This window comes from Pelagicoccus sp. SDUM812002 (assembly GCF_031127835.1).
Taxonomy (GTDB): Bacteria; Verrucomicrobiota; Verrucomicrobiia; order Opitutales; family Opitutaceae; genus Pelagicoccus.
Genome location: NZ_JARXHX010000002.1, coordinates 57,672 through 288,357 on the forward strand (window position 1 = coordinate 57,672; position 230,686 = coordinate 288,357).

Sequence of the window (230,686 nt, forward strand, 5' to 3'; positions counted from 1 at the left end):
TCGAGTCCGAGAATCGCGATGATGTCCTGCAAATCCTTGTAGCGCTGAAGCACGCGTTGAACGCCACGGGCAACATCATAATGCTCTTGTCCAACGACTGCTGGCTCGAGAGCCTTCGAAACGGAGGAGAGTGGGTCAACCGCTGGGTAGATACCCAGGTCAGCAATCGAACGCTCGAGTACGATCGTGGAGTCAAGGTGAGCGAATGTGTTTGCTGGAGCAGGGTCGGTCAAGTCATCCGCAGGTACATATACCGCCTGGAAGGAAGTCACGGAACCCTTGGTGGTTGAAGTGATACGTTCCTGGAGAGCGCCCATTTCCGAAGAGAGCGTTGGTTGATAACCAACCGCGGATGGAGAGCGTCCAAGAAGTGCGGATACTTCGGAACCGGCTTGGGAGAAACGGAACACGTTATCTACGAAGAGAAGTACGTCCTGGTTCTTTTCGTCACGGAAGTACTCCGCCATGGAGAGAGCCGAAAGCGCAACACGCATACGAGCACCAGGCGGTTCGTTCATTTGTCCGTAAACGAGAGCAACCTTAGAGTTTTCGAGGTTCTCTTGGTCGATAACTCCGGAGTCAGACATTTCGTGGTAAAGGTCATTTCCTTCACGCGAACGTTCGCCCACACCTGCGAATACGGAGTATCCACCGTGAGTCTTCGCGATGTTGTTGATGAGCTCCATGATCACAACGGTCTTACCAACACCAGCACCACCGAAGGCGCCAACTTTACCGCCCTTGATGAAAGGGCAAATGAGGTCGATGACCTTAATACCGGTTTCGAGGATCGTCGCCTTGGTGTCTTGCTCGGTCAGTGGTGGAGCAGGACGGTGAATCTCGTACTTCTTGTCGAACTTGACTTCGCCGCGGTTATCAACGGGATCGCCGGTTACGTTGAAGATACGTCCGAGAACGCCTTCGCCAACTGGCACGGAAATCTGAGCTCCTGTATCAAGGATTTCCATACCGCGCTTGAGACCTTCTGTGGAAGACATCGCAACGGCACGCACAACGCCTTCACCAAGGTGCTGCTGGACTTCAAGGGTGAGGTCGATGTTCGCTCCAGCTGCTGTGAACTGAATTTTAAGCGCCTGATAGATGGGCGGAATCGTTTCGGGTGCAAACTGAACGTCTACAACTGGTCCAATAACTTGGAGGATCTTTCCGGTGTTGCTCATAGCCTTTTCGGTGATGGAAGTTTTGTTCTAAAAGTAAGGTTAGCCGTTGGACGCTGTTGCCGCGGCAATTTCGAGGATTTCTTGTGTGATGGCGGCCTGACGGGCCTTGTTGTACTGAAGCGTGAGCCCGTCGAGCAAAGTAGTTGCATTGTCCTTAGCGGATTTCATGGCAACCATTCTGGCACTGTGCTCTGAAGCACGCGCGTTGAGCAACGCCTGGTGCGCTTCGCGATTAACGAAGAGTGGAAGCAAGGAGGAAAGAATCGCTTCGGGGTCTGGTTCGAATTTGAGCATCCGATCGTCCAAGCTTTCTTGATACGGCTCTGCGTCTTTACCCCGGAGTCCGTTGATCATGTCATCGAGATTGCTAATCGGAAGTAGTTTTCCGAACGAAGCTTCCTGAACCAGCGTATTCACAAAACGGGGATAAAGAATTTCGATAGTGTCGATCTCCCCCGCTTCGTATTTTTCGATCATGTATTCGACGATTTGCTTTACCTGAAGGTAAGGTACTTCGTCGGAAACCGAAAATTCGGCGAGTAAATCGAGCTTGTTACGGCTTACAAACTGAACCGCCTTGCGACCAATCGTCACGTATTTCGCCGCGGTTTTGATCTTCACGATCTCGCGGAAAAGATTGCTGTTGAGCGCTCCACAAAGTCCCCGGTCTGTGGATACAACGAGGATGCCGCGGGTCTTAACTTCGCGTTCCTCGAAGAACGAATGCTCAATCCCGTCGATACGTCCGGAGACGTTGGCCAGAACTTCAGCGAGCAGTGCCGCGTAAGCTTGTCCTGAAGACGCATTTTGCTGCGCCTTCTTCATCTTCGAAGCCGCAACAAGCTCCATCGCCTTAGTTATCTGGCGAGTGTTCTTGACCGATTTAATGCGGCCGCGGATTTCTTTAGTGCTAGGCATCTAGTGAAAGGTTCGCGAGGGTTCTCGACGAGTCGGGATTAAACGAAGCTTGGCTTCCACTCGTCGTAAGCCTTCTTGAGCTCGGCTTGCAACTCGTCGTCGATCTTCGCCTTGGTGCGTATGCTGGTGAGGAGAGCTTCCTTGCGGGTTGTGAAGAATTCACGGATGGAATTCGCAGCAGCCACGATCTTGGATGCGTCGATATCGTCGTAGTAGTTGTTCTGGATACCCCAGAGAACAGCGACCTGCTCTTCGATAGGGAGCGGGTTGAAAGCGGGTTGCTTGAAGAGCTCAACAATGCGGGCACCGCGGTCGAGCTGAGCCTTGGTCTTCGCATCGAGATCGGAACCGAACTGAGCGAATGCCGCGAGTTCGCGGAACTGAGCGAGCTCTAGCTTGATCTTACCCGCAACTTGCTTAGTCGCCTTGATCTGAGCGGCAGATCCAACACGGGAAACGGAAAGACCCACGGAAACCGCCGGACGGATACCTTGGTTAAAGAGGTCGGTTTCGAGGAAGATCTGACCGTCGGTGATGGAGATCACGTTGGTTGGGATGTATGCGGAAAGGTCACCTGCGAGCGTTTCGATAATAGGAAGCGCGGTGATAGATCCATTTCCATTGTCCTCGTTGACGCGAGCAGAACGCTCTAGCAGGCGGGAGTGGAGGTAGAATACGTCACCAGGATAGGCTTCGCGACCGGATGGACGCTTGAGGATCAAAGACATTTGGCGGTAAGCCGCCGCGTGCTTGGAAAGGTCATCGTAAACAATGAGCGCGTCCATGCCGTTGGACATGAACCACTCTGCCATCGCGACACCGGAGTAAGGTGCGAGATACTGGTCAGCTGCTGCATCCGCGGCGGGAGCAGAAACGAGAATGGTGTACTTGAGAGCGTCCGCGGCTTCGAGTACGCCGAGCGTACGCGCCACGTTGGAATTCTTCTGACCGATAACAACGTAAACAGAATATACAGGACGGAAGTTTTCGTCGCCAGAGGCGAGACCAACGTCGTTGATCTTCGCTTGGTTGATGATCGTGTCGATCGCGATGGTGGTCTTTCCAGTACCGCGGTCGCCGATGATGAGCTCGCGCTGGCCACGACCGATTGGGATCATGGAATCGATCGCCATGATGCCGGTAGCGAGTGGCTGGTCAACGGACTTACGTTCGATGATACCAGGAGCTATCTTTTCGACAGGATAAGATTCAGTGCTTTCGACCGGGCCCTTGCCATCTACTGGCTGACCGAGGGCGTTAACAACGCGGCCGAGCAAGCCTTTGCCAACAGGAACCGAAAGGAGCTGACCTGTGCACTTAGCTTCGTCGCCTGCCTTTAGGTGAGTCGATTCGCCGAGGATAACCACACCCACGGAATCTTCTTCCAAGTTGAGGGCGATCCCGATCGATCCGCCAGGGAACTCGATCATTTCGTTGTACATAGCCTCGGAAAGGCCGTCGATTTTGGCAACGCCGTCCGCGATGGTGACGATCTTGCCGGTGTTGCTTTGGACCGTCTTGGTCTGGAGGTTAGCGATCTGTTGTTCGATTTGCTCGATGACGGAACTCATAGTGTTCTAACGTTTTGAAAGGTGCGTTTTCTGAAAGGAGTGTGAATTAGGAAAGCGTCGCCTCTAGCTCGTGGAGAGAGCCGGCAACCGAGGAGTCGTAGACGTCGCAGCCGACTCGGACGCGGAGGCCCGCGATGAGGGAGTCGTTTTGGCGAGTGGTTACGGATATTTTGCGTCCGTAGTGAGCGGAAAACTTGGCCTTGATCGCTTCTATCGCAGAGGAGCTGAGTTCACCGGCATGTTCTACAGCAGCAGTACTGTTCGCGACTTCGCGTTGCACGAGCTTCAAGTACTCTTTGAGGACGGAAGCGTACTTACGCGGTGGATTTTTTTCCAGATACTGCAAAACTGCTGAAGCACGCTCTTCAGAGAACTCGCCGTCCTCCAGAGAGATCTTGAGCAGTCCTTTCGCGTAGTTGATGATTTGCTTGTCGCGTGTCATTGAATTTCGGTTACAGCCCGAGGGTTAAACGAGTGTCGAGCTGGCGCTCTCGGAGTAACGGGCCTTTTCGTCAGAGGAAAGTTCCTTGGAGAGAACCTTGCCTGCTGTCGCGACAACGAGTCGGGAAATTTCGCTGCGAGCTTCGGCGAGCATCTGCTTGCGATCGTTTTCAATCTGGAGCTGAGCCTTCCTAGTGATGTCCTCCGCAGCCTTGATGGCTTCTTGAGCAGACTTATCGATGCGTACTTCAGCCGTTTGGCGAGCTTCCGTCACGATCGTTTTCGCTTCGACGGACGCTTCTTGAAGAATACGTTTCTTTTCCGCTTCAGCTTCAGCAAGCTTGACCTTCATCTCTTCCGCATACTTGAGGCCGGAATCGATCTTGGATTCACGCTCCTCCATCGTGGCCATCACTGGCTTGAAAGCGAACTTCCAAAGAACGGTTGCAAGGATCGTGAAGCTGATCGCCTGCATGAGGATGTGGCTCCCATGGATACCAAACGTTTCGACGAGGTTCGCTGAGTCAGCTGCTTGAGGATCTGCCGCCGCGAGGACTTGGATGAGGTCAGTCATGTTCGTAGAGTGATACGAGAGTAATTGAGAAAATAGCTAAGGCACCACCAGCACGAACGCGGATGGTGCCAAAAGTATTCAAGCGGGCTTACTGGATGAAGAAGATGGCGAGGATGCCGAGACCTTCTGCTAGAGCCATACCAAGGATCGCCTGAACGAGGATCTTGCCGGAAGCTCCTGGGTTACGACCCACTGCTTCCGCAGCCTTGAGACCGATGAGGCCTACGCCAATCGCTGCTCCGAGAGCACCGATACCTGCACCAATGTTACCTGTGATTTCCGCGAGGATGTTCATTATACGTATTTTTTTTTGTTAGCTATTATATTGCCGCCCACATTTTTTGTACATGGTCCCGACAACAGATTGTTTACTCTAGTGGTGCTCTTCTCCGTCACCATGGTTGCAGATGAGCCCCACATACACGCTAAACAGAAGGATGAAAACCAGCGGTTGGACAAACCCAACAATGAGCTCGAGAAAATAGAAAGGGAAGATGAAACCGGTTTGGTGCAGCAAACTCTCGCCGCCATAAATATTGCCGAACAAACGCACCGATAGGGTGAGAGGGCGAATGAGTATGGATACCACTTCGATGACACCGACGATGAGAAAGATCGGCCACAATGCCATCCACATGAACTTGCCCACCTCCTTCTTATCCGCTTTGTTGCCGAAGAGATCCCTGATCAGGACCACTGGTCCATCCGACTTGAGCACAATGAAGAGCCAAGCGATCATGGTAACGCCCGCTAGAGCTATCGTTCCATTCCAGTCAGCGTTCGCGGGGCGGATCCATGGCTCGGTCACATGGAAATGACCATCTTCCCCAGTATAACCCATTCCCACACTGCCCACTCCCGGTAGCAATCCGCTCCAGTTTTGGATAAGGATGTAAAAGAAGAGCCCCAAGATCATGGGTAAGGTCAGTCGAAACGCCTTGCTGCCAACAATGGGTTTAGTCGTGTCGCGCACGAAACACAGCATCGACTCCACCAAAGCCTGTCCCTTGGACGGTACCATTTTCGGACGGCCCACCATTGCACGGATACCAACTATGAGTAGGATCGAAATCACCCAGCTCGTCACCATCGAGTTGGTGACCGGCAGTCCGAATATGTTAAAGAGTTCATTCGCTGCGGGGCTGACCGCGGCAGATGCATCAGCTACCGGGAGAAGTAGCGCTAGTGATGAGAGGAGAAATGTCTTTTTGCCCGCCATAGGTGAAAGAAGGAGAGTTTGTTGTACCAGCCTCGAGGGGCCGTCAACTCTGGAAAGACTTTTTACGCCTATTAGGGCAGATTGTAAGTATTTCATTTCATGCCCAGTAAGAAATCTAATACTGAGAGTAAGTTCTTGGCTTAGCCTTCTAGATCTGAAATTTAGAGTGCAATGGCCAAGGACAATCTTACCAACGCGCTCAGTGGTTTGAAGGAAATCGAGAAGAAGCGATCTCCCCACAAGGCGGCGAAGAAGCGGCCAGTTAAGCGGGGTCGCCCCAAGGCATTCGATCCATTCTATCTTTTTTGCACGATCCTGGCGGTGATGGCAATCGGACTGCAGCTAGTAGCAATTGCAGCCTACGGGTAGGTATTCGTGGAATAGTTAGATTATATAATAGTGTAGCGCAGTTTCGTTTCACCTACCAATGTTATCTGGGACGTGCTAGCGCTTAACAACGACGAGTGACTGGTAGCTATCGGCTCTGTTTTGGAACACCGTTTCGCGTTCGAAAGGCCATTCAAAATTGCCTTCAGGCTCCCAAACGTCCTGCTCAGCAATAACTTGCTCGGCCCAATCGAAGTAGGGACCATGGTCAGTGCGGAAATGGCAACGAACACCTGAGGCGCAACGCTTTGCGAGCTCTGATAGGAACTTTACGCTGAAAAGGCGGTTTTTCCAATGGCGTTTCTTGGGCCAAGGGTCCGGAAAAAGGATAAAAACTTCGTTTAATCGAACGTGACTTGGCATCAGATCGAGAACTTCAAAAGCTTCGCCACGGACAAAGCGAGCGTTCGTCGCTCCTGCCCGCTCCACCTTTTTCTGCGCCCTCTCGATTCGGTCTCCGATGAGGTCTACACCTAGGCACTGTTTCTCGGGGAACGAAACAGCGAAATCTGCCAGCCAGTGCCCATGGCCGCAACCGATCTCTAAGGTGAGGACAGCAGGTACCGAAAATAGCGTGGCGAGTTTTTCTTCAAGCTGGGCCCGTCTCTTCTCAACCCATTCGAGGTGCTGTGCGTATCCGGCGTTCATGGCTGCGGGTTTAAGCACTGAAATTCGGGCGCTTTCAACTCGTATTTGTCAGCTTTTCTCGGTTTCCGTCTCGAGCGGGAGCGTATTAGCGTCTTCCCGCAACGCCGGAAGCAATGGCAGACTGAAAACCACTCGTAGGCCGCCCTTGTCGGCAAGCTCGGCCCAGACTTGCCCCTCATGCCACTCGATAATGTGTTTAACGATGCTCAGTCCAAGGCCAGTTCCTCCCGTTTCGCGAGATCGACCCTTATCGACTCGATAAAAACGCTCGAAAATCTTGTTCAAGTCTTCCTTAGGAACTCCCGCCCCTTCGTCCTCTACCCAAAGCAGCAACTCACCTCCACGAACGCGTGCACCGATCCAAATACACCCGCCTTCTGGCGAGTACTTGAAGGCGTTCTCGACGAGATTGTCGAAGACCTGGCGGAGCTTGAGCACGTCATAGCGAACACGCGCTACCATCTCGTCAGTAAAAGCAGTCTGAACCTTGAGCCCCGATTTGCGAGGACTCGAACCGTAGTCGAACGCGATTTCCCGAATCCAAGACAATACATCGGACTCTGACCAATCGAAACTCGGAGCATCGCCCTCTAACCGCGAAAGGCTCAACAGGTCATTGATAAGCAACGCTAAGCGTTCCGAGTGTCGGTGAATGGTCGAAATAAACTGCTCCCGATCCTGCAAGGGCATCGTTTCGTGATCCGAAACCAACGTCTCCGAGTACCCCTTAATCACTGCGACAGGAGTTTTCAACTCATGCGACGCATTCGCCACGAAATTTTTGCGGGCCTGAGCCAATAGCTTCTGCCGCGTCGTATCGTGTAGAACAAACAGAAACCATGGGCCGTTTCCCTCCAAAGCTTCAGAAAGACGGGAAGCAGTGATATCGAGCCAGATCTCCGATTGCCCATTGCGAAAAGCGATTTCCCGTTTAGCAGGCCCCCTACCCTTTTTAACATCCCAGACAAAATCCAGAAAGTCAGAGCTGCCCATTCCGCTTTCAATGCGTTGCCCTACTCCCTCTGTCATAGAGGGAAACATGTTCTTCAAAGCGTTGTTAACTAGTAGGATATAATTATCGCGGTCGATGATAATTACGCCTTCCTGCAAACTCCCTAACGTGGTATCGATCTGATTGAGCTGCCCGCTACTCTTGCGACTCAAACTGTTGTTGTCCTCGATGAGACGATTAAGCTCGTTCAGAAGTAATCCCCAATTCTCGTTGACTCCCCGAAAATCCGAGGAATGGGTCAAAATGGAAGTGCGGCTCGTGAGCGATTCAGCGAGCAAGCGAATCGCTACCTTCTGCCGGAAGTACTTCCTAGCAAAGAAGATAGCGCAGCCTAGGGCGACGCAGGCAAAAATTGTGGTCATAAGGTACTACCGGCTTTCAACTAAGCGGTAGCCCACCCCACGAACGGTCTCAAGCCAAGAGGCTTCGTTCCCAAGTTTTTCACGCAATCGACGCATATGCGTGTCGACGGTACGAGTTTCAATATCGTTCTCGTAGTTCCAAACCTTGTGAAGGAGCGTTTCGCGAGTCTGCACCTTGCCCCGCTCCTCCAATAGCAGTTTGAGCAAACGGAATTCCGTCGCGGTCAGATCGATACCTTCCGATTCCACTTCCACGCGATGATGTTCTACATCCATGCGGATTCCGTTCACCTCGAGAACCTTGGCCTCTTCGGTCTCGACTCGACGCTTGAGAACTGCCGAAACGCGCAACATCAGTTCTTTCGGGCTAAATGGTTTGCACACGTAATCGTCCGCACCGCTCTCGAAGCCATCGATGCGGTCCCCTTCCTCCGTCTTGGCACTGAGAAAGATAATCGGAATTTCCTTCAAAGTAGAATCGGCCCTCATCAGACGGCAAACCTGCAAGCCGCTGAAATCTGGCATCATTATATCTAGAACCACCAGCTCTGGCCTAAATTGACGTGCCGTTTCAAGAGCGATACGGGAGTCATTCAAGGTACGAACCTCGTAACCGCGTTGGCGCAAATGATAGCTCAGCAACTCTGTCACATCGACTTCGTCGTCTACTACCAAAATTCTTTTCGAGTCATCCATAGCTACCATAAGCGTAATAAGTAAGGACCCAATTGTTACGAGACAAAGTCGGAGCGCAACTTCAGGTGCGTTACAATCCGGTGACGCACGGACCGTTATTCGACAAACAACCGTCTACGCAAATCTGAATTGTAAATTTAATTTCTAAAATGCTCTACATCAATCTATTACGACCTTAATGCAATCATCAAAATACTAACATCAGAGGGGTTAACGCCACTAATACGTCCCGCTTGAGCAAGCGTGGCTGGCTTTGTCTCGCTGAGCTTCGCAATAGACTCCAAACGCAACCCATTGAGTTTAGAATAGTCGAAATCAGCCGGTATTTTGATCTTCTCCACGTCCTTGAGCTTCGCAATCTGTCGCGTTTCACGTTCGAGATAGCCAGCGTACTTAGTTCGATACATAACCTGATCCAAGGTTTCTTTCTTCAATGCTCCCAACTCCGCAGGTAGCTCACCCTCCCCTATTCCTCGGCGAATATGAGTTGCCCATGTAGCGGTATCGCGACGGTTCCTTTCAAGCCAATCGACCCATTTCGCGACATCAGCTTTCTTCGCCTTCATTCTGAGCAGCCGCTCGTTCGACACCAGCCCGTGAGCTTGAGCATGCTCAAGCATTCGCAACTCAGCACTCCCATGATTGAACAGCAAACGGTACTCCGCCCGACTCGTGAACATGCGGTATGGCTCCTTGGTACCTTTAGTCACCAAGTCATCGATCAGCACTCCTATATAGCCGTCATGGCGCTTCAACACCATCGGGTCCTCACACCTCGCTTTCAGTACCGCATTCACGCCTGCAACCAGCCCTTGGCAAGCCGCCTCCTCATAACCGGAAGTACCATTGATCTGACCCGCAAAGAAAAGATTCTCTACCTTCTTAGACTCTAAATGAGGGAAAAGCTGGGTCGGAGGAGCGAAATCGTATTCAACGGCGTAAGCTGGCCTCAAAAGATGCACATCCCGCAAACCGTCAATCGAACGAAGCATCTCCAACTGCGTAGAAAATGGAAGACTCGTCGACAGCCCGTTCACATAATACTCGTTCGTGTTACGACCCTCGGGCTCCAAGAACAGCATATGCCGCGTCTTATCGGCGAAGCGTACAAATTTATCCTCGATACTTGGGCAATACCGAGGGCCAGTTCCCTCAATCTCGCCGCCATACATGGCGGAAAGATGCAGATTGTCGTTAACGATGCACTGGGTCTCCTTCGAAGTGTACGTGATCCAACACGAAACCTGTTCAGACCCCGGTTTCCAGCCAGCAAACATTTCTCCGCGTTGTTCCACGTGGAACAGATCCTTTTCACCACGCGTATCGTAGAACCCGAATAATGCAGGATCCTCATCCCCCCTTTGTTCCTCAAGCCCTGAAAAGTCTATGGTGCGACCCAGAAGCCTTGGCGGTGTACCAGTCTTAAGTCGTTCGAGCTCGATACCGGCCTCGAGAAAGCTCCCTGAGAGCGTTTTGGCTGAATAATCACCCATCCGCCCGCCTTCGGTCTTGTTTTTGCCCACGTGCATTAAGCCTCTCAGGAACGTACCTGTGGTTACGACCAAGGTCTTTCCATAAAAATCGACATCAAGATTAGTCCGGCATCCGACAACTTTTCCGCTCTTGAATATCAATCCGGTGACGGTCGCTTGGAAAATGGAAAGGTTTTCCTGAAGCTCCAGTACATGCTTCATACGGAGAGCATATACTTTCTTGTCGCACTGAGCACGCGGTGACTGGACCGCCGGACCCTTAGATGCATTGAGCAGACGGAACTGAATTCCAGATACATCGGCATTGATCGCCATTTCGCCGCCCAATGCATCGATTTCGCGGACCATTTGGCCTTTGGCGACTCCGCCTATAGCCGGATTGCAACTCATAGCTGCAATCGTGTCTATATTTCCGCTTAACACCAAGGTTCGAGCACCCATCCGAGCCGCAGCCAAAGCTGCCTCGCACCCGGCATGACCCGCACCACAGACAATAACATCGTACTCATCCAGCATTCCGCTCATGGACGTGGACGATAGGATAGGGGACTGGAAGCTCAAGCAGCTTCGTACCCCCCCTGCAAACAGCTACTTGCCGATGCAAAAGCTCGAAAATAGCACATCGAGCATGTCTTCGGTGTCGATTCGCCCTAAAACACAGCCAATCGCATCCACCGCACCTCGAAGCTCGCTTGCAACAAACTCCGCAGGTTCACCTTCCTCGAACTTCCCGATGGCAGATTCCAAGCAGCTTGCCAGCTCTTTGAGGGCCGCGCTATGTCGAGCGTTTACCAAAATGAGATCATCTTGATCCTGGGCCAAATGAGCATCGATCATCGCAACAATCGTAGTCTTCAAAGTATCCAGCCCCTCTCCAGAGAGGGCACACATCGAAACCCGTTGCAATTCGGAGAGCTCAGAGGGGAGGGGACGTAAGTCACCTAAATCAGACTTGTTCTGCACTACAATACAGTTCTCAGCGTTCAATTGCTCGGAAACTTCATCTGGCAAAACTGGAGCCGGAAGGCTGCCATCGAGCACCAACAAGAACAGGTCCGCCTCTTCGCTCAGCTCGACTGTTTTGCGAATCCCTTGACGCTCGATTCCGCTAGCAGCCTCGCGAAGCCCTGCCGTATCCATTAACTGGAGACAGTGACCTTCTAAAATGACACGTTCTCGAATAAAGTCACGAGTAGTGCCAGGCTCGTCGCTCACGATCGCTCGTTCGAAACCGAGCAGGCAATTGAGCAAAGAGCTTTTACCTGCATTCGGTTCACCGAGAATCAGAGTCTTGACGCCGTCTCGCAGGAAGGCAGCGTACTTGCCGCTGTCGATGATCCGAGAGCAGTAAGCTAGCACTGAACGAATCGCCTCGATTTCCTTCTTCTTCTGCTCGGGCGGAAGATCCTCCTCTGGAAAATCGATGTACGCTTCAACGGTCGCCACCGTTGTGAGGAGCCTAGTCTTGAGTTGCACGAGCTGGCGTCCGAAATTTCCTCTCAACTGGTTGTTAGCCACGCGGATAGCACGATCACTGCGAGCTTGGATTAGTTCCATAACCGCTTCCGCTTGGGTCAAATCCATTCGTCCGTTGAGGAACGCGCGGCGCGTAAATTCTCCCGGCTCAGACTGCCGGCAGCCACGGGCCAGCATGTCCTCGAGCAACCGAGTGGCAATCAGAGGGTTTCCATGGCAACTCACCTCAAGCACGTCTTCACCCGTATACGACTTCGGACCATTGAACAAAGTGTAGACCACGTCATCGAGGACTTCGCCAGAGATATCGCGATAGCTTCCATGGCAGGCTCGCCGAGGAGTAGGGGACTTCGCCAAATCAAAAACACTCCTCGCAATTTGGTTACATAAGGGACCCGTCACGCGAATCAATGCAATAGCCGACTCCCCTGCAGGGGTTGCTAATGCTACAACTGTATCAGTATTTTCCATACACTTTGAAATCCTATAGTTTTCTCGAACGCTCGCGGCACTCGTCCTCTCGTTACCCTTCCAACAAAAAGACCGCTTTGACAAGCGGCCTTTGAAAAAGGGAAGGGGAGAAACGGTGGCTCCGTCTGGCTACTTGCTCGTCGCTTCCTCTAGTTGCTTCTTTACGAGCAGGTCGGGATTGACCGTTTCCAAAATCTTGACCGAAATCTCCTCAAATACCTCTTTGTTCTCGGAGAGGAAAGTCTTGGCGGCCTCACGGCCTTGACCGATCAGATCTCCGTTATAGGAAATCCAAGCTCCTTTCTTTTCAAGCACCTTGTGCTCAATTCCAAGGTCCACGATCGATCCAGTACGAGAGATGCCTTCGTTGTACATGATGTCGAATTCGGCCTCGGTAAAGGGGGCGGCGACCTTGTTTTTCACCATCTTGATTCGAGTACGGTTGCCCATGACCGTACCCGAGTTGTCCTTGATCTGTCCGATGCGACGAATGTCCATCCGCACCGAGGAGAAAAACTTGAGGGCGCGACCGCCAGGAGTGGTCTCCGGGCTGCCGAACATGACACCGATCTTTTCACGGATCTGATTGGTGAACAAACAGATACACTTGGTCTTACTGACAATGGCAGTCAGTCGACGCATCGCTTGGCTCATGAGACGCGCTTGCGAACCGACCGTAGCATCACCCATCTGCCCATCGAGTTCGTTCTTGGAAACCAGTGCCGCAACAGAGTCGATCACGATTACGTCGATAGCATTCGAGCGGATCAAAGTTTCCGTGATATTGAGCGCGTCTTCACCAGAATCTGGCTGAGAAACCAAAAGATCGTCCACGTTAACGCCAAGCTTGCGGGCATACTTCGGGTCGAGCGCGTGTTCCACGTCGATAAATGCAGCAAGGCCTCCTTTGCGCTGTGCCTCAGCGATGAGGCTCAAACACATGGTCGTCTTACCAGAAGATTCCGGTCCGTAGATTTCGCAGATACGGCCGCGCGGCAAGCCTCCCACACCCAGAGCGAGGTCGATCGAAATTGAACCGGTGGATATCACATCCACATCCAACTTGGATCCACTGCCCAATCGCATGATCGACCCTTCACCGAACTGCTTAGTGATCGCGGAAATTGCGAGTTCGACGTTCTTTTCACGATCGTCAGAGGAGGGAAGGGGGTTCGTTTTACCTTTAGCCATGTGTGTTTTCGAAAAGTATTAGGGTTATCGTTGTGTTTGTACCAAATCTGCTTCCGCCAAACTGGGCTGGCAAGATTCGAGTGCTGTTAGGCCGCCTATTCTAGCGCCTCAACTCAGACATTTGCTGTCCGACACTGAAGGAAGTCACCATTTTTCACAATCTCCCAATTCCGCAGCTGGGCTTGCGAGAACCCAATTGTTCTTGCAGAAAGTCCTGCAGCCGCTTGAAAGTGCAGCTTCGTCACCTACATTCGCTCTACACGGCGCGAATATTGCAGAACAATCTACACCTAACTGACGACATGAAGATCAAAGCATACTTGAAACCAACTTGTGGCTGGAGCATGGGCGTACGTGCTATCATGGATAAGCACCAGCTCGAGTACGAAGACATTGACATCATCAACAATCCCGACAACTACGCGGAAATGGTCGCCAAATCCGGTCAGCCACTTTCCCCCTGTGTTGAGATCGACGGTGTCATGCTCGCTGATGTTTCCGGCGAGGAAGTCGAGCAGTACATGCTCGCCAACACGCTCGTCAGCTCGAGCGAAGCGGAGGCTGCGGCCCCGACAGACCGCGGCTGCACCGACGAAGAGCACGAAAAGATGCGCTCCGCGGCCAAGCCAATCCGATTCTTCTAAGATCTCTCGCCTTGCGCGAAGCGAACGAAACAAAGGCCGGAGACAACTTCCGGCCTTTTTTGCCTCTCACTTCAGAGTTTCCGAGACCCACACTTTTCAAAATGGACCAGATTCAAGCCTCACCACTTCTCTACAAAAAGGACTTTGAACATGACGCTTGCGGCGTCGGCCTACTTGCCAACATCAATGGCATACGCTCCCACGAGCTCCTCCAAAAATCGCTGCAAGCCCTCAAAAACCTGGCCCACCGCGGGGCCGTCGACGCTGACGCCATCACAGGCGACGGCGCTGGCATCCTCACCCAAATCCCCCATCAGCTCTTCCGTGAGTTTCTCGAGGACCAAGGCAAGAAGTTATTCAACGACGCCGATCTTGGTGTTGGAGTCATCTTTCTTCCTCGCAATGACGACTACGCCCAAGCCCATGGTCGCAAGATCATTGAAAAGGCGGTAGAAGCTGAAGGCCTCAGTCTACTCGCATGGCGCTACATCCCAGTCGACCCCAACTGTCTCGGGCGCAAGGCCGACCGCACTCAGCCACACATGGTGCAGGCCCTCATCGCCAAGACCGGTGAGCTGAGTGCAGAGGAATACGAACGCAAACTCTTCCTCGCCCGCAAAACCGCGGAACGTGCCGCAGAAGAAGCTCAACTGCAGGATTTCTACATCTGCAGCTTTTCTTGCCGCACTATTATATACAAGGGCATGCTCAATTCTCCGCAGGTCCGCAAATACTTCCCCGACCTGCGAGATTCGTCCTACACGACAAATTTCGTCATCTTCCATCAGCGCTACTCGACGAATACTTTCCCACAATGGCATCTCGCCCAACCATTCCGCATGATGGCTCACAATGGCGAAATCAATACCATCCGAGGAAACCGCAATCTCATGCGAGCTCGCGAAAATTCCAACGTCTACGGTATTTGGGGAGAACGTTTCGCCGATCTTCGCCCGATGTTACAGCCGGATATGTCCGACTCCGCCAGCTTCGACAACACCCTTGAGCTACTCACCCTCGGAGGACGCTCCGCCCTGCAAGCCGTCACCATGATGATGCCGCCAGCGTGGGAAAACAACGCACTACTCGATGACTCGATGCGTGGCTTCTTCGAGTACCACTCTTGCATGCTAGAACCTTGGGACGGTCCCGCCGCGATTGCTTTTGCCGACGGTCGATACGTCGCCGCCTCCCTCGATCGCAACGGACTTCGCCCCGCACGTTACAAAATATACGAAGACGGAACTTTCATGCTCGCTTCCGAGCTCGGCCTCATCGACGAGACCGACATGAAAACCGTCCGCACCGGCCGACTTGGTCCCGGCAAGATGCTCGCTATCGACATGGAGGAACACAAATTCCTCGACGACGACGAAATCAAAGCCCAACTCGGCAACGACGAGCGCTTCCAAAAATGGTGCACCGAGCACCTCGTGGACATTCAAGACTACGCAGCCAGCGCAAAGGGTAGCATTTCGAACTCCGAGGACGAAGAGGTCCAGCGCCAGCTCGCTTTCGGGTATGAGAAAGATGAATACGAAATCATCTTCAAGCCTATGGCCGAATCAGCAATGGAAGCGATCGGTTCAATGGGAGACGATACCCCACTTGCCTTTCTCTCTCGCAAACCGCGGTTGCTCTACAGCTACTTCCGTCAACTCTTCGCCCAAGTAACCAATCCGCCGATCGACTCCATTCGCGAGCGTTCGGTGATGTCCCTCAATACCTTGCTCGGCGGCCGGCTCGGCCTTTTCGAGGACCTTCCTCAATCGGCTGGCTTCATCAAGGCCAACAGCCCAGTACTTTTTAACAACGAGCTCGCAGCGCTTTTTGACGTCAAGTTCCTCAAAGATCGCGTAATCCGACTCGACGCAACCTATACGACCTCATCCGGTGCAGCCGGTTTAGAGCTCGCCTTGAAAGACCTGATCTCCAGAGCCCAAGACGCAGTCGAGAGTAACTCGGCCAAACTCATTATCCTTTCCGACAAAAATGTATCCAAGAATCGAGTCGCAATTCCGATGCTCCTTGCTATCGGAGCGGTCCACCAGCACCTCGTAAAAACTGGATACAGAATGAAGTGCGACTTGGTAGCAGAGACCGGCGAAGCACGCGACGTACATCAAATCGCCTGCTTGCTTGGCTTCGGGGCGAACGCGGTCAATCCTTACCTAGCACTTGCGATCATGACCAACTTCGCAGATAGAGGAGAAATCGAAGGTCTTGATGCCGCCGCAGCAGCGAATAACTACCGCACCGCGATCGATAAGGGTCTCCTCAAGATCATGGGCAAAATGGGCATCAGTACGCTCTTCTCCTATTGCCGTGCCCAGATGTTCGAAGCAATCGGCATCTCTCAAGACGTCATAGACGAATGCTTTGTCGGCACCCCCAGCCCTATCGGCGGGATTAGCTACGAACTCATAGCAGAGGAAACACTCGCACGCCACAAGCACGCCTACGATCCTGAACTTAAAGCCGAACTTGAAAGTGCCGGCTACTATAAGGTGATCCGCAACGGCGGAGAATTCCACGCATGGAACCCTAAGGTCGTGGGTGGTATGCACCGCTTCCTGAAGACACATAAAAAGGAAGACTTCGATACCTATCGCCAGCAGTCGGACGAGCATCAGCCTTACGCCATTAAAGACCTGCTTCGGATTAAGTATCCAGATTCTGGAGTCGATGTCAGCCAAGTGGAGGAGGTTGAAGACATACGCCGCCGCTTCTGTACAGCCGGGATGTCGCTCGGTGCTCTCTCGCCGGAATGCCACGAAACCTTAGCCATCGCCATGAACCGCATCGGCGGTAAGTCGAACTCAGGCGAAGGGGGAGAGGAACCGCGTCGTTACTCGCTACTAGAGAGCGGGGACAACGCTTCCTCAGCCATCAAGCAAGTCGCTTCCGGCCGCTTCGGTGTTACCGCTGAATACTTGGCCTCTGCCAAGGAAATCGAGATCAAGATCGCCCAAGGAGCCAAGCCCGGGGAAGGGGGCCAACTTCCGGGACACAAGGTCTCACCGCTCATCGCTAAACTTCGCTTTAGCGTTCCAGGCGTCACCCTCATCTCTCCGCCGCCACACCACGACATCTACTCTATCGAGGACTTGGCTCAGCTTATCTTCGATCTCAAGGAAGTGAACCCACGTGCCAAAGTCTGCGTGAAGCTCGTCTCGAGCTCCGGAGTCGGAACCGTTGCAGCGGGCGTGGCAAAAGCCTACGCGGACGTCATTCTCGTCTCCGGACACGATGGTGGTACCGCCGCCTCACCCCTCTCATCCGTTAAACACGCTGGCTCCTCATGGGAAATCGGTATCGCTGAAACCCATCAGGTACTCATGATGAACGGCCTGCGCAACCGCGTCACCTTACGCACAGACGGCGGTATGAAGACCGGACGTGACATCGTGATTGCTGCCATTCTCGGAGCCGAAGAATTCAACTTCGGAACGTCCGCGATGATAGCAGCTAGCTGTGCCATGTTCCGTGTTTGTCATTTGAATACATGTCCCGTCGGAGTAGCCACGCAAAGAGATGACCTCAGAGCGAAATACAAGGGTACCGCGGAAAACGTTATCAACTTCTTCAACGCAGTCGCGGAGGATGTACGCTACTACTTGGCCAAGCTGGGAGTCCGCAAGCTCGACCAGCTCGTCGGACGCACTGAATTCCTCGAGCAAATCGACGATCCGGAAAACCCGAAAACCGCTACGGTCAATCTCAGCGGCCTGCTTCACGATCCCGATCCAAGCGGCGAAGCACCTCGCACCCATACTCGTCCACGCAACGAGAGACTCGGTTTCGACGGCAGTCTTGACTCAACTATTATTCAAGAATCGCACGGTGTCATCGTCGGACGAGACGCGTCCTTCAAGGGCAAATACAAAGTAGGCAACACAGACCGCTGCCTCGGCACGCACCTATCAGGCGAAGTCGCCTACGTACGAGGACCGAACCATCTTCCCGCCGGGTCGATTGACCTCACCTTCAAAGGAACTGCAGGTCAGAGTTTCTGTACATTGCTCACCCACGGTATAAAGGTAACTCTACTCGGAGAAGCGAACGACTACGTCGGGAAATCGATGAGTGGAGGCGAAATTAGTATCCGCCCAGGGGAGGAACAGACCTACGACTGGACCCAAAATACGTTGATTGGAAACACCTGCCTATACGGTGCTACCGGAGGTAACCTCTTCGCAGCTGGCTTGGCAGGGGAACGTTTCGGTGTTCGTAACTCTGGGGCAGTCGCAGTCGTCGAAGGAGTAGGGGACCACGCCTGTGAATACATGACTGGCGGACTCGTCGTTTGTCTTGGAAAAACGGGTACAAACTTCGGGGCCGGCATGAGCGGTGGACTCGCTTTCGTCTACGACGCAGACAATACCTTCGACGGCTATTATAATCCCGCGATGGTCGACATCGAGCGCCTTGGTGACGGGGGTGAGATCGACGCACTCAAAAAAGTGTTGGAGGCACATCTGGAGAATACCCAAAGCCTCCACGCAAAGACGCTTCTCGAAGATTGGCAAATCACCACCGGGAAGTTCTGGAAGGTCGTGCCACATCCCTCCACTCCCGACACGCCGAAGAACGTGTTGAAAATCGAAAAGCTATCGATCCCGACGCTGAAATAGCCTCTATTGTAATACAAAAAGCCCCTTTGCATGCATGAGGGGCTTTTTTTACAGCTATTTCGCTTTGGGGTTTCTTCTAATACTTGCAGAGACTACGTACGCCTCACAGGCTTGCGCTCTTGCACCTCAAACCAAAGCTTTTCGCCTATCTTTTATTGGTGGTCGTTCTCGTCGCCGTGCTCGTGGTAGGGTTGAATCGAATACCACCGGAAGACCCCACCCAAGAAGAAGCCAGTAGCAAAGCAGCCGATTCCTCACCGAGAATTCGCTCGGCGCATCCCAAGTCGCCGCCAAATTCAGACAAAGTGGCTACGAACCAACCGGAGGGTTCCTTTGACTCGCTGACTTCAAATGATGATCCGCTTCCCCTCGACATTCTAGTATCTGAAAAACTACCTCCCGACCTCCACCCTCACAATCTCGGAACTTGGCTAGGTGCCTTCGAACCGCCTCCCAGCCAATGGGAGAAACTACGCACCTCCCAATCTGAGGTAATCAGCTTCAACCTGCGAACTCCAGATGGAGTTGACCACGAGGTAGCCTTCGGCCGGTTCACTAAAATTGGCACGAGCAAAGGCATTTATTCGGGCGCGATAAAGGGAAGCCCCTTTTCCGAAGCAATGATCAGCTTCGTAGGCGATGCGATAGTTGGCTCTATGAGACTTCCCGGACAAGGAATCGGTTGGGAGGTCCGCAATCAAGGCTCCGGAGTGCAGAAGTTCGAAAAGGTCGACCTCGCAAAACTCCCGGCCTGCGCCGCTTGCCGTCATGAATAGGACAAATCGACTTTCAAACAGTTTCTGGAGAGCGGCTCTTCCCATTTTTTTCCTGGTCATGTTTGGCGCCGCGTCGCCAGCTCGAGCTGTATATATAGACCTGCTCGTCGTCTACACGCCGAGCCTCGAGAACGATTATGGTGGCTACGACGGAGTCGAAGCTTTGGTCAGAGCTAGCGTGGAGAGCTCCAACATCAGCTTCGAAAACAGCAACATCGACATCGAGCTCCGATTGATAGGCCTTAGGAAAGTAGACTACCAGGAAGATAACGACGACATGAGCGTCGATCTCGACCACCTACGAAACCTCGACGGTGTAATCGACGAAACACGCACTTGGCGAAACGAAGTAGGAGCAGACGTTATCTATATGTTTCGAAGCGACAGCTACGATATCGATCATATCGGGCAAGCGTGGATACTCGAAGACGAGGGAGGAGAGGAAAGCTATGCCTATGGCGTCGTCACCGGCGAATATGTCCTCAGCGGCTTGGTGCTTCAACATGAAATCGGTCACAATCTTGGAGCAGCCCATGATCCTGACAATACCGACAACGGTGGTCTTTTTTCCTATTCATATGGTCACCGATTCACAATTTCCAATGTAACCTACCGATCTGTGATGGCCTACGCTCCAGGTTACGAAATCAACTACTTCTCCAGCCCTAATATCAAGTACGAGGGCGTCGCCACCGGCACCAGCCAACGCGATAACGCTCGCACCCTACGCAACACCGCCGCCACCGTCGCTGGCTATCGCAGCTTCAAGCCTAGCAAACCAACAGCGGTCGCAGACTACGACGATTCCGAATGGATTGAAGACACCGACAATAACGGATACGAGATGGTCACCCTCGACGGAAGCGGCAGCCGCGGGTGGCCCAGCGTCGAATCTTGGAACTGGTCGTGGCCGGGCGGAAGCGCAAGCGGCGAGACCGTGGACGCAAAGCTGCCACTCGGCACCAATACCGTGACCCTCACCATCACAGGGGTCGGCGGACTCAAAGACAGCGTGTCCGTCCAAGTGACCGTGCACGGTTTCTCGCCCATCGAAAACATATTCACAACCCAACAAGGACTGTTTCTGCAAAAGGCGGACGGCCGTACCACCGCGGCAGGCTACAATGGCGATAAGCTGATGGGAGTAGAAACGAACCAGTCCTCCATCACGACCCTTACAAAGATAAAGTTCGACAACCTGCATCAAGTCAGCGGCAAAGGAAGCCAAACGCTCTTTCTTCTAAAAGACGGGTCAGTGTATGGAACCGGCTACTACTGGAACCAGAACTTCCCAGATAAAGCTGTGGAGGGCTTTACCAAAATCTTCGACGGTGGCATTGTCTCCGTCGCCAGCGGATCCTCTCACTCGCTCTTCCTCGACGACAAAGGAAAAGTCTGGGGAGCTGGATCCAATTACGACGGCCAACTCGGTGGCGGGCCCGAGAGTCCTAATTCAACCGAACTATCCGTCATATTCGATTCCGGAGCCAAGGCCATCAGAGCAGGTCAAACGTTCTCCTCGATAATCGGGACTGACGGCTCCCTTTGGGTTAGCGGTAAAGTACGCTACGATCCCTTCGCTGGTGTAGAGTACTCGGACCATCGGAGTTTCACCAAAATCGAACAGAGCGGCGTTGTCGCCTTCGATTCCGGCGACGAACACATCGTCTACCTGAAGGAAGACGGTAGTGTATGGACCACTGGATACAACCGGGAAGGACAATTGGGAACGGGCGACCAAGATCGGAGAGTCGATCAAGCGCAAAAGATAGTGGATACAGGGGCCGCGAGCGTCGAAGCAGGATCCAACAACACCTACGTCACAATGAATGACGGAACTATCTGGGGAGCAGGGTACGGCCTGATAAGTCCTCAAGCCTTTCGCTCAGAAAACGCCTATGAGCTTCAGCCAATTTTTTCTTCGCGAGTACAAAAGATTTCAGCCAGCTACAACCTGCTCGCAGTACTCCTCAAAGATGGCTCCGTCTGGGTAGGGGGCCGCAATGACTATGGACAATTGGGGCAGGGTTATACAAGCCACCAGATGAGCCCGCTCCTGCAAACCACTCCTGTAACCGACCTCAGCCAGCCCAACGGAGCTCCCACTGCTCGGGGAAAAATCCTCGGGTATCCAATCGACGACGACGGAGATGGCTTCGCAACAGTCAACCTTGACGCCAGCGACTCCAGCGACGATTGGAGAATAGAGAGCTACCTTTGGACCCTGCCAGAAGGCTCAAGCAACGAGCAAAAACCAAGCGTTCTACTCCCAGTTGGCGAATCAAGCTTCACCTTAACAGTCTTCGATGATCAAGGCCTTCAGCACAGCCAAGACTTCATCGTCGAGGTAAAGCCCTACACTCGTCCCAAATCTGTGTACGCCAGCCAAAACCGCTTTTTTATCATAAAGGAGGACGGATCGCTCTGGTGTGCTGGGGACGTAGACGACCAGTTTTTTGGCTTCGACTACACAGAGTATTTTTTCGAGAAGCCTACCCCTGTCATGGCAAGCGACGTTGTGAAAGTCGTCGGTGGTTCCGACCACTGCATTGTCTTGAAAAACGATGGCAGCGTTTGGGGAACTGGTTCCAACAGCCATGGCCAACTCGGTCTCGGAGAACAGTTATCGAGCAACGGTTTCGTCGAAATCTGGCCAAGTGGGGCGACAGATATTGCGGCTGCGGCACACATGAGCTTGATCCTGCTCGACGACGGTACCGCTTACGGAATGGGCCAAAACTACCAAGCACAGATTGCAGATTCGGCAGCAGATTTAGTACACAGCCCTCACCGCCTGCCTCTTGAGGGAATAAGAGAACTAGCAACCAGTGGATACAATTCTATCTTGCTTCTCGAAGACGGAAGAATAGTACGGCTACAGTGCCCTACAGAGGAAAGAACGGAACCTTTCATAGAAATCGTGCAAGAGGGAGGCAAACACCTCGAAGCCGTCAACTCCAACCTCCTTCTTTACATTGACCAAGAGGATCGCGTTTCCCACAGAAGCCTCGGTTCATACGCACCCTATTTCGGAAACTACCTGGTGGAACCAGGTTTCGCATTCGATACTATAATTGATGAAGGCGTACTAGATATTCAACTACGCAATGAAAAACCTTTGGTCGTAGATGCAAACGGTGCGAGCTATACATTTGGCCAGTCGTATTCTCGAAGCTACAGATTTCCACTTTCCAAATATCAAAAAGACGACTTCTTCTTCTCATCCGTCGAACAGGCATCGGCCTACGACGACTTGGCAATTTTCCTTCTGCAGGACGGATCAGTTTGGCTCTCGACCGACAACTACCGTTTCGGTCAAGGCACAGCGAGAAACACGATCCCTTCTCTCATCAGCGAGCCATTCGAAACCAGCCAAAACATAGCCCCCATAGCTAACGTAGTCTATCCAGAGAAAACATACCTCTTGCCGGGAACACCCAGCAAGATGGTGACTCTCGATGGCAGCGGCTCTACCGACGACAAATTCATAAAGAGCTGGCTTTGGTCCTGGGACAACAATACCGCCAACCGACCCATTCTTTCAGAGTACTTCGACGTCGGAACCACCGAGGTCACTCTTGCCGTGACCGACTCAGAGGGTCTCTTCCACACCAAGACCGTGACCGTAACCGTCGAGGAGAATTCCGAAATAGCGAGCCTTTCTGGGTCATCATCAGCCAACGCAATCGTCTACCGCAACGGTTACGCCCTCATGCAGGGTTACACCGCTAGCACTGCCGTTGGGCAAGCCCACTCCAATAATGGCCGGGTTTACGGCCACCAGGTGACGCTCGGTAACATTGAACAACTCGAGAACGCATCGAATACTACCGGCCTGATAGACAAAGAGAGTGCCCTCTGGCTAACGGGCAACAACACCAACGGTGAGATGGGAATCGGGTACAAAAGCTCACTCGAACCATTCCACAAAGTCATACCCGAAAACGTAGTCGACTTTTCGCTTACCAACGATGCGAGCTTCGCCTGCTTGTCCGACGGATCCCTCTGGGCAACTGGCCTGAACCGCGATAGCCGATTCGCAAGCGATTCTATAGAATCCAGCGACGAATGGTTACAAATCATTGAATCCGGCGTATCCCAAGTAGAGACAGACGGCAGCACTGTCTACATCATGAAGGAAGATGGTTCAGTTTGGATGTTCGGTAGAAACCAAACCTTCGACTCGAGTTCTTTGCCCTACAACGCTATCATTGTATCCCCAATACAAATACTGGAAAGTAAAGCCGAAGAGATATTCTCCTCTAGCAGCGTGATTCTGGTGACCAAGCAAGACGGATCCCTCTGGGGCGCTGGGTCGAATAACTCTTCAAAGCTGGGACTTCCACTCAACGTTCAGCGAAGCAACCAGTTCGTAAAACTATCAAACGGCCCTGTAGCTAAAGCTCGTAGTGTCGGTAACAGAACAATCTGGCTCATGGAGGATGGAAGCTTGTGGGGAGTCGGATCAAGTTACAACCGACTCTTGGGGCTGGGAAACACTGACAGGTATACAGCCATAATGGACCCTCTTGCGCTTTTCAGAAGTGGCATCCGAGACTTCAGCCTCAGCAACGACGCAACTGTAGTGCTCACCGACGACGGATCCATCTACTCAACCGAAAAAGGCGACTTCGGCTACAACGACTCTTCCACCAACTACTCTTCGACTTGGCATCCTCTCTCCTCAGTTTCAAAACCTCAAGGAAACGCCAGCCCCGTCGCCAATGCCGGAAAAGACAGCCTTTTCTACACGACTCACGACTATGGTCACGTCTATCTTGACGGAACCTTGTCCCAAGACGATTGGGCCATCGAGAAGTGGCAATGGGACCTCAACGGGTACCAGCTAAATTCAGCTTTGACGGAGGCCTACCTGAACGTCGGAATCTACACGGCTACCCTCACAGTGACGGACTTCTTCGGTAACACCTCATCGGATACAGTAAAGATCGAACTTCGCCAAGGCAGTGCATTCGACGCGTGGCTTCGCACCTACTTAAGCGAGGAGCAAATCGACGCACTCAACGAAAAAAAGAACTCGGATTTCGATCAGGACGGGCATTCCAACTACATCGAATTTCTTTTCCAGACAGATCCCGCAAGCAAAAACTCCAAGGCTTCGCTTGGATGGTTACACAGTTCGGGATACCTGTTTCTGGATGTATTTGGATCAAGTGCCTACGGTGACCTTCCAATTCTCATGTCTACAGACTTAATACACTGGTCTCCTTGGGACGGAGCTGCAGTCGACCTACAATCGAACGGTCCAGTCTTTCTCAAGATTAGCGACCAACAGTATTGAATAGACTAGTACACGAACTAGCCCTTGTAGTGCTCATCAAGAAACGCTTTCAAGCGTGTTGCGGTTTCCAAGCCGATCCCGTCCACCGCGCGAAGCTCCGTGAGCGAAGCTGCTTTGAGGCGATCGATGCTGCCAAACTCATCGAGCAAGGCGTTTTTCTTTTTCGGACCTAGGCCGGTAAAGTCATCCAGTATGCTTTCGCGAATACGTTTGCTCCTCAGGTCGGCATTGAAAGTGTTGGCAAAACGGTGAGCTTCGTCGCGGCAACGCTGCAATAGCTGTAAGCCAGCATGTTTTAGCGGCAAACGTAGGGGAGGGCGCTCATCCGGAAAGATTATGGTCTCGTGCTTCTTCGCCAAGCCAATCATCTCAGGCGGGTCCAAGTCCTGCAGCAGAAAGGATTTTATGGCAGCTCCCACTTGCCCCATGCCACCGTCAATAACGATCAGGTCCGGGAATGGTTTGCCTTCCTTGTGCAACCTTCGGTAGCGCCGCCCCACCACTTCTTCCATAGAGCGAAAATCGTCGTTACCCTCGAAGCTCTTGATTTTGAAACGTCGATAACCTGCCTTGTTCGGTTTGCCACCCACGAACTGTACCATTGAGGCAACTACAAAAGTCCCTGAGATGTGTGAGATATCGAAACACTCGATGACGTTCGGCGGATTCCTCATGGACAGCTCATTCTGCAGCAACTTCAAAGTCTCCTCCGCACTATCCCTTACTGGAAGGTCTCGCTCGAATTTCCGCGTCTTCTTCAAGGACGCTTCCAAGGCAAAAACGATATCACGCAAAGCAGCAGCTTTTTCGTAGTTTCGCTCCGCTGCCTCTTTAGCCATTTCCTCCTTTAGTTCGTCGAGCCACTCCTTCGACTTTCCCTGCAGAAATTCGCAGGCTTGTTCTACGCGCCCTTGGTATTCCTCAACTGTCACCAAATTTTCATGACCGTAGATTTCCGAGCGTACATCGTCATACAAACGAAACCGATTCTCGTCTTCCTTCTTGGGTGAAGCATCGCCTAGTAGAATGCCAAAACGGCGGCGCATTTCCGAGAGGGTTTTGCGAATATGGTTCGCGTGGGCGAAGGGTCCGAAGTAGCGTGCCCCATCTTCCTTCTTGAAGCGAGCTAGGGCAAAACGCGGTAACTCTCGGGTCACGTCGACCCGCACTAAGAGGAAGCGTTTATCGTCCACGAAGTCCGTATTGTACTTCGGCTTCCATTTCTTGATGAGCTTTCCTTCTAGCAGCAAAGCTTCCGGCTCCGACCTCACTTCAAAGAACTCGAAATCTCGGATCATCTGCACCAAGGCTCGAATCTTCGGCTGGTGGGTAAATTTCTTGGAGGCCTGGAAATAGGAAGATACCCGCTTTTTCAGGCTCTTGGCTTTGCCCACGTAAATAACGGACCCCAGCCTATCCTTCATGAGATAGACCCCGGGCTTATCCGGAAGGCGACGCACCTTCTCCTTCAAATCACTGGACGCGGTTTCTGGCATTTTTCTTTAAGTTAGGAACATTTCAAATATAGCCAAGACCCCAATCCGAATCGCTTTTCAATCGTTCAAGCACAGATGCCAAGCAAACCAAAGATTATCCTCCTGACACTGGGAGAGGAGCTCCTCCTCGGGCTCACTCCCAACGGTCACCTCACCTTTATTGGTGATCAGCTCCGTCAGGTCGGCACTCCGCTTCACTCGAACATCACCATCTCCGACTCGCCAGAGGACATCGAAAGCTACTTCGAGGAATACTGGAAGCGAGCCGACGTCCTCATCACGACAGGGGGGCTTGGTCCCACTGTGGACGATCGAACCAAGGAAGTGATTGGCAAATGTCTCGGCGAAAAACTCGTTTTCGATCCCACTGTGATGCAAGCGATCGAAGATCGCTTCAAGATGCTAGGTCTCCAGCTCAACGAGAACAATCGCAAGCAAGCCTACCATTTCGAAAACGCGGAAGTTCTCCATAACCCAAATGGCACAGCACCTGGTTTATGGCTGGAAAAAGACGGCAAAATCCTAGCCATGCTACCTGGTCCTCCCCACGAACTGCAACCCATGTTCAAAGATCAAGTTCTTACTCGCTTGCAAGCCAAAGGACTCGTCCAAGATAGCGAAAACTATATCCAGATCCGCACTACAGGAATAGGGGAGTCAAATCTTGAGACAATGTTGCAAGACATTGCCGACCGCGAGGAGGGTCTAGAGCTCGCTTACTGCGCCCACCCAGGAATGGTCGACTTTCGCATGAGCTTTCCCAATCAAATAAATCCCTACGACCGGCTAACCGAGCTCGCCGAAGAGTGTCGACAGATGCTAGGGGAGGCTTTCCTGACGATTGGCAACGATTCGCTCGTCGATATTGTGTCCAAAATTTTACGACGGAAAAAGCTCAAGCTTGCAACCGTCGAGAGTTGTACTGGCGGATACATCGCAAACGAAATCACAAACATCCCTGGATCTTCCGAATATTTCGTAGGCGGACTGGCCACCTATAGTTCTGGGGCAAAAGAAGATCTCATCAGCGTACCCACGGAACTTATACAACAACACTCAGCGGTCAGCGAGGAAGTCGCCATTGCCATGGCAATCGGCGTCGCTGAGCGCCTAGAGTCTGATTACGCAATCAGCGTTACCGGATACATCGGTCCGGGAGGTGGCACAGAAAAAGATCCCGTAGGAACCGTATATATTGGTATCCACTCTCCATCAGGAACCCATGCCCAGCGCTTTAGCTTCCGCGGGCCGAGAGTCGCTCAAAAACATCGGGCCTTCAATGCGGCCATGGATATGCTCCGTCGGGAAATCATCCGCTAGTGCAGAAAAGCAAAGCAATCTTTACCTTTTGGAGCCTTCACCTTTAAAATCACCAGCATGAATCGAGTAGCGGACAAACTTAATCGGCCTCTGAGGGACCTGAGAATATCGGTCACCGATCAGTGCAATTTCCGCTGCTCCTACTGCATGCCTAGGGAAATATTCGGGCCGGAGTACGCTTTTCTGCCTAAAGATAAAGTGCTTAGCAACGAGGAGATCGTGTTCGTCGCTAAGAGTTTCGCTCAATTGGGAGTACAGAAGATCCGACTCACCGGAGGAGAACCCTTGCTCAGGCCCAACCTCAGCGAACTGATTGCGATCATCAACACAGAGACGAGCATCAAGGACATCTCGCTCACCACTAACGCCTCGTTGCTACCTCGCTACGCTCAAAAGCTTAAAGACGCCGGACTGAAGCGGATCAACATAAGTCTCGATAGTTTGGATACAGACCGTTTTGCTCTTATGAGCGGTGGACGATCTTCTCCCGAAGCGGTGATTCGAGGAATCGATGCAGCCGAAAAAGCGGGTCTCCCCGTGAAGATAAATATGGTTGCGAAACTGGGAGTGAACGAGCAGGACATTCTCCCCATGGTGAGCTACTTCCGCGGCCGAAAGATTACTCTTCGTTTCATAGAATTCATGGACGTGGGAGAGACCAATGCTTGGAAAATGGACCAAGTCGTCCCTGCCAAAAGAATACTCGAAACCATTGGAGAACACTTCCAATTCGAAGCCGTTGACCCTAGCTACACAGGAGAAGTCGCGTCGCGCTACCGCTTCTTGGATACAGGAAGCGAGTTCGGTATCATCACTTCTATTACAAGCCCTTTTTGCGGAACCTGCAACCGTGCACGCATCTCAGCCGAAGGCAAGCTCTTCACTTGCTTGTTCGCTAGTGAAGGGACCGACTTGAGAAAGCACGTCAGAGCTGGAATCAGCCAAGAGGAGTTCACTTCGCTCGTATCCAAAATTTGGATCTCTAGAGACGACCAATACTCCGAAGACCGAAGCAAAGGACGCCCCAGCAGGAGCAACAAGAAAGTGGAAATGTCCTACATCGGCGGGTAGAGCCCTCAGCAGAATCAGTTAAGCGACTTAACTCGGTTATAGGCCGTTGAGATACCGAAGTAGTTGAGCATCCATACTTCCTTCCACACGCGGTAACGGCCCTCCCAGGTTATGCGGCCGTGTTCTTCTTGGTATTGAGGCGCAAAAAGAAATCCTTCTTTCAAGTTGGTTTGCTCGAGCTCGCGTTGCTGCTGGTTCAACTCGTCCAGCGGATCAAGCTCGTAGCTCTCCAATTCGACTTTGGCGACTCTTCGCTGGTGGATCTTGAAAAGCTTGGCCGCATCGCGCGTCCAGGGCTTGCGAACAACGGACCACTTCTGCGGATAAAAACCGCCGTAAGGCATATAAAGATTATCCGTTATAAACCGCTCTCCCTCCGGAGTCTCCGAAGAGAAGGAGAAGCAGAAACCTATATCTCCATTGTGCTGAGGCACGAATAGGATTTGGAAACGTGTCTTATTGTCTTCGCTTTGGAAGACCGTGGAGCGGATGTTGATGCCATGTCCGACATCGGCAAACAGAGCCTTCGAGCGAACGAAGCCTTTGCTCTTCAGCCAGTCCTTAATCTCGATGAGCTTCTTTTGGGCGGGCCACTCTTCGCCGGTCGTGTTCTCCGAGAAACGAGGGAATAACGATATGCTGCTTTTGCTGAGAGCACTGATCGCGAGCCACGTATAAACCGTCTCCACCAATAGCCAACCGATGAAGAAAATGGCTCCGATTACCCAGAACGGCCGATTCAACCAACCGGCATCGAATACCAAATAGGCAGCTCCAAAAGATACCCCCATCCAACGTGCCCAGCGATTGAGCACGGTGACCTTCAGCGAGCTAACCCGCGTGCTGAGCACTCCCAAAACGATGGATAGCAATACACAGGTGTAGACGAAGATTTCGGAAATTAGGGATAAGTTGTGTTCCGGCATGGTAACGTGCGACTAACGGCAGCAAGTAGAAGCTGGAGGAGAATGGGGACAACAAAAAAGGTGTCAGCTAGGAGCTAAGCAAACGTCCTGGTACAAAAAAGCCCACCTTCAAAAGGCAGGCCTTTTTAATAAGTGGTTCGGGAGCGGCTTACGTCAGCCGGACTGGCATGATGACGCATAGGAAGCTCTCAAGCGTCTTGAAGACCCCAGGGCTGACTTCGTCCTTGAGCTCGAAGTAGAGCTCGTCCTTGGACAAGGCCTTCAGCGGATCCATGAGGAACTGTGGGTTGAAAGCCACCTGCAGGTCAGGGCCGCTGTAGTCGATGGCAAGCGACTCATGGGACTCGCCGAAGTCCGGGCTAGAGGCTGAGAGCTCCATGAGGTTGTTAGAGATCTGAATCTTGACCTGGTTGGACTTGTCGGTGGTGACAAGGGCTGCACGATGGATAGACTGGAGAAAGAGCTCACGCTCGACCTTGATGCGCTGGTGAGTCTCTTTGGGAATAACTTGTTGGTAATTGGGATAGTTGCCTTCCACCACTTTTGAAACGAGGTGGATGTCTCCGACGAAACCATTGGAGTCGTCCTTGGTGTGGATCTGGAAAGCGACGCGGCGATCGTTGAAGGCGATCTTGAGGTTCTCTCCCTTGTCGAGGAGTCGGACCAGTTCTGAAACGGTCTTGGCGGGCAAGATAAGGCTGCCAGACATGCCTTCGCCGACTTCCATCTCGTGGTCGGTCTTAGCGAGGCGGCGACCGTCTGTAGCTACGAGGCTGAGGCGACCGGTGGCGCCGTCTTCGGGCTCCAGAAAATTGAAGAATACTCCGTTGAGCATGTAGCGGGTTTCGTCGCTAGACTGGGCATAGGAGACGCTCTTGATCATTCCAGCCAGCGTACCTTGCTCGATGGTGAAGGAGCGGTCGTCGCTGAATTCCGGCAAGGCCGGGAATTCTTCCCGACTGATGCCCATGATCTTGAAGTTGGACCCACCGGAAGCGATCTTAACCTGGTTGTTAGGCGAGGCCTTCACGCTTACGTCGCTGTTAGGCAACTCCTTAACGATGGTGGCGAGACGCTTGACGGGGAGGGTAACCGCACCTTCCTCCTCGACGGTCGCCTTGATGCGAGCGCAGATGCCGAGGTCGAGATTGGTGGTCGTGAGCGAGATCGTGTCGCCTTCAGCTTCGATGAGCACGTTGCTCAGGATCGGCATCGTCGCCTTGGATCCGACGACGTTGAGGACTTGCTGGAGGCCGTTGCTGAAATGGTCACGGTGGATTTTGAACTTCATTGGGGAGGAGTTAGCTAGTTTTTGGAGTTTCTGACAATTCCAATGGATAGTTAGTTAATTAATTAAATAAATCATTAGTATTCTTATAGGCTGTGAATATCAGCCATAAGCATCTTAAACGCTTGGAAACTAAGGATTAAGGGGAGATTTGAAATGTTCAAGCCTAGTGGGATTGATTGTTTCCAGAAAAGGACATGTTAAAAAAAAACGAATATCTCCAGCTTATTGGTCGGTTTTGCCCAAGTTGTTAGCAAAGGATTTACACTCGTTTGGCGGCCTTCGATTTACGGGCCGAAATCCGTTTCAAGCGCAAGATATGGCGCCCCATTCCGTAGAATAGGTAGCTGAAAAAGATTACGACCAAGGCGTATTCGCGGGAAAAATAGATGAGTCCGATAATCACCAGCACGGCAACGAATGAGGTGAACTTGATCTGCGTATTCCAGTCGATCTTCTTGAAGGACGGGTAACGTACGTTGCTGATCATCAGGACGGATATGAGCAGCATCAGGACCGGCAGGCCGAGGGCGTATTGGCGTAGGGCGTCGTGCTTGGTCATTACCAGGACGATGGTGGCGATCATGCCGGCGGCGGCAGGTACGGGCAGGCCGAGAAAATCGCCGTCAGCCTCCTCCAGCTTACGTGAAGTGACCGCTGGATGGGTGATCACGTTGAAGCGAGCAAGCCGCACCCCGGCGCAAAGGAGGTAGATGAAAGCGAGGAAGAAGCCGGCCTTGGTGAAGAATTCCTCGTTTTGCTCGGGGTTGAGGACAAGGAAGAGCACCATGAGGGCAGGTGCCATGCCGAAGGTTACGATGTCGGCGATGGAGTCGAACTCCTTGCCGAAGAGGGATTCGCGACCGCCCAGGCGAGCTACCCGTCCATCGAGGGAATCGCAGAGCATGCCGCCGAGGATAAAAAGCACAGCTTGGCGATAAAGAGCGTTGGGATCGCTGGTATCGTCGCCGGCCATGATGCCGTAGCGCGCTTGGATGCAGTTTTTGATGGCAAGGAAGCCAAAGAAAAGATTTCCCGCGGTGAACAGGTTGGGGAGCAGGTAAATCTTGGAGGCTTGGGAGGCGTCGAGTTTGACGATTTCCTTGGGTTCGAGTTCGGGCTCTTCGTCCAAAAGGTCTTGGGATTAGTGTTTAAGGGTATCCAGATATTTCCAGAAAGAAGAATTCTGCTCGGCGAGTTGTTCTTCGGTGATGGGGAGTTTAGTCCGGTAGATGAAGTCCGTGAGAGTATTTTTGTGCAGGATACAGATTGTCTTGAGGGATCCGCCTTCACGCTGGAAGTAGATTCGATGCTCCCCCGAGCGTAGGCGGTAAGTGGTCTTTCCGTTGCGCTTGAAGGAGCCAAGGGGTTCTTCCGGATGGTTGAGCTGGTACTCCGTCAAGTTGCTGAGGGGGTCGATCACACTAAGCTGCCTCATGGTTGGAAGCTTTTCCAACTCCTTGAGAGCCTGATCGCTGAAGGTTACCTGAAACATGGTCGTAGTTTGCCGAATGGTTTGCTCGTAGGATTCAGCAGAATGGGCTCGAAATGCAATGCTCAATAACGCCTGCCCGCAGAGGTTTACGTATTTGAAGCAATGCGAAATTCGTAAGCTGTCAAAGTGGCTTGCTCAGTCTCCCTTTATAGCTGCGGGCGAGGTCTCGGTTCGCCTCCATGGCGCCCTCCGTGTTTTGGCTGCGTAGGAGGGGGGCGTCTACGCCGAGCTTCTGCAGCTCGTCCAGGATTTCCATTTGCAGGAGATTGATGAGCATAGCCCCAGCCATGGTGGAGGTCGGCCCTGCGAACTTCCCTTTTTCGTGCAGTTCCACGATCGCATCGCCGAAACTTCCGCAATTGTCGAATACGTAGTCTGCTATCTCGTGCAGCATCTTACCTCCGGGGTGAGTGGTTTTCACCTTCTGCGCCATGCCGACGGATGTGAGGGCGATCACCTTCAGCCCTTTTTCCTTCGCGTATTCAGCAATTTCGATGGGCGAACAATTTTTTCCGGAGTTCGATATCACGATGATAAACTCGCCTTCCTTCAATCCGTGGTTGCGATCGTAGCGAGCCGCGAGCTCGCGGCCGTATCCCTCTAGATTTTCGATGAAGCCGCCGGTCATGTCCAAGATCGCACTTACGCAAACGAGACCACCCGCCCGGCCCACCATTTCGCGGCCGATGATTTCAGAGTGTCCACTCCCGAAGGTATGCATAACGCCCCCTTCGGCGATAGACTTAGCGACGAGCGGAGCAAGACGTTCGATCTCAGCTTGGTTTTGCAAGTAGACTCGTTCGAGCAGGACCTGCGTGGTCTTAAAATAGTTCTCTTTGAGCATGAATGAAATTCGTCTGAGCCGCACAATGTTGCTAAACGGTAAAGAAACAAGGGCATTTGCGGTGGACCTGTTTCCGTTTAATTGTTCCTAATACCTTTAAAAACAAAACAGTAACCGCAATAATTCCAATTATGTCAGACGTACTAACTCAAAACCAACTCGAACAACTAAAGAAGTTCACCGTGGTCGTAGCCGACACCGGAGATTTCCAAACCATGAAGGAGTTCGAGCCGCGCGACGCGACGACGAACCCGACGCTCATTCTCAAGGCTGCTGGCAAAGAGGAATATGCTGCGATCGTGGATGCATCCATCAAGGAAGCGGACGATTCCAGCCTGTCCAAGGGTGCCCGCATCGACGCTATCATCGACGAGCTTCTCGTACGTTTCGGTATCGAAATTTTGAATATCGTTCCCGGCCGAGTCTCTACCGAAGTAGACGCTCGCCTTTCTTTCGATACGACTGGCACGATCGCCAAGGCTAAGGATATCATCGCGCTCTACGAGCGAAAGGGAATTTCGCGCGACCGCATCCTGATCAAGATCGCTTCTACTTGGGAAGGCATCAATGCGGCGGCTGAACTCGAAAAAGAAGGTATCCACTGTAACCTTACGCTTCTCTTTTCCATGGCCCAAGCAGTGCATTGCGCAGAGAGCGGCATCACGCTTATTTCCCCTTTCGTTGGTCGCATTATGGATTGGTACAAAGCCAAGGAAGGGAAGTCGTTCGAAGCTGCCGAAGATCCAGGTGTACTCTCCGTCCAAGCTATCTACGACTACTATAAGAAATTTGGATACAAGACCGAAGTAATGGGAGCGAGCTTCCGCAACAAGGGAGAGATCCTTGAGCTCGCCGGTTGCGATCTGCTCACCATCTCTCCAAACCTTCTCGAAGAGCTCGCCAAATCGAACGACCCTGTAGAAGAAAAGCTCAGCGAGAGCGCTTCCAAGGAGAAGGACATCGAGAAAATTGACATGGACGAAAATACCTTCCGTTGGATGTTTAACGAAGATGCTATGGCCGTAGAAAAGACAGCCGAAGGCATCCGCAACTTCGCCAAGGACATCGTCAAGCTCGAGGAGATGATCGAAGGCAAGCTCTAGAAATATTGTTATAGCGCTTTAATACAAAGCACGCCCAGCAACCGGCGTGCTTTTTTTTGTGCGGGTGGGATCGCCCACTCGGAAAAATCCCTTTCTGCAGCCGGTCGGCAAAGCAGGACCAAGATTCAATAGTCTGCTCCGCGAGAGAAGCAGGCGATGTTGTCATGTCGGATACCTTGGTAAGCTATCAGGAAGGCAGCTCCGTTCCAGGCGAGGCGGGGAGTGCCGGCTGGCGTATGCTCCCGACCATGGAAATACTCGTAGAATCCCCAGCTCTCTCTGCCGTCGGTGTTGACCTTGAGAGCGGTTGCTAGATCGGAAAGAGCTTCTTCTGCGTCACTCTCGCGACCGACGCGCTTAAGAAGCAGAGCCCAAAAACCACCAGCAAGCGGCCAGATTCCGCCGTTGTGGTAGTGCCAGGCGGATTCATCGCTCAAGCGGAGTTGGTCCGCGTCGGCATCGCCCTCTTGGATTGGTGGGTCGAGAACCCTGAGGGGAAACGGTTTGTGTAATTGTCTTTCGAATACGGTATCGATTATCGTGTCGATCCGATCGTGGGGAGCGATGCCCATCAAGGCTGCGAGCACATTGGCAAAGGAATCCATGCGATGGCTCCAAGTATTGGCGAAAGGCCTGAGATGCGATTGGAAGAACGGAAAGCTGTGGTCCTTATCAAGTTGATTCTTGATCATGTATTTTTGGCAAACTCGCTGAATCGTGTCATGGTCCTCCCACCAAAAGTCTGCATTAATCCGCTTCTTCACCCGCTGTGCCGACCGCTCGAAGTTTTCACTTTCCTCGACCCGACCTGCTGCTTCCGAGAGGGAAGAGGCGCACTTGAGAGCTCGGTACCAGAGCGTCTCGTCATAAAGCACATGATAGGAGCGATTAAGGATATCCGTCCAATCACCGGCCACGGGTATTTCAAGTAGACCGCAAGAGTTACAATCAATGCAGTGGAGGAATTCGATCACCTTCCGATACACCTCCATGGTCGATTCTGTAATGAAATCCTTGTCCCCGTGCATGTCCACCGCTGTTTGGCAGGCGATCATGAACCAAAGGTTTGCGTCGATGGTCGTGATTTCTCCCAATCCACCGTATACGATGTCGATCACTTCGTTGTTTTCGTCCAGCTGCAGATACGAGGGAATCTGTCCGTTGGGGGCTTGGTTGCTGGCCAGCGTCTTCACGGTTTCGATCGCAGTTTTCAGCAGTTTATCGTCGTCGGTCAAAAAAGCCGCCGTAGCGCAAATACACCCGTCTCTTCCCCAAACCGAGTGATAATTCTTCCGAAATACCGAAGAAGCGACGAAACCGTGAGGCGTTGAGCATTCGTAAAGCAAGGCCAGCGACTGGCGGTATGCTTCCTCTACATTGGGAGTCTCCGTATGATCTGACATTTTTTGGAAGATTCTCGATGGACCGTAGCGTCCGAATCGAGCGTATCATCCCTTGAATACGGACGGGCGTACCGAGCTATTTCAACGAGTTTTGAACTGATTCAGCAGTATTGCAACGCTCGTGTACGCTTTATACCTTTTTGTGTCAAAATAGTGAATACGAGAGTACGCGGTCACCATCGCCATTCTAGTCGGCGGCACGAATCTAAATCGCTCGTTACAAGGTGCGTTGCGAACAATAGGAACACCAAGCAACACAGAGTGTTGTGATTACAAAACCTCCAGCGACTGAGCTATTCCGAAATCCTCAGAATCGTCAGAGACGGCTGCTCGATTCCAGCCGCCGTGTTGACGCTAAGATTGTCGTGCGAAGAAAGATGATAGGACTTTTCGGAGGGCAACCTACTGTTGGACGAAACGTTCAAAACGTTCGCGAGCTTCCCTGAGGTTCTCAGTGAGAGGCTCGCGTGGTTCTTTCCACGCCATTTCGATTACAAGATACCCGGTGTATCCACCCTCGATAAGATCCTCGAGAAAGGGATCGAATTGGGTTATACCTTGTCCGAATTTGACGGTATCATGACCCTTACCGAAGGCTCGTGCATCCTTGAGATCCACATGTTGGATACGGTTTCTGAATTGGTCTACGATACTTGGAAGTGAGATTCCGGCTCCTTCGAAGTGTCCAGTGTCAAGGCACATGCCAACATGCGTAGAGTCTATGGACGAGAAGATTTCCGAATAGTCCTCGGCTCTTTCGAGAACATTGCCGACATGGTTCTCCAGAACGAGAAGGACATCGAGTTCCTCTGCCATCGGCGCGAGCTCCCGACAAACTGCTATGACATGTTCGAGTCCCCCGTTTGTTCCGCGTCTGGAACCGGTACACTTGACTCTTCGGCACCCGAGACGTTTGGCAATTTGCATCAGGCAAAGCTTGTGGGCGACGTCATTCATAACAGCAGAGTGGCCTTCTCCCCCGAACGATGTACCTTGGATACTAGCAGGCACCAATCCGGTTTTTTCGCATCGCGAGGCGATACTATCGATATAGGAGGGAGCTAGAAGTTCTGGATACCACAGGTTAAATTCAACAGCTTGAATACCGGTTTTGGGAATGATTCGAAAGGCAGGTTTATGATGAAGGTTAGCAAATCCATCGGTGCAAATTGTGGCGACAGCGAGCCCAACGCCACTGGTTTCACCGGCGTTTTCCTGAGAGTGCGCCTGGGGTGCAGAGAGCAGTGGAGGGGTGATTAAACCTGAAGCTCCAGCCAACAACGCTGAGGATCGAATGAAGTGGCGTCGAGTAGTGGGTGATAGCTTTTTTTCCATTGCAAGGCTTATATCGATAGAGTCGTTTTCGATTCAACCATTTGTATAATGGTAATGGTATCAGTCGATTTCGGGATTATATTGAAGTAAATCTATAACAATATAAATCCATTGATTTTACTGATCTCGTTAAGAATGTGATCCTCGTAAGAATAAATGCTTGTCCGCTAAATAGGTAGCTGGTCTATGGGATTATGGTTCTCCCCACACCTAATGCCTCGATTCGTTTGTTGCTGGTTGTCTTGGCCTCACTTCTTTTGGCCCATCGACCGGATTCGTCGCTATCGGCTGAGCCATTTGAACTCTCAGAAAGTTATCCGGCCGACGGGTCTGATTCGATGCCGGTTTCGATAGCTGTTCAGCTTCGCTTTAGTGAACCTGTGGAAGCTGACACTTTAACCAGTATTGAGCTCTTCCGAGTTGACGATAGTGGAGGGCGGGTAAAGGTCGAGATTCGTCCTGCGACGGATTTGACGAACGCGTCGATAACTCTGGTACCCGAACGCTACCTCAGTCCGTTTAGTCGCTACGAGTTGATAGGAGACCAGCGTTTAAAAGCGAAAGGGGATCATGCGTTTTCTCCATTTAATGTAAGCTTCCGGACGGGCGAGGGAATTTCGGAAACGCAGAGGGGATTAATGTTCTCGAAAGAGACGTTCGATCGAAATCGCTCGATGACAACGGTGTCCTTCGGACCGGATCGACGTTTGTACGCGGCAGATGCTTTTGGAAATTTGGTCCGTTGGGAGATCGACGACCGAGGTCGTCCGGAAAAAAGAACGACGCTTCTCTCCGACCGTAGCGAGAGTCGCCAATACATAGACCTCGAATGGGATCCCGAGGCGACCGCCGACAATCTAATCGTCTGGGTGAGCTACGGGGAGAGAACGAACTACGAAGAAGAGCGTAGGTTTTTCACGGGTACGATCGCTAGATTGACTTTAGGCGAAGAGATTGTGGAGGAGATCGTCGTAAAGGGGTTGCCGCATGGACGGGAAAAGCAAGGTGGGTTTGAGACCTTGCCTCACCAGCCTAACGGCCTCGTATTTCGCGATGGATATCTTTATCAGTCGATAGGGTCTACCTCCAGCAGTGGCGGCCCGCCGAATTGGGGAATTCCTGAACAAAGGTTATCGGCCTGTATCGTTAAGATAGACTATAGGAATATCAATTCACCGCTGGATGTGCATCCACTAAGGGGATACGATCCGATCAACGACGTGGGGACTTTGCAAATATTTGCTACTGGCGTACGTAACGCTTTGGAGATCGTGTCACACAGTAATGGAAACCTCTATACAGCTGTCAATTTGAACGATCGCCGCGGACCTGCGGATGGGGTACCGGACGATCCTGACATCGCGGGAGACCAAAATTTGCTGATCGAGCAAACGACACCAGATCAGGAAAGCCTTTTGTTGTTACGAGAGGGGCGCCACTATGGATTTCCGAATCCCATGCGAGGGCAGTACGTTTTAGGAGGAGGCAACCCTACCGAGAGTGAAGATCCCTTTGAGATTTCGGACTACCCGGTCGGGACTTATCCTGAGCCGGGATTTGCCCCGGAGCTTATGTATCCGATATGGAAATACGGGGGTACGAGTCCGAATGGCATGATTGAATACCTGCCGAGCGAGTCGCATCCTTTGAGTCATGCCTTGATCTGCTGCTTTTACTCGGCGGGTGACATAGCTGTGATGCCGCTGGATGCCACTGGGCTTCCCAATGCTGTGGAGAAGCTGCGGGGCAGGGAAGACAAGCTACAGTTCAATGGTCCTCTTGATATCACCATGGATCCTGAAACGGGGATAATATATGTGGCTGACTTCGGGACGCAGAATAAGTTTGGGTCGGATGGATCGCTTTGCCTATTGCGTCCGATGCCTTGAGCAGCTTGAGAATTCACCTTTAAAGCCTCTTACTCTTAACTGGTGGTCCGTATGGCGTTGTGCGTTATAACGTCGATGCGATCTACCTAGGGGAGATTTTGAACGAGAATTATCTGGACCCTCTTGGGAGCCAAAAGGATGATGATGGAGCTGATTTTCAATACATACTTACTCTAAACCGTGAGAAAATAGAAGCAGAGGAACGCTCTGAGCAAATAGATGCTGACATTACAGCTGCTCGTAGTACCACCTTCACGAAAGCTGCACCCTTTTTGGGCTTTCGCTATCAGAAATTGCGGAAGTCTAAGTAGCTGCGGCTTCGCTTATGAAGGCTTAGTGAAGAGTTTTCTTAAAGAGAGGCTGTCTCCTTATTTCGAACACCGTGGACGCCGTCGTTTCTCTGAAAGCGCTCACTTCTTGGGTAGGAGAATGTCCTCTTCTGTGATTGTCATTAACTCCTTTTTGCCCAGCTCTCTTTTGTGCTGGCTAAGACGGAGGGCTTGGTTGCGGATGACTTGCTCGAAGAGGTTTCGGACGTAGCGACCGTTGCCGAAATCTACCTTGGGTTTCTTCAATTCGTATTCGAAAACTTGATGCAGTTTTTTGCGGGCGTCTTTTGCGAGCTCGTACTCGTTGCTCTTGCAGAAGATTTCGAAGATCTTTTCGAGTTCTTCGCTTTCGTAGTCGGCGAAATGGATGGTTTTGCTGAAACGGGAACGAAGACCTGGGTTGGTCTGGATAAAGGACTCCATGTCTGCTGGGTAGCCGGCGACGATGACGATGAGGCGGTCGCGCTCGTCTTCCATGCGTTTGACGAGTGTATCGATCGCTTCGCCACCGAAGTCGTTTTCACCACCGCTGAGCAGGCTGTAGGCTTCGTCAATGAATAGGATTCCGTCGAGGGCGCTGTCTATGACCTCGGAGGTTTTCCTAGCGGTGTGACCGACGTATTGGCCTACGAGGCCCATGCGATCGGTTTCTATGAGGTGGCCTTTTTTGAGGACGCCGAGCTTTTGGTAAATGCGTGCCAGTATGCGGGCGACGGTTGTTTTTCCGGTGCCGGGATTTCCGGAGAAGACGAGGTGAAGAGAGAGAGGGGCAGTCTTGAGCTGGTGGCCTTGGCGCTGCTTTTGGATCTCGAGGAAGCGGGCGAGCTTTTGGATTTCGTCTTTGACGGCTTTGAGTCCGATGAGCTTGTCGAGCTTGGCTAGTTCTTCTTCGAGGGTGGTTGAGGTCTCTTGGGTATCCGGTTCCGGGTTTCGGGTTTTGGGTGGTGAGAAGAGCTCGGGGCCGGGGCTGTCGAAAAGGGCGCGCGCTTGGCTTTCGGCTTTGGTGGCGGCTTGGGAATTTTGGCCGAACAGCGTGTCGCAGAGATTGGTAAGGAAGACCTGCTCGTCAGGGGTGAGGGCACCATCGGCGAGAGCCAGGGCGAAGGCTGCGGTGGCGACGGTCTCGCCGAGCTCGGGTCGCTCACGGGCAATACGAAGTTGGGCGAGGTCGTAAGTAGGGAGATTATCGATACGGGATCGGAGCAGGCTCTCGTACATTTCGGACCAGCCAAGGGTTTGCGTGGCCCCCTCGATGAATGCGCGTTCTGCGGCAACTTGGTCGCCATCGATTAAAGCGGTGATGAAGAGGGCGAAGCGAAGCTCGAAGTCGATCTCGAAGTCGGAGCAAGCGTAGCGTTTGACGAGCCTTTGCTTGAGTTCGGAGAAATCTTGAAGGCAGATGCGAGCGGCGATGCGGGGATCCTGCATGTGGTGAGTCTAATTGATGTGGGAGCGTGCTCGTCACGCGATTGAGCATTCTCTTCGCATGACAAGCACGCTCCTACTTTAGGAGTTCTAAACGCTAGGGCCGCGGGTGATGGTTTGTGCACTCGTTCGAGCGGGCGAGAATCGGCGCTCGATTTCTGACTGTATCCGTGATGCAATTATGGGGTCGCCGCAGGTGAAGATATCGATGGCGGCGTATCCGTGTTCTGGCCAGGTGTGCACTGCGATGTGGCTCTCGGCGATGACGACAACACCGGAAAGGCCGTGTGGACTGAATTGGTGGAAGACGGGTTTGACCACGGTAGCTCCAGCCTCATCGGCCGACTCGACGAGGGCGGCCTCCAAGGTTTCTTTTTCAAGCAGTAGCTCCTGAGGGCAGTCGTTCAGCTCCAAAAGGATATGGGTGCCCAGCTCCTTGGCGGGATTGGGCACCGATCCTGAAGTAGATTGTGGAGTGGGAAGCACTAGGCGTTGCCGAGCTTGGCCTTTAGGGCGGCGAGCTTGTCGTTGACCGCGGGTGAGGTGGAACCGCTGGCTCCCATGCCTTCGAATTCCTTTTCGAGCGCGTCGCCGCTCCCGCCGGAAACTTCGGCAAGCTCTTTGGCGGCATCGGCTTCGTGGGACTGGCGTTCGGCTTTAGCCTTCATACGGGCCATGAGGTCGTCGGCTTTGTTGTTGTTGGAGATGCGGGCCTTGGCTTCGTAGATGTCCTTCTTGACCTGGGCGGCTTTGCTCTGGGCGATGATGAAGTCCTTGTTACGCTTAAACTCGGCCAGTTCGTCGCCCATCGTGATGATCTCTTTCTTGAGCTCGTCGACGGCGGCCCGCTGGGACTGCCACTGGGTTTCAAGGGTGCCAAGCTTTTGCTCGTGCTCGGTGGCGCGCTGAAGGGCGCGCACCGCGAGGTCTTCCTTGCCTGCCTTGAGCGCGAGCTCGGCCTTCTGTTCCCAGGAGAGCTTTTCGGCCTTTTCCTTTTCCAGCATGGCTTTGGTTTGGCGCTCGGTTGCGATGCAGCTTTGCACGGACTTTTTGGCCTCCATGATCTGCTTGTCCTTGTCGCGGATGGCTTGCTCGAGCATGAGCTCGGGCTTTTCCATCTTGTCGACGGCTTTGTTGGCGGCGGCTTGGCCGACTTTGAAGATACGTGAGAAAATGCTCATTTTGCGAAAGGGGGCTGAGGTTAGGCTTTAGCGGCGTCGGGCGAGAGAAGTTCTTCGGCGCGGTCGACGGCGAGTTCGAGCGCGTCGAATACGCTGAGGATTTCGTGGTCGTTGAGGCTGCCCGTTTCGCGGCTTTCCACGAGCACGAGGCGCGGGTCCTCGGGGTTGGTATTGTTGATGCCAAAGCTGACGGGGAGAATTTCGGTGTTGAGGTCGAGCAGCTTGAAATGGAGGGACGCGTCACCGAAGGCGTGCACGTTTCCGAGGTCGACCTCGAAGTAGATGACTTCTTCGCCGAGCTGTATGAAGACGGGGAGCTCCTCGGCTCGGGTAACACGGTAGACGTTTTTTCCGAGGTCCTCGACGTCGAAATCGTGGGACATGAGGAAGCGTGTGAATTCCTCGGATTTTTCGATTTTGATTATTAGGTTATTCATAAAATGGGTGGTTGGGTTCTGCTTAGGTTCTTAACCGCTAGGGGCCGCGAATGAACGCGAACGTTTTGGAGGTTTAGGCGGGTTGTTTGGCTTGAATGTCTTTTTCGACGGAGAGGAAGTCCTCGGCCTTATTGGCGAGGATGATCAGGCGGTCTCCGACTTCGATGAGAGTGTCCTTGGGAGGATTGAGGATATGGCGGTCAGCTTTGATTATGCCGACGAGCTGCATGTCTACGGGGTGCTGTAGGGTGGCGATTTGCACATCGATGAAGCGTTGCCCTTGCAGGCTCGTTTCGTGCAGGTAGAACTGGCTGCCTTCGCGCGAGGTGATCAGCTGGTCGATGGTCTTGTGGATCCCCGGATAGAAGAACTCCTGCACGATCATGCGCTCGTTTACGCCGTCGGCGAGAATGATGCCATCGGTTTCGGCTCTCTCCATCATTCGGAGGTTTCGCGAGCTGACGAGTTCTACCACTGTTTTGATCGGGGACTTGGTGTCGCGTTCGATGAGCTCGATGATGGAGCCGATGGCATAGGTTTGGGAGTCGGAGTTGGGATCGCCGGTCACGGCGGCGAGCACGAAGACGCCATCGCACTCTGTGACGTTCGCTTGATAGAGGGTCTCTTCGGAAGTGGGCAGTCCTTTGACGAAGAACACGCCGCGCTTGGCGAGGACGGAGGGGAGCTCATCGAGGTCGTTGGTGACGAGCGCGACCTTCTTGTCCGCGTAGTTAGGGTTGGCCTGTAGTTCGTCGAGGATCTGCAGGACCTTGTCGAGACTCGGGTAGTTGCAGATGATAATGTGATTTTTTTGCGATAGTTTCATGGCGCCTTTTCGCTTGAGTGAGACACGCTGGAGCACGGTTTCGGTTACAGATGCGAGCAAGTACCCGAGCAGGCCGATGCCGACCATGAAGCAGGGGTACGCAATAAGGAAGCGTCCAGCGAAGGTTTGTGGAAAGTAGTCACCGTAGCCGACGGTGGTCATGGTGACCATGGCCCACCATATGGAGTCGATGAAAGTGAGGCCGATCTGGTGGTTGCGTTCCGCGAAATAGAATCCGACTCCAAACAGCAGGTTCAACCCAGACGCAACGAGCACGATCTTCCAAAGCCGTATGCTGGTCTCGCTGCTTCTAGCGATGAATTTTCTGACTAGTTGGAGGAACATCTATCGAGGCGACTGGTAGTGAAGCTACAGGTCCCAGTCGTCTTGCCAGCGCTTAGGAGGAGTGGGGGAATTGTCGAAGTCGTTGGAGCGTTTCTTGAGAAGCTCGACGGATTCGACTGTAGAGGCGCTGGGTCCGTCACTGACCGCGTGGGCGATCTGATCTGAATAAGGTTGGCCGTGATGGTGGAGTTGCTCGATGAGATTGAGGCCTTGATCGATGACGTCTCGCAGGACGGCTTCGCCAGGCACTGCGCCTTGATCGTCTTCGTAGCCGAGTTGCTCAGCGTGTAGGGCGCTGTTGCAGATGTTAAGGATCTCGTCCCAGACGCTACCAAGGAGAAGGTCAAACTCCCAACCGGTCTCGCTGCGTCCGAAGCGCCCTTCGTTGAGGAAGCTCATGAAGACGATCTCCACGGGATCGATACCTTTGTAGGCGGCGACCGCGATGCGGAGGTCTTCCCAGCGATCGTCAGCGAGGAAGGTTCTCCACTGTTCCGGATCCTCGAAATCGTAGTAGCTGGCGAATGCGAATTCGCCTCCGCCCAAGTCGACGGCGCAAAAAACGTCGAAGAAGCTGAGGAAGTCCGAGTAGCGAGCCATGAAGTGCTCAAGCGCTTTGCGTCCTTTTTGTGTGGGAGCGTAGCGTTCCTCATCCTTGATCTCGACCAGGTCGCGCACCAGCAGCCACTCGAGGATGGACTCGAGGTCTTCTTCTCCGTCCTCCAGCAATAGCTGGAAGACCTTGGGAGCGTTGATCATGTACTCCAGCAGGTAGATGCCCGCGAATTGCTGTTTTTGCAGATCGCTAACGGTGTAGTTGGAATCTGGTGGCATTTAGGTCTATCGAAAGCCTCGCGACGTTCGCTACTGGTTGAATCTATGAGTGGAAAAGGGTGGTGAGAATGAGAGCCAGACCGATGGCGGCGGCGCCTTCGATGAGGGCAGCTCCCCAGTTGCGATCCTTGGAGATTTCTTCGTCGAGTGGCGAGCCGGGCAGGATGACGCGGTCGATCGCGAAACGGCTGACCGATAGCAAGAAGACACAGATGACGAACCAAAGTGCGAGCCCGAGTATGGAACTGCTGGATACGATATAGCTAGAGAGAAGAATGCCGACAGCTGACAGTGTGATGCCAAAGCCGACGCCGGCCGCTGCGTTGTCGCGCTCGATTTCGTTGTGAAGGTCATAGGCGCTGAGCTTTTGGTAGACCATCGCGAAGAGGATGAACGCCAGCTGAGATACGAAGAAATAGGCAAGAGTGACGAGGATGTCTCGCACGAGGCTGCCGGAGCTTTCACCGAAGGTGGCTGCTTGGATGATGAAGGCGGATCCGACGTAGGCGCCTGCCTGCACGGCTCCGGTACCGATGTTTTGATCCTCCACGAGTTCCTTCACGTTACTGAAGCGGCTCAGCAGGATTTTGTCGTTGATGACGCGTGCGACTTGCAAGAGCAGGATGCCGAAGAGCGACCAGAGCAGGGTGCCGCCTAGGTCGCGTAGGAAGAGCTGCTTGCCGGGGTCGACGTTCGCTAGTTCTTCTACCGGAATGTCCTGACGTAGCACGCCCCAAAGAATAACAGTAATAGCGAGCATGTATCCAGAAAAGGATACGGCGATCGCCTTGTTGTCCTTGCTGGTCAGTTCGTGGGCGAGCTGATACGGGGTGCAGAAGTCGTTGACGAGCTTACCGATCCAGAGAATCAGGATCGATACTGCCAGAAATACGACAGCGGATGGGTCGAGGAGCGAGACAGCGTCTTCGGTCCCGAAAAAGGAGCTAAGTGTGGTGGTATCCATTTTTCTGTTTCCGAAAGGGGTTCTACTTGCCTCCGCCGCGGTAGCTGGAAGTGGTGGTTTTTCTCAGACTGGGCGAGGTGCTGCTGGTGCTGGTTCGACCGAAGCCTCCGCTGCGGACCGTTTTGGAAGGGTTGCGAGCTTGGAAGCTCTTTTGGGAATTGGTGGGGCTCTTGAGCGGGGCCTTGATATTGGCCGCGGTCTTTCCAGCGTTTGGAGAGGTGGCGGTGGCGTTGACGGTGGGGTTGTTGGAGGCGCTCCAGTTCGCGCTGTTCGTCACGTTTCGCGTGCGCTGGCGATAGTTGTCGTAGCTGCTGGGCGAGTAGCGGCCGTAGTATCCAGGGTAGGAATTGTAACCCCAAGGGGAGCTGTAGTAGGGGCGGTTGCTGTTGAAGAGCCAGCCGAGCAGCAGCATGTCGGTGATGCCGAAGCTGTTGTGGTAGTAGTGGTTGGCTCCGTAGATGTTGCGGTTGCCGTGAGTTTGCACGTTGGCGCGGCCGTCCGCGGTTTTCTCGATTTCTATGGTGGCAACTTCTTGGGTCTGGTCGCTGGCGAGATCGACCGTGAGTGAGAAGCCTTTGACGTTTCCGGATCCGTATTCGGTGACCTTGATGTAGTCTACGGATCCGTCTTCGTCGAGGTCGAGGTTGTTGACGCCGACGCTTGGGGTGTTGAGCAAACGCTCGAATTCCTCGCCGGTCTCGGCTTGCTTGACGAGGGCGCCCACGGCTTGTAGGTCGAGTCCGCTGGCGGCGTCGCCGCCGGAGACCTGTTGAACGGAGACGTTGTACGTGTCGCCGTAACGGGATGAAGAAGAGCAGCTTCTGAATGAGGAAAAGAGTACGAGGAGGACGAATGCGCCCAGGCCGAATTGTAACAGTGAGTTCATGAGACGTGTGCGGTTAAAGAGTGAACAAAGGCGCTGTGCTCAGCGGCGGACTTCAGAGTATGCCGCGGGTGCGTTTCCATGCTTCTAGATAATAGTTGTAGATGCGCGGGTGGGTGATCGTGCTGATCTCGGTTTGCTGGGTTTCGAGTTGGGACTTTCCGAATTGCAGGGAGGCTCGGACGATCTCGGGTGTAAGATAGCGAGTCTCTGCAGTCAAGTCGGGTATCTTTGCTAGGGAATCGCGTAGCTTGGCTTCGCCTTGGATCGTATCGCTTCCGCCGATCCACCAACCCCATTCCCCGAAGGAGGGAACATTTTCGTGGTAGGGCACTGCCGCCAACCCTGCGGATGTAATCGTTCTGCCGATACAAAGAAAGGCTTCCTTGGCATGGTAGGGCGAGGTGGACTGCTGCACGAAGATGCCGTCCGCGCTGAGCTTGCTGCGGAGGAATCCGTAAAAGTGTTGGCTGTAGAGCTTGGCGAGCTCGACGGAATTCGGGTCCGGGAAGTCGATGATGACGACGTCGTAACGCCCAGGTGCTTGGGCCACGAAGGCCGCGGCGTCGAGATTGAGAACGGTGACCGGCGGGAGGTTCTGCTCGACGGGCTGGCCGAGAGCTCCGCGTCCGGAGACTTCGATCTCGAGCAGGGCGGCGGTGTTTTCGAGAGCGAGGTTCTCGACGGTCTTTACCCGAGCGTCTCGCAAGCTGCCTTTGTTGAGGCGAGTGAAGTGCTCGTTATTCGTAGCGAGCTCAGTCATGACCGGGTCGAGGTCGACGAGAGTGACGGATTGTACGTCATCGTATTTCAGGACCTCGCGCAGGGCAAGTCCGTCGCCGCCACCTAGGATCAGCACGCGATCGCGGCGCGGGGCGATGGACATGGCGGGGTGTACCAGCATTTCGTGATAGATATGCTCGTCGCGTCCGTCGAACTGCAGATGGCCGTTGATGTAGCAGGAAACGGATCCGTCTCTACTTTCGGTGAGGACGACATGCTGGTATTTGCTCGTCTCCGAAAAGATGATACGGTCGCGGTAGAGGCGTTGCTCGGCGGATTCGGTCCAATCTTTTTCGAAAGCGAAGCCTAACCCGATGAGAACAGCGACGATACCGGCAGCTGCGTAAACGCGACCACTGTTGCCCGAACGTTTTCGGAAAGTGAGGATGAAGAGCAGGGCGGAGAGCAGGGTGGTGAGGGCGAGAAGGAGGCTCGTCTGCACCATGGAAAAGTAGCGGAAAAGCAGAAAGACCCAAACCAAGGCTCCGATGAGGGCTCCGATGTAGTCCATCTTGAGGATACGAGCGAGATTGCTGCGAACGTCGTCGGAGAACTGCTCATTGATGCGGGTCAGCAAGGGGATTTCGAAGCCAACGAGGATTCCGATGGCGCTGACGAGGGCGTATTGGGTGAGAATGAAGTGGGAAGGTAGAGCGCTGAAGATGTGCAACATGGCGAGCGGCCCGAAACCGCCTAAGACCGCGAGGGCGATTTGGCTGTAGGCGAGCACGTCGACGACCTTCTCGTCAGAGATATAGCGTTGGATCTCGGCACCGAGTCCCATGCAGAATAGCATCACCGCGATGACAATAGCCCACTGCTGAACGCTGTTGCCTAGGATGTCGGAGGCCAGCTTGCTGAGCGTGTATTCGTACGCCATGCCGCAGCCGCCCATGACGAACATGACCAGTCCGATGACGAGGGTGGGCGCGGTGCTGGAAGGCTCTGGTTTTTCGCTGGCGGTGGAGTTCGAAGCGGGTTTCATGGATGAGTGGGCCGTGGTGGGAGACCCAGCCTTTTCACGCGAGGAGCTTGGATTTGTCGAGTCAATGTGGGAAGGGGTTCCCGCGGAAGGCCCTTTGGTTACAACGAATTTGCTTTCTGGTTTACTGAGAGGAGACAGGAGGCTACGGCGTGGGAATCACGCTCCCGCATTTGGCCGCAAGAATCGGGTGGGCGCTAGAGGTGTTTGGCTCTATTGTTTTTCCGATGTCCGACTACCAACGAATTGCCAAGCTGATCCGCTATCTTGACCAAAATCAAGGGGAGCAACCGAGCTTGCAGGAACTGGCGGACTTTATGGAGCTTAGCCCGCACCACTTGCATCGGCTCTTTGCGAATTGGGCCTCCATCACGCCCAAGGACTTTTTGCAGTGTCTGACTGCTGCCAAGGCGCGTGAGCTCTTGAAGGCGGGTAGGAGTGTCTTGGATACCTCGCTGGAGGTAGGTTTATCGGGTCCGGGACGTTTGCATGATCTTTGCGTGAAGCTGGAAGGAGCAACCCCGGGCGAGATCAAGTCGGGTGGGGCGGGGTGGCAGATGCGGGTGGGCTTTGCAGACACGCCTTTTGGTGAAGCGTGCCTCGCGGAAAGCCCGCGGGGGATTTGCCATTTGTCTTTCGTGGAAGCGTCCGAGAAGACTGCGGTACTGCGCGCTTTGCGGGAGGAGTGGTCAGGGGCGGTTCTGTTGCGCGACGATGTTCGGGCAGTGAGGCTCGCCAAGGCGGTTTTCGCAGCCGCGAAGGATCGCCAGGTGGCGACTCCTTTGAAAGCCTTGGTTCGTGGCACGGATTTTCAGGTGCGTGTATGGCAGGCCCTGATACAGATTCCACGTGGATGCTTGATAAGCTATGGGCGTTTGGCAGAGGGCATAGGCAACCCAGGCGCGAGTCGAGCGGTTGGCACAGCGGTGGGCAGTAATGAACTTGCCTTTCTGATTCCTTGCCACCGGGTGATTCGGGAAACAGGTGTAATCGGGAACTATCGTTGGGGTGGGGACCGAAAGCGCGCGATAATTGCTTGGGAAAACGGGATGAACAAATCGAAAAATGCAGCTGTCTGACCTCGTCAAACTCTTTGGGCTGTCGTCGATCTGGGGAGCGTCGTTCCTCTTCATGCGGGTAGCAGCGCCGAGTTTCGGCCCGATTCCGTTGATGTTGGTTCGCGTCGCCACGGCTTTGCTCTGTTTCCTTCCGTTCTTTTTCCGCCCTAAGGTTCGCCAAGGGCTGCGAACGCACGCTAAGCATCTGGCAGTAACTGGCCTGCTGAGCACGGCGGTTCCATTTTGTCTTATCGCGTTCGCCACCCTGAGCCTGGAGGCGGGCTTTACCTCGCTAATCAATGCGACGACTCCGCTCTTCGCGGCAGCTGTGGGAGCGGTTTGGCTGGGAATCCCACTTAAACGTATTCAAATCCTCGGACTTTTTATTGGAGTAGTGGGAGTCTTGATACTGGTGTGGGGAAGATTAAGCTTCACTTCTGGCGGGGCCGGTTGGGCTATTGCGGCGGGTTTGTTGGCTACGTTTTCCTATGGCGTGTCGGTGCATTACGCGCGTCGTTTTTTGACGGATGTTTCCGCTTTGGTGTGTTCGGCGGGAAGCATGTTGAGCGGCTCGATCGCCTTATTGCCCCTTGGCTTGGCACTTTGGCCCGAGGTCAATCCTAGTCTGCTGGAATGGGGTTGCGGGGTCTCGCTGGGAGTTTTTTGCACGGCTTTGGCTTATGTGATCTTCTTCGACGTGATCGGGCGAACCGGAGCGACCAACGCGTCGACGGTGACTTTCATGGTGCCCGGGTTCGCTATCCTCTGGGGAGCATTGTTCCTTGGCGAAACGCTCACGCCTCGCGTGGTGGCTGGCATGCTAGTGACGCTAGCGGGGACTGCGTTTACGGTGGGTTTTGTGCCGCGGTTTTTAGAGCGTCGCGTCAAGGCTCTGTGAATCGCTTCTTACTTAAGCTTTGGCGATTTTCGATTTCGTCATGGACTGGGCGATGGCGGCGACGGCGTTGAAGCTTTGTTCGGGGTCCACTTCAAGATTTGTGGAATCGATGATGCCGTTTTTGCTGGAGCCGATCACCACTCCGTCACGTCGAGGGATGACGTAGGCGTCGTTGTTGGAGAAGCTGTAGTTGAGTTCTGGTTGCGGAATGAGGACTGTGAGCTGTCCGCGTACCGGGTGCATTTGCTTGTCGTCGAAGAGCGTTTTGGAGCCGAGCCCGGTGGCGTTGATGACGACGGGTTCGGCGAGCTCGGCGAATTGGGCGGGGTTTTGGAAATCGCGATGCACAAGGTGTCCGCCGAGGCTGGTAAATTCGCGCAAAAGGGTTTGGTGGTAGGTGGAAATGTTGAAGATCATGCGGGAGCCCTTGCGGGCGTACGGCTCGCGGAACGGATTCTGGCTCTTGTCGAGATCGACGAAGCGAGGGGTGAGGTCTTGCACGTAATCTCGAAAGTGGCCGTACTCGGGCTGGGTGTCGTTGGGGTCTTTAGGTCTTTCCGCGTCCCAAGGCTGATTGGAGACTGCGTAGGAGTCGACCCATTCGATCGGCGAGCCAGGGAGCCCGAGAAAGCTTTGGTAGAGTTTGAACGAGGTACGACACGTGGTGTTCCACCAAGCAGCAAAGGCATCGGTGGCATGGTCCTTCAGGCATATTCGGGAGTCGGGGGACCACACTCCGGTGGCCACGCTGGAGGTAATGTTGGGATGGCGCTCTTTGCAGTAAATGGTGACAATCTTGCCTGCTCGTTGCAGGAGAATGGCAGAGGTCAAGCCGATGGCGCCGCAACCGATCACAGCGAACTGTTGAGCTCCCGAGGTGAGGGCTTCTGTGGTGACTTGGGCGCTGGTCCCCCAAGAGAGCGACCAACCGGAGCCGCCGTGGCCGTAGTTGTGGAAAACGCTTTTGTCGCCGATGCGTTCGTGGCCGAGGTTGGGGCCGCTATCGCGGAAGGGGCGGAGGCCGACCGTCTCTTTGACGATACGGTCCTGGGAGGCTCGGACCAGCGGGAGCTTGCCGAACTGCGGATATCCGATGTGCTCGCGGGGGACACTATGGACCTCCGAATCGTCTGCACCTCGCACGAGGGATCTGCTCATGCCGAGGCCGAGGCTCAAGCCGGCGAGGCGCAGGAATTCCCTGCGTTTAAAGTTACTAGACATCTTGACCGGCGAATAGCAGAGCGTGCGCCACTGCTGGCACCCTCCCTGCTATGACGTCCGCTATGCGTAAATTGCTCCTGCTTACCCTTGTTTTCTCACTTTCTGTAACGTTATGGGCGAAGGAGGTGTTCAAGATTACGCCCTTGGAAGGGGCGGCCTACAGCTCGGCCGCTACTGTGGACCCGATGGCTTCGCTCGTATTCACGAAATCTTACAGTGGATCGAACGAGGATGTTGGCGAGGCTGCCAGCGATGCGTTTGCGGATCTTAAAAACGACTTGGAGTTGGCCGGGCTATCTTTGAAGTCAGTCGTCAATGTGCGTGGGTATTTGCTATCCCAAAAAGGTGAGGACATGGGAGATGCGATGGGTAAATGGTCGGGAGCATTCAGCAAAGCCTTTGCCGACAACGAGCTAGCTCCCACGCGAACCTCGATCGGGGTGACGCATTTGCCTGGCGACGCGACGGTAGCGTTGGATGTCATATTAGCGGCTGCACCAGAGGTGCTCGATGCGATGATGCCCTCGTGGGCGAACGATCGAATCTACGCTTCAAGTGAAACCCCGCTCTCGTTGCGTGCGACGCGTCCTTACTCCAGCCTTTTGATCACTTCGGGAGTGTTGGCTGATAGTTTGCCCGGAGAGGGAAGCGGATTTGGTTCCATGGAACAGCAATCGGAGTCGGTGTTGTCGAAGCTGGACGCGGTGCTCAGACGTTGGGGACTCGGCCGTTCCGATCTGGTTTTTGTGCGGGCGATGTTAAGTCCAGCAGCGAATGAGGACGGCGAGTTGGCGACGGATTTTGCAGGGTTTGAAGTGGGCTGGGAAACTTTCTGGGAAACGTCTTCCGCTGGGGCTCCTCCAGTGAGTGTATTTTCGGCTCCCGGATTTTCGTCCACGGGTCGGATTGTGGAGATCGAGTTCTATGCAGTGTTCCCCGATGCCATGGGACCGTTTGTTCCGAGCGAGATGGGAGGGGAGACAGGTTTGGCCGGACCTGCTTGGCGCGAGGGATCTGAGACTTCGTTTCTCAGCAGTTCAGTTGCCGTTGCTCGTGATGCCAAGCTAACTTGGTTCGCTGGGGTGATCGATCGGAACGCAACCGGAATCTACGGGCAAGCAATGCAGTCGCTCTTAACGCTGGAATCGCGAATGGCGGAAGCCGGCTTGGATTATCCGAACGTGGTGCAGTTACGTGCGTATTTGAACATTCAGGACAGCTTCCCCACTGAGTTTGGAAATTGGAACAAGGCCTATCGTCGTTTCTTCGACCACTCAAAGCTGAATCCGGACAAGCCGGTACGCTCGGCCTTTCCAATTGAGGAGCTGCCTGCGGGGGCTTTGATCGAAGTGGAAGCTCTGGGAGTTAGCTACTAAGGCTGATCCAATTTTCATCGAGCCATTTCAGGGCGGTGGGAGAGTCGCTAAAGGCTCCATCCAATTGGGCCTCATAGGCACGGTCGAGAATGGATTTGAAATCAGGGCTGGGCTTCATACCTCGCTCGATGAGGTGGCGACCGAGGAGGATTGGTTTTGGTGCATGACTCTCTAGATCCAGTTCTTGGATACGTCTCCTAAACTCCGCAATCCGCTGATCCTGAGCTTCGGAGAGGAGAGGTGGGCGGCCGCGATGGTCGGCGACCATGACGTAGACGAGTTCATAGGTGCTGGCTGGAGTGAGGCGTTTGGCGAGGCGACGCAAGGATGCGTCGCTATGGCCACATTCAGGAACTGTATTCAAAAAGTGGTGATTACCGACAAGCCCCATTACCTTGTCGCGTATCTCGTGCGGTGCCCGCATTGCATTGAAGAATTGCTCTGCTAGCCAGATACTTTGGGCATCGTGGCCGGGACTTATCCAATGCATGGCGCCTCGTTTTTCCGCCCACCGAGTGCAGCGGGCCTTGCCGAGGTCGTGGCAAAGGGTTCCGAAGGCGAGAACGCCGCGTTCGCTCTCCGGAAGGCTGAGCCAGTCGGTCTGGCTTTGGAGTGCGTCGAGGCAACAGAGGGTGTGGGTCCATGCATTACCTTCAGGATGCCACTCGGGATCCTGGGGCAGGTTCAGCAGAGCATTGAGCTGCGGAAAGTAGCGAATCCAGCCACTCTTCTCCAGAGCCCGCATGCCGTGGGAGAGGGAAGTAGAGCGCCCAGCCCATTTTTGCCATTCGATCCAGATTCGCTCTTTGGCGAGAGTCCAGAACTCGTGGCCGATATCGTGGCACATGGCTGCGGTTTCGTCGTGCAGCACCATTTGGAACCGGCCAGCGAACTGCATGGCCCTCAGCACGCGTAGCGGGTCTTCCTTGAAGGCGGGACTGACGTGACGAAGCGTGCGTGTATCGAGATCCTGGAGTCCGCCGAAGTAATCGATGACTTCGCCTTTGGCGTGGTCGTAGAGGAGGGCGTTGATAGTGAAGTCGCGTCGCTTGAGAGCTTCCACTTCGCTGAGATGGGCGTCGGCTTCGATGACGAACCCCCGATGGCCGGTACCGCTCTTGGATTCTCGACGCGGGATGGCAAAGTCGTACTCATCACCTTGGGTCCAGAGTTTGACCACCGCGAAGGCTTTGCCGACGAGGTCGGTGCGGCCGAGTTTGGAAAGGGTGTTAGCGATTGCGTCTAGATCGAGTCCGTAGACTTCCACGTCAAAATCCTTGGGCTGGATTCCGAGTAGGGCGTCGCGCACGGATCCGCCTACGATGCGGCAGGTCCCGCCCGCGGCTTCGAGAGCGAGCAGGGCCTGCTTAAGAGGAGCGGGGATGTCGATGTCGAGTGGTTGGCGGACGGGTCGCATGGGTAAAGGAAGGTATCGGGATCAGTTCGAGCACGCTCCAACGAAGATCTACTTTCTATTTTCGAAGATGACGCTGATCCAGCCGGCGATGAAGGCGACGCCCCCGAGAGGGGTGACTGGGCCGAGGAGGCTCCATTTTGTGAGGGCGAGAGCATAGAGAGATCCGGAAAAGAGCAAGATACCGGCTACCCAGAGGCGAAAAGCCCATTTGCTAGCGACCTTGTCGGCGTTGACAGCGAGCACGAATAGAGCCACGGCGTGGGCGAGATGGTAGAGCACGGCGGTGTCCCAGGTGTCGACGCTGTCGTTGGCGACCAGTTGGGGTTCCAGGCCGTGGGCTCCAAAGGCGCCGAGGCCGATCCCGGCGGCGGCGATGAGGGCGGCGACGGTAAGGCGCTCTATTGAAATTGGGATTGAGACAGGCATTCTAAACTTTGATGGTTCTTTTTATTGACTTTGATTAATCAAAGTCACGTTTAATGAAATTCATTCTGGGCCATACGAGGCCCTCGCGTTTAGATTCTTTTTCAGTTCGAGCACTATGAAACTCAACCACCATCTTTCGAAGCTCTATTTCTGGGGCGCAGTTTTTATCGCTACCTCTGGGCGGGCTTCGGAGATCTCTGTGGATACCACCGTGCAGAGCGCCTATCTTGATCGTGGCATTAAGACGGCCGACCTTACTTGGTTCCCGACGATTGAGTTCTCCCAAAACGACTTCTACTTGGGCGCTTGGGCGGCTTTGCCTTTGGAGAAGAAGGGCAGTCCCAACTTCTTTAGGGAGGAGATCAATTTCTACGCGGGCTACGGATTTGCGATCGCGGACAAGTGGGCCATGGATTTTGGCGGAACACACTACAAGTACTCCGTCGGGGAAAGCTCGAATGAGGCTTATTTGGGAATCTATGGGGAGCTGGGCACTGTCTCGCCTTCAGTATATATATACAAGGACTTCGACACGAAGGAGCTTTTCGTAGAGGCAGCAGCTACGGTGGCGCTACCTTTGCAAGGGTTCCCGTTCGAAGCCACAGGTAGGGTCGGCTTTTCCGACAGGGATCAGGATTACCGCTATTTTGGAGTCGACCTTGTCTACCCGATCGAACTGAGTAGCGACTCCACGCTCTCCTTCGGACTCCACTACGACGACAACGACTTCGGTGTGCCAGACAGCAACTTATACGGAAGCGCTTCCGTGGGGCTCCGATTTTAGCCACGCCGAGAGGGCGAAATTAATTCAGTAAACCATTGACAAGGCTCCTGCTCAGGCTAGGTGTTTTGCTCTTTTTCTCGAAATCCGATGAAAACATTTCTAGCCAAACAGGAAACAGTACAACGCAACTGGTACGTGATCGACGCCAAGGATCAGGTTCTCGGACGTCTGTCTGTGAAGATCGCAAACATTCTACGTGGCCGCAACAAGCCTGCCTACACTCCACACGTGGACACTGGGGACTTCGTTGTCGTTATCAATGCCGACAAGATCGCCCTCACTGGTAAGAAGGAAGAGCAAAAGCAGTACATGTTCTACAGTGGTTACGTCGGTGGCGAAAAGCGCCTCAGCGTAGCGCAGATGCAAGAGCGTCAGCCGGACTTCGTGGTCAAGCACGCAGTCAAGGGTATGCTCCCGAAGAACCGCCTCGCTCGCAAGATGCTCACCAAGCTCAAGGTATACGCTGGCGAGTCACACCCTCACGAAGCGCAAAACCCAGAGGCAATATCCCTCTAATTCCAACCTCCTTAAAACATGTCCGTTGAATCAAACGTATTTCTAGGCACTGGCCGTCGTAAAACTGCAGTTGCTCGCGTTCGCCTTCAGGAAGGCACCGGCAAGATCGTAGTGAACGGTAAGGAAACCGAAGCCTTTTTCTCGCACGATAACTTCAAGCGTATCGCCCTATCCCCGCTCGCTACTTCCGAGCTGAAGGACAAGGTCGACATCATCGCCAAGGTTGAAGGTGGAGGCGACAGCGGACAAGCTGGCGCGATCTCCCTCGGTATCGCTCGCGCCCTCCTCAAGCTCGACGGTGAGCTCCGTATCCCTCTCAAGCAAGCTGGTCTCCTCACTCGTGATCCGCGTATGAAGGAACGTAAGAAAGCCGGTCAGCCAGGGGCACGTAAGAAGTTCCAGTTCTCTAAGCGTTAATCTGCTTATCAACAGAATTTTTCGGAAGCCCTCACTGGTTTATGCCATGAGGGCTTCTTCTATTCTAAATTCAGGCACTTTTGCCTTTTCACACTCTCTATTCCCGTAGGAAGCGACCTCTACCGCTAGACGGCCGAACTTTATCCAACTTTTTCTACCCATGAACGCAGCCATCGTCGGCGCCTCCGGATACGGAGGAGAAATCCTAGTCAAACTCCTCGCCGCTCACCCGAAGGTGACGCTCAAGGCCGTCACCTCGCGGAGTAAAGCTGGCCAACCGGTCAGCTCTGTCATTCCTGCCATGCGGGGAATTCTCGACGACATGCTCTTCGAAAATTCCGATCCCGCAGAACTGGCAGCTCGGGAAGATATCGATGTCGCTGTACTCGCTCTCCCGCACGGTGCCGCTGCAGAATACGCTCGGCACCTCGTGGATGCCGGAAAGAAGGTCATCGACCTCAGTGCGGACTTCAGGATTTCCGATCCAGCGATCTACGAAGAGTTTTACGGATCAGCACATCCTGATGTGGAATTGCTCAGCCGCTCTCAGTACGTGATGCCGGAGCTATCCGACGATTCATGGAAGCAAAAGGATCTCTTCGCCTGCCCAGGTTGTTATCCGACTAGTATTTTGATCCCACTCCTGCCGCTCGTCAAAGCAGGCATCGCAAGCAAAGAGCATATCGTGGCTAATTCTTTCAGCGGGGCTAGCGGTGCTGGCAAGCAGAGCAAGGAAGCCTTTTCCTTCTGCGAAGTGAACGAAAGCGCGAAAGCTTACGGCCTACCCAAGCACCGGCATCTTTCCGAGATCGAGGAACAGCTCAGCGTCGCGGCGGGTGAAAAAGTCATCATCCAATTCAACCCGCACCTCGCTCCGATGAACCGGGGCATTGCGACCACGATAACGGTTCCCTCCAACGGCAATACTATCGAGCAGCTCTACGAAGAGTGGGATAAGGTTTACGCGAACAAGCCTTTCGTTTGTATCCTTCCTAGCGATACGCGGCCCGATACGAAATATGTGGTGGGAACAAATCGTGTCGACATCTCTGCAGTCAAAGACGATCGGACCGGAAACTTCGTTATAACTTCTGCCGAGGACAACCTCGTCAAAGGCGCTAGTGGCCAAGCCATCCAGATCCTTAATCTCTGGCAAGGGTGGGAGGAGACAACAGGTCTCTTTTAAAATTAGATAATTAACCACACCATCCACAGAGAAGACCCGGTGCAGGAGCTTAAATTCTGTGGAAAGAAAATTTCCAACTGAACAATATTATGTCACACGAAATTACGTTCACCCCCAACACCGCCGGTGTAACGGATCCCAAAGGATTCTTTGCCAATGGAGTTTCGGCAGACATACGCCGCAAGGGTAATGATCGGCTGGATACGGGAATTGCCTTTTCGAAAACCCCCTGTGCCGCCGCAGGCGTGTTCACCAGGAACCGGGTGAAAGCAGCTCCAGTCCTACTCTGCGAAAGCGTGCTCAGTACCAGCAGCTCGATTCATGGAATCATCGCTAACAGCGGAAATGCGAACGCCTGTACAGGTGCTCAAGGCAAAGTCGACGCCAAGACTATGGCCGACCAAGCAGCCGCCGCGTGTGGCGTCGAACCAAATAGTTTTCTCGTCTGTTCGACCGGCCGCATAGGAGAGCTACTGCCTATGGATAGGATCTCTCCTGCCATCCTGAAGTCAGGTGCCGGTATCGTGTCGGGTGATGTTGATGGTGAGGGTTTCTCCAATTGCATCCTTACATCCGATACGAGAAAAAAGACTTGTACGGCGACTTTCACGGTAGACGGCAAGACCGTGACGCTCGCAGGTTCAGCAAAGGGTGCGGGCATGATCCAGCCGAATATGGCGACCATGCTTGCTTTCATTACCACCGATATCGCGGCTGAAAGCCTGGCACTAAAAGAGGTGCTTTCGGAGGCCGTTAAGCACACATTTAATGCGATTACAGTGGATGGCGATATGAGCACAAATGACACGGTCCTCGTTTTGGCCAACGGTGAATCAGGGGTCTCCCTCGACGACGACACGACTGCGGCATTCAAAGAAGCCCTTTTCCTAATCTGCGACAATTTGGCCGACAAGATTGTGGCTGATGGAGAACGGATCACTAAGGTCGTGGAGCTTCTCATCACTGGTGCAGATTCGGAAGCCGGGGCGGAAAGTATCGCCCGTTCGATTGGTAATTCGTTGTTGGTTAAAACCTCCTGGTATGGAAACGACCCGAATTGGGGACGGCTCATGGACGCCCTTGGTTACGCTGACTCCGAGTTTGATCCGGACAAGATCGATATTTCGTATGGCGATGTTCCTGCACTTGTATCCGGCACGCCGATACCTGAGAACAAACCGAAGTGGAAGGAAGTGGTGAGTGCCAAGAGGTTCACAATCCACATAAACATGTATGCAGGAGAGGCTAGATACCGTCTCCGTGCCAGTGACCTCACCGAAGGCTATGTCGATTTCAATAAGAGCGAGTAGTTTTTGCCTACTTATGGACACGAATCTAAACTAATATTTAAAAGAAAAATCCGAAATCCTTCGCGACGATTCGCGTTCCTTAGCGGTTTAAAACTAAGACATTCTATTCTATGAACATGCAGGAAATTATTTCCAAAGCGGCTGTATTGGTCGAAGCGCTGCCGTACGTGCAGAACTTCCGTGGGGCGACCTTCGTAATAAAATACGGCGGTAGTTTTATGGATGACCCAAACCCGGAGATTCGGGCACGAGTGGCGGGTGATATTGCATTCCTCTCCGCGGTTGGAATTCATGCCGTGGTCGTTCATGGTGGCGGGAAAGCGATCAGTCGTGCGCTAGAGGAAAAAGGTATCCCAACGCAGTTCGTAAATGGATTGCGCTACACGGACGGTGACTCCGTCAAGGTGGTACGGGACGTCCTTAGCGGACAAGTGAATGGGGAAGTCTGCGAGATGCTGCAGATTCGCAAAGATACGCCCCTTGGAATTCCAGGCGAAAATGTACTCCAGTGTGACAAACTGGATACGGATGTGAATGGCGATCCCGTCGATCTCGGGTTTGTTGGAAATATTACAACCGTGAAGGCTAAGATAATCAAGAAGGCGATTAAAGACGGCTATACTCCCGTCATTTCACCGGTTGCAATCGATGACAACGGCCAGCTTTACAACGTAAACGCTGATGTAGCGGCGGCTTGTGTGGCCAGTGCGCTGCGGGCTCGCCGCCTTGTTTATATGAGTGATGTACCTGGCTTATTGTCAGATCCCAAAAATTTGGATACGCTTATCTCCACCTTGAAAGTAAACCAAGTCGAGAAGCTTAAGAAAAACGGCACTATAAGTGCGGGGATGCTTCCCAAGGTTGAAAGCGCGATTAAAGCACTGGATGCCGGTGTGCACCGCGTTCACTTTATCGACGGACGTCTGGCGCATAGCCTCCTCCTAGAAATATTCACTGATACTGGTATCGGTACCGAAATCTGCCACTGATTTACCCCTTAACGCGTAGCTTAAGCCCGCGACCACGCTCCAACCCATTTTCCCATCACGCGGGCTAATGCTCCGCGCTTCGAAACCAAAAAAAACATCATGACTACACAAAACACCGAGCAACTCTATAAGGATAACGTTCTCGGCAACTACGGATTGCCGCCAATCACGTTTACGCGTGGCGGCGGAGTGCGTGTGTGGGATGATGCGGACAAGGAGTATATCGATTTCTGTTCGGGGATCGCAGTGCTCACCCTTGGTCACAGTCACCCGAGACTGGTATCCGCCATTCAATCACAAGCGGAGAGCTTGATTCATATAAGCAACCTCTATCGCAACGAGAAGCAAGCCCAACTCGCGGCTAAGCTCAACGAGCTTGCGGGCGGAGGCGGCAAGGTTTTCTTCTGCAATAGTGGAGCGGAAGCCAACGAAGCGCTGATCAAGCTTTCGCGGCTCTACGGAAAGGCAAAAGCCGGAGAAGAAGGAAAGCAGTTTAAGGTGATCGTTGCCCAGCAAGCATTTCACGGTCGCACCTTTGGTGGCATGAGCGCGACGCCGCAGGAGAAGATCCAAGGCGGATACCGCCCGCTCGTTCCTGGTTTCGAGTCGGCGCCGCTCAACGATTTGCAGGCGTTTGCCGACAAGGTTGACGATTCGACTTCAGCGATTTTCGTCGAGACCATCCAAGGCGAAGGCGGCGTCCATCCATGCTCCATCGAGTTTTTGCAAGGCTTGCGCAAGCTTTGCGACGAGAAGGGAATCCTGCTTCTCATCGACGAAGTTCAGTGTGGTGCCGGACGGTCCGGTACTTTTTTCGCTTTTGAAAAGGCAGGTATCAGGCCAGACGCGATTGGCATGGCCAAAGGCCTCGGTGGCGGCGTCCCGATCGGTGCCGTTTGGATGGACGACAAGCATGCCTCGCTTTTCGGTGCTGGCTCTCATGGGACAACTTTTGGCGGTACGCCGCTGATCTGCGCGGCTGCCCTCGAGACGATTTCGGTTCTGGAAGATGAGGAGCTTTTGCGGAACGTTACCGAAAACGGAGCTTACTTCCTCGAACAGCTGGAAGCGTTGAAAGCGGAGTATCCGGATTACGTCCTCGATGTTAGAGGACAGGGCTACATGCTTGGTATCCAGATTGCGGAACTTCCGTTGGAAGTCGTGACCAAGATCCGCGAGGCAGGTCTCGTCGTACCCCCGGCTGGCGGAAACGTGATCCGTTTCTTACCGCCGCTGATCGCCACAAAGTCCGACATCGATACCGCTCTTGAGATCGTCAAGGGAGTCATAGCAACTCGGGCAGCTAATCTGACAGCTGCCGTGTAACCAATTACCCAATACCCGAAAACCAACACTTATTAATGCAACATTTTCTGAAAGAAACGGATTTCACGATCAATCAGGCCGCTGAGGTTTTTACGCTCGCCCACGCGCTAAAAAAAGGCCGCGGCAAGCACACGCCTCCGACCCTCAAGGGCCAGACTTGGGCCATGATTTTCTCCAAGTCCAGCACTCGTACGCGTGTGTCCTTTGATGTGGGCATCCATGAGTTGGGCGGACATCCTATCTTTCTAAATAAGAGCGACATCCAGCTTGGGCGCGGCGAATCGATTTACGATACGGCCAACGTGCTCTCGCGTTTTGTGCATGGACTTGTCGTGCGTACCTACGAACAAACGGAGATCGAACAGCTCGCGGAGCTAGGCAGCGTACCGGTTATCAACGCCCTCACGGACTACCTGCATCCCTGCCAAATTTTTACCGATGCCTTCACCATGGCGGAGCGTTGGGCAGATGGGGCGAACTTTCTCGAGTCACTCAAAGGTAAGAAGCTCGCCTACTTTGGAGACACTGCGAACAACATCGCCAACTCTTGGATCCTCGGAGCTGCCATGTTCGGCATGGAGCTAGTGCTCGCAGGTCCGGAAGGTTACGAGCCTAGCGAGGAGATCAAGGCTACCTTGGCTGAGAGTGGTCACGCTCCGACGTGGAGTTTCACGAAGGATCCCGAGGAAGCTGCGAAGGGTGCGGACGTGCTCTACACAGATACTTGGGTGAGCATGGGACAGGAGGAAGAGTCAAGTGACCGCATCCGCGTGATGAAGCCATACTCCGTGACGTCCGACCTCATGAAGCTTGGCAAGTCCGATGCGCTCTTCATGCACGACCTACCAGCCTACAAGGGGATGGAAGCGCAGGAGGACGTGCTTTACGGACCCCAGTCTGTTATCTTTGATGAAGCGGAAAATCGCCTTCACACCCAGAAGGCCATCATGTCAGTGTTGTCCGAAGCGAATCGGCGGTAATTTTCTCCCACGAATTGCTCGAATCTTCTCGAATATCGGTCTTAGTCCTGTCGCAAAGAATTGTGCTCATTCGTGACATTTGTGAGCAATTTTAACTTCAAACACTTATTTCTATGAAAATCGTACTCGCATACTCGGGCGGCTTGGACACTTCAGTCCTCGTTCGCTGGCTCAAGGATCACTACAACGCGGAGATCATCACCTTCGCCGCTGACGTCGGCCAAGAAGAGGAGCTCGACGGTCTCGAGGAAAAGGCGAAGGCCACTGGCGCTTCTGCTCACTACACCCTCGATCTCAAAGACGAGTTCGCCAAGGATTATATCTTCCCGATGTTGCGTGCCAACACCATCTACGAAGGCCAATACTACCTTGGCACTTCCATCGCCCGTCCGCTCATCGCCAAGGCCCACATCGACCTCGCTCGTAAGGTGGGGGCAGACGCGGTTGCTCACGGTGCGACTGGCAAGGGCAACGACCAAGTTCGTTTCGAGCTCGGCTACGCGGCCCTCGCTCCTGACCTGCAGATTATCTCCCCATGGAGGATGGAAGTGTTCCGCAAGGCTTTCCCGGGGCGCACGGAAATGATCAAGTACTGCGCGGACAACAACATCAACGTGGAAGCATCCGCTTCCAAGCCGTACTCGATGGACCGCAACTCCCTGCACATTTCCTACGAAGCCGGCATCCTCGAAGATCCGTGGTTCGACCCGACCACCCCAGAAAACAAGAAGATGTACAAGCTCACAGTCGATCCTGAGGATGCGCCGGACCAAGCACAGTACATCGAGCTCGATTTCGAGAAGGGTGACTGTACCGCTATCGACGGTAAGAAGGTCACGCCAGCCGAGGCCGTTTACCAGCTCAACAAGATCGCCGGCAAGCATGGCATCGGTCGCGTGGACATCGTAGAAAATCGTTTCGTTGGTATGAAGAGCCGTGGCGTGTACGAGACGCCAGGTGGCACCATCATCATGATGGGGCACAAGCAAGTCGAGTCGCTCACTATGGACCGCGAACTCGAGCACTTGCGTGATAGCCTCATCCCGAAGTATGCAGAACTCGTATACAACGGTTTCTGGTTCGCTCCCGAGCGCGAAGCCTTGCAGGCCTTCATCGACAACAGCCAAAAGAGCGTTACCGGCACCGTCCGCCTCAAGCTCTACAAGGGCAACGTCACCACCGTCGGCCGCAAGTCCCCGTACTCGCTCTACGATGAAAACGTGGCGTCGATGGAAGGCGTCCAGTCCTCTTACAATCCAGACGACGCGACCGGCTTCATCCGCCTGCAAGGCCTGCGCCTCCGTGCCCGTGCCGCCACGCAAAGCGAATTCATCGAGAAGTAAGTCTTCGATCTAAAAACACTTTTATGCAACGAAGGCACTTCCTCGAGGGGAGGTGCCTTTTTGTATTCAGAAATGGATATGGCTCAGCGAGTCTCGCTTTGGATCAATGGTGATGGTGGTCATGTCCTTGACCCGCACTATCATCCGGCCACTCGAAGCTGGGTTGGGTGACTTCGGTGATTTCGGCTGATCCTTCCTCGATGAGGTAGCTTCGATCCAATTCTATGGATTCGATGACTTGGTTCTGATCGTTCGCCGGCCAGTTGATCTCGATCCGTTTGATCGATGTCGCGTTGCCGAGACCGATATCCGCGAGGAAGGGCGAAGCTCCGAAACTGCCGCCGCTGCTGACGACTCTGTGAATCTCGCGTGTGCCCTCTGGAGTCTCGACAACTACTTTAATTCGAGAGCCGAAGCCGATGCGGTTGCTAGTGACGCCTTTGAGGCGGAGCTTTATCCAGCGGTTTTCGTGGCCTGGGTTTGCGAAGAGTTGATTGTGGTAGTTGTCGCCAGAGAAGGCTCCGCCCACCACGGAGTAGATGTCTTGAGCGCCGTCTTGATTGATATCTCCGAATGCAATTCCGTGGCCTTTTTGTAGTTGGCCGAATCCGCCCGACGTGGTGACGTCTTGAAAAGTGCGTGCAGCGTCGTTACGAAACATGAGATTTGGTATGATGGTTCCGAGATTGGGATCACCTGTACCGACGTAGAAATCGAGCCAGCCGTCACTGTCTATGTCGCCAAAGTTGCTACCCATAGCGTGGAGTATTCTTAGTAGCCCTTTGGCTTCGGTGACGTCTTTAAAAGTGCCGTCACCATTATTCTGATACAAACGAGCTCGCTCCCCTCCGTGTTTGGCTCCTAGGTAGTCGACTAATACGTCACCAGCGTCCTTGATCGAGTAGCCGGTCACGAAGATATCGAGCCAGCCATCATTGTTGTAGTCGAAGAACCAGCACGGGAAGCTACTGTTTGGCTCGGTCACTCCTGCTGCTTGGGCGACATCAGTGAATGAATGAGGAGCGTTCGGATCATCGGAGCCGTCGGCAGCGCCGTCGTTGCGCAGGAGGCGGTTGGGGCCGACAAGGGAAGATAGATACAGGTCAGGCCGACCGTCGTTGTTATAGTCGCCACTAACTACTCCTTTTATCCAGTCCTTAATATCTAGGCCGCTCTCAGCGGCGCATTCTGTGAAGGTGCCGTCTCCGTTGTTGCGAAAGAGCTCGCAAGGATCATTGGCTCCAGTTTCCGGCACGGTTTCGTTTCCAATGAAGATGTCGAGCCAACCATCCCCGTTGTAGTCTAACCAAGTCGCGGTCTGTGTGGGGTGGAAGGAAAGCAAGCCTGTCTCCTCGGTGACGTCGGTGAAGGTGTTGTCGCCATTGTTGCGCAGCAGTGAGTTTGGAAAGCGTCCGTCCTTGCCCAACCACCCCTCGCGCAGGACGAGCACATCGACGAGGCCGTCGTTGTTGTAGTCGCCCGGCACCATGTTAAGCCCGCCAGTAAGTCCGGTAAGCCATGCGGAGTTGGTGAGCTCTGCGAAGGAACCGTCACCTTGGTTGCGAAAGTAGCGAAGCTGTCGTTTCTCTCCCCAAGAGGATGCGAGTAAATCGAGATAGCCGTCCTGGTCGAAGTCCTCCATGACCACACCGCCCGAAAGATCGTTTACGTCTAGACCGAGAGGTCCGGCCACATCCGGGAATCGCGTGATCTCGTAGTCCGACTGAAATGTCTCCGGTGGCAGTCGCCAGCTTTGCGGCACTTGTTCGGGATATTCACCAAGAGTCATGTAGGCGATATTTAGCAGCCAAGCAGCGTAAGGGGTGGGATCTACTTCGAGCAGCTCCATGAGCTTTTCGATCGCTTTTCGAGAGCCAAACTCTTGGGCATGTACGCCGCCACCTTGGATCGGGAAAAGGCATGAGTCGGCGTTGTGATTGTGGAGGCAATTTTGCTGCTCGCCGAGGCGGAGGTAGCAGATGGCTTCGATTTTGAGAAGCTCCGCTCTCATGTTGGGGTTTATTTCCATGCCCATGGAGGTAAGTGACTCGCGAAATGCTTTGAATTCTGCGATCGCTCCCTCTGGATCGCCGCTATTAAGTAAGGCCATCGCGTAAGGCGGCTTGAGGCTGAGGGTAGCTTGCTCGGTGAGTGCTTGATCGATCTTCTCACGGAAAAAAGAAAGGGCTTGGTCCGGCACGAACATGATGACGGACGGATCGACCTCTCGATCTATCTGGTCCAATCGCTCCACCATGCGGCGGGTGCTCTCTGGTTGGGCGACGTCTCCATGGTCTTGAGAGAATAAGGTGGTTCCCGATATTGTAGTCGTGAGGGCGAGCAGCTGAAGGATCCGCCGTTTTCGTGGGCCGGTGAAAGTGTTCATGGATCAGTATTTTAGGGCGTAAGCTGAATTTGTAGGGCGCCTTTTTCAGCGACCCGAATTGGGGCTTTTCAGAAAGGGCCGATAAGGAAATGGTAGAGTTGGAGCTAGGGCGTTATCTGTTTCGCTATTTTAAGAGTGGGTGCCGACAACGAGTATTCAAATAGGCATTGCCCGTGTCGAACGAGAGTATGTCAAGAAATGAACTACGATCTGAGTGCTTCATTTCGCTGCTACTTTAGCGCGTGTACCCCCGCAGGTTCTCTGCAATTTCAAGATGTAGAGGTTATCAAATGAACCGTGTTTTTGTATCTGAAAATAGAATACATGGGATTCTGGATACATTACCCCCTTGCAAATAGAAATCGGACATTCGTGATTATTTTCCTTTGCATTCTTTCGGACGAGCGCTAACTAGTCGGGTCTAAAGATATAGGAGAGCTTCCTGCCGGAGGCTGAGATTCGGGCGCTATAAGCCCGTAGATCCTTTGAACCTGATGCGTGTTAACACCGCCGTAGGGATTATCGAGTCAACTGTTGTATAGCTGCGTTGGCGAACGTTTTCCGATGGATTCTTGGTGGGCTCGCGTGTCTCAACTTTGTTAGACTATGCCAGATACATCCACCGATCACACTCTCTTTCAGAATTCCAAGCGGGTATATATTCAAGGTTCGCGGCCTGACCTCCGGGTGCCAATGCGTGAGATTTCGTTGTCCGCTTCGCGTCAGTTCGATGGCTCTATGCTGCCTAATGAACCGGTTCGAGTGTACGATACATCAGGCCCCAGCGGCGATCCGGAGTTTCACAACGACCCCCGCATCGGCTTGCCGCGCTTGCGAGAAACTTGGGTCCGCGAACGAGCAGACGTGGAAGCGTATCACGGCCGTGTCGTCGTGCCACAAGATGATGGATACATTTCAGAGGTACACAAAGCTGCAGCGCAAACGCGTAATGGCGACCGCAGGCTAGTCGAATTCGAAAACAAAACCGCGAGTCCGCTGAGAGCCAAGAAAGGCAAATGCGTCACTCAGTTACACTATGCTAGGCAAGGCATCGTCACTCCGGAAATGGAGTACATCGCAATTCGCGAGAACATGAAACTGCAGTCAGCGAAAGGCTCGCTATCCATGAAGCCGGATTCAGCGCGTAACTCGCTCAACATCCAACATTCCGGAAACAGTTTCGGGGCATCCATCCCGGACGAGGTCACAGCGGAGTTCGTGCGCTCCGAGGTGGCCCGTGGGAGGGCCATTATCCCTTGCAATATCAACCATCCGGAATTGGAGCCGATGATCATCGGTCGCAACTTCTTGGTTAAGATCAACACCAACATCGGCAACTCGGCAGTCGCTTCATCCATCGAAGAAGAAGTCGAGAAGATGCGCTGGTCCACCAAGTGGGGAGGAGACACTTTGATGGATCTCTCCACCGGCAAAAACATTCACCAAACTCGGGAGTGGATCCTGCGTAATTGTCCTGTGCCTGTGGGTACCGTGCCGATCTATCAAGCCTTGGAGAAAGTCAACGGCAAGGCGGAGGACCTGACTTGGGAAATCTTCCGCGATACGCTGATCGAGCAAGCCGAGCAGGGAGTCGACTATTTCACGATCCATGCAGCAGTCTTGTTAAAGTATGTGCCGATGACGGCGCAACGCATGACGGGTATCGTTAGCCGCGGCGGTTCGATCATGGCGAAGTGGTGCCTCTCGCATCACAAGGAGAACTTTCTCTACACTCATTGGGACGACATCTGCGAAATCATGGCCGCCTACGACGTCTCCTTCTCGATCGGTGATGGCCTACGCCCGGGATCGATTGCGGACGCCAACGACGAAGCGCAATTCGCGGAACTCAAAACGCAGGGCGAGCTCACCACCCGGGCTTGGGAATACGGAGTGCAGGTAATGAATGAAGGCCCCGGCCACGTGCCGATGCACATGATCAAGGAGAACATGGACAAGCAAATCGAGTGGTGCCACGAAGCCCCCTTTTACACACTCGGGCCGCTCACCACGGACATTGCTCCCGGTTACGACCACATTACCAGCGGCATTGGAGCCGCCATGATTGGTTGGTATGGCTGTGCTATGCTTTGTTACGTGACGCCGAAGGAGCATCTCGGCTTGCCCAACAAAGACGATGTGCGGGACGGGGTGATCGCCTACAAAATCGCTGCTCACGCAGCGGACCTCGCCAAAGGCCACCCTGCCGCTCAATACCGCGACAATGCGCTTTCCAAGGCTCGCTTCGAATTCCGTTGGAACGACCAGTTCAACCTGTCGCTCGATCCAGAAAAGGCACGCTCCTTTCACGATGAAACCTTGCCGGCCGATTCGGCTAAGACCGCGCACTTCTGTTCGATGTGCGGTCCCAACTTCTGCTCGATGAAAATCACTGAAGACGTGCGCAAGTACGCGGCGGAACAAGGTGTGAGCGCCGACGAAGCGATCGCAAAAGGGATGGCGGAGAAATCCGCCGAATTCAGAGAAAAGGGCAACGAAGTCTATATCGGGAGCGAAGCATGACCATCACCGTAAATGGAACACCACGCGAGTCTACCGAGGGGATAGCGCTCGCTGCGTTGCTAGCGGAGCTCGAGCTTGCCGCGACAACAGGCGTCGCAGTTGCGGTAAACCAAGAAGTGGTACCGGCTACCCAATGGCAACAAGTCGTCCTCAGTGAGGGCGATCAAGTGCTCGTCATCCAGGCGACTCAAGGAGGCTAAACAATTTCGGACCTGATCGCAGTTTCTCCCGAAACGGTTTACGAAGACGAGGCGTCGGTGATCGAACGCCTCTTCGAGGCGGGCTTGTCGCGTTACCACATTCGCAAGCCTAGGCACAGCGTGGATAAGGTAACCGCATTGTTGGATGGCTTGCCGGCGGTTTGCCGCCGTCGAGTGGTCTTGCACCAACATAAGGAGCTGGTGGAACCGTATCAGTTGGGCGGATACCATATAAAAGACACGACGACGGCACTTTCTGAGCGTGGCGCATGGCGGGCGGATGCAGCGCCCACTGGAACGACCGTTAGCCGATCCCTGCATCGTATCTGCGAGTTAGATACGGATTGCCACGACTGGGATTATGTTTTCATCAGTCCCGTATTCAACTCGATATCCAAGTCAGGCTACGCTGCCGGATGGCCGGTTGATATTCTGGAAAAATCACTCAGCGCCCGATACGCCAATAACGCTACCAAACGATATGCTTTGGGAGGCTTACATGCGGGTAATTTCGAGCAATGCCTTCGAATGGGATTCGATGGCGTCGTCTTGCACGGTGCCCTCTGGAGGACCAGCGACCCTTTAGCAGCGTTCAATGACTTTCAAAAGATTTTTGTATGATATATCCACCGATACAATGTTTGACCCAAGATGGGATCGAGATGTCGCATCAGGCCCAAGTGATGGCGCTCTGCGATGTCGGAGCAAAATGGATACAGCTGCGCATCAAGGGTGCGACTGATCGCGAGGTCGAATCCGTCGCGGAGGCTTGCTTGCCGGTTTGCCGCAGTCATGGCGCTCGCCTCATCATTGACGACCGGGTCGATGTCGCGCTCCGAGTGGGCGCTGACGGAGTGCATCTCGGATTGCTAGACATGCCATGGTCGAAAGCTCGCGATTTGGCAGGTAGCAACTTTCTCATCGGCGGCACGGTTAACTCCGTAGCAGCAGCCGAACGGGCAGTGGCAAGTGGTGCCTTGGACTACGTCGGAGTAGGTCCTTATCGTTATACCAAAACTAAGCGAAATTTAGCTGCGATCCTGAGCGACGATCAATGGAGGGATATCATGAACATACTCGAGCCGCTACCTTGTTTCGGTATTGGAGGCGTAACGGTCGCGGACCTTGTTCACCTTCGAGAGCTAGGGCTCAGCGGCGTAGCCGTTTGCTCCGGTATCTACCGCTGCAACGACGTGGCGGGCAACTACCGCGAACTTGTCCAGGCTTGGGAAGCTTCAACCGCTAAAAGCAATCAACTTGTATGAACAGCCAAGCACTTACAATCGCAGGCAAAACGTTCGAATCCCGCCTCTTTGTCGGCACCGGCAAATACGCATCCGGCGAAACCATGCGCGACAGCCTGGCGGCAAGTGGCAGCCAACTGGTCACTATGGCCATGCGCCGCGTTCAACTCGAAGGACAGCGAGACAACATCCTCGATTTCCTCCCCCGTGATCGCTACCACCTGCTGCCAAACACCTCTGGCGTACGCGATGCCAAGGAGGCTATTTTCGCAGCTGAGCTGGCACGCGAAGCGCTTTGCACTAATTGGTTGAAACTGGAAATTCACCCGGACCCAAAGTACTTGCTGCCGGATCCCGTCGAGACGCTTAAGGCGGCGGAAGCCTTGGTCCACGCGGGGTTCATCGTCTTGCCTTATGTCCACGCGGATCCAGTGGTGTGTAAAAAGCTGGAGGATGTCGGCGTGGCCGCTGTAATGCCGCTCGGGGCTCCGATCGGTTCGAACCAGGGATTGGAGACGCGGCGCTTTTTGGAGATCATCGTGGCACAGTCCTCAGTTCCTGTTGTCGTCGACGCTGGGCTGGGTGTCCCATCGCATGGAGCGGAAGCGATGGAGCTGGGGGCTGATGCTGTGCTGGTCAATACGGCCCTAGCAACTGCGGGAGATCCCATTCGGATGGGCATAGCCTTCAAGCTCGCGGTCGAAGCGGGCCGTCTCGCTTACGAGTCTGGCCGCGGCCGGGCTAGCCACGAAGCGATCGCCTCCTCGCCCTTGACTGCATTTCTAGACCAGTAGTGTATGAGTTTTCTAGATACGTTCAAGCAACTGTCGTGGGAGGATTGTAAATCTTCGATTGCGAGTAAGACCGCTGCCGATGTCGAACGGGCGCTCGCTCGCCCGAAAGGAAGCCTTACGCTGAATGATTTCCAATCCCTAATTTCGCCAGCGGCCACGGCCTACTTGGAGCAAATGGCGGCGTTGAGCCACGCCCTCACCGTCGAGCGATTTGGATACACCCAGCAGCTCTACGCTCCTCTGTACTTGTCCAATGTGTGCAGTAACGTCTGCACCTACTGTGGGTTTAGCGCGACCAACAAAATCCCGCGTAAAGTATTGAGCGAACCCGAAATCATTCGAGAGCTGGAGGCAGTGAAGGCGCTTGGCATGGACCATATCTTGTTTGTAACGGGCGAAGCAAACTTACGCGTTGGTGTCCCGTATCTGAAGCGGGCTTTCGAACTGGCTCGCGAGCAGTTTTCGAGCATTTCGATGGAGGTTCAACCGATGGACCGAGCAGGCTACGAAACCCTGATATCCGCTGGCTTGAGCTCGGTCTTGGTTTATCAGGAAACCTACAACCGCGACACCTACGCGACGCATCATCTCAAGGGAATGAAAAGCAATTTTGATTATCGCTTGGAGACGCCCGACCGCCTTGGTCTAGCGGGTATTAAGAAGATCGGTTTGGGAGCGCTTTATGGACTCGATGATTGGAGAGCGGATACATTGTTTGTGGCGGCGCACTTGCGCTATCTTGAGCAAACGTATTGGAAAACGAAGTACAGCTTGTCATTTCCACGAATCCGACCGCATGAAGGCGACTTTCAACCGATGTCTGTAATGAGCGATCGCGACTTGGTACAGGTGATTTGCGCGTATCGAATGCTCAGCCCTGAGGTCGAACTTTCGCTCTCAACCCGCGAGACGGAGGTCTTCCGCGATCACGCTTATAAGCTTGGAATTACGTCGATGAGCGCGGGGTCGAAGACGAATCCCGGCGGTTACGTCGTCGACCCGCAAACGCTAGAGCAATTCGAAATTTCCGACGAGCGCAGTCCAGCCGCGGTAGCTCGCATGTTGCGTCGAGGCGGCTACGAAGTCGTTTGGAAAGATTGGGATTCCACCTATGATAGTTTCAGACCGTCGAGATGCGAAAGCCTAACCTCAAAGACTTAACAGGCTGATCAAGTCGCTCAAACCACCTTATGCCAGGCCCATTTTATGTACTCACCGTTTCCGGATCCGACAGTTCAGGTGGAGCGGGATTACAGGCGGACAATCGAGCCATACTTGCGGCGGATGCCTTTCCGCTCAACGTCATCACCGCGGTAACCGTACAAACTTCCGCAGGGGTACGGGCTGTGCAATCGGTTCCGGCCGACTTTGTAGCGCGGCAATTGCATGAGCTCTTGCAAGCCTATCCGGTCGCTGCGGTGAAAAGTGGTATGTTAGTCGATGTCGAAATAGTGGAAGTGCTGGCTTCTGCATTTGAGATGTATCCGCGCGTTAAGTACGTGTGCGATCCGGTATTGCGTGCCAGCAGTGGTCGCTCTCTGCTAACGAGCGACGGCGTTGCCTTGCTAAGAGAGCAACTGATGCCCCGCGCGATACTCACTACTCCGAATCTCGAAGAGCTCGCTATACTAAGCGGGCAAACCGAACCGGACCTTTCCGCAGGTCAAACTTTGGCTCAAGAGCTTGGCCAAGCCATACTGCTAAAAGGCGGGCATGCTTCGGGTTCGGAATGTAGTGATTGGTTAATACGCCCCGATGCCGAACCCCAGTGTTTTAATGCTCCGCGTATTCAGAGCAAAAACACACGCGGTACAGGCTGTGCTCTTGCCTCTGGTATCGCAGCCCGAATTGCTCAAGGGGTACCCTTGTCCATGGCGATCGAAAATGCGAAAGCGCAGCTGCAAGAATCACTGCAAGCTCACATTGGTGAAGATTGGACGGGTGACGGCCCGGGCTTTCTTTAGTCGATGGTTCGGTATGTGAACCGCTAATAGGGAACCAAGAGTTTGCAGACACTTGTAAATCTAAACGATTGTAGGCAAGGTGGGACGTTAAGGATATCCGAACGGGTTACCGTTTCACTCAAATCTCAGTTGGTGGTGTCCGCAAACCTAGTTGGGTGGATCGTTATTATGCTTTCTCTCTAGATCAGGATCTGGCAATGATTCGTCCGTGACTCTCTCGAAGACATTTATAAAAGCGAACATCTGGGCCATCGCTGGTGTAGCGGTGCTGGTGACCGTTTTATTTCAATTCGTTGATCCGGCTCCGCCGAAAGAAATCACCATAGCGAGCGGGAGCGAGACGGGGCGTTATTTCGAGTTGGCCCATCGCCTGAAAGATGAGCTGCGACAGGAAGGGGTGAGCTTGAACGTCCTCACCACTGCTGGCTCCCAGGATAACTTGGAGCGACTGACGGCGGAGGACAGCCCGGTATCCATCGCTTTCGTGCAGAGCGGTATGGAGGAGATTTTTGATGCGGGCGAAACGTCGCTGCACGGTCTGACGAGTTTGTACTACGAGCCGATTTGGCTGATCTATCGTAAGTCGTTGGAGGTCGAGTATGTCTCGGATTTAAGGAATCGAAGGATCGCGGTGGGCGAGCAGGGGAGTGGGACTAAGGCGGTCGCCGAATTTCTTTTAAACGAGAACGGGCTGCTTTTCGGAGCGGGCAAAACGGAACGGGTAGAAGTTGGTGGAGAAGACGCCGTAACTCTCCTGGAATCTGGCGAAATCGATGCGGGATTTTTCATGGTTTCGGCCGGGAGCGAGATGATCCTTCGCTTGATCGGGATCGAGGGCTTCGAGTTCCTGAATATGCGGCGACACGAGGCCTACCGGGCCCGGTATCGTTCCCTCACGAGCGTGCCGATCACGGAAGGCTTGCTGGATTTGAAGCAGAATCTGCCTCCAGAGGATCGCATGGTGTTGGCCGCGGTAGCGACCTTGGTGGTGAACGATAAGTTTCATCCGTCGCTGACGCCGATCGTTTTGGAGGCTATGCGGCGAGTCGTATCCAACGGTGGAGTCCTTGAGCAACGAGACGAGTTTCCTTCTGGAGAGAACGTGGGATATCCGCTGACCAAGGAAGCTGATCATTATTTTGAATACGGACCTCCTTTCTTGCTGCGCTTCATGCCATTTTGGGCAGCTTCTTTAGTGGATCGGTTGGTTATATTGATTATTCCGCTTTTGGTTATTCTAATCCCATTGGGAAAGTTGGCTGGTCCAGTATACAGATGGCGGATACGATCTCGAATTTACAAATGGTATAAATACCTTCGCGAAACAGACCAGAAAATCGTAGGTGGCACTATTCAGGATAACTTGGATATGGAGCGGGAGCGCTTGGAGAAACTGGAGAACGAACTGGCTTCAGTGGAGGTGCCGCTGTCGTATTCGGACGAGCTCTACCACTTGCGTCAGCATGTTGAGTACGTGTCGCGGAGGTTAAAAGCCATCGAGGCGGGGCGGTCGGAAGCAAAGGAGTAAGGAAGGTTCAGTCGACGACAATCGTGTAAGAGCGTCCAGTTTTCGTCACGGTGATCGCCTATCCCTTCAGAATGCCACGCAAATCGAGTTCATTATTCTGTAGGCGTTAATTGAAGACGAATGTCTTAAGCTCGTATGCGATTACTAAATGAATACGGGATGGAGTGGATCGGTAAGCACCGCCTCCCATTTGAATGGCACTGAAGTGATTTGCAAATTGCAGCGTAGATTCACTCGGCAGGGGGCGACGCACGAGATAGTGGTTGTCTGCACTGGTGGTAACACAGACTTCCAACCCGAGGCGATTTGAATGTTGCTAAACGTACTTGAAAGGTGACCGTTTGGAGGGCAGACAAGGTTATCGAATAGGGTGAGAGGGTGACCTTTTCTATAACGGTCTTGCAGTGGGACCAGGCTGCTATTGTGGCAGTATTTTTTTAAGTAGGGAATTGAGACAGGCGTGCGAGTATATGGAAGGATCGAAAACTAAAAAGGCTTACCAGACAGAAGCGGAGAGGCGTCTCGGCGCGGTGCCACATTTTTTCAACCTTGCTCCGGAGAAGACGGGGATATCCGAAAACCTGTGGGCTGCGGCGAAGTTTGGCTATTTCGACAACCCGCTTCCGTCTCTTTTTAAGGAAAGGCTTTTTGTGTACTTGTCGCGATTCTGCGAGGTGCGTTACTGCATCGCTCGCCATGTCGGGTTCTTGATTGGGATGGGTAATCCATCTGGAGATACCGATTGCACGGCGGAGACGGTGGAGCATGTGATCGATTTGATCCGCAGTCCTCTACCGCGGGACGAGGACTTGGCGGCTTGCCTGCAGCTTCTCGACGTTTTGGATGAGCCGTATGATGATCTTCCAGAGACTCGTTCTCCGGAAGAGGAAGCTATCCTCGCGTGTGCCTCCCATGTCTTTCTGCAGTCTCGGCATGCGACCCGTTGTTACGCCACGTTGCAGCGAGTGTTCGACGAGGACTCGTTTCAGCAACTGTTGTTGTTTCTCACCTTTGTACGGATGGCCCATTTTTGGACGACCGTTCACCCGGAGTTGAAGTTAGAGGACGATATCGCTCAGTTGCTCTCGGTCCAAGAGCATTTGGCGGAGTGCATCCTGAGCGATCCGGAATCTACTGCCGAGATGCATTCCAAGATTGTAAGCGAGGAGCTGGAGGCGTTGCGCAAGGAGAGCAAGCAAGCGAGGCTCTTGGAAACGACCTTAGCCAGCATTGGCGATGCTGTGATCGCAGCGGATACTCAAGGTCGAGTGACTCTTCTAAACCCGGAAGCGGTGGCATTAACAGGGTATTCCACTGAAGAAGCGCTCGGCAAATCTCTCGAGGAGGTTTTTTGCCGAGACGATACGGGGGAACGAGGTGATCTACCACTGTCGTTGGGCGAAAACGAAGGCGAGTGCATCATCGTAGCCAAGGACGGGATGAAGCGTCCGGTTGAGAAGACGGTATCGGCGATTCGCGACAAGGCCGGTTCGGACTTGGGCAGCGTCTTGGTGTTTCGAGATATCACGGAAAGGACGAGGCACGATAAATTGTTGGATGAACGTGCCAAACTAGCGGGTTTTGGCCGAGATGTGGGACTTGCCTTGACGAGCGAGAGTACGCTTGGGGCGATGTTGCAAAAATGCACGGAGTCCATGGTTAGCCAGTTCGACGCTAGTTTTGCTCGAATCTGGATTGCGAGCGAAGAGGATGATGTGCTCGAATTGAAGGCGAGCTCGGGGTTGTACACCCACATGGATGGCGAGCACAGCCGCATGCGTATAGGCGAGTTCAAGATCGGTCTCATTGCGCAGGAACGAAAGCCGCATCTGACGAACTCCGTGGTGGGAGATTCAAGGGTGCACGATCAGGATTGGGCGAGGAAGCATGGGTTGGTTTCTTTTGCTGGGTACCCTCTCATGATTGAGGATCGAGTCCTTGGGGTGATGGCAATGTTTTCGAGACACCCGCTTTCGGATGCGGCCTTGGAGGCTATGGAGTCGGTAGCGAGCGGGATCGCTCTTGGGGTTGAGCGAATGCGATCTGAGGAGCGTCTTCGTGAGAGCGAGCTGCGATATCGCTTGGTTGGCCAAGCCGCGAATGACGCGATTTGGGACTGGGATCTTTTGACGGATCAAGTCGTTTGGAACGATGGAATGTTCGGCCAGTTCGGCTACGAAGCGCGTGATGTGAATAGCGCTTCTTCATGGTGGCTGGAGAGAATTCACACGGACGACAGAAAACGGGTTGGGGACGATATCCACGCGCTGATTGAAAGTGGCCAGTCGCTATGGAAAGCAGAGTACCGGTTTCAGAGAGCGGACGGTTCGTATGCTTCGGTCTTCGATCGAGGTCGAGTGGTGCAGGATTCCCGCGGCCGGGCGGTTCGAATGGTGGGATCGATGCTCGATATATCCGAACGAAAGCAAATCGAGAGACGCCAAGCATTTTTAGCTGATCTCGCTTCCGCCACCGAGTTGGTAGAGGACCCGGATGTGGTGACCTTTTTAATGTCACGCATGCTGGCGGAGTATCTGGAGGTGAACCAGTGCGCTTACTTGGAGATCAAGGATTCGGAATCGATCGTCGTGATGAACGATTATTCCCGAGGTGTTCCCAGCCCGAGCGGGACTTGGCCATTGAAACTCTTAGGGGCTGAGTGTCAGAGCCTCCTGTTCGCTAATCAACCCATTGTCGTGTGCGATGTCGAGAGCGACGATCGAATCAGTAGCGAGGTTGTCAAAGGGTGTCAAAGTCTGGGAATTCGGTCGGCGATTGGCGTTCCGTTGCACAAGAACGGCAAGTTCACGGCGGGGATGGGTGTTAGCAGCATGCGGCCGCGCCAGTGGACTGCAGATGAGATTGAGGTGGTCCAGATCGTGGCGGGACGTTGTTGGGAGTCTTTGGAGCGCTCGCGAGCTCAGCGTGGTTTACGGGAGAGCGAAGAGCGCGTCCGGATGGCGGTGCAAGCAGCTGACATAGGTACCTGGGACCTCGAACTTTCTACCGGCGTGCTTCGATGGTCGGACCGCTGTAAGGAGGTTTTCGGCCTGAGCCATGACGCTCCCATCGATTACGATGTTTTTCTTTCCCTCCTCCATCCAGACGACCGAGAGCGAACTGACGCGGCGGTGCAGCGGGCGTTCGATCCAAAGGGCGATGGTTTTTACAAGATCGACTATCGGGTGATCTGGCCGGATGGGAGCGTGCGCTGGATCGTGGCGAGCGGAGAGGCGATATTTCGCGAAGTGAAATCGAAACGCGAGGCGGTGCGCTTTGTGGGTACTGTGTTGGATATCACAGATCGAAAGGAAGCGGAGGCGCGGCTGCAGGCGAGCGAGCGATTCACGCGGACCATCCTGGAGAACACTCCAGACTGCATCAAGGTCATGGACCCTCAGGGCCGCTTGCAAATGATGAACAAGCACGGGCTTCTCTTGATGGGTATCGAGGACTTCTCCAAAGTGAGAGGCATGGAGTGGTGGTCTCTCTGGCCGGAAGAAGGTCGGGAGCGCCTGCGCGAAGCGGTTCAGCTCGCTCGAACTGGCGCTACGGATCGATTTCAAGCTGCCTGTCCATCGCCCGCTGGCGACCCTCGCTGGTGGGATGTCGTCGTGGCGCCAGTGGTCAGTGAATCGGGGAAAATCTCTCGGCTTATCGCGGTGCGGCGAGACGTGTCGTTGCAGAAAGCGACGGAGGAGCAATTGAGGGAATTGGCGGCTCGCTTGTCCAATGCCGACCAGCGGAAGGACGAGTTTTTGGCGACGCTGGCGCACGAGTTGAGAAATCCGTTGGCCCCGATTCGCTCGGGCTTGGAAGTGATGAAGATGGCGCGGGCGGACGAATCCATGTTCGAAGAAGTGCGCGAAATGATGGAGCGGCAAACCTTGCAGCTGATAACGTTGGTCGACGATCTTCTGGATGTATCGCGGATCACGCTGGGCAAGCTAGAGTTGCGAAAGAGTCGAGTAGAGCTTGCCTCGATATTGACGAGTGCCCAGGAGGCTTCGCGACCTTTGGTGGAAGCGGCCGATCACCGTCTGAGGGTAGTGATGCCAAGTCGCCCGATTTATATCGATGCGGATCCGAATCGGATGGCTCAGATCATCTCGAACCTATTGAATAACGCCGCTAAATACACCCCTAGGGGAGGCGAGATTGAATTGTCGGTCGAATTGATCGGCGAAGAGGTAGAGGTGAAGGTTCGCGATAACGGGATTGGCATTCCCGAGGGAATGAAGGAGCAGATCTTCGAAATGTTCGCTCAAGTAGACCGGTCGTTTGAGAACTCCTATGTAGGGCTTGGTATTGGTCTGACTTTGGTAAAATCGCTTGTAGAAATGCACGGCGGCCGGGTGGGGCTCGAAAGCGACGGTGAAGGAAAGGGGAGCTCGTTTAGCGTGCGTTTACCGGCATTACCGGAGGAGCGTAAGCCGGAGGGGCCAGGCGCGATGGAAAGCGACGGTGCTAGCGAATTGAAGAGGCGAGTTCTCGTGGTCGACGATAATGAGGCAGCGGCCAAGATGTTAGCTCTAGTGGTCAAGATGTTGGGCAATGAAGTGCGGACTGCAGCCGATGGAGTAGAGGCGATCGAAATCGCAGCCGACTATTTGCCGGAGGTCATACTGATGGACTTAGGGATGCCGCGCATGAGTGGAGACGAGGCGGCCCGCCATATTCGCAAGCAACCTTGGGGGAAGGATATGTTTCTGGTCGCATTGACGGGATGGGGGCAGGAAAAGGACCGCCAGCGCACAGCGGAGGCCGGTTTCGATCGCCACCTCGTTAAGCCCTCGGAGCCGGACGAGTTGCGCAAGGTCTTGCGAGAGGCTGACGAGGCGAAAGAGAAGCGTATCAAAGATCGTTTTACAAAGGGAGACACACGGTGAACTGCGTCCCATTTTCGTCTGAATCGAGATGTATCGTACCTTGATGGGCTTTGACGATTTCCGCGCAGATGTAGAGTCCGAGGCCCAGACCTTTGCGTTCTCCGTGGTTTCCTTTGGTGAACGGGTGAAACAGCGCGGACTGTTCTTTTCTAGGTATGGCGGCGCCTCCATTGCGAACCCGCAAGCGGAGATTGGGGCCGACTGCTTCGACCCAGACGTCCACGCCTTGGTCCGAAGGGCTGTGCGTAAGTGCATTGCCGAGCAAGTTGGTTACTAATTGGCGGAAGCGAATGGGGCTCAACGTGGCTTCGACATCTGTGGAGGCTTGGATGCAGATCTCACGGTCCGGATGAGAGATTTTGAGCTCGGACGTAACATCTCCCAGAATGGCCTTGGGGGCGACGGCTGTCTTGTCGCCAATGTCGAGGCCGTTTCCAAGTCGGCACCTTGAAAAGTCGCAGAGGTCCTCGATCATTTGATTCATGTGAACCGCGCTTTCGTAAGAAACTTCTGCCAGTTCTAGCTGATCGGGATCGCTCAACATTTCAGTCAGTAATTTAGCTGCGAAGGTAATGCTCGTGAGCGGAGACCTCAAGTCGTGGCCGAGTATCGCGATGAATTGTTCTCGGAGGACGCCGAGGGCGCGCTCGTCGTCGAGTTCGAATTGGGCGGTCTCAAGCGATTCCTCGATTTTAAGCTGTCGAGAAATGAGTTCGGCGAAAAGCCCGAGCGATGTCACAACTTTCGGAGGAAGTTGAGCGGGGGAGGAGTCGATGGCGCAGAGCGTTCCGAACACCTTGCCATCCGTCCGGTAGATAGGGAGGGCGATGTAGCTCTCGATCTGGTAAAGTTTAGGAGTATTGTGGGAGCAGTAGAAGGGATCGTTAGAAGCGTGCTCGATCACGATGGCTTTCTCGTTGTCGTGTACCTCCTTGCAGAGGGTTGTAGCGACATCGAGTTGATCCCCGACGCTAAGTCCAAAGCCCATTTTGTCGTTTATGGCACAAGCCGTCCATGAGCTCGAATCAACACGGGCGACAAATGTCATTCTCATACCGGTGAGCTCAGCCATGGCTTCCAGGATGACTGGGAGTGAGCTGATACGATTGATCGCAGCGATGTCGTCTAGGATGGGTGTGGATTCCATCTGATTTTGTATTAAGCGTGACCGTAGCCAGCGCGAGTCTTTATCCGGGGATTTTGTCTCCTTTGACTTAAGTGTGAGCGTGTTAAGGGAAACCGAAGAAAAAGGTTATATACTCTTTAGACCGTGGTTTATCGATTTGAGCCGCACTTGAACTACATCAGAACGAGTGTTCTCTGGCATCACTCCTTCCGTTCGGCGCCGTTGGTACACTCGCAGAATAAGTGTGTGGCGTACCGTGCTGAGTGGCACAAGTTCCTTCGTGAGGGAAGGAAGCTGCAGCCTTGCGAATCAGAAATAACTAACGCTGTGGATGGGAGGTAGGGTGCTGGAAGCGATGGTCCAGATGTCACCGTGGTTCTTGGTGGTCCAGAGATTGCCAGTGGTACTGCCCATTGCGAGTTGGTGGCCACTTTCGTCGATCGCAAGTGCGTGTCGATAGACGAGATCGTAGGCATGCGTTTGCGGTAATCCTTCACTTAGCGCTTCGAAGCTTTCCCCACCGTCTCGGGTTCTGGTGACCACGAGTTTTCCGTTTACGGGGATGCGTTGCTCATCCTTGATGGCAGGGACGAACCAGGCTGTATCCGGATTTTGGGGATGTACGGCAGCGGCGAATCCGAAGACACTGGGACCGGCTTCTTGTATTTCGGCGAAACTTTTTCCTCCGTCGACCGATTTGAAGATTCCGTTGTGGTGTTGTATCCAGAGGTGGTCGGGTGATGAAGGACATTGGACCATGATATGCGGATCTTGGGCCACCGGGTCGAAAGCCTGATCGGGAGGGAGATAGTCGTTTCTCAAGCCTTGTCCGATGAGGGACCAGCTTGCCCCGTCGTCAGTGGTTTCCCAAACGCCGCCACAGGAGATGGCGACCGTGATGTGGCTCGAATTGCGAGGATCGACGCAAATGGAGTGGATTCCCGGATAGTCGTAGCCGCCGCCCATCCACTTGGCTCGCTCGGGCACGTCCCAGAGCGACTGGACGAGAGTCCAGTTGTCACCGTGGTCGTCCGACCTGAAGAGGCCTCCTGGGAGAGTGCCGCACCAGAGTCGACCCGGCTGATCAGCTCCCCCGGGAACGAGGGCCCAGATGAGCTCCAGTTTCCAAGGTATCTCGATCCCACGCATGGGGCAGCGGTCGGGCTCTCGTTCGTCAGGAAAATCTGGATACGTCGGGGTACTTATTTCATGCCAATCCGGTTTTACGTTGGTCTTTCGGTGAAGTTTCACTCCGAAATGGCCGTGGTTGAGCGCTGCATAACTATGCCCGCTTCGCGGGTCCACTATGGCGAGTGTGACGGAATCGCCAAGGAAGGCGGAGGATTGTATATTCCACTGATGGGGAGCAGATTGACCGAGGGTGAAGAGGCCCTTGCGAGTGCTCACGAGTAGTTTATTAGACATGTATGAGTTATCCTCCGGATAGGGCTTGCATGATGAATATTTCGTCGTGGTCCTCCACGGGCTGGGCGAATTGTTTGCGATCTCGGATGGCTTGCCCGTTCACGAGGATAGCCATGTGTCGGTGGAGTGAGCCTTGATCGTCGAGCACGTAACCTTTGAGTCGCGGGTGTTGGGAGAACACGAGATCTAAGGCTTCGGCGACAGTGGATGCGGCAACGACTTGTTCGGGACAGTCGACATGGCGGCGTAGATTCGAGGTGAAAGATACCTTGGGCACAGAGCGGAGAATCTAGAAATGAAGTTAAGCTTTTGGCAATGCTGGAGAGAGTGAAGTTCTGGTTTCGGAAATTCTCAGACGGCTTGATCCTTTGCGTGCCAGAGGATTTGGTTGGGTTGCTTGGTAGAAGTCGCTCCTTCAGCTTAGGGGCTGGGCCTTGGTTTGATTGGATGCAGGATCGCCTGCAGGGTGTTATTTTCGACCTTCTGATCTGAGCTGGTCCTACCTAGGCTTACTGCTGCGGAGATGGGGTAGCCCTCCTCGAGTTCGCTCGATCCTAAGGTGAGCATGTGGCTGGCGCTTTGTCCGGGCTCCAGGGCACCGAGGTAGATTTCCTGGGTGATGCCATTTGGCAAAGTATAGCTGAGGCTTGCGGTGGGGATAGATTCAGTGCCGCGGTTTTGAGCGGTTAGGTAAAGGGTGTGTGGCTCGTCTTCGTTTGGGTTGGGTGCGAGGTAAATATCTGCGAGGGCGAGATCGGTATAGGATGTATTTGATGCAAGACTACGTTGTAAATCAATATAACCGAGACCCAGATGCCGGTCGGCACCGGGTAATCCGCTGTCGTTAGCGTTTGCGATGAGGATCTGTGCAGCTTTCTCTACGGAGATATCGAGCTCGGAGCTTATAACGGCGATTGCTCCTGAAACGTAGGGCGCCGAGGCGGAGGTGCCTGTGAAGCTAATCCATTTCTCTTCCTCCCAGGCTGCGTAGACGCCGACTCCCGGCGCTGCTAAGTCGATAGAGTCGCTCTGATTGGAGAAAGAGGTGGGGTGTCCCTCCGCGTCGATCGCAGCAACGGTGATTACAGAATCGTAGGCTGCAGGATAGGGTAAGGTGGCGGCGCTCTCGTTACCTGCGGAAGCGACGAGGACCACGCCTTGTGAGTTCGCATACGAGATGGCGTTGGCTAGCGCTTGGTTGGTGCCGTAGCTACCAAGACTCATGTTTATAATATTCGCGCCGGCATCTACAGCTTGCACGATGGCTGTAGATAGCGAGTAGACATCTCCCAATCCATCCGAATCCAGAACCTGGATACTTATGAGGTCGGCTTTGGGAGCGATTCCAATGCCGTCTTGCCCTGCGATAAGCGAGGCAACCGCAGTTCCGTGTGAGAGGTAGTCTTGACTGGAAGCTGTGCTGATTTGAGTGAGTTTTACTGTGTTGAATGTACTGTGATTACGGATACCAGTGTCGAGCACGGCGATTTTAACCCCTTGGCCCGCAGCGCTGCTGTTCTGAACTGCGTTCATGAAGGTCATCGCGCCACCGCCGAAAGCCTTGTCTTGGACTAACGTATCGGTGGCGATGGGCATGGGGGGGAGTAAAGTGAAATTATTGTCGGATTGGGCGTTTGGGGCTAACGTCTGAAGATCAATGTCTGCGGTGGTTCGAATTCGCAGCGATCTTAATGTGTCGTTTTGGGCGAGAACCTCGATTCCATTGAGCGCACGCGCGAGGAAGCGGCGATAGTCGGTCTGGTTTGAGAAAGAAAGTATCTGTTCGTTCGCTATGGAGTGGCTGGGGCTCGCGGTGCCGCGACGGGTTTTCCCTAGCGGGTCGATGACGGGCTCAAGAGTTTCAGAAGGAGCGCCTTCGGGCGGTTGTGCCCCGAACGGCTCAGCGGAGATCTCGCTTGAGTTATCGTCTTGGCTGCGTAGCCAGAGCCAGGAGGTCACAGAAAGAATCAACACGCAGAGTGCAGTGGCGATTGCTGGGGGTAGGGGTCGACAGTCCATAAGGGGAGGCGAAGCCGCTAGGATGAAGAGGCTCCGCCGCCGAGACTAGCTTCGAGTGTGAGTTTGATAGAATATTCGGATGGCATGGCGTATCGGCTCATGCATCCGCTAGATGTCAGTAGTTGTCCTAGAAGAGCTCAATGTTGTCGCAGCTGAGCGACTTGGAGGAAGCGGCACGGCTTTCAAGGCGTTTGTCTATTTCGAGATCGAATGCTTGGGTTTGGTCCGCGTTGTGGATGCGGGTGTGCATGGCTCCTCGTTTTTCATTTAGGAGGCTGTCTATCTCGGCTTCGATTTTCAGTCGCAGGGCGGGCTTGAGCTTCTCGAGATTAGCTTGGGCGCGAAGATCTCTCGCGAATTGGTCGAGGGTATCGGTCTGATCGACGAGCCGGGATAGGCTTTCGGTGTCCTCATTGGAGAAGCTTGTTACGATCTGGCTCAGGCTTGCCACGATCTCGAGGGAGTGGAGGGTGCTGTCGCGTAGCTTGTGCAGGTCTGCCTCCAGGCCGGGAGCGAGCTTTTCAACGTGGGCGAGCTGGGTTTTCGCATCGTCCCACTCGGACTGGATGGTTCCCACGAGCTCTTCGATGGCTTCGTGCAGCTTGTTGATTTGGCTGGCGGTGCAGTTTCCGAGATGGCGGAGTTCCGCGGAAATGTCTGCGGTTCGGGCGGCGAGGACTTCCAATCCGCTTCCTTCGCCGACTTGTATGGATCTGACCTGAGCGTTGAGGGCGATGAACTGAATCTTGATCGAAACTTCGAAGACGATGGCAGACAGTTCCTTGGTCAGGGTTTGGACGGGCTGAATAGCGTCCCGAGAGTCCTGGGAGAGTCGGATGCTATGGGTGAGCATGGAGCGAATCGATTCGAGCGATTCCAAGAGGATCTGCACCATGCCATCGGCGGAGGCGGTGATGTTCTCGAACTGATCCATAGTGGTGGCTGATCGGTAGAGCTCCTTCGCCCGGTAGTCGATCGCGTTGAGACCGTCGTTGAGCTCGTTGGAGGATTGTCGAATCTCCTCGGCCGCGGTCTCGATTTGGGTGGCCGTGTAAACCAGCCAGCTGCATTGCGAGACTTCCTCTGGTTTTCGGCCGAGGTCGCGAAGGATCGTCTCGCATCTCTGGCGGATGATGTCCTCGTACTGTAGCGACATGACGAGTTTTCCGATAGCTTGCTCGAAGCCGTCGGCGTGTTGGTCGAGATCAGCGGAGCAGCGAGAGTTACTTTCGATCTGCTGCTTCAGGTCTTTGATGGCGTTGGCGATTTCGGCCTGTTTTCCGGAAATGAGTTTCGATTGTAATTTGCGCTCACTCTGGGTGTTCTTCTCTGCGGTTACGATGGCGTTGCGGGCATCCTGCAGGTTCTTGATGTTTTTCTGGAATGTTTCGTCGACCAGAACGTGAAGGTGGGAGATTTCTTCAGCGACGGAGTGGAAGGTTTGGCGGTTTTCCTCCGATAGTTGCGAGGCCTCGATCTTGAAGAAAACGAGCATGAACTTGAGGGGTTCGAGCGAGGAAACCATGTCGTTTTGCATTTGCAGCAGTCCGCCCGCGCTTTGTTGGCTGTCCAGCATGAGCTCTTGGTTTCGCGGTTGGTGATCGAGGCAGCCGTTCAGGAAGCTCATGGGGGACTCGAGGACCTCCGCTACCTGCAGCAAGAGTTTCGTGCTGTCGTTTTGTCCTCCTGCTGAATCGAGCAGCACTTCGCAGTCTTCGCGAAGGCGTTTCGTCTTCTCGTCGATCAAGTCCAGGTTGTTGCTGATGCCACGAAAGACGTCCTCCACCTCCCTGATCGTACGGTGTATATGGCTTCTCAGGTCTGTCCACTGAACCACTCGTTCCTGCTTTTGAAACAAGCTCATGCGGAGGGGGGGTAATCGGTCTTTGATACGTTTTAGCACGGTTGTTCAGGGGCCGACGATTTCTGCCTTTTGGTCGAGACGAGTGAATGTACAAATGCGTTTGAGGCTATTGTTGCCGATCAGCATGCGTACCCGGGCTTTGCGAGCGGCTACCGTTTTTATTGCTTTAACGATAACGTTGAGCCCAACGGAATCGACCAGGCGGGATGCGCGCAGGTCTAGGTTTAGTATTCCATTTTCAGATACGTTTTGGATGATGGACTCAATGCGAGACCAATGAAGGCTCGCGTTGGTACTGACGATGTCGCCGTCGACTTTGTAGGTTTGGGAGTCTCGTTGCATTTGCTGGCTGCTTTAGATTGCTAAGTTGAGTTTGGGTTCGCATTCGAACTCCATGAGCACGGATGATCCATGGTTTGAAACGTCGATGCGGCTGGGGATTGATTGCATCATGATGAGGCCTCGATGCTCAGGAATCAGGTTTTCCGATGCATTCTCTCCATGAGTCTCCCAGTCGAAGTTGTGGCCAGAGCCTTCGTCTCGAATTTGTATCGATATTTTGGATAGATCGTGCGATCGGGAAAGTCGCAGGGACGTTGCCAACTCTGGCGAAGCGTGGCAGCCGTGCTTGAGCGCATTGATGAGTCCTTCGCGCAGGCAAACGAGTATGTCGGAGAGAAGTTCGCTGTCGATTTGTGGAGCGACGATACGTATGCTTTTTTCGCAGTACTCTTGTATGCTGTCTATATCGCCGATGCGATCGCCGCTTAGGTCGAGCGAAATGAGAGGGATCATCGGCTCAACGCCCTGAGGCGTGCTCGGTGTCTTCACCCGAACGACCGCTATGTCGTCCGTAGATTTTGCCATCATGCTCGAGGATCCGCGGCTTTTGTCGAGAAGCCTGTCTGCGAGAGCGAGCGGATCGATGCCGACGCATTCGGCGAGGTCGCTCAGGCCATCGGTCCAGGTGCAAATGTATCCAGGTTTATAAGACGAATTCTTACTGTGGAACGTTTGATCAAACCAACCCAGTGGGGAGAAACCGTCCTCCAGTCCCACGCTGGAGGCGAAGCCGTCTAGACCAGCAATCATGGGGTGGGGGGCACCTGCGTTGATAAAGGAGAGGGTTTCGTTCTCTTTGTCAAAAATGAGCGAGTTAGCGGAAAGGGAGTGTCCGATCAGATCTTCGCGAATCCACTCGTTCATCAAGATGTGATTGAAATATTCGAAGACCGTCTCCATGGATCCCTCGTTCTTGAGCATGCCGCGGGCGAGCCCGTGAAAGTAGTTTGACTGCAACGCGGAAGAGAGTTCGTGACCCGAAGCGTCTGAGACAAGCAAGGCTTTCCGCTCGTTTTGTAAGGGGATTACAGATACGAAATCTCCGCTGGCATGTGACTTAGAGATGAAGAAAAATTCGATATCGGCCCACTCGGCATTAAGCTGCTTCTGCAGTAAGATTCTTTGGTTTTCGCCAAGTTTGTTCGCTTCGCATTCGGTGGATCGAAGGCCCCGTAAGTGTTTGGTTTTGAGAACCGCATCCTTGGCTGTTTGCTTGAGCTTTCTCGGGTTGATCGGTTTCTGGATGAAACCGCAGCCGTTTATCTGGATCAGGTTCTCAAGGATTCTGCGTTCACCGTCCACCGTCATAAGAATCACGGAAAGCGTTGGGTCCTCCAGACTGATGTACTTCAAAAACTCCAGTCCATTTTCTCCAGGCATCCAATAGTCGGAGATGATGAGGTCGAAGTGGGAAAATCCAAACGTCTCGATGCAGTCGCGGGCCTCTTTGGCGGATGGTGCTTGCTCCACGCAGTACCCGAGTCGACGCAACAGTGCCCCAACCAGCGTTCTCGTGCTGTTGTCGTCGTCGACCAAGAGTAGATTTCCGGATTGGGAGCGGGTAGTTGCATCCATAGATGCTGCAGATCGGCCTCACCTAGTTCGGCGTTAGGGCGAAGCACGACAAAGCGCTTAGGGGAGGTCGTATTCATCAATATTTTATGAGAATCTGTGCGGATGTTAGGGTATGATCCCCAGTTTTTAAATACAGACTATTGCGGTTGAAATAGTTGCATAAAATAGGTAAAAGCGAAGCCCAGGGTTCGCTTATTCCCCACTGGCATAAGTGTATAAAACTACTTCTATCGTAGTTTTTGCCGTACGACGGCTAACTTTTCCAACGTGAGGTACGATCTATAGGACGAATCACAATAGGTATTAATAAGGAACCAGGAACTTACTCTCGTACTGAAAATGAAAACGATTATCACTGTAGACGACGCTTCGACGATACGAAAAATGGTTGGATTCACTCTGAAATCCGCCGGCCATCAAGTCATCGAGGCGGCGGATGGGCTCGAAGCTTATGAGAAGCTCAAAAGCAAGGTCGTAGATCTAGTGATCACCGACGTGAACATGCCTCGTATGGACGGCATCGAACTGACGCGAAAATTGAGAGCGTTACCTGCTTACGGTCGGGTGCCCATCGTTTTGCTCACGACCGAGTCAGGCGGCGTCAAGAAGAGCGAAGGCAAGGCTGCGGGAGCCACCGGCTGGATCGTCAAACCTTTCAGTCAAGACCAGCTCCTCGCTCTCGTTTCCCGAGTGTTGCCCAACTAGCACCGACCAGCATGAGCGACGAGAATTTCGACGACTTTCAAGCAGAGCTGGTCAAGGATTTCCTCTTGGAGAGCTCCGAGGGATTGGAGTCCTTTGACCAAGATCTGCTCGTTATCGAGAAAGGAGAGTGTGACACGAATCTGCTCAATCAGGTTTTTCGCGTGGTACACACGATCAAGGGCACAGCGGGGTGTCTTGGTTTTGGTCGGATTGAAAGCATTGCTCACACAGGAGAAAATGTACTCTCGCTCATGCGAGACGGCGAGCTGGAATCCACGCCGGAGATTGCGGATTCGCTCCTTAAGCTCAGCGATGCTCTGAGGGCGATGCTCGAAGTGATCGAGACCAGCGGCTCCGATGAAACGGCTGGCGACTACAGCGATCTCAAAAGTATCCTAGATGCAATCAAGGATGGCCAAATCGTGACGTCAGGGCCAGAACCGAAAGTGGAGGAAACGCTCGATGAAGCGGATTCTCAGACCCCGCCTGCTGCAGGTGCGAATGTGGGATGGGGCTTCTTCGAGGACGAACCTGCCCATGCAGAGTCCGAAATCTGCGCCCCAGATGAATCCTCGGCTTGGGGATTGTTTGAAGAGGAAGATACCACTGTATCAGAAAAACTCGTACAGAAGGCAATAGCGGTTGCTGCTTTACCGAAAGAGCCCGCCGCTGCAAAAGCGGAATCGATTTCCTCCGCGAGTGTGCGCGTCGATGTGGCATTGCTCGACGGCCTCATGAATATGGTCGGCGAACTCGTCCTTTCGCGCAACCAGCTCCTGCAGCTAAGCTATCAACGCTCAATCACCCCATCAGACGTATCCACATTGTCACAGCGATTCAATCAAGTGACGACCGAGTTGCAGCAGGGGATCATGAAAACTCGCATGCAGCAGATCGGCACGGTATGGGGCAAGTACCCGCGCATCGTACGGGACCTCGCCAGCGATCTGGGCAAGCGGGTCGAGTTGGAAACGTTTGGAGCGGACACTGAATTGGATCGTACGATCATCGAGGCGATTAAAGACCCTTTGACTCATATCATTCGCAACGCCGTCGACCATGGTATCGAGAGTCCAGCAGTTCGCGAGGCAGCGGGCAAGTCGGAGTCAGCTCAGCTTCTGATGCGCGCCTTTCACGAGGCGGGCCAAGTCAACATTGAGATAATAGACGACGGAGCGGGTATCGATGGAAACAAAATTTGCGGCAAGGCTCTCGAAAAAGGCTTGATCGATGTAGAGGAAGCGGGTCGCCTTTCCGATCGCGAAAAGATCAACTTGATCTTCTTGCCGGGCTTTTCGACCGCTGAAAAGTTGAGCAACGTATCCGGTCGAGGCGTCGGAATGGACGTCGTCAAGACGAATATCGAGAAGATCGGCGGCTCGGTCGATATTCATTCCGTTTGTGGAGAAGGGACGACTCTACGTATTAAGATTCCACTTACGCTTGCGATTGTGGCGGCACTGGTAGTGAAGAGCGGAAACCAACGTTTTGCCATCCCGCAAGTCAATTTGGTCGAGCTCGTCCGCATCAATGCTGACGATATCGAGGAGGCGATAGAAATGGTCTACGACGCGCCGGTCTTCCGCTTGCGGGGCAAGTTGCTACCTCTCGTGTTTCTGGATCAGTTTCTCGGGCTGCCGCTTGGAAACCGAGAGAAACGCTCCTCGGTAAGCATCGCCGTACTGAGAGCGGATAGTCAGGACTACGGCCTCGTGGTTGACGTCGTTAGCGACACGGAGGAAATCGTGGTGAAACCACTCGGCAAGCAACTCTCGAACCTACCCATCTACGCGGGAGCTACAATCATGGGAGACGGCTCGGTCGCTATCATTTTGGACGCAGTAGGCGTGGCCTCGCGAGCTGGAGTCTTGGGCGTTGCCCAAAAGGTCAACGATTCGCGATTGAATGCGGTGGAAGACATCCTCGATGCGGGCGAAAAAGTACCGCTCATCCTCTTCTCCCTTGCGGGATGGGAAAATCTAGCAGTGCCGCTGGAAGCAGCGGAGCGACTCGAGGAATTTGACCCGTCAGTGATTGAAAGTTCCGGCGGCGTAGAGTCGGTTCACTACCGGGGAAGCATCATGCAGCTCCTTCGCCTTGGAGACCTCCTAGGAGTGAAGACTCGTTACGAAGGCTCCAATCGCGAACAGGTCATCGTTTACAAGTGTGGCGAGCGCTATCTGGGAATCGTGGTCGGCGAAAATCGGGACATCGTGGAGCAATCTCTCAAACTCGAGAACATCGGTTCGCGGCCTTACATAAAAGGATCTGCCATCATTAACGGCCGGATTACGGATTTGGTCGATGTGGAGGCCATACTCGCAAGAGCCGGACTCAAGGAGCTTGCTGGAACTGCGTAGCGTCATGGAAAAACAAATACAACTCTGCACCTTTCGGTTGGGTAAACTCCTTCTCGGGATCGACGTCTTATCGGTTCAGGAAGTGATCAAGTGCCCTGCTCTGACGCCGGTCCCGCTGGCGCCGAGCGAAATTGAAGGCCTGCTGAACCTTCGCGGCCAGATCCTCACTGCCATAGACCTTCGGCGACAGTTTTCGTTACCGGAAGACGCTGGCGCGAACGACGGAGCCAAGATGTTGATCATCGTTCGCACGCGAAAGGTGGAAGCGGCCCTTATCGTCGATTCTGTCGGGGATGTGATCGACGTATCCGATGAGACTTTCGAGCAGGCGGCGGTCAACGTGCCCGCCTCGGTACGACCTTACATAGTCGGAGTGCACAAGCTGGAGAAACGCTTGTTGCACGTCCTCGATGCGGAGGCGACCGCCTCGATCTCCTCCAGTCCCACTCTTTAAAATTCAACAACTCAGACCCTCAAAACATCATGCGATTAAGTGCTAAACTTGTATCGGCAACAGCCCTGCTGATTGCTTTGCCCGTCATTGCAATTCTCCTAGCTCTGCAATTTCAATTCAACACCGCAGCTGTCCTCACGTTGTCCGTTATCGCGATAGCGGTGGGAGTGGCGGTCATGCACTTCGTTGTAGCCCGTCCGATGGCCCGCCGTATCAAGGCAGCCGCGGATGCCATCGAAGCCCTCTCCGGCGGAACGCTCGCGAATACGCTTGAAACGAATGCAACGGATGAGATCGGAGACCTCGGCCGCTCTCTGCAATCCGTCTGCGCCGGCCTCAAGAAGACGTTTGATGCGGATAGCATCGACTGGGACGAAGTGGCTGAGCTGAAGGTGAAGGCCTCCATCACCGACATGACTAGTATCGTTTCCGAGGCCGACTTGAAGGGAACCATCCTCTCTTGCAACGACAAGTTCTGCGAGGTTTCGCAATACAGCCGCGATGAACTGATCGGACAAGGTCATAATAAGACCCGTCACCCGGATATGCCTAAAAGCGTATTCAAAGAGCTTTGGTCCACGATTGGTCGCGGCAAGGTCTTCCGGGGGATAGTTAAAAACCTCAAGAAAGACGGCACGCCGTATTACGTCGATGCCGTGATCGCTCCGGTGATGGGAGATAACGGAAAGCCACGCAAGTATTTGGGAGTTCGCTACGATGTCACGGAGAGTGAAATCGAACGCCAAAGCGCCAAGGGCGTACTCGATGCCGTCGACAACGCCTTCGCGTATATAGAGTTCGATACAAACGGGAACGTTCTCAAAGCGAACGACAATTTCCTGAGCGTGCTCGGCTATCAGCTCAGTGAAATCCAAGGCAAGCACCACCGCCTATTCGTCGAGGAGTCTTTGGCGCGCACAGCAGATTACACGCAGTTCTGGGCTAACCTGCGAGACGGCAAGGCTATCTCGGACACCTTCAAGCGCATTGCAAAAGGAGGTCGAGAAGTTTGGATACAGGCAGTCTACGCTCCCGTTAAGGATGAACTTGGTCAGGTCACGAAGGTCGTGAAAATCGCGATGGACGTCACAAATACGAAAATCGAGTCGATCAACAACGAGCGTCAGCTTGAAGAAGCAAACCGAAACCAAGCGGTAATCGAGTTCGACAACAAGGGAACGGTTCTATCTGCGAACAGCAATTTCCTCTCTTGCTTAGGCTATTCGCTGAACGAGATTCAAGGGCGTCATCACAGCATGTTCGTAGAGGAGGAGTACGCGAATTCATCGGAATACGCCCAATTCTGGACCGACTTGAACAACGGTCGCTTCCAGACGAAGGACTTCAAGCGCATCGGGAAGAGTGGTCGTGTCGTATGGATACAGGCGACTTACAATCCGCGCTTCGACGCCTCGGGCAAGGTCAACAAGATCATCAAGTTCGCCACCGATATCACGGCCAAGAAAGCGGCCGAAGAGGGACTGACTCGCACCTTGGCCCTGGTCGCCGAACACTCGCAGACACTGGCCTCCGCATCCGAGGAGTTGTCCGCCACCGCTCAAAGCATGAACAATAATACCGCGGATACAGCCCGCCAGGCTGGAGTCGCCAGCTCTGCGTCCGAGCAAGTCGCCACCAATATTTCGATGGTCGCCACCGCTGCCGAAGAGATGAGCGCTTCCGTGCAGGAGATCGCTAAGAACGCTGCGGAAGCGGCCCAAGTAGGGGCCTCTGCCGTGAGCGTCGCGGCTTCCACAAACGAGACCGTCTCCAAGCTCGGAGCGTCGAGCGTAGAAATCGGGGAGGTCATCAAGGTGATCACTTCCATCGCAGAGCAGACGAATCTGTTGGCCTTGAATGCGACAATCGAAGCGGCTCGAGCAGGCGAAGCTGGTAAGGGATTCGCGGTGGTTGCCAATGAAGTGAAGGAGCTCGCCAAGCAAACGGCGGCCGCGACCGAAGACATCTCATCAAAAATCGAGGCCATCCAAACGGACGCATCCGGAGCGGTTTCTGCGATCGGAAATATTTCCGAAATCATCAGGCGGATCAACGATATCCAAAACGAGATCGCGAGCGCGGTGGACGAGCAATCTGCTACCACCAACGAGATCGCCCGCAACGTGTCGGAAGCATCAAAGGGAAGTTCGGAAATCTCCGAGAACATCATAAACGTATCCAGCGCCGCCCAATACACTACGGAAGGAGCGAACGATACGCTGACCGCCGCTCAGGGCTTGGCCAAGCTTTCCTCCGAGCTGAGAGGAATTGTGGAGGCCTCACGCAACTAGAAATTCCAACTGTACTGATACGCTGAATACACCGATGAAGTCGATCGTGATAGACGATAGCCGTACCGTTCGAAAGATGCTTTGCCACTACATGCAGGCCTTGAATTTCCACACACTGGAAGCTGAAGATGGCTGCGAGGCGTTGGCCTGTTTGGGCGAAGAAGATCCAGCCTGTATTGACCTCGCGTTGATAGATTGGGACATGCCGCGGATGACAGGTATCGAGTTCCTAAGAGAAATCCGTTCTTGCGAGGAGTACGACCACCTCAAGGTCATGATGGTCACCTCTCACAACAAGCCGGAAGACTTGATGAAGGCGATCGAGTTGGGAGCGGATGAGTTCCTGATGAAACCCTTCGACGAGGAGATGCTGCAGGACAAGCTGCGGATTTTGGGGATGCTCAACTAGCGCTTGAGGAATAGCATGAAAAAGATCCGAGTACTCGTCGTCGACGACACTGCAGTGATGCGCAAGATCGTTTCTGAGGTCGTTGATCGCGACCCAGAAATGGAAACCGCGGGCGTGGCGGCGAATGGTCGGATCGCCTTGCAGCGCGTGAATCAAGTCAGTCCTGACTTGATCACGCTCGACATGGAGATGCCCGAGATGGGCGGTATCGAAATGGTGCGGGAACTTCGCAAGACGCACCCGCGCATTCCCGTCATCATGCTGAGTTCCCTCACGGTGAAAGGAGCGGAGGCCACCTTCGATGCCCTGCAGGCAGGTGCCAGCGATTACGTTGCCAAGCCTGCCCGTTCCATCGGAATACCGGCTACCCTCGCTCAACTCCAGGCGGAGTTGCTGCCGCGAATTCGCCATTTCTTTCCGCAAAAGAAGCAAGGCCAACCGGAAACGCCGACCCGACGAAATCCGTTCGCGGCAAGGAGCAGGCATAGCATCGAGGTCGTCGCCTTAGCGACTTCTACGGGTGGACCGAACGCCTTGGCCAAGGTCTTTCACGAGTTCAAGGAACCCTTGCCGGTGCCGGTTGTGATTGTGCAGCACATGCCTCCGATTTTCACGCGGACCTTGGCCGAGCGCTTGAACAGCTGTTCGGTGATGTCGGTGCACGAAGGAGAGGACGGTCAGGTTTTGCAAGCGGGTCACGCCTATTTGGCTCCCGGCGGGTACCATATGGAAACGCGCAGGGAAGGAACGCGCTTCGTGCTGCGGTTGACTCAAGATCCGCCGGAAAACTCGTGTCGCCCCGCTGCGGATGTTCTCTTCAGGAGCGTTGCGGGTTGTTTTGGTGCATCAACCTTGGCGGTGGTTATGACCGGAATGGGGCGTGATGGTTTTTTGGGTACGCAGGTGATTTGCCAACGTGGAGGGTCTGCCATCGCTCAAGACGAAGCCAGCAGCGTGGTTTGGGGAATGCCAAGTTATCTGGCAAAGGAAGGCCTCGCAGAAAGCGTTCTTCCCTTGGATCAAATCGCTTCGAAGATCGAAAGCCGCGTATCCGCCTCGCTCCAACTTGGATAGCCACCAGAACCTATGCCTCTCACCAAAGAACGCTTTGAATTTGTCAGCCAACTTGCTTTGCAACGATCTGCGATCGTTTTGAAGCCGGGCAAGGAATACTTGGTGCAGTCGCGTTTGGATCCTCTTGCGAAGTCCGGAGGTTACGAGTCATTGGGAGTTTTCATCGACGATATGCGTCGCAAAGGGGGCTTCGGAGAGATGCACCGCTTGGTCATCGAGGCATTGACGACCAACGAGACGCTCTTTTTCCGCGACCTCCATCCCTTTGATGCGATTGAGAAGAAACTGATTCCGGAGATCATGGTCCGCCGGGCGAAAGAGAGGCGTATCGATATTTGGTCAGGGGCGAGCTCCACGGGGCAAGAGGCTTACAGCGTCGCGATGTTGCTCCGCGAAAAGTTTCCCGAGCTCGCGAGTTGGAAGGTAACCATTATCGGTACCGACCTAAGTTCCAAGGCGGTCGAGAAGGCCCGCAGAGGAATCTACTCGCAGATCGAAGTGAATCGTGGCCTCCCGATGCCGCTTCTGGTAAAGTATTTCGAAAAAGTGGACGCAGGGTGGCAGATCAGACCAGACCTAAGAAAAATGGTCGATTTTCGGCAAATGAACCTGATTGAACAATGGTCGCATCTGCCTCGTTTCGATTTGGTGATGATGCGCAACGTGCTGATCTATTTCGATGTGTCGACACGCAAAAAAATCCTAGACGGTATCCAAAACACCTTGCACCCGGAGGGAGCTCTTCTTCTCGGGGCTTCGGAAACCACCTTGAACGTGGCGGATGCCTGGCAGGCCGAGAATTGCGGGCGCACCTTGGTCTATCGACTGAAGGGAGAACGAGGGGCGACTCGTACCCTTGCCAACTAGCCGCTGCGAATCGTTCTCTTGTCTTCGCCTGGCTCGAGGGTCGTGGTGCCTCCTCAGTACGATCATCGGCTCGTTCTCTTGCCATGGCATCAATGCCACCTCAGAGTGTAACATACCTCTTCTCTCTCCTGCGTTCCTGTCAGCGGAAGAGGTTGCCGGTCTTGAAGCGCCAGCTGGAGAGGAGGTTGAGGCCGATGGCGATAGCGGCGAGTACGCTAAGCTCGGGGATAAGTGCGATGAGGCCAGCTTCTTCCCAGAGGGCTCCGAGGTAGGATTCGACGCCCCAGTAGACGAGGGTGAATTTGCCGATGACCTGCATGGGCTCGGGCATCATGCTGAGCGGGAACCAAGCGCCGCCCATGGCGCTCATGCTGATGATGAGCAGGGTGCCGAAGCCTTGGGCTTGTTGAGGCGTTTTGGAGATGGAGGCCAGCAGCATGCCGAAGGCGGTGCAAGCTGCGGAAGCGAAGAGGCTGACCACGAGGAGGTTCAGGAAGTTGGGAAAGACTTCGACATTGAAGAGGAAGGAGGAAGCGACGAAGAGGGTGAGCGCTTGGACGACGCCGAGGATGGTATTGAAGATGAACTTGGACCAGAGGATGTGGGTGCGTTTCACGGGCATGGACAAGAGCCGGAGGAAGATGCCGTCGTTTCGCTCTTCGAAGAGGGAGGCGGCGGATCCGGTGGTCGCGAAGAGCAGGAACATGATGGCGTAGCCGCCGATCATGCGGGTGAGGTAGGGGTTTTCGATCTCCTTGCCGAAGACTTGGTCTTCGTCGATTTCGATCATCCCGTCGATGAGGCCGCCGCTGTTTTCGCCGCTTTCGCTGTCGGCGGTCCCGCTGGAAAGGAGTTTGCTGAGTCCCTCGAAGCCCATATTCCCTCGAACGTCTTCGTATTCAGCTCCTTCATACGAGAGACTGATGAGGGCGGCGAAACCATCTAGGAACTCGGTGTATTGGGTGTCGCCCATGAGCTCGCGTTGGTACTTGTCCAGCTGGCTGGACATGAGTTGGGGAAGCTTGGTGAAGATCGTTTTTTGGATGAGGCCGTTGATGATTTGGGTCTCGATTTGGTTTTTGGGATTGGAAAGGAGTTCGATCCTCAGCCCGATGCCCTCCTGCTTGAGGTAGTCTTGGGGAATGATGAGGGCGAAGTTGTAGTCGTGGTCTACGATGCCTTGGCGGATGGATTCGCGGTCGAAGGGCACTCTGGTGTCGTCGGGGCCGGTGGCGTCTCGAACGAGCTCGATGCTCGTTTCCGCTTCCAGTCCTTCGACGACCACCTCAGCGTTTGCATCGCTGGATTCGTTGTAGACGGCCAACTTTATGTTGGAAGAGAGGCCCCCGTTGTCGCCGGCGCCGGAGAAGATGTTTCCCACGATGTAGATGACGAAGAAGGGGACGAGGAAGGTGAGGACTATGGCAGTCTTGTCCTTGAGAAATAGGGTGAAGTCTTTACGGACGAGCGTGAGGATGGTGTTCATTTTCGGGTTTCCGAGAGATTGTAGAGGGGAAGGGAGGGGCTTATTCGCGGAGGTCCTTGCCGGTGAGGTGGAGGAAGAGGTCCTCTAGGGAAGGGCGTGCGATCTGGAAATCGCTGGCGTCAAGACCTTGCTCCTCGGTCCAGCGGAAAAAGTGGGAGAGCTTGAAGTCGGCTTGAGTCTTGAGCTGGAGGGAGCTGCCGTCTGGCTCGACTTCGCCGAATTGGCGGAATCCGGCTTGGTTCGACTCGTCGAGTGAAGCCGCTCGGGCGCGTATGATATTGGTACGAGGTAGCTCTTGCAGAAGCGTATCCAAAGTGCCGGTACGAAGAATCTTTCCGGCGTCGATGATTCCGATCTGATCGCAGAGCCGCTCCGCTTCCTCCATGTAGTGAGTGGAGTAGACGACGGTCATGCCTTCGCCTTTGAGGTCGAGGAGGGTGTCGAATATGGCGTTACGGGATTGGGGGTCGACGCCGACAGTGGGCTCGTCGCAAAGTAGGATCTTCGGCTTATGCATGAGCGCAGTGGCGATGTTGAGGCGTCGCTTCATGCCTCCGGAAAACTCTTTGACGGCGGACTTGCGGCGATCGCTCAACTGGGCGACTTCGAGTGCGTATTCGATTTGTTGCGACAATACCTTGCCTGAAAGTCCGTAAATCTTTCCGAAGAGCTTTAAGTTACTCTCGGCGGAAAGCTCCTTGTAGAGGGCGATGTGTTGGGGTGAGAGTCCTATCTTTTTCTTCTGGGCGATGTCGCTGGGGACGAGAGCTTGGCCTTCGAGTGTGAGCTTGCCTGAATCTTGTACCAGAAAACCAGATACAATGCTCATGAAGGTGCTTTTACCTGCTCCGTTGGGGCCGAGCAGCCCGAAGAATGAGCCGCTCTGGATATCGAGGTTGAGGTCTTGCAATGCTGTGGTGGAGGCAAAGCTCTTGCGGAGATTGCGAGCTTGGAGGATCGTCATGGTAGTGAAAGGAGGGAGTTTGCCTTTTGAGTACCCGAGACCTTAGCTTAGGTTACAGGTCGAGCGGTAGTGCCGATAGGCCTGTTGAGGGATAGGCCATTGGTCATGGTGGCGCTTAGTTGCCTGGTACGTGGCGACTGATGGTGCTTCCCAGCTGTTCGGGGGATACAGGCTTGGTAAGGAAGTCGTCGAAGCCGCGGGAGAGGCAGGTGCTTCTCATAGTGTCGGAGGCGTGGGCGGTCACGGCTATGCTTTTGGTCGTTTCTTTGTAGTTGGGAATTCTCTGGAGTCGATCGAGGATTTGGAGGCCGTCCATCTCCTTGAGCGAGATGTCGATAAGCGCTGCGTGGTAGTGTTTCTGCTTGGCTTTCTCGATGGCCTGCGGGCCGTCGCTGGCGTAATCGATCTCGTATCCCATTTGCTCAAGCACGTAAGTGAGGTAATGAGCGTTATTCGAATTGTCCTCGACGAGGAGGATTTGAGTGTGCGGGCTGGGGGCCGCGATCGAGATTTGTGCATTTTCGGGAAGAATTCCGTCCGCAACGGGCAGTCCTTCTTCGATGATGACGGGAAAGGCGGTGATGAAGCGGCTGCCCTGTGGCTTGTTTGGCTCGTAGGCGATTTGTCCGTCTGCTTGGTTGGCGAGTTTTTGGCATATCGCTAGGCCTAGGCCCAGACCTTCGTGTGCTCGGGTGAAGGAGCTGTCGGCTTGGGTAAAGGGTGAGAATAGAGCGTCTCGGAAGGTTTCGGGTACCCCCGCCCCTTCGTCTTCGACGAGGATGTGAAGGGTACTGCGGTTGTTGTTCTGAGTGAGGGCGGTGGTGACGCGTATGGGTTTTCCGCCGCTGTACTTTATGGCGTTATCGAGGAGGTTGAGAAGGATCTGCACGATATTGAGCTTGGGACCGCGAAGGGTAGCTCCGGGGAAGATGCCTTGCAGGGAATCGGATCCGTTCTGGAAGGTGACTTGCCCGTTTCCGGCGTTGAGTTTGGCATAGTCGCGGACCTCTTGAAGGAGGGTTTCCGCGGTGAAGTTTTGGGTGTTCGCAGGCGTTTCGTCTTGGCTGAGCTGGGTGAATTGGAGGATGCGGTCCACCACTTCTAGCATGTGATTGGCTCCGGTGAGAATCCCGTTTGCGAACTCCTGCCCGTCTGCACAATCCGGGTTTGTTTGGAGGAGCTGGGCGTAGCCAATGATCGGGTTGAGCGGGGTGCGAAGCTCATGGCTCATCACGGAGAGGAATTCGTCTTTGGCTCGGCTGGAGGACTCGGCTGCTTCCTTTGCTTTGAGGAGTTGCTGCTCGAATTCGACGCGTTTGCTGACGTCGTTGATCATCACTAGGGAGTGCAGGGTTTGATCGATCTCGACAATGCCGGCGTAGACCTCGGCGTTGAAGGTGGATTGGTCGGACTTTCTTTGTAGGCTCTCGAACTGAAGGGACTGGGTTTCGGACAATTCTCGAATGCCTTTGGCAATGGAGCGGTCTGTCTCGCTCTCGTCAGCGTCCAATTGGTTGAACGTGATTTGCCGGAGTTGCTCGATGCTGAATTCGTAAAGGTCGGCGGCCGCTTGGTTGGCATCTACTATTTTGCCTGTTTCGGGATGGGCGAGGAGAATGGGGGAAACGGAATTGTAGAACAGGCTGGAGAAGCGTGCTTCGGAACGGGATAGGTTTTTGAGGGTGGTCTTGTGGGCGTCGATGATGTCGACAAGACGGATCCGCATGGCGTTGAGGTTTTCGGCCAATTGGTTGAGTTCGAGGCTGGGTAGGATGCGCTGGGGCGGCATCTGGTAGGGCGTCTTGAGCTTTGCTTCGTCGAGTTCGGAAAGGTAGGATGAGAGTCCGATGAGGTTGTGCACGAGTCGGCGTTGGAAGATGAGCAGCACGAGGAAACAGAGGAAAGCGAGTATCGCTAAGATGTTGAAAATGAGGATGTAGGTGTGCGCTCGCTCGCGGATGTTGTCGCTAGTGGAGAGGGCTTGGTCGCGAGCTCTCTCGAACGCATCGAGTTCTTCGACTGCGATTGACTTGAGTTGAGCGTGGGCTTGGGCGAGCCAATCTTGACTCCGAGTGAAAAGCAGGTTCGCGGCAGCGATGCGACGCTCGCGCTGTTGGAGCTTGTCGAGGATTTGGTCGGAGATTGCGACGGCTGCGGAAGAATGTTGCTCCCACTTATCGTAAAGGTCGGCTACGACGGAGAAGCCGATGTCTTCGGAATAGCCGAGCAAGCTTTGGGCTTGCTCCAGTCTTCTGTCGATTTGCTCCATGTTTTCCTCGTAGTTGGTGCGGGTCAGTTGGTATCGGCGGGCATCGGTTTCTACGTGCAACACGATGCGTTGCTCGGCCATTCGGGCTTGGTAGGAGTCGCGATCGGCGTTGAGGATGAGGCTTATGGCTTTACCGATATCGGCCAGGTTGGAATTTGGTTTTTGGTTCGTGAGCTTTTGGTCTGCTCGTTCACCGAGGGTGTCGATGCTTGCTCTGAAGGGTATGAATGCTTGCTCCGCTTGTTCGTGGTCCTGGCTTCGCTCTGCGATTTGCTGGGATAGCTCTTCGGTGAGCTTGATGATTTGGCGTTCTTCTTCTATCCACTCGTTCGTGGTTTGCAGGTGGCTTTGCCAATTGCTGCGCAGTGCGGCGGGAAAGGTCCTTTCGACTACCTCAAGCGTTGCCTCCATGTTATCAAGGCTCTCCCTCGCGTCCCTGATGAGGGCTTGGATCTCACCTTCTGAGCGTGTGAGGTAGGTAGACTTGATTTGGGCGATACGGGCCTGATTGGCGTCGCGTATGGTGTTGAGGAGCCCGGTGAGACCAGCGTAGGTTTCTTGGAGTCGCGGCGCGTTTTCGAAGACCAGCGGGTTGAACTGGTGGTCCACGATGTGTTCGGTGTCCGCCACGGCTTCGCTGAGCCGCTGGCGGCCGAGAATGAGGAGGATGCAGAGGCTGCCGAAGGCGAGCAGCAGAATGGTCAAGAATTGGGTACGAAGCTTCATGCTGGCGTCATGAGGAGGATACGCTCGATTTGCGACTTGGAGGTTAGGGCTATTACCGATGCATTGCAAGCTGGACAGGCGCTTCCATGATATTGCTGGCGTTCGGACTTAGCGCGAAAAAGCACGAGCTGTTGAGCTCGTGCTTATTGGGAGAAAACGACTGCCTGACCGGCTTAAGCGTCGGGGAGCTTCTGCTCTATGGAGCGCGCTCGGGACTTCCAGAAGAAGGAGTCGTCGCTTATTGCCTCAATCAAGGCTCGCGCTGTGGCGGCGTCGCCTTCTTGGCTAGCGATGTAGGCGAGGCGATATTGTGCCTCGGCTTGGGCTAAGGCTGTAGGATCGTCGGCGATGCCTTGAAGTAAGTCCTTGGCTTCGCTCAGCTTGTCTTGACCGATGAGCGTAACTGCGAGAGCGATCTTGGCTGCTTGATCGATCGGAGCGGCGGCACTATCGACGGCCTGGCGGTAGTAGCCTTCTGCTTTGCTCAGCTCGCCTGTTGCGTAGGCTTGATCTCCGAGTTCCTTAAACGCGAATCCGCTCAGAGGCGTGCCTGCTTCTTCGGCGGCCCAAGCGGCCTTAGCGTCTGCGGTGTCGGCCTCCTGGTATCCGGCTTTGAGACTTTGCTCTGCATTTTGCTGCATCCACTGGATGCCCTGGTAGCCGAGGAAGACGGCGAAAGTGAAGGCGACAGAGCCGATGATGATGCCCTTGTTCTTCTCCCAGAACATGACGACCTGATCTTCGAGGTCCTGTATTTCGACTTGGTTTGAACCGACGATGTTGCGTTCGTCGTTTTTGGGAGTGGGAGTTTTCTGTGCCATGGGTGGATGGATCTTTAGATGTCTCGCCTCTTTAGCGAGTGTAAGGAATAGGGAAAAGGTTGCTGAGTGAAAGCGTTTCGTGGCCAATTTCGAGATCAATTTTTGCGAAGGGAAGGAGGCGTGCTCAGAATGGAGGGAGATCCTTGCCTCATCTCTTCTTGTTTAGCTCGCTTTTGACGGTCGAGATACTTGACGGAGCGTCACTTCCTCAGGAGGCTTGGGGGGTATCCCCATAACCGCACCTTGCCGAAATCCACCCTCAATGACCGCAGAAGAATCATTCTCCCCGCGTAGGGATTCCTCCAGTCGGGTGGGCTGCTTGGAGGCGTCCACAGTGTCGGCTTTACTGGAAACGCTTGATGAACATGTGATCGTGGCGGTCACCGATCCTCGTGGCACCATTACCTATGTGAACAACCAGTTCTGCCGTATCAGCCAATACTCGAAGGAAGAGCTGGTCGGCCGAACCCACCGTGTCATAAACTCTGGGTACCACCCATCGTCCTTTTGGAAGGCGGCTTGGGACACGATCAAGCAAGGCGAGAGCTGGAAGGGGCAAGTCTGCAACCGAGCTAAAGATGGTAGTCGCTATTGGGTGCAGACAACCATACATCCGATCTTGGGGAAGGATGGCCAAATCGAGCAATACGTCGCTTTTCGCACCGATATTTCCGCCCAAAAACAGGTGGAGAACAAGTTGCGTAATTCCCAGATGCACCTGCAGGAGGCTTCTCGCGTGGCGAAGGTGGGATCATGGGAATTCGACTCGGTGACCCGCAAGCTCAGTTGGTCTTGGACAACCAAAATGATCCACGGGGTCTCTCCTGACTACGAGCCGGACGTCGACACAGCGATTGAATTCTACCCCGAAGGTCCCAACCGAGAGCGGGTTAAGGTTTTGATCGATCAAGCTGTTTCCGCTGGTGAGTCTTTCGACGAAGAGCTTCAAATCCAGACCGCCAAGGGAGAGCTAAGGTGGGTGCGGGCGATCGGGCAGTCAGAGATGGTGGACGGTCAATGCATACGGCTGTACGGAGTGTTCCAAGACATCGACGAAGACCGGAAGATTCTCGAAGAGAGCGAACGTACCGCCGTGCTTCTGCGTAGCCTCGTTGATTCGGCGACCGAGTTCGGCGTCATTGCGACAAATCGAGAGGGAGTCATCACGCTATTCAATGCGGGTGCCGAAAAACTGCTCGGGTACAATGCCGCTGAGATGGTGGGCAAGGTGACTCCAGCTATGATGCACCTGGAAAGCGAAATTGAGGAGCGCTCGGCTGAGCTCACTCGGCGCTTCGGAGAACCGGTGGAGGGCTTTGATGCTTTCGTAAAAGTCTCTCTCGAACAGGGTAGCGAGCAAAGGGAGTGGACCTATGTACGCAAGGACGGTACGCAGCTTCCGGTGGCCCTCGTGGTTACGCCGATGCGTGGCAAGTCGGGTGAGTTAACTGGATTTCTGGGAATTTCGAGAGACCTAACCGCCCGGCGCAGGGCTGAGAACGAGCTCAGGGAGAGTGAGGAACGCTTTCGGCGATCCTTCGAGTACTCGGGCATCGGCATGGCGATCGTCTCCATGGAAGGGAAGTGGATGCAAGTGAATCAGTCGTTACTCGAAATGTTAGGGTACGAGCGGGAACACCTCTTGAACCTAAGCTTCCAAGACATTACCCATCCTGACGATTTGGATACGGACTTGGAGCTGCTCAACGAAACCGTGGCTGGAAAGCGCCAGAACTACAGCATGGAGAAACGTTATTTCAACGCCTCCGGTGAGACGATATGGGTTAACTTAAACGTATCGCTCGTGCGCGACCTCAACGACCTGCCGATTCACTTTGTTTCGCAGATCGAGAACATATCGGAAAGCAAGAAACTCACCCACGAAATGAAGGAGGTGGGCGATCGTCTGGAGCTGGCGGTGAGGGCCGCGGGCGTTGGTATTTGGGATTTGGATATCGCAAACGAGCGTTTGATCTGGGATGAGCAGATGTTCGCTCTGTACGGTATCGATCAATCTTCGTTTGAAGGTAGCTACTCGGACTGGGAGAAGGGGATCCACCCTGAAGACTTTGCGAGAAGCGTGCAAGAGGCACAAGACGCTATTTCAGGTATTCGAGATTTTAATACAAAGTTTCGGGTTGTATGGCCTGATGGCACCATAAAGCACCTACGGGCGCTTGCCATCGTGCAGAGAGACGAAAACGGAGAAGCCGTCCGGATGGTTGGTACAAATTGGGACGTGTCAGACTTCGTGGAGCAAAGCCGTGCCCTTGAAGAGATGGCTAAGAGCGCGGAAGAAGCGAATCGGGCAAAGAGCCAATTCCTCGCGAATATGAGTCACGAAATCCGCACCCCAATCAACGGGGTCATAGGGATGACAGCTTTATTGATTGATTCGCCAGACCTCAATGCAGAGCAGAGGCGACAAGTTGAGGTGCTTCAGTCTAGCGGTGAGGCCTTGCTTGCCCTCATTAACGACATTTTGGATTTTTCCAAGATAGAGGCAGGTCGAGTTGACTTGGAAATCCTCGATTTCGACCTTCGCGACACTCTGGCTGACTTGAATGCCCTTTTGGCGCTCAAAGCCCGTGAAAAGAGCTTAGGCTTTGTCTGCGAAGCTGAAGATCAAGTCCCTGATCACCTATCCGGAGATCCCGCTCGCCTTCGCCAGATCCTTCTCAACCTAGCTGGCAACGCGATCAAGTTCACCGCTCGAGGTCGGGTGAAGGTTCTGGTCTCCCTGCTATCTAGTGACGAGAAGGAAGCGGAACTCAGATTCTCGGTCTCGGATACTGGGATAGGCGTCAGCGAATCGAAAAAGGAGAGTTTATTCAGCGAGTTTACCCAAGCGGATTCAAGCACGACCCGACTCTATGGGGGCACTGGACTGGGACTTGCCATCAGTAAGCAGCTTGTTGACTTGATGGGCGGAGAAATAGGAGTCGAAAGTGAGATCGGACAAGGGGCGGAGTTTTGGTTTACCGTTCGTTTACCGTATAAGAGTATTGAATACGGAGAGGAAGTGGTTGGTCAATTGAGAGGCAAGGTTGCGCTCTTTGCTCAGTCCGAAGAGCACACTTTTTCGGACCTTTTGATGGTTCTTCCGAAAGATACTTTGGAGGTCCTAACTTTCTCCACATCTTCAGAAGCTATCGAGTGTCTACGGCAAAGAGCGGAAAGTGACAAACCGGTACATTACCTCTTTTTGGATGCGAATTGCCCCGGGGCGAGTGTCGAAGAATGGAGCACCGAAATTGAAAAATTAGGAAATCGCTCTCGTCTGAATTGTATCCTAATATCGGATTCGGAGGTTAAAGACGAGTCGTCAGGATTCACCCAGATGCGAAGGACTTGCAGTGGGCGAGAGATGCTTCGGCTGATGACTCGCGACTCGATGCCTCGCCGGCGAGTTGAACCTGATTTCTCTGAAACGGCGTCGGGCCATTTCTCCAAGCTGGATGCTCGTGTCCTCGTGGCGGAAGACAATGTTGTGAACCAGATGGTCGTTCGTGGTATTTTGAGCAAGTTTGGGATACATGCGGACACCGTAGCGAACGGCCTGGAAGCCTTGGAGGCCTTGCAACGCATACCCTACGATCTAGTGCTCATGGATGTACAAATGCCAGAGCTGGATGGGCTGGAGGCGACACGTCGAATTCGTCTAGGCGTAGCGGGAGGGCAGGCTAAGGCGGTTCCAATCATCGCGCTCACTGCGCATGCACGCGCTGAGGACAAGAGAGATTGCATGGATTCGGGAATGAACGACTACCTCTCCAAGCCGTTGGCTCCAAAAGACCTATTCTCTGTCTTGGTCAAGCACCTCTCTCCCGTCGATGTCGAAGAAGATCGAATCGAAATTGTGAATACGGTATGCGACAGTGCCGTATTAGACCAAGTTGGATTCGTCTCGGGAATGATGGACGACGAAGCACTGGCGATCGAAATCGCTAAGTTGTCTCTCGTGGATTTCAACAACCATCGAGAGGATCTAGAGCGTACCTTTAAATCCGGAGCTTCGATCGATTTGCTTAAATGCCTCCATTCGATTAAGGGTGTTTCTGCGCATGCCTATTGTTCAAAGCTAAACAAATTCGCAGCTTTTCTAGAGGATGAGGCTCGCAAAGGAAATGAATCGATGGTTCGGCTGAATTATCAGCAATTCGTCCTTGTTCTAGACGAAGCTATGAAAGCCTTGCGAAGGTATTTGAATCCGGACCAGTGAGGGCTAGTCGAAAACGACGGTCTTATTTTCGTAGACTAGGATTCGGTTTTCGAGGTGCCAGCCGACGGCTTGGGCCAGCGTGAGCTTCTCGAGGTTACGGCCCTTTCGAACGAGGTCTTCTACACTGTTGCGGTGGGTTACGTGGGCGACGCTTTGATGGATGATGGGACCTTGGTCAAGATCCGGCGTCGCATAATGTGCAGTGGCGCCGATCAGCTTGACACCGCGGCTATGGGCTTGGTGGTAAGGTTTCGCCCCAGCGAAGGCAGGCAGGAAGCTGTGGTGAATGTTTATGACTGGCCTTCCGAATGTATCCAGAAATTTGGCACTGAGAACTTGCATGTAGCGAGCCATGACCACCAATTCGATTTCTTCTTTTTTGAGGAGAGCGAGCTGCTCAGCTTCAGCTTCGGCTTTGTTTGCCTTGTTTACGGGGATGAAGTTGAAAGGGATACCGTAGGTTCGGGATACTCCCTCGAGGTCTCGGTGGTTAGAAACGATCAGAGAGATCTCACACGGGTATTCGCCTGACTTCCAGCGAAGAATAAGGTCGTGAAAGCAGTGGTCGAACTTCGAGACGAAGATTGCGACCTTCGGTTTTTCGCCGGAGATGGCGACCTTTGTCTTCATTCCGATTGAATCACCGAAGGCCTGGAATGCTTTTGCAGTATCCCGTGAATCGGTTCCCTCATCGACAGACCATTCCACACGTTGGAAGAAAATTCCAGCTTGCGCGTCGCGGTGTTGGTCCGCGTGAATGATATTTCCACTATTGTCGAAGATCCATCCTGAAACTTTGGATACAAGTCCTTTTTGGTCGGGGCCGGAGAGTAAGGCTACGAGGCGGCTGGAGAATGGGCTCATCGGGCTGTGAAGTAAGATTTCGAAAGATAAGAGAGGGTTAAGGAAGCAATTGAACTTGGTTTCGGAAGCAAGCTTTTGTGAGTGGGTAAGCGATGGAGGCTGAAGCAATTCAGGAACTGTCTAATGGTTGATACATCTCTTTGTCTTGCATGCGATTGACATGCTCTGTCTTGCTTCTACTGTACACTCTAGGTCGTGTGCCTTTCCGGCTCGACTTGCTTCGTCACTTCGTGAGGGAGCCTCTGTTTTTTCATCCCACCCATTTTGCCTATGTCACACGGTTTTGGCCTCACTCTGCGCACCGCTCGCACGCGTGTTTTGTATATAGTAGCGATTTTGTTCGTTTGGGAGGGCTTTGGCCAGACGGATGCCAGCCGCATTTCGGCCATAGAATCGGACACAGATCGTTGGATCGAGCTTCAGTCTCAAATCGCCAAATCAAAGAACGATTGGCAAAGCGAGAGAAAGCTATTGGAGGGGTCGATTCAAATATTGGAAGCAGAGCAGCTGACCTTAACTCGAGGGATCGAGTCGAACGAAGAGGCGAGTAAAATCTACACTGCGAACCGGGATCGCATGCAGGGCCTGGTCGACGAGAACCGCGAGGGCTTGGAAGGGTTAGTCGAGCCTTTGCGTACCTTGGAAACCAAGTTGAAGCTACTGTTGCCACGCCTGCCAGAGCCGCTGCGCAAAGAAGTTAGGACGCATTTGGCGAAGGTCGATGCAGCGAACGCGCCTGTCACGTCGCGCACTCAAAGCCTTGTTGCGTCGTTCACTGCGATCGATCGATTCAGTAATTCGCTCACGAGCCGCCGTGTGGCGCGACCGGGGCCGGAAGGGGGAGAGGTGAGTGTGCGCGTCTTGTATTGGGGACTGGCGATTGCCTATGGCCTCGATGAGGCGAACGGTCGCGCATGGATCATCCAGCCGAGTGCTTCAGGTTGGGAGTGGCAGCAACGCGACGGGATCTTCGCAGAGGTATTGGATCTGATAGAAAGTTACGAAACGGAATCGGAAGACCCGCATCTGATCGAAGTACCAGCCTCCCTAGGCTAAGAATCTGAGCCCCCTCAAAACTCGTAATGGAAAAATCCACACACTCCCCGATGCGTACCTTATTTGAGAAAATTCGGATTATAGCTGTTCCGCTGCTCACGCTTCCCGCTCTGTGCTTCGCTCAAGATGCGGCGCAGATCGCGGATGAGATGAAGGGGTTGGTCGATGCGAGCTTGCAAGAATATCAAATGCTAGAGAAGCAGATCGCTGACGAAAAGACGCCCTTGGTCGTGCGCATGAGCAGCTTGGAAGAACGAAACTTGCAGCTGCGTGCGGAGGTGGAGAGCTACCGGTTTTTGAACGAAAGAGTCTCGGAAGAGATCGCCGGACTGAACAAGGAAGGAAAGTCCCTGCAGGATCAAGTCGAGTACGTGCGTTCCGCTTTCGATACCTTTTTGAGCAAGTTCGATAGCCGCATCAGTTTGGCGGAAAGCCAGCGCTACTTCGACGAGCTGGAGAGTATTCGAGCTCAGGCTTCCTCTGACCAGCCGTTGGCGACGCAGTTCGAAGGCTTAGTCAAAACCTTGGAGCTTTCTTTGGAGCGCAACGAGGCGGTTCTTGGTGGGGCGATTTTCTCCGGTAAGGCTATCGACGGAGAAGGGGCGATCCACCCAGGCCAAGTCGTGGTCTGGGGGCCCAGTGGATTTTTTCTGGAGGATGGGGGCGAAAGGGCCGGGGTGTTGAGCTATCACTCCGGTGCGATCGAACCCGGGGTCACCTTTCTCGAAGGTGAGCAAGGCAGTAATCTGGCGAGCTTTATAAGCACAGGAGACGGGACTATCCCTTTGGATCCGACCTTGGGCGATGCCCTCGCCCTAGAAAAATCGAAGGGAGATGTATTCACGCACTTGAGACGGGGTGGACTCGTCGGTTATGTAATCTTAGCCTTGGGACTAGCAGCTGCCTTGGTGAGCCTGCTGAAAATTCGAGACCTCAAAGGATTTTCCACTCCATCTACAGATGACATCGCTGAATTGTCGCGTCTCGCTCACGAAGTAGGATCGCAAAAAGCCATTGCGAAAGCAGCGGAGATTCGCGGCGTCGCGAGCGAAGTCATGGCGACGGGTATACGAAACATGAACAAGAACGCTCTTCTACTAGAAGAGACCATGCTAAGCGTCGTTCTGCGGGCTAAGCCTAGGATGGAGCGTTATTTGCCCTTCTTGGCGATTACCGCTGCGGCTTCTCCGCTTCTCGGATTACTCGGTACAGTGGTAGGCTTGATCAAGACTTTTGCTCTCATAACGCTTTATGGCGCGGGGGCACCGAACGCGCTTTCGGCGGGCATTTCTGAAGCCTTGATAACAACGGAGCTCGGTTTGATCGTGGCGATTCCAACTTTGATTTTGCATGGTTTATTCTCGCGTTTGATCCGCTCGCGAATCGTCGCCCTGGAGCAGGTTGCCTTCGACTTCGTAGAAACGACAAATCTCGAACTCGCCCAAGCGAAGTGAGCAGCTGTTATGGATGCTCTCTCTAGTTTTGTGGCGTCGTTGAAGTCCGGAGGTCCGGTGATGTACCTTTTGGCTTTGCTATCTTATGTGCTCTATTGGCAGGTGATCGCGATCCTGCTTTATGTCATGAAGATTCGACTACATGAGTTTGTAGGCCGAGACAATTTGCCGAGCGCGAAGGCGACTGGGCGGAGCGGTTTGGTCACCTCTCCATTGGAGCTGTTATTAGTTCGTTATGAAGAGGTGCAGATGCAGTTTCGCGAGTTTATGAAGAACCGTCTGCGTTTTGCAGGGGTGCTTCTCGTTGCAGCGCCATTGCTCGGATTGCTCGGTACGGTGCTAGGAATGCTAGAAATGTTCAACGGTCTCTCCCAAAGGGCTGGGCACCAAACGACTTTACTGGTGGCTGAGGGCGTGAAGAAATCCCTCATCACTACGCAGACCGGTCTCACCATCGCGATCCCTGCACTCTTTTTCGTTTATTGGATTCGCCGGGTAGCGAATCGCCGGGAACTGGAGCTGCTCGACCACAAGGTTGCAGCGACAGAAGATTCAAGATTCGAAGACAATGATTAAAGACCTACTGAGAAGCAGCGGCGACGAGAAAGTCGATATCAACCTGTCGCCCATGATCGACTGTGTATTCATTTTGCTTATATTCTTTATTTTGACGACGGTGTTTCTGCAGGAGACTGGAATCGAGGTGGACCGACCGGAGGCCTCTGGTTCCGTGCCTTTGGAGCAGGATAGCATCATGATCGGGATCAGCTCGGACGAGCGAATCTTTCATGGAGGCAGGGAGATCAGCCTCTCCGCTGTTCGCCCTCTCATTTATCGTGCCCTCGCGGCAGAGCGGGCTTCGGTTATTATTCAAGCGGACAAGAGCATCGGCTTGGACATTTTTGCCAAGGTCTATGGCGAGGCGAAGACGGCAGGTGCTGACGTCTATTTTTCCACCGACGAGTTACCCTTGTTTGAGCAATAATCTATATGGTTCCCATCGAGACAGAGTATCGTAGAAGCCGCATGACATTGCGTTCCCACTTGGGTTCGTTGTTAGCGACGGCTGCGGTTTTCGCTGCGATCGCCAGCACTGGAGTGCACGTCTGGGATTTGCAGCTAAGAAATGAAGCGGAGAAGCCTGTTTACTATCTTGCTCCGCCGCAGAACTTCGTAGAGACGCGCTCTGTTTCGCCGGACACGCCGATCTCAGTCGATACCACTTCTCTCAACGTGGACCCGATCGAAAGCGAACCTGTGCTCGATTTGCGTCCCTTGGACATCGCGATCGATTCGGATGTTTCTGCGGACGTTTCTTTGAATTTCGATTTGGACCGAGATTTCCAAGCTGCGGCACCAGGCTTGTCCGAGTTCGAAAGTTTTGCGATCTACGATCAAGCCAACGTCGATGTGGCCCCGCGTATTCGTTATTCTGCTCCGCCGAGGGTCCCGCTTGCTTTGCGTGGAGAAGCGGTGGAGGTCATTCTTTTTTATTACGTGAACGCGAACGGTCGCACGGAGCGTCCGAGCGTTCTCAGTTCCACATCTGAGGACCCGACCTACGGCGAAGCAGCTCGGGACGCGATCGCAACTTGGCGGTTCAAGCCCGCGACCAAAGACGGCAAGCCCGTGCCATGTTGGGTGCAACAAACGATCTCCTTCGCAGCCGGTTCCAGTAGCCCTTTCTCATTATAGCCCATGCCTAAACTAATCCCATCACTCGCTCTTTGTATATTGGTCACCTCTGCCTTCGCTCAGGACAAGATCAAGATGCCCCGGCTAACCAACAAGGATTTTGCGGAGCGGATCGAGCAAGGTTATGAAGCGGTAGACAGCCCTGAGCCATCGGTCACGGTGGTAGAACGAGAGATTCTTGAAAAGGTCTACAGCTTGATAGGCACCGATATCAATTTCGCCTACAGCTACTTGAACGACTTATTGAATAGTGGGACTCCGATTTCTGGGGCGTTCAATCACGCGCTAGGAAATTTATATTTCAAGAACTCGAATTATTTCCAAGCGGAGATTCAATACCTCGCTGCAGTCGGAAAGCACCCGACTTTCCAAAGAGCATGGAATGCTCTCGGTCTCGCCCGGTATAAGCAGGGCAACTACGATGAAGCCGCCGAAGCTCTGTCGAACAGCGTGCGTTTCGGAGCCAACGATTCGATGACCTATGGCATCTTGGGCTACTGCCATCTTCAGCTCGGTCGCTATCGGTCCGCAGAGACCGCTTACCACTATGCGATGCTTTTCGATCCGGAGCAGACGGATTGGGCGGAAGGCTTGGGCCAAGCGTACTTCGAGACAGCGCGTTTTCAGGAGGCGATTTCCATTTTCGATGACTTGATACGGACTCAGCCCGATAACGGAGAATTCTGGTTGCTCAAGGCCAATGCTTGGCTCGCCTTGGATGAACCGTTGAAAACGGCCCGTTGCATTGAGATTGCCCGTCGCTTCAGTGAAGTTGACGACGATGCCCTCTACCTGTTGGGCAATATCTATCTTGAAGCCCGCATCTTTGATCGCGCCAAAGAAGTCTTTCTTGCGGCGTCTAGTCGCTCTGGTGAGTTGCAGGAGCGAGAATTGTTAAACGCGGTGCGGTATCTGGTCTTCAACGACCAGCATGACTTCGCCGAGCAGATCCTAGATTTGATTACCGAGGAAGGTGCGGATTGGAATTCCGAGGACAAAACGCTTTTCCGGTTTCTCACTGCAGAGTTCGCTTACTTTCGCGATGATCTCGATTCTGCGGAACGCACTTACCTAACAGGTATCGAGTTGGATCCGTTTAATGGATACGCTTTGATGAAGCTTGCTGAGATCAACGTACGCCAAGGTCAGACGGACCAAGCCATCGTTTACTACGATCGAGCGGCGACGAATCCCTCAATGCGATATAACGCGCTCGTCTCGAAGGCTCGGGCTTTGATTGACAACAAGCAGTATCGATTCGCGATGACCACGATTGAAAAAGCCTTGGCCGAGAAGAGCGACGCGCGGCTGAACCTGCTGTATGCGCAGGTCCAGCGCGTCGTTGAAACGAGTAGCAACTAGACGTTCTTAACGCTTCCAGCCACGTAGGATTGAACGGAGCGGACTTCGTAGTCTTGCTTGCTGAGCGACTTGATGCCCGACACTGCAGCTTCGGCACCTGTAATGGTAGACATGATACAGACGTTGTGGCCCCAAGCGATAGATCGCATGTGGTTCTCGTCTTTGCGTGGGATCATGCCGGATGGCGTGTTGATGATCATCTGGATTTCATCGTTCTTAATCATATCCACCACGTTTGGACGTCCCTCTGCGATACGGAAGAGCTTCTTAACTTCCAGGCCGTTCTCGATGAGGAACTTAGCGGTTCCGCTCGTGGAATAGATGTTGAAGCCGAGAGAGCTGAGGTTGCGGGCAATGTCGAGAGCGCGTGGCTTGTCGGCGTCCTTGACCGATAGGAAGACATTTCCTTTGGTCGGCAGGCCAGGCTTGGCAGCGGCTTGGGTCTTGGCGAAAGCGATACCGAAGTCGGTATCCAGTCCCATGACCTCGCCGGTGGAGCGCATCTCCGGTCCGAGGCGAATAGTAGAGCCGGGGAAGCGGACGAAGGGGAAGACAGCTTCCTTGATGCACCAATGCTTGGGCGTGAGTTCCTCGGTGAAGTCGAGCTCGCTGAGTTTTTTGCCGGTCATGACCTTGGCAGCGATCTTGGCGAGGGGCTTGCCGATGGCCTTTGAAACGAACGGTACGGTACGAGAGGCGCGAGGGTTGACCTCGAGCACGTAGAGGTCGTCGCCTTTTATGGCGAACTGTATGTTCATTAGACCGATGACCTTGAGTGCCTTGGCAAGCTTGAAGCTCGCTTGGCGAACGGTTTCGATCATGGCGGGCTTGAGGGTGTGCGGTGGAAGCACCATAGCGGCATCACCGGAGTGAACACCCGCATACTCGATATGTTCGAGCATGCCGCCAATTACGGAGGTTTCGCCGTCGGAAATGCAATCCACGTCGAGCTCGATTGCGTCTTCGAGGAACTTGTCGAGGAGAACGGGCTTGTCGGGCGAGGCGTCGAAGGCTTCGCGGATGACGGCCTTCATTTCTTCCATGGTGTGAACGATGAACATGCCGCGGCCACCAAGTACGAAGGATGGGCGAAGTAGCAGGGGGAAGCCGACTTGGTCGGCCATCTCGTAGGCCTCTTTCTCGTTGAGAACCGTTTTATTGTCCGGCTGCTTTAGGCCGGTTTCGTCGAGGATCCGCTTGAAGAGTTCGCGGTCTTCGGCGGCGTCGATGCTCTCGGGCGAGGTGCCGATGATGTTGACTCCGTTAGCCTTGAGCTCGGTGGCGAGATTGAGCGGGGTTTGGCCGCCGTACTGGACGATGGCGCCTTCGCAGCCTTCCTGCTGGTAAACTTCGAGAACGTCTTCGAGGGTGAGGGGTTCGAAGTAGAGCTTGTCGGAGGTGTCGTAGTCTGTGGAGACGGTTTCCGGGTTTGAGTTGATCATGACCGACTCGTAGCCGAGCTCTTGCAGGGCGAAGGAAGCGTGCACGCAACAGTAGTCGAACTCGATACCTTGGCCGATGCGGTTTGGCCCACCACCGATGATCATGATCTTCTTCTTGTCAGAAGGGATGACCTCGTTTTCGTCGCCGTAGGAAGAGTAGTAGTAAGGCGTCTTGGCTTCGAATTCCGCTGCGCAGGTGTCGACAAGGCGGAAGACGGTGTTGATGCCTTTGGCCTGACGGGCGGTGTTGACCGCTTTCCAGTCTTCTCCGAAGAGTACACCCAGCTGGCGGTCGGAGAAGCCATACTCCTTAGCTTTGCGAAGTAACGGTGTCGAAACGGTGTCCAGCTTCTCGCTCGCGAGCTGGTCCTCGAGGTCGGAGAGCTGCTTGAGTTGGGTGAGGAACCAAGGATCGATCTTGGTCAGCTCGAAAAGCTGCTCGAGGCTGTATCCTTTCTTGAGGGCGTATCGGATGTAGAAGACGCGGTCGGTATTGGGACGTACGAGCTTGCCATTTATTTCTTCTTCAGAAGGGAGATCATTGCCACCTAGTTTGCCGCCGACTCCGAAACCGAATGCTCCAGTCTCGAGGGAGCGAAGGGCCTTTTGGAAAGATTCCTTGAAGGTACGGCCGATCGCCATGGCCTCGCCCACGGACTTCATGGCAGAAGTGAGTGTATCGTCGGTACCAGGGAATTTTTCGAAAGTGAAACGTGGGATCTTGGTGACGACGTAGTCGATCGATGGCTCGAAGGAAGCGGGAGTCGCCTTGGTGATGTCGTTCTGGATCTCGTCTAGGCTGTAGCCGACGGCCAGCTTTGCGGCGAACTTGGCGATCGGGAAGCCGGTCGCCTTTGAGGCGAGGGCGGAGGAGCGAGAGACGCGCGGGTTCATCTCGATAACGACCATGCGTCCCGTATCTGGGCAGACGGAAAATTGGATATTGGAGCCGCCGGTTTCGACCCCGATCTCGCGGATGACCGCGAAGGAGGCGTCGCGCATGGACTGGTACTCGCGATCCGAGAGGGTCATGGCAGGAGCTACGGTGATGGAGTCGCCAGTGTGCACGCCCATCGGGTCGAAGTTCTCGATGGAACAGATGACGACGCACTGGTCCTTGCGGTCACGCATGACTTCCATCTCGTACTCCTTCCAGCCGAGTAGACATTCCTCGACTAGGACTTCATGCACGGGGGAGAGGTCGAGTCCGTTTTCGACGATGTCTTCAAACTCTTCGCGGTTGTAGGCGATGCCGCCGCCGGAGCCGCCCATGGTGAAACTCGGGCGAATGATGAGCGGGTAGCTGCCCAGTTCCTTGGCTGCTTGGCGTGCTTCCTCGAGGGAGTTGACGGTGCGGGAGTGGGCTACGTCGAGACCGATCTTGAGCATCGCCTCCTTGAAGAGCTCGCGGTCTTCGCCTTTCTTGATGGCGTCCGGACGAGCGCCGATCATTTCCACTCCGTACTCGTGGAGGATGCCGGCGGCTTCTAGCTCGAGGGAGAGGTTAAGCGCGGTTTGTCCTCCTAGGGTAGGGAGCAGGGCGTCGGGACGCTCTTTCGCGATGATCTTCTCTACCGCGTCGACAGTGAGCGGCTCGATGTAAGTGACATCGGCGAACTCGGGGTCGGTCATGATGGTAGCGGGGTTGCTATTCACCAGAATGACTCGGTAGCCCTCTTCCTTGAGCGCTTTACAGGCTTGGGTGCCTGAGTAGTCGAATTCGCAGGCTTGGCCAATGATGATGGGACCGGCGCCTATGATTAGGATGCTCTCGATGTCTGTTCTTTTCGGCATGGCAAAAAAATTTGTGAGAGTTCACGGACAGGTGAGGCTCTCGGCAAGGGTGAAAAGACGAGAATCGCATGTTTGTGCAAGCGGATTTGGGAACCGGACCGAGTGGAAGGGCGAAAAAAGCTTCGCGCATGCATGCTACAAGTTTGCGCCGAGCTCAAATGAGGTTGGACCACTGAGCGTAAGGCTTATCTCTAGTCAGTAATGAGATATAACGCTTCAATTGTGACTGCCGCGGTTTTGGCAGTGTGTGTGGCTTTCGGGCAGAGTGGCGGATTTGCGGAGGAGATCGTTGAGCGAATCGCTTTTGGCTCCTGCCTGCATCAGGACCAACCGGCTCCGATTTGGGATGCTATTGTGGCAAGCGATCCGGACGCGTGGGTTTGGCTGGGTGACAATATTTACGGGGATACGGATGATGGCGAGGTGTTGGCAGCGGCGTATGCAAAAGTGAAGGCTCATCCGAAGTACGAGAAGCTCAGAGAGTCGGCGAGCGTGTATGGCACTTGGGATGATCACGACTTCGGGAAGAACAACGGGGGCAGGGAATGGCACGGAAAAGCCGTCGCACAAAAGGCGTTGTTGGATTTTCTGGACGAGCCGAGCGAGAGCCGGCGCCGGAAGCAGGAGGGAGTTTACGCGTCCTACGACTTCGGTGTAGGAGAAAAGAGCGTAAAGCTCCTGTTGATCGATGTGAGGAGCCATCGCGACAACCCTAAGCAAGAAGATGGGGACATTTTTGGGGCGGCCCAGCGGTCTTGGATCGAGCGGGAACTTTCCGCAAACGAGGCGGCATTGACGATCGTGACCTCAGGGACGCAAGTAATTCCCGAGGATCACAAGTACGAAAAGTGGGCTCAGTTTCCGTCAGCTCGAACTTGGTTCTTCGAGCGATTGGTGAAGTACGAGACGGGCCCGGTACTGTTTTTGAGCGGAGATCGGCATATCTCTGAGTTTTCGAAACTGGATCTTCCGGGCCGGGAGACGCCTTTGTACGAGCTCACCTCCAGTAGTTTGACGCATTCTTGGACAAGCTTTTCGGGCGAGCCTAACCGGCACCGGGTGGGAGAGGTATTTCACCAGAATAGCTTTGGTATGTTGGAGATCGATTGGGCGAACCGTATGGCGAAAGTCTCGATCCGAGACGAAGTGGGCGAGGTGCAGCAGAAGCTAGAGATCGAGCTGTAGGAGCGTAGGGCCGAACGCACCGACGTCTGCATCTGTCGGTTTTTGTCGACTCCGCCTGATTAGCGGGGGGTAAAGCAAGCGAAGTTAGGACACGAAAAAGACCCACTGTAGAGTGGACCTTGTTTGAGAAACTTATTGATTCGGCTGACTAGAGATCGGCTGCATCGATGCCCAATATTTTGGCCGCTTTCTCAGTGTCTCCTTGGCAGGCTTTGAGGACCGACTTTTTATAGCGATCGGCTTGCTCGGCGAGGTAGGAGTCGAGGTTGGGCCAGCTGGAGATGTCGCGCAGCTTTTCGGGCAAGTCTCCTTCTCGGATGGTTTGTCCTTCGGCTACCTCCGCAGCGGCGGAAAGGACTTCCTGAAATTCGGTGTAATTGCCCGGCCAGCGGTATCCTTGCATCAGGGCGGAAGCACCTTCGCCGAGTGCGTTAAAAGGTAGGCGGTTTTGGGCGAAGTATGCGAGCGCAAGGGCCGGGATGTCTTCCGGGCGATCACGCAAGGCGGGCACTTGCAAGGCATTATTTGCGATGCGGAAGTAGAGTCCGTCCTCGAACTTTCCGGCTTCTACGAGTTTTTCGAGGTCGCGGCTGCTGGAGCATATGACGCGGGTATCGCCTTTTAGGTCGCGGATCAAGGTACCGAGGGCCGCTTGCAGTTCGTTAGGCACCGAGTCTATATTAGCGAAGAAGATGAATCCTCCTTGGGCGGAAAGTATGGTTTCACTCGGAGCTCCCTCGCTATCGAAGAGCAATCCGGCTAGCTCGCCAGGCTCTGCCTTTTTGGCGTCGATGGCGACGAATGCCTCGTCGGCCCGGTCGCTTTTTGCGTGTACGAGGGCAGCGATGTTCGCTTTTTGCGTGCCCGAGTCTCCATTGATGAGCAGCGGCGTGGGGAGTTTTGCGGCGCGGTTGAGGCGCTCGATAAAGGATTTGTTGGCTTCGGAGTCGCCGGAGAGAAGGATTGAGTTTTGGGCTGCAGCAGCCTCGCCGGATTGTCGCCGCTTTTTTCCCTCGGTCGAGGCTCGAGCTATGGAGTTCATGAGCTGGTCGACCTTGAAGGGCTTGGTAAGGAAGTCGAAGGCGCCGAGCTTGAGGGCTTGGGTCGCGTTATCGATGTTAGCGTAGCCAGACATCATGATGACGATGGCATTAGGATCGGCCTCCCTGATTTGGGCAAGGAGGGCGAGGCCGTCCATCGGCTTCATGTTGATGTCCGTCAGAACTATGTCGTAGTGCTCCTCGCGAATCTTCTGCAGGGCTATTTCGCCGTCGGTGGCGAATGCGGTGTTATAGCCGATTGGCTGAATGACCGCGTCGAGCATTTCGTGAATGGACTCGAGGTCGTCTACTATGAGAATGGATTGCATCGATGGGTGTGTCGTTGCGGCAGATTGAAAGACCAGTTGGCAGCATCGCCAGCCTTTTCTCATCCGTAGGATGAGAGCGGCATGGGGAGAGCTTAGCTTCCGACGATGGAAGAGAGTTGGAAGATTGGCATGAACATAGCCATCACGATACCGCCGACTACCACCCCGAGGAATACGATGAGCATCGGCTCGATCAGGGAAGTCAGGGCCGCTATAATGGAATCAGCCTCTGTATCGTAGAAGTCTGCGATCTTATTCATCATGCCGTCTACGTTACCCGTTTGTTCACCGGCACGTGACATGTGCTTCATCATCGGAGGGAAGAAGTGGATACGCTCGATGGTGTCGGAGACCTGTCCCCCTTCGGAGATGTTCTTGGTGATCAAACGACATGCGTCCTCGACTTGGGTTTTGCCGGACGAGGCGGCGACGATTTCCAAACAACGGAGGATCGGTACGCCGGAGCGGAGCAAGGTAGCGTAGGTGCGGCAAAAACGTGAAAGTGTGATCTTTATGATGAGGTTACCGAAGACAGGCATCTTGATTACCATTTTATCGCGGAAGCGACGCCCTTTGGGCGTCTTCGTGAAGCGACTCCAGACTTGGAAGCCGACGAAGCCCGCTCCGATAATGTAGAGGATGTTTCCTTTTAGGAAGTCGGATAGGTCGATCAGGAATTGGGTCGGTCCAGGGAGTTCGGCTCCGAAATCGGTGAACATATCCGCAAAGGTCGGAACCACGAAAATGAGCAGCACATTTACGAGAATGATTGCGAGGGCAATGACCGCGACTGGATAGGTCATGGCCGACTTTACTTTCTTGGTCAGCTTAGTCGTCGCCTCGAAGTAGCCCGCTACTTTTCCGAGGATTTCAGCGAGTCCGCCACTGGCTTCACCTGCTTCCACCATGGAGATGAAGAGATTGTTGAAAGCTCGAGGGAACTTCCCGCAGGCTGCGGAGAAATTGTTACCTTGCGAGACGTCGGCCTTTACTTCGCGGATGATGATACGGAAGACGGGGTCTTCAGTCTGGTCTTGAAGCGCGTCGAGGGCGGATACCAGCGGAAGGCCAGCTTCCAGCATGGATGCGAGCTGCTGGGTGAATACGGCGAGTGACTCGAGCTTGAGCTTATATTTCTTCGCCTTCTTCTCGTAGGCCTTTTCCTTCGCGAGACGCTGACCCTCCCAGAAACTGACGGATTTCTGCTTCTCCTTGTGAACAAGGCTATTTTTCGATTTGGAGGTCTGTGTGGCGAGTAGTGGCATGACTGTTCATACTTCGACCTGAAAACGCCAAACTTTGATGCGTATTGCGCTTAATCCACAGTGGGTATCCTAAGCTATAAGGGCGGTAGATGTGGAGATCTGAACCGCGTCGTTAACCGGTATCGGTCCAAGTTCGCATTCAATCAGCGTACATTATTATGCCACGGGCAGCTTGCACTTTGATGGTAGTGTTCGTTGATATTTCCTAATTGAGATGAAAATCGCTACCAAGATCCGTTTGCTTTCCTCCGGCTTGGCCTTGTTTTCGGCCTTGGCAGTCGGCTTGGTTATGTACCTTGGGTACGTCGAATCGATCGCTGATCTGGAGGTTGAAGTACTGGAGCAGCGAGTGGAGGCTGATGTAGCGCGGTTGAACGATGCATTCAAGGAGGTCTCCCATGACATCCGGTTGCTACACGGGTTGCCAGGGGTGAGAGAGTTATTGAATAGATCGCCGCGCCCAATCGAGGACATGAAGGACGACCTGGCTCAAACCTTTCGTCATTTGCTACTTGCTAAGCCGCATTACGTGCAGGTGCGCTTGATCGGTGTGGATGGTGAAGGAAGGGAAGTCGTCCGACTAGATCGCGAGGGCGAGCGAATCGTCAGGCGTTCCGAAGCTGAGCTTCAGGTCAAGGGGCGAAGGAGCTATTTCTTGGAAACGCGAGATAACGAGCGGGGAGAAATCTATTATTCCGACATCGACCTGAATCGAGAGAACAACCGCATCGAGGTGCCTTATCGACCCATGTTGAGGGTGGCCATGCCTGTGTACGATGATGATGAGACATTCCGAGGAATCGTGATCATCAACTTGGATTTTCGGGGCTTCGCGAGGGAGTTCCTGGGTAACACCGCCCTTCGTTTCGATCACTACTTGTGCAATTCGGAGGGAGACTTCCTCTTGCATCCGGAGGAAAACAAAACGTTTGGGTTCGATCTCGGGACTCGATTCCGCGTGCAAGAGGAGTATCCGGAAATTGGAGACTTTGGTGATTCTGACAAAGAGGCGATAACCATGGCTATCAATCGAGAGGATCGTCCGTCAGGCTTTTGGTTTCATCTGAGGAAAGTGCGTCCTTTGGAGGACGGGAGGGTGCTGTTGTATGGTGTGGCGGCCGGTTTCGAAGAGGTTGTTTCAGCCTCACACTCAATCGTCCGGAAGACGGTACTGATCATGGTGGTGCTTTGGGGTTTGGCCCTTGCCGGCGCCTTGGGAGTTTCTCTCCTTATCACACGGCCCATTGAAAGGATCACCCAAGCGGCGCGTAGATTGGGAGAAGGCAGCGACGATGTGGATTTGCCGGACGCTCGCTCCGACGAGATTGGAACCTTGGCAACCTCTTTCAAAGTGATGCGTGGGGCGATCAAGGAACAGGAAGGGCGGATTCTAGAAGCCAACGAGAGCCTCTCTCAAGCGAACCGTGACTTGAAGCATTTCGCTCACATCTCTTCGCACGAGTTGCGCGAGCCACTCACTCGAATTTCTGGACTAGCGAGTTTGCTAGAGCTATCGTTTCAGGACTCTAAGGAAAGTGAGGCGACCTCGTTCGTGAAGTCCGTGAAGGAGGAGGCAGCCAGTGCCTTGCAGCAAATTACCGACTTTCGCGTTTTCTCCCACTTGGGAGAGGGCACCACTGTGCGGGACAAAACCGATCTGCTTCAGCTGGTGCAGGAGGTGCTCGAGGAGTTCTCCCCTCTAATCGAAGCCAAGGAAGCGGTGGTTTCGTTGGGCAAGCTGCCAGAGATCAAGGTCTACCGCAACTTGGTGAGGGTCCTCTATCGAAATCTCGTGGAAAATGCCCTCGAATATGCGCAGGGCAAGGGCACGGCTTTGGCGTTTACTGCGGAGCGATACGAGGGATGCTGGACGCTCGGAGTTTTCAACACTGGCTCTTCAATCGTCGACGCGGAGCAGGATCGCGTTTTCCGAGTCTTTACACGTTTGAATCAAGAGGTTGAGGGGACTGGCTTAGGACTGGCGATTTGCAAGCGGGTTGTCGAATTCCATTCTGGGCGCATTTGGATAGAATCTGATAAGAGCAGCGTACACTTTAAATTCATATTAGAGTCTTGAAACTAATGGTTACCCAAAAAATCGAAAATGTTGATACAACTCGTCCTATCGTAATGGTGGACGATAACGAGATAGATTTGGAGATCGGGCGTCGGCTCTATGCCTTCGCCAATTTGGAAAATCCGTTTATGGCGCTCAACTCCGGGCACGCTCTTCTCGACCACTTGGAGAAGGTGGAGCGGGATGAGGAGCCTTGCCCGGCGGTGGTGTTGCTTGACGTCAACATGCCTCAATTGAACGGCTTTGACACCCTGAAGCGGGTGCGGCAGAACGAGGCGTTCAGGGAAGTCCCCGTGGTGGTGATGTTCACGAATTCAGACAACCCGCTGGATATGGAACGCGCTGCGGCGATGGGGGCGAATGGATACCGGTTAAAGCAATTTGAAGTCGATAGCTTCGTAACTTTCCTGCACAGTTTTTTCGAATAAGAAAGTGCCGATATAGACCGCCTTGAAACTGTCTGGACCAGGGCTTCCCGATAGGTCTTCGGGAATGTGCAGTCCGCCGATATTTGCAAGACAAGCGATAACCATATTTCGAAACACCTTCGCGCGTTGTCTTCGTTCTCTCCTGAAACGATAGATCGGTTGTGAAACCATAGAGTGCTCGGATTGAAGAGGCACGTCGCGTGGCATCGTCCGTCCGCTCACGAAACCGAATGTTTTTTAGGGAACGCTAGCCGTTGCGAGAACGCCTCAAGAGAGCTGGTAGGGGAAGAGGGATGCGGGGCGGCGAATACCGGCGTATTGAGGAGGTTGGCGCAATTTTGGCAGTGCAAGGTTATCAAATTCGATCGGCAACAATGCTCCTCGGATTGTCAGAACCGAAACCTCAACCCCCTCAAAAACTATGAAGTCTGGAAAGCCCTCACATTCACCTGAAACTGATCAACCTATCGCTGGACACGAGTCTAGAGAGTGGGATGAATTGGCCGATGCGATCGAACCGCTTGAAAACCGAAGTAACGAAGATCCTCGAGTAGAGGATGGTTCGCGCGATGCGAGCCCCGTTGAGGAAAAGGAAAAGGTGCGGCAGGAGAAGGAGCGGGTTGAATCTCGCTCGCATGAGGATCTAGTCAAATCGGGGGTGGAACGAGCTGCTGACGATCAAGAAGTGAGTTCAGCTATGCGTAGCCAATCTTGATTAACTAAAGGAGGGAGCAACTTGAAGGAAAAGCCGTACACCTTTCGCCGTTATATCATCAGGATCTTCATCCCGGTAGCAATCGTTTCAATCGTGGGATTGTCGTTGCGGTGGCGGGTGAGCCATGAATTCCAGGAGAATAATGTGGAGCCGGTTTCTCAAAAAGAGCCGAAGCCGATCGAAGAGGAAGTGACGTTTTCCGAAGAGAATAGGGCTCATGTCGTTAGTGGGCTTAAACAAGCTCTCACGATGTTTGAGAGTTCTGAAGTAGAAGCTCCCGAAGCGAAGCTTGAGCGATTGAGAGGGAGAATCGAAGCCTTAGAGGAGGTGGACCAAGCGGGATGGGAGAATGCTGTCGATCAGGCCTACGAAGCCCTCGCGGCGATTCGGGACGGCAGCGAGAGATCGGGATGATGGCAACCGAGCCATCAACCGCGATGAATGCTGAAAATTAAGACGGTCTCGATGTTTTGCTATCCTGCGTAGGTCCAGCCGATTTGGTCGCATGTGAGTACATCACCATCATCGATCTGGTGAGATTCTAGCACCTCCCCAATGAAGATCGAATGGTCGCCAGCGTCTACGGTGTCGACGGTTTGGCAATCGAGGTAGGCCAGTGCCTCCTTGATGACGGGTACTCCGGCCGCGTTTAGAGTGTGAGGCACGTGTGTCATCTTTTCTTCGTCCCGATCATGCGGCTTTACGAGGATCCGCGCGAGATCGGTTTGGTGCTTGCTGAGTAGGTTTACAGTAAACCTGTTCTCTTCACTCATTAGTTGATGGCTGTTGCTGTCTTTGCGGATAGCGACGGCGACGCGTGGCGGATTGAAGGAGCATTGCATGACCCAGCTCGCGATGAGGGCGGTGGAAACAGCTTCGTCCGAGCCTATTCCGATCGCGAAAATGCTGTAGGGAATCAGGCGTAGGACTTCGTGTGTGGTTTTTGACTTAGTGTGATCGATATCGGTGATAGGTGTCATTTTTATGGAGCGTCTTTGAATGTTAGATACAGGTTGTCGGGTGGAAGCTTGGTATTACCACCGCGCTTTGTGGAGCTTAGTCTGCCGGCCTTTCTACATGGGCGTGGTCAGTAGCGTGTCGTCACGCTCCCAGTGGTAAGGGCGTCCGTAGTAGTCATACAGGTTCTTCTCGAAGTCCCGATTGATGGGGGCTTGAGGGTCGTATTCCGGAGCGTGTTCTATTTGCTTGCGGGAGAGATCGACCCTCGCCTCGTTTGCTTCGTAATCGACCGATTCGAGCCAGCCAATGTCGATTAGGCACTTACGTCCGGGCAGCCAGTTTCGAGTGTCGATGACGAGGTATTGGATTTTCCATTTTTCATCGTCGATTATGAAATCCTCCACGTGTCCAAAACTCTCATCGGTGGCATGGATGTCGTAGCCGATGATTTCTCTTGCGGACCGCAGGTGGCTTTCTCCGATGTTATCGAGATTCTCTCGGTGTTGGGATCTTTCCACTTTCGATGGGTGGGCAACCGAGTCGCTCGGTGGCGCGAAAATAGGCTCTTGGGAAAATCCCCAAGTGTAGGGGCCGGACCAATACGGTTGGCTTTGTTGATAGTAGCGAGCATACTCCTGCTCGTACTGCCGCGATACCGGGCTGTTTTCGTCGAGTTTAGGAGCACCCTTAACCTGCTCCTTGGTTAGTTCGACCGGGAAGTGCTTCCCCTGCCATCCGGTTTGAGGTTGTTTCGCGTGCTGAGGGCTCACCAGGACTTTCTCACCGGGAAGCCAGCGTCCGGTGTCTACCACTACGTAGCGTAAGCGCCAGTGGCGGTCATCGAACAGGGAGTCTTTTACCTTACCGAGGGTTCCATCGAGAGCCTCCACAGGATAGCCAAATGTGTCATATATGCTTCGTAGCATGTCTTTTCCTTTCCTTTGAGTTAGGGGTCGTATCTAAGGAAATGAAACGCATGGCTTGCGCCAGATTCCCGCACGTGGGGCGTGGTCGAGCCCCGAAACCGAGTCGCGACGGGAAGTGCGTTGATTAGACTGCTTTTCGCACTACTAAAGGTTGCAGTGCGCAAGACTCTACAGATGGAGTTGAAGACGGGTGTTTAACGCAATCGCTCGCGGAATGGCGGCACTTCCTGAAAGTGGGAAGCGAGGTAGCGGCCTAGAAACGTCCTTTCGAAGAGAAGGGCCTAGAGGTCGATGGCCTGGTTTTGGAGGGTGCTCCCTTTGACTTGGTGGTAGCGAGCGACAGCGATGTTGTAATTAGCGATCGCTTCTAGCTCGCGGACTTGGGCGGCGGTAAGGTCTTCTTGGGCTTCGAGGACGAAGAAGGTGGTGCTTTGTCCTAGGTTGAGCTTGCGCTCTTCAGCTTCGAGAGAGCGTTCGGCGAATTCGCGACCTTGCCGGGCAAGTTCGCGGCTTTGAGCTTCGGATTCGATGCGCCGGGCCGCGTTGTCGAGCTGGATGGCGATGGCTTGCTGGAGCTGTTGCTCGACGAGGTGGGCCCGGTCTTTGAAGAGGCGGGCAGAGGCTCGTTCGGCGCTGGCTGTGCGGTTGAGTATCGGGCGGCTAAAGGTGACGCCGACGAAGAGATCGGTTTCGGTGGAGCTGATCCCTTTATAGCTAGAGGTAAAGGAGTCGCTGAAATTCGTGCGGAAGGCACGGGCATTGAGGTCGAGCTCTGGGAGAGTTCCGCTAACGGCGGTTCTTTCGTCAATGATGGCCTTTTCGATTTGGATGAGGGCTTGCTGGTAGTCTGGGCGATTTTGCAAGGCGTATTCAAAATCTTGATTCAAATCACCCGACCACTCTTGAGGAGCGGGCATTGGACCGATTTCGACCTTCCATTTGACGAGGGCGAGGGCTTCGTTGGAGACGAAGCGTTTGAGCTCGTTGAGTGTATCCAGATAAAGGCGACGCTGGAGGACGACGTTGGCTTCGCGTTGGGCTAGTCGGGTTTCAGCGACTTCGACGCCTCGGACTTCGATAGTGCCGAGCTCGGCGCGTTTACGGGTGTCGGCCACGAGCTGGCTGGCTAGCTCCCGAGATTGTTCGGCGACGCGAAGGGAGTCTTTGCGGAGGGCAGTTTGGTTGTAGAGGGTGATGGCGTCGGTAACGGTCGTGATGGCTTGAAGCCGAAAGCTTTGCTCGGATTGCTCGTAGTTACGTTGGGCGATCTTAATGAAGCTACGGGAGGCGGCTCCAAAATTTTTAAGGAGTGGTTGGTAAAGGGCTATGCCGGCGTTCGTAGCGTAGGTGTCGGGTGATCCGAAGTTGTTTTCGAATCGCCCGGCGGCAGCGTCGAGAGTGAGGCGTCCACCGGTGGGGACGTTTTGGTAGATGGAAGCCGAAGTGACTTCGCCCTCTTGGGAGTTGAAGGAGGAGGTGGCTCCACCGCCGCCGCCGAGGGAGCCAGACGAGTGGGTGGCGCTGACGGCGGGGTCCCAGTAACCTCGGGATCCTTTTAGGTTTTGAGCGGCGATCTCTTTGTCGGTCTGGACGATGCGGATCTGAAAATCTCGTTGGAGTGCGAGGGTGATGAGGTTGGGTAGGTCGATCTCCTCGGGAACGATTTCGTCTGCCCGCAAATGGGTCAGGCCGAGGAAGACGAGAAGGATGAAGGTCGAAGGATGAAAGATGAGGGAGCGGATCATTTTTTATTGCGTACCGGTTGCCGGGGAGGAGCGTTGAATGGTTTCTATCGTGCGGACGGAGTGGAAGCCGTCCCTCCAGGCGTTTAGTCGCCGCGGAGGGTGTCGCTGAGGTTGGTGTTTATGACGTAGCGTGCAGGGGCGAATATGGCGAGCGACGAAACGGCGATGATGAGGGCGATAGGGAGGAGGTAGATCATGGGATTTGTAGAGGGGGGCGCCATTTGGTTGTCGGCCATGATTCCGAGGATGCCGTAGCCGAGGGCGCTGCCGACGACGAGGCCGAGGGCGATCTGCCAGCTGCTCATCTTGAAGATGTGGCGGAAGATGGTGGCGGGCCCGGCTCCGAGGGCTTGGCGGATGCTGAATTCTTGGAAGCGTTGGCGTATCGAGAAATCCATTACGCCATAGATACCGATGGAGGCGAGGGTGAAGGCGGCGATACCGAACATGCCAAAAAGGTTGCGGAAGAAGAGGACACCGAACTGGCTTTCTTCGACGGCGGTTTCGACGGTCTTGACGCGGTAGAGGGCGAAGCTTTGGTCCTCGTCGTTGAGAATAGAGCGAATGTGGTTGGCCTGTTGGGTGGGGTTTCCGTTGGTCTTGGCAAATACGGTGACGCTGTCTTGGGGGTCGCCGCTCATGGGGCGATAGACGCCGCCAAGTTCTTCGTCGCTTTTGTTAGCTCCGGGGCCGGCCATCTTGGTATCGGGAACGATGCCGATGATGGTGATCCAGGGGAAGGTGTCGGAATACTGGTCTCGGATTTGTTGTCCGAGGGCGTCTTGTATGTTGTCGGGCCAGAGTCGCTTGGCGAGGAGCTCGTTGATGACGCAGACCTCCTGGGCGTTTTCGCCTTGGTCCATCTTTTCGAATCCGCGGCCGTAGAGGATAGGGATGTCGAGCAAGTCGAAGTAGTTGTCGGAGACGATCTCGTTGCGGGCCCGTAGCTCTTCGCCTTCGGGGGCTTCGCGACCGCGTACCTGCCAGCGTGAGTTCCAGTTGAAGATCATGTCGAGGGCGCTGGTGAAGCCGACGCCTTCGAGGGCGGGGTTGTTTTCCATGAGGGTTTGGAGCCGTTCGAGTCCTTCGCTGCGTTGGTCGCCTGGGTAGTAGTTTTCGGGCAGGTCGAAGCGGGCGGTCATGATTTGGCTTGGGTCGTAGGGCGGTTCGAATACGGCGGCATCTTTGGCTCCGCTGACCATGGCGGAGGTGGCGATGAGCAGGGCGCAAGATACGGAGAGTTGGGCGAGGACGAGGAGCTTCGAGAAGACGCCCATTTTGAGGCTGGAGGCACCGCGGGAGTTGTCCTTGAGGATCTCGTTGACGTCGGTCTTAGAGGCGCGGATGGCGGGGACGATGCTGGCCACGATGCTGGCAAAGAGCGTGATGAGGGCGAGGTAGCCGATCGTCTTCATATCGACATCCATGTTCATCCAGATCGGCGGGTTGGCTTGGGCCGATGCGAGTACGGAGGCCCAGATGGCACGGCTGGTCCAGATGGCGATGATGAGTCCGCCCAGTCCGCCGAAGAAGGCGATAGCGAAGCCTTCGACCAACATTTGCATGACGAGGCGTCCGCGCTTGCCACCGAGGGAGGCGCGGATGGCGAGCTCCTTGACGCGGGTGGTGGCTCGGGAGAGGGTGAGGTTGGCGACGTTGGTGCAGGCGATGAGCAGCACCATGAGGGAGCAGGCGAGCAGGAGGTAGACCATCCTAGGGAACTCGTCACCCATGAAGTTTTCGCCAAGGGTTTCGATTTCGAATGCGATGTATCCAGTATTGGTTTCTGGATACGCGTCGGCCATAGTCTTGGCGATCGTATTCATGGCGGGCACTGCGGATCCGATGGTTTGATCTTCCTTGAGGGTGGCGAGGACGAAGAGGGCGTCGCCGTCGCCTCTGGAGAGTTCAAGGTGGTTGGCGGTTTCGTTTATCCAAACATCGTGGCGGGACGGAAAGTCGACTCCCTCGGGGGCTACGCCGATGAGGGTGGTGGGAATCCCGTTCATGTTGAAGGATCTGCCGATGATGGATTCGCGGCTGTCGAATTGGTTTTTCCAGAGCTTGTAGCTGATGACCGCTTTTTTGGCAGCGTCGGGGCGGTCGTCTCCTTCTTCGAAGAAGCTGCCGATGTGGGGCTTAAGTCCGAGGGTTTTGAAGAGGCTGTCTGAGACGTGAGCACCGGTGAAGCGTTCGGCATACTTTTCGACGACGATGCTGATGGTGTTGTTGGGCCGCATGAAGGAGAGGTTTTCGAAAACTTCCTGGCGTTCTTCGATTTCCCGGTAGTTTTTGGGGCGGATAAATCCTAGCTGGGCGCCTGACTTCCAAAGGTGTTCGGTGGACGGGTCCCACTGCAGCACGAAGATGTTGTCGAAGTCGATGTCCTTGGGGTGTCCTTTGATAACACCGAACACGAGGGTGAGCATGAGGCCGACGAGCCCGAGCCCGAGGGAGAAAGCCATGATGGCGAGGAGCATGCTGCCGGGGTTGCGGCCGAATTGGCGGATGCCTACTTTGAGGTCGTTGGTGAAGGACATGGTGAGACTGATTCGGTTAATTTTGTGAGCGGCGGGGAAGGCCGTCTGCCCGTTCTGGGGAACTTGGTTGAGCAATCGCGTGACAAGCACGCTCCCGCGGAACTTGTTTACTGGACGGGGGCGGTGGCGACAGTTTCGTCGACGACTTTACCGTCGAAGAGGTGCACGGTGCGGGAGGCGATCTCGTTGTAACGTTCATCGTGGGTAACCATGCAAATGGTGGCTCCTTCCTTGTTCAGGTCTTGTAGCATTTCCATAACTTTGGTGCCGTTCTTCGAGTCGAGGTTTCCGGTAGGCTCGTCAGCGAGGAGGATGCGCGGCGTGCCGCCAAGAGCGCGGGCAACGGCGACACGCTGTTGTTGACCGCCGGAGAGCTGGTGTGGGTAATGGTTTTGGCGGTGCGACATCTGTACTTTTTCGAGGGCTTCGAGGACGCGGGTCTTGCGTTCGGCCGCTTTGAGTCCGCGATAAACGAGGGGGAGTTCAACATTTTCGTAAACGGTGAGGTCGCCGATGAGGTTGAAGGATTGAAAAATGAAGCCGACATCCAGATTTCGGATACGCGAGCGTTCGTTGTTGTTGAGGGTGGCGACTTCTTTGCCGGCGAGCGAGTAGGAGCCGGAAGAGGGGGTGTCGAGAAGGCCGAGGATGGAGAGCAAGGTGGACTTGCCGCAACCTGAGGGACCACTGATGGAGAGGAACTCGCCCTCCATGATGTCGAGGTTGATGCCGGCGAGGGCGTGGGTCTCGATTTCGTCGGTGAGGAAAACTTTTGAAATTTCGGAGAGGTGGATGAGAGGATTTGTATTCATTTTTTTGGTGCTGGGTTTCGGGTGGAAAATGTGTTTGTTAAACCGCCGATGGACGCGGATTCTGTTTGGTGTTCGGAGGCTGCGGGACATCGCTCTGATGAGCGAGGCGGCTTGGTTAAGTGTTGGATTGGCTTTGAATTGTTTAGGGAATGGCGTAACAAGCACACTCCCATTGGGTTTTTTGTAAGGGTTATTGGATACGAATTTTATCGTAGTCTTCCCAGTCGGACATGTCGGAGAGGATGACGCGGTCGCCGGGGTTGAGGCCTTCGATGACTTCGATCTGGGATACGGAAGCTTTACCGTAGGTGATGGGGACGCGTAGGGCGACGTCGGAGTCGGGGACGAGCTTGAAGATGGTCATTTGGGATTCGGGGCGGGAGGAGGCGGGGCGTTTGACTTTGACGACGTTGGCGAGGCGTTCGAATTCGACTACGCCTTCGACGGTGAGGTCGGGGCGGGCTCCGTCGGGGAGAGGGTCGATGAATCGAATATCGACGGCAACGGTACCATTTTCGACATTTGGATCGACGCGTGAGATCGTGCCGCGGACTTTTCCATTGCGAGTGTCGACTACGGCGGTGAGACCGATGATTAGGTCCTTAGCGTTGATCTCGGCGATTCGCACGACGGCTTTGAGGTTCTTGGGGTCGGCGACTTGCGAGAGGTTTTGACCGATGCCTACCTGCATACCCTCTTCGACCGTCTGCTTTTGCAATACGCCTGCGACCCCAGCTACCACAGTGAGGCCATCGTATTGGTCTTGCAGAAGGTCGAATCGGGCTTTGGCCTGGTTAACCGAGGCTTTTCGCGCAGACAACTGAGTATCCAAATTCTTCTGACTGAACTCGAGGCGCTGGCGCTCGATGTCGAGTCGGGTAGTGAGCTGCTCGTGACGGAGCAGGGAACGTCGCATTTGCAGGTCAGAGACGAGGCCTTCCTTGTTGAGCTCGGTATCGATTTCGGCGTCGAGGGCGGCTTCTTTTTGCTGGGCTTCGAGCTGGGCGAGGTTGGCTTTGAGCTGGAGGATGTTGCTTTGCAACTGGACGTCGTAGGTGAGGAAGTCGGCTTCGGCTGCTTCGTAGGAGAGGCGTGCGTCGAGGGCTTGTTGCTCGAGGGTGGGGTTGGAGAGTTCCATGATGGGGGTCTCGGGCTCGACCCAGGCTCCGGGGCGGACGAGGATACGCTCGACGCGACCGGAGGTTTCGGAGGCGATCCAACGGAGGTCTTCGGGGACTAGGGTGCCGATGCCGCGGGCTTCGCGCATCATCTCACCTTGTTCGACGTCGCCGAGCCAGACGCGTTCTTCTTCGACGGTGGGGGTGGAGACGTCGAGTCCCATGAGCCACCAGATGGCGAAGCTGAGCACGATGGCGGCGGAGGAGCCTGCGATGATGCGGTTGCGGCGTTTCTTTTTCTTAATGTCGTTTCTTACGATGTCCATGAGAGGGAGGGGGATTGGGTGCTAGGTTCCGAAAGTTTGGAAACTGGGACTTTGGAAATTCAGGTTCTGGGTGTTGTTGAGAAGGAAGGCGGTTTGTCGCTTTGAGAAGAGGTTGATAGGGTGTTAAACACGGGGCGTGCCAAGTGGGTTACTGAATTTTATAAGTAATTGGATTTCAGTTGGTTAAGATTGTTAAATTATTGAGAGACCTTGGGAGGAGGTGGATTTGTCCCAATGGTGGCACGTGGAGAATCCCGAATTTGGGACGGCGAGGTTTGTCTGATGACTGTATTTGATGAGCTGGATTAGCTGCGTGAATACCGAGTTTTTTATCGATGAAGCCGATTGACGGACCAAAATAAATATAAAAAGGTAATTTAATATACAAAATTACTTTTCGAACTATGAAACATACAACCAAACTAGGAATCGTAGCGCTGGCTGCATTCGCCCCTATCATTAATTCCGCGATGGCGGCGCCTGCGAAGACTTGGGAGGTGAAGGTCCGGGCGGCGTATTTGGAAACTGCGGACAACTCGGATGCGTTCTCCGCATTGGGAATCGATTTCGCTTCAGGAGCGGTATCTGTAGAGGATAAGTGGATACCTGAAATTGACGTGACCTTCAACCTTACGGAGAATGTTTTGGCGGAGTTGGTTTTGACGATCCCGCAGAAGCATGACGTGTTTTTAGCAGGAGTAGGGAAGCTGGGTAGCTTGGAGCATTTGCCGCCGACTTTGAGCGTGGTTTACGAGTTTCAGAACGAGAGTGGATTCGTACCTTATGTTTCGGGCGGGGTGAATTTCACTTGGATTACCAACAAGCGTTTGAGCGTGGCGGGAATCGACCTTGATTTGGAGGACTATAGCGCCGGTTTGGCGTTGGGAGCAGGCTTCAAGTACGACATCGACGACAAGTGGGATTTTGACGCGAGCGTGAAGTGGATCGACCTCGAGTCAGATGTGACTGTCGGCGGCGCTCGTTTGACGACAGCGCAACTCGATCCATTGCTTTGGAGTTTGGGTGCGTCGTACCGGTTCTAGAGATACGTATTGAGTTTCTTAAGACATCTTGTGGGCTGCCCTTTTGGAGGGTAGCCTATTTTGTTGGGAGGAGATGTGGTTGGATTAGCCTAACTGGAGGGATTGGGAGGGGTGGATTGAGCTGGCGTTCTTGGCGGGGATCCAGCAGGCGACGAGGGCGATGAGGAGGGTGAATACGCTGACGCCGAGGAGGACGGTGAGGTCGTAGGGCTCGACCTGATACAGGAAGAAAGCGAGGTAGCGGCCGAGCCCGAGGACGATGGCGATTCCGATGGCGATGCCTATAGCCACGAGTGACAAGCCTCGCTTGAGGATCATGCCGACGATTTCTTGGGGCAGGGCTCCGATGGCTAGTCGGATGCCGATCTCGCGGTTGCGTTGCTTGACGAGGTAGGTCATGAGCCCGTAGATGCCGGTGGCGGCGAGAAGGATGGCCACGCCTCCGAAGATGCCGAGGAGAACGATCATGCTGGAGCGGGTTTGCACTGAGGCGGCGCTCGCTTCTTTAAGCGTTCTGATGCGGTCGATGGGTTGCTGAGGATCGATTTCGTGGATGGCGGCTTGGATCTCTTTGGCGAGGTCCATGGGAGGGAGGTGGGTTTTGACGAGGTAGCTGGTGGTCCAGGGATTAGTGATTTGCGGTTTGTAAAGTATCGCTCGCTCGGGCATGTCCAAGCCGTGCGGGCGTATGGTTCCTGCGACGCCTATTATCTCCCATTTCTCGTTCTGATGATTCATGATTTGCCCGATAGGATCGATGTCCGGAAAGAGATCCTCCACTATTTTTTGATTCACGATCATTACTCTGGGAGCGTCCAGCTTTTGGTCTGCTTGCTCGAAGTAGCGTCCGCTGATGAGTGGGATTTCCAAGGTTTGGAATAGGTCGCCGTTTACGGCTTCGAAAATGGGAGCGTATTTGTTTGCAGTCTCGGGTTGGTCATCGCGCCAAAGGACGCCATAGTAACTGTTTTTTCCGTTCATCGGATTGTTGGTGGTCATGGCAGCGGATATGACTCCGGGAACTTGCTCGATGCGAGCGAGAATCTGTTCAGTGAATTGAACGAAGCCTTCTTCTCCTTTCGAGCGTTCGAAGCTGCGGCTTATCTCGAAGGTGAGGACGTTTTCGTCGTTGAAGCCCGGGTCGGTCTGGAATGCGTTGCTCAGGCTTTTGAATAGGAGCCCAATCGAGACGAGGAGAATTACGGTGAGGGCTATCTCTGTGACGATGAGGGTTGCTTGAATCTTGTTTCCGCTGGCGCTGGTAGCGGCTCGCGAGGCGTCTTTCCTGTCCGCTCCGGCGCTGAGGCCGATGGCTTTGAAGGCGGGGAAGGCTCCGAAGACGATGCCGGTTGCTAGGCTGATAGCTAGGGTGAAAAAGAGCACGGGCAGGTCGATCTGCAGTTCGAAGTTTTGCATTTGGTCCAGGCCGACCATGAGTGCGAGGGGCTGGAGGCTGACAATGCCGAGAACTAGGCCTAATATGCCTCCCAGCAGGGCGAGCAAGGTACTCTCGCATAGGAGCTGACGGGCGATTTTCCAAGGCGGGGCTCCGAGGGCGGCTCGGGTGGATATCTCTCTGTGCCGACCGGTGGCTTTGGCGAGAAGGAGGTTGGCGACGTTGGCGCAAGCGACGAGTAGCACGAGCCCCACGGAAACGAGGAGGGAGAGGGCGTAAGGCTTGTAGGATTTGGTTACGACTTCCTGCATAGGCTTAACCCAAAATCCGAAGTGCTTATGACGGTCGGGGTACTCGTCGAGAGTGCGGTCTTTGATGGCTAGGAGCTCGCTCTGGGCGGATTCAGCGGTGGCTCCGTCTTTAAGTCGAGCGATGACGTTTACTGCGAAGTTGAAGTTCTTTTCGCTGTTGCCGGGAACTGTTCGAAGCGGTCCGGGGATGAGGAAATCGATTTCAGGATAGAGAAGGGCGTTGGGAGGGAGCACGCCGATTACGACATAGTTTTTGTAGTTTAGCTTTATGCTGCGGCTGACGATATTGGGATCGGAGCCGAATCGGTTTTTCCAAAGGCTGTCGCTGAGGATGACGACTTGGGCGTCACCGCCTGGCAGGTCGCTTCCCGGTTCGAAATCGTTTCCAATGGTGGGCTTAACTTCGAGCGTTTGTAAGTAATTAGTCGATACAGTATATCCTGAAATATAAATTGGATCAGCTCCTTCGGAAAAGGTGAATCTGGCTTCTCGATCGTAGCTGATCGACGCGAACTGGGTCGCCATGGCTTCGAAGTCGAGGAAGGAACCGCCAAACACCGACGGTCCGGCGTCTGGGTTGCCAGCGACGCTCTGGCGGATGTTCATGAGCTGGTGGGCTTCCGGATAGGGAAGGGGTTTGAGCAGGAGAGCGTTGATGAGGGAGAAGATGGCGGTGTTGGCACCGATGCCGAGGGCGAGGGTGAAGACGGCGATGAAGGTGAAGCCGGGAGATTTGACGATTTGGCGAAGGGAGAAGCGTAGGTCGTGGAGCATGGTTGGAGGTGGGTGGAGGTGCGGTGTATCCAGGTTTCAGCTACGCCAGTTGCAGGGCCTCGGTGGGGTGGATCTTGGTGGCGGACCTGGCTGGGCGCCAGCAGGCGAAGGCGCTGACGAGGACGACGAAGAGGCAAACGCTGGCGAGGATGACGGGATCGTAGGGAGTAACTTGATACAGCATGAAGGATAGGAAGCGTCCCAATAGCAGTACGGCGACGATTCCAATGCCGACTCCTATAGATGTGAGGCGTAAGCCTCGTTTGAAGATCATGCCGATTATCTCGTTCGGTAAGGCTCCTATGGCGAGGCGGATGCCAATTTCTCGATACCGTTGTTCGACGAGATTTGTCATGAGTCCATAGATGCCGAAACCGGCGAGGAAGATGGCGATGCTGCCGAAAAGGACGAAGAGGATATTGAGTACGCTACGAAAGTTTTGGGTGTTTTCTGCGATTTGCTTCAGTGTGGTTAGCTCGCCGATGGGTTGGTCGGGATCGAGAGACTTTATCGCGTCTTGGACTTCTCCCTCTAATTCGTTCTGCTTCAGACGCGTCTCGATGATATAGTTAGTGTTCCAGGGCCAGTGGATTTGCGGTGTGTAGACGATGCTACCCTTTCCCCTATCTAGGGCCCTGGGAACGATGCTACCTACAATACCGACCACTTCATAGGTTTGCCCTCCGAGGCGGATACTTTGGCCAATAGGATCGATGTCGGAAAATTGTTCTTTGGCGAGTAGTTCGTCGATGACGGCCACCTCGTGGGAGTCAGGTAATTGGTCGCGTTCGTCGAAGACCCGTCCTCGAATCAGGGGAATATCGAGGATCGAAAACACATCGCCATTAATCTGCAGCGAGCTAACTAGATAGCGCCGAGGAGCGTCGGATTGGTCTTCGCGTAGGAATTCATTTTTCCAAACTCCCCCGCGATAGTCCATGGGCGGTTGCGAGATCATGGCGGCACTTTCTACACCGGGAATCTGCTTGAGGCGCCCGATCAGTTCTCTCGAAAATCGGGTGCGAGCCTGCCTCGCTTGTTCAGGGGTAACGTCTGGTCCCAAGTTGCCTTGTCTCCATACTTCGAAGTTGAAAACATTGGATTCGTCGAAGCCTCGGTCGGCATTGAATGCCTTGTTAGTGCTCTTTAGTAGTAGACCGATGGATACGAGAAGGACGACCGATAGGGCTATTTCGCTGACGATTAATGCCGCTTGCAGTTTGTTGCCGCGGGAGCGGGTGAAGGAGCGGTTCATTTCGCCGAGACCTTGGGATGCTCCTTGCCGCAAGGCCTTTAGGGCGGGCGATACTCCAAAGAGAAGCCCTGTTCCTACGCTGGCGACTAGGGTAAAGGCGAGAACGCGAAAATCGATAATGAGGTTGGTATCTGGCCAATTGGAGGTAGATAGTAGTCCTTCTAAAAGAGGAAGGGCGTTGATACAGATAAGCAGTCCCCCGATCGCTCCAGCGAGCGAAAGGAGAGCGCTTTCACAGAGGAGGAGGCGGACGATGCGCCAACCTGAGGCACCGATGGCGGTCCGCAGGGCGAGTTCGGATTGGCGGGCGGACAGTCTGGCGAACAAGAGATTTGCCACGTTGGCGCAGGCGATGAGCAAGACGAGCCCCACTGCGGCGAGCAGGAGGAAGGTGATATTTCCGTAGCTCAAGAAGATTGCATCCTGCAGTGTCCATACGTCGATTTTCGATTCGCGTATGATCTCCGGATAGGTGTTGGCAAATTGCGATTTGATTGACTCGAATTCTTGAGATGCGGAGTGAAGGGAAGCTTCGGGAGCTAGCCGGCCAATAACGTAGTAGTTCCATTCGTCTCGTTTGAAAGCGGTCTTTGGGATTGCGGCGGGGATCATAAAATCGTTGCCGGACACCCTCGCACCGAGATAGAGCTGCTCCTCATCGTAGAGACCGATGACCGTGTAGTTTTGTTGGCCTAAGATGATGGACTTGCCGACGATATCGTGAACGCTGAACAAGTGTTGCTTCCAGACCTTTTCAGAAAGAAGGACAACCTTGTCGTCTCCCGTCGCGCTTTGGTGATCTGCGGTGAAATCTTGTCCGCGGGTTGGGTTGAGACCGAGGGTCTTGAGCAGTGGACCGGTTACCTGTCTTCCTTGAAGCATCGTTGCTATGTCGATACCGGTTAAGGCGAGGTTAGCATTGTTGCCTGTGATCCCGATGACGGATTCTAGCTGACTTGAATTGGTTTCAATGTCTTGGACTAACTTACCGTGAATCCTCCTCCATAGCGTCGGACCTTGGCCTTCGTCGGAACGAAGCGCTATGAGTCGATGGCTTTCCTCGAAGGGTAGGGGTTTGAGGAAATAGGCGTTGACGAGGCTGAAGATGGCAGTGCTGGCGCCAATGCCGATGGCGAGGGTGAGGACGGTGATGAAGGTGAAGCCGGGAGACTTCGTGAGTTGGCGGAGGCCGAAGCGGAGATCGTTGAGCATGGTTGGAGGCGGTGGTTGGAGCGGTTCCTGGCGTGGGGTACCAGGTTCTGGTTGGCTTGGAGGCGGCGGGGGATGTGGAACGAGCTTTTCAGCGCGGAGCGGGAGGGAGTGCTTTCTTGGTCTTTCTCTATCATTTGCCGTGCCAGATTTAGCGGTGATCGTCTAAAGCATTGATATATAGTGTGATAGACCTGTGGGGGAAATATGCAGGACGGTTCGCTCTCTTTTGGTTTCGATAGCGGGAAGGCGGTGGTCCCGTTATTGGGACGAATAATGCGCAGTAGAAGGGAGGCTTCTCGGCTGGGGTGGACTCGGTGGGGAGCTTGGAGTTGGGGCTATGCGGTCATTGCAGTCATTCGACGAGCTCGTGATCTATGAACGAGTTGCAAGCTGGTGGGGTAGGGAGTTGGGGTGTCGCCTCGGCGCGGCGACCTACAGGGAGGGAGGGTGCGTCGCCATGCGACAAGCTCATGATTCAAGACGAGCGAGGACGCTGGGGAATTGGTTTAGCGGTTGGGAATGATGTCGAGTTGGATGGTGGCGCGGCAGCCGGTGCGGTCTTGGCGGTTGGCGAGGGAGAGGGTGCCGCCGACGGCTTCGACGATTTGCTTGCTGAGGGCGAGGCCGATGCCGGAGCCTTTGGCTTTGGTGGTGTAGAAGGGGACGAAGAGGTTGTCGGGGTTGGCGATGCCGGGGCCGTCGTCTTCGATGCGCAGGAGGGCGACGCCGGCGATGGCTTCGATGGAGCAGGTGACGGAGCCGGGTTTTTTTGAGGAGGCTTCGGTGGCGTTTTTGAGGAGGTTGATGAGGGCTTGCTCGAACTGTGTTGAGTCGATGGATACGGTGGGGTTTGCGGAGGTGTTGGCGAAGGCGACGTTGGGACTGAAGAGTTGGCAGGTGGTTTGGAAGAGGGGGGCGAGTTGGGTGGAGGCGGCTTGGGGTTCGGGGAGCTTGGCGAGGCGGGTGTAGTCGCCCATGAAGCGGACGATGTTCTTGGAGCGTTTGGTGATGGTTTCGAGGCCGTCGAGCAGGTCGGTTTTGGTTTCGTCTTCGATGTCGGCGTTTTTGGTGATTTTTGAGAGGGTGGTTGCGAGGGAGGAGATGGGGGCGAGGGAGTTGTTGAGCTCGTGGCCGAGGACGCGCAGGAGCCGCTTCCAGGAGTCGCGTTCTTGTTCGGAGGCGGCGCGGGTGATGTCGGTGAGGAGGATGAGGTCGAAGCGTTCTCCGTCGAGAATGAAGATGCCGCGGCGTCCTTCGAAGCGTCGGCTTTCGTTTATGAAGGAGAAGCGTGAGAAGTCTTGGGTGGATTGGTCGAGGACGAAGGGGATGTTGAGCTCGTCGACGGTTTTGAGCTCGGGAATGGAGTCCCAGTGGTTGATGGAGGAGATTAGATTGCGGGCGGCTTCGTTGGCTTGGGCGACGACGCGATCGGCTCGGACGATGAGGGTAGCGACGTCGATGTTGGCCGTGATTTTGTCGATGACCTTTTGTGTTTCGATGCCGGTGAAACGGGCTTTCTCCATCAGCGAGGCGATAGCGTTGATCTCGTTGTAGAGCTCGACGATGGTGCCGGAGCTCTCGGATATGCGCCGGGAGCGAAGGGTGAAGTCGCCCTCGCGGATGGAGCTAATGACGTTCGCCGCGACGCGGAGTGGGCTGGTGATCCAGGATTGCAGGCTCCATGCGATAAAGGGGAAGGGTAGTATGATGAGCGTCAGGCAGGTGACCCAGATTTCCCAGGTGGCCTTGGCGAGCACGAGCAAGACGATGGAGATGATGGTAGCTGGCAAGGCGCAGAGTGCGGCGCGCAAAACGATTGTCGTTTCGTATGAGAACCGGGATGGCTTGTGCGGGCGTGGGGACAAGTCTGAGTGGATCGGGTTTTGCGCGGTCGGTGCGGAAGCAGTCCCTGCGGGGGGGGGGGTTAGAGGCCGTAGCGTTGCATCCGGCGATAGAAGGCGGAGCGGCTGAGGCCGAGCTCCTGGGCGGCTTCGTTGGCTTTACCTCCGCAGCGGGAGAGGGTACGGCGGATGAGGTAGGATTCGACCTCTTCCAGGCTCATTTCGTCGAGGTTGCTGCTAGTCGGCGAGGCGGTTGAGGCGCGTAGTCCTAACTCGGGTACGCCGATTTCTTGTTCGCGGCAGGTGAGAACAGCTCGTTCTAGGCAATGGTCGAGCTCGCGGATGTTGCCAGGCCACTCGTAGGCTTTCATGGTTTCGAGAGCGGGCGTGGCGAAAGTGAGGCCTTCCTTGCGGTACTTTTTGCTGTACCTAGAAAGGAAAAATTCTGCGAGGGGTCCGATGTCTTCGACGCGCTCGCGTAGGGGCGGGAGGTGGATGGTGATGGTGTTGAGTCGGTAGAGCAGATCCATGCGGAAGCGGCCTTGGTCGACTTCCGCTTGAAGGTCTGCGTTGGTGGCGACGACGAGCCGCGCATCGAATTTTTGGGTACGCGAGGAGCCGACTCGCTCGAACTCCCGGGTTTCGAGGGCTCGGAGCAGCTTTTGTTGCTGGGCGGTGGGCATGTTGGCGACTTCGTCGAGGAAGAGGGTACCGCTAGCGGCCAGTTCGAAGCGTCCGATACGGTTTTCCTTAGCGTCGGTGAAGGCCCCTTTGACGTGTCCGAAGAGTTCGGATTCGAAGACCCCGTCGGGGATGCCGCCCATATTGACGGAGATGAACGGGTGTTCCGCTCGGCCTGAATGCTGGTGTATCAGGTTGGCAATGACGCCCTTGCCCGTACCATTTTCGCCGGTGATAAGGATGGAGGCGTCGGAGTCGGCCACGCTTTCAATTAGGTCTAGCACAGGGCGCATGGCGCGGGACTGGGCGATGAAGCCGGAGGCTTTGCTTTTGCGCAGGGTACGGTTTTCTTCCTTGAGGAGCTGGGACTCTTGTTGGGCTCGATTTAGGCGGAGCTGGGAGCGGACGATGGCTATGAGACGTTCGTCGTCCCAGGGCTTTTGCAGGAAGTCGTTCGCTCCGTTGCGCATGCACTCGACCGCTACGTCGATGCTGGCCCAAGCGGTCATGATTACCACGGGCAGGTCGGGCTCTTTTTCTCGGATCTTGCCAAGCAGCTCGATTCCTTCTTGGCCTGAGGTCGTGTCGAGGTGGTAATTGAGGTCGATAATCGCTGTGGCGTATTCGTTTTGTTCGATACGTTTTAGGGCGTCAGCAGGGGACTGTACGCAATCGGCTTGGTAGCCTTCCGATTTCAATGCGAGACGGATGGCTTGCAAGACGTCCTTGTTGTCATCGGCGATGAGGATACGGTTTGAGGAGTTGGGCATGAGATGGGGAAGGCGAGAGATTTCTGGCTTGGGCGCGCGAGGGAGGAGCGAGCTTCGAGAATTGAAGAGCTAATCATTTCTCGTGCCAAATGTATTCTTGTTTTTGCTAAGTTCGTGATGGATAGTTGCTTGTCGTTTCGAGCGAGGAGTTTTATGGTCTTGAAACGCTCACTAGTATCGAAATTGGTACGGGAAAAGTCCCAATATCGGAACGACAGGTTTCACGGAACCCGGTTTCGGAGAGCGAGAGTGGACTTGATCGAGAGGACAAATTGAGATCATATGTCGGCCCTATGCCCATTAAGACTTTAATTACCCTAACGCTTGCGTCGCTATCTCTATCGATCGGCAGTTTGTCCGCTGCTCCTAAATTGGGACTGCAGTCCTGGACGTGCCGTAACATGAGTTTCGAGGAGACGGTAGAGTTCGCTGCCGCGAATGGTATCGAAAATGTGCAGTTCTTCAGTCGGCATCTGGATCCGAACGATTCGGAGGAGGTAAACCTAGAGAAGCTCGCCTTCCTCAAGGACCATGGAGTTAAGGCCTACACTATTGGGGTAAGCCACACGACCTTGAAAAAGGAGGACAACCGCAAGTTGTTCGAATTGGCCAAACTTTTCGACATGGAGATGATCGTAGTGGAACCGGGCGACCAGATGATCTGGGGAAACCTTGAGGAGCTAGCGATTGAGTATGACACCAAGGTAGTGGTGCACAATCACGGCCGAAGCTCGACTTACGGGAATCCCTCGACGGTCAAACACATCCTCGAGGAGCGCGACCACCGAATCGGAGTATGCATGGATATTGGCTGGGTCACTGCGGCGGGATTCGATGCAGCTGCGACGTATCGGAATTATGGAGACCGCATCTACGACATGCACCTTAAGGACAAGCGTCTGGATTATCCGGAGGGCGAGCTAAAGCTCACGGATACCTTTATTGGTCTAGGCAACAGCAACTACGACGAGCTTTTTGAAGAAATGCTTGAGGACGACTGGTCGGGCGTGATGGCGATCGAAACGGATAGCAAGGAATTCGCTGAGGATCCCACGGAGTTCGTCAAGGCGGCCAAGTTATTCTTCGAGTCGCACGTGCACTGAGAAGTATTAAGCTAGCTAACAATTATTACGGCGAGCTCCCGAATGGGAGTTCGCCGCTTTTTTGAGCGGTGGCGATTGCGCTATTGTGTGAGAGGAGCGGTGGGATCTGAGGTTGCGTTTGCGAGGGATTGGGCGTTTTAAGCGCTAGGATGCGCTCCCTGAATACTCAGTTTTTTCTTTTGTTCGGCTCGTTTGCGGCGGTGCAGCCCTACATCGCTTTACTGTTCAAGGATAGGGGGTTGGGCGAGCAGCAGATCGGCTACGCCATAGGGATATCAGGTTGGGCTATCATACTTAGTCCTGCGGTGGTGACCTTGATTGCGGATACGCGGGTCTCGCCGAGTCGCTTGTTGTCCGGATTGAGTGTTGCTACGGCGATTGCGACGGTGGCGATGCTGATGTCTACCAGCTACTGGATGATGGCTGCGTTTTACTTCATTATGACGCTATGCATGACCTCGATGATGCCTTTGCTCGATGGGGTGACCTTCGGGATTCAGCGGGTACAGCGGGAGAGGGGTGAGACTCCCTTGGAGTACAGCCGCGTGCGAGTGTGGGGAACGTGTGGATACGTGGGTATCTTAGCGTTACTGTTCTTTCCGATTCGGATGACAGGTGACGTGAGCTTGCTTATTTGGGCGGGGGTACTGTGCTATTGTATTTTAATGGTGAATACCTGGTTCCTGCCGCAGCGAGGAAAACGGGAGCTAGCGAAACGTTCCAAAGGGCTGCCGACGGGTGAAGCGGTGAAGGCGTTGTTTGGCCGGCGGTCGGCCTTATTTTCGATCTCGATGTTTCTGTTGCTATGCGCTTCGGCAGCGTACCACACGATGTATCCGGTTTTCTTGGTCGACGACTTGGGCCTGGCTCGGCACTGGTTGGGTATCGTTATTCTCTCCGGGGCATTGATCGAGGTGTTTTGCATTCTAGCCCTGTCGAACTTGGAGAGGCGCTGGGGCTTGCGCTCTGTGATGCTCGGGTGTGTGGCTTTGACGGTTTTGCGTTTCGGGCTGATGTATGCGTTTCCGGTTCTGTGGGTGGCGATAGGGGCTCAGCTTTTCCATGGAGCGATGATTTGCGCGATGATGGTGATCCCGCCAAATTTCGTGAATGGCTTGGCGAGCGACTCGAACCGTAACTCGATACAGGGGGTTTACACCATGATGGTCATAGGAAGTAGTCGATTTTTGGGTACGGCCTTGGCGGGGCATGTCGCAGGGGTGGATCAGCGCTTGATCTATGCGCTTTGTGGAGGACTGGCGGTTTTAGCGTTTGCCTTGTTGTGGAAGGGGTTTCGGCCGGAGGAAGACGAAGTGGCTATCTGAGGAGACTTGCGACAATCACGTTCGCACTTGAGCGAATGGATACAGAAAGGCCGCGGCCTTTCAGTGAGGCTACGGCCTTGGGGCTTTGTTGAGCGATTCGGACCTGGTGGAACCGGTCCCTTCTTTAGCTGGCTTGGGCCTTCAGGATGTTAAGGGTGGTCTGGAGGGCACCTGCGACTTCGCTGTCTTTTGCTTCTGACTTTTGCACTCGGTCGATGGCTTCGGCGACGGTCTTCTCTGCGGACTGGCGCATGATCGGGTCGGGCGTGTCGGCGTCGATGTTCTCTTTGATGAACTCCGGCAGGAAGTGAGGCTGCTGAGTGCAGTAGAAGGCGCAGCCAAGATGGAAGAGGTGCTGAGCGGCTTGGCGCAGGCCTTGCGCTCCTTTCTTTTCCCAGAACTTTACGAGCTTGAGGCCGTCTTCGAGTAGATCGGATGCCTTGTCGTGGATTTCGGCTTGGGATTCCGCGGGTTGGTTGCCGATGAGCATTCCGAATGCGTGGCAGAAAGAGCGTCGGGCACTGAGGGAAATTTCGGCAGCGACGAGGTGGGACTTTTCGTTGGGCTCGGCGATCTTGAGGGCGTACTCGGAGGACTTGATGGTCTCTTGTATGGTCTCGTTGGTGGGCTGGGCGCGGCTGAAGAGGTTGGCTCGGTTGGCGTGGGCGGAACCCATTTCGATGACGAGGCGGGGGTCTTTCTTGTCCTTGATGCCAGCGAGGACCTTTATGGTCTCGTCGAAGGAAGAGATGGCAAGCTTGAGATTCGCGACGTCGGTGCTCCACATCAGGGCGCGACCGAGGCTGGCGCGGATGCTGGCCACGAGGGCTCCGATAGGGGCTTCTTCGGCGGGCAGGTCTCCGATGACTTCAAGCGCTTTTTCGTACGCGTCGATGGTGCGCTGCTCGGGCTTCTGCGGGTTGCTCTGACGGGCGTAGACGTTGCCGAGATTGAGGTAGGTGGCCGCTAGCTGATGGCGGTAGCGAGGGATTTCTTTCCATGGGAGTTCTTGGAGGATTACAGCGGATTGGCGGAAGCAGTTGGTGGCTTGTTCGAGGGTTTCCTTAGCGGGAACTCGGGATTGGGTATGGCCGATGTTTCCCCAGACGGCTGCGATGTCAGCATTGTGGGAGTCGCCTTTTTCTTCGATCGATTCGAAGTGCTTGAGGGCGATTTGGTAACCGGCGATGGCTTTCTCGATGCCCTCGGAGGTGTCCGAGTTTGATAGGGCATTTGCCTTGCCCATCTCGGCCCAACCGGAGAGGTGGCGGGTGGCGTCGGATTCCTCGATTTCAGGTGCGGCGAGTAGCTCTAGAGCGTGGTCGAAGCCTTTGATGGCTTCGGCGTAAGCGTTGCGATCCTTTTGAGCGATGGCGTCGGCCTGAGCGATGGCTTGTTGTACGGCGGCTAGCGGGTTTTCGGGTGTTTCGTCTGAGGGAGCTTTTTCTGGAGTGTCCACGGCTTTTTTAAAAGGGTTCGTTTTTTGAAAGCCGCAGAGGCTGGGGACGGAATGGCGAAATGTGAAGGGAGAAAAGCTAGGTTTCGGGTTCTGGGAGCGAGACTTAGTCCAAGGGGTGGACTTCAACCGTGGCGTGCACGATGCCGAGTTCGTGGGGGATGCGTGCCTTGTACATTTCCGGGCTGGCTGGTTCTTCGGCCACGATGGTGAGCATGGCGCTGTAGATGCCGGGGCCAATTGACCAAAGGTGAAGGTCGGCGACTTTTTCGCTTTCGGATTCGATAGCTTGACGAAGTGCGTCAGTCGCTTTGGAAGGGGCTTGGTAGTCGAGTAACGTATGGCTGGAACTGCGGGTAAGTCCGATGGACCAGTTTGCGACGAGTATGGAGCCAACGATTCCCATGATGGGGTCCATCCAGATCCATCCGAAGTATTTGGCGGCGAGCAGCGCGAAGATAGCCGTGACAGAGGTCAATGCATCGGCCATGACGTGCAGATAGGCGGAGCGGAGGTTGTGGTCTTCGTGCTCGTGATGGTCATGGCTGTGTTCGTCGCCGTGATGATGGTCGTGCCCATGGTGGTGGTCGCCGAGGATTAGCATACTCGCTCCGTTGACCACGAGCCCGACAACCGCGACGCCGATCGCCCAGTTGAATTGTATTTCTACCGGATTGAGGAGCCGCTCGATGCTTTCCCAGGCCATCATGAGGGCGAAGCCCGCCAAGAGCAGGGCTCCAGTGAAGCCGGCGAGGGCGTTCACTTTTCCGGTGCCGAAACTGAATTTCGGATTGGCGGCGTTTTTTCGAGCGTAGATGTAGGCGAAAGCGGTGATTGCCAAGGCGGCACTGTGCGAAGCCATGTGAAGACCGTCGGCGAGCAGAGCCATGGACCCGAAGACCGTGCCTGCTGTAATTTCGATGGCCATCATCGTAACGGTGATGACGATGACGAGGAGGGTGCGTTTCTCGCCCGGCTTTTGCTTCTCTTGGCCGAATGTATGCGGGTGCTTATGGGGAAGGAGTCGGCTCGGCATCGTGGTTTTAGGGTTTCGGGAAACCTTATGACGGGCAGGAGCGGAATAGCAAGGAAAGGAGGGACGAATAAGATGGATTTGGAGTCTGGAAATTGTGTCATAAACGACTGGGAGGAACGAGTATCCGCCTGTCGACTACGTGGGAGATGTTGAAGTTTCTCGGTGTGATTTTTCGACTGGTAAGAAGTATTTTTGATACCTCAAATCAGGTTGTAGGCGGGCAATTGCAGGTGACTGCCTTACACTGCTTTCCGGTAGCTTTATTTGACGCAGCGGTGAGTCGTATATTATGTAGGTCTATCGATCGCCTGAGGATGGTCGCCTTCGATCTATTCACGCTCATGTCAGTTCCACAGAAGAAAGCCACAAATGATAGCCCGAAGGCAGGGCTTGTGCAAAAGCTCAACAGCTTGCTGGAGAGTCATGGAGTGTTAGGTGATAGCTCGATAGGCGCAGTGTTTTCCTATCCGGAGCTACGGGTAGAATTTATCAACCGGATCGGGCAGCGTATCTTGAGTCCGGTATACGAGGGTTCAGATGTGTCAGAGGATTTTCAGCTCAGCGACATCGTCTCGCTGGAGTCGAAGCGTCTCTATGATTCTCAAGTCTACCCGATGCTCCAAGTGAGCGGTTCCTGGAGTGGCAGCCTGACCTTGAAGGATCTATGGGGCGGTGACATCCCCGCGGAGGTATCGATTTGGAACAGCGGTCCCAAAGACGGCTTAGACGGCAGGTTCCTGTTTCTGCATGGCGAGCCGCTGACTTACTCTACTTTTAAGACGATGCTTGGCTGGAAAGATAGGGAGCTTTTGCTTGCGTTGCTGGGGCATATGCGAGACGCGATTTATTTCAAGGATCGAGAAAGCCGGTTTCTGCGAGCAAGCGATAGTTTGATAAAACGGTTTGGACTCAAGTACCCGCATGAGGTGATTGGGAAGACGGATTTTCACTTCTTTGGAGTTGCCCATGCTTCTGAGGCGTACGAAGACGAGCAGCAGGTGATCCGTACTGGTGAACCGATTATGGACAAGGAGGAGAAGGAAGTTTGGGACGATCAGTCTGTGACTTGGGCCGCAACTACGAAATTGCCGCTTTATGATGCTGATGGGAATATAGTGGGTACATTCGGAATCTCGCGAGATATCACGAAAAAGAAAGCTGAGGACGAGGCTCGCAAGGAGCTAGAGCTCCGCTTGCAGCTGGCTCAGCGTTTGGAGGCGATTGGTTCTTTAGCCGCTGGAGTGGCTCATGAAATAAACACGCCGACGCAGTTCGTCGCTGACAACGTGAAGTTCTTGGGGGACGCGTTTTCCGATATAGGGAAGGTGCTTTCTGCCTGCAGGGCTTTGGTGGAAAAGAGTAAAAGTATTCAGGAAATGGATGCGGAAAGAGATACTGTATTAAAGTCGATTGAAGAGGTAGAACTCGACTTTCTGCAGGGTGAGATTCCGCAGACGATCGACCAGAGCTTGGAAGGGTTGCGGCAGATCGCGAGTATAGTAGGGTCGATGAAGGAATTTTCATATCCCTCGTCTCCGGAGAAAGCCAAGACTGATTTAAACCGAGCTATCGAAAACACCTTAAACGTATCTCGAAACGAATGGAAAGGCGTAGCGGAAATCGAGCTGGAGCTGGATCCTGAGCTGCCGAAGGTTTGCTGTTTGGTCGATCAGTTTAATCAAGTGGTTTTGAATCTGGTAGTGAATGCATCTCACGCCATCGCTTCGACGAAATCGCGTCAGGGCGCGATCAAGCTTCGCACCTCGGTTAATGGATACGAAGTGCTGCTAGAAGTGAGCGATACGGGAATCGGTATGAACGAGGAGACGCGGTCACGGATTTTTGAGCCTTTCTTCACAACGAAGGAGGTAGGCAAGGGAACTGGGCAAGGTTTGGCGATGGTGCGTAATATTGTCGTGAATACGCATCAAGGCAGGATTGATTGCGAGAGCGAGATTGGAGTAGGGACAACGTTTAAGGTGTATTTACCTATCGACTGCGATGATGAGTCAATAGATTGATATTTGATGGGTGGGTCCGAATTATGAAAGTACTATTCGTGGATGATAATGCTAGTGTCCTAGCGGCCTTTCGCAGAAATTTGCGTAAACGATTCGACATGTTTACCGCTGATTCAGCGGGAGCGGCGCTCGAAGTCCTCGAAAAGCAGGGGCCGATAGAAATCATCGTTTCGGATATGAAAATGCCAGGAATGAACGGTATCGAATTCCTGGAGAAGTCGATAGAAGTTTCTCCCGATTCGGTTCGCATCATGTTGACAGGAAACGCGGACCAGGAGACAGCGACCGACGCAGTCAACCGGGGCCATGTTTACCGTTTTCTCAACAAGCCTTGTTCCGTCGAGGATTTGATCGGGGCGATCAAGGATGCGTCGCATCACTACGAGTTGATGAAGTTGGAGCATAATGATCTCGAGGAAACGGTGGCAGGTTGCGTCAAGGTTTTAACCGATGTGCTTGGAATGGTAGCACCATTCGCTTTGGGTCGCGGGCAGCGTTTGAAGGCGAGCTTGAATCCGTTTATGAAAGCTCTGAAAATGAAGAGTCCTTGGCAATACGAGGTCGCAGCGCTGCTGTCTTCGATTGGATATGCTTCTTTGCCCAACGAGCTGGTTGAGAAACTGGAGAATGGGGAGCCACTCGTTGGACACGAATCGAGTGTAGTTAGAAATGTTCCTAAAATTGGATACGATTTGGTTTCAGCAGTTCCGAAACTGGAAAAGATTGCGAATATCATCAAGTACCAGAGAAAGAACTTCAATGGAACGGGCTACCCGAAGGACGATGTTGCTGGGCAGTATATCCCTTTGGGATCGCGCTTGCTGAAGGTCTTTGAAGACCGTATGGAGCTGGAAAAGGAGGGCGTTTCTGGAGAGGCTGCTCGGAAGAGGATGCTCGCTCGCTCGGGGTACTACGACCCACAGGTGCTTGAACTTTGTTTCAAATATTACCCGCAATACCTTTCTACATCGATTTCCAAGGAAAAACCGGTGCTGCCTTTGGATTTGGATAGCTTGCGACCGGGACAGGTAATCGTCTCGGAGGTTTGTACGGTGAGCGGCTTGCTTCTCGTGGAAGCTGGCAACTGGTTGACAGCGGCGACGATTCAGAGGATTCGCAATTATGCTGCTCTGGACCAGTTGGCTGGGCCGTTCTATGTGCAGGTAGAGGAAAACGGAAAGGGATAGGATCAAAACCGTAGAGCGGGTGCCAGGCCCTCGCTGAGCCGAGTGCAGGGGTTAAAGCACCCCGCTCTGGTGTGCGGCTTCGGAAATCGAATTCCGGAGGCTCGATTTCATTGGCTGAAGTGGCTGCCTACTCGGTGTCGGGAGTGCGTTCGCCTGCAAGGCGGTCGAGCATGAACATGGCTTCCGTGTTGCCTTCAGCTCGCTTGAGCTTGTCGATCATGTCGCCGACGCTTTTCTCCTCCTCGACTTGTTCGTCGATGAACCACTTTAGGAAGGAGACGGTTGCGTAGTCGTCGCAGCTGTGGGCGATCTTGTAGAGTCTGTTGATAGCGGCGGTGACCTTCTTTTCCTGGGCTAGGCTGGCCTCGAATACCGACAGAGGCGAGGCGAAGTCTTTCTTGGGCGCCTCGATAGCGGGCAGGGAAACCGGGGCTCCACGGTCGAGCAGGTGGGTGTAGAACTTCATGGCATGCTCGCGCTCTTCGTCGCTTTGGGTGGACATCCACTTGGCGAAACCGTCCCAAGCGTTTGTTTCGAAGTAGGAGGCCATGGAGAGGTAAGAATAGAAGGCTTGGAATTCCATGCCTATCTGTTCGTTGAGAGCGGTAGTGAGTTCGTCGGAAAGGTTCATGTCCTTACTTGTGCAACAGGCTAGGGAGCTTGTCGAGAGTGTGAGCGTTAATCTCCTTGCGTCGGCTGCCTAAGCGCTGAGCTTGCGGGCCTTGCAGAGGTGGCTGCCGCATCCGGCGACGCGGGCACATTTGCCGCAAACGAATCGAGGGTGTGCGACGAGAAGCTGGATTTCCTCGAAGTGTTCTTTGATGGCGGACTTCTTGAGACCGCAGAGGGACTTGATTTTAAGCTTCATAGTGGTTGCTAGAATGGACGGTCCGCGCCAACGAACCGTCCCCTCTAATGACATAGTGTTATCCGAAAAGTGTTAGTTTAGTATGCCGTACTTTTCGGGTGGGCTCCACCCCCAGAGGGATTTGTGCAGCTCCGAAAGGGATTTTGAGGGGCAGCTGCCTCAGCTGGCAATCGCTTCGCTGGGGTTGATACCGAAGGCCTGCTTGAAGGCGCGGGCGAAGTGGCTCGGGTTCGAGTAGCCGACGGAATTGGCGGTTTCGATGACGGAGGCGTTTCCTTGCATCAACATTTCTCTCGCCTTTTCCATACGGACTTGGCGGAGGTAGCCGAAGATGGTGGTGCCGTAGCATTCCTTGAAGCCGCGCTTGAGCTTAAATTCATTGAGGTGCACGGCTCGGCTCAGATTCGCGATAGAGTGGTCTTCTGAGAAGCGTTGCTCGATGAATCTCGCGGCTGCAGCGACTGCGTTAGCCTCGCGGGCGCTTTGCAAGGGCGTGATGGCACGGCAGGGGGAGAAGATGGGTTGGTCAAGGATGAGGGCGAGCCATTCAAGCGTTTTCGCTTCGATGAGAAGGCGCTCGCGGGTGTTGTCTCCCTCCAGGGCAGCAAGCTCGTGTCCGATGGCTAGGAGTCGGCCGCTGCTGGGTTGGGCGCTGAGTTGGGGCGTAGTCGAGTCGATGAGCTGAGGGGTGAGCGTGTCGGAAAAGCCGGTCAGGCCTTGGCTGGCTTGCTGGTCGAATCCGATCCAGAGTAGTTGGGTGGGCTCAAGCGAGCGGAAAGCGAGTGAGGCTTGGGCCGGCTTGATGAGAATCCAATCACCTGTTTGGCAGGGCCTTTCGGCTTGATCGCCTTGGCTGATGAGCAAGGATCCGGTCGCGACGAATGCGATTTGCAAGAATGAGCGGGCCGGCCACTCGATGGGGGCTTGCAAGCTGCCAGTAACGTGGGCCCTGACGAAACTCATCCCTGGGCGTTGCTCAAAGCGCTTCAGTTCAATGGCTTGGCCGGTGGACGATGCGACGGAGCGCGAGGGAGCCTTGAACGGGCAATAAGTCGTCACTGGTTTCGATACGATTTGATTCGGCTCCTCCATCTCATTTAGCGGAAAGGCGGATCTAGCGGTGGCCTTTTTTGCTGTCAAATGCAAATGAGACACGTTCGCAAAAAGTACGGTGGAAATGGAGGCTGACATTGGAGTGTCGAGCGAGCGACTTACTCGCCCACCCAAGGCTCTGAACCAATATGAGTCAGGTGAAGATTTGGGACTCGTTTCACATCGATTCCAGGAGCTGCAACGTGCAAAATCTTCTTGAACATTTTGGCCTCAATCGGCATCTGGCATAGCCACATGGACTTGTATACGGACTACCTGAAAGAGATCGAAGAGCGTAAAGGGGAAGGGCTGAGCCCTAAGCCGATTGATGATGGCGAGTTGCTTGCCGAAATCATCGCCCAAGTTAAGGACCTCGAGCATCCAGCAAGAGAGGATTCCCTTCAGTTTCTAATTTACAACACCTTGCCGGGAACGACCTCCGCCGCCACGGTCAAGGCCAAGTTTCTCAAGGAAATCATTCTGGGTGCTTCGGTCGTGGACGAGATTTCTCCCACATTTGCTTTCGAATTGCTCTCCCACATGAAAGGCGGGGCATCGGTAGGCGTTCTGCTCGACCTGGCATTGGGCAAAGACGCCGCGATCGCTGAGGAAGCAGCAGCGGTTCTCAAGACGCAGGTATTCCTGTACGAGGCGGATACCGATCGCCTGAAGGCAGCTTACGAACAAGGTAACGAAGTAGCGGTCGAAATCCTCGAAAGCTACGCGAAAGCGGAATTCTTCACCAAGCTTTCTGAAGTCGAAGAAAGGATAGATGTTGTTACTTACATCGCGGCAGAAGGAGACATTTCCACCGACCTGCTTTCTCCAGGGAATCAGGCCCACTCCCGCTCGGACCGTGAACTGCACGGCAAGTGCATGATATCCGAGGTTGCTCAGAAGGAAATCCAAGAGCTGCAGAAGAAGCATCCCGGCAAGCGTGTAATGCTGATCGCAGAAAAGGGAACCATGGGGGTTGGTTCGTCCCGTATGTCCGGCGTCAACAACGTAGCGCTTTGGACCGGCAAGCAGGCTAGCCCCTATGTCCCCTTCGTGAACATTGCCCCAATCGTGGCAGGCACGAATGGAATTTCTCCTATCTTTTTGACCACGGTGGACGTGACCGGCGGTATCGGTCTCGACCTGAAGAATTGGGTCAAGAAGCTCGACGCGAATGGCAAGCCAGTCCTCAACGACAATGGCGACCCCGTTCTCGAACAAGCCTACTCGGTGGACACGGGAACAGTTCTCACCATCAATACCAAAGAAAAGAAGCTCTACAACGGCGACAAGGAGCTAGTGGACATCTCCTCTGCTCTCACTCCGCAAAAGCTCGAGTCCATAAAGGCCGGCGGTTCCTACGCAGTCGTATTCGGTAAGAAACTACAGACTTTCGCCGCTAAGACTTTGGGCGTGGAACAAGAGCTCGTCTTTGCGCCTTCGAAGGAAATCTCCCACCTAGGGCAAGGTCTTACTGCAGTAGAGAAGATCTTCAACAGAAATGCTGTCGGGACAACGGATGGTTCAGTTTTGCACGCCGGTTCTGACGTTCGCGTTAAGGTCAATATCGTTGGTTCGCAGGACACGACAGGCCTCATGACTTCCCAAGAGTTGGAAGCCATGGCGGCGACGGTCATTTCTCCCACAGTCGATGGCGCTTACCAGTCCGGCTGTCACACCGCGTCGGTTTGGGATAAGAAGGCCCAGGCCAACATCCCGCGCCTCATGAAGTTTATGCACGGTTTTGGTTTGATCACGGCCCGAGACCCGAAGGGCGAGTACCATGCCATGACCGACGTGATCCACAAGGTCTTGAACGACCTCACGGTTGACGATTGGGCGATCATCATCGGTGGTGACTCGCACACCCGTATGTCCAAGGGTGTCGCATTCGGTGCGGACTCCGGAACGGTGGCCCTCGCGCTCGCAACCGGCGAAGCGACCATGCCGATTCCGGAATCAGTCAAGGTGACATTCAAGGGCGACCTTAAAGATCACATGGACTTCCGTGACGTGGTACATGCAACGCAGGCCCAAATGCTCAAGAAGTTCGGCGACAATGTTTTCCAAGGCCGTGTTATCGAAGTTCACATCGGCACCTTGCCGGCCGACCAGGCGTTTACCTTTACCGACTGGACTGCGGAGATGAAGGCCAAGGCCTCTATCTGTATTTCCGAGGATGATACGCTGATCGAGTCATTGGAAATCGCGAAGAGCCGTATCCAGATCATGATCGACAAGGGTATGGACAACCATAATCGAGTCCTGCAAGGCTTGGTCGACAAAGCGAACGCGCGAATCACTGAAATCAAGACCGGCATAAAGCCAGCTCTAACTCCGGATGCCGATGCCAAGTACTTCGCAGAATTTGTCGTGGATCTCGACTTGATCGAAGAGCCGATGATCGCTGATCCGGACGTGAACAATGACGATGTATCCAAGCGTTACACGCATGACACGATCCGCGGCGTATCCTACTACGGTGGTGAAAAGAAGGTAGACCTCGGCTTCGTGGGTTCCTGCATGGTTCACAAGGGAGACCTCAAGATCGTTGCCCAGATGCTCAAGAATTTGGAAGAGCAGCAAGGTAAGGTTGCCTTCAACGCACCTCTCGTGGTGGCAGCTCCGACCTACAACATCATCGATGAGCTAAAGGTCGAAGGCGATTGGGATATCCTGCAGAAGTATTCAGGTTTCGAATTCAACGACGATGCACCGAAGGGCTCTGCCCGGACTGAATACGAAAATATGATGTATCTCGAGCGGCCCGGTTGTAACCTTTGCATGGGTAATCAAGAGAAGGCGGCTCGAGGCGACACCGTCATGGCAACATCTACGAGATTATTCCAAGGTCGCGTCGTTGAAGACTCCGATCGCAAGAAAGGTGAGTCACTCCTCGCATCCACGCCCGTTGTAGTGCTTTCAGCAATACTCGGAAGGATTCCAACTATGGATGAATACAAGGTGGCTGTAGAAGGAATCAACCTGACGAAGTTCTCTCCTCCGCGCCAAGCATTGATCAGCTAGGACTTCACGTTCAGCATTTTATGGAAGAGGATGGCGATCGATCGTCATCCTCTTTTTTGTGAAGTGGGTTCCTAGCGAACGAAGCGTCGCCAGCTCAGGGCGAAGCCCGTGTAGACGAGGAAGAGGGAGCCGAGGGTGAATAGGCAGGCTACTGATTTTCCCCAGAATCCGAAGCCAGCTCCGGTGTGGAGAAAACGTGTCCAAACACGGGCTCTCAGTCCAGCGCTTCGGTCCTGAAACCGGGTGAACTGCAGCATCTTACCCGTGTAGGGATCGACCTCTACGGGCGTCCAAGCGCGGCTGGGCATGTGGTCGGGACGAGTGAGGTTGAGAAGGATGGGCTTGCTGGTGGGGGCGGAGCCTTCGTTCGCTGTCGTAGAAAATCCGATACTGACCCAATCTGGAAACATTTCTTTGGTGGAGGCTAGGATTTGTTCGTAAGGAAGGGGCGTGGATCCGTCGGGTGGAGTTGGCACGACCGCAGGCGGGACAGCCATCATTCCGAAGGTGCGGGATTTGGTGGCTTCTTCTCCGTTCAGGAGGAAGGGAATCTTGTGTCCCCATTCGTAGGATATGACGACAGCGGTGGCGGCGAGGATCACGAGCCCGGGTAGGCTCCAGATTCCGAATACATTGTGCCAGTTGAAGTCGCGGGCTTTGCCTGTGGCCTTTTTGTTGAAGGTGAGACCTTTCTTGAAGAGGCGCAACTTTAGGGCACGAGGAAACCAGAGGTAGATACCGGTGAGGCAAAGGAGGAGAAATGCGAGATTGGCGGCACCGTTTATGTGGCGGCCGATGATCCAGGTGTCTTCGCTGTCGAGGCCGAAGAAGCGGTGCCACATTTCGAGTTTGTGGATAATCTCGTGGGCGGTGTGGGCCCGGGTGTCGGTGATCTCGCCGGTGTAGGGGTTGACGTAGAGAGGATCTTCGTAGCCGACGAGGAATTGGCAGGCCGCGGTGGGGTCGCTGTGGACGCGAAGGTATTCGGAGGCGTGGTCCGGTCGTTTCTCGCGGACGATGGCCAGAAGTTGTTCTATCGATAAAGGTGTGGTTTCGTCTGGAACATCGACGTGCGAGACCTCGCGGTCGACCCAAGCGAGGATTTCCTCTTCGAAGGCGATGGCAATACCGGTGATCGACATGATAGCGATGACGATGCCGGAGATCAGACCGGAAACCAGGTGTATCCAGAATATGGTTTTTCGAAACATGGGAGGGGATGGGAACCGCAGATGAACGCGGATAGACGCAGATGTGAAGAGAAAGAAGCCGCCTCGACGGGCGAGGCGGCTAGATGATCAATGAAAGTGAGCGCTGTCTAGGTCTGCTTTGTCAGTTTAGGATGGTACGGCGCGAGTGCCGCGCCCTACAGATTTAGAATTTGTAGGCAGCGGAGAGACGAATGTCGCGGCCGGGTTCGTTGGCTCCGATGATGGCTCCGTAGCCGGCGATGTGAGAATAGTCCTCCATGCTGCCGTGGTTGCGGTAAAGCTTGTCGAAGACGTTTTTGACCGTGAGGTTGAAGGTTAGGTTCTCCGAAAAATCGGGTGCCCAGCGAAGGTAGAAGTCGTGAGTGCTGTAGCCCGGCTTGTCGATGAATTCGCCGGTGAAGTCGGTCGGGATGGTCACTTCGAGGTTGTGCAAACCTTCGACGAGTCGAACGTTCCAACCGAGGTCGAGCTGACGGTGAGCCTTCCAGTAGGCATCGAGTACCCAAGTGTTTCCGATGCTCGAGGCGACGGAGCCGTACTGGTAGCGTGTGGCAGCGTGTCCGTTGACAGTGGTGTCCGAGTTGTCGTACAGGAGGCTGAGGTGGTAGTTGTCTGTTCCGTAGCTGGCGCGGGCGTATAAGCCTTCGGTCTCGAGGGAGCCGAGGTTTGTGTAGTATTTGCCCCAAGGTATGGCGCGGAGGGAGTCTTTTTCGGATTCGATGGTAGCGACGATGATGTCTTCGATTTGGTTTTGGAAGAGTCCGAATTCGAAGGAGAATCCGTTTTTGTCGTAGTGGATGCTGATCTCGTCGTTGCGGGCAGATTCGCCCTGCATGTTGGGATCGTTGATAGAACCGCTGGAGTAGATCTTGAAGGCATCGTTGATCTCCGTACCACGGAAGGCGCTGGCGCTGCCGGCGGTGACGGTAACTTCAGGAGAAACACTGTAGGTAACGCCAACGTTCGGGCTAAAGGCTTCGTCGGAGATGCTTTGGCCGAGGTGGTCGTTGAGGTCGTATTGGTCGTAGCGAGCTCCGAGGGTGACGACGAGGTCTTCGGAGGCTTGGATTCGGTCTTGTATGAAGAATCCGGTTACGTCGGCGGTTTCCTTGCCGTCGTAGTCAGCTCCCTGTGTACCGGCCACGACCTTGTCCTCGCGGTAGTCGAGACCGTAGGTCAGTTCGTGGTTGGCTGCGTTTTGAGAATTAGCGAGGTAGAGCTGAACGCTTTCGATGTTACCAGTGTATGGTTCCTCCGCGCCTTGACGGATTTCGCCTTCGCTGAAGCTGAGCCGGGATTCGAGGTTAAGCCAGTCGCTTGTCTCGGAGTCGACCTTGTAGCTTACTACAGCGGTGTCGCGCTCGGATTCGAGGTAGAGAAGGGGATTGCCAGGGCCGACGAAGGACCACTCGGGGCGGCGGAGGTGTTCGCCGCTTTCCAGGATGTTCTCGTAGCTGAAGGTAAGGCTTTGGCCATTGCCCAGCTCACCGACGAGTTTGCCGAAGAGGACATCTTGCTCGCTGTTGGAGCCAGGAGAGGCGTTTCCATCCGCGTCTTCTAGGTCGTCGTGCTCGGACTGGACGTAGCTGGCGAGAGCACTCCAAGAATCGTTGAAGCGACCGAAGACCGTTCCGCTGGCTTTGTAGCCGTTTGTATTGTCGTAGTATCCATACTTGAAGAGACCGCCGACTTGCTGGTCGTCGCGGAGGAGGTCGCTTGGGTTCTTGGTGACGAAACGGATGGCACCGCCTAGGGCGCCGGGTCCGTCGGTGGCGTTGCCGATGCCGGACTGGATTTCGACACGCTTGAGCAATTCCGGCTCGAGCACGTTGCGGCCCATGTGGTGGAAGAGGGCTCCGGATTGGGAGGCACCGTCGACGCTGACATTGAGCATGGCTTCGCCGATGCTGCGCACATAGATCTTCTGGGCGACTCCAGTGGAGCCGCCGACCGTGATACTCGGATCGAGGGAGAGGGCGTCTTCCAGGTCGGAAGCTTGGCGTTGTGACAGGTCGCGCTCGGTGATCTGTAGGATCTTTTGTACGCCGTCGGCCTCGACCGTGAAGGGAGCGAGCTCGATGATTTCGTCCTGAGCGGAGAGTGATGTAGCTAGACCAAGTAGGCTGATCGCAGCGAGGAGTGAGTTGTATTTGTAGTTTGGTGTCATGAGTTCAGTCATGTGGGTTTTGCAAGCCCGCCAGACTGGACTATTGCCATGGATTTCGCTACTCCGAGCGGGACGATTAAAGCCCTGATCGGGATTTTTGGAGACCGATTCTGAAGACCGGATGTTCTGCCGGGCAGGACCTTTGTCCGCCTTGGCTCCTCGCACTATAATCGAGCGATGTCTCTTAGTGTGTTGAAACAGGTGCTGAGATTCAGGTCGAGAAAAGCTCCCGTGAGGTGATCTGTCCGCGTGCCTTGTCGCGGTGGTCATGTAGAGGTTGGCGAAGAGCCCGTAGCGTCGAATGGGTCGCTAAATACGGATGTACTACCCGGGGCGCTCGATGCCGCGTCTCCGCACGGAAATACATCAACCCAGCGTGTTGGATCTTGGGAATCAGCGAGGTCCTTGACCTGCAGGCTTTCAAGATTTTCGTCGGTGACGTGGGCAATCTTTTGGGCGAATGAGAAGGTCGCTGCTGTAGGGACTGTAGCTCACCTGCTCGGGATTTTAGCAGCTCTTTTGTAGCCATGATTTTGCCGTATAGGAAATGATCCTGCACTATGACGAAAATCTAGGGTGCGATCTGCTCCGGTGTGGATTTACTCAGCCCCGAATGGGATTTATTCGCTTTGCGTTCTATTGCTCTCCGATAAGTCTAGGGCCTTAGGCGGACGGGGCGCGACCAATCCTCCTTTAGGCTGCGGGAAGGGCGAAGGGAACCGCCTTTTACGTCCGCACCGTCGAGGTCCTTCGGAAAGAATAAGAGGGAGCCGAGTAAAATCTCGGACTCAGGGATGCTGAGTAGGGTAAAGATTTCAGGAGTTCTGAGGGCGCCGCCGCTGGACCAATAGTTTGGTATATCCAAGGACGTTGCGCGTAGCAGCATGTTTTGGATAGCCGCGGATGCCGCGGCGATGTGCTCCATGTTTTGGATACTGGGGTCGAATAATTCGCTGGATGGTTCCGTGCTTGGGTTGGGAAGCCAGGTGACTTGTATCAAATAATCGGCGACGGCTAGCAGTTTGGGGATCTTTGTGGTATCGCCGGTATCGATGAGGTGCTGGCGTAGAGTGCGGCATTGCTTAGCGTCCAGGGTGTAGCAACGCCAGGGCTGGATGCCGGGGAGGCCTTGCTTTCGAAGCTCCCTAGCGGCGGGTTTGTGAAACGGGGCTTCTTGGGCTGCGGAAAGGATTTGCTCAATGAGCTTCGGGTCTGGTTGAGGGATGGGCCATGGCCTTTCGTCCATGGCTTTGGTGGTGCATCGGGAGCTTAGTATGTCGGCGAGGGTTTGGCTGTGGGAGTCGTCTTGCATATCGGCGCACGTTGGCTTGCTCTCATTGAAGGCAAAAAGAGGGGCTCGGAGTCAAACGGAATGAGTCGGAGCGTGCCTGCTTAGCTGTGTACGAGAAGGAGGAACGCAAGAAGCAGTGAGAGTGGTCCGACGTAGCAGAGAACGGTGCGAGCGAGTTGTGGCTTGTTCGCGTTTACAGGCTGTTTCACGCGTCTGAGAGGTTTTGAAATTGCTCGAGGGAAAGGATTTGAGTGCTGACTCTAGCGTGTGGGCAAAAAGAGGCGACCCGGCTGGCAAGTCGCCAGATAACCTGCTGGGAGAGGGCAGACTCTACGTCGACGCTCAGCGTTATGTGCGTCGCTTCTCCCATGTCTGCTTTGATTGACAGCGGAGTTTTCATCTTGAGGTCGATGGCGCAGTACTGAGCAATTTTTCCGATTTCGCGGATAAGGGATTCCCTCGCTGCACGGATCGTGCAGTGTATCCTAGAGTTGGGTACGGGTTCAATCAAACATGGTTGGATCATAGCGAAGATACTAGCGATTCTCTTCGTCGAAAGCCACCCCGCGGAGGATTTATTGAACCCCGAGCGGGATTTGCAAAATTCTACTTCCCTTAATTAACCACGGTTGTCGTCTTGCACCAACGATCGACAGCGGCTTTGAGATCTGTGGTTTTCAAGGGCTTCGTCAGGTAGTCGTCCATGCCTGCTTGTACGCAGATTTCTCGATCGCCTTCCATGGCACCTGCGGTAATTGCGATTATTGGAATCAGTTCTTTTTCGCTGCGGCCTGGAAGGCCGGACTCTCTTTCGATCTCTCGGATCTTGCGGGTCGCCTCGAGTCCGCCCATTTCGGGCATTTGGCAGTCCATGAAGATCGCGTCGTAGCGAGTGCTGGTAGCTTTATCGATGGCTTCGATGCCGTTGTTTGCTATTTCGATTTCGCAATCGATCTTGCTGAGAAGGCGTTTGGCCAGCTTCTGGTTCACCGGATGGTCTTCGGCGAGCAGGACTCTGAATTCTTTTTGGACAACTGCTTCCGCTGGGGCCCTTAGGGGAATGGGTGTTTCGACGTTCTTTTGTCTCTTAGTTACAGTTCCTTTAGCTGCTCCCGGCTCCGCTGTTGCTTGTGTCAGGGCCTGGGCAAGCAAGCGAGGTCGGATGAGCGGCTTGAAGAGGTGCGATTGAAATCCGCTATCCAACATGGTCTTCAACTGCATGCGGTAGGCGGTGGAGCCGAGTGCAATGAAGAGTGGTTTTTTTATTGTTTCTTCGGATTGGATACGGTCTCGGAGTTCCTTGCAGTCCATGTCAGGAAGCAGGTAGTCGAGAATGGCGATGTCGAAGGCGTTATCTGTTGCGGCCGCGTGGTGGAGTTTTTCGAGCGCTTCTTTCCCGCTGGCCGCGACTTCTGACTCGATAGACCATTCCGTGAGCTGATCTTGTAATAGCCTGCAATTAATCTCGTGGTCGTCGACTACGAGGACACGAAGGTCTCGAAGTCGCGAAGGGAGCTCGATAGGGGCTTGATTTTGCGGGGAAGCCTTTTTCGGAATGGTGAACCAGAAGGTTGAGCCCTCCCCTTCGGTGCTGTCGATGCCGATGTCTCCACCCATGAGGTTGACCAAGTGCTTGGAGATGGCGAGCCCTAGCCCTGTACCTCCGTAGCGTCGGGTGGTAGAGGAGTCCGCTTGGGTGAAGCTGGTAAAGAGCTGCTTTTGCTGTTCGGGGGAGATGCCAATACCGGTGTCTTCGATTTCGACTCGGATTAGCTTTTCGTTCTCGTTCTCCATTCCGATGCGGATAAAGACGTGTCCCGTTTCGGTGAATTTCACTGCATTGCTGGCGATATTTGTAATAACTTGGCGAATACGACCGGGGTCGCCTAGGACTGCCGGGCAGAAGTCGTTTTCGAACTTTACAGCGAGTTCTACGCCTTTGTCCTCGGCGGCTGGCGAGAGTAGGGTCGCGACGTCGTCGATGGCTTGCCGGAGGTCGTAATCGATGTTCTCTACGGTGAGTTTTCCAGCTTCGATCTTCGAAATATCGAGTATATCGTTGATAATATTGAGCAGGACATGGCTCGAGTTTTGAATGGAAGTGGCGAATTCCTCTTGTTCTTCGTCGAGGGAGGATTCGAGTAACAGGTTGGTGAAGCCGATGACGCCATTCATTGGGGTACGAATCTCATGGCTCATTGTTGCCAAGAACTTGCTTTTAGCGACGTTAGCGGATTGGGCGTCTTTTTCGAGCCGCTTGGATTCGTTGAGGGATTCGACGAGGAGCTCGTTTGCCTCTTCGACAGCTTCCTTGGCGGCCCTGAGCTCGGCTTCGCTTTTCTTACGATCCGCAATATCGACCATGACGCCTCGCAAGAGAATGGGCTTGCCCTCCTCATTCATTTCCACGGTCACGAGATCGTGGAGCCAAACGTAATCTCCGTCTGCAGTCAGGAGTCTGTATTCGAAATCATGGGATAGCCCTTTTTCTGTGTGACTTTTGCAGAGCGCGGTAATCCTCTCCTTGTCGTCGGGGTGGAGGTGGTTTTGCCAAAAGTCGGGGGTCTCGGTCCAATCGGAGACAGGGTAGCCCGCGATGCGTTCGGCTTGCATGCTGACGAAGGTAAACTGGAGGGTCTTGGGGTCGGCTTCCCAAACGATGCCGTTGATATGGTTTACGATGTCGGAGAACCGTCTCTTGCTGTGACGAAGTTGAGCAGTACGTTCCTCCACGATGCGTTCGGTGCGTTCGTGAGCATTTTCAAGCTCAGCTTGCTGGTGGGCTTGAACCTTCATTTCACGAATGCTTTCGATGCAATTGCGAACGATAAAAATATCTTCGAAGATGACCCAAGCGGCGTGCTCGACCCAGCGCCAAGGCGAAGAGGTGAGGATACCAAACACGGAGCTAGGCCACCAGACGCCGCGTATGAAGTGGTCGAGGGCGATGATGAGAGTGGCGGAAGCGATGACTCTCCAGTCGCGATAGAAACTGAGGAAAGCGAGGGAGCCGAATACGTGGAAGTGTGTTTCGAGTCGACCGCCTGTTAGGTGGATCAGGAGGGCGGAAAAGAGCGCTTGGGAGATACCGATTACATGGCGCGTGGAGGTTTCGCCAGGGCGCGTGTAGCTAAGGTAGACGGGGAGGCTAGCGATGGCGCCGCCGAGGAAGACGGCTGCCCAGACGTTGAGATGGATCGAACTGGCGTCACCGGTCCATTCAAGGGGGGTGAAGATCAACGCAGCGATGATTCCGCCCACCCATTGGGCGACCATCAGCTTAGCGAACAATCGGTCGGTTCGCTTTAGGATCGTCGAGTGGTTTTTCCGGAAGATGTTCTGTGCCTGAGCATCAGTCCGTTTTTCTATGGCTTTAGAAGTGGGCATTTACAGGAGGTCAGGATCGTTTTCGAGGGAGCAGCCGAAGGTGGGAGAGGAGCATAGTTCAAGCGGGGCGAGCTGCCGGGCGATGGCTTCCAGCTCGTCCATGGAGCGACTGGGTCCGGCATGGCCACGGGATGGTGTTATGCCTCCTTGGAATCTCAGGCCTCCTGTTTCGTCGTAGGCAATCGTCGCCCCTGATGTGTGGGTTCCGAGCAGTCGGGCGAGAGCACCGTCGTGGTCAGCGTAAGGATGAGCATTGGGCATGGCTTCGAGCCGCTTCCAGTATTTTTCCTCTTGAAGTGTCGCTCCGGTGGCGGTTTCCGAGGATTCACCTCGGGCGCGGACGAGCCCGATCAATTGTATGGAATCTGGATTGCCTGCGATGAGTCGGTCGACTTGTTCGAGGCTTGCTCCCGTGCAAGGGCAGCCCGGATGAACGGCCATGAAAAGTGTCAGCGGTTTTTCGTCTTTAGCGAGAGCTCCCAGCTCGGCAGGTAGGGAGAGCGGCGCGTCGCTGGACTGCCCTTCGGTGAACTCGTGGTCCCAAAGGGCGATCGAACCAGCGCTGATGCCTCCTAGCCAGAGGCTTGCGATAAGAAGGAGCGTAGCGGGATGGCGCTTCTTCATTTTTGCGGTCATGTTATTGGCGAAAAGGATAGTGCGGTCTAGGCAGGTAGTAGGTTTCTGGCATAGCGATCGTCCCGCTAAATGCGTCTCCTTGATCGGAGGCCTCTGACCGATATTTAGATCTATTTCACTTTCCTAGGGTATTTTCCATTTTAAGGGCTCTGAAATATCTTACGCGAATTGAAGTTCATCTGTTTCGCGGTATCTGAGCGCGAAAAAGGCGCCCTTTCTGAATGGGCGCCTTCCGTAAGTTTAACCGAGGCTAGGCTCGTGATTGAACGTTCCCTATCGGGTAACCGAGACCCGCTGCGTTAGCTGCGTTCTCGCCTGGAGAAATAGATGAGCGAGCCAGAAATGGCTAGTATGCCGGGTGCAAGACCGGCGAAACACCAAATGATTTTGGTGAAGAGTCCCCCAAAGTCGCCGAAATGGAAGGGCTCGAAGGAGTCGACGATGAGGGACCACAGTCCGGCTTCGCGGAGGTCCTCCGTGATTGCGATTTCCCCTGTTTGGGAGTCGATGCCCATCCAGCTTCCGTAGGGACTAAGGAACGGGCTGTCGAAATGGTTGCTGCCGTAGAAGTAGATGTTCGGATCTTGGTCTGTGGGAAAGTAGATGTAGTTGATCCTGAACATGTTCCATTCGTCGGTAGCTGTTTTCACGAGTTGCTCCACGGGAAGGTGGGCTTCCTGTGGGTTCAGGATGCGGTGCTCCTCTTCGTCGGCGTGCTCGACCAGTTCGTGGGCGAGGTGGGAAATGTTCCAATAAGTGCCGGTGACTCCGAGGATGAGGTTGAGGGGCACGGTGACGATGCCGATCATCTTATGCAGGTCCGAGCAGAAGATGCGCAGGCTTTTGCCGAAGCGGAGGCGGAAGAGGTTTTTCCAAAAGGAGCGGTAAATCCATATACCGGTGACGCTGAGAGCGATGAGGCCGAGTGCGAAGACGGCAGTGATGGCCATGCCGATGTGGTCGGCGAAGAGCGTGTAGTGCAAGTCGACGAACCAGCCTTGCAGGGTGTCGCGGTAGCCTAGGGGCTTACCGGGGATTTCGCCGGTGTACTGGTCCACGCGGAGCTTGTGCCAGTCATCGGTCCCGCGCGGTTTCATGTAGGCGATGTCGCGGGACTCGGGGTTGCGGTTGAGCAACCAACCAGAGACCCAAAAGTCTGGGAAAGCGGCTTGGACTTTCGCTATCTGTGGGCCGAGCGGGAGGCGCTGGGCGTCAGCCGTGTATTCGGCTCGGTTCGTATCCGCGTAGAGGGTACTGTTTATTTCTTTTTGGAAAACGAGTACGCTGCCGGTAAGGCCGACGAGGATGAGGCCGAGGCCGCAGATAAGTCCGAGCCAGGAGTGGATTTGCCAAATGCGCTTTTTCATTACTTTGGAAAAGGGAAGTCCGCCTGCGGATGTCGCAGGCGGACGGATACAAATATATCAGATCAACTAAATTAGACTTAGTACTCCCACTTGAGGGAGAGCAGGAAGTTCTGCGGCTCTCCGAACTGAGGGTAGTCGAGGTTGGCGAGGTAGATCTCGTCGAGGGCGTTTTTGGCGCTGAGGGTGGCAGAGACGTTTTCGCTGATGGCGTAATTGACGTGGAGGTTGACGAGGGTGTAGGCGTCTTGGCTGATTTCTACGTTTCCTTGTCCGGGGATGAACTGGCTGCCGATGATCTCGCTTTGCCAGGTGGCTCCACCTCCGATCGCGAGGCGATTCCACTGTCCAGGGAACTGGTAGTGGGTCGAGAGCTGGACGAGGTCTATGGGAAGATTGGTCCAGATGGGATCGCCCTCGTGGCGGGAGGTGTCATTGTGAGTGTATCCGAAAATCATGGACCAGTCGTCGGTTACTTTTCCGCTGAGCTGGAGCTCGATGCCTTTGGCCTTAGTGCCGTCGACTCCGATTTGTGGATACTTGCCGCTTTCGAGTGGATCTGGGTTGAGCGGATCGGCGACGGCGAAGTTGTCCTGGGTGGTTTCGAAGAGTGCGGCGCTGAAGGTGGCACGCCCTTCGGCGAAGCTTGATTTGAGGCCGATCTCGTAGTTGTTACCTTCCACCGGATCGAGTATACTTCCGCTGGCATCGACGCCGTCTTGAGGTTCAAAAATGGTGGTGTAGCTGCCGTAGAATGTGAGGTTTTCGTTCAGGTCGTAGGTGAAGCCGACGTAGGGGGTGAATTCGTTGTCGATTTCGAATTCGCTTGTCACGAAGGAGGTCGCTCCTGCGTCGTCACGTCCGTAGTCGATGGTACCCCATTTTGTGATACGCCCGCCGAGGACTGCCGACAGGGCATCGGTGAGACGGAGGCGAGTGGAGGAGTAAAGTCCTGTTTGCTTAGTGCGAACGATACCTTGGCCGGGCAGGTACGCGAGTTTCATTTCGGGCGCGGAGCCATCCCATTCGTAGAAGTTAGGGATCGTGTAGTTGTAGGGGGTGCCGGCGAACCCGGTGGTGGTGTTGAGGGCGACGCTTTCGTACTCGGAGTGGCTGGCGCCGAAGACGACGTCGTGTTCGCGTTCGAAGAGGTCGAACTTGCCGTTGAGGTAAAGGTCGATGCTGTCGCGCTGGTCGGCGCTGTCCCAAGAGTAGCCGGTGATGACGACGCCGGAGCCGTCTTCCTTGTTGAGCCAGGTTTCGGCGTAGGCGTTGGCGTAGGTGCTGAGGCTTTCTTCGTCGCCGGTTGTGTGATTGATGGCGGCCTTGAGTTGCCAGCGGTCGTTGAGGGCGTGTTCGAGATTGACGAAGGCGGTGCTGGAGTGGCGGTGCCAGTAGGCCCAGTCGGTGGCGAAATTGGTGGTGTGCGGAAGCTCCGAAGGAGTGCCGTCTGCCGCGAGCGGAGGAATGGTGCCCCAAACGGACGCGGTGGGCTCGTTGTCTTGTCTTTGGAAGCCGAAAGTGAGCACCGAGTTTTCAGCGAGATCTGCGGAGAAGGTGGCGAGGTAGGCGAGCTTGTCCTCGTGGTAGCGATCTCGGAAGCTGTCGCGGTCGGTGTAGGCCGCGACGAAGCGGCTGCGGAACTTCCCCTCGGAAGTGATGGGCGTGTTGACGTCTACCTGAGTGCGGAGGTAGTCCCATGAACCGACCGTTTGCGTGACGGAAGCGGTTAAATTTTTTCCGGCCTGCTTGCGGTGAAGGTTTACAGTGCCAGAAGGCTTGCCGGATCCGCTGAACAGACCGTTGGCTCCGCGGAGGATTTCGACGCGTTGATAAAGAGCGGTGTCGAATTCTTGGTTGGTGTCTCCGCTATAAGTCGGGATTCCGTCGACTTGGAAGTCGGTGATCTGGAAGCCGCGTGAGAAGTAGAGAGGGCGCTGGGTGTCGTACATGGAGACATTGACGCCAGTCACGTTCCGCATGACGTCATCCATGTTGTACATTGATTCCGCTTCCAGGCGGGAGCTGTCGATCAAGCTGATCGTTTGCGGCGTCTCGCGGTTGGAAAGTGGTAGGCGAGTCGCGGCACCGATGGAGTCGTAGTGGTCGCCGAAGACCGTGAAGCCACTGAGTTCGAATGCTTGGTCGCCTGTGGTGGGCGCGTCGACGCTGTTTTGGGCGGCCGCCGTTGCGGCGAGTCCGAGGGCGCTGCTAGCGATGAGTTTTTTCAGATTGGTCATCTTTGAATCTGGTTTGTGCTGACGAGTGGAGTTTCGCAGTTGTGCAAACGTTTCCATGGGTTTGAACGTAGCGCACAGAGGCACTGTTTTTCCGCCCCGCAAGGGATTTTTGGTGCTCCCGGAAGGATTAATTTTTATCCGTAAATGCCGAAGGACCGTCGTGTAGGTTATCCGTTTTTGCGCTTTGGTATCGAATCTGAATGTAATCATAAACCGGATACGTGGTTGTTCTTGTCTTCGTTTATGCTGGGGCGAAAGGGAGATTCGCGCAGGCGGCGATTTTTGAGGGCTGAAGGCGACTCGGAGGATGGACGTAGAATCCGCTGCCAATTTTGTGACCACAGTGCCGATGGCCTTTTTAGGCACATGTCCAATTGTCAGGACACGAGGGTGGCGTTGACTTCGAGCTCCAAGGTGGGGTAGCTGGTGAGTCGCTCTGTCACAAAACGAGGGATCAGTTGAGCGTGAGTGGTGTCCCTGAGTAGGTCGTCGAGCTTATCCGCAAGCCCGACGCAGCAGGGGGTGACTGCAAATTCCGATTGTTTTCCGGTGTTTCACCCAAAATTCGATTTGCCCCTAATTGGGAAAGCACAATGCTCACCGGTTCTTCGTTAACAACATCCAACGACAACCCACTAAGACTATGGCTATCGCTACTGGCACAAAAGCACCGGATTTCACTTTGAAGAGTAAAAATGACGAAGGCTTGGCCGACGTTACCTTGAGCGAGAATTTCGGATCTTCCGCAACAGTTCTCCTTTTTTTCCCACTGGCGTTTACCAGTGTCTGCGAAGCTGAGCTCTGCGACATCCGTGATTCGCTGGCCGACTACTCTGGCCTCGATGCGAAGGTTTACGGCATCAGCGTGGACAGCCCTTTTGCCCAGGATGCGTTCGCCAAGGCTAACGGCCTGAACTTCCCTCTCCTCAGCGATTTCAACAAGGAAGTCTCTACTGCCTACGATGTGCTGTTTGCAGACTTGCTCGGATTCAAGGGCGTTTCCAAGCGCTCAGCGTTCGTCATCAGCAAGGATGGCGACGTCGTTTACTCCGAATCTAGCGACGACCCTAAGCAGCTTCCCGACTTTGCTGCAATTAAGGCAGCTCTCGCTTAAGGCGCAGTTTACGCTGCTGGCCTGGCCGGCTCTAGACGGAGCCGTCCAGTCCTATCACTACAGGATATTGTCCTGATCCGTTATCCAAAAAGACAGACCCGACACAGATGAGCGATCTCTCGAATCCACTGAACTCCCTGAAGACCTTCGACTCCGGCTTCGATGGTAAGTCATACTACTACTCCCTTCCTTCTCTGGAGGAGAGCGGAGTAGGACCGATCTCCAAGCTGCCTGTATCCATTCGGGTCGTACTTGAGTCCGTACTACGAAATTGCGATGGTAAGCGCGTCAAGGAAGAGGACATCACGACACTCGCCAACTGGAATGCCAAGGACCCTCTCAAAGTCGAGATCCCGTTTGTCTTGTCTCGCATCGTGCTGCAGGACTTCACTGGCGTGCCGCTCCTCGTGGATCTCGCGGCCATGCGCTCGGCGGTGGCGGACCTAGGAAAAGACTCCTCGATGATCGAGCCGCTGGTTCCGGTTGACCTCGTAGTCGATCACTCCGTGCAGGTCGATAAATCAGGCACGGCGAATTCCTTCCTGCAAAATATGGCCATCGAATTCCAGCGCAACATGGAGCGCTACGAATTCCTCAAATGGGGCCAACAGGCATTTGAGACTTTCCAAGTCGTACCCCCTGGCATCGGGATCGTTCACCAAGTGAATCTCGAGTATCTCGCCAAGGTGGTACACGCCAAGGAAGTCGAAGGCGGCCACGTCTTCTATCCGGACACTCTCGTAGGCACCGACTCGCACACGACCATGATCAACGGCCTCGGAGTCGTAGGTTGGGGAGTCGGGGGCATCGAAGCCGAGTCGGGCATGCTCGGCCAGCCGGTTTACTTCCTCACTCCTGAAGTGATCGGCGTCAACCTATCCGGCGCGCTCAAGGAAGGCGTTACCGCGACAGACCTCACGCTACGCATCACTGAACTGCTTCGTGAGCAAAAGGTGGTCGGCAAGTTCGTAGAGTTCCATGGCGAAGGAGCACGCAACCTCTCGCTGGCGGACCGAGCGACGATCGCCAACATGGCTCCTGAGTATGGAGCTACGATGGGCTACTTCCCAGTCGACGAAAAATCCCTTCAGTACCTCGAAGCGACCGGACGCGAACCGAAGCATGTCGCCTCGGTTAAAGCTTACCTCGAAGCCCAGAATCTCTTCGGCATTCCGGCCGCGGGCGAACTCGAATACACCGACGTAGTGGATCTCGACATGTCTACCATCGAGCCAGGGGTAGCCGGGCCCAAGCGTCCGCAGGACCGCATCGACGTCAAGGACCTCAAAGGCTCTTTCAACAAACTCTTCTCCCAGTCGACCGACGAAGGCGGCTTCGGTCGCGCTGTTGAAGACCGTGGAACCAAAGTTACGGTCGAGTCGGACGACGATATGAACGGGCATCAGATCGGGCACGGTTCCGTGCTCATTGCTGCCATCACTTCTTGCACGAATACTTCGAATCCGAGTGTAATGTTAGCGGCAGGTCTTCTTGCCAAGAAGGCCGTCGAGAAGGGGCTCTCAGTGGCTCCTACCGTCAAGACCTCCCTCGCTCCTGGTTCTCGCGTCGTCACGGACTACCTTGCTGAGACCGATCTCCAGTCATCCCTCGACGCCTTGGGCTTCAACCTCGTTGGCTACGGTTGTACCACCTGTATTGGAAACTCCGGACCGCTTGCGGATCCGATCGAAGAGGCTATCTCTAAGGGCGAGCTCGTGGCAGCCTCGGTACTCTCTGGTAACCGTAATTTCGAGGCCCGCGTACACGGTTCCATCAAGTCAAACTTCCTCATGTCGCCGCCGCTTGTCGTCGCCTATGCGATCGCCGGCCGCGTTGACATCGACTTATTTGAAGATTCGCTGGGCAACGACCAGGACGGAAATCCAGTTTACCTGAAGGATCTGTGGCCGACCAACGCCGAAATCGAGAAAGCCATCGTCAAAGGACTCAAGCCTGCGATGTTCCAGCGCCAGTACTCTGACGTGGCTAGCGCCAATCCCGAGTGGCTTAAGATCGAGTCGTCGACCGGCGATCTCTACGATTGGGACGACACCTCCACCTACATCCATCGCCCGCCGTTCTTCGATGGTTTCTCCATGGAGGTCGGTTCCATCGAACCCATCGAAGGCATGCGCCCGCTCGCCATCTTGGGCGATTCGGTCACAACCGACCATATTTCGCCCGCTGGCGCCTTCAAGCCCGAGACGCCCGCTGGCAGGTTCCTGGAATCGCGTGGCGTCGAGCCGAAGGATTTTAACTCCTACGGCAGCCGTCGCGGTAATGACTTGATCATGACTCGCGGCACCTTCGCCAACGTGCGTGTTAAGAACATCATGGCCGAAGGCAAGGAAGGCGGCTTCACCAAAGTCATGCCGGAAGGCACGCCGGCCACCATTTTCGACGCTTGCGAAACCTACAAGGAACGCGGCATCCCGCTCATCGTATTCTCCGGTATCGACTACGGCATGGGCAGCTCGCGCGACTGGGCGGCCAAAGGCACGAATCTTCTCGGCGTCAAGGCGGTCGTTGCGCGCAGCTACGAGCGTATCCACCGTTCCAATCTCATTGGCATGGGCGTGCTACCCCTCGAGTTCTTCGACGGCCAAAGCGCCCAGTCCCTCGGCCTTGACGGCAGCGAGATTGTCTCTCTCCCGGGGCTCGGCGACGACCTCAAACCCGGCCAATCCCTAACTGCCGTTATCGAACGATCTAACGGCGATGTGGACGAAGTCGAAATGAAGGTGCGAGTTGATACAGATATCGAAGTAGAATATATTCGCAACGGTGGTATTCTCCCGTATGTTCTGCGGGATATCATCAAGGCGGCGCAATAATCTCCACTATCCGCCCACTGCGTTATCTCAACAAGCGCGTCTCGAAGTCATGCCTGAAGACAATCCTGTTTTTCTAGTCGATCCTTACTCAACACCCGTTGCCGTGCGGATCGCCGGTCGTGCCTCCTTCCAAAACGTAGTGCCGCTTAAGGAATTTCTCAAAAACTCCTATGCGAGTGGAAAGAGGGACTTCGTTTTCGACTTTAGCCAGTGTGCGGGCATGGACAGTACCGTCCTCGGCGTCTTGGCGGGGTGCGCCCTCGAACTGCGTCGTTTAGAGCCGAAGGGCTCGCTCGTTCTCTCGCGACTTAATGACCGGAACCTCGAGCTGGTCAAGAATCTCGGCCTACACCGCATCGCCACCGTGGATACGGGCGATGATAAAGTTGCTTCTGGCGTAGGGGCTACCACCGCACTCAATTCTAAGCAGCTCAACGAGCTGGAAAACGCGCGCCTCTGCCTGGAGGCTCACGAAAACTTGGTCGCTGCCGATTCCGGCAATCAGGAGAAGTTCCAAGACGTCATCGCCTACTTGAAGAACCGGGTAGAGGACGAGGCTTAGTGTATATTGTCATTCCTGTTTGAAGTCTCGATATGAGGGTTAGGGTGGGAGTGACAGCTTTTGGAGGAGGTCGAAGCCATGCATGCCCCACCTTCGATCTGATCGTTGTGGAAGGTTGTTCTCTTTCGCGTCTTCACAAGCCTCGCTAGCGATTTCCACGCCCCTGTACCCCATGAGCCTGCTGTTTACCTTTACTCTGCTACTTGTTGGATGCCTGTTTGGCTGGCTCTATTTTCGCGAGGTAAAACGCAGCTCCGAGTACCTCGAGCGAGCTCAGTTGGCCCAGCAGGAGAAGCTCATTGTGGCGGACTTTATGCACGACATGGTGCAAGCCTTGGGTGATGAGCTCAGCAAGGAAGAGCTCTTTCAAAGGATCGTACATGCCGCTGTGGTGAGCACTGGCGCTTTGAGCGCCTGTGTTTTTGAAAGGACAGAGAGGGACACCTTGCGCAGCGTCGCTGTGGAAGGGCTGTTTCCTCCGCACCGACCCCTGCCGCCGCATGTGCGGGACAAGATTGCGACTCGTGCCAAGTTCATCGAAAGCGTCCTGAAGACCGAAGAATTTCCGATAGCAGAGGGGGTGGCGGGAGAAGCATACCGGAGCAGACGGACCATCCTCATCAAAGACGGTCGTACGGACGAACGCATGGTGCGGCACAGCGACTCCGCCCTCCGGGTGACTACAGCGATCTGCTCACCAATACTTTTTCGGGAAGAAGTGCTGGGAGTGCTTGCGGTCTGCAACTCGGCTGACGGGGCGCCATTTTCTGAGACGGATCAGTCCGTGGTGCAGTCGCTTGCCGAACAAGCGGGTATCGCGATCCGGAACAACACCTTCCTTACTTTGATGCTCGAGCGTAAGCAGATCGATATCGACCTTGGGCTCGCACGCAGTATCCAGCTCATGCTGCTGCCGCAAGAGTTGCCGCGTATGGACGGTCTGGAGATCGATGCCCAATACGTATCTTCCCACACAATCGGAGGAGATCTTTACGATGTCATTCCGCTGGGTGAGCACAAGCTAGGTGTAGCAGTGGCCGATGTATCGGGAAAAGGAATACCGGCTTCGATCGTTATGGCAATCTGTCGCACTAACCTGCACCGCGTCGCCCAAGAGGGGAGTTCTCCTTTCGAAGTGCTGCGTCAGCTCAACAGGCTCGTTGTCGACGAGATCAAAGGCGACACCTACATCACGGTGCTCTACGCGGTTATCGATCTCGAACTGGGATTGATAACCTACGCTCGGGCCGGCCACGAACGTCCTTTGCTCTGCGCGAACGACAGTTCGCGTGGCGTTTCTTATGCTTCCTTTCCAGATAGCGACGGATTTCCCGTTGGCATGATGCCGGACGAATCCTTTTGCGAGTTTCTCCAGGAAAAGACGGTGCCTTTCAATAAGGGAGACATCTTCGTTGCTTTCACCGACGGCGTTATCGAAACCTCCAACTCTACAGGAAAGGAGTTTTCCGCGTCTCGCCTTGCAGACTCGGTCAAAGCCAATCGTAAAGCTCCGGCGCAAGAGGTAAGCCTGCGTTTACTCGAGTCGCTGCGGGAATTCAGTGGAAAGAGGACCTACGACGACGATCTTACAATGGTCACAGTGAAAAGAATTTAGGCGTTCTGAGTTTGTACCCGACGCCTGAATACCCCAACTATCGGACTATGAAAAAGCTCGTCGCTCTTCTTGTAACAATCGCTCTACTAGGCGCCCAGCAGGTCCTAGCCCAGAATCAGAGCATGGGCGATGACCCTGAATCTGCGCACGACGACCCGCCTTCTTGGAAGGACGTGGTGAGGACGTACGAGCCATTGTACGTTGGCTACACCTTCGACGAAGATGACCAGGCATACCTCGATTTTTCACTCTCGGTAATCACGCCCGCATCCATTGTCTTTCCTTGGGAGTCTTGGAATCCAAGCAACAAGTTCCCCGTAGAGGGGCAGGACTACGACAAGCCAGATTTGTTTCCGTATCAACCCCGCCTCTACCTCGCCTTTAGTGGACGTGCCGGGCAGTACATGGGAACGCGTGAGTCTTCACCTGTAGTCGGAAAGCGTTTCAATCCCTTGCTCAGTGCCCGCTGGTGGCATAAGCGGCGCGACCTAACGAGCTCGCGACGCGATCCCGGCTACAGTTTGCACGACTATTTCGAAATCTCCTATGGACACGAGTCGAACGGCCAGCGCATTGGAGATTTGACCGACCCTCAGACCCCTGAAGAAGAAGCCCTCGGCCGCAACCGTTTCGAGGCGTTGCAGGCGGAGTACCAGCTTGTCGATGGAGATGCTAGTATTGCTCGCGACCAGCTCAGCCGTGGATGGGACTACCTAGGCGCTCGTTGGGCCAGTAGTTGGAAGATCGATACGGGGAGATTATTCTTCATGTTCGATGGACGATACTATTTGGAGGAGGGAATGCTGCAGGATGGTGCGGAAGAATATAATATTTGGGAAAACGATGACGAGTGGTTGGCCCGCTATGACGAGGAAATTCGTCGCGCCAAAGTCGATGGCCTGCGAGCCAGTGTTCGCTACCAGTCGAAAAGCTTGGATTGGTTTTTCGACGCAAATGAAATCATGCTTGAGCTGCGCACCGGGTACAACGATCCCTTCGAACGCATCACGGCGAGGCTCGAACTTGGTTTCAAGTACACATCGCTGTGGTACCGATATGGATACAATAGCGATCTCGTCGATTACTACCGCAAGGACAGCTCCTGGGGTCTAGCCATAAAGATACGTTCCTTCTAACAACCTTGTGGCAGAGGTGATAGTAGGTTTTTTCAGTAGCTGTCCCTCATCGTGCGCTGAAGGTCCCGAAAGCGTGTCACAGTGCGGGACGGGGTGTCGCGCTTGGGATGGGAGCACTCTCGCATCGCATTTTTAAGAGTGCGCTTAAGTTGCTGTTAGGCAGGTCGTAAAGCATAAAATGCGAAAAAGATTTCGCATTCTGGAACATGGAACGCCCGTTGCTATCTTTGAACTCCTAACAAAACGAAAGTACTCAAATGTTTGCATTTCTAATTCTTATTGTTCCGACCTTCATCTTGGCTTTCTGGGCCCAGAACAAGGTCCGCTCTGCCTACGGGAAGTATGTTCAGGTACCGTCGCGGGGTAACATCACAGGGCGCGAAGCTGCAGCTGCAGTCATGCAAAAAGCAGGAATTTACGACGTTGAGATCGTACAGGTGCGCGGTGAGCTTACCGACCACTACGATCCCATGAATAAGCGCCTCGCTCTCAGTGAGCACAACTACAACGGCACAAGCCTTGCAGCGCTGGGCGTGGCAGCCCACGAAGCGGGCCACGCGGTGCAACACAAGGTAGGCTATTCGATGCTTAAGGCGCGTATGGCAATGATTCCAGTGACGAATATCGCTTCCAGTTTGATGCCGTTCATCATGTTTGGCCCATTCGTGCTGGGATTGTCTGCGCTCGGCGGACTGTTTCTCAAGATCGGTGTGGGTTGCTACCTTGTTATGACGGCGTTCCATCTAATCACCTTACCGGTGGAGTTCGACGCCAGTCGTCGGGCCAAGCAGGAACTCGTCTCGCTCGGCATTTTGGGTCAGGACGAACTGACAGGCGTCAATAAAACGCTCGATGCTGCAGCCTGGACCTATGTTGCTGCGTTTGTATCTTCGCTGGGTTACTTGATCTACTTGCTCTCCATGCTAGGGGGCAATCGGGACTAGCCGAAGATCGTACTAATTTTTGCCGGGCGACTCAGTCGCTTGGCAGGAGGGAAGAGAAACAGAGGAGGGAGCCGTCTCGGAAACGAGGCGGCTCTTTTGTGTTCTGAGACAAGAATTTAGCTGCGGCTTTTGGCGAGCTCTGCGGCGGCTTGGGCGGGCGAGGTTGTTGTGTCGATGACCTTGATGCCCGGTATGGCAGAATGTAGCTCCGAAAGGGCGGTGTCACGGTAAAGCGATTCCGACGTAAGCAGTCCGCCGTAGACGGCGACAATAGGTAAGGATTCGGTTTGAGCGTAGTCGTCGAAGACAAGCTTCGCGAGTTTTGCGAGGTGTTGGGCTTCGAGACGCAGAATATCGAGCGCTTCTTGGTCGCCATGGGTGGCTAGCTCAATGACACGCGGCGCTAGGGCTGCGATGGAGGGTCGGGATTCAACAGCAAGCAGGAGTTTGGAATCTATGGCTCGTTTGCCGATCGCGTATCCACTTCCTGGATCTTCGTAGGGGAAATTGCGGCCGCTTGCTCGAAAGCTTTCACCAGCCGAGTTTTTAGCGAAGCAGGCGGAGCCGGTTCCGGCGATGAGAACGATACCAGGCTTATCGCGAAATGCGGCGTAGTGCGCGATCTCGAGATCGTGGGTAAGGTGAAGTGTAGTGGCGGCGAATGAAGGCAGTGTGGCGAGCAGCTCGTCTCTCAGCCTATCGGCCACTTGAGGACTGGCGAGTCCGGCGATTCCGAGGCAAATCGTTGCATGTACGCCTAATGTTGCCCCAGTGTTGTTGATGGCCTCGACGATGTTTTTTGCAGCTTCAGAGAATCCATTATTGTTTGGGTTAGACCCGAGAGCGGTGCCCCTACCGAGGATGTCTCCAGTTTCGTCGATAGCGATAGCGCGAGTTTGGGTGCCGCCTCCGTCGATTCCAATAAACACGCTGGCAGGTAATTGGGCGTTCATAGCGTAGGATTAGCGATGATCCTAGTGCTGGTTGTTTGCCACAGGCGATTGCTTTCTGGCTTTGTTTTCGTTAGTGTTTTTGCCCGACGCGGGCGAGGAACGCTGTAACGCGGGCAATCCAATGGGATGCACGTGTTCTGTCCTTTTCCCGAGTATGTTTCGGTTTGGCGAGCTGTTGCTAGGCTATTCCAAGTAAACCTGAAATCCAATTCGAAGTATGAGCATGAAAGTGAAAACCATTTGGTTACTTGCCTTGATCGCGTGCAGTGTTGCAGCTGGGCAAAAGACGACGGAAGCCAACGCGACCTCCCGATTCGCATTGGGTGTGGAAGGGGGCACGACTGGACTCGGAGGCTCGGTGTGGTTCACCGCGTCAAAGCAGTTCACTTTTAACGCCGGCTATGGTTCGCTCAGTGAGGATAAGGATTATTCGACGGATGGCGTGGACTACTCGGGAAACGTGGACCTCTCAAATGGTTATGCGACGATACAGTGGCATCCTGGCGGAGGCGGTTTTCACTTGCTGGCCGGCGTGGTGTTTACTGAAAACTCGGTAAACGTGGTCGGCCGCCCGGAGTCTGGAACGACTTATGATTTGGACGGAGTGGAATACCCCGCTTCTTTGGTCGGCACGATTGTTGGTGATGTCGAATGGGATAATTCGACAGCTCCATATATCGGTTTTGGCTTTTCGAAGAAGCCTGAAGGCAAGGGTTGGGGCGCCTACATCAATGCAGGCGTTATGGACGCGGGATCCGCTGTCGCTCGGCTGGAGGCGACGGGGCTGATAGCGGACCAACCGCAGTTCGAGTCAGATTTAAGGGCGGAGGAGCAGGATCTTAACGACGAGTTGGACGAGTTTGACCTGTATCCGGTGGTACGCCTCGGCGTGATGTACCGATTCTAGGGATACGGGGAATTTGGGTTCACGATTTGGGGTGTAAAGCGTGGGCGTAGTGTGGAGCTTTAGCCCGCATCCGTGGAGAATAAATCGTGCTAGGCGGTCGCGGGCTGGAGGTCTGCGTTACGGGCGGCTAGGTTGCGACCGGTTTTGGTTCAACCCATTTGCCGTGCTCTTTGATCAAATCGATGAGCCGGTCGTCGGCCTCGATCTGAGGGATGTTGTACTTAACGCACTGCTTCCCAACATAGAGATTGATTTTGGCGGGGGCTCCGCCGACGTATCCAAAATCTGCGTCTGCCATCTCCCCTGGACCGTTCACTATGCAACCCATAATGGCGATTTTGACGCCTTTGAGATGTCCGGTTTTTTCGCGGATGCGTTGGGTCGTGGTTTGCAGGTCGAAAAGGGTGCGGCCACAGCTGGGACAAGCGACGAACTCGGTCTTAGTGATGCGTGAGCCAGCGCCTTGCAGCACGTTGTAGGCAAGGCGAGTGGAGCGGACGAGATCTTCGTCGGACTCGATGCTGATCATGTCGCCGATACCGTCGCAGAGCAGGGATCCTGTGAGAATTGAGGCGTGCAACAGCTTGTCGAGGAAAGGAGAGGAGACAGCGGTTTTCGATTTAGCAGGCTTCGGATTGCGTATCCAGAGTGGAGATTTGTTCTCCAACTGCCTGAGGCGATCAGCGAGCTGGCGGTAGTAGCCGATGCGGTGGTTGGGCGCTGACGGCGAGATGCCGGAGTGCAGGGTTATGATCGTTCCCTCAATCGGCTCGGAGAGGATTCCATCGTCGACGCTCGGCGAGAGACCGATGACTGGTTGGATTTTTAATTGGGAGCAGAGGTGCACGAATTGTTTGTACTCCTCGTAATCGTCATCGCCGAAATCTCTGAGCACCGCGAGATGGATCTGCTGCGGAGGAAGAGCCAAAGAGACCTCGTCGAGCGGGAGTTTTGGATCGAGCTCAACGACGATGAATTCTGCAGCCCCTTTCATAGCTTCGCAGAGTTCGGTTAGTTTCTCGAGATCTTCGATAGTCTCTGCCTTTAGCAGGAGTCCTTCTAGCTTGGAATCACCGAGGGCGGGTCGCGAGGTCTTGGCTTCGGCAGCGATAGTCACGTATTCGGAAATTGGATGCGATATCGGCGTGATGACGGTGGGCGGCTCTTCGGTACCGAGCTTGGCGAATTTTCCGAGCTGGATTTCGGAAATTTCGCGGCGCTGGAAATGGAAGGGATCGACGCTATCGGGCTTTGTGGGTTCGCGACCGATGTCGCTCCAGCCTGTCTGCCACTGCTCCGTTATTTTTTGGGCAAGGGCTTGGGCGACGGGGATTTCGTAGACGGGGTCTTCGGTGAGGGAGACACGGATCGTATCGCCGAGGCCGTCCATGAGGAGGCTGCCGATGCCGATGGCGGATTTGATACGGCCGTCTTCGCCGTCGCCCGCTTCGGTCACTCCGAGATGGAGCGGGTAGCGCATGTCTTCCTTGTCCATATGGCGAACGAGGAGACGGTAGGCTTCGATCATGACCTTTGGGTTGCTCGCCTTCATGGAGAGGATCATGTCGTAGTAGCCGTGCGACTGGGCGATGCGGAGGAACTCGAGGGCGGACTCGACCATGCCGAGGGGAGTGTCCCCGTAGCGGTTCATGATGCGATCAGAGAGTGAACCGTGGTTGGTGCCGATCCGCAGGGCACGGCCTAGCTCTTTGGCTCGCTTAACGAGCGGCGAGAAGGAATCGTAGAGCCGTTGGAGCTCGGCCTCGTATTCAGCATCTGTATACTCTAGAACTGCGAATTTCTTGTTGTCCGCGTAGTTGCCGGGATTTACGCGCACTTTTTCGACATGCTCGACAGCTTCCATGGCCGCGTTGGGAAGGAAATGGATGTCGGCGACGAGGGGGATATGTCCGAAACCGGCAGCGGTGAAGCTGGCACGTATGTCCTTGAGGGCACGAGCGGCTGCTTTGTTGGGGGCAGTGACGCGGACAATCTCGCAACCGGATTCGGCGAGGGCGATGGATTGCTTGACGGTGGCTTCGACATCTTGGGTAAGCGTCGTCGTCATCGACTGGATACGGATCGGGTTATCCCCACCGACTCCAACGGAGCCGACTTGGACTTCACGACTGATGCGACGCTCGGTAGCGAAACGTGAGACGCAGTATGAACTCATTCTTCGGTGGAGGAAGGGGTGTCGGCGTTTGCGTTCTCAGGATTTCCGAATACAGGCGTAACTGCCTTGGCTCTCGTCTCGGCACTTTCGGAAGCGTCTGAGATCCAACGGCTCACGTCGAAGAAGGTGACGTACATCATCATGCCGAAGAGCAGTATCATGAAGCTGCCTTGCAGCGAAGCGATGACGTTCGGGTTGATCGGTTTGCGACGAAGTTTGTTGATGGTAGCGAAGGCGATATGGCCACCGTCGAGGACGGGGATCGGCATCATGTTGAAGAAGGCGAGGCTAACGTTGATGAAGATGACGATCCACAGTGTGTTGAGCATATCGTACTGGGCTGCGCTCTTGATGACGCGGATGATGCCGACGGGGCCGCTCATGTGCGAGATGCCGATGTCTGAGTTTTTGTGAAGCAGGGCCCGGAGGTTGGTGTACGTGGTGATAGCGACTTCCTTGAGCTGCTCGGTAGGCGTTTGGTAGAGGAGGCTTCGGTTTGTATCGAAAGCGGCGATACCCGTAAGGACAGCTTTGCGCCCATCGGTGGAAACGATGACCTCCTCGGGTGTGATCTGAGCGGTTTTGACCGTACCCTCATGTTCGAAAGTGATCGAGACGGGTTGCACGCCCTTGTCTTTCAGGTAGTCGGTGTAGAAAGCGATGCTGCGAACGGGTTGCCCGTCGAGCTCGAGCAGTGTGTCGCCGGGGGCAATGCCAGCTTTTTCGATAGGCGAGTCGGGGAAGACCGCACCGACTTTTACAGTGAAACCGGGACGAAGTCCGACTTGGCGGAGTTTCATGCCCTCTGAAATGATCGGCTGTACTTGAAGGGTTACCTGTTCTCCATCGCGCTCGACTATGAATTCGATTTCGCGTGAGCCTTGAGTCGTGGTACCGGTGCTCAGGGCGATGCCTTGGTGTATGTCGTCCCAGTTTTTAACGGGAGATCCATCGATATAGCGAATCAAGTCGCCGACTTGCATGCCAGCGGCTTTGGCGGGGGCGGTAACTTCCTGGCCGGCGGCGTTTAATAGCGTGTCGCTGAGATAGCCAACTTCCACGGATGCTCGGTCTTCGGAGGTAGGGCGTCCGGTGAAGAAGAGTATGGTAGCGAGGAGGAAGGCGAAGATGATATTGAAGACGGCTCCGGCGACGGCGACGATGACCTTGTCGCGATATCCGATGGGAGGCATGGCGCCGGCGTCGATGGAAGAGTCACCTTCGATACCTCGCATATCGGCGAGTTGGGGAAGGGCGACGTAGCCACCGAGCGGGAGCCAAGAGAGCCGATACTCGACTCCGCCGCGCGTCCAAGAGAAGATTTTAGGACCAAAGCCGATAGAGAAGCGTTCGATGTGGAGACCGCGCCATTTGGCGGCGAGAAAGTGGCCGAGCTCGTGGACGAAGATGGAACCGCCAAAGAAGAGGGCAACTATGAGGAGGCCCCAGCCATGGTTGAGGAGATCGGGAAAATTCATTTTGTTCTATTTGGGTCCCGAGTGACGGTTTCCCGGTTACGGTTGTTTTCGAAGGGTTGGTCGGAAGTCTCGCAACTTCCGCTACTAAGTTGACGTTTTCTGAACGAAGTCTGCGGCGTGACGGCGGGCCATCTGGTCGTAGTGAAGGACTTCTTCGAGTGAGCTTGGTTCGGTATTATCGATGGAATTGAGGGTTTTCTCAATGATCGTCGAAATTTCGACAAACCTTATCTTACCTGAGACAAACGCATCGACGGCCACTTCGTTTGCAGCGTTGAAAATTCCGTTGGCGATGCCGCAGGCTTCCATGGCGAGGCGGGCGAGACCGAGGCAGGGGTAGCGTTGGAGGTCGGGCGCGTGAAAGTCGAGCTTCATGGCTTGGCTGAAATCGAGCGGTGCGACTACGCTCTCACCGCGATTCGGATAGAGCAGGCAATGCTGGATGGCGAAGGTCATATCCGGCGGACAGAGCTGGGCGAGCACGGAGCCATCGACGTATTGGACCATGGAGTGCACAATGCTTTGTGGATGGATAACCGCTTGCACTTGATCGGCTTGCATGCCGAAGAGCCAGCGTGCTTCAATCATTTCCAAGCCTTTGTTGGCCATGGTGGCAGCGTCGATAGTGACCTTCGGGCCCATGTCCCAATTTGGGTGCTGCAGGGCTTGTTCCAGGGTGACGTTGGCAAGTTGCTCGAGGGGAAGGTCTCGGAAACTGCCACCGGAAGCGGTCAGGATGAGTTTGTCGACGTGCCGTTTATTAGGTGTGGGATGCTTGGTATTGGGTGCTTGTTTGCCCGTTGGATTCGGATCGAGGCACTGGAAGATGGCATTGTGCTCGGAGTCGACGGGTAGGATCAGGGAACCGGATTCTCGAGCGGCTTCCATGATGAATTTGCCGGCGAGGACGAGGATCTCCTTGGAGGCGATGGCAAGGGTCTTGCCCGCTTCGATAGCTCGCAAGGCGGGCAATAGACCGTGGGTGCCGACTACGGCGACGAGAGTGGTGTCAGCTTCGGGAAGAGCGGCGAGCTGTTCGAGCCCTTCGAGCCCGCAGTGGAGCTGGGTGGTAATGGGGAAGGCGGTGCCTGCTTTGGCAGCTGCGTAGGCGGTTTCGTCGAAGATGCCGACGTGGGGAACGCCGAACTCGTAGGCGATCTGGGCGAGCTTTTCGATGTTCTGGTTGGCGGCGATTCCGACGAGATTGAGTCTATCGCGATGCTTGCGAATGACTTTGAGGGTGCTCTCGCCGATGGATCCGGTGGCTCCGAGGAGGACGATGTTCATGGTTTCAAGCTGTAGACTGTAGTGTCTAAAGGAGCAGGCCGAAGAGGAGGAATGCGGTAGGGGAAGTGAGGATGAGAGAGTCGGAAAGGTCGAAGGCGCCGCCGATACCTGGGATGAAGCGGCCGGAGTCCTTTTCTTTGGCAGCTCGCTTCATCATGCTTTCCACGAGATCTGAGACGATGGAGAGAGCCCCGATGGGCAAAGCGATTAGAGCGGCCCAGTAGGGGAGGAAGAAGTCGGGGAAGAGCTCGCTGCCGAAGTGCGCGAACGCGAAGCCGATGCCCACTGAGGTCAGGCAGCCGCCGATAGCCCCCTCCCATGTTTTGCCGGGGCTCGTGTTTGGAGACATCTTATGGCGTCCGAAGGCTTTGCCGAAAACGAGGGCACCGACGTCGCAGAACTTGGCGGTGGCGATGAGCCACAGGATGAGCATGAGGCCTTCGTTCATATCTGGCGTGATCGTGAGCATGCGGGCCATGAAGGTGAGCATGAAGGGGATATAGATGAGCCCGACGAGGGTAGAGCCTAGGGTTTCGATACGCTGCTCGACCTCGCGGTGAACGAGGATGCGGAGGCAAATGGCGACGATGGTGACGGCGATGATGCTGGCTTGCAGCCCCGGCACGGGGTGGTCGAAGGCCTTTTCTATGTAGAAAGGACCTAGAATCATGAAGGTGCCGAGGGAGGAGCCAAGCGATTTGAAAGGCCGGCGGCCCATCTTCTCCATGAGGCCATAGAGTTCCCATTGGGTGCCGAAGCTAATCATGGCGATGAGCCAGACGGCGGCCTCGGGAGTGTAGCTGACGGATCCAATGATAATGGACCAAAGGAGGACGGTACTGAAAATACGTTTTGCCACTTTGTTAGGCGGAGGGCTGGAGGGGATTTGACTGTGCGGTGCTCGAATGCGTTGCGAGCTGTTCGCCGGTCTTGCCGTAGCGTCGTTCGCGGTTGCGGTAGCAAGAGAGTGCTTTCTCGAGCTGTTCTTTGTCGAAGTCCGGCCAGAGCGTTTCCGTAAAGTAAAACTCAGCGTAGGCGGACTGCATGAGGAGAAAATTGCTAATTCGAGTCTCGCCGGATGTACGAATAATAAGGTCCGGATCGGGCAGTTCCGCGGTGTCGAGGTGTTTCGAGAAGTCTCCCCAATCGGTTGTATCTGGGGAGATTTCTCCGCGGGCCACGGCTTGGGCGAATGCCTTGGCAGCGTCGAGGACCTCGTTGCGAGAGGAATAATTCAAGGCTAGAGTCAGGTGCCAGTCGTCGAATTCCTTAGTGGCTTCGATGGCTTTCTCGAGGGCTTTGCGGGCGCTGGTGGGTAGCTCGTCGATGCGGCCGATGGCGTGAAGACGGACGCGGCGTTTGACGAGTGTCTTGGTCTCGCGGGCGAGGAAGAGCTCCAAGAGCTCCATCAGGGCCCGAACCTCCAAGTTGGGGCGATTCCAATTTTCAGCAGAGAAAGCGTAGAGGGTGAGGTACCGGATTCCTAGATCTTGGCACGCGTCGATGATGGTGCGGGTCGCTTTGGCGCCTTCCTTGTGTCCGCGGGGGCGCGAGTGTCCGCGTTGCTTAGCCCATCGGCCATTGCCATCCATGATGATGCCAATGTGTTGTGGGTCTGGTTTTTGTACTGTGGATTCGCCGATCATTCCTTAGCTGTTGGGAAGAATAGCGGCGAGGATCGAATGGGCCTTGTGCTTTGGCAAGGCGTTATTGGCTAGGGTTTCCCTCGGTTTCTCGAGGGAAACTCTAGTCGCGCTCGAAGGTATCTCCGCGAAAGCTGCGCTGACTTAAGCGTGTGCTAGAAACTGTAACCGGCTGCTACCGCTTGATCTTCGAGGGCTTGGAAGGCGCTGAGCTCGAAGATTTCCTCTTTGTCGGCTTCGCTGACCTTTTCCATCTCCTCGGCGATGTACGCGGCACGCTGGCTCAAGCTTGCTTGAAGGCTTGCTTCGATTTGTTGTCGCTTGGCTGCGTATTCGTAGACGAGCGCTGCGAAATCCTCGGATGGAAGTTCACGGTGCTCGGGAGTGAGCTGCTCACGATCGAGCGTCTTGAGGGTGAGCTCTCCGGAGAGAATGAGTTCGATAAGGTCGCCGCGCCCGGAGATGGCTTTGCCCTTACCTGACTTGATGAGGCAGCTGCTGCGGGCGGCGATGGCGGCTTCGCTCATGGAGGCGAGGAAGCTACGGTTTTTCTTTGCGTAGGTTTGTTCGCGAACAGAGCCGTAGGGAATGAAGGTCGCGTCGAGTTCTATGTTGAGTTCGTGGATGACGTTGTCGCTGAGACGGTATACCTTCGTGACGTATTCCTCTCCCCGATCTCGTTAGCCAATGAGTCCAAATTTTATATTTGGGGTGGGTTTAGCGTCCTTCAGCTTGTCTGAGAACTGCCAGATCTTCTTCTTGGCTCCGTCTATGAGTCCGCTCATGGATCCGGTGGTATCCAGAACGAAGACGACTTCCGTGGTGGGCGCTTCGAATCCGACTGATTCTGTTTGGGCGAGGCAATATGGGGAGAGAACGACAAGGGTTGCCAAGGCTCCCTTCCGTATACGCACACTTAAGTCAGCCATTTGGGTAGTGACTTTCGTGCTGCTGCTTGGTTCCGCGGTAAAATGAGCTCGAGATTGCATCTGAAGGCGGCTGCATTACGTAGTTCAAGCAACGCACGTTATTATGAGATTCTCTACGATTGCCTTATCCCTTCTTCTTGTAGGGGCTCTAGCCTACGCGGGCTACCTGCAAACCGAACTCAGTCGCCTCAAAGTCTCTTTAACGGAAAGTCCGCCATCGTCAGCGGCTGCTAGTGTTGAGGCGGAGACGGAGCAGAGTCTCGCATCGGAAGATACCGTTGAGGAGGGTTCATCGGTACCGTCAGCTTCGAAAGAAAGTGCGGCTTCTGTCGAGCAGGAGCCAGTTAGCGAAAGCCGCGATTTTCGTAGAGCCGAGCGAATGAAGCAAATGATGGCTGCCTTCGAGGATCCGGAAATGCGCATCGATATGATCGAGCGTCAGATGAATCGTGTAGACTCGCGCTATGCTGACTTTTTCAAGATGCTCGATTTGAGTACCGAGGATTTGAATACGCTTAGGACATTGATGGCCGAGCGAGGCGTAATCGGCTGGGAAACCCGCATGAGATCGTTCGGAGCGGAAACTGACGAAGCGAAGGCGGATGTGCAGATCGCTAGGGAGTTGCAGCAAGAGATGCTTAAAGAGCAGATTACGATGCTTCTGGGGGAAGACGGAGCAGTCGCTTTGAAGGACTACTCTGATTCGCTGCCTTTCCGAGGGGAAGTAGAGGCTTTGGCTTCCAGTCTTAGCTTTACGAATACGCCTTTGAGCGAGGATCAAAGCGAAGCCCTTGTGGGGGCGATCCGCGATGTGTCCAATTCGTTTGAATACACGGTCGACCTCTCCCAGGTGCGTGGACGCGATGTTTCAGGCATCACACCCGCAAACATAGAGACTTTCTTTTATGAGAGAGCGGCGCGTGATGACTTGATTTTACAGGCGGCAGCTGAGACCTTGGGCGACGAGCAGCTAGCAGCTTACGCGGAACGACAGTTAGCGGAGCGCGAGCGCGACCGGCGTCAAATGGAGTTCATGCAGCAGAATCCAGGTGGGTTTGGCCGTGGCGGTCCTCGTGGTGGCGGACCGCGGCCGTAGCGGGCTAAAATTTGCGTAACGAGCGGGCTCCGACGGAGCAGCGCTCCTTTAGTCAGCTAGGATCTTTTGGCCGTCGAAGACGAGCTTTCCGGAGACGAAGGTTTTCTTGACCTTTCCTTTCAGCTCTCGGCCGATCCAAGGGGAGTTGCTGGACTTGCTGAAGAATTTCTTGAATTCTGGTGTCCAGGTTTCGTCGAGATCGAAGAGGGTTACGTCTGCGTCCGCTCCCTCGCTTAGCGTACCTTTTTTGAGTTTTAAGATCTCGGCTGGGCGATTGGTGAGTAGGCTGAGGGTGCCGAGCAGTGAGAGGCGTTCGGTGTGGTAGAGCTGTGCCAGGCTCACTGAGAGAGCGGTCTCTAGTCCGATGACGCCAAATGGTGCGTAGTCAAACTCGACATCTTTTTCGTAGTCGGTGTGAGGCGCGTGCCCGGTGGCAATGCAGTCGATGGTGCCGTCTTCGAGGGCTTCGATGAGTGAGAGGCGGTCTTCTTCCTCACGAAGAGGAGGGTTCATCTTGAAATTTGTATTGAAGCTTTCGATTTCCGAGTCGGTAAGGGCGAGGTGATGGGGAGTGACTTCGGCAGTGACATTGATGCCGCGGGCTTTGGCACGACGGATGATGTCGACGGCGGATTTGGAGCTGATGTGCTGGAGGTGGATATGAGCGCCCGTGTGCGTGGATAGAGTGATATCCCGGGCCACGATTATGTCCTCCGCAGCTTTATGAAGTCCGCGCAGTCCTAGTTTCGTGGATACGAAACCTTCGTTCATGACGCCGTCGGCAGAGAGGGAATAGTCTTGGCAATGGTCGATGACGGGCATGTCGAACATATGCGCGTACTGAAGAGCTCGTCGCATGAGTCCAGCGTTTTGCACGCATTTGCCGCCGTCTGATATGGCGACGATGCCCATGCGTGACAGGGAACCTGTGGGGGCGAGGGCTTCGCCGTCGCGTCCTACGGTGATGGTTCCGGTGGGGAAGACATTCACTACGCCTTCCTTGTCGACTATGTCTTTGATGAGCTGAACAGTGCCGGCGTTGTCGACTGCGGGCGAAGTGTTGGGCATGCAGACCACGGAAGTAAATCCGCCTGCTGCCGCGGCGGAGGTGCCGGAACGAATGGTTTCCTTATGTTTTTGACCGGGGACACGGAAATGGACGTGCAGGTCGACGAGCCCTGGGCAAACGACGAGGCCTTGGGCGTTTATCACCTCAGCTGTATCCAGAATGTCCTGATTGGGTTTGCTGGCGATCTTTCCGTCTACGATATATAGGTCGCCGATTTCATCTCGATTATTCTTCGGGTCGATGATGCGGCCGTTTTTTATGTGAGTGGCGTTGGGCATTTACAAAGCGTGAGAGGTGGAGAGTAAGGAGTGAGCTTGCGGGTCACTAGGCGATGGCGGCTTCGGCAGATCCTCCGTTGCAGAGGTAGAGGGCGGCCATGCGGACGGCGAGGCCGTTGGTGACTTGTTCGAGGATTACTGACTGGGATGAGTCGGCGAGGTCGGAGTCGATCTCGACTCCGCGATTGATGGGGCCGGGGTGCATGATAATGGCGTCTTTTTTGAGCCAAGAGAAGCGGTCTGCATTGAGCCCGAACATGCTGGTATACTCGTTGAGCGAGGGGAAGGCGGAGGCGTTTTGGCGCTCGTGCTGTATTCGCAGGAGCATGACAGCGTCCTTGTCGGCGAGAGCGGACTTGAGATGGTGGGAAACTTTTACGCCGAGGCGTTCGAATTCTTTTGGGACGAGGGTGGATGGACCCACTAGAGTGACTTCGGCTCCGAGCTTAGTCATGGCCCAGATGTTGGATCGGGCCACACGTGAGTAGAGGATGTCACCGAGAATAGCGATCTTGCGGCCGCGCAGGTCTCCCCATTTATCGCGAAGGGTGAAGCAGTCGAGCAGGGCTTGGGTGGGGTGCTCGTGGGCGCCGTCACCTGCATTGAGGACCGGGATATCCAGGATCTTGGCTATGTAGCCCGCTGAGCCGGGGGCGGAGTGGCGGATAATAATGATATCGGCGGCGAGGGCGCGGATGTTTTCTACGGTGTCCCGCAGGGTTTCTCCTTTGGCGGTGCTGGAGGTTTTCATGTCCAGCGAGGTGACGTCAGCGGAGAGGCGCTTGGCAGCCATTTCGAAGGCGACGCGGGTTCGTGTGGAGTTTTCGAAGAAGAGGTTGACCACATTCTTGCCGCGTAGGGCAGGAGTCTTAGCCGTCTTGCGGCCGAGTACTTTTTTAAAGGCGTCAGCGGTTTCGAAGAGGGTATTGATCTCGTCGACGGAGAGTTCTTCGATGGAGATTAGGTCTTTGCGGTTCCAGGACACAGGCGGGAATGAGTGAGTGGTGTGGAGTGCTAGAGGCTCTTAAGCTTCGATGATTTCGATTCGGTATTTTTCGGTGGAGTGGGGGTCGAGTCTGACTTCGACTTTTTGCTCGGGAGTGGTTTCCTCGACGAGGCCGGCGTAGTTTGCGGCGAAAGGGAGGCGGCGGTTACCGCGGTCGACCAGTACGGCCAGTTCGACTTGGTAGGGGCGGCCGATGGTAAGGACTTCTGCGATGGCAGCCCTCACCGTACGGCCGGAAAATAGGACATCGTCGACCAAGATGATGGTGGAATCTTCGGGGTCGGTCGCCATGTGGGTGGCTTGGACTTCCTTGGTTATGGGGTGCTGCCCGATGTCGTCTCGGTGAAAGGATATGTCGATAACCGCCTTTGGGATGGAACTGCCGAGGCGTTTGGCGAGTGCGTTTTCGAGGAGGCTACAGAGGATTATGCCTCCATTTGCTATGCCAGCGAGCACGAGGTTGTCGGCCTTTGGGTGGGCAGCTGCGATAGCGTCGGCCATGGATTCTATGGCTGCGGATATCTCGGCTGATTCAATAGTCTTTTTGACGAGCACGCTGCCACTTAGAGTGAGAGGCTCGACGGGGTAAAGAGGGAAATGCGAGAATGCGTTTCGCCCGCCTAGATTTGCGTGACCGGTTATCGGATGTTGCTGGCGAACGTGCCGATAAGGCGTTCTACATGGGAGCTGTCTGTTTGCAGGTCCTCGGGATCGAAGCTAAGGTTCAGGAACTCGTTGAAGCCTGGGATCTTGTCAGTCTCCGGGTCGTTGAGGTTACGGAAGGCCATCGACCAATCGGGAAACTCGCGTTCTTCGATGTTTCGTTTGAATATCGTGAGGAAACCTCGGTGTCTCGGGTCGGCCTCGATTCGTTCCAGCGTCTCCTTGATGATTCGGCTTTCGCCTTCGAGGATTTGCAGGAAGTTGCCTGACTTGTAGAGGAGAAGTCCTGTGATGCCGCCGGATTGATTTTTGATGCGACTCTTAGTCAGTAAACTTATCAGGTCCTCTTTAGCGAAAGGGGTGCTGGCTGAGCTAGCATAGGCAATTTGGACAAGTGACATAGTGCATTATCTACGGAGAGGTTGAACCATAGAGCAAGCGGTGCATAGTAAAAATTTAGTAATCATTAGCTATTCGATTAGTCGTCGGGGCGAAGGTCCTCACCGTCGTAGTAGTCGAGCGGCTCGGAGCGAAGAATCCGGCTCTTTGGTGACCGGACGAGCCATTTACCGCTGTCTGGATAGTGGCAGGATTCACCTAAGGGGTTATCAGCTACCACGGTGAGGATGAGATCCTCGTCGCCGTCGTTTATGAGTTGGTGCGGTTCTCCGGGCTTGAAGAGTAACGCGTCTCCGCTACCGATTGACTCCCAGCCTTCCAAATGACGTACCTTTCCCGTCCCTGAAATAACATGATAAAACTCCCATTGAGCGCTGTGGGAGTGAAACGGATACGGAATTCTCCCAAGTGGAACCCGCAAGATTTCCACGTCGAAGGGATGTCGCTTTTCAAGATCGGTGGAGTCGGAGACCCGCCCCAGTGCCTCAGAAATCTGTTTGCCCGCCCCTGCGAGCTTACCGGAAGGAGATGTCCAGCCGAACTCCTTTATCTAGTCGGTGTTTTCTATTTTCACGATTGCGAAGGGGGAGCTGATTATCGAGAGGTGGGAAAAGGATTTAATGGAGCATTTTATATGGGGCTTCGCCAAAGCATTCACTCACGTATCAGACATGAAAAATAGCTCTCTTTCTGAATTTTGGATACAGGCTTTCTCTCATAAGGAGGGTCGTTTTTTGCGACGGGGTTTTCTAAAAAATTATCTCGGGTTGTTTGCGAGCACAGCCACTGTTGCCGTTGGATGGTATCGTAATTTCACGAATCGTTAGAGATTCTGAAAGTATTTAATGACTGAATACAAACGACAAAGTGAGTAAGGGTTTCAATGATCGGTGCCTTCGTAAATCCACATGGGCTGCGTATTTCCGGCCTGAACGAAGCCCAACTTCTCGTAGAATTCGATAGCTTTGCCGTCCGCGGTGAGCATGTGCATGTGAAAGTTGGCATAGCGAGACTTCAAGCGCTTCATGATTTCGCTGCCGATCCCTTGTCCTTGGTAGTCAGGATGAACGAGTAGGTGGGGATAGTAGACGACCAGATGCCCATCAGATATTGCGTTTCCGAGGCCGATGAGTCGATCGCCGCACCAAGCGCTGATAACGCTGTGCGAGCCTGCGAGGGCCGCTATCAAGGTTTCGGGAATTTCAGCAGAGGACCATTGGTTCGCGGTGTAAAGGGCTTGAACCCCTCCGACAGGGAGATGCTTTTCGGTTCGGTAGTGAATTGGAGTAGGGGCCATTTCTCTGGGTTACAAACTAGAGTCGGGAACGAGGCGTTTTCCCATGCTTATAACTGGGTCGATAGCGTAGCCTAGCTTTTCGTAAAACAGTCGCACCCCCTTGTTGCTGGAGCGGATTTGGAGATTGATTTTCGGACAGCCGGCTTCACTTAAGCTCTCTTCGGCGAAGCTCATCAGTTGTTCGGCGAAGCCTTTACCTCGCTGGGTAGGATCCACCGCCAGGTAGTTGATCCATCCGCGATGCCCCTCGTAACCGATCACGACGGAGGCGACCAGAGTTCCTCCTTCAATGCCGACCACCAACCACTCTGGGTTTACTCGTAGCTTTCGCTCTATATCGCGATCCGGATGGTTGCGCGGGACGGTCAACCCGCAGTCGTTCCAAAGGCGGACGAGAGAGTCTCGGTCGTCGATGTGGTAGGGTCGGATCTTCATGGGATGTCTCTTTTCACTACGAGCGCAGGCCTAAATAACAATCAGATTCTCAGCAATGCCGTCTAGGTTAAGCGGAATCCAGCGCGGCGAGACCAATCCGAATCTAGCATGCAAGAGTTTGTGTCGAACGCGCGCCACCGAGCATGAGTTATCAACATTTATGTAACAGGTTTGTTACGGAGGTTCGGAACGTGTTACGCGCCGGTGACAAGATGGTTACGGGACCTCTTTGCCATTGAGATTTAAGGATGCATGGGAGTCTTTCTTGGCCTCAATCACATATCAAAATGTCTCTAAATTCCCGTAATACAAAGTCCAATTGGGGCCTCGCCAAACTGTTATTGGTAACAATAGCGGTGGCCCTTTTTTCCAACCTTGCACTTGCCCAAGAAGCGAATGGTGTAATTTCAGGATCCGTGGTGGATGCTGAATTCGGTGGAGGCGTGTCCGGCGTTAGAGTCTCTGTGCTCGACTCGTCATCTTCCGCGATGACCGATATGAACGGTCGGTTTCTGATAACCGGCCTTCCTGCTGGGCAGTACACTCTCATCGCGACGGGCACCTACTATAAGAGCTCTCGTATTGAGGATCTTGCGGTATCTGCAGGTAGCATGGCCCGCGTAGACATTCCTCTCTACAGCGACGAATCTGAAATCGTCGAGTTGGATAGCTTCGTCGTCAAAGCCGAATCTCTAGTGGGCTCTGATCTCGCTCTGCAGTCCCGGCGTCAGGCAGCCCCGGCGGCGAGCGATTTTATCGGCGCTGAAAAATTTAGCCAGTTCGGTATCAGCGATGCGGCGGACGCTTTGGGTAAGGTGACGGGCGTTTCGATCACGGACGGCAAGTACATTGTAGTGAGAGGTCTTTCTGATCGCTACAACAGTACTACAATGAACGGTGCTACGGTGCCGAGCGCGGACCCTGATAAGAGAGCGGTCCAGTTGGATCAGTTTCCCTCCGGGATGATAGAGAGTATTGAAACTGTGAAGACATTTACTCCTGACAAGTCTGGTAACTTCACTGGTGGGTATGTAGACATCAAGACGAAGTCAGTTCCGGATGAGGCATTTATGACCTTGAGTCTCGGTGTGTCCATGAATGAGAAGACTACTTTTGAGGACGTTTTCCTAGGCCATGGGTCCAGCGATGACTGGAAAGGGGGGGACAGCGGTTACAGGGGCGTTCCAGACATAGCTTCGCGGCTTGAAGAAATTACGGAATCACCTCGGCGCTTGAATGAAGAGCAGCGGATGCTTCTAAGCGATATAACTAGATCATTTTCGCCCTATATGACGGGGCAGGAAGAGAAATCTCCACTGAATCACAGCGCTTCTGTTTCTTATGGAAATCGCTATACATTGGGAGAAGGGGCTGATGCTCCAACCATTGGAGTTGTCGGTAGCATTTCCAACAAACGCTCCTTTTCATATTACGGAGATGGGCAGGTTGGGCGTTGGGAGCTTAACCCGAGCGGCTTGGTAAGTGATGCTGAGTTTGCAGAAAGAAAAGGCACGGAAACGAATGAGTGGGGCACTATGCTAAATATAGCATTTCGCCCGAATTCTTATCACGAAATTGGTATCAACACCTCGTACACGCGCTCGGGCGATGATGAAGCAATTTCGCGTGAGGGGAGTCGCCAAGCAAGTGGCTCGGCTCTGTTTCGGGTCCAGAACCTTCGCTACACAGAGAGATCGATGCAGTCCGGACAGTTGTACGGCGAGCACAAGTTTGAGAATCTCGGTGGTACTTTTATTAACTGGTTCGTTTCGGATTCGGAAAGCACTCAAGCTGAACCGGACTTTAGGTTGTTCTATGACGAAATCCCCGAATCGAGTTTCCCTGTATATCGCGGAAATTTTCCTGCTCCCCGTCGATACTGGCGCGATCTAGAAGAAGCGACGGCGGAATATAAAATAGATGTTGCTGTACCGCTAGGACGAGACGGGTCCCAGATCAAATCTGGTGTGCAAGAAACAGTGACTGACCGTACGTTCAATGAAGAGGCTTTCATCTATGAAGATAATTCCCGCGGATTTCCATCCACCTATCGCTATGATGGGGACATATTAGGGTTTCTTGACGATTCGGTTCTCGGACTAAATCCAGAAACGGACCAAGTTCAGCGTTACATTTCAAAAACAGTGGGAGCGGTACCCGTCTATAGCGGTGAACAGACAATCAAAGGCGCTTATATCATGGGTGACCTGCGCGTCCGGGAAAAGTGGCGCTTCATCCTGGGTGCTCGATACGAGGATACCGACATTCAGGTACAAAGCTTGAATTTTCGCTACGAAGAAAACGAGGATGACGGGTTCATAGAGGAAAGCACGTGGCTTCCGTCGCTGAACGTGGTCTACGATTTGAGCCCGAGTTCCAAACTGCGTTTAGCTGCGACCCAAACGTTGGCTCGTCCAAACTTCCGTGAGTTGTCTCCATTCGGATCATTTAACAATATTGGTGGAGAGACCTTTGTTGGAAACCCAGAGCTCTTGATGTCTGATATTGATAATTTGGATATTCGTTGGGAGACGTTCGGAAAAGATGGAAACCTCTTTGCAGCATCCGTTTTTGCTAAAACCATCAACAACCCGATCGAGCAGAATTATATTGATGGAGAGCTCACATACGTAAACGTGGACACTGCAGAGCTCAAAGGCTTAGAGCTTGAGGTCCGTAAACGCATAAACTTCCTCTCTGGCGAATCGAGAGCGGTGACGATAGGCGGCAATCTGTCGTACACTGACTCCAAGGTTAAACGCTCAGAGTTCGAGTACAGGCAGAAAAGCGTTAGTGGCCTGTTAGACGTCGATCCTGTCCGGTCGCTTCAAGGCCAGGCCGAATGGGTCGGCAATGCTGATATAGCATACGAACACTTTGAGAAGGGATCGATGGTAACCCTGGCCTATAACTACACCGGCGAGCGAATGTACTCAGTCTCTTTGGGTCCACTACCTGACACGTTTGAGGCTCCATCAGGCGATTTGGATCTGATCTATTCCCAAAAGTTGAGCGAAAGAGTTAAGATGAAGCTGGCTTTCAAAAACTTGCTCGATGAAAGCGAGCGAAAGTTCCTAGCCCATGATGGAACTGAGGTTGTGTATTCAGAATACGGTAAAGGCCTCACTGCTTCTCTCAGCTTTTCGTATGATTTCCATTAGGAAAACCCTAATTTTTATAATCCTAAAAAACAAAGAAAAACTATGAAACGCACGCTCAGCATCCTTGCTGCTCTCGCTACTACTGCAGGCATGCATGCCGCAGTGACTTCCACTACCGGAAACGTGGTCACGTATACAGGTGGCATCGCTTCCGAAAACCGCATCACCACGGATACGGTATGGACCAACGATATGTCTTACGTTCTCGATGGTATCGTTTACGTGTCCGATGACGCCACTTTGACTATCGAGCCAGGTACCTTGATCAAGGCGGAAGACGGTCAAGCCGTCAACGTTTCCGCATTGGTCATAGCCCGTGGATCTAAGATCTTCGCGATGGGTACTGCAAGTAACCCGATTGTTTTTACCACGATCGACGATCCAATCACCTCCGTTCATGATCAGAGTGATCTCGATGACCTCGACACAGGTGCTTGGGGTGGCGTTGTAATACTAGGTGATGGACTCCTGAACTCGGACAAGGAGCAAGAGGGTGACCTCTACCCGAACATTGACGACCACGTCGAAGGTATCACAGCGAATGACTTCACTGTATTCGGTGGTCCCAACAACGATAGCAGCCAAGGTATCTTCCGCTATGTTTCGATACGCCATGGCGGTCAAACTTTGGAAGACGACAGCGAACTGAATGGTCTTACGCTCGGAGGTGTAACCGACAAGACAGTTATCGAGTTCGTCGAAATCTTTTCGAATTCGGATGACTCTATCGAAATTTTCGGCGGAAACGTAAACCCACGCTTCATCGTTTCAGCGTTCTCGAAGGACGACAGCTTTGATTGGGATAGCGGCTGGGAAGGTTACGGCCAGTTTTGGGTTTCCCTCGGTGGATCTGACGCGACAGCAGGTAGCCAAGACCATGGCGCAGAAATGGATGGTCTCGTGGGCTCTACGGTCGTTCCAGAGCTTCGCGGTCTCGGTACCGTTTACAATGCCACAATTGTTGGCCCAGGTTCAGCTTCCGGAGTGAGCGAAGGCCTCTTCGAAATAAGCGACGACGCAGGTGTTCGCTTCTACAACTCGATCTTCACAGCGTTCGGCGCTACGGATCACGTGATCGACATTAAGGACGACGCAGTTGACGGCGTTACCGAATTGCTCGCGGACAACCTCCCTCGCATCGACCTACAGAACAACATATGGTTCGATTTCGGCGCTGGGACTGACACTTCGAATTGGGTTAATTCTTTGAATGATGCAGGCGATGTCATCTTCTCGGACGCCTCACGCAACAACCGTGTAGAAGACCCGATGCTTCGTGGTATTAGCCGTATCAATGACGGTGGCTTCGATCCACGTCCTGCAGCTAGCAGCCCCGCCTTTACCAATGATCTATACGCCTACCCAGATCATCCATCGATCATGGAGGTCGACTATCAAGGCGCGTTTGGGCAAACAAACTGGCTCAGCGGATGGACCAAGCTCTCTATCGATGGCTACCTCCCAGAGTCCATCGAACGAAAGAGTGGAGAGATCTTCGCGACTGCAGTTCGTACTGACCTCGACGTAGGTGTTGGCGAAGTTCGTGCCCTAGGTCTCATCGTAACCGGTGACATCCCACGCTTGGCTATGATTCACGCTGAAGGCCAAGCACTGCTGAACGTGAACGTTACCACCGCCGCATCTGCGACGGCTTTCAGAATCTACAGCTACAGCGACGGCGACTACATCATGGACAACAAGATCTGGACCAACTGGGCGGAAACCGACCAGAAGGACGCGATCGAATCCATGTACCGCGTGTACGACCGTGGTGACCTCACTGGAGACGCCACCAGCGCGATTGCTCTTCTCACGCTCAACCCAGGTGCCTACTCCGTTGAAGTTTGGAATCCAGACGGCACCGCGGGCGAGTCAGTGATGGCAGTCACCTTCGTCGACTAAGAATAATAAAACCTTTTCAAGGCCATTTGGCTTTGTGATTACGGGGACTGGCCCTCCTTGGCGGGGGGCCGGTTTTATTTGTTTTACCAAGGAACTCAGGATCGACGTATGAACGCCAACAGCGGTTTATCGGATGTGCGCCTTCGAAAGTACGGTCGCCTTGCGGTCGTGATCCTCGTTGTGCATGCGTTGGCGACGTTCAGCGTGCGGGCCAACGAATTGGATCTGCTGGACCTGACAGGGGTCATTCGGTTCGGAGATACGGTCAGGGTGAGTTTATCTCACAAGCAAAGCGGGCATCTCGGATGGATTGAGATTGGCCAGCAAAGATCGGGTATCGAGATCGTATCCGCTAAATTGTCACCTCCTGCTGCTGCTACGGTTTCGAACGGCAGTAGTGTGAAGGAAATCCAGCTGAAAGAGGCAAAAGTGCGTCCTCTCAACATAGCTCAGTCCGTACGATCGAGACCGAAGAGCGAGGCGGAGATATCATTCGATGCGACGATGATGATGTCTTACGAACGTTCCCAAGAGCTTCGCAGGGAACGAGAAAGAAAGAGGAGAGATGCTCTTCTCCTGCGACAGAGCGATTCATAAGATCAGCTTCCGACGGATTCGGCCTCAGAGGGGTGCAATCCCTTTCACATTCCATTCGCAACTCGACTCTTGATTTTTATCAAGTTTCATATCAACAAATCCGCATACGTTGATGGGAGACGTTCGTTCCGTTTCCTGCAAACCCATAAAACCGTTCGCAAATTATGCCAAAAAACTTCGTATTCTCCTCTGAGTCTGTGGCCGAGGGCCATCCTGACAAAGTTTCTGACTACATCTCTGACAGCGTCTTGGACGCTTGCCTCGAGCAGGACCCAACCAGCCGGGTCGCTTGCGAGACGCTGGTGAAGAGCAACATGGTCACTCTAGCTGGCGAAATCACCACCAAGGCGAAGTTCGACTACGAGGCCGTCGTTCGCCAGGCGATCCGCGAGATCGGTTACGTGAACGATGACGACGTTTTCCACGCGGACACCGTATTTATCACGAACTATCTCACCAGCCAGTCCCCCGACATTGCCCAGGGTGTCGACGCCAAGAAGGCGAAGGGCAAGGACACGGCGGAGCAGGGAGCGGGCGACCAAGGAATCATGTTTGGCTACGCCTGTAACGAGACGCCGGAGCTCATGCCGGCGGCCCTTATGTTCTCTCACATCATCGGCCGCGAGATCGCCCGTGTCCGTCACGGCGGCCGTCAAGCCAAGTGGCTTCGCCCGGACTGCAAGTCTCAGGTGTCGGTACGCTACGAAGAAGGGAAGCTCGCTGAAATCACCGCGGTTGTCATTTCGACGCAGCACGCCGACGACGTTTCGTTGGATACCATCAAGGATTTCATGATAAACAAGGTTATCAAGAAGTGCCTCCCGAAGAAGTTGCTTACCAAAAACACTCAGTATCTGATCAACCCCACAGGCCGTTTCGTACTGGGAGGGCCGCAAGGCGATGCAGGTCTTACAGGGCGTAAGATCATCGTGGATACTTACGGAGGCTGGGGCCGCCACGGTGGAGGCGCGTTTTCCGGTAAGGATCCGTCGAAGGTTGACCGTTCCGCTGCGTACATGTGCCGTTGGGTTGCCAAGAATATCGTAGCGGCTGGCCTCGCCACACACGCCGAGCTTCAAGTCGCCTATGCGATCGGATACCCGGAGCCAGTAAGCATCACGGTTGAGACTTTCGAAACCAACTCGGTACCTGAAGAAGCAATTGAGAAGGCTGTAGCTGAAGTCTTTAGCTTCAAGCCAGCCAACATCGTCAAGCAACTCAACTTACTGCGTCCGATCTACCGCAGCACCACTAATTACGGCCACTTCGGCAAGGACGGCCTTCCTTGGGAAGAGACCAACAAGGTCGAAGCCCTTAAGAAGGCGGTTAAGAAATTTCAATAAACAGAGGAGGAAATACAGTATGATTGAAACAACTACAGAAACGCTTCCATACAAGGTAGCAGCCAAGACTCCAGAGGAGTTTCAGCAACAAGCCGAATTCGGCCGCAAGGAAATCACCATTGCTGAAGCGGAAATGCCCGGTCTGATGGGCGTTCGCGCTAAGTACGCCGCGGAAAAGCCGCTGGCAGGTGTTCGCATCATGGGTTCGTTGCACATGACGATTCAAACCGCGGTTCTCATCGAAACCCTCGTCGAACTCGGCGCGGACGTACGTTGGGTATCGTGTAATATCTTTTCAACGCAGGACCATGCTGCTGCGGCCATCGCTGCAACGGGTGTTCCGGTTTTTGCCTGGAAGGGCGAGACGCTCGAAGAATACTGGTGGTGCACGGACCAGGCGCTTCGTTTCCCAGGTGGCCTCGGTCCGCAGCTCATCGTCGACGACGGTGGCGACGCGACCATGCTAATTCACAAGGGCTACGAGCTCGAAAATGGTAGTGATTGGGTCAATACGGCTTCTGGATCCGATGAGGAGCAAGTCATCAAGAATCTCTTGAAGCGGGTACATGCTGAAGATTCCAGCCGTTGGCACAATGCGGTCAAGGAGTGGAAGGGCGTTTCCGAAGAGACGACTACAGGCGTGCACCGCCTCTACCACATGGAGAAGGCTGGCGAATTGCTGATCCCTGCGATCAACGTCAACGATTCCGTTACCAAGTCCAAGTTCGACAACCTCTACGGATGCCGCGAATCCCTTATCGACGGAATCAAGCGCGCAACTGACGTCATGACCGGCGGCAAGGTTGCAGTAGTTTGTGGATATGGCGATGTGGGCAAAGGCTGCGCTCAAGCGCTCGTCGGCATGGGCGCGCGCGTCATCGTGACGGAAATCGACCCGATCTGCGCTTTGCAGGCAGCAATGGAAGGATTCGAAGTGACTACAGTAGAGGATACCCTCGGCCGCGCGGACATCTATGTGACCACTACGGGTAACAAGGACATCATCACCATCGACCATATGAAGGCGATGAAGGACCAAGCGATTGTCTGTAACATCGGTCACTTCGACAACGAAATCCAAGTAGACAAGCTGGTTAAGTTCCCGGGTGTCCAGCATCTGAACATCAAGCCGCAGGTTGACCAGTACACCTTCCCAGATGGCAACGCGATTTTCCTTCTCGCGGAAGGACGTCTCGTCAACCTGGGTTGCGCCACCGGCCATCCATCCTTCGTCATGTCGAACTCCTTTGCGAACCAGACGCTCGCCCAGATCGACCTTTGGAAGAAGAAGGACGAGTACAAGGTAGGCGTTTACCGCCTTGCTCAGGAACTCGACGAAGAAGTTGCGCGCCTTCACCTGGAGAAAATCGGCGTCAAGCTGACGACGCTCTCCAAGGACCAGGCAGACTACATCGGCGTAGATCAGTCCGGGCCGTACAAGCCGAGCCACTACCGCTACTAGGCGGTACTCGTTTGCGAACTTACGAAACGCCTTATCCGCTCAAGCGGGTAAGGCGTTTTTTTGGCTGTGAATGCGAGTTGGAAAGAGGCACAGCCGAATTTAGCCAATAAGTTTGGTTGGCTCAGTCCATTGTACCGCTAGCGTACCTCTGCCTCGATCTACTTTTATGCCGCAATCCCAAGCACCTGAGCTCAGCCGCTTTCATCCTTTGGTGGCCCGTTGGTTTACGGGGCGCTTGGGTGAGCCGACCGATATTCAGAAAAAAGCTTGGAGTCTGATCGCCGAAGGGGAGCACTGTTTAATTTCTGCCGCAACGGGTAGCGGCAAGACCTTCGCTTCGTTCCTTTGGGCAATTAGCCAGTTAGCTTCCGGTGAGTGGGAGCTGGGGCAAACTAGGGTGCTCTACGTCTCTCCCCTCAAGGCTCTAAACAACGACATCCAGCGCAACTTATTCGGGCCTCTAGAAGAGTTGCAGGAACTCTTTCTAACGGAGGGAATTGCTTGGCCAGAGATTCGGGTGATGACCCGTAGCGGCGATACACCTCAAGGCGACCGTCGCAAGATGTTGCGCCATCCACCAGAAATCCTGATCACTACTCCCGAGAGCCTAAACTTGTTGCTCACGTCGAATGACGGGCAACGTTCCCTGCTCGGAGTGCAGTCCGTGATCATCGACGAGGTTCACTCGGTGGTCGGCAGTAAGCGGGGTGTTTATCTCATGACTGGGATCGAACGACTGGCTCATCTTTGTGGAGAGTTTCAGCGAATCGCGCTTTCAGCTACGGTGCGGCCTATGGAGTTGGTGGCGTCCTACGTGGGTGGATCCGTCGAGGGAGTTCCCAGAAACGTGGCTCTGGCCGATTCGCAAGCGAGCAAATCTTATGAAATCTCGGTTCGTTTCCCAGCGGAAGCTAACCAACAAGCAAGCGACGAGGATTTTTGGCAGCCAATCGTGCAGGACCTGAAGGCCTTGATTGCGGAGAACGAGTCGACCTTGATTTTCGTCAACAGTCGCAAGCTCTGCGAAAAGCTAGCGTACAAGATCAATCTGGAAGAGCCGGTCCCCATTGCGTATTCACATCATGGATCGCTCTCCAAGGAGTTTCGATTCGCGGTGGAACAGCGATTGAAACAGGGAGATTTGAAAGCGATCGTGGCTACGAATTCGCTGGAAATGGGAATCGACGTAGGTGCTTTGGATTGCGTGGTGATGGTGCAGTGTCCGGGGAAGATTTCCTCTGCCGTGCAAAAAGTGGGCCGGGCTGGTCATCAAGTGGGAGCCACCAGTCGAGCGGTAGTCTTTCCATCCTACTCGCGCGATTTTCTGGAGTCGGCTGTATTGTCTGAATCGATACGTGAGCGTGCGATTGAGGCGGTGCGGCCTGTAGATGCCCCGCTCGACGTACTCGCCCAGATTTTGGTTTCAATATTGGGTTCCGGTCCGTGGAATATCGATGATCTCTTCCAGCTCGTGCGGCGGTCTTACCCATATCGATCGCTTTCTCGAGAAGTCTTCGACTTGGTGTTAAACATGCAAGCAGGCCGCTATGCGGGTAGTCGACTGAGGGATTTGCAGGCCCGGATCGCCATTGATCGAACTGAGAATTCCGCGACCTTACGCAAGGGGGCTTTGATAGCGTTTTACCTTTCGGGGGGCGTGATTCCGGACCGCGGTTATTTTCACTTGAGGCACAGCGGAAATGGGGGTCGAATTGGTGAGCTGGACGAGGAGTTCGTCTGGGAACGCTCTGTTGGTGATGTATTCACCTTAGGGGTACAGAGTTGGCGGATCGATCAAATCACCCACAATGATGTTCTCGTATCACCAGCTCCGAGCGGAGAAGTGGTTCCTCCTTTTTGGAGAGCGGAAACCTTTGACCGTGATTTCCATTTTTCGAATCGAATTGGAGAATTCTTGGAGTGGGCGAACGAGAATTTGGACCGGTCTGATTTTTTGAATGAGCTGCAACAGCGTTTCAATATGGACGCAGTGGCCTCGAAAGCTTTGTACGATTTTCTGATGAACCAGCGATTGGTCACTGGAAAGGACTTACCCCACCGGCACCACATTCTTGCGGAAATCATCGACGCAGCTCCCGGCGGTGCTCCCGGTCAGCAGCTCGTTTTGCACACGCACTGGGGAGGTCGGGTGAACCGTCCTTATGCCCTAGCATTGGATGCGGCTTGGAGCGAGGCCTTCGGGCATCGGACCGAGGTGTACGTCAACAACGACTGCGTGGTGGTGATGCTGTCTGACGAAGTGTCGGTCGATGAGGCGATCGGTCTCGTCAGTCTTCAAAACGTGGATACGTGTTTAAGGAACCGTCTGGAAGGATCTGGTTTTTTCGGGGCTCGTTTTCGTGAGGCTGCAGGGACCGCGCTACTGGTTACGCGTAACAAGGCGGGGCAGCGGTTGCCGCTTTGGTTGAGCCGTATGCGGGCCAAGAAACTCTTCGACTCGGTGCAGCAGTACGATGATTTCCCTCTTTTACTGGAAGCGTGGCGCGCCTGTTTGAAAGACGAGTTCGACATGGATTCGCTGCGGTTGGTATTGGGCGAGTTGGAGCAAGGTGACATCTCGGTAACGGTTTCGAGGGGAAGTAAGCCGAGCCCTTTCGCCTCAAGCGTAGCCTGGCGCCAGATCAACGAAGAGTACATGTATGCAACGGACAGTCCGAACGCTTCTGGTCAGTCTAAGCTTAGGGATGATCTGGTACGCTCTGTTGCATTCGATGCGAAAAGCCGTCCGCAGGTAGATAGGGAATTAATCGAGGCTTTCGAAGAGAAGCGGCAGCGACTTGCGGAGGGATACGCTCCTAGCGATGCTCTGGAGCTCAAGGAGTGGTTGCGGGATCGCATCGCGGTTACGGCTGACGAATGGAAGGGTTTACGATCGGAAGTTGAGGAAGAGGTTTTAGTATCGCAGGGAAGAAGTTGGGTTTTTCTGCAAGAAGAGGAGAGCCGTACCGTTCGGCTTTTTAACGAAACACCAGATCCCGAACTGCTTTGCGAGTTTCTCTCGTACTACGGTCCTGTATCGGAAGATAGATTGCAGGAATGGCTCGGGTGTTCCGAGCTCGCCTTGCGTGTTGCCTTGGATGAGCTCGAAGACAGTCAGCGTTTTATTTCGGGTCGCCTAGTGGAAGGCTCGGATGCGGTACACGTTTGCGAAGCGGAGAATTTTGAGATTCTGCTACGTATGAAGCGAGCTCGAGGGCGAGCGAGCTTCGAGCCTTTGCCTTTTGAAAAGCTCTCTTTGTTTTTGGCAACTTGGCAGGGTTTGTCTGGGGACAAGCGGAGAAATGACGAGCTGCGGGAAGCTTTGGATCGTCTACTCGGCTGGACTGCTAAAATAGAAGATTGGGATAGTGCTTTGCTGAAGTCGCGAGTGAATGGATACGTTACGTCACAGCTCGACGCGACGTTGATGGAGGATGGGTCACTATGGTACGGAGTGGATATAGGCCGCACTGGTTTTTGCTTGCCGGAGGATTGGGATCTATTGGCTATGGGGAGCGGAATCGATAGTGCTGAGTGCGAACAGGCTTTGCTCTCGGTTTTGGAATCTGGCGGGCGATACAGCTTTGCCAAGCTGCAGGAGCTTTTGAGTGTCAGAGCTGCTGAACTTGAGAACAGGCTTTGGAATCTTGTGTGGAAAGGCCGAATAAGTAATGACGCTTTTGCGACCGCGCGAAAAGGAGCCGAAGGAGATTTTCGATTGTACGCTGCAGATGCGACGCGTGAGCCGAACCTAAGAGCGATTCGTGTGGGCCGCCGCCCGCGTGCGACCCGTTCCGTATCGTATCCGGGAAGCTGGTACATCTTGCCTGAACCTACCGGCCATACAGACGTGGTGGAAAAGCTCGACTCAGAGAAAGAGCGGGCTCGTATTGTATTGGATCGTTACGGCGTGGTTTTTCGCGAGCTGCTTTCTCGAGAACGGGAAGGGTTTCGCTGGAAGGATGTTTTTCGCTCTCTAAGATTGCTAGAGCTTTCGGGAGAGATAGTGGGAGGTCGCTTTTTTGAAGGTGTCCCGGGGTTACAGTTCGCTTCGAAAGAGGCACTGCGTCGTCTCCGCAAGCCGTTTCCTGAAAAGGCCATTTTCTGGATGAGCGCGACTGACCCAGCTTCGCTTTGCGGTATCGGTTTGGAAGCAACGCACAGGGCTTTGCCAAAGCGGCTCTCTGCGGTGCGACTCGTCTACCGAGGCTGCGAATTGGTGGGTTCGGCTCAACGCGGAGGAAAGGTTCTACATTTTCACGTGCAGGCAAACGAACCCGATCTGCCGCAAATCGTTTCTCAGATGGCGGATGCGATCGGGTTAAGCTCAATGAGTCAGCTGAAGCTCGAAACCATCAATGGCGAGGACGCGAGGAGCAGCTCGTATCTGGAGAGCTTGGCAGCGGTTTGGCGACTGCACAGCAACCACAAGCAGGTAGTGGTCGAAGGTTTGCTGCCCTGAGCAGGCGAACATTACTGATGAGAGTCTGAAACTCGTGTCCAAGTGTAGAAGCAGGTGGGTTTGGACTAGTTCTGATAATGATAGGGAGGGCCTTTTCCCTCTTGACGGATACGCCTGCAAGACAGCTTTTTGAACTTGGAATGTCTGCGGAATTTTAGGGAGGGAGACGGTATTTGTCCCATCCTTTTCGCTAGACTGTTCGGGGACTATGGAGCTGGAAAGGAAACTAGAGATACTGGCGGATGCTGCCAAATACGATGCGTCCTGCGCGAGCAGCGGGGGCGAGCGCAGGAAGACATCAGCTGGGATGAAGGGCGTCGGTTCGACTACGGGATCGGGTATTTGCCACAGCTATGCTCCGGATGGCCGTTGCATTTCGTTACTCAAGATCCTGCTGACCAACGTGTGTATTTTTGACTGCATGTATTGTGTGAATCGCCGCTCCAGCGACACCCCGCGGGCGGCTTTCACTCCAGAGGAGGTCGTGGGGCTGACACTGGATTTCTACAAGCGGAACTATATAGAAGGTCTTTTTCTCAGCTCAGGCATCATTCGCAATCCGGACTATACCATGGAGCAATTGGTGCGGGTAGCCAGGACCTTGCGGGTGGATCATGGCTTTCGGGGCTACGTGCACCTAAAGACAATTCCCGAAGCGTCGCCGGAATTAATCGAGGAGGCCGGGCGTTGGGCGGATCGATTGAGCGTGAACGTGGAGCTCCCGACTCAAGAAGGTTTAGAAAAGCTGGCTCCTGAGAAGAATTTGCGTCGCATACAAGGTGGTATGGCTCGCATTCGAGAAATCAAGGAGGATGACTTAGACCGTAAGAAAAAAGCGAATACGGAGAGGCAGCGCTCCCAGGTCTCGCAAGAGCGATCCTTTGCTCCCGCCGGACAAAGCACCCAGATGATCGTGGGCGCGGATGATGCCAATGATCGAGCTGTCTTGTTTCGAGCCGATACCTTGTATAAATCTTACCAATTGCGTCGCGTCTATTACTCAGCCTACAGTCCGATTCCCCACGCCTCGGTTCTCTTGCCACCCAAATCGCCACCTTTAGTTAGAGAGAACAGGCTTTACCAAGCTGACTGGCTCTTGCGTTTCTACGGTTTCTCGCTCGACGAGATCGTTCCTAAGGATTTGGGGGATCTGCCGCTCGATCTCGACCCCAAGTCGGCTTGGGCGCTGCGGCATCGAGAGTTTTTTCCTGTCGACGTGAATACAGCGTCGAGGGAGGCTCTCTTGCGGGTACCCGGTTTAGGGGTGCGAAACGCGGAGAGGATTTTAGAGGCACGTCGCTTTGGAAAGCTATCGCTCGCCGATTTGCGTCGGCTCCGTCTGCCTCTGGCGAAGGCGAGTCCGTTTATCGTCGCGGCTGACCATTCCCCAGGATTGGTAGAACTCTCAAATTCTCAGCTAAGGGTAAAGCTCGGCGTTCCTGCTGAGCAGCTACTCTTGCCCTTAAGTCGATCTTAGAAATTGTCATGGGCGGGCGGATACATGCTGAGGCATCGAACTTCGAGGAGTGGCGAAACGTGTCTCGTGAATTGCTGGCGAGAGCCGCGTTGCCCGAACAGGTTGTATGGAATGAGGATCAAGAGGTTGAGTTGAATCTCGGCGTCGAAGAGAAGTCCAAACCTCCTCTGCCTAGTTCTGGGCCGGTGCGTGTATCGGATGAGTTTGTGCGACGAGCCAAAGGGGTCGCTTGTCACGTGGATTTGGATACGTGGGGCTTGTTGTATCGGATGCTTTGGCGAATGACCCGAGGGGAAGAGCGCCAACTCCTGAGGCGGGCGAACGATGTGGATGTGCGAAGCTTTGAGCTAAAGGAGAAGGCGGTAAGGCGGGAGCGGCACAAGATGACTGCTTTTGTCCGCTTTCGAAAAGTTGAAGTAACCGGAGAGGAAACGGAACGTGAGCGGTTTGTGGCGTGGTACGAGCCTGAGCACGACGTCGTGTATTTAGCGGCTCCCTTCTTCAGGGATCGCTTCTCATCGATGGATTGGTCGATACTCACCCCGCGAACTTGCGTCCACTGGGATGGGCGGGAGCTAAGCTTCAGCGAAGGGGCGAGTTTTCAAGAAAGGCCCGATGAGGACGAATTAGAAAAGTATTGGCTGAAGTACTACGCAAGTACCTTTAATCCCTCTCGACTCAACATTTCCATGATGGAGCGCGAGATGCCCCGCAGGTATTGGAAGAACCTGCCGGAAGCGAGCTTGATCGCTGAGCTTTCGAATGGCTCCTATGGGAGGTCGGAGAAGATGAAGGCTGAGCTCGAAGACAACCCTAAGTTGCAGGGGCGGCGCCCGAAGGGTGCTCCGGATGGCCGAGAGCGAGGGGTGATTCGCACTTCGGATGAGATACGTTTGCGCGGCGAAGGGCTGACGCTTGAGGCGTTGAGAGATCAAGCTCAGCTCTGCCGAGCGTGTCCGCTACACGAACGGGCGACGCAAGTGGTTTTTGGCGAAGGGCCGCCGGAGGCGAAGCTGATGATTGTGGGTGAGCAACCGGGCGATCGCGAAGACCTGGCGGGGCATCCATTTGTGGGACCGTCCGGAGAGGTATTAGCGAGTGCCATTGGGGAGTTGGGTATCGATCGCGAAGCGGTGTATGTGACGAACGCGGTAAAGCATTTTAAATGGCGGCCTTCTGGCAAAATTCGCTTGCACCAAAGTCCCGCTCCCAAAGAGGTACACGCCTGCAAGCCGTGGTTGGTACACGAACTTGAGCAGGTGCACCCAAGGGTAGTGCTTTGTTTAGGGTCTACGGCGGCTGCTGCGATTTTGGGACGCCCCGTTTCAGTCACGCGAGAGCGGGGATTGCGTGACGATCCCGGATTGCCGTACGCGGTGGTGGTCAGCTACCACCCGGCTTATCTTCTTCGCATCGTGGATGAGTCTGAAAGGCTCCGAGCGAGCCAGCAATTTTATGCGGATCTCGAAGCCTGTAAGCAATTTATTGATACGATGTGATTCGTAGAGAATCTACCGGTGTCCTGGACGCTCGAAAAGCTTTTGCTAATAGCGGTAATGCACGCGGGCTGGAGACTCGAAGGTCGCAGCGCTGATGATGGACCAGAGGTGCACGACCCAGCCGAGTAGGATGAACCAAAGCAGCCAAGCTAGTACGAAGTGGCAGACTGCGGCGAGGACGCGGCCTTGTAGGAGTTGGCCAAGTCCTGGAATAAAAAAGCTACAAAGGGCGGCGATGACGTTTCCGGCGGTTCCTTGTCCGTTCATGATTTTGAGAAATGTGTTGAGTTGACGATGTCAGCGAGGATTTGCAGGTCCTCGCTGCTTTCTGGTAATATAAAATGGTTGCTTTGTTCGGGAAAGGATAGGGCGTATCGCAGTGCGATCGCTTTGCCGTTGGCCGACCCCGAGATATGGCTGTCGTCGATTTCCAGCTCTCGGATCGCCTGCCGTAGGAGTTGCACGCCTTGGTGGTCGTCGAGGAATTGGGAGATGTCTACGAGGGTGACTTCGAAGCGAGAGGCGAGGCAGCGAGCGGTTTTGGCCCAATCTTGATCTGCGTTGGATGAATCGTGCAGGAGGAGGATTTTAGGACCGTGTCCGATTGTTGAATACTGAATAGGCTGTATCGTCTCTTCGATTTCGCCTTGGGAGTTGAGGATGCTCGCCCAGCTGAGGGCGGCGGCGATGAGCAGGAGGACTGCTCGAGTGACGATTGATTTCATGGCAGGCTATGGCTTGGTAGGATTTTTGGGTAAAGCAGTAGCTAGGGCGCAGTGGTTTGAGGGGAACTGCGGAGTGTGAGGCTGTGGTCGGGGCTTGGCCGCTACACTGGGTCTATTGGCCGGAGTTGAAGCGGCGTTCCCAGTCGTAGGATTTGTTGGTCACGTAATTTTCCATGCGGCGGATGCGTGACTCGATAGCATCGAAGCGGTTCTTCAGGCGACGCAGGCTCAGGGTGCGGGCCGAGACGTCGGTCTCATAGTAGTCCTCTTCGTAGAAAGGTTCGGGCCCTTGCTTCTCGCTGTGCTCCGGCTCTTCTTTGATGATGAAGGCGGCGATGATGTAGAAGACGGGGAAAGGGAAGATTCCCGAAAAGAGAGAGATGGCTACGAGTCCGAGGCGTATCCAGACTACGGATAGGTCGAAGTGGTCGGCTAGGCCTTGGCAGATGCCGAAGGCGACGCGGTTGCGGGAGCGATAGAGTGGTTTTCTCATGGAGAGTGGATTTGGTGTATTCGCTGCGCGACTACTTCTTGTTGATGATTATCGTTTCGAGGGCTTCGATTCGCTTCTCCATTTTGCCCAGCGACTGGTGGAGCTCTTGCATTATGCGGGCTTCCTCCTCGTTGAGGGAGCTTCCCGTCGCTCTTTGGTGCTCTCGCTTGTTTTTAGTTAGCGAGATGATGGTACCGCAGATGATGGCGATGATGGGAATGAGGAATATGAGTATTTCAACTCTCATGGCGAGGGGAAGGGTTAGCGTTTGAGGTGCGTGAAGCTATGGCAAGCGGGCTGCTATTGAGCTTTGTTATTCTCGATCTCAGCCTTGAGTGCGGCAAGTTCGTTTTCGAGGGACTCGTCGCCTTCGAGCTTGGCGAATTCGTCCTCGAGAGCGGGACGCGCCTTTGCGTTGACCAATTGGGCGTCGGCTTCCATGCGCTCGATACGGTTTTCGAAGGCGTCGAAGCGGGCGAAGGCGTCGACGTTGTCGTTCTTGCGGAGGACGCTCTGAGCTTTGTAGCTCTTCTGGGCCTGAGTGTGGCGTTGGAGGAGCATCTGGTGCTTTTTGCGAGCGTTAGTGAGCTTTTCCTCGAGTTGGCTGATGTCGCCTTGGTAGTTGGCTACGATGCCTTCGAGCTGGCTGATTTCCTTGGTGAGGCGTTCATGTTCGTCAGCGAAGACGCGCTTTTCGGCGAGGGCTTCACGAGCGAGGTCCTCGCGACCTTTGCTGATTGCCAGACGAGCCTTGTTTTCCCAGTCGTTGACTCGGTACTGCACGTCGTCGAGAGCGCGGGATACCTTGGATTTGGTGGCCATGGCCGAAGCGCAGGAGGCTTTAATTTCGACCAAGGTGTCTTCCATTTCCTGGATCATCAGCTTGATCATTTTTTCGGGGTCTTCCGCCTTATCGAGCATAGAGTTGATGTTGGCGGAGACGATGTCTTTGAAGCGTGTGAATATTCCCATGTTGTTTTCGTGGTTAAATTGAAGTTATGCCCCTCTATTATCACGAGTCGTGCCAAGTTGGTGTTGGGAAGCTATAAGTTAATGACCAGTAAGAGGATAAATTATTTATAATGTTATTATAGATCGAGCCTTAAGAAAATAAGTTTGCTTTTAGGCCAAAAAATGGCATAAATAACCGAGCATATGAGCCAAAGAGATTCGGAGAGTTTTGGAATGGGTACTTTACCCGAAGCTTTGGGGGTTTCGGAGGCGTTTCTAGATTTTCAGCAGCGACTTTCAGCGGTGGCAAAGATTGACCGGCCGGTGCTGTTGATCGGCGAAAGAGGGACGGGTAAGGAGCTGGCGGCGGCCCGTTTGCACTTCCTCTCTCAGCGTTGGCAGGGGCCTTTGGTCGCTTTGAACTGTGCAGCCTTGTCTGAGTCGGTGTTGGAGTCGGAGCTCTTCGGCCATGAGGCGGGCGCCTTTACGGGAGCGGTGAAGCGGCGGGAAGGGCGCTTCGAAGCGGCGGACGGAGGAACGCTTTTCCTAGACGAAATCGGTCTCGTTTCGCTCACGGTACAGGAAAAGATTCTGCGAGCGGTGGAGTACGGAGTTTTCCAGCGCGTAGGGGGCTCGTCCTCGGTGCGGGTCAACGCCCGTATCGTGGGAGCAACCAACGCCGACCTCTCCGAGATGTCGCGGGGCGGCAAATTCAAAAGCGACCTCTTGGACCGCTTGTCGTTTGACGTGCTCTATCTGCCGCCATTGCGGGCGCGACGAGAGGATATCGAATTTCTAGCTATGCATTTCGCCTCTGGAATGACTCGCGAGCTGGAGTTGGCGGCTGTGCCGGAGTTCAGCTCGGGAGCTTTGGATAGCTTGAATGCCCACGATTGGCCGGGTAACGTGCGCGAGTTGAAAAACGTGATCGAACGTAGCGTCTATCGCAGCGGGGGAGGCAAGATAAAGCGCATCGAATTCGACCCCTTCGTCAATCCCTACGAATTGGAAAGCGTATCCAAGAATCCGGACGAAGACGAGAGGGTGAGTGATGACCTGTCGCGACCACTACAGGAGCAGGTGAAGGCTCTCGAGTTGAGGTTGTTGCGCAAGGCTTTGATGGAGGCGGGGTACAGGCAGCAAGCAGCAGCTAATAAGCTGGGGCTGACGTACTATCAGTTTCGATCGATGTATCGAAAGTATAAGGACGAACTTTAGAATTTACGTGGATGGCGTGAAAGCCGTCCGTCCAAGAAAAAGGCCGAACCTTCGCAGGTTCAGCCTTTTGGAGGTTAGGTGAAATGTCCCTGCGGCTATGAGATGTTTAATTGCTCTTCTAGGTTATCAAGGGCTTTCTGGATCGCGCTTTCGGCGACTTCCGCGAACATCTCGCCTGAGTCCCGTGTAGTGTTTACGGTGATACCGGTGTTTTGGCCGCGTACGACTCCGAGGTCATGTGTGACGCCGTCATTGTCGGTGTACTCTGCTCGAGCGCTGAATGTGTAGAAGTTCGTGCGAGAGCGTTCCCAGTCGATAACGGTGAACATGAGGTAACCTCGGTCATCCTCCTCCGGAAGAGTGTTGTACTCGATCTCGTACTTGTCTATCCAGTCGTTGCGGTCTGCAGCGTCGGCAAATGCATTGTGCAAGAGGTCGTCTCGGGCGTTTGATATGTCCGAATAGGCTGCGCCTGGAAGATCGTCGAAATAGACTTGCAGTTCGTGCTCCAGTGTGGGCTGCGACTCTTCGGGAGCGGCGTTACCGTAGGCGAAGAGCGTTAGGCCCGTAGCTAGGGCGACCCACCGCTTGGTCTTTTTCGAGCCGAGTGTGATTTTGTCGTCTATGCTATTCTTCATGGTTCCTTTGGGTGTATGTGTTGCAGGAACGATTTTCGGCCCTGCTTATTTTGTACAGCACTGGTAGTGCTAGACGCGTGCCAACGGCCATTTATTTACTCCGGTGGAGCTCGTTGACGAGGCTCGCAACGAGGGCGGTCCAGCCTGTTTGATGACTCGCTCCGTGCCCTTTACTAGTCTCAGGATTGAAGAATTCGTAGAAGAGCGGTGGCTCGGTTGTGTCAAGGCTATGAGGGTCGGTTCCTTGGCAAGGGCGACGTCCGGCGGAGTTTCTTTTGAATAAAAGTGTGAGGCGACGTCGTAGTTCTTGGGCGCAGTAATCGAGTGTGTGATACTGGCCAGATCCGGTGGGGAACTCTATTTGGAAGGATTCGCCGTAGGCTTTGTGGTAACGGTCAAGTGCTTCAACGAGGAGGTAGTTTATGGGAAACCAAATGGGGCCCCGCCAATTGGAATTTCCTCCAAAGAGGTGTGTATCCGAATCTCCAGGACGGTAGCGGAGGTTGAGCTCTTCTCCGTTAATGTTGATGGAGTAGGGCTGGTTCTCGTAGGTGCGGGAGAGCGAGCGGATGCCGTAGGGGGAGAGAAATTCTTTCTCATCGAATAGGTAGGCCAGTAATCGCGTGAGGCGCTCGCGGTTGGGCAAGGCGAGCAGGCGTGTTTGGCCGCTGCTGGAGCTCGGTAGAGCCTCGACGAAGCGGGTGATGTCCTTGCGATTGTTCAAATACCACTCCATGCGTTTGCGGAATCCTGGCAGCTCGTCCAGCGTCTCTTGGGGGATGGAGAGGGAGGCGATGAGGGGGAGGAGCCCTACCAGCGAACGGACCCGCAGGGTGGTGCGTGTCCCGTCTGGGTGTTCGATTTCGTCGTAGTAAAATCCGTCTTCCTCATCCCATAACCCTCCATGAGCGAGGTGGTTTGCTGCCTCGCATATGCTCATGAAATGTTCGAAGAACTTGGAGGCGAGGTCCGAGTAGGTCTTGTCGGAGTGGGCGAGTTCCAAGGCGATGGAGAGCATCTTGGAGCAGTAGAAGGCCATCCAAGCGGTGCCGTCCGCTTGGTTGAGGATCGCGCCGCCAGGAAGCGGTTTCGATCGGTCGAAGAGCCCGATATTATCCAGACCGAGAAATCCGCCGCCAAAGAGGTTTCGGCCCTCTGGATCCTTGCGATTTACCCACCAGGTGAAGTTGATAAGCAGTTTCGAGAAGGCTCGCTTGAGAAAGTCGATATCAGGCTCTCCTCGGTCCCTGCCGTGGATGTAGACCTCCCAGCAAGCCCAGGCGTGGGTGGGAGGGTTGACGTCGTCGAGCGCCCACTCGTAGGCAGGCAGCTGACCATTGGGGTGCATGTACCACTCTCGCAGGAAGAGCAGGAGTTGCTGTTTTGCAAAATCCGGGTCGATGTCCGCGAAAGGCAGCATGTGGAAGGCTGTGTCCCAAGCGGCGTACCACGGGTACTCCCATTTGTCCGGCATGGAGATGATGTCCTTGTTGAAGAGGTGCTTCCAGTTGCGATTTCTTCCTTGCTCGCGAGCGGGTGGAGCGTGGGCTACCTCGCTGTCACCCTTGAGCCAGTCGTGAACGGAATAGTGGTAGAACTGCTTGGACCAAAGGAGACCGGCATAGGCGGCACGCTGGATGGCTTGCTCCTCTCCGTCGGCTTGTTGGCTCAGCTTCTCGGCCCAGAAGTTGTCTGCTTGGGTTTTGGCGTTGGCGAAGGCGGTTTCGAAGTCGTCTCCAAAAAGGGATGTAGGTGACTCGTCTTCTGCGTAAAGACGGATGGGAATAGTGACTGACTGGCCGGCGGGTACGTTAATATCGTAGCGAGCCATGGCGAGGGTGCCTTTGCCCTCACCTTGCATCACGGCGTCTTCCTGCTTCTCGATCAGCCAGCGATGAAATGCGTCTTTGGTGAATGTGGTGTAGTTGTCCTCTCCATACAGGGCTTTGGAAGCGGTTTCGTTTTCGGCAAGCCCGATGCAGGGCTTGGTGCCATCAGAAGCGTAGCCCGCAGCGAAGTGGAAGGTGCCGAGGCCCTCGCGCTCGAGTTGGAGAGTGTTGGCGCTGCTAAAACTTATTTGTGGTTTGAGGGAGCAGCCCTCGTGCTCGCAACCCCAAATCCATGTGTTGCGAAACCAAAGCTTGGGCAGAACGGTAAGAGGAGCATTCTCGTCCCCGCGGTTGTTGATGGTCAGTCGCATCAGCAGGTCGTTTTGGCCCGCTTTGGCGTATTCGATCTCGATATCAAAGTAACGGTTTTCGGCAAACGCGTCTGTATCGCTCAACTCGAACTCCGGATCGTTGAGCCCGCGCTTGGCGTTCTCTTGGCGAAGCTGCTCGTATGGGAATTCAGTTTGCGGGTACTTGTATAGAGCTTTCGAATACGTGTGAGTCGGCGTGGAGTCTAGGTAGTAGTAGAGCTCTTTGCAGTCCTCGCCGTGGTTTCCCTGCTCTCCGTTGAGACCGAACAGGCGCTCCTTGATGATCGGGTCCTTGCCGTTCCAGAAGGCAGGCGCCAAACAGAGTCGACCTTCTCGATCGCAGAAACCGGCTAGACCGTCCTCTCCCCAACGGAACGCTCGCAGGTGGGCGTCCTCGAAGGGGAAATGCCGCCATGCCTGGCCGTCGGCCGAATAGTCTTCGCGCACGGTGCCCCACTGACGCTCTGAGAGGTAGGGCCCCCAGCGTTTCCAGTTCTTTTCCCTTGTCGCGTCCTCTGCGAGACGCTGCTTTTCACTATCTCCGATCATGTTGGTATTGGATTCGTTTTTAGGCGGGCGGCGGTAAGAGGTGGGGAGCTATGGTGGGGATGATGTTAAACGTCATGTTCCCAACCATCAACTCGCCGCGCATTCGAAAGGTGGATACGGTATTCTCGCGTTCATCTAGGAGCCGGTGGGCCCCTTCCAGCAACAGTTTACCTGATTCGCTCAATTCCACGCCCCTTGGGTTCTATGATGAAGAGCACTTCGCCCAGCTCTTCCTCCACTTTAGAGATTCGGTAGCTGAGAGAAGGTTGGCTGAGATGGCAAGCTTTGGCGGCTCGAGTGAAGCTCTGCTCCCGGGCCGCCGCGACAAAGCATTTTAGCTGGGTAAAGTCTATAGGATTAACCGATGACGATGATTGGTGTTTGTGTGCAACCGGACACGGTGAGGATTACCATGGGAATTTCGTGGTTCCGCCCTTACAGAGGTGGCTTTAAGCGATTCGCCTCTGATTCAGGTTGAGAGATCCAATTAACGATTGCCGCAGGGGAATGCTGCACTTTTCCGTTCGACACTGTCGCGGCTTTGCTCGTCCTTTTAGATAAGGACTATGAACATCTCTTTCGACAACACCTACGCCCGCCTCCCAGAGCGTTTCTTCAAGCCGCAGCTTCCTGCCAAGGTGCCGGCTCCGGAATTGATTCGAGTGAATCGAGAGCTCGCTGGAGAGCTCGGTATCGACGCGGAATGGTTGGAGTCAGACGAAGGGCTTTCGGTCCTTGCAGGCAATGCGATCGCGGAAGGATCGGAGCCGATCGCCCAAGCGTACGCTGGGCATCAGTTCGGACACTTTGTGCCGCAGCTGGGCGACGGGCGCGCCATCCTGCTGGGCGAGGTCGTATCGGGTAATGGCAAGCGTTACGATCTGCAGCTCAAGGGATCTGGGCGAACCGCTTTTTCGCGGGCAGGCGATGGAAAGTCGGCTCTAGGGCCGGTCATTCGCGAGTACATTTTAAGTGAAGCGATGGCGGCTTTAGGCGTTCCGACGACGCGGGCTCTAGCGGCGGTGGCCACTGGGGAGACGGTTTATCGGCAGGAAGGTGAGGTGCCAGGAGGCGTTTTCACTCGGGTGGCTTCCAGCCACGTGCGGGTGGGGACGTTTCAGTATTTTCAGTCGAGGGGCGACGTGGATGCGATCCGCTCTTTGGCCGATTTCGTGATCAAGCGTCACTATCCGGAAGCCCTGCAGGCAGAGGATCCCTACCTTGCCCTGCTCAGAAACGTGGTCGAGAGACAGGCCTCGCTGGTGGCCCAATGGATGTCTCTGGGCTTTATCCATGGCGTCATGAACACAGACAACATGGCGGTATCGGGAGAGACGATCGACTACGGCCCCTGTGCCTTTATGGAAGTATTTCATCCGGAGTGCGTTTTCAGCTCGATCGATCGCAACGCTCGCTATGCTTGGGGTAACCAAGGAAACATCGCCTTCTGGAACCTGACGAGATTGGCGGAAGCGTTGTTGCCAGTCATTGATGAAAAGCCGGAGGATTCTAGTCGCAAGGCGGAGGCCGTTTTAAATGAGTTTACAGATCGTTTCGCTGACCAGTATGTCGCACGGTTCAAATCAAAGCTGGGATCCTCTGAAGTCGTATCTAAAGAGCTGATACAAGAGACGCTCCAGTTGCTCGCTTCGCAGGAAGTCGACTTCACTCTATTCTTTCGCCATCTCACGCGTAGTGCTGGGGGGGCTTCCACAGCCGAACTCGAAGACCTTTTCAAAAACCGCGATACATTTGGAGAGTGGTTTTCCAAGTGGTCCGCCATGGATGTGTCCACCGAGGGCCTGCAGGCCATGCAGCGCGCAAATCCGATTCTGACTCCTCGGAACCATCGAGTCGAACAAGCGATACAAGCTGCATACAGAAGCGACTACTCTGTCTTTCATCGGCTTGTGAATGCACTAGCTACTCCGTTTGTAGATGATCCGGCCAATCGTGATCTAGAAGCTCGGCCGCTGCCCGAGGAAGTGGTGCACCAAACCTTTTGCGGCACCTGAGGTGTAGGATGGCAAGGCAGTGAATTCTAAAGGCTGGTCTAACCCCGCCGATTGTCGTCAGCGGCAAGCCTTTTTGCAAGTGCGTCCTCGGCAGCCCATTTCCACAAGTTCACTGAGCAATTTGCAAAGCCAAACCCTGGCGAATCCTCTACTTCTCCTATCATAGACTGGAGTGATTGTTAAGCAGATCGTCGAGGAAGTCTGCTCGCTATCGAGCATTAAGGCCAGCTGTCGAAAGGGAAATCCGTCTGATGCAGAGTCACTTCTGATCCAGTTCTGCTTTGTATCTTATGGTGAGCTTTCTCTTGTCGGAGTCGTGCTGCTTCACCTCGATGCTTTCAGACAATACGCATGAATTGGTTTCGTATATAAACGGAAAATACTGGTCATCCACCTGATCTTTTGGAGTGTAACCCTTGTAGTTGTAAACGCAGGACATGAGGAGTTCTACCTCTTTTTCTTCGATTTCTCGATTAAAAGTCAGCTCGTAGCTTCTATGATGTCAACCACCTCTGCCACCTGTGCTTCTTTCGAACCATTCGAATTCAAGTCCGTTAAGTTCTTCTACTTCTTGAGTATTGCGGTAGGCGTCGTCGAGTATGCCTACCATCAGTTCTTGGGAATGTTTCGTGAACGAGTAATAGGAAGGAGTCCAGTGATCGTCTTAGCATCTTTTCGATCGACAAGGTGTAGAGCAGAAGGCCTATAAACGCGATTACGAGTAACGGTATATGGTTCTTCATGATCTTAACCGAATATCGAACTCTACGAAGTGGTGTTGGCAGAGCGATGCTACAGTTGTGCGGGTAGAGGTCTGTTGTTATTCATTTTCATCAACGTTGATTTTCCAGGAAATTCCGAATGGATCGACAACGATACCATACCAGGACGTAAACTTCGATTTCTCTAGAGGAATCACTACTTGGCCCTCTTGGCTAAGGGCCTTGAATATCTGCATTGCCCGTTCGATGGAGCTCAATCTCAGGGCTAAGGAAAAACCGTTGAACTCTCCGGTTGCCCCATCCTTGCTGAATCCAACGTCACTTGCCATAAAGACAGTTTCTTCGATCCGAAAGGTAGCGTGGAATATCAGGTCGCCCATACCTTCTTGTGTGTGCGCTTGATCTGGGCTTTCGCGAAAGCGCATGAGGAAGATCGTCTCAGCGTTCATTGCCTTCGCATAGAAATCAAGGGCTTCCTCGGTGCGGCCCAAAAAGGCGAGTGTAGTGATTACTGGCATACTATTTTGTTAGTGTTGATTTCTCTCTCGGTAGGTTGTTTATTTCGATTTATATTATTTATTACTTCTCTAGGAATTAGTATTTCGGACAGGTTATGGGTAAGTCTATTATGATCTTGAAGTATTATCTGGTACTTCCCTTTAAACCTGCTCGTTATCTATTTGTAAAGGTGGTTCCGATGGAACGGGATTGGTGAGAAATCTGAATCTAATCTATCTTGTAAACTTTTACGTCGCTGGTCGAAGATGTGTATACGATTGCTTTCCGATTGAAGACCCTTGTTGAAGAGATCTCGTAGGAATCACCTCTAACGACTTGTGCAAAGAGGTCGCGAAATTCCACGATGGTATCGAACTCTACCAATGGCACTCCGTGAGCTCCGTAAAATCGGTACTCTTCGCCAAGGTCGTTTATTATTATCTCCAGATTGGAGAGATATTTAGGAATGTCTTTTTCGTCGAAAACGAATAGGGGACCATTGTAAACGAGGTCACCTAGAAAGGCTAGTCTACGTTTCCTGTCGATTATCGCGACTGATTCGTTTGAATGCCCTGGTACGCTGAGTAGCTCAAATGATCGGCCACCGAGATCAATGCTTCTTCCTACCGGAATCCATTCGTCGACTTTTACTTCCCGAGGTTGCTCGCCGAAGAAGCGTTCCGAATCGGAGAAACTGTAAGACCCATCTTTGTATGTTTTGGCTCGAAGTGGACCAAGGTCCGGAAACGCGATGTGATCAAATTCCTTTAGATTTTGGGTGTGATCAAAGTGAAAGTGAGAGACGATAAGCGTGATGGGTTTGTCTGACGTTGGTTTGAGAGCTTTGAGGTTCGGCGATTATCCACGTACTCTCGTCGATGTTTTTTACTGAGAACCAATTTTCCTCGCCCACCTTGCCACAACCAGAAAGTAGGATCACGAGTACAATCCCTGAGAGTTTGAAGGAGTGGAGCATTTTTAGAGTCCTCTTCGATGGGGAGGTATATATGAGACCGTTATCGCAAAGCGCTGGCCGAAGTTGCGTGAGATGTCTGGTGTGGCTGGCTTATACTAGTCGAATATCCAACTTGCCGAACTCTTAAACTGACCAACGACGACCCAGATTGTGACACCGAGGAGAAAGATGTATACTGATCTTAGAAGGAGCGTCTTCTTTTTGTCCGTGTTTCGGTCCCAATCAAAAACTGCCGATGCGAAAAACAGTAGAGGGAAACCAAGAAAAGAGAGGAATGTGATGAGCGTGCCCAAGTCACGATGCCGTAGTAAACTGGCATTTTCAGTTCCTTCGGGTTTGGGTGGGCGTAATAATGCCAGTGGCCGATGGAAAAATAGGTGTAGAGAGCGAAGGTGAGTGCCAAGATATAACCGGTGATCGGCGTTGCGGATGCGAAGAGTAAGTTTCAGGTAGGAGTTCATCTTTCGCCTGTTTCTGTATCCAATTTCGAATGTGGGCTGCCCTATTGCTGCGTCGCTTCCACCGCACCTTGGGTAACGCTTCGTAGGCTGGAGTCGGTGCCAGCGATAGTCCGGTCTTGAGCATTGCTTATTCCTTGCCCAATCGGCGTTGCTGGTGGCCTATCGCATTCGCACTGACCCTTGAAGTTCGGAGTGCTTGTCCAAGACTCCGAGTCCGTGAAGGGTAGTGCGGTCCGCTCGGCGGACTCGCCTAAGGGGAGAATTGTATCGGCATCATGATCGAGACGTAGACGGGTTGTCCTTCGACTCGGATGGTTTGATACTGAATGTGGGCTATGGCTCGCAAGGCGGCTTCTTCGAATCCGGGGGTAGAGATGGATACGATGCGGGGGTTGATGACGTTGCCGTCCGGATTGACGATGAACTCGACGCTGACGGCAGCGCTCTTACCGGTGTTGATGAAATCTTCTGGGTAGAATTCGTCGAAGGCTGGGACGAATTTTGGCATCGGGGCTTGGTCGAGCTCGAATGAAGGGGTCACGGGGAGGTCGAGCTCTCGGAAAACCTCCCGGCCCATTTCAACGTTTAGCTTGTGCTCGAAGGCGATCTTAAAGCTGAAGGGGATCTTTACACGGACGGCTTGGGGAACTCCGTTTTTGGTGGCGGGCTCGAAAATCCACTCAGAGGCGGCGAGCAGAGCGGCGAGGCCAAACTCGTCGTGGCTGGCTCGGTCGACGACTGGGTCGACGACACTGCCGAAGACGTCTACGGAGGCGATGATGATGGCTTCTCCCTCGACGCCACGGCTGTAGAGCTCGGCAGGATGGGTAGGGTCGATCTTGTAGATGGCGACCGGTGGGATGAGTTCGTCGTCGTTCTCGGTGCTATCTTGTGCGGATGAGTGAAGAGCGATTCCTAGGCATGCTAGGAAGCAGAGAGTGGTAGTAAGTCTGTGGCCGAGTCGGTACATGTGTGGGTCGGGCGGGGAGTTGCCTCCTTTCCTACTTGGTAATTCGACCGGTAGTCTAGCGGTTTTAATCGATTTAGGGCGAGAAAAGCGTTGTTTTACGAAAATAATGGAAGACGAGCCGATTGAATTCCCGATATCTGACGAATTGGACTTGCATACCTTTCGACCGAAAGAGGTGAAAGAGCTGCTTCCAGACTACTTTGAACTTTGCTTGGAGAAGGGGATCACTCGGGTGCGGGTGATTCATGGAAAGGGGACCGGAGCGTTGCGGGAGCTGGTGCACGGTCAGCTGCGCAAGATCGCTTGCGTGAAAAGCTTCTCTCTGTGCGACCAGACCGGCGGCGGCTGGGGGGCGACTTGGGTGGAGTTAGATTCCGGATCTTAGCTTCTCGGCCTTTCTGGCTGGGGTAAGTCGCGACGGGGCCGGGTTCCCGGTGCATGGATCATAGCCTGAGGCTGCGCGCGGATTGAACCTCAGTAGTTGTTGAATCTTGCAGCGCGGACGGCGTGGAAGCCGGCCCGACTGAGAGCGGTATGTCGCTTAGTCTGCGATGGAGCGAGCCTTGTCCTTGAGGGACTGCTTGTAGGACTCCATCTGTGGTCGGACGTGGGTGTCCATGCAGCTTGGGCAGATGGAGTGGGTGAAGTCGGCGCCGGTACGTTCGTTGACGTACTGTTCGATCTGTTCCCACAGGTCTCCGTCGTTGCGGACTTTTTTGCAGTAGCAGCAAATGGGAATCAGGCTTTCGAGGCGTTTGACTTGATTGTTGAAGTTAAGAATACGCTCGGCGACGCGGAGTCGGTTCCAGATCTCGTCGGACCCGATCGGCTTTTTGAGGAAGTCGTCGACGCCGGCGTTGATGGCGGCTTCGAGGTTGGGGCGGGAGCGTTTCTGGGCGGAGATTAGGACGAAGTAGGTGTAGCTGTCCGTCATGCTCTCGCGGAGCATACGGCAGAGTTCGAGTCCGTCCATCTCTGGCAGCATCCAGTCGCTTATGACGATTTGTGGGCGCTCGATCCGGAAGGAATCCCACGCTTGTTGTCCGTTTTCGTAGGACTTGATGTCGTAGCCCAACATGCCTGTAACGTTTTCGAGGAGGCGGCGGGTGGTTTTGTCGTCTTCGACAATATGGACTTTGTATTGGCTGCTCATTGACTGCTGTTCCTCTGGGATATCGGACGCCGCTGTCGTGAGTGAATTACTCTACCGAGATAAGTTCTGTTCACCCTTGGATTAACAGTTGTTTTACGGGTCTTTCGGACGAGTGGGCTGCTACAAAATGCTTTGCAATCGGAGGGGGATGGGTCACCGATAGAGGGCTGAAACTGCCCCAATGCTCCTTGGTTGCGGGTTCTTTGGGGAAGGGTTCGCGAGAGCTGCCTTCGAAGAACCTGGTCTACCATTTTCTCGAGCGGGCGAGGAATTTAGATTATGGCCACCAGTACGGTAGAAAATTACATCAAGAACATCTACACGCTGCAATTCGAGCAGGGTGAAGGGGGAAATGTCAGCATGGGCGACCTTGCGACTTCCTTAGAGGTGACTCCCGGCACGGCGACGACCATGGTGAAGTCCTTAGCCAAGACCGGTCTTGTTGGATACACCCCGCGAGTAGGCGTACAGCTGACGGCTGAAGGCAAAGAGCTAGCTTTGCTGGTGCTGCGTCGCCACCGAATGATCGAACTTTTCCTAGTGAAGGTGCTGGGGATGGATTGGCATGAGATCCACGACGAGGCGGAAGCTTTGGAGCACGTGATTTCAGACCGCGTTTTGGAGCGTATCGACGTCCTGCTGGGTCATCCCGAGCTAGACCCTCACGGGGACCCGATTCCCGACAAGAGCGGGGCAATTGCGGAGCGCGATTTGTTGCCTCTGGTGGACTGCCAGCAGGGACAGCGCGTGGTGGTTGGACGCATTGAGGATCAGGAAGATAGTTTTCTCAGGTACTTAGAGAGCAATGCTCTCACGCCCGGACAAGGGCTCCTGGTATCGAATCGAGACGCCCAGGCGGGTGTGGTTTCCCTAGAATTTAGCGACGGGGCGAAGCGTCAGCTCGGGTTCGAGGCGGCCCGCAAGATAAGTGTGGAATTGGAGGCCGCTCCGTGATCGAGGAGTGGGCTTGGCTCATCGCTCTAGTGGCGGGATTTGCGGCAGCTTGGTTTATCCAAGCTTACCGGTTGCGCACGCCGAAGGGTTTACCGGAGGAAGAGCGAGCGGAGCTGGAAGGCCGTCTGGCAGTGGCGGCTCAAGAGAACGCTAAACTGGAGGAACGCTCCCGCTCGAGTGAGGCTGCGCTTTCGGAGGCGAAGAGCGATATCGCTCAGCTACGTGAGGCGAACACTGGACTGAATATGAAGCTCGCTGGTGCAGACCAGCGTATACAGTCGATGGATACCCGTATCGAGGAGCAGAGGAAGGAGGTCGCTGAATTGCAGAAGAAGTTGACGGCTGAGTTCGAAACCTTGGCGACTCGCGTGCTGGACGCGAATTCGGAAAAGTTCGTGGCCCGCAACAAGGAAAGCCTCGACAAGCTTTTGGTGCCACTGGCGGAGAAGATCACCGATTTTCGGTCTCGGGTGGAGACCACTCACGACCAGAGCGTTAAGGATCGGGCGGAATTGGTGGCGCAGCTGAAGCATTTGGGAGAGCTCAACCAGCTGATGAGTACGGAGGCTAGAAATTTAACGACGGCTCTCAAGGGCCAAGCCAAGACCCAGGGAAACTGGGGAGAGCTGGTGCTGGCTACTGTATTGGAAAAATCAGGACTGGTGGAGGGGCGAGAGTATCGCACGCAAGCAAGCTTTACCTCAGAGGAAGGCAGGCGGCAGCAGCCGGACGTACTCATCAACTTGCCGGAAGGAAAGCACTTGGTGATCGACGCGAAGGTGAGCTTGATCGCCTACGAGCGCTGCGTAAACGAGGATGACGTTGCGCTCCGGGAGGTGGCTCTCAAGGAACACCTTCAGAGCGTGAAGAACCATGTGCTGGAGCTGAGCAAGAAGCGCTACGATGCCCTCTATGAAATCCAGTCGCCCGACTTCACCCTGATGTTTATTCCAGTGGAGCCGGCCTTCGTGATGGCTATTCAGGCGGATGATACGCTCTTCGACTACGCGTTTCGCCAGAACGTGGTGATCGTGACTCCGTCGACCTTGCTGGCTACTTTGCGTACTGTCGCCAATATTTGGAGACAGGAGAAGCAGACTCGCAACGCGATCGACATCGCGGAGAAAAGCGGGCTGCTCTACGACAAGTTCGTAGGCTTCTTCGAAGACATGCAGAAGATTGGCGAGCAGATTTCACGTAGCCAGGACGCCTACGACGCCGCGATGAACAAGCTCTCCACGGGGCGCGGCAATTTGGTGAACCAAGTTCAGCGCTTGAAGGACTTGGGGGCGAAGGCAAAGAAAGCACTTCCTCGGGACGTGGTGGAAGGGGCTGATGAGGAGTTGGAGCTCGGGTAGAAGGGGATACAGGCTCTGACTGGATGGCTACGTACCTGCAGTGCGGACAGCGTGGCAGCGGTCCCTCTAGACTGGGCGGAAAAGGTTTTGCGCTTGAAACCGATAATCTATTGCAGAACAAACTTTTGGTAACTGAGCCATGATCGTACGTAACGAAGACCAATACAAAGCCATCAAGGAAGCCGCCCAAGCCGCCGCCACCGTGCTGGATCGCATGTGCGCCCTGGTGGTGCCAGGCATGAACACTTACGATCTGGACCAAGCGGGTCGCCGCTTTATGGAGGAGATCGGATGCGAGAGCGCCTGCTATCAGTATAAAGTAGGAACGCGCGTATTTCCTTCTTGGACATGCCTTTCCGTAAATGACGAAGTGGTTCACGGCATTGGCACTCTCGAGCGTGTGCTGAAGGAGGGCGACGTGATTAGCGTCGACGTTTGCACCCGCTACAATGGCTTTATCGGTGACAATTGCCGTACCATTCCGGTGGGGACTGTAGACCCAGAGCTGCAGCGTCTGCTCGACGTGACCGAGGAGTCCATGTACGATGGCATCAAGAACGCGGTCGCGGGCAACAAGGTCGGGAAAATTTCAAACGCCGTTCAGAAAAAGGTTGAGCGAGCGGGTTTTAGCGTGATCCGTGATTTCGTGGGTCATGGCGTGGGCAGGACTTTGCACGAGGAGCCGCAGATTCCAAATTTCGGTCGTCCGGCCGACTATCAGCGCCTGAAGCGTGGGATGGTGCTCTGCATCGAGCCGATGGTAAATCTCGGCAAGCACAATATCGCCATGGGCGACGATGGCTGGACGGCGCTGAGCGCGGACGGCAGCCCTAGCGCCCACTTCGAACACACGGTATTGGTGGGCGAAAATGGTCCGGAGATTTTGACTGTCCCGGAAGGCAAGCCCGCACCGGTGTTGGTTTAGCGTCTCTCCAAGGCCGATTGCTCAATTCCTCAAGAAGGAGACCGCTCTTGCCACTTGGGCAAAGAAAAGGCGGATCGCCTACCCCTAAGCGATCCGCCACTTGTTTTCTTTGTTACCCCAAATAGATCTCGCTAAGCGATGATCTACTAGGAGAGACGAATCAGAACGCAAAGTGTTCAGACTTTTTTGGTTTTTGTTCGGAAAAGTGGATTTTTGATGGCTCTTGGCGAAGTGAGTCGGCGTCCGTCCTGGAAGCCGTCCGTCCATCGTATCAACTTATGATGCCTTGGGTGGCGAGTTGCTGGAGGCGGTCGATTTCGGTGGCGGTGGTCTTGGCAACGAAGCCGCTTTTATGGGCGAAATGCACGTCAGGCTCGTTTTCTATCTGTGTATAGTCGAGTGAAGGATGGTCGTTGTAGCGGGAAATGCCGTAGCCGGTATTACGGCGATCGGGGTAGATGGTTCCGGCCACGCTTTGGTCGAGCCCTTTTTCGCGCAGGAAATGGCCGAGACCTGCGGAAGGATCCTCGCTTGGAGGGTCGGTGCGAGGGATGAAGAGAAATTGGAGACCGCCAAGGTTCCAGAGTTCGTGGTTGACGGCGATTTCTTCGATGCGTTGGCGAGTGGTAGTGAGGTATTCGATGAGGTCTTCACCGACGAGCTTCATCATTTCCCAGATGGGCTCACCCGGCATATGCACGGTGTTAGCCGCGAAGCGACGCAAGAGGGTCATGTCAATGGGGGAGTTCAGCTTGCCGATGACATCGCGTTCGACACCCAACCATTTGGCGGTGTGGTTGGGGCCACGACAGTCGAACCACTCGGCGGGCTCGAGCCATTCGCAAAAGGCCATGGCGTCTTCGTAGAGACCGTAGCGCTGAAGCACGAGCGAGAGGGCACAAGTGGGCGGAGTGTCGCGAGGAAATTGGTGGTGGTCGAAATTCCCCAGCTCAGGTTGATGGTAGTCACCGACGTCAACGACGGCGACGCTGGGGTCGGCGAGGTCTTCGGGCGTTGGTTCGCGTCTCTCGATTGCGACTGGGTTCTTGGCGAGAAGGACACAGCATGCGAGCAGGTCGTCCTTATGGGCGGAGCCCGGGTGGGTTAGGAGGGTGGTAAACGGCATTATTTTGGTTCCGGGTGTTGGGTTTCGGGTTCCGGAGCGGAAGGATAGTGATATCTAGAGCGAAAGCGGCATAGAAAAGCCGACTTGTGTCAAGTCGGCTTCCGGTGGCTCAAAATTGTAACAGGCAAGCAAATTTTCGAGTCGTATTGTCTATTGCATCTGGTTGCGTTCGGCAGTTTGCGCCCCAATCAAGGTGGCTTATTCCTCGATTACCTTTGCTCTATGTTGCTTCAGTAGAGCGATTTGATTCTCGGATTGCATGCTGATTTCTTCCAAGCCTTCTCTGATCTGAGCAGGGGGAGTTTCTGCCCATGCCTTTGCTAACCGCCAAGATAAGTTGTGGATTAGGTTCAGTGGAGTCAGTAGCTTTTCTACCAAGCTCGTCGGCAGAGTCTCATCAAACTCGGTAGGTTGCACGCTTTCGCTCGGTAAGACTTCGCTCTCGAGTTCAGCTGGTTCCATCCTCGAACGTCTTTGGTTGAATAGCACCGTTTCGAGTTCGAGTTTTGTAGCCTTTAGTTGGCGACGCAATTCGTTGCCTCTCTTTTCCTGCTCCTCAGTCTTTGATTTTTCCTCGGCAATAGTATTTTGGAGGGCCGCTTTGGTCTGATCTGCTTTTGCAATCTTCTCCCTCATCTCGTCTATTTCTTCGGGAGGAGTCTCTGCCACTTGGTTGATACGCTCTATCTCTCCTTCGAGTCGGTTCACTTCCGCTTCGAGATCGATCGCACGTAATGCTTGGCTTTCGATGAAATGCTTAAGGTGGTCCTCCTCGGAGTTTTGGCTCTTCTTTTTGAAAGCGATCGAATTGGCCCCAAGCTTCGTCTGGTTTACCAATTCTTCCAGCGGGTCGACCACTTTTGTGCCGATTCCGCTCAAGATAGGCATTTGTAACAGGAGCATTAGGATCAACAAAGGAATCCAGAAGTATTTTTCAGGCAGCGTGGAAAGCTCGCTTAACTGGGCTCTATAAGGGTCTAGCTCTGGCAGCGCGATTAGCGTGACGATAGCGGCCTGAAGGAAAAAGCTAAGTGCGATACGTTGGTTTAGGATATACTTGGATTCTTTCACGATCAAGGGCTTGTCGGATTGTTCAGGAGTCTGCGTCTTGCTAGACCATAGAAGAAGCAGGTAAAGCAAAAACGATACCAGCCCAAGTCCAAGGTTACGTCCGGATAGTCAACGGAGGCGTAGGAGGCAGCGTACACAGATGCCTGTCATTGCTCGGTTGCTAGCGCGAGCGTAAGGTTTCAGACGAATCCGCGAGAGTACCTAGCTTTTTGCCGAGCATCCGATTCTCCCTTCTCAGCTTCGTGCTTTCATTTTCCAAGCGCTCCCTGACTCTTGCGTGACTCTCTACGAGCATTTGTAGCCCGCTCAGTTCTTTGAGGGCTTTATTGCGTTCTCTTCGGACATCGCTGAGTTCGCGTGCAGCGAGGGTAGCTTCTTCTTTGCTAATACCTGCTGCCTCTTGATTGCGTTGAATAAAACTTGAAATGATCCGTGTTTCCCGGTTTTGGTTGTAGTTGCTATCATCTTGCAATCCGCCCGTTGCGCAGTCGTCTGCGATTGATCGGATGGGTGCGAGGAACTTCGAGTAGATCCTAATCATTAAGCAGATGTAAAGGAACACGATGAGTAAGGCACTTGGGACCCAAATATATTCAGTTGGAATCCCAAGGTATTCCTCAGCTTGCGATCTGTATCTCTCGAATCCTTCGTAATTCAGGCTGAACAGACTGCTCGTGAGGACGAGCAGGAAGGCGCCGTTGTATACGTTGAATTTTGTCTTTTGCGAGTTCACTTTGACTTAGGGTTCTGCAGCAGAGCCGATACGGTTTGTCAGCTACGATCATAATATGTGCCACTAGCTGAGCGATTGAGTTGGATTCAATTGTTGTGGCGAAGGGCTATGCTTGGAGCGAGCCATATCCGGTTCCCCTACGTCTACATACGATGGTGCTGCTAGGCTTTTTTCCGATTTGGACCAATTTGTGTGCGATTTTGATCGATCGCCAGGCCTTCCAGTTTTGGTGAAGAGTTTAAAAACGTGGACGGAGCCGATTGGAATGCACTTTGCAATGCCCGAAAATGGTGTCCGTCCCCGCGAGCCGATACATAAAGAGAATGCGTATTTTGGCTGGATCGAAATCGGATCGGATGATCCGCCGCTCCGGTTCGAGTCACCCATGCTCTTTGCGGGAGGTTTCGCTGCTAAGGTGGTGCAGTTCGAAATCCGCTACTATTTGCTAAGTTCGAATACCTTCGTGGTGGGAAGGCGGAGGAGGGTGACGTCGATGATGGTGGTGCGGAAGCTTTGGATGAGACTTTGGATTTTCGAGGGGGTGAGCTTGATGCTCAGCGGAGCGAAAGCTATATCGTCGGACTCATCCTCGTGGGCGGTAATTTCGAGGTGCACGGTGGTAACGTTGTCCAGGAGCTCCGTCCACTTCTTGGAGCGTTTGTTGAAGCTCTGGGTGCGCAGATAGAATGTGATGATGCCTTTGGTCTTTTTGTTGAGGTGCTTGTCCTCGATCATTTGCTCCAGCTTGTTTTTCGAGGTATTCACAGGGGTCGATTTGATGGTGATATCGAAATCACTCACGGGGGTGCCGAACTGGTCGCGCAGGCGAAAGATCAGCTGGGCGTGGCCTTCGTATTGGCATTGCTTGTTCCACTCCATAGCACTGGAACGCAGTTTTGCAGCACGGTTGAATGTCTTCTGGCGCTCAACTTCGAATGCAACTACAACAGATGCGTAATTCGTTTCTGAATACGGAGTAGCGATAGCTCGTTTGACCAGCGGCACGATTTGCTGGCGGTTTTCGGAGCCGGTGACGATGCCGATCTTATCGCCGAAGTGGGCGGTTTCGTAAGCGATGGCGAAGGGAACGGTTTGGCGTTCGGAAGCGATGTCGCTGAGGTCGAACTGGTAGATATCGCTGGTGTCGAGGATTTCGTCCTCCTGCCTCATTTCGATGAGAGATTTCAGCTGATCTACGCTGAGAGTAAAGGCGTCGTCAGTGGGGGCGACGCTAAGGAAATTATAGTTGAGGTTGCTCGCGGAGGTGCGGACGGTGTTGTCGGACGAATCCTCTTTGATGTAGCGGATGGGGATGTGCCGCATGGGCGCGAGGGTTTGGGAGCCGATGATGCAAAACTCTTGGACCTGGTAGTCGTGGTACATATCGCTGCCCGCCTCGGTGAAGTGTCTATGAAGGTCGATTGTCTTGGTGGCTCCGAATTCGAGCTCATCGAGGACTCTTATGCCTCGCCCGGTGCCCTGGAAGAAGCGTGCCCAGCGTGCCATTTGGCCGCGTCCAATGTGGGCTAGGCCGCTGCCGAAATTGGTACCTGCGAGATGGACGAGGTTTTGTATGGGGCAGGGCTTGGAGCTGAACAACTTGATCCAGTTTCTCACTACGAGGGCGCCCGTGCTGTGGATTATGACATGGAAGCCGTCGGTGAGGGTATCGGCGTGCGCCGAGAGGGCGCGGTCCATAGCGAAGCTGACATCGTCGAGCGCGACGCCATCGCTGAGGGAGATCCATCGGGAGAGGTTGATGTCGAGGGTTTCGGCTCCGAATTCTTTTCGGAGACTAACGGGGAGGGCGCCGTAGATGTCTTCGGCGGTGTTGTCGGCGCCTTCTGAGGAGTAGCCGTGGATTAGGACGATGGGTAACATGACGGGCTTTGGGTTGGGCGGGTTGGAAAGCTCAGACCGTTAAATAGAGGGCGTAGTGGCGGCTGTCGAGTGTTCCACTCTTTTGTATTGTCTAACGTACGGCCTACGAACAGGGTTTATATCTAAAGATGCTCGGATTTTTATCTAGTAGCCCTGCTTTCGTTCATGGCGACGCCGAAAAGGTTGCCTCCGGTTAGCTGGAGTTTTCGTAGCAGTTCAGACGTTACCTAGTCATCTCCCGCAGGATCTTCGCCGCTACTCGAAAATGCATTGGCTTTGTTTCCGATGTGGGTTTGCTTTTTACCGTTCACTATTTTCGTTTAGCCGCTCGAATGACCCCTGACTCCCAAAGCAAGTTTCTATCAGCCCGCTTTTCTGCTTTGGCTTTGCTAGGAGCTGTTCCGTTTCTGAACGGTGATAGCCTCGATGTAGCCTCGCTCTCTTTGGACGAGCTTATGGCGGTCGAAGTCACGACACCGGGCAAGGTTCCGGAGGCGATTCGCGACACTCCGGCTAGTGTTTACTTGGTCGGTCGGGAAGATATCGAAACCTTCGGATACGCATCTTTGACGGAGGTTTTTGAAAACATTCCAGGCTTCTATAATATCGATAACTACAACGGAGTGAGCGGCAATTTTGGCGTGCGCGGCTATTGGAATGGCCGGTCTCAAAACAGTAGTGTAGCGATCTTGGTCAATGGGGTGCCTCAGATGCGCCAGGACCTTTTCTCTACTCCGATGGAAGGTCTTGGGGTACCGGTAGAGTCGATCGACCGCATTGAAATTTCTCGCGGCCCAAACAGCGTAATTTACGGGAATGGGGCGTTTTTCGGGGCGATCAACATCATCACGGACGATTCGTATAGCGACGATCAGGTGAGTGTTTCCTACGGGGCTCGAGGTACGACCCGAGCAGCGGGTCGTTGGTCTGTGTTTGGCGAGGACTATCATGTTATTTTCAATGCCGGTTACTCTGAATCGGATGGCTACGACTACGACCTCTTGGACTTGGCCAGTCCTGCGCGAGCGGCGTTGTTGCCCGCTTTCGGAGTGGAGCCTGGCAATACTTCGCTCGAGGGAAGGCTTGAGCAGCGTACGGAGTTCCTGCAGATGTCCGCTGCTTGGAAGGGGTTCTATTTCGATTACAGTCTAAACCAAGCTGGCGTCGAAACGTTCACCGGGTTTCCGGCTGTGGCGGATGGCAATCTCCGTTCGACTGACAATGCTCGTATTGTGGCGGGAATAGAGACACCTCTCGGCGATTTGGTGAATCTCGACACCCGATTGACCTATAACTCTTTCTCTAGCAGAGAGGATTACGATGCGTTGTTTGAAGGCTTTATAGGGGTCAATACTCGCGACTTTGACAATTGGGAGCTCGAATCGCTGCTCACATACACCCCCAACGATAAATTGCGCTTCCTGGGAGGTGTAAACCTGCAGAGGCTGCAGAATTTTTTTGAAAGCACGCACATACCTGACTTGGGTCTCTTCAATGAGTCAGTAGTTATAGACGAGCGCGATATTCGATCCTTGTTCGGTCAGGTCAGCTACCAGTTGAGCAAACCGTGGACGATGGTGGCGGGTTATCGCGTCGAGAAGATGCTGGGCTACGATCGGTTTGTATTCGTGGATGAACCACTTGACGGGACACCATTACCGGGAGGGCCGAAGGGGGGCTTCGAAAACGGTACGCCGCGCGCTTCCCTCATCTATCAGCCGAGTGAGTCCCAAGTCCTTAAGTTGATGATTGGCGACGCCACCAAGATCCCGAATTTTAACGATCCGGGCTTTGAATCTGAACGCTCCAGAACGAGCGAGGTGAACTACACGTGGTCGTCGGAATCGCTGATTTTCAGCGCGGGCATCTTTCGAAACACGCTCAGAAATCTGTTAATACAAGCCTTGGATTTTGAGCCTTCTGGATTGATTGACACAGACCTTCTGAAAGGAGGAAGAGTAGAAACCAATGGCTTGGAAGTCCTTCTTATCCGCGATTTTTCAGACGAGTTTCGAGCGGAGATTGGGTTCACGATGCAAGAGTCGGATTCGATGGAAACGCCACAGGGACGTTTGAGCTATTCTCCAGACCTTTTGGCGCACGCTAAGGTTTCGTACAAACGCGACGACGTATCGGCGTCCTTGCTTGGACGCTATGTCGATGACATGCTGTCATTCTACAATATTGACGAAGAGGCGACTCCCATTCTCAAGGATGGCTACTTCGGTGATGCGGTTGGTAGCTATTTCGTCGTAGATCTCAATCTTCGTTGGGACAACGTTTGGGAAGGTCTCTACCTGAACGCTCACATTAACAACGTATTCGATACGGAAATACGTTACCCAAACAATCCAATAAACGGTCTGCTGTTGGACCGCGGAAACATAGGACCAGGACGCGGTTTGACGCTCAAAGCAGGTATCCGTTTCTAGAATACGGGTAGCGGCGAAGAACTCAACTCTCCCGAGTACCCAAGGTTTCCATCGAAGCGGTTTCAGCTGAAACCGCTGCTTGCTACTGCAGAAGAAGTGGGTCAAGCCCACTCTAGACGAGCCACTTACTGATGATTTCGTTTAAGCGCTCAGTGTTGAACGGCTTCGACATCGAGTCATCCATGCCTGCCTCGATGCACTCTTCGTTGCCGCGGGATGTGACGTGAGCGGTCATGGCGATAATGGGGGTGCGTTTACCGTCGGATTCGAGTTTTCGGAGTTCGCGGGCGGTTTCGTAGCCGTTCATCTTCGGCATCTTTATGTCGAGAATGATGAGGTCGAAGCCTTGTTCGCTGGCGAGCTTGATCGCCTCTTGTCCGCTGCTGGCACAGACGACTTCGTGTCCGCTGCTCGATAACATGAACTCTCCGAGCTCCAGATTTACGATTTGGTCGTCTACGAGAAGTACCTTGCTGGAATTTTGCGATTCCATGAGCCTCACGTTTTCTGTAGAGCCGAGATCTAATTCGTTCGTAAAGTTTACTGGGATTTCCAGCCAAAATGTGGAACCAGCAGATTTCTGGCTTTCGAAGTCGATCTTGCCCCCCAAGGAATGGACTATTTTCTGAGTGATCGCGAGCCCCAACCCCATGCCACTGTACTGGCGGGTCAGACTGACGTCGATTTGCGAAAAAGGACGGAAGACACGTTCGCGATCCACCTCGTCGATACCGATTCCAGTATCCTTAACCTCGATACGTAGACAGGCGTCGTGCTGTTCGCAAAGTCTTAGGTGCGTTCGTATCTCGATGCTACCTTCTTTAGTGAACTTGAGAGCGTTAGCTACCAGGTTCAAGAGGACTTGCTGAAGTTTGACCCGATCAGTGGACAAAGTGGCTTTGTCTTTGATCGACTCTTCGGCATAGGTATGCTGGCAGGATAGAGCGATGCCTTTTTCCTCTGCTTGTTGTTGCATGAGGTTTAGCACGTTTTGGCAGAGTTGCTGGTAGTCGACTGGCTCCGAGCTGAGACTGACAGCTCCTCGCTCGAATCGGCTGTAGTCGATGACTCGATCGATCAGGCTCTGGAGGTGTTCCGCGTATTGGCGGACGAGTCCGAGTTGCTTTCGGTCCTCTGCTTCCTTGGATTTTCGCAGAAGG

184 protein-coding genes, 1 pseudogene and 1 riboswitch (2 of these 186 only partly in view) are annotated in these 230,686 nt (G+C 54.2%); of the genes and pseudogenes, 79 read left to right on the forward strand and 106 right to left on the reverse strand.

What is annotated here, in order from left to right:
• From atpD to QEH53_RS03975, 7 genes are all read right to left on the reverse strand, one after another.
• Nucleotides 1–1,181: the 5' portion of a F0F1 ATP synthase subunit beta gene (atpD, locus tag QEH53_RS03945; protein ID WP_309021830.1), read on the reverse strand. It extends 238 nt beyond the left edge of the window; only the first 1,181 of its 1,419 coding nucleotides appear in the window; the start codon lies at nucleotides 1,179–1,181; its stop codon lies beyond the left edge, outside the window.
• Nucleotides 1,182–1,220: 39 nt separating this feature from the next.
• Nucleotides 1,221–2,099 carry an ATP synthase F1 subunit gamma gene (gene atpG / locus QEH53_RS03950; RefSeq protein WP_309021831.1) on the reverse strand — a complete coding sequence of 293 codons (879 nt, stop codon included), beginning with the start codon at nucleotides 2,097–2,099 and terminating at the stop codon, nucleotides 1,221–1,223.
• A gap of 38 nt (nucleotides 2,100–2,137) precedes the next feature.
• A complete protein-coding gene (gene atpA / locus QEH53_RS03955) occupies nucleotides 2,138–3,670 on the reverse strand; it encodes a F0F1 ATP synthase subunit alpha (protein WP_309021832.1) in 1,533 nt (510 codons plus the stop codon).
• Between the two features lie 46 nt (nucleotides 3,671–3,716).
• A complete protein-coding gene (locus QEH53_RS03960) occupies nucleotides 3,717–4,112 on the reverse strand; it encodes a F0F1 ATP synthase subunit delta (RefSeq protein ID WP_309021833.1) in 396 nt (131 codons plus the stop codon).
• A gap of 24 nt (nucleotides 4,113–4,136) precedes the next feature.
• The gene (gene atpF, locus QEH53_RS03965) at nucleotides 4,137–4,685 is read right to left on the reverse strand and encodes a F0F1 ATP synthase subunit B (RefSeq protein ID WP_309021834.1); all 549 of its coding nucleotides are present in this window, start codon (nucleotides 4,683–4,685) and stop codon (nucleotides 4,137–4,139) included.
• An 88-nt stretch (nucleotides 4,686–4,773) separates the two neighbouring features.
• Nucleotides 4,774–4,980: an ATPase gene (locus tag QEH53_RS03970; protein ID WP_309021835.1), complete on the reverse strand. Its 207-nt coding sequence runs from the start codon at nucleotides 4,978–4,980 to the stop codon at nucleotides 4,774–4,776.
• 78 nt (nucleotides 4,981–5,058) lie between these two features.
• Nucleotides 5,059–5,904: a F0F1 ATP synthase subunit A gene (locus QEH53_RS03975; RefSeq protein ID WP_309021836.1), complete on the reverse strand. Its 846-nt coding sequence runs from the start codon at nucleotides 5,902–5,904 to the stop codon at nucleotides 5,059–5,061.
• Nucleotides 5,905–6,075: 171 nt separating this feature from the next.
• Here QEH53_RS03975 and QEH53_RS03980 point away from each other — a divergent pair, with 171 nt between their 5' ends.
• Nucleotides 6,076–6,273: a hypothetical protein gene (locus QEH53_RS03980; RefSeq protein WP_309021837.1), complete on the forward strand. Its 198-nt coding sequence runs from the start codon at nucleotides 6,076–6,078 to the stop codon at nucleotides 6,271–6,273.
• A 75-nt stretch (nucleotides 6,274–6,348) separates the two neighbouring features.
• Here the strand turns inward: QEH53_RS03980 and trmB are convergent, their stop codons facing one another.
• The 6 genes from trmB to recA all read right to left on the reverse strand — a co-directional run bounded on the left by trmB (nucleotide 6,349) and on the right by recA (nucleotide 13,640).
• On the reverse strand, nucleotides 6,349–6,939 hold the full coding sequence (gene trmB / locus QEH53_RS03985; RefSeq protein WP_309021838.1) for a tRNA (guanosine(46)-N7)-methyltransferase TrmB: 591 nt from the start codon (nucleotides 6,937–6,939) through the stop codon (nucleotides 6,349–6,351).
• Between the two features lie 48 nt (nucleotides 6,940–6,987).
• On the reverse strand, nucleotides 6,988–8,313 hold the full coding sequence (locus QEH53_RS03990; protein ID WP_309021839.1) for an ATP-binding protein: 1,326 nt from the start codon (nucleotides 8,311–8,313) through the stop codon (nucleotides 6,988–6,990).
• Nucleotides 8,314–8,319: 6 nt separating this feature from the next.
• Entirely contained in the window at nucleotides 8,320–9,009 is a 690-nt protein-coding gene (locus QEH53_RS03995; protein WP_309021840.1) for a response regulator transcription factor, read from the reverse strand.
• 167 nt (nucleotides 9,010–9,176) lie between these two features.
• Nucleotides 9,177–11,018, reverse strand: a complete 1,842-nt coding sequence (gene mnmG / locus QEH53_RS04000) for a tRNA uridine-5-carboxymethylaminomethyl(34) synthesis enzyme MnmG (RefSeq protein ID WP_345785701.1) — start codon at nucleotides 11,016–11,018, stop codon at nucleotides 9,177–9,179.
• Nucleotides 11,019–11,090: 72 nt separating this feature from the next.
• Nucleotides 11,091–12,449, reverse strand: a complete 1,359-nt coding sequence (mnmE, locus tag QEH53_RS04005; protein ID WP_309021842.1) for a tRNA uridine-5-carboxymethylaminomethyl(34) synthesis GTPase MnmE — start codon at nucleotides 12,447–12,449, stop codon at nucleotides 11,091–11,093.
• 129 nt (nucleotides 12,450–12,578) lie between these two features.
• Nucleotides 12,579–13,640: a recombinase RecA gene (recA, locus tag QEH53_RS04010; RefSeq protein WP_309021843.1), complete on the reverse strand. Its 1,062-nt coding sequence runs from the start codon at nucleotides 13,638–13,640 to the stop codon at nucleotides 12,579–12,581.
• 302 nt (nucleotides 13,641–13,942) lie between these two features.
• On the opposite strand from recA, the gene QEH53_RS04015 reads away from it, so the two are divergent.
• From QEH53_RS04015 to QEH53_RS04030, 4 genes are all read left to right on the forward strand, one after another.
• Nucleotides 13,943–14,284, forward strand: a complete 342-nt coding sequence (locus tag QEH53_RS04015; RefSeq protein ID WP_309021844.1) for a glutaredoxin — start codon at nucleotides 13,943–13,945, stop codon at nucleotides 14,282–14,284.
• Between the two features lie 101 nt (nucleotides 14,285–14,385).
• The gene (gene gltB, locus QEH53_RS04020; protein ID WP_309021845.1) at nucleotides 14,386–18,918 is read left to right on the forward strand and encodes a glutamate synthase large subunit; all 4,533 of its coding nucleotides are present in this window, start codon (nucleotides 14,386–14,388) and stop codon (nucleotides 18,916–18,918) included.
• Nucleotides 18,919–19,037: 119 nt separating this feature from the next.
• Entirely contained in the window at nucleotides 19,038–19,694 is a 657-nt protein-coding gene (locus QEH53_RS04025; RefSeq protein WP_309021846.1) for a hypothetical protein, read from the forward strand.
• Complete coding sequence (locus tag QEH53_RS04030) at nucleotides 19,687–24,996, forward strand: M12 family metallo-peptidase (protein WP_309021847.1); 5,310 nt, start codon at nucleotides 19,687–19,689, stop codon at nucleotides 24,994–24,996. The genes QEH53_RS04025 and QEH53_RS04030 overlap by 8 nt, the downstream gene beginning before the upstream one ends.
• A gap of 17 nt (nucleotides 24,997–25,013) precedes the next feature.
• Here QEH53_RS04030 and QEH53_RS04035 read toward each other — a convergent pair whose 3' ends face one another.
• Nucleotides 25,014–26,492 carry an excinuclease ABC subunit UvrC gene (locus QEH53_RS04035; protein WP_309021848.1) on the reverse strand — a complete coding sequence of 493 codons (1,479 nt, stop codon included), beginning with the start codon at nucleotides 26,490–26,492 and terminating at the stop codon, nucleotides 25,014–25,016.
• A 75-nt stretch (nucleotides 26,493–26,567) separates the two neighbouring features.
• Here QEH53_RS04035 and QEH53_RS04040 point away from each other — a divergent pair, with 75 nt between their 5' ends.
• Both QEH53_RS04040 and moaA read left to right on the forward strand, forming a co-directional pair.
• Complete coding sequence (locus QEH53_RS04040; protein WP_309021849.1) at nucleotides 26,568–27,812, forward strand: competence/damage-inducible protein A; 1,245 nt, start codon at nucleotides 26,568–26,570, stop codon at nucleotides 27,810–27,812.
• A 57-nt stretch (nucleotides 27,813–27,869) separates the two neighbouring features.
• Entirely contained in the window at nucleotides 27,870–28,883 is a 1,014-nt protein-coding gene (gene moaA, locus QEH53_RS04045; RefSeq protein ID WP_309021850.1) for a GTP 3',8-cyclase MoaA, read from the forward strand.
• Between the two features lie 14 nt (nucleotides 28,884–28,897).
• On the opposite strand, the gene QEH53_RS04050 is transcribed toward moaA, so the two are convergent.
• The 5 genes from QEH53_RS04050 to QEH53_RS04070 form a co-directional block, all read right to left on the reverse strand.
• On the reverse strand, nucleotides 28,898–29,809 hold the full coding sequence (locus QEH53_RS04050; RefSeq protein ID WP_309021851.1) for a hypothetical protein: 912 nt from the start codon (nucleotides 29,807–29,809) through the stop codon (nucleotides 28,898–28,900).
• A 148-nt stretch (nucleotides 29,810–29,957) separates the two neighbouring features.
• The gene (dnaN, locus tag QEH53_RS04055) at nucleotides 29,958–31,100 is read right to left on the reverse strand and encodes a DNA polymerase III subunit beta (protein WP_309021852.1); all 1,143 of its coding nucleotides are present in this window, start codon (nucleotides 31,098–31,100) and stop codon (nucleotides 29,958–29,960) included.
• 259 nt (nucleotides 31,101–31,359) lie between these two features.
• A complete protein-coding gene (pssA, locus tag QEH53_RS04060) occupies nucleotides 31,360–32,229 on the reverse strand; it encodes a CDP-diacylglycerol--serine O-phosphatidyltransferase (RefSeq protein WP_309021853.1) in 870 nt (289 codons plus the stop codon).
• 12 nt (nucleotides 32,230–32,241) lie between these two features.
• Nucleotides 32,242–32,592: a cytotoxic translational repressor of toxin-antitoxin stability system gene (locus tag QEH53_RS04065; RefSeq protein WP_309021854.1), complete on the reverse strand. Its 351-nt coding sequence runs from the start codon at nucleotides 32,590–32,592 to the stop codon at nucleotides 32,242–32,244.
• A gap of 121 nt (nucleotides 32,593–32,713) precedes the next feature.
• Nucleotides 32,714–33,436 (reverse strand): sugar isomerase domain-containing protein, encoded by a 723-nt coding sequence (locus tag QEH53_RS04070; protein WP_309021855.1) that lies wholly within the window; start codon nucleotides 33,434–33,436, stop codon nucleotides 32,714–32,716.
• Between the two features lie 131 nt (nucleotides 33,437–33,567).
• Here QEH53_RS04070 and tal point away from each other — a divergent pair, with 131 nt between their 5' ends.
• Entirely contained in the window at nucleotides 33,568–34,539 is a 972-nt protein-coding gene (gene tal / locus QEH53_RS04075; RefSeq protein ID WP_309021856.1) for a transaldolase, read from the forward strand.
• A gap of 125 nt (nucleotides 34,540–34,664) precedes the next feature.
• Here the strand turns inward: tal and QEH53_RS04080 are convergent, their stop codons facing one another.
• Nucleotides 34,665–35,942, reverse strand: a complete 1,278-nt coding sequence (locus QEH53_RS04080) for a glycoside hydrolase 100 family protein (RefSeq protein WP_309021857.1) — start codon at nucleotides 35,940–35,942, stop codon at nucleotides 34,665–34,667.
• Nucleotides 35,943–36,344: 402 nt separating this feature from the next.
• Complete coding sequence (locus QEH53_RS04085; protein WP_309021858.1) at nucleotides 36,345–37,277, reverse strand: sugar phosphate isomerase/epimerase family protein; 933 nt, start codon at nucleotides 37,275–37,277, stop codon at nucleotides 36,345–36,347.
• 194 nt (nucleotides 37,278–37,471) lie between these two features.
• Between QEH53_RS04085 and QEH53_RS04090 the strand changes: the two genes are divergently transcribed.
• Nucleotides 37,472–39,166, forward strand: coding sequence for an Ig-like domain-containing protein (locus QEH53_RS04090; RefSeq protein WP_309021859.1), 1,695 nt, complete (start codon nucleotides 37,472–37,474; stop codon nucleotides 39,164–39,166).
• A 410-nt stretch (nucleotides 39,167–39,576) separates the two neighbouring features.
• On the opposite strand, the gene QEH53_RS04095 is transcribed toward QEH53_RS04090, so the two are convergent.
• The 9 genes from QEH53_RS04095 to QEH53_RS04135 all read right to left on the reverse strand — a co-directional run bounded on the left by QEH53_RS04095 (nucleotide 39,577) and on the right by QEH53_RS04135 (nucleotide 48,158).
• Nucleotides 39,577–40,923 (reverse strand): AAA family ATPase, encoded by a 1,347-nt coding sequence (locus QEH53_RS04095; RefSeq protein WP_309021860.1) that lies wholly within the window; start codon nucleotides 40,921–40,923, stop codon nucleotides 39,577–39,579.
• A gap of 87 nt (nucleotides 40,924–41,010) precedes the next feature.
• Nucleotides 41,011–41,373 carry an adenosylmethionine decarboxylase gene (gene speD, locus QEH53_RS04100; protein ID WP_309021861.1) on the reverse strand — a complete coding sequence of 121 codons (363 nt, stop codon included), beginning with the start codon at nucleotides 41,371–41,373 and terminating at the stop codon, nucleotides 41,011–41,013.
• 32 nt (nucleotides 41,374–41,405) lie between these two features.
• The gene (locus QEH53_RS04105; RefSeq protein ID WP_309021862.1) at nucleotides 41,406–42,101 is read right to left on the reverse strand and encodes a PspA/IM30 family protein; all 696 of its coding nucleotides are present in this window, start codon (nucleotides 42,099–42,101) and stop codon (nucleotides 41,406–41,408) included.
• A gap of 20 nt (nucleotides 42,102–42,121) precedes the next feature.
• The gene (locus tag QEH53_RS04110; protein ID WP_309021863.1) at nucleotides 42,122–42,538 is read right to left on the reverse strand and encodes a hypothetical protein; all 417 of its coding nucleotides are present in this window, start codon (nucleotides 42,536–42,538) and stop codon (nucleotides 42,122–42,124) included.
• Between the two features lie 73 nt (nucleotides 42,539–42,611).
• Nucleotides 42,612–43,709: an ion channel gene (locus tag QEH53_RS04115; RefSeq protein WP_309021864.1), complete on the reverse strand. Its 1,098-nt coding sequence runs from the start codon at nucleotides 43,707–43,709 to the stop codon at nucleotides 42,612–42,614.
• A gap of 24 nt (nucleotides 43,710–43,733) precedes the next feature.
• On the reverse strand, nucleotides 43,734–44,543 hold the full coding sequence (locus QEH53_RS04120; protein WP_309021865.1) for a hypothetical protein: 810 nt from the start codon (nucleotides 44,541–44,543) through the stop codon (nucleotides 43,734–43,736).
• Between the two features lie 43 nt (nucleotides 44,544–44,586).
• On the reverse strand, nucleotides 44,587–45,507 hold the full coding sequence (locus QEH53_RS04125) for a DUF350 domain-containing protein (RefSeq protein ID WP_309021866.1): 921 nt from the start codon (nucleotides 45,505–45,507) through the stop codon (nucleotides 44,587–44,589).
• 22 nt (nucleotides 45,508–45,529) lie between these two features.
• Complete coding sequence (locus tag QEH53_RS04130; protein ID WP_309021867.1) at nucleotides 45,530–46,393, reverse strand: hypothetical protein; 864 nt, start codon at nucleotides 46,391–46,393, stop codon at nucleotides 45,530–45,532.
• A gap of 52 nt (nucleotides 46,394–46,445) precedes the next feature.
• Complete coding sequence (locus tag QEH53_RS04135) at nucleotides 46,446–48,158, reverse strand: polyamine aminopropyltransferase (RefSeq protein ID WP_309021868.1); 1,713 nt, start codon at nucleotides 48,156–48,158, stop codon at nucleotides 46,446–46,448.
• A 224-nt stretch (nucleotides 48,159–48,382) separates the two neighbouring features.
• On the opposite strand from QEH53_RS04135, the gene QEH53_RS04140 reads away from it, so the two are divergent.
• Nucleotides 48,383–49,234 carry a methylated-DNA--[protein]-cysteine S-methyltransferase gene (locus QEH53_RS04140; RefSeq protein WP_309021869.1) on the forward strand — a complete coding sequence of 284 codons (852 nt, stop codon included), beginning with the start codon at nucleotides 48,383–48,385 and terminating at the stop codon, nucleotides 49,232–49,234.
• The gene (locus QEH53_RS04145) at nucleotides 49,221–50,111 is read left to right on the forward strand and encodes a DMT family transporter (protein ID WP_309021870.1); all 891 of its coding nucleotides are present in this window, start codon (nucleotides 49,221–49,223) and stop codon (nucleotides 50,109–50,111) included. The genes QEH53_RS04140 and QEH53_RS04145 overlap by 14 nt, the downstream gene beginning before the upstream one ends.
• 12 nt (nucleotides 50,112–50,123) lie before the next feature.
• On the opposite strand, the gene QEH53_RS04150 is transcribed toward QEH53_RS04145, so the two are convergent.
• Nucleotides 50,124–51,332: an FAD-dependent oxidoreductase gene (locus QEH53_RS04150; protein WP_309021871.1), complete on the reverse strand. Its 1,209-nt coding sequence runs from the start codon at nucleotides 51,330–51,332 to the stop codon at nucleotides 50,124–50,126.
• A gap of 62 nt (nucleotides 51,333–51,394) precedes the next feature.
• Here QEH53_RS04150 and QEH53_RS04155 point away from each other — a divergent pair, with 62 nt between their 5' ends.
• On the forward strand, nucleotides 51,395–52,708 hold the full coding sequence (locus tag QEH53_RS04155) for a RidA family protein (protein WP_309021872.1): 1,314 nt from the start codon (nucleotides 51,395–51,397) through the stop codon (nucleotides 52,706–52,708).
• Here QEH53_RS04155 and QEH53_RS04160 read toward each other — a convergent pair.
• Nucleotides 52,698–54,125 (reverse strand): polynucleotide adenylyltransferase, encoded by a 1,428-nt coding sequence (locus tag QEH53_RS04160; RefSeq protein WP_309021873.1) that lies wholly within the window; start codon nucleotides 54,123–54,125, stop codon nucleotides 52,698–52,700. The genes QEH53_RS04155 and QEH53_RS04160 overlap by 11 nt on opposite strands.
• Nucleotides 54,126–54,173: 48 nt before the next feature.
• A complete protein-coding gene (locus QEH53_RS04165; RefSeq protein WP_309021874.1) occupies nucleotides 54,174–54,551 on the reverse strand; it encodes a DUF423 domain-containing protein in 378 nt (125 codons plus the stop codon).
• 115 nt (nucleotides 54,552–54,666) lie between these two features.
• Here QEH53_RS04165 and QEH53_RS04170 point away from each other — a divergent pair, with 115 nt between their 5' ends.
• From QEH53_RS04170 to QEH53_RS04210, 9 genes are all read left to right on the forward strand, one after another.
• Nucleotides 54,667–55,335 (forward strand): hypothetical protein, encoded by a 669-nt coding sequence (locus QEH53_RS04170; RefSeq protein WP_309021875.1) that lies wholly within the window; start codon nucleotides 54,667–54,669, stop codon nucleotides 55,333–55,335.
• Nucleotides 55,336–55,422: 87 nt separating this feature from the next.
• Nucleotides 55,423–55,851, forward strand: coding sequence for a 50S ribosomal protein L13 (rplM, locus tag QEH53_RS04175; protein ID WP_309006872.1), 429 nt, complete (start codon nucleotides 55,423–55,425; stop codon nucleotides 55,849–55,851).
• A gap of 18 nt (nucleotides 55,852–55,869) precedes the next feature.
• Entirely contained in the window at nucleotides 55,870–56,268 is a 399-nt protein-coding gene (rpsI, locus tag QEH53_RS04180; RefSeq protein WP_309021876.1) for a 30S ribosomal protein S9, read from the forward strand.
• 160 nt (nucleotides 56,269–56,428) lie between these two features.
• Complete coding sequence (gene argC, locus QEH53_RS04185) at nucleotides 56,429–57,454, forward strand: N-acetyl-gamma-glutamyl-phosphate reductase (RefSeq protein WP_309021877.1); 1,026 nt, start codon at nucleotides 56,429–56,431, stop codon at nucleotides 57,452–57,454.
• A gap of 89 nt (nucleotides 57,455–57,543) precedes the next feature.
• Nucleotides 57,544–58,764: a bifunctional glutamate N-acetyltransferase/amino-acid acetyltransferase ArgJ gene (gene argJ / locus QEH53_RS04190; protein ID WP_309021878.1), complete on the forward strand. Its 1,221-nt coding sequence runs from the start codon at nucleotides 57,544–57,546 to the stop codon at nucleotides 58,762–58,764.
• Nucleotides 58,765–58,880: 116 nt separating this feature from the next.
• Entirely contained in the window at nucleotides 58,881–59,753 is an 873-nt protein-coding gene (gene argB, locus QEH53_RS04195; protein WP_309021879.1) for an acetylglutamate kinase, read from the forward strand.
• 99 nt (nucleotides 59,754–59,852) lie between these two features.
• On the forward strand, nucleotides 59,853–61,079 hold the full coding sequence (locus QEH53_RS04200) for an aspartate aminotransferase family protein (protein WP_309021880.1): 1,227 nt from the start codon (nucleotides 59,853–59,855) through the stop codon (nucleotides 61,077–61,079).
• 35 nt (nucleotides 61,080–61,114) lie between these two features.
• On the forward strand, nucleotides 61,115–62,059 hold the full coding sequence (gene argF / locus QEH53_RS04205; protein ID WP_309021881.1) for an ornithine carbamoyltransferase: 945 nt from the start codon (nucleotides 61,115–61,117) through the stop codon (nucleotides 62,057–62,059).
• Between the two features lie 113 nt (nucleotides 62,060–62,172).
• Nucleotides 62,173–63,402, forward strand: coding sequence for an argininosuccinate synthase (locus QEH53_RS04210; protein ID WP_309021882.1), 1,230 nt, complete (start codon nucleotides 62,173–62,175; stop codon nucleotides 63,400–63,402).
• A 103-nt stretch (nucleotides 63,403–63,505) separates the two neighbouring features.
• Here QEH53_RS04210 and QEH53_RS04215 read toward each other — a convergent pair whose 3' ends face one another.
• Nucleotides 63,506–65,788: a CRTAC1 family protein gene (locus QEH53_RS04215; protein ID WP_309021883.1), complete on the reverse strand. Its 2,283-nt coding sequence runs from the start codon at nucleotides 65,786–65,788 to the stop codon at nucleotides 63,506–63,508.
• A 421-nt stretch (nucleotides 65,789–66,209) separates the two neighbouring features.
• Nucleotides 66,210–66,324, forward strand: a riboswitch (TPP riboswitch).
• A gap of 70 nt (nucleotides 66,325–66,394) precedes the next feature.
• On the opposite strand from QEH53_RS04215, the gene thiC reads away from it, so the two are divergent.
• The 9 genes from thiC to QEH53_RS04260 all read left to right on the forward strand — a co-directional run bounded on the left by thiC (nucleotide 66,395) and on the right by QEH53_RS04260 (nucleotide 78,930).
• The gene (thiC, locus tag QEH53_RS04220) at nucleotides 66,395–68,311 is read left to right on the forward strand and encodes a phosphomethylpyrimidine synthase ThiC (RefSeq protein WP_309021884.1); all 1,917 of its coding nucleotides are present in this window, start codon (nucleotides 66,395–66,397) and stop codon (nucleotides 68,309–68,311) included.
• Entirely contained in the window at nucleotides 68,308–68,511 is a 204-nt protein-coding gene (gene thiS / locus QEH53_RS04225; RefSeq protein ID WP_309021885.1) for a sulfur carrier protein ThiS, read from the forward strand. The genes thiC and thiS overlap by 4 nt, the downstream gene beginning before the upstream one ends.
• A 15-nt stretch (nucleotides 68,512–68,526) precedes the next feature.
• A complete protein-coding gene (locus tag QEH53_RS04230) occupies nucleotides 68,527–69,132 on the forward strand; it encodes a thiamine phosphate synthase (protein ID WP_309022153.1) in 606 nt (201 codons plus the stop codon).
• On the forward strand, nucleotides 69,129–69,776 hold the full coding sequence (thiE, locus tag QEH53_RS04235; RefSeq protein ID WP_309021886.1) for a thiamine phosphate synthase: 648 nt from the start codon (nucleotides 69,129–69,131) through the stop codon (nucleotides 69,774–69,776). Before QEH53_RS04230 ends, thiE begins: the two co-directional genes overlap by 4 nt.
• Nucleotides 69,773–70,549, forward strand: a complete 777-nt coding sequence (locus tag QEH53_RS04240) for a thiazole synthase (protein WP_309021887.1) — start codon at nucleotides 69,773–69,775, stop codon at nucleotides 70,547–70,549. Before thiE ends, QEH53_RS04240 begins: the two co-directional genes overlap by 4 nt.
• Nucleotides 70,550–70,552: 3 nt before the next feature.
• The gene (gene thiH, locus QEH53_RS04245; RefSeq protein ID WP_309021888.1) at nucleotides 70,553–71,710 is read left to right on the forward strand and encodes a 2-iminoacetate synthase ThiH; all 1,158 of its coding nucleotides are present in this window, start codon (nucleotides 70,553–70,555) and stop codon (nucleotides 71,708–71,710) included.
• A 29-nt stretch (nucleotides 71,711–71,739) separates the two neighbouring features.
• A complete protein-coding gene (gene thiD / locus QEH53_RS04250) occupies nucleotides 71,740–72,513 on the forward strand; it encodes a bifunctional hydroxymethylpyrimidine kinase/phosphomethylpyrimidine kinase (RefSeq protein WP_309021889.1) in 774 nt (257 codons plus the stop codon).
• 208 nt (nucleotides 72,514–72,721) lie between these two features.
• The gene (locus QEH53_RS04255; protein ID WP_309021890.1) at nucleotides 72,722–74,041 is read left to right on the forward strand and encodes a TAXI family TRAP transporter solute-binding subunit; all 1,320 of its coding nucleotides are present in this window, start codon (nucleotides 72,722–72,724) and stop codon (nucleotides 74,039–74,041) included.
• A 470-nt stretch (nucleotides 74,042–74,511) separates the two neighbouring features.
• Nucleotides 74,512–78,930 carry a PAS domain S-box protein gene (locus tag QEH53_RS04260; RefSeq protein ID WP_309021891.1) on the forward strand — a complete coding sequence of 1,473 codons (4,419 nt, stop codon included), beginning with the start codon at nucleotides 74,512–74,514 and terminating at the stop codon, nucleotides 78,928–78,930.
• Here the strand turns inward: QEH53_RS04260 and QEH53_RS04265 are convergent.
• From QEH53_RS04265 to QEH53_RS04295, 7 genes are all read right to left on the reverse strand, one after another.
• Nucleotides 78,908–80,077, reverse strand: coding sequence for a GAF domain-containing sensor histidine kinase (locus QEH53_RS04265; protein ID WP_309021892.1), 1,170 nt, complete (start codon nucleotides 80,075–80,077; stop codon nucleotides 78,908–78,910). The genes QEH53_RS04260 and QEH53_RS04265 overlap by 23 nt on opposite strands.
• 288 nt (nucleotides 80,078–80,365) lie before the next feature.
• Nucleotides 80,366–81,481: a hypothetical protein gene (locus QEH53_RS04270; RefSeq protein ID WP_309021893.1), complete on the reverse strand. Its 1,116-nt coding sequence runs from the start codon at nucleotides 81,479–81,481 to the stop codon at nucleotides 80,366–80,368.
• Nucleotides 81,482–81,488: 7 nt separating this feature from the next.
• Complete coding sequence (locus QEH53_RS04275; protein ID WP_309021894.1) at nucleotides 81,489–81,758, reverse strand: MoaD/ThiS family protein; 270 nt, start codon at nucleotides 81,756–81,758, stop codon at nucleotides 81,489–81,491.
• Nucleotides 81,759–81,901: 143 nt separating this feature from the next.
• On the reverse strand, nucleotides 81,902–83,500 hold the full coding sequence (locus tag QEH53_RS04280; protein ID WP_309021895.1) for a S8 family serine peptidase: 1,599 nt from the start codon (nucleotides 83,498–83,500) through the stop codon (nucleotides 81,902–81,904).
• Nucleotides 83,501–83,627: 127 nt separating this feature from the next.
• A complete protein-coding gene (locus tag QEH53_RS04285; protein WP_309021896.1) occupies nucleotides 83,628–85,364 on the reverse strand; it encodes a hypothetical protein in 1,737 nt (578 codons plus the stop codon).
• A gap of 45 nt (nucleotides 85,365–85,409) precedes the next feature.
• Nucleotides 85,410–85,706, reverse strand: coding sequence for an STAS domain-containing protein (locus tag QEH53_RS04290; protein WP_309021897.1), 297 nt, complete (start codon nucleotides 85,704–85,706; stop codon nucleotides 85,410–85,412).
• 12 nt (nucleotides 85,707–85,718) lie between these two features.
• Complete coding sequence (locus QEH53_RS04295) at nucleotides 85,719–87,281, reverse strand: response regulator (RefSeq protein ID WP_309021898.1); 1,563 nt, start codon at nucleotides 87,279–87,281, stop codon at nucleotides 85,719–85,721.
• 339 nt (nucleotides 87,282–87,620) lie between these two features.
• Between QEH53_RS04295 and QEH53_RS04300 the strand changes: the two genes are divergently transcribed.
• The 7 genes from QEH53_RS04300 to QEH53_RS04330 are packed head-to-tail and all read left to right on the forward strand — an operon-like array spanning nucleotide 87,621 to nucleotide 95,441.
• On the forward strand, nucleotides 87,621–87,986 hold the full coding sequence (locus QEH53_RS04300; RefSeq protein WP_309021899.1) for a response regulator: 366 nt from the start codon (nucleotides 87,621–87,623) through the stop codon (nucleotides 87,984–87,986).
• Nucleotides 87,987–87,997: 11 nt separating this feature from the next.
• Nucleotides 87,998–90,346: a chemotaxis protein CheW gene (locus QEH53_RS04305; protein WP_309021900.1), complete on the forward strand. Its 2,349-nt coding sequence runs from the start codon at nucleotides 87,998–88,000 to the stop codon at nucleotides 90,344–90,346.
• 4 nt (nucleotides 90,347–90,350) lie between these two features.
• The gene (locus QEH53_RS04310; protein WP_309021901.1) at nucleotides 90,351–90,800 is read left to right on the forward strand and encodes a chemotaxis protein CheW; all 450 of its coding nucleotides are present in this window, start codon (nucleotides 90,351–90,353) and stop codon (nucleotides 90,798–90,800) included.
• A gap of 29 nt (nucleotides 90,801–90,829) precedes the next feature.
• Complete coding sequence (locus tag QEH53_RS04315) at nucleotides 90,830–93,091, forward strand: PAS domain-containing protein (protein ID WP_309021902.1); 2,262 nt, start codon at nucleotides 90,830–90,832, stop codon at nucleotides 93,089–93,091.
• Nucleotides 93,092–93,125: 34 nt separating this feature from the next.
• Complete coding sequence (locus tag QEH53_RS04320; RefSeq protein WP_309021903.1) at nucleotides 93,126–93,500, forward strand: response regulator; 375 nt, start codon at nucleotides 93,126–93,128, stop codon at nucleotides 93,498–93,500.
• 15 nt (nucleotides 93,501–93,515) lie between these two features.
• Complete coding sequence (locus QEH53_RS04325) at nucleotides 93,516–94,574, forward strand: chemotaxis response regulator protein-glutamate methylesterase (RefSeq protein ID WP_309021904.1); 1,059 nt, start codon at nucleotides 93,516–93,518, stop codon at nucleotides 94,572–94,574.
• Between the two features lie 12 nt (nucleotides 94,575–94,586).
• A complete protein-coding gene (locus QEH53_RS04330; protein ID WP_309021905.1) occupies nucleotides 94,587–95,441 on the forward strand; it encodes a protein-glutamate O-methyltransferase CheR in 855 nt (284 codons plus the stop codon).
• Nucleotides 95,442–95,580: 139 nt separating this feature from the next.
• Here QEH53_RS04330 and QEH53_RS04335 read toward each other — a convergent pair whose 3' ends face one another.
• The 4 genes from QEH53_RS04335 to QEH53_RS04350 form a co-directional block, all read right to left on the reverse strand.
• The gene (locus QEH53_RS04335; protein WP_309021906.1) at nucleotides 95,581–96,927 is read right to left on the reverse strand and encodes an ABC transporter permease; all 1,347 of its coding nucleotides are present in this window, start codon (nucleotides 96,925–96,927) and stop codon (nucleotides 95,581–95,583) included.
• Between the two features lie 40 nt (nucleotides 96,928–96,967).
• A complete protein-coding gene (locus QEH53_RS04340; protein ID WP_309021907.1) occupies nucleotides 96,968–97,891 on the reverse strand; it encodes an ABC transporter ATP-binding protein in 924 nt (307 codons plus the stop codon).
• Nucleotides 97,892–98,006: 115 nt separating this feature from the next.
• Nucleotides 98,007–100,886, reverse strand: coding sequence for a response regulator (locus QEH53_RS04345; RefSeq protein WP_309021908.1), 2,880 nt, complete (start codon nucleotides 100,884–100,886; stop codon nucleotides 98,007–98,009).
• Nucleotides 100,887–101,059: 173 nt separating this feature from the next.
• Nucleotides 101,060–101,707 carry a hypothetical protein gene (locus QEH53_RS04350; protein ID WP_309021909.1) on the reverse strand — a complete coding sequence of 216 codons (648 nt, stop codon included), beginning with the start codon at nucleotides 101,705–101,707 and terminating at the stop codon, nucleotides 101,060–101,062.
• Nucleotides 101,708–101,969: 262 nt separating this feature from the next.
• On the opposite strand from QEH53_RS04350, the gene QEH53_RS04355 reads away from it, so the two are divergent.
• Nucleotides 101,970–105,929: a PAS domain S-box protein gene (locus tag QEH53_RS04355; RefSeq protein ID WP_309021910.1), complete on the forward strand. Its 3,960-nt coding sequence runs from the start codon at nucleotides 101,970–101,972 to the stop codon at nucleotides 105,927–105,929.
• Between the two features lie 3 nt (nucleotides 105,930–105,932).
• On the opposite strand, the gene purU is transcribed toward QEH53_RS04355, so the two are convergent.
• Nucleotides 105,933–106,793, reverse strand: a complete 861-nt coding sequence (purU, locus tag QEH53_RS04360; RefSeq protein WP_309021911.1) for a formyltetrahydrofolate deformylase — start codon at nucleotides 106,791–106,793, stop codon at nucleotides 105,933–105,935.
• A gap of 270 nt (nucleotides 106,794–107,063) precedes the next feature.
• On the opposite strand from purU, the gene QEH53_RS04365 reads away from it, so the two are divergent.
• Genes QEH53_RS04365 through QEH53_RS04390 form a run of 6 tightly spaced genes read left to right on the forward strand, consistent with a single transcriptional unit; the run spans nucleotide 107,064 to nucleotide 112,360 of the window.
• Nucleotides 107,064–107,849 (forward strand): DUF3450 family protein, encoded by a 786-nt coding sequence (locus tag QEH53_RS04365; RefSeq protein ID WP_309021912.1) that lies wholly within the window; start codon nucleotides 107,064–107,066, stop codon nucleotides 107,847–107,849.
• A gap of 50 nt (nucleotides 107,850–107,899) precedes the next feature.
• Nucleotides 107,900–109,303, forward strand: a complete 1,404-nt coding sequence (locus QEH53_RS04370; RefSeq protein WP_309021913.1) for a MotA/TolQ/ExbB proton channel family protein — start codon at nucleotides 107,900–107,902, stop codon at nucleotides 109,301–109,303.
• Between the two features lie 9 nt (nucleotides 109,304–109,312).
• The gene (locus tag QEH53_RS04375) at nucleotides 109,313–109,879 is read left to right on the forward strand and encodes a MotA/TolQ/ExbB proton channel family protein (protein WP_309021914.1); all 567 of its coding nucleotides are present in this window, start codon (nucleotides 109,313–109,315) and stop codon (nucleotides 109,877–109,879) included.
• Complete coding sequence (locus tag QEH53_RS04380) at nucleotides 109,872–110,288, forward strand: biopolymer transporter ExbD (RefSeq protein ID WP_309021915.1); 417 nt, start codon at nucleotides 109,872–109,874, stop codon at nucleotides 110,286–110,288. The genes QEH53_RS04375 and QEH53_RS04380 overlap by 8 nt, the downstream gene beginning before the upstream one ends.
• A 41-nt stretch (nucleotides 110,289–110,329) precedes the next feature.
• Entirely contained in the window at nucleotides 110,330–110,998 is a 669-nt protein-coding gene (locus QEH53_RS04385) for a TonB family protein (RefSeq protein WP_309021916.1), read from the forward strand.
• 3 nt (nucleotides 110,999–111,001) lie between these two features.
• Nucleotides 111,002–112,360, forward strand: a complete 1,359-nt coding sequence (locus QEH53_RS04390) for a tetratricopeptide repeat protein (RefSeq protein ID WP_309021917.1) — start codon at nucleotides 111,002–111,004, stop codon at nucleotides 112,358–112,360.
• On the opposite strand, the gene carB is transcribed toward QEH53_RS04390, so the two are convergent.
• Nucleotides 112,357–115,596, reverse strand: coding sequence for a carbamoyl-phosphate synthase large subunit (gene carB / locus QEH53_RS04395; RefSeq protein WP_309021919.1), 3,240 nt, complete (start codon nucleotides 115,594–115,596; stop codon nucleotides 112,357–112,359). The genes QEH53_RS04390 and carB overlap by 4 nt on opposite strands.
• A 201-nt stretch (nucleotides 115,597–115,797) precedes the next feature.
• On the opposite strand from carB, the gene QEH53_RS04400 reads away from it, so the two are divergent.
• A complete protein-coding gene (locus QEH53_RS04400) occupies nucleotides 115,798–116,781 on the forward strand; it encodes an alkaline phosphatase D family protein (RefSeq protein WP_309021920.1) in 984 nt (327 codons plus the stop codon).
• 148 nt (nucleotides 116,782–116,929) lie between these two features.
• On the opposite strand, the gene QEH53_RS04405 is transcribed toward QEH53_RS04400, so the two are convergent.
• The gene (locus QEH53_RS04405) at nucleotides 116,930–118,150 is read right to left on the reverse strand and encodes a response regulator (RefSeq protein WP_309021921.1); all 1,221 of its coding nucleotides are present in this window, start codon (nucleotides 118,148–118,150) and stop codon (nucleotides 116,930–116,932) included.
• Nucleotides 118,151–118,242: 92 nt separating this feature from the next.
• Complete coding sequence (locus QEH53_RS04410) at nucleotides 118,243–119,415, reverse strand: type II secretion system F family protein (RefSeq protein WP_309021922.1); 1,173 nt, start codon at nucleotides 119,413–119,415, stop codon at nucleotides 118,243–118,245.
• Between the two features lie 214 nt (nucleotides 119,416–119,629).
• On the opposite strand from QEH53_RS04410, the gene QEH53_RS04415 reads away from it, so the two are divergent.
• The 4 genes from QEH53_RS04415 (at nucleotide 119,630) to QEH53_RS04430 (ending at nucleotide 123,049) form a co-directional block, all read left to right on the forward strand.
• Entirely contained in the window at nucleotides 119,630–121,492 is a 1,863-nt protein-coding gene (locus QEH53_RS04415; protein ID WP_309021923.1) for an ATP-binding protein, read from the forward strand.
• A gap of 5 nt (nucleotides 121,493–121,497) precedes the next feature.
• Entirely contained in the window at nucleotides 121,498–121,920 is a 423-nt protein-coding gene (locus QEH53_RS04420; RefSeq protein ID WP_309021925.1) for a response regulator, read from the forward strand.
• Nucleotides 121,921–122,341: 421 nt separating this feature from the next.
• Nucleotides 122,342–122,635, forward strand: a complete 294-nt coding sequence (locus QEH53_RS04425) for a hypothetical protein (RefSeq protein WP_309021926.1) — start codon at nucleotides 122,342–122,344, stop codon at nucleotides 122,633–122,635.
• 21 nt (nucleotides 122,636–122,656) lie between these two features.
• Nucleotides 122,657–123,049, forward strand: coding sequence for a hypothetical protein (locus QEH53_RS04430; protein ID WP_309021927.1), 393 nt, complete (start codon nucleotides 122,657–122,659; stop codon nucleotides 123,047–123,049).
• A gap of 59 nt (nucleotides 123,050–123,108) precedes the next feature.
• On the opposite strand, the gene QEH53_RS04435 is transcribed toward QEH53_RS04430, so the two are convergent.
• The 6 genes from QEH53_RS04435 to QEH53_RS04460 all read right to left on the reverse strand — a co-directional run bounded on the left by QEH53_RS04435 (nucleotide 123,109) and on the right by QEH53_RS04460 (nucleotide 131,062).
• Complete coding sequence (locus QEH53_RS04435; RefSeq protein WP_309021928.1) at nucleotides 123,109–123,615, reverse strand: flavin reductase family protein; 507 nt, start codon at nucleotides 123,613–123,615, stop codon at nucleotides 123,109–123,111.
• A 93-nt stretch (nucleotides 123,616–123,708) separates the two neighbouring features.
• Nucleotides 123,709–124,521, reverse strand: coding sequence for a PRC-barrel domain-containing protein (locus QEH53_RS04440; RefSeq protein WP_309021929.1), 813 nt, complete (start codon nucleotides 124,519–124,521; stop codon nucleotides 123,709–123,711).
• Nucleotides 124,522–124,802: 281 nt separating this feature from the next.
• Nucleotides 124,803–126,266, reverse strand: coding sequence for a TolC family protein (locus QEH53_RS04445; protein WP_309021930.1), 1,464 nt, complete (start codon nucleotides 126,264–126,266; stop codon nucleotides 124,803–124,805).
• Between the two features lie 83 nt (nucleotides 126,267–126,349).
• Nucleotides 126,350–128,806 carry an ABC transporter permease gene (locus QEH53_RS04450; protein ID WP_309021931.1) on the reverse strand — a complete coding sequence of 819 codons (2,457 nt, stop codon included), beginning with the start codon at nucleotides 128,804–128,806 and terminating at the stop codon, nucleotides 126,350–126,352.
• Nucleotides 128,807–128,913: 107 nt separating this feature from the next.
• A complete protein-coding gene (locus QEH53_RS04455) occupies nucleotides 128,914–129,618 on the reverse strand; it encodes an ABC transporter ATP-binding protein (RefSeq protein ID WP_309021932.1) in 705 nt (234 codons plus the stop codon).
• 190 nt (nucleotides 129,619–129,808) lie between these two features.
• Entirely contained in the window at nucleotides 129,809–131,062 is a 1,254-nt protein-coding gene (locus QEH53_RS04460) for an HlyD family efflux transporter periplasmic adaptor subunit (protein ID WP_309021933.1), read from the reverse strand.
• 404 nt (nucleotides 131,063–131,466) lie between these two features.
• Between QEH53_RS04460 and QEH53_RS04465 the strand changes: the two genes are divergently transcribed.
• Nucleotides 131,467–132,105 (forward strand): OmpW family outer membrane protein, encoded by a 639-nt coding sequence (locus QEH53_RS04465; protein WP_309021934.1) that lies wholly within the window; start codon nucleotides 131,467–131,469, stop codon nucleotides 132,103–132,105.
• An 84-nt stretch (nucleotides 132,106–132,189) separates the two neighbouring features.
• Here the strand turns inward: QEH53_RS04465 and QEH53_RS04470 are convergent, their stop codons facing one another.
• From QEH53_RS04470 to QEH53_RS04485, 4 genes are all read right to left on the reverse strand, one after another.
• A complete protein-coding gene (locus tag QEH53_RS04470; RefSeq protein ID WP_309021935.1) occupies nucleotides 132,190–134,586 on the reverse strand; it encodes an ABC transporter permease in 2,397 nt (798 codons plus the stop codon).
• 40 nt (nucleotides 134,587–134,626) lie between these two features.
• Nucleotides 134,627–137,053, reverse strand: a complete 2,427-nt coding sequence (locus tag QEH53_RS04475; RefSeq protein ID WP_309021936.1) for an ABC transporter permease — start codon at nucleotides 137,051–137,053, stop codon at nucleotides 134,627–134,629.
• A 506-nt stretch (nucleotides 137,054–137,559) separates the two neighbouring features.
• Nucleotides 137,560–138,918 carry an ATP-binding protein gene (locus QEH53_RS04480; protein WP_309021937.1) on the reverse strand — a complete coding sequence of 453 codons (1,359 nt, stop codon included), beginning with the start codon at nucleotides 138,916–138,918 and terminating at the stop codon, nucleotides 137,560–137,562.
• A 59-nt stretch (nucleotides 138,919–138,977) separates the two neighbouring features.
• Nucleotides 138,978–140,345: a sigma-54 dependent transcriptional regulator gene (locus QEH53_RS04485; protein WP_309021938.1), complete on the reverse strand. Its 1,368-nt coding sequence runs from the start codon at nucleotides 140,343–140,345 to the stop codon at nucleotides 138,978–138,980.
• A 293-nt stretch (nucleotides 140,346–140,638) separates the two neighbouring features.
• Between QEH53_RS04485 and QEH53_RS04490 the strand changes: the two genes are divergently transcribed.
• Together QEH53_RS04490 and QEH53_RS04495 are read left to right on the forward strand one after the other, a co-directional pair.
• The gene (locus QEH53_RS04490) at nucleotides 140,639–141,448 is read left to right on the forward strand and encodes a sugar phosphate isomerase/epimerase (protein WP_309021939.1); all 810 of its coding nucleotides are present in this window, start codon (nucleotides 140,639–140,641) and stop codon (nucleotides 141,446–141,448) included.
• Between the two features lie 149 nt (nucleotides 141,449–141,597).
• On the forward strand, nucleotides 141,598–142,773 hold the full coding sequence (locus QEH53_RS04495; RefSeq protein WP_309021940.1) for an MFS transporter: 1,176 nt from the start codon (nucleotides 141,598–141,600) through the stop codon (nucleotides 142,771–142,773).
• Nucleotides 142,774–142,897: 124 nt separating this feature from the next.
• Here QEH53_RS04495 and QEH53_RS04500 read toward each other — a convergent pair whose 3' ends face one another.
• Together QEH53_RS04500 and dmeF are read right to left on the reverse strand one after the other, a co-directional pair.
• Complete coding sequence (locus tag QEH53_RS04500; protein WP_309021941.1) at nucleotides 142,898–144,232, reverse strand: hypothetical protein; 1,335 nt, start codon at nucleotides 144,230–144,232, stop codon at nucleotides 142,898–142,900.
• A gap of 103 nt (nucleotides 144,233–144,335) precedes the next feature.
• The gene (dmeF, locus tag QEH53_RS04505; RefSeq protein ID WP_309021942.1) at nucleotides 144,336–145,265 is read right to left on the reverse strand and encodes a CDF family Co(II)/Ni(II) efflux transporter DmeF; all 930 of its coding nucleotides are present in this window, start codon (nucleotides 145,263–145,265) and stop codon (nucleotides 144,336–144,338) included.
• A 341-nt stretch (nucleotides 145,266–145,606) separates the two neighbouring features.
• Between dmeF and QEH53_RS04510 the strand changes: the two genes are divergently transcribed.
• On the forward strand, nucleotides 145,607–147,286 hold the full coding sequence (locus QEH53_RS04510; RefSeq protein ID WP_309021943.1) for an ATP-binding protein: 1,680 nt from the start codon (nucleotides 145,607–145,609) through the stop codon (nucleotides 147,284–147,286).
• Between the two features lie 23 nt (nucleotides 147,287–147,309).
• Nucleotides 147,310–148,473, forward strand: a complete 1,164-nt coding sequence (locus tag QEH53_RS04515; protein ID WP_309021944.1) for an HD domain-containing phosphohydrolase — start codon at nucleotides 147,310–147,312, stop codon at nucleotides 148,471–148,473.
• Nucleotides 148,474–148,600: 127 nt separating this feature from the next.
• Here QEH53_RS04515 and QEH53_RS04520 read toward each other — a convergent pair whose 3' ends face one another.
• The 3 genes from QEH53_RS04520 to QEH53_RS04530 form a co-directional block, all read right to left on the reverse strand.
• Complete coding sequence (locus tag QEH53_RS04520) at nucleotides 148,601–149,104, reverse strand: ferritin (RefSeq protein ID WP_309021945.1); 504 nt, start codon at nucleotides 149,102–149,104, stop codon at nucleotides 148,601–148,603.
• Between the two features lie 69 nt (nucleotides 149,105–149,173).
• The gene (locus QEH53_RS04525) at nucleotides 149,174–149,341 is read right to left on the reverse strand and encodes a hypothetical protein (protein ID WP_309021946.1); all 168 of its coding nucleotides are present in this window, start codon (nucleotides 149,339–149,341) and stop codon (nucleotides 149,174–149,176) included.
• Between the two features lie 159 nt (nucleotides 149,342–149,500).
• Nucleotides 149,501–150,532 carry an AraC family transcriptional regulator gene (locus tag QEH53_RS04530; protein WP_309021947.1) on the reverse strand — a complete coding sequence of 344 codons (1,032 nt, stop codon included), beginning with the start codon at nucleotides 150,530–150,532 and terminating at the stop codon, nucleotides 149,501–149,503.
• 156 nt (nucleotides 150,533–150,688) lie between these two features.
• Here QEH53_RS04530 and QEH53_RS04535 point away from each other — a divergent pair, with 156 nt between their 5' ends.
• Nucleotides 150,689–153,457, forward strand: a complete 2,769-nt coding sequence (locus QEH53_RS04535; RefSeq protein ID WP_309021948.1) for a bifunctional aconitate hydratase 2/2-methylisocitrate dehydratase — start codon at nucleotides 150,689–150,691, stop codon at nucleotides 153,455–153,457.
• A 71-nt stretch (nucleotides 153,458–153,528) separates the two neighbouring features.
• On the opposite strand, the gene QEH53_RS04540 is transcribed toward QEH53_RS04535, so the two are convergent.
• From QEH53_RS04540 to QEH53_RS04575, 8 genes are all read right to left on the reverse strand, one after another.
• A complete protein-coding gene (locus tag QEH53_RS04540; RefSeq protein WP_309021949.1) occupies nucleotides 153,529–154,668 on the reverse strand; it encodes a PepSY-associated TM helix domain-containing protein in 1,140 nt (379 codons plus the stop codon).
• 163 nt (nucleotides 154,669–154,831) lie between these two features.
• Nucleotides 154,832–156,847 (reverse strand): TonB-dependent receptor, encoded by a 2,016-nt coding sequence (locus QEH53_RS04545; RefSeq protein WP_309021950.1) that lies wholly within the window; start codon nucleotides 156,845–156,847, stop codon nucleotides 154,832–154,834.
• Between the two features lie 643 nt (nucleotides 156,848–157,490).
• On the reverse strand, nucleotides 157,491–158,147 hold the full coding sequence (locus QEH53_RS04550; RefSeq protein ID WP_309021951.1) for a nitroreductase family protein: 657 nt from the start codon (nucleotides 158,145–158,147) through the stop codon (nucleotides 157,491–157,493).
• Nucleotides 158,148–158,331: 184 nt separating this feature from the next.
• The gene (locus tag QEH53_RS04555; RefSeq protein WP_309021952.1) at nucleotides 158,332–158,652 is read right to left on the reverse strand and encodes a hypothetical protein; all 321 of its coding nucleotides are present in this window, start codon (nucleotides 158,650–158,652) and stop codon (nucleotides 158,332–158,334) included.
• An 89-nt stretch (nucleotides 158,653–158,741) separates the two neighbouring features.
• On the reverse strand, nucleotides 158,742–161,513 hold the full coding sequence (locus QEH53_RS04560) for a response regulator (RefSeq protein WP_309021953.1): 2,772 nt from the start codon (nucleotides 161,511–161,513) through the stop codon (nucleotides 158,742–158,744).
• The gene (locus tag QEH53_RS04565) at nucleotides 161,514–162,137 is read right to left on the reverse strand and encodes a hypothetical protein (protein WP_309021954.1); all 624 of its coding nucleotides are present in this window, start codon (nucleotides 162,135–162,137) and stop codon (nucleotides 161,514–161,516) included.
• A 311-nt stretch (nucleotides 162,138–162,448) separates the two neighbouring features.
• Nucleotides 162,449–163,516: a PepSY-associated TM helix domain-containing protein gene (locus tag QEH53_RS04570; RefSeq protein ID WP_309021955.1), complete on the reverse strand. Its 1,068-nt coding sequence runs from the start codon at nucleotides 163,514–163,516 to the stop codon at nucleotides 162,449–162,451.
• A gap of 77 nt (nucleotides 163,517–163,593) precedes the next feature.
• Nucleotides 163,594–165,753: a TonB-dependent siderophore receptor gene (locus QEH53_RS04575; protein WP_309021956.1), complete on the reverse strand. Its 2,160-nt coding sequence runs from the start codon at nucleotides 165,751–165,753 to the stop codon at nucleotides 163,594–163,596.
• 643 nt (nucleotides 165,754–166,396) lie between these two features.
• Here QEH53_RS04575 and QEH53_RS04580 point away from each other — a divergent pair.
• The 6 genes from QEH53_RS04580 to QEH53_RS04605 all read left to right on the forward strand — a co-directional run bounded on the left by QEH53_RS04580 (nucleotide 166,397) and on the right by QEH53_RS04605 (nucleotide 173,958).
• Complete coding sequence (locus QEH53_RS04580; RefSeq protein WP_309021957.1) at nucleotides 166,397–166,867, forward strand: redoxin domain-containing protein; 471 nt, start codon at nucleotides 166,397–166,399, stop codon at nucleotides 166,865–166,867.
• A gap of 107 nt (nucleotides 166,868–166,974) precedes the next feature.
• Nucleotides 166,975–169,701, forward strand: a complete 2,727-nt coding sequence (gene acnA / locus QEH53_RS04585; protein WP_309021958.1) for an aconitate hydratase AcnA — start codon at nucleotides 166,975–166,977, stop codon at nucleotides 169,699–169,701.
• Between the two features lie 49 nt (nucleotides 169,702–169,750).
• Nucleotides 169,751–170,263 carry an STAS domain-containing protein gene (locus QEH53_RS04590; RefSeq protein WP_309021959.1) on the forward strand — a complete coding sequence of 171 codons (513 nt, stop codon included), beginning with the start codon at nucleotides 169,751–169,753 and terminating at the stop codon, nucleotides 170,261–170,263.
• A gap of 172 nt (nucleotides 170,264–170,435) precedes the next feature.
• Nucleotides 170,436–171,878, forward strand: a complete 1,443-nt coding sequence (locus QEH53_RS04595) for a SpoIIE family protein phosphatase (protein ID WP_309021960.1) — start codon at nucleotides 170,436–170,438, stop codon at nucleotides 171,876–171,878.
• A gap of 47 nt (nucleotides 171,879–171,925) precedes the next feature.
• A complete protein-coding gene (locus QEH53_RS04600) occupies nucleotides 171,926–173,014 on the forward strand; it encodes a hypothetical protein (RefSeq protein WP_309021961.1) in 1,089 nt (362 codons plus the stop codon).
• A gap of 257 nt (nucleotides 173,015–173,271) precedes the next feature.
• Complete coding sequence (locus QEH53_RS04605; RefSeq protein WP_309021962.1) at nucleotides 173,272–173,958, forward strand: zinc metallopeptidase; 687 nt, start codon at nucleotides 173,272–173,274, stop codon at nucleotides 173,956–173,958.
• A gap of 116 nt (nucleotides 173,959–174,074) precedes the next feature.
• Here the strand turns inward: QEH53_RS04605 and QEH53_RS04610 are convergent, their stop codons facing one another.
• Nucleotides 174,075–174,911, reverse strand: coding sequence for a BadF/BadG/BcrA/BcrD ATPase family protein (locus QEH53_RS04610; protein ID WP_309021963.1), 837 nt, complete (start codon nucleotides 174,909–174,911; stop codon nucleotides 174,075–174,077).
• A gap of 223 nt (nucleotides 174,912–175,134) precedes the next feature.
• On the opposite strand from QEH53_RS04610, the gene QEH53_RS04615 reads away from it, so the two are divergent.
• On the forward strand, nucleotides 175,135–175,818 hold the full coding sequence (locus QEH53_RS04615) for a hypothetical protein (RefSeq protein ID WP_309021964.1): 684 nt from the start codon (nucleotides 175,135–175,137) through the stop codon (nucleotides 175,816–175,818).
• A 127-nt stretch (nucleotides 175,819–175,945) separates the two neighbouring features.
• Here QEH53_RS04615 and ispG read toward each other — a convergent pair whose 3' ends face one another.
• From ispG to QEH53_RS04650, 7 genes are all read right to left on the reverse strand, one after another.
• The gene (gene ispG / locus QEH53_RS04620; protein ID WP_309021965.1) at nucleotides 175,946–177,994 is read right to left on the reverse strand and encodes a (E)-4-hydroxy-3-methylbut-2-enyl-diphosphate synthase; all 2,049 of its coding nucleotides are present in this window, start codon (nucleotides 177,992–177,994) and stop codon (nucleotides 175,946–175,948) included.
• Complete coding sequence (rseP, locus tag QEH53_RS04625; RefSeq protein ID WP_309021966.1) at nucleotides 177,991–179,472, reverse strand: RIP metalloprotease RseP; 1,482 nt, start codon at nucleotides 179,470–179,472, stop codon at nucleotides 177,991–177,993. The genes ispG and rseP overlap by 4 nt, the downstream gene beginning before the upstream one ends.
• An 84-nt stretch (nucleotides 179,473–179,556) precedes the next feature.
• Nucleotides 179,557–180,759 carry a 1-deoxy-D-xylulose-5-phosphate reductoisomerase gene (gene dxr / locus QEH53_RS04630; RefSeq protein ID WP_309021967.1) on the reverse strand — a complete coding sequence of 401 codons (1,203 nt, stop codon included), beginning with the start codon at nucleotides 180,757–180,759 and terminating at the stop codon, nucleotides 179,557–179,559.
• Nucleotides 180,760–180,784: 25 nt separating this feature from the next.
• A complete protein-coding gene (locus tag QEH53_RS04635) occupies nucleotides 180,785–181,618 on the reverse strand; it encodes a phosphatidate cytidylyltransferase (RefSeq protein ID WP_309021968.1) in 834 nt (277 codons plus the stop codon).
• Between the two features lie 4 nt (nucleotides 181,619–181,622).
• Nucleotides 181,623–182,405, reverse strand: a complete 783-nt coding sequence (locus QEH53_RS04640) for an isoprenyl transferase (protein ID WP_309021969.1) — start codon at nucleotides 182,403–182,405, stop codon at nucleotides 181,623–181,625.
• 152 nt (nucleotides 182,406–182,557) lie between these two features.
• The gene (locus tag QEH53_RS04645) at nucleotides 182,558–182,929 is read right to left on the reverse strand and encodes a hypothetical protein (protein ID WP_309021970.1); all 372 of its coding nucleotides are present in this window, start codon (nucleotides 182,927–182,929) and stop codon (nucleotides 182,558–182,560) included.
• A gap of 153 nt (nucleotides 182,930–183,082) precedes the next feature.
• Nucleotides 183,083–183,331, reverse strand: a complete 249-nt coding sequence (locus QEH53_RS04650; protein ID WP_309021971.1) for a hypothetical protein — start codon at nucleotides 183,329–183,331, stop codon at nucleotides 183,083–183,085.
• Nucleotides 183,332–183,434: 103 nt separating this feature from the next.
• Here QEH53_RS04650 and QEH53_RS04655 point away from each other — a divergent pair, with 103 nt between their 5' ends.
• Nucleotides 183,435–184,427 carry a hypothetical protein gene (locus QEH53_RS04655; RefSeq protein ID WP_309021972.1) on the forward strand — a complete coding sequence of 331 codons (993 nt, stop codon included), beginning with the start codon at nucleotides 183,435–183,437 and terminating at the stop codon, nucleotides 184,425–184,427.
• Between the two features lie 48 nt (nucleotides 184,428–184,475).
• Here QEH53_RS04655 and QEH53_RS04660 read toward each other — a convergent pair whose 3' ends face one another.
• From QEH53_RS04660 to QEH53_RS04690, 7 genes are all read right to left on the reverse strand, one after another.
• The gene (locus QEH53_RS04660) at nucleotides 184,476–185,774 is read right to left on the reverse strand and encodes a dihydroorotase (protein ID WP_309021973.1); all 1,299 of its coding nucleotides are present in this window, start codon (nucleotides 185,772–185,774) and stop codon (nucleotides 184,476–184,478) included.
• A gap of 46 nt (nucleotides 185,775–185,820) precedes the next feature.
• A complete protein-coding gene (locus tag QEH53_RS04665; RefSeq protein ID WP_309021974.1) occupies nucleotides 185,821–186,759 on the reverse strand; it encodes an aspartate carbamoyltransferase catalytic subunit in 939 nt (312 codons plus the stop codon).
• A gap of 39 nt (nucleotides 186,760–186,798) precedes the next feature.
• Complete coding sequence (gene pyrR / locus QEH53_RS04670) at nucleotides 186,799–187,335, reverse strand: bifunctional pyr operon transcriptional regulator/uracil phosphoribosyltransferase PyrR (RefSeq protein WP_309021975.1); 537 nt, start codon at nucleotides 187,333–187,335, stop codon at nucleotides 186,799–186,801.
• An 83-nt stretch (nucleotides 187,336–187,418) separates the two neighbouring features.
• Entirely contained in the window at nucleotides 187,419–187,844 is a 426-nt protein-coding gene (locus QEH53_RS04675; RefSeq protein ID WP_309021976.1) for a BLUF domain-containing protein, read from the reverse strand.
• A gap of 77 nt (nucleotides 187,845–187,921) precedes the next feature.
• Nucleotides 187,922–188,263, reverse strand: a complete 342-nt coding sequence (locus tag QEH53_RS04680) for a cupin domain-containing protein (RefSeq protein ID WP_309021977.1) — start codon at nucleotides 188,261–188,263, stop codon at nucleotides 187,922–187,924.
• Between the two features lie 459 nt (nucleotides 188,264–188,722).
• Complete coding sequence (locus tag QEH53_RS04685) at nucleotides 188,723–189,139, reverse strand: GNAT family N-acetyltransferase (protein ID WP_309021978.1); 417 nt, start codon at nucleotides 189,137–189,139, stop codon at nucleotides 188,723–188,725.
• A gap of 9 nt (nucleotides 189,140–189,148) precedes the next feature.
• Complete coding sequence (locus QEH53_RS04690) at nucleotides 189,149–189,574, reverse strand: GNAT family acetyltransferase (protein WP_309021979.1); 426 nt, start codon at nucleotides 189,572–189,574, stop codon at nucleotides 189,149–189,151.
• A 287-nt stretch (nucleotides 189,575–189,861) separates the two neighbouring features.
• Here QEH53_RS04690 and QEH53_RS04695 point away from each other — a divergent pair, with 287 nt between their 5' ends.
• The 8 genes from QEH53_RS04695 to QEH53_RS04730 all read left to right on the forward strand — a co-directional run bounded on the left by QEH53_RS04695 (nucleotide 189,862) and on the right by QEH53_RS04730 (nucleotide 205,477).
• The gene (locus QEH53_RS04695) at nucleotides 189,862–192,735 is read left to right on the forward strand and encodes a TonB-dependent receptor (protein ID WP_309021980.1); all 2,874 of its coding nucleotides are present in this window, start codon (nucleotides 189,862–189,864) and stop codon (nucleotides 192,733–192,735) included.
• Between the two features lie 42 nt (nucleotides 192,736–192,777).
• A complete protein-coding gene (locus QEH53_RS04700) occupies nucleotides 192,778–194,637 on the forward strand; it encodes a hypothetical protein (protein ID WP_309021981.1) in 1,860 nt (619 codons plus the stop codon).
• 108 nt (nucleotides 194,638–194,745) lie between these two features.
• Entirely contained in the window at nucleotides 194,746–195,234 is a 489-nt protein-coding gene (locus QEH53_RS04705; RefSeq protein WP_309021982.1) for a hypothetical protein, read from the forward strand.
• Nucleotides 195,235–195,398: 164 nt separating this feature from the next.
• The gene (gene metK / locus QEH53_RS04710) at nucleotides 195,399–196,577 is read left to right on the forward strand and encodes a methionine adenosyltransferase (RefSeq protein ID WP_309021983.1); all 1,179 of its coding nucleotides are present in this window, start codon (nucleotides 195,399–195,401) and stop codon (nucleotides 196,575–196,577) included.
• 19 nt (nucleotides 196,578–196,596) lie between these two features.
• Complete coding sequence (gene ahcY / locus QEH53_RS04715) at nucleotides 196,597–198,039, forward strand: adenosylhomocysteinase (RefSeq protein WP_309021984.1); 1,443 nt, start codon at nucleotides 196,597–196,599, stop codon at nucleotides 198,037–198,039.
• 166 nt (nucleotides 198,040–198,205) lie between these two features.
• Nucleotides 198,206–202,501 carry a DEAD/DEAH box helicase gene (locus QEH53_RS04720; RefSeq protein ID WP_309021985.1) on the forward strand — a complete coding sequence of 1,432 codons (4,296 nt, stop codon included), beginning with the start codon at nucleotides 198,206–198,208 and terminating at the stop codon, nucleotides 202,499–202,501.
• A 208-nt stretch (nucleotides 202,502–202,709) separates the two neighbouring features.
• Nucleotides 202,710–203,978, forward strand: coding sequence for a putative DNA modification/repair radical SAM protein (locus QEH53_RS04725; protein WP_309021986.1), 1,269 nt, complete (start codon nucleotides 202,710–202,712; stop codon nucleotides 203,976–203,978).
• Between the two features lie 8 nt (nucleotides 203,979–203,986).
• On the forward strand, nucleotides 203,987–205,477 hold the full coding sequence (locus tag QEH53_RS04730; protein WP_309021987.1) for a UdgX family uracil-DNA binding protein: 1,491 nt from the start codon (nucleotides 203,987–203,989) through the stop codon (nucleotides 205,475–205,477).
• A 45-nt stretch (nucleotides 205,478–205,522) separates the two neighbouring features.
• On the opposite strand, the gene QEH53_RS04735 is transcribed toward QEH53_RS04730, so the two are convergent.
• The 5 genes from QEH53_RS04735 to pspA all read right to left on the reverse strand — a co-directional run bounded on the left by QEH53_RS04735 (nucleotide 205,523) and on the right by pspA (nucleotide 207,667).
• Nucleotides 205,523–205,744, reverse strand: coding sequence for a hypothetical protein (locus QEH53_RS04735; protein ID WP_309021988.1), 222 nt, complete (start codon nucleotides 205,742–205,744; stop codon nucleotides 205,523–205,525).
• On the reverse strand, nucleotides 205,741–206,202 hold the full coding sequence (locus QEH53_RS04740; protein WP_309021989.1) for an alpha/beta hydrolase: 462 nt from the start codon (nucleotides 206,200–206,202) through the stop codon (nucleotides 205,741–205,743). The genes QEH53_RS04735 and QEH53_RS04740 overlap by 4 nt, the downstream gene beginning before the upstream one ends.
• Nucleotides 206,203–206,314: 112 nt before the next feature.
• Nucleotides 206,315–206,695 carry a PspC domain-containing protein gene (locus QEH53_RS04745; protein WP_309021990.1) on the reverse strand — a complete coding sequence of 127 codons (381 nt, stop codon included), beginning with the start codon at nucleotides 206,693–206,695 and terminating at the stop codon, nucleotides 206,315–206,317.
• A 31-nt stretch (nucleotides 206,696–206,726) separates the two neighbouring features.
• Nucleotides 206,727–206,942 (reverse strand): hypothetical protein, encoded by a 216-nt coding sequence (locus tag QEH53_RS04750; protein WP_309021991.1) that lies wholly within the window; start codon nucleotides 206,940–206,942, stop codon nucleotides 206,727–206,729.
• Between the two features lie 53 nt (nucleotides 206,943–206,995).
• Entirely contained in the window at nucleotides 206,996–207,667 is a 672-nt protein-coding gene (pspA, locus tag QEH53_RS04755; RefSeq protein WP_309021992.1) for a phage shock protein PspA, read from the reverse strand.
• A gap of 183 nt (nucleotides 207,668–207,850) precedes the next feature.
• Between pspA and pspF the strand changes: the two genes are divergently transcribed.
• Nucleotides 207,851–208,864, forward strand: coding sequence for a phage shock protein operon transcriptional activator (gene pspF, locus QEH53_RS04760; RefSeq protein WP_309021993.1), 1,014 nt, complete (start codon nucleotides 207,851–207,853; stop codon nucleotides 208,862–208,864).
• Nucleotides 208,865–208,959: 95 nt separating this feature from the next.
• Here the strand turns inward: pspF and QEH53_RS04765 are convergent, their stop codons facing one another.
• The 4 genes from QEH53_RS04765 to QEH53_RS24405 form a co-directional block, all read right to left on the reverse strand.
• Nucleotides 208,960–209,502 carry a hypothetical protein gene (locus QEH53_RS04765; protein WP_309021994.1) on the reverse strand — a complete coding sequence of 181 codons (543 nt, stop codon included), beginning with the start codon at nucleotides 209,500–209,502 and terminating at the stop codon, nucleotides 208,960–208,962.
• Nucleotides 209,503–209,593: 91 nt separating this feature from the next.
• A complete protein-coding gene (locus tag QEH53_RS04770; RefSeq protein WP_309021995.1) occupies nucleotides 209,594–212,251 on the reverse strand; it encodes a hypothetical protein in 2,658 nt (885 codons plus the stop codon).
• 19 nt (nucleotides 212,252–212,270) lie between these two features.
• On the reverse strand, nucleotides 212,271–212,441 hold the full coding sequence (locus QEH53_RS04775; RefSeq protein ID WP_309021996.1) for a hypothetical protein: 171 nt from the start codon (nucleotides 212,439–212,441) through the stop codon (nucleotides 212,271–212,273).
• Nucleotides 212,419–212,604 carry a LysR family transcriptional regulator gene (locus tag QEH53_RS24405; RefSeq protein WP_369426422.1) on the reverse strand — a complete coding sequence of 62 codons (186 nt, stop codon included), beginning with the start codon at nucleotides 212,602–212,604 and terminating at the stop codon, nucleotides 212,419–212,421. The genes QEH53_RS04775 and QEH53_RS24405 overlap by 23 nt, the downstream gene beginning before the upstream one ends.
• 213 nt (nucleotides 212,605–212,817) lie before the next feature.
• Here QEH53_RS24405 and QEH53_RS04780 point away from each other — a divergent pair, with 213 nt between their 5' ends.
• The gene (locus QEH53_RS04780; protein WP_309021997.1) at nucleotides 212,818–214,266 is read left to right on the forward strand and encodes a protein adenylyltransferase SelO family protein; all 1,449 of its coding nucleotides are present in this window, start codon (nucleotides 212,818–212,820) and stop codon (nucleotides 214,264–214,266) included.
• Between the two features lie 259 nt (nucleotides 214,267–214,525).
• On the opposite strand, the gene QEH53_RS04785 is transcribed toward QEH53_RS04780, so the two are convergent.
• The gene (locus QEH53_RS04785) at nucleotides 214,526–214,705 is read right to left on the reverse strand and encodes a hypothetical protein (protein ID WP_309021998.1); all 180 of its coding nucleotides are present in this window, start codon (nucleotides 214,703–214,705) and stop codon (nucleotides 214,526–214,528) included.
• A gap of 381 nt (nucleotides 214,706–215,086) precedes the next feature.
• Nucleotides 215,087–215,506, reverse strand: a complete 420-nt coding sequence (locus QEH53_RS04790; RefSeq protein WP_309021999.1) for a VOC family protein — start codon at nucleotides 215,504–215,506, stop codon at nucleotides 215,087–215,089.
• A 316-nt stretch (nucleotides 215,507–215,822) separates the two neighbouring features.
• Between QEH53_RS04790 and QEH53_RS04795 the strand changes: the two genes are divergently transcribed.
• A complete protein-coding gene (locus QEH53_RS04795; RefSeq protein ID WP_309022000.1) occupies nucleotides 215,823–215,978 on the forward strand; it encodes a hypothetical protein in 156 nt (51 codons plus the stop codon).
• Between the two features lie 6 nt (nucleotides 215,979–215,984).
• On the opposite strand, the pseudogene QEH53_RS24410 reads toward QEH53_RS04795, so the two are convergent.
• A pseudogene (locus tag QEH53_RS24410) lies at nucleotides 215,985–216,302 on the reverse strand (MBL fold metallo-hydrolase); the annotation flags it as partial.
• A gap of 871 nt (nucleotides 216,303–217,173) precedes the next feature.
• The gene (locus QEH53_RS04800; protein WP_309022001.1) at nucleotides 217,174–217,893 is read right to left on the reverse strand and encodes an energy transducer TonB; all 720 of its coding nucleotides are present in this window, start codon (nucleotides 217,891–217,893) and stop codon (nucleotides 217,174–217,176) included.
• Between the two features lie 106 nt (nucleotides 217,894–217,999).
• Here QEH53_RS04800 and QEH53_RS04805 point away from each other — a divergent pair, with 106 nt between their 5' ends.
• Entirely contained in the window at nucleotides 218,000–218,278 is a 279-nt protein-coding gene (locus QEH53_RS04805; protein WP_309022002.1) for a Smr/MutS family protein, read from the forward strand.
• Nucleotides 218,279–218,434: 156 nt separating this feature from the next.
• On the opposite strand, the gene QEH53_RS04810 is transcribed toward QEH53_RS04805, so the two are convergent.
• Nucleotides 218,435–219,046, reverse strand: a complete 612-nt coding sequence (locus tag QEH53_RS04810; protein WP_309022003.1) for a response regulator — start codon at nucleotides 219,044–219,046, stop codon at nucleotides 218,435–218,437.
• A gap of 279 nt (nucleotides 219,047–219,325) precedes the next feature.
• Here QEH53_RS04810 and QEH53_RS04815 point away from each other — a divergent pair, with 279 nt between their 5' ends.
• The 3 genes from QEH53_RS04815 to map all read left to right on the forward strand — a co-directional run bounded on the left by QEH53_RS04815 (nucleotide 219,326) and on the right by map (nucleotide 222,283).
• Entirely contained in the window at nucleotides 219,326–220,000 is a 675-nt protein-coding gene (locus QEH53_RS04815) for a metal-dependent transcriptional regulator (RefSeq protein WP_309022004.1), read from the forward strand.
• Nucleotides 219,997–221,358, forward strand: a complete 1,362-nt coding sequence (rmuC, locus tag QEH53_RS04820) for a DNA recombination protein RmuC (protein WP_309022005.1) — start codon at nucleotides 219,997–219,999, stop codon at nucleotides 221,356–221,358. Before QEH53_RS04815 ends, rmuC begins: the two co-directional genes overlap by 4 nt.
• Nucleotides 221,359–221,497: 139 nt before the next feature.
• Nucleotides 221,498–222,283, forward strand: a complete 786-nt coding sequence (gene map / locus QEH53_RS04825; RefSeq protein ID WP_309022006.1) for a type I methionyl aminopeptidase — start codon at nucleotides 221,498–221,500, stop codon at nucleotides 222,281–222,283.
• Between the two features lie 271 nt (nucleotides 222,284–222,554).
• Here map and QEH53_RS04830 read toward each other — a convergent pair whose 3' ends face one another.
• The 4 genes from QEH53_RS04830 to QEH53_RS04845 all read right to left on the reverse strand — a co-directional run bounded on the left by QEH53_RS04830 (nucleotide 222,555) and on the right by QEH53_RS04845 (nucleotide 227,094).
• Entirely contained in the window at nucleotides 222,555–223,409 is an 855-nt protein-coding gene (locus QEH53_RS04830; protein WP_309022007.1) for an MYG1 family protein, read from the reverse strand.
• Between the two features lie 198 nt (nucleotides 223,410–223,607).
• Complete coding sequence (locus QEH53_RS04835; RefSeq protein ID WP_309022008.1) at nucleotides 223,608–224,480, reverse strand: hypothetical protein; 873 nt, start codon at nucleotides 224,478–224,480, stop codon at nucleotides 223,608–223,610.
• Between the two features lie 160 nt (nucleotides 224,481–224,640).
• Nucleotides 224,641–225,213 carry a hypothetical protein gene (locus tag QEH53_RS04840; protein ID WP_309022009.1) on the reverse strand — a complete coding sequence of 191 codons (573 nt, stop codon included), beginning with the start codon at nucleotides 225,211–225,213 and terminating at the stop codon, nucleotides 224,641–224,643.
• A gap of 438 nt (nucleotides 225,214–225,651) precedes the next feature.
• Nucleotides 225,652–227,094: a hypothetical protein gene (locus QEH53_RS04845; RefSeq protein WP_309022010.1), complete on the reverse strand. Its 1,443-nt coding sequence runs from the start codon at nucleotides 227,092–227,094 to the stop codon at nucleotides 225,652–225,654.
• A 332-nt stretch (nucleotides 227,095–227,426) separates the two neighbouring features.
• Between QEH53_RS04845 and QEH53_RS04850 the strand changes: the two genes are divergently transcribed.
• Nucleotides 227,427–229,526: a TonB-dependent receptor gene (locus QEH53_RS04850; RefSeq protein WP_309022011.1), complete on the forward strand. Its 2,100-nt coding sequence runs from the start codon at nucleotides 227,427–227,429 to the stop codon at nucleotides 229,524–229,526.
• A 112-nt stretch (nucleotides 229,527–229,638) separates the two neighbouring features.
• On the opposite strand, the gene QEH53_RS04855 is transcribed toward QEH53_RS04850, so the two are convergent.
• Nucleotides 229,639–230,686 carry the 3' portion of an ATP-binding protein gene (locus QEH53_RS04855; protein WP_309022012.1) on the reverse strand. The gene runs 857 nt beyond the window's last position, so 1,048 of the gene's 1,905 nt are visible here — the last part of the coding sequence; the start codon falls outside the window, past its right edge — the gene reads right to left on this strand; its stop codon occupies nucleotides 229,639–229,641.

What these genes read in the sequence shown, in the direction of transcription:
- argC (WP_309021877.1), top strand. Translation starts at nt 56,429, where the DNA reads ATGAACGCAGCCATCGTCGGCGCCTCCGGATACGGAGGAGAAATCCTA.
- QEH53_RS04790 (WP_309021999.1), bottom strand. Translation starts at nt 215,506, where the DNA reads ATGCCAGTAATCACTACACTCGCCTTTTTGGGCCGCACCGAGGAAGCC.
- QEH53_RS04730 (WP_309021987.1), top strand. Translation starts at nt 203,987, where the DNA reads ATGGGCGGGCGGATACATGCTGAGGCATCGAACTTCGAGGAGTGGCGA.
- QEH53_RS04520 (WP_309021945.1), bottom strand. Translation starts at nt 149,104, where the DNA reads ATGAACCTTTCCGACGAACTCACTACCGCTCTCAACGAACAGATAGGC.
- QEH53_RS04385 (WP_309021916.1), top strand. Translation starts at nt 110,330, where the DNA reads ATGACATTGCGTTCCCACTTGGGTTCGTTGTTAGCGACGGCTGCGGTT.
- QEH53_RS04435 (WP_309021928.1), bottom strand. Translation starts at nt 123,615, where the DNA reads ATGACACCTATCACCGATATCGATCACACTAAGTCAAAAACCACACAC.
- dmeF (WP_309021942.1), bottom strand. Translation starts at nt 145,265, where the DNA reads ATGCCGAGCCGACTCCTTCCCCATAAGCACCCGCATACATTCGGCCAA.
- QEH53_RS04595 (WP_309021960.1), top strand. Translation starts at nt 170,436, where the DNA reads ATGAGCCTGCTGTTTACCTTTACTCTGCTACTTGTTGGATGCCTGTTT.
- pspA (WP_309021992.1), bottom strand. Translation starts at nt 207,667, where the DNA reads ATGGGAATATTCACACGCTTCAAAGACATCGTCTCCGCCAACATCAAC.
- QEH53_RS03975 (WP_309021836.1), bottom strand. Translation starts at nt 5,904, where the DNA reads ATGGCGGGCAAAAAGACATTTCTCCTCTCATCACTAGCGCTACTTCTC.
- QEH53_RS04380 (WP_309021915.1), top strand. Translation starts at nt 109,872, where the DNA reads ATGATTAAAGACCTACTGAGAAGCAGCGGCGACGAGAAAGTCGATATC.
- QEH53_RS04305 (WP_309021900.1), top strand. Translation starts at nt 87,998, where the DNA reads ATGAGCGACGAGAATTTCGACGACTTTCAAGCAGAGCTGGTCAAGGAT.
- QEH53_RS04260 (WP_309021891.1), top strand. Translation starts at nt 74,512, where the DNA reads ATGGAAGGATCGAAAACTAAAAAGGCTTACCAGACAGAAGCGGAGAGG.
- QEH53_RS04065 (WP_309021854.1), bottom strand. Translation starts at nt 32,592, where the DNA reads ATGTTTCAGGTAACCTTCAGCGATCAGGCTCTCAAGGAGTTGGAAAAG.
- pspF (WP_309021993.1), top strand. Translation starts at nt 207,851, where the DNA reads ATGAGCCAAAGAGATTCGGAGAGTTTTGGAATGGGTACTTTACCCGAA.
- QEH53_RS04315 (WP_309021902.1), top strand. Translation starts at nt 90,830, where the DNA reads ATGCGATTAAGTGCTAAACTTGTATCGGCAACAGCCCTGCTGATTGCT.
- QEH53_RS04570 (WP_309021955.1), bottom strand. Translation starts at nt 163,516, where the DNA reads ATGAAAAAGCGCATTTGGCAAATCCACTCCTGGCTCGGACTTATCTGC.
- QEH53_RS04725 (WP_309021986.1), top strand. Translation starts at nt 202,710, where the DNA reads ATGGAGCTGGAAAGGAAACTAGAGATACTGGCGGATGCTGCCAAATAC.
- QEH53_RS04090 (WP_309021859.1), top strand. Translation starts at nt 37,472, where the DNA reads ATGGTTCTCCCCACACCTAATGCCTCGATTCGTTTGTTGCTGGTTGTC.
- tal (WP_309021856.1), top strand. Translation starts at nt 33,568, where the DNA reads ATGTCAGACGTACTAACTCAAAACCAACTCGAACAACTAAAGAAGTTC.
- QEH53_RS04580 (WP_309021957.1), top strand. Translation starts at nt 166,397, where the DNA reads ATGGCTATCGCTACTGGCACAAAAGCACCGGATTTCACTTTGAAGAGT.
- QEH53_RS04370 (WP_309021913.1), top strand. Translation starts at nt 107,900, where the DNA reads ATGCGTACCTTATTTGAGAAAATTCGGATTATAGCTGTTCCGCTGCTC.
- QEH53_RS04660 (WP_309021973.1), bottom strand. Translation starts at nt 185,774, where the DNA reads ATGCCCAACGCCACTCACATAAAAAACGGCCGCATCATCGACCCGAAG.
- QEH53_RS04655 (WP_309021972.1), top strand. Translation starts at nt 183,435, where the DNA reads ATGAGATTCTCTACGATTGCCTTATCCCTTCTTCTTGTAGGGGCTCTA.
- QEH53_RS04085 (WP_309021858.1), bottom strand. Translation starts at nt 37,277, where the DNA reads ATGGAAAAAAAGCTATCACCCACTACTCGACGCCACTTCATTCGATCC.
- QEH53_RS04340 (WP_309021907.1), bottom strand. Translation starts at nt 97,891, where the DNA reads ATGACGATCCTCCAAGCTCGCAATCTCCGCAAGAGCTTTGCCTCCACC.
- QEH53_RS04325 (WP_309021904.1), top strand. Translation starts at nt 93,516, where the DNA reads ATGAAAAAGATCCGAGTACTCGTCGTCGACGACACTGCAGTGATGCGC.
- QEH53_RS04590 (WP_309021959.1), top strand. Translation starts at nt 169,751, where the DNA reads ATGCCTGAAGACAATCCTGTTTTTCTAGTCGATCCTTACTCAACACCC.
- QEH53_RS04485 (WP_309021938.1), bottom strand. Translation starts at nt 140,345, where the DNA reads ATGCCCAACTCCTCAAACCGTATCCTCATCGCCGATGACAACAAGGAC.
- QEH53_RS04330 (WP_309021905.1), top strand. Translation starts at nt 94,587, where the DNA reads ATGCCTCTCACCAAAGAACGCTTTGAATTTGTCAGCCAACTTGCTTTG.
- QEH53_RS04295 (WP_309021898.1), bottom strand. Translation starts at nt 87,281, where the DNA reads ATGGATGCAACTACCCGCTCCCAATCCGGAAATCTACTCTTGGTCGAC.
- QEH53_RS04605 (WP_309021962.1), top strand. Translation starts at nt 173,272, where the DNA reads ATGTTTGCATTTCTAATTCTTATTGTTCCGACCTTCATCTTGGCTTTC.
- ahcY (WP_309021984.1), top strand. Translation starts at nt 196,597, where the DNA reads ATGATTGAAACAACTACAGAAACGCTTCCATACAAGGTAGCAGCCAAG.
- QEH53_RS04015 (WP_309021844.1), top strand. Translation starts at nt 13,943, where the DNA reads ATGAAGATCAAAGCATACTTGAAACCAACTTGTGGCTGGAGCATGGGC.
- rplM (WP_309006872.1), top strand. Translation starts at nt 55,423, where the DNA reads ATGAAAACATTTCTAGCCAAACAGGAAACAGTACAACGCAACTGGTAC.
- QEH53_RS04770 (WP_309021995.1), bottom strand. Translation starts at nt 212,251, where the DNA reads ATGATCGGAGATAGTGAAAAGCAGCGTCTCGCAGAGGACGCGACAAGG.
- QEH53_RS04110 (WP_309021863.1), bottom strand. Translation starts at nt 42,538, where the DNA reads ATGAATAACCTAATAATCAAAATCGAAAAATCCGAGGAATTCACACGC.
- trmB (WP_309021838.1), bottom strand. Translation starts at nt 6,939, where the DNA reads ATGAACGCCGGATACGCACAGCACCTCGAATGGGTTGAGAAGAGACGG.
- mnmE (WP_309021842.1), bottom strand. Translation starts at nt 12,449, where the DNA reads ATGGAAAATACTGATACAGTTGTAGCATTAGCAACCCCTGCAGGGGAG.
- QEH53_RS04700 (WP_309021981.1), top strand. Translation starts at nt 192,778, where the DNA reads ATGAAACGCACGCTCAGCATCCTTGCTGCTCTCGCTACTACTGCAGGC.
- mnmG (WP_345785701.1), bottom strand. Translation starts at nt 11,018, where the DNA reads ATGCTGGATGAGTACGATGTTATTGTCTGTGGTGCGGGTCATGCCGGG.
- QEH53_RS04400 (WP_309021920.1), top strand. Translation starts at nt 115,798, where the DNA reads ATGAGATATAACGCTTCAATTGTGACTGCCGCGGTTTTGGCAGTGTGT.
- QEH53_RS04545 (WP_309021950.1), bottom strand. Translation starts at nt 156,847, where the DNA reads ATGACTGAACTCATGACACCAAACTACAAATACAACTCACTCCTCGCT.
- QEH53_RS04450 (WP_309021931.1), bottom strand. Translation starts at nt 128,806, where the DNA reads ATGTCCTTCACCAACGACCTCAAAGTAGGCATCCGCCAATTCGGCCGC.
- QEH53_RS04695 (WP_309021980.1), top strand. Translation starts at nt 189,862, where the DNA reads ATGTCTCTAAATTCCCGTAATACAAAGTCCAATTGGGGCCTCGCCAAA.
- QEH53_RS04535 (WP_309021948.1), top strand. Translation starts at nt 150,689, where the DNA reads ATGGACTTGTATACGGACTACCTGAAAGAGATCGAAGAGCGTAAAGGG.
- thiD (WP_309021889.1), top strand. Translation starts at nt 71,740, where the DNA reads ATGCCAGGCCCATTTTATGTACTCACCGTTTCCGGATCCGACAGTTCA.
- QEH53_RS03990 (WP_309021839.1), bottom strand. Translation starts at nt 8,313, where the DNA reads ATGACCACAATTTTTGCCTGCGTCGCCCTAGGCTGCGCTATCTTCTTT.
- QEH53_RS04645 (WP_309021970.1), bottom strand. Translation starts at nt 182,929, where the DNA reads ATGAGCGAAGCCGCCATCGCCGCCCGCAGCAGCTGCCTCATCAAGTCA.
- QEH53_RS04050 (WP_309021851.1), bottom strand. Translation starts at nt 29,809, where the DNA reads ATGCCGGAACACAACTTATCCCTAATTTCCGAAATCTTCGTCTACACC.
- rseP (WP_309021966.1), bottom strand. Translation starts at nt 179,472, where the DNA reads ATGAATTTTCCCGATCTCCTCAACCATGGCTGGGGCCTCCTCATAGTT.
- argB (WP_309021879.1), top strand. Translation starts at nt 58,881, where the DNA reads ATGCAGGAAATTATTTCCAAAGCGGCTGTATTGGTCGAAGCGCTGCCG.
- QEH53_RS04160 (WP_309021873.1), bottom strand. Translation starts at nt 54,125, where the DNA reads ATGCGACCCGTCCGCCAACCACTCGACATCGACATCCCCGCTCCTCTT.
- metK (WP_309021983.1), top strand. Translation starts at nt 195,399, where the DNA reads ATGCCAAAAAACTTCGTATTCTCCTCTGAGTCTGTGGCCGAGGGCCAT.
- QEH53_RS04345 (WP_309021908.1), bottom strand. Translation starts at nt 100,886, where the DNA reads ATGAAGCTTCGTACCCAATTCTTGACCATTCTGCTGCTCGCCTTCGGC.
- QEH53_RS04170 (WP_309021875.1), top strand. Translation starts at nt 54,667, where the DNA reads ATGAAACTCAACCACCATCTTTCGAAGCTCTATTTCTGGGGCGCAGTT.
- QEH53_RS04415 (WP_309021923.1), top strand. Translation starts at nt 119,630, where the DNA reads ATGAAAATCGCTACCAAGATCCGTTTGCTTTCCTCCGGCTTGGCCTTG.
- QEH53_RS04390 (WP_309021917.1), top strand. Translation starts at nt 111,002, where the DNA reads ATGCCTAAACTAATCCCATCACTCGCTCTTTGTATATTGGTCACCTCT.
- QEH53_RS04460 (WP_309021933.1), bottom strand. Translation starts at nt 131,062, where the DNA reads ATGGACATCGTAAGAAACGACATTAAGAAAAAGAAACGCCGCAACCGC.
- QEH53_RS04850 (WP_309022011.1), top strand. Translation starts at nt 227,427, where the DNA reads ATGACCCCTGACTCCCAAAGCAAGTTTCTATCAGCCCGCTTTTCTGCT.
- QEH53_RS04240 (WP_309021887.1), top strand. Translation starts at nt 69,773, where the DNA reads ATGAACAGCCAAGCACTTACAATCGCAGGCAAAACGTTCGAATCCCGC.
- QEH53_RS04705 (WP_309021982.1), top strand. Translation starts at nt 194,746, where the DNA reads ATGAACGCCAACAGCGGTTTATCGGATGTGCGCCTTCGAAAGTACGGT.
- thiE (WP_309021886.1), top strand. Translation starts at nt 69,129, where the DNA reads ATGATATATCCACCGATACAATGTTTGACCCAAGATGGGATCGAGATG.
- QEH53_RS04495 (WP_309021940.1), top strand. Translation starts at nt 141,598, where the DNA reads ATGCGCTCCCTGAATACTCAGTTTTTTCTTTTGTTCGGCTCGTTTGCG.
- QEH53_RS04525 (WP_309021946.1), bottom strand. Translation starts at nt 149,341, where the DNA reads ATGAAGCTTAAAATCAAGTCCCTCTGCGGTCTCAAGAAGTCCGCCATC.
- QEH53_RS04080 (WP_309021857.1), bottom strand. Translation starts at nt 35,942, where the DNA reads ATGTCAGATCATACGGAGACTCCCAATGTAGAGGAAGCATACCGCCAG.
- QEH53_RS04140 (WP_309021869.1), top strand. Translation starts at nt 48,383, where the DNA reads ATGTCCGACTACCAACGAATTGCCAAGCTGATCCGCTATCTTGACCAA.
- QEH53_RS03995 (WP_309021840.1), bottom strand. Translation starts at nt 9,009, where the DNA reads ATGGATGACTCGAAAAGAATTTTGGTAGTAGACGACGAAGTCGATGTG.
- QEH53_RS04070 (WP_309021855.1), bottom strand. Translation starts at nt 33,436, where the DNA reads ATGCTCAAAGAGAACTATTTTAAGACCACGCAGGTCCTGCTCGAACGA.
- QEH53_RS04675 (WP_309021976.1), bottom strand. Translation starts at nt 187,844, where the DNA reads ATGTCACTTGTCCAAATTGCCTATGCTAGCTCAGCCAGCACCCCTTTC.
- acnA (WP_309021958.1), top strand. Translation starts at nt 166,975, where the DNA reads ATGAGCGATCTCTCGAATCCACTGAACTCCCTGAAGACCTTCGACTCC.
- map (WP_309022006.1), top strand. Translation starts at nt 221,498, where the DNA reads ATGATCGTACGTAACGAAGACCAATACAAAGCCATCAAGGAAGCCGCC.
- QEH53_RS04510 (WP_309021943.1), top strand. Translation starts at nt 145,607, where the DNA reads ATGTCAGTTCCACAGAAGAAAGCCACAAATGATAGCCCGAAGGCAGGG.
- QEH53_RS04425 (WP_309021926.1), top strand. Translation starts at nt 122,342, where the DNA reads ATGAAGTCTGGAAAGCCCTCACATTCACCTGAAACTGATCAACCTATC.
- QEH53_RS04375 (WP_309021914.1), top strand. Translation starts at nt 109,313, where the DNA reads ATGGATGCTCTCTCTAGTTTTGTGGCGTCGTTGAAGTCCGGAGGTCCG.
- QEH53_RS04145 (WP_309021870.1), top strand. Translation starts at nt 49,221, where the DNA reads ATGCAGCTGTCTGACCTCGTCAAACTCTTTGGGCTGTCGTCGATCTGG.
- QEH53_RS04640 (WP_309021969.1), bottom strand. Translation starts at nt 182,405, where the DNA reads ATGATCGGCGAATCCACAGTACAAAAACCAGACCCACAACACATTGGC.
- QEH53_RS04150 (WP_309021871.1), bottom strand. Translation starts at nt 51,332, where the DNA reads ATGTCTAGTAACTTTAAACGCAGGGAATTCCTGCGCCTCGCCGGCTTG.
- QEH53_RS04265 (WP_309021892.1), bottom strand. Translation starts at nt 80,077, where the DNA reads ATGGAATCCACACCCATCCTAGACGACATCGCTGCGATCAATCGTATC.
- QEH53_RS04115 (WP_309021864.1), bottom strand. Translation starts at nt 43,709, where the DNA reads ATGTTCCTCCAACTAGTCAGAAAATTCATCGCTAGAAGCAGCGAGACC.
- dxr (WP_309021967.1), bottom strand. Translation starts at nt 180,759, where the DNA reads ATGAACATCGTCCTCCTCGGAGCCACCGGATCCATCGGCGAGAGCACC.
- QEH53_RS04845 (WP_309022010.1), bottom strand. Translation starts at nt 227,094, where the DNA reads ATGTTACCCATCGTCCTAATCCACGGCTACTCCTCAGAAGGCGCCGAC.
- QEH53_RS04735 (WP_309021988.1), bottom strand. Translation starts at nt 205,744, where the DNA reads ATGAACGGACAAGGAACCGCCGGAAACGTCATCGCCGCCCTTTGTAGC.
- QEH53_RS04410 (WP_309021922.1), bottom strand. Translation starts at nt 119,415, where the DNA reads ATGCCACTACTCGCCACACAGACCTCCAAATCGAAAAATAGCCTTGTT.
- dnaN (WP_309021852.1), bottom strand. Translation starts at nt 31,100, where the DNA reads ATGAAGTTCAAAATCCACCGTGACCATTTCAGCAACGGCCTCCAGCAA.
- QEH53_RS04560 (WP_309021953.1), bottom strand. Translation starts at nt 161,513, where the DNA reads ATGCCCACTTCTAAAGCCATAGAAAAACGGACTGATGCTCAGGCACAG.
- QEH53_RS04135 (WP_309021868.1), bottom strand. Translation starts at nt 48,158, where the DNA reads ATGAAACCCGCTTCGAACTCCACCGCCAGCGAAAAACCAGAGCCTTCC.
- QEH53_RS04565 (WP_309021954.1), bottom strand. Translation starts at nt 162,137, where the DNA reads ATGAAGAAGCGCCATCCCGCTACGCTCCTTCTTATCGCAAGCCTCTGG.
- QEH53_RS04470 (WP_309021935.1), bottom strand. Translation starts at nt 134,586, where the DNA reads ATGCTCCACGACCTACGCTTCTCCCTTCGCCAAATCGTCAAATCTCCC.
- atpF (WP_309021834.1), bottom strand. Translation starts at nt 4,685, where the DNA reads ATGACTGACCTCATCCAAGTCCTCGCGGCGGCAGATCCTCAAGCAGCT.
- QEH53_RS04475 (WP_309021936.1), bottom strand. Translation starts at nt 137,053, where the DNA reads ATGCTCAACGATCTCCGCTTCGGCCTCCGCCAACTCACGAAGTCTCCC.
- QEH53_RS04125 (WP_309021866.1), bottom strand. Translation starts at nt 45,507, where the DNA reads ATGGATACCACCACACTTAGCTCCTTTTTCGGGACCGAAGACGCTGTC.
- QEH53_RS04745 (WP_309021990.1), bottom strand. Translation starts at nt 206,695, where the DNA reads ATGAGAAAACCACTCTATCGCTCCCGCAACCGCGTCGCCTTCGGCATC.
- QEH53_RS04805 (WP_309022002.1), top strand. Translation starts at nt 218,000, where the DNA reads ATGGAAGACGAGCCGATTGAATTCCCGATATCTGACGAATTGGACTTG.
- QEH53_RS04575 (WP_309021956.1), bottom strand. Translation starts at nt 165,753, where the DNA reads ATGACCAATCTGAAAAAACTCATCGCTAGCAGCGCCCTCGGACTCGCC.
- QEH53_RS04130 (WP_309021867.1), bottom strand. Translation starts at nt 46,393, where the DNA reads ATGAACTCACTGTTACAATTCGGCCTGGGCGCATTCGTCCTCCTCGTA.
- carB (WP_309021919.1), bottom strand. Translation starts at nt 115,596, where the DNA reads ATGCCGAAAAGAACAGACATCGAGAGCATCCTAATCATAGGCGCCGGT.
- QEH53_RS04095 (WP_309021860.1), bottom strand. Translation starts at nt 40,923, where the DNA reads ATGCAGGATCCCCGCATCGCCGCTCGCATCTGCCTTCAAGATTTCTCC.
- QEH53_RS04335 (WP_309021906.1), bottom strand. Translation starts at nt 96,927, where the DNA reads ATGAACACCATCCTCACGCTCGTCCGTAAAGACTTCACCCTATTTCTC.
- QEH53_RS04550 (WP_309021951.1), bottom strand. Translation starts at nt 158,147, where the DNA reads ATGCAAGACGACTCCCACAGCCAAACCCTCGCCGACATACTAAGCTCC.
- QEH53_RS04830 (WP_309022007.1), bottom strand. Translation starts at nt 223,409, where the DNA reads ATGCCGTTTACCACCCTCCTAACCCACCCGGGCTCCGCCCATAAGGAC.
- purU (WP_309021911.1), bottom strand. Translation starts at nt 106,793, where the DNA reads ATGAGCCCATTCTCCAGCCGCCTCGTAGCCTTACTCTCCGGCCCCGAC.
- QEH53_RS04200 (WP_309021880.1), top strand. Translation starts at nt 59,853, where the DNA reads ATGACTACACAAAACACCGAGCAACTCTATAAGGATAACGTTCTCGGC.
- ispG (WP_309021965.1), bottom strand. Translation starts at nt 177,994, where the DNA reads ATGAGTTCATACTGCGTCTCACGTTTCGCTACCGAGCGTCGCATCAGT.
- argJ (WP_309021878.1), top strand. Translation starts at nt 57,544, where the DNA reads ATGTCACACGAAATTACGTTCACCCCCAACACCGCCGGTGTAACGGAT.
- QEH53_RS04405 (WP_309021921.1), bottom strand. Translation starts at nt 118,150, where the DNA reads ATGCAATCCATTCTCATAGTAGACGACCTCGAGTCCATTCACGAAATG.
- atpG (WP_309021831.1), bottom strand. Translation starts at nt 2,099, where the DNA reads ATGCCTAGCACTAAAGAAATCCGCGGCCGCATTAAATCGGTCAAGAAC.
- QEH53_RS04600 (WP_309021961.1), top strand. Translation starts at nt 171,926, where the DNA reads ATGAAAAAGCTCGTCGCTCTTCTTGTAACAATCGCTCTACTAGGCGCC.
- QEH53_RS04300 (WP_309021899.1), top strand. Translation starts at nt 87,621, where the DNA reads ATGAAAACGATTATCACTGTAGACGACGCTTCGACGATACGAAAAATG.
- QEH53_RS04720 (WP_309021985.1), top strand. Translation starts at nt 198,206, where the DNA reads ATGCCGCAATCCCAAGCACCTGAGCTCAGCCGCTTTCATCCTTTGGTG.
- QEH53_RS04215 (WP_309021883.1), bottom strand. Translation starts at nt 65,788, where the DNA reads ATGAACACTTTCACCGGCCCACGAAAACGGCGGATCCTTCAGCTGCTC.
- QEH53_RS04455 (WP_309021932.1), bottom strand. Translation starts at nt 129,618, where the DNA reads ATGAATACAAATCCTCTCATCCACCTCTCCGAAATTTCAAAAGTTTTC.
- QEH53_RS04810 (WP_309022003.1), bottom strand. Translation starts at nt 219,046, where the DNA reads ATGAGCAGCCAATACAAAGTCCATATTGTCGAAGACGACAAAACCACC.
- QEH53_RS04290 (WP_309021897.1), bottom strand. Translation starts at nt 85,706, where the DNA reads ATGCAACGAGACTCCCAAACCTACAAAGTCGACGGCGACATCGTCAGT.
- thiC (WP_309021884.1), top strand. Translation starts at nt 66,395, where the DNA reads ATGCCAGATACATCCACCGATCACACTCTCTTTCAGAATTCCAAGCGG.
- QEH53_RS04030 (WP_309021847.1), top strand. Translation starts at nt 19,687, where the DNA reads ATGAATAGGACAAATCGACTTTCAAACAGTTTCTGGAGAGCGGCTCTT.
- recA (WP_309021843.1), bottom strand. Translation starts at nt 13,640, where the DNA reads ATGGCTAAAGGTAAAACGAACCCCCTTCCCTCCTCTGACGATCGTGAA.
- QEH53_RS04690 (WP_309021979.1), bottom strand. Translation starts at nt 189,574, where the DNA reads ATGAAGATCCGACCCTACCACATCGACGACCGAGACTCTCTCGTCCGC.
- QEH53_RS04650 (WP_309021971.1), bottom strand. Translation starts at nt 183,331, where the DNA reads ATGGCTGACTTAAGTGTGCGTATACGGAAGGGAGCCTTGGCAACCCTT.
- QEH53_RS04120 (WP_309021865.1), bottom strand. Translation starts at nt 44,543, where the DNA reads ATGCCACCAGATTCCAACTACACCGTTAGCGATCTGCAAAAACAGCAA.
- atpA (WP_309021832.1), bottom strand. Translation starts at nt 3,670, where the DNA reads ATGAGTTCCGTCATCGAGCAAATCGAACAACAGATCGCTAACCTCCAG.
- rpsI (WP_309021876.1), top strand. Translation starts at nt 55,870, where the DNA reads ATGTCCGTTGAATCAAACGTATTTCTAGGCACTGGCCGTCGTAAAACT.
- QEH53_RS04465 (WP_309021934.1), top strand. Translation starts at nt 131,467, where the DNA reads ATGAAACATACAACCAAACTAGGAATCGTAGCGCTGGCTGCATTCGCC.
- argF (WP_309021881.1), top strand. Translation starts at nt 61,115, where the DNA reads ATGCAACATTTTCTGAAAGAAACGGATTTCACGATCAATCAGGCCGCT.
- QEH53_RS04165 (WP_309021874.1), bottom strand. Translation starts at nt 54,551, where the DNA reads ATGCCTGTCTCAATCCCAATTTCAATAGAGCGCCTTACCGTCGCCGCC.
- QEH53_RS04210 (WP_309021882.1), top strand. Translation starts at nt 62,173, where the DNA reads ATGAAAATCGTACTCGCATACTCGGGCGGCTTGGACACTTCAGTCCTC.
- QEH53_RS04555 (WP_309021952.1), bottom strand. Translation starts at nt 158,652, where the DNA reads ATGATCCAACCATGTTTGATTGAACCCGTACCCAACTCTAGGATACAC.
- QEH53_RS04445 (WP_309021930.1), bottom strand. Translation starts at nt 126,266, where the DNA reads ATGATCCGCTCCCTCATCTTTCATCCTTCGACCTTCATCCTTCTCGTC.
- QEH53_RS04815 (WP_309022004.1), top strand. Translation starts at nt 219,326, where the DNA reads ATGGCCACCAGTACGGTAGAAAATTACATCAAGAACATCTACACGCTG.
- QEH53_RS04355 (WP_309021910.1), top strand. Translation starts at nt 101,970, where the DNA reads ATGACCGCAGAAGAATCATTCTCCCCGCGTAGGGATTCCTCCAGTCGG.
- QEH53_RS04285 (WP_309021896.1), bottom strand. Translation starts at nt 85,364, where the DNA reads ATGAGCTTGTTTCAAAAGCAGGAACGAGTGGTTCAGTGGACAGACCTG.
- QEH53_RS04765 (WP_309021994.1), bottom strand. Translation starts at nt 209,502, where the DNA reads ATGAAGAATAGCATAGACGACAAAATCACACTCGGCTCGAAAAAGACC.
- gltB (WP_309021845.1), top strand. Translation starts at nt 14,386, where the DNA reads ATGGACCAGATTCAAGCCTCACCACTTCTCTACAAAAAGGACTTTGAA.
- QEH53_RS04685 (WP_309021978.1), bottom strand. Translation starts at nt 189,139, where the DNA reads ATGGCCCCTACTCCAATTCACTACCGAACCGAAAAGCATCTCCCTGTC.
- QEH53_RS04610 (WP_309021963.1), bottom strand. Translation starts at nt 174,911, where the DNA reads ATGAACGCCCAATTACCTGCCAGCGTGTTTATTGGAATCGACGGAGGC.
- QEH53_RS04615 (WP_309021964.1), top strand. Translation starts at nt 175,135, where the DNA reads ATGAAAGTGAAAACCATTTGGTTACTTGCCTTGATCGCGTGCAGTGTT.
- QEH53_RS03960 (WP_309021833.1), bottom strand. Translation starts at nt 4,112, where the DNA reads ATGACACGCGACAAGCAAATCATCAACTACGCGAAAGGACTGCTCAAG.
- QEH53_RS04040 (WP_309021849.1), top strand. Translation starts at nt 26,568, where the DNA reads ATGCCAAGCAAACCAAAGATTATCCTCCTGACACTGGGAGAGGAGCTC.
- moaA (WP_309021850.1), top strand. Translation starts at nt 27,870, where the DNA reads ATGAATCGAGTAGCGGACAAACTTAATCGGCCTCTGAGGGACCTGAGA.
- QEH53_RS04515 (WP_309021944.1), top strand. Translation starts at nt 147,310, where the DNA reads ATGAAAGTACTATTCGTGGATGATAATGCTAGTGTCCTAGCGGCCTTT.
- QEH53_RS04365 (WP_309021912.1), top strand. Translation starts at nt 107,064, where the DNA reads ATGTCACACGGTTTTGGCCTCACTCTGCGCACCGCTCGCACGCGTGTT.
- QEH53_RS04440 (WP_309021929.1), bottom strand. Translation starts at nt 124,521, where the DNA reads ATGCTACGAAGCATATATGACACATTTGGCTATCCTGTGGAGGCTCTC.
- QEH53_RS04420 (WP_309021925.1), top strand. Translation starts at nt 121,498, where the DNA reads ATGGTTACCCAAAAAATCGAAAATGTTGATACAACTCGTCCTATCGTA.
- QEH53_RS04800 (WP_309022001.1), bottom strand. Translation starts at nt 217,893, where the DNA reads ATGTACCGACTCGGCCACAGACTTACTACCACTCTCTGCTTCCTAGCA.
- QEH53_RS04320 (WP_309021903.1), top strand. Translation starts at nt 93,126, where the DNA reads ATGAAGTCGATCGTGATAGACGATAGCCGTACCGTTCGAAAGATGCTT.
- QEH53_RS04780 (WP_309021997.1), top strand. Translation starts at nt 212,818, where the DNA reads ATGAACATCTCTTTCGACAACACCTACGCCCGCCTCCCAGAGCGTTTC.
- QEH53_RS03970 (WP_309021835.1), bottom strand. Translation starts at nt 4,980, where the DNA reads ATGAACATCCTCGCGGAAATCACAGGTAACATTGGTGCAGGTATCGGT.
- QEH53_RS04785 (WP_309021998.1), bottom strand. Translation starts at nt 214,705, where the DNA reads ATGTCCTGCGTTTACAACTACAAGGGTTACACTCCAAAAGATCAGGTG.
- QEH53_RS04310 (WP_309021901.1), top strand. Translation starts at nt 90,351, where the DNA reads ATGGAAAAACAAATACAACTCTGCACCTTTCGGTTGGGTAAACTCCTT.
- QEH53_RS04490 (WP_309021939.1), top strand. Translation starts at nt 140,639, where the DNA reads ATGCCCATTAAGACTTTAATTACCCTAACGCTTGCGTCGCTATCTCTA.
- QEH53_RS04750 (WP_309021991.1), bottom strand. Translation starts at nt 206,942, where the DNA reads ATGAGAGTTGAAATACTCATATTCCTCATTCCCATCATCGCCATCATC.
- thiH (WP_309021888.1), top strand. Translation starts at nt 70,553, where the DNA reads ATGAGTTTTCTAGATACGTTCAAGCAACTGTCGTGGGAGGATTGTAAA.
- QEH53_RS04105 (WP_309021862.1), bottom strand. Translation starts at nt 42,101, where the DNA reads ATGAGCATTTTCTCACGTATCTTCAAAGTCGGCCAAGCCGCCGCCAAC.
- QEH53_RS04270 (WP_309021893.1), bottom strand. Translation starts at nt 81,481, where the DNA reads ATGTCTAATAAACTACTCGTGAGCACTCGCAAGGGCCTCTTCACCCTC.
- QEH53_RS03980 (WP_309021837.1), top strand. Translation starts at nt 6,076, where the DNA reads ATGGCCAAGGACAATCTTACCAACGCGCTCAGTGGTTTGAAGGAAATC.
- QEH53_RS04350 (WP_309021909.1), bottom strand. Translation starts at nt 101,707, where the DNA reads ATGGCACAGAAAACTCCCACTCCCAAAAACGACGAACGCAACATCGTC.
- QEH53_RS04035 (WP_309021848.1), bottom strand. Translation starts at nt 26,492, where the DNA reads ATGCCAGAAACCGCGTCCAGTGATTTGAAGGAGAAGGTGCGTCGCCTT.
- QEH53_RS04280 (WP_309021895.1), bottom strand. Translation starts at nt 83,500, where the DNA reads ATGGACTGTCGACCCCTACCCCCAGCAATCGCCACTGCACTCTGCGTG.
- QEH53_RS04740 (WP_309021989.1), bottom strand. Translation starts at nt 206,202, where the DNA reads ATGAAATCAATCGTCACTCGAGCAGTCCTCCTGCTCATCGCCGCCGCC.
- QEH53_RS04155 (WP_309021872.1), top strand. Translation starts at nt 51,395, where the DNA reads ATGCGTAAATTGCTCCTGCTTACCCTTGTTTTCTCACTTTCTGTAACG.
- thiS (WP_309021885.1), top strand. Translation starts at nt 68,308, where the DNA reads ATGACCATCACCGTAAATGGAACACCACGCGAGTCTACCGAGGGGATA.
- QEH53_RS04530 (WP_309021947.1), bottom strand. Translation starts at nt 150,532, where the DNA reads ATGTCAGCCTCCATTTCCACCGTACTTTTTGCGAACGTGTCTCATTTG.
- QEH53_RS04540 (WP_309021949.1), bottom strand. Translation starts at nt 154,668, where the DNA reads ATGTTTCGAAAAACCATATTCTGGATACACCTGGTTTCCGGTCTGATC.